At 69.7% G+C, this 182,178-nt stretch carries 136 protein-coding genes, 2 tRNA genes and 1 pseudogene (1 of these 139 cut by a window edge); 78 read left to right on the top strand and 61 right to left on the bottom strand.

The window, feature by feature from the left end; translation table 11 throughout:
* Positions 1-128: 128 nt before the first annotated feature.
* From E8A74_RS08675 to E8A74_RS08650, 6 genes are all read right to left on the bottom strand, one after another.
* Positions 129-707: an adenine phosphoribosyltransferase gene (locus E8A74_RS08675; RefSeq protein WP_136928469.1), complete on the bottom strand. Its 579-nt coding sequence runs from the start codon at positions 705-707 to the stop codon at positions 129-131.
* A 12-nt stretch (positions 708-719) separates the two neighbouring features.
* Complete coding sequence (surE, locus tag E8A74_RS08670) at positions 720-1,508, bottom strand: 5'/3'-nucleotidase SurE (protein ID WP_136928468.1); 789 nt, start codon at positions 1,506-1,508, stop codon at positions 720-722.
* Positions 1,509-1,510: 2 nt separating this feature from the next.
* Positions 1,511-3,172 carry an aldehyde dehydrogenase family protein gene (locus E8A74_RS08665; RefSeq protein WP_136928467.1) on the bottom strand — a complete coding sequence of 554 codons (1,662 nt, stop codon included), beginning with the start codon at positions 3,170-3,172 and terminating at the stop codon, positions 1,511-1,513.
* A 119-nt stretch (positions 3,173-3,291) separates the two neighbouring features.
* On the bottom strand, positions 3,292-5,190 hold the full coding sequence (locus E8A74_RS08660) for a hypothetical protein (RefSeq protein WP_136928466.1): 1,899 nt from the start codon (positions 5,188-5,190) through the stop codon (positions 3,292-3,294).
* Between the two features lie 389 nt (positions 5,191-5,579).
* Complete coding sequence (locus tag E8A74_RS08655) at positions 5,580-7,382, bottom strand: c-type cytochrome (protein WP_136928465.1); 1,803 nt, start codon at positions 7,380-7,382, stop codon at positions 5,580-5,582.
* A gap of 227 nt (positions 7,383-7,609) precedes the next feature.
* On the bottom strand, positions 7,610-8,065 hold the full coding sequence (locus E8A74_RS08650; RefSeq protein WP_136928464.1) for a hypothetical protein: 456 nt from the start codon (positions 8,063-8,065) through the stop codon (positions 7,610-7,612).
* 834 nt (positions 8,066-8,899) lie between these two features.
* Here E8A74_RS08650 and E8A74_RS08645 point away from each other — a divergent pair.
* The 4 genes from E8A74_RS08645 to E8A74_RS08630 all read left to right on the top strand — a co-directional run bounded on the left by E8A74_RS08645 (position 8,900) and on the right by E8A74_RS08630 (position 18,525).
* Positions 8,900-10,546, top strand: a complete 1,647-nt coding sequence (locus E8A74_RS08645; RefSeq protein WP_136928463.1) for a hypothetical protein — start codon at positions 8,900-8,902, stop codon at positions 10,544-10,546.
* 122 nt (positions 10,547-10,668) lie between these two features.
* Complete coding sequence (locus tag E8A74_RS08640; RefSeq protein WP_136928462.1) at positions 10,669-12,327, top strand: TolC family protein; 1,659 nt, start codon at positions 10,669-10,671, stop codon at positions 12,325-12,327.
* A 471-nt stretch (positions 12,328-12,798) separates the two neighbouring features.
* Positions 12,799-15,090 (top strand): sodium/proton-translocating pyrophosphatase, encoded by a 2,292-nt coding sequence (locus E8A74_RS08635; protein ID WP_136928461.1) that lies wholly within the window; start codon positions 12,799-12,801, stop codon positions 15,088-15,090.
* A gap of 105 nt (positions 15,091-15,195) precedes the next feature.
* Entirely contained in the window at positions 15,196-18,525 is a 3,330-nt protein-coding gene (locus E8A74_RS08630) for a DEAD/DEAH box helicase (protein WP_232379445.1), read from the top strand.
* Between the two features lie 61 nt (positions 18,526-18,586).
* On the opposite strand, the gene E8A74_RS08625 is transcribed toward E8A74_RS08630, so the two are convergent.
* From E8A74_RS08625 to E8A74_RS08615, 3 genes are read right to left on the bottom strand one after another with little or no spacing between them, the layout of a single operon-like run.
* Positions 18,587-19,258 (bottom strand): ExbD/TolR family protein, encoded by a 672-nt coding sequence (locus E8A74_RS08625; protein WP_136928459.1) that lies wholly within the window; start codon positions 19,256-19,258, stop codon positions 18,587-18,589.
* A complete protein-coding gene (locus tag E8A74_RS08620) occupies positions 19,255-19,818 on the bottom strand; it encodes a biopolymer transporter ExbD (protein ID WP_136928458.1) in 564 nt (187 codons plus the stop codon). Before E8A74_RS08620 ends, E8A74_RS08625 begins: the two co-directional genes overlap by 4 nt.
* 10 nt (positions 19,819-19,828) lie before the next feature.
* Positions 19,829-20,485, bottom strand: a complete 657-nt coding sequence (locus E8A74_RS08615) for a MotA/TolQ/ExbB proton channel family protein (RefSeq protein WP_232379444.1) — start codon at positions 20,483-20,485, stop codon at positions 19,829-19,831.
* A 783-nt stretch (positions 20,486-21,268) separates the two neighbouring features.
* On the opposite strand from E8A74_RS08615, the gene E8A74_RS08610 reads away from it, so the two are divergent.
* The 4 genes from E8A74_RS08610 (at position 21,269) to E8A74_RS08595 (ending at position 24,332) form a co-directional block, all read left to right on the top strand.
* The gene (locus tag E8A74_RS08610) at positions 21,269-21,931 is read left to right on the top strand and encodes a MotA/TolQ/ExbB proton channel family protein (protein WP_136928456.1); all 663 of its coding nucleotides are present in this window, start codon (positions 21,269-21,271) and stop codon (positions 21,929-21,931) included.
* A gap of 193 nt (positions 21,932-22,124) precedes the next feature.
* Complete coding sequence (locus E8A74_RS08605; RefSeq protein ID WP_136928455.1) at positions 22,125-22,682, top strand: biopolymer transporter ExbD; 558 nt, start codon at positions 22,125-22,127, stop codon at positions 22,680-22,682.
* 16 nt (positions 22,683-22,698) lie between these two features.
* Positions 22,699-23,289: an ExbD/TolR family protein gene (locus tag E8A74_RS08600; RefSeq protein ID WP_232379443.1), complete on the top strand. Its 591-nt coding sequence runs from the start codon at positions 22,699-22,701 to the stop codon at positions 23,287-23,289.
* A gap of 89 nt (positions 23,290-23,378) precedes the next feature.
* Complete coding sequence (locus E8A74_RS08595; RefSeq protein ID WP_136928454.1) at positions 23,379-24,332, top strand: hypothetical protein; 954 nt, start codon at positions 23,379-23,381, stop codon at positions 24,330-24,332.
* 11 nt (positions 24,333-24,343) lie between these two features.
* On the opposite strand, the gene E8A74_RS08590 is transcribed toward E8A74_RS08595, so the two are convergent.
* The 3 genes from E8A74_RS08590 to E8A74_RS08580 are packed head-to-tail and all read right to left on the bottom strand — an operon-like array spanning position 24,344 to position 27,593.
* Positions 24,344-25,603 (bottom strand): DUF4147 domain-containing protein, encoded by a 1,260-nt coding sequence (locus E8A74_RS08590; protein WP_136928453.1) that lies wholly within the window; start codon positions 25,601-25,603, stop codon positions 24,344-24,346.
* Positions 25,600-26,259, bottom strand: a complete 660-nt coding sequence (locus tag E8A74_RS08585) for a hypothetical protein (protein ID WP_136928452.1) — start codon at positions 26,257-26,259, stop codon at positions 25,600-25,602. Before E8A74_RS08585 ends, E8A74_RS08590 begins: the two co-directional genes overlap by 4 nt.
* Entirely contained in the window at positions 26,256-27,593 is a 1,338-nt protein-coding gene (locus E8A74_RS08580) for an HD domain-containing protein (protein WP_136928451.1), read from the bottom strand. The genes E8A74_RS08585 and E8A74_RS08580 overlap by 4 nt, the downstream gene beginning before the upstream one ends.
* A gap of 410 nt (positions 27,594-28,003) precedes the next feature.
* Here E8A74_RS08580 and E8A74_RS08575 point away from each other — a divergent pair, with 410 nt between their 5' ends.
* From E8A74_RS08575 to E8A74_RS08550, 6 genes are all read left to right on the top strand, one after another.
* Positions 28,004-30,127, top strand: a complete 2,124-nt coding sequence (locus tag E8A74_RS08575) for a hypothetical protein (RefSeq protein WP_136928450.1) — start codon at positions 28,004-28,006, stop codon at positions 30,125-30,127.
* A gap of 149 nt (positions 30,128-30,276) precedes the next feature.
* On the top strand, positions 30,277-31,605 hold the full coding sequence (locus E8A74_RS08570) for a cation:proton antiporter (protein WP_170228965.1): 1,329 nt from the start codon (positions 30,277-30,279) through the stop codon (positions 31,603-31,605).
* Positions 31,602-32,966 (top strand): cation:proton antiporter, encoded by a 1,365-nt coding sequence (locus E8A74_RS08565; protein ID WP_136928448.1) that lies wholly within the window; start codon positions 31,602-31,604, stop codon positions 32,964-32,966. Before E8A74_RS08570 ends, E8A74_RS08565 begins: the two co-directional genes overlap by 4 nt.
* 67 nt (positions 32,967-33,033) lie before the next feature.
* Positions 33,034-34,209, top strand: a complete 1,176-nt coding sequence (locus E8A74_RS08560; RefSeq protein ID WP_136928447.1) for a TFIIB-type zinc ribbon-containing protein — start codon at positions 33,034-33,036, stop codon at positions 34,207-34,209.
* A gap of 71 nt (positions 34,210-34,280) precedes the next feature.
* Entirely contained in the window at positions 34,281-35,693 is a 1,413-nt protein-coding gene (locus E8A74_RS08555) for a M16 family metallopeptidase (RefSeq protein ID WP_136928446.1), read from the top strand.
* Positions 35,690-37,300 (top strand): M16 family metallopeptidase, encoded by a 1,611-nt coding sequence (locus E8A74_RS08550; RefSeq protein WP_136928445.1) that lies wholly within the window; start codon positions 35,690-35,692, stop codon positions 37,298-37,300. The genes E8A74_RS08555 and E8A74_RS08550 overlap by 4 nt, the downstream gene beginning before the upstream one ends.
* 65 nt (positions 37,301-37,365) lie before the next feature.
* Here E8A74_RS08550 and E8A74_RS08545 read toward each other — a convergent pair whose 3' ends face one another.
* The gene (locus tag E8A74_RS08545) at positions 37,366-37,974 is read right to left on the bottom strand and encodes a hypothetical protein (RefSeq protein WP_136928444.1); all 609 of its coding nucleotides are present in this window, start codon (positions 37,972-37,974) and stop codon (positions 37,366-37,368) included.
* Between the two features lie 52 nt (positions 37,975-38,026).
* On the bottom strand, positions 38,027-39,424 hold the full coding sequence (locus E8A74_RS08540; RefSeq protein ID WP_136928443.1) for a DUF6600 domain-containing protein: 1,398 nt from the start codon (positions 39,422-39,424) through the stop codon (positions 38,027-38,029).
* A 238-nt stretch (positions 39,425-39,662) separates the two neighbouring features.
* Between E8A74_RS08540 and E8A74_RS08535 the strand changes: the two genes are divergently transcribed.
* Positions 39,663-41,234 carry a thrombospondin type 3 repeat-containing protein gene (locus E8A74_RS08535; protein WP_136928442.1) on the top strand — a complete coding sequence of 524 codons (1,572 nt, stop codon included), beginning with the start codon at positions 39,663-39,665 and terminating at the stop codon, positions 41,232-41,234.
* Between the two features lie 2 nt (positions 41,235-41,236).
* Positions 41,237-42,943, top strand: a complete 1,707-nt coding sequence (locus tag E8A74_RS08530; RefSeq protein WP_136928441.1) for a tetratricopeptide repeat protein — start codon at positions 41,237-41,239, stop codon at positions 42,941-42,943.
* 4 nt (positions 42,944-42,947) lie between these two features.
* Here E8A74_RS08530 and E8A74_RS08525 read toward each other — a convergent pair whose 3' ends face one another.
* Positions 42,948-46,424 carry an Npt1/Npt2 family nucleotide transporter gene (locus E8A74_RS08525; protein WP_136928440.1) on the bottom strand — a complete coding sequence of 1,159 codons (3,477 nt, stop codon included), beginning with the start codon at positions 46,422-46,424 and terminating at the stop codon, positions 42,948-42,950.
* A gap of 175 nt (positions 46,425-46,599) precedes the next feature.
* Complete coding sequence (locus E8A74_RS08520) at positions 46,600-47,499, bottom strand: 1,4-dihydroxy-2-naphthoyl-CoA synthase (RefSeq protein ID WP_136928439.1); 900 nt, start codon at positions 47,497-47,499, stop codon at positions 46,600-46,602.
* A gap of 249 nt (positions 47,500-47,748) precedes the next feature.
* Here E8A74_RS08520 and E8A74_RS08515 point away from each other — a divergent pair, with 249 nt between their 5' ends.
* On the top strand, positions 47,749-48,891 hold the full coding sequence (locus E8A74_RS08515; RefSeq protein ID WP_136928438.1) for a hypothetical protein: 1,143 nt from the start codon (positions 47,749-47,751) through the stop codon (positions 48,889-48,891).
* Positions 48,891-49,700: an MXAN_2562 family outer membrane beta-barrel protein gene (locus E8A74_RS08510; RefSeq protein ID WP_136928481.1), complete on the top strand. Its 810-nt coding sequence runs from the start codon at positions 48,891-48,893 to the stop codon at positions 49,698-49,700. Before E8A74_RS08515 ends, E8A74_RS08510 begins: the two co-directional genes overlap by 1 nt.
* A 6-nt stretch (positions 49,701-49,706) precedes the next feature.
* Here E8A74_RS08510 and E8A74_RS08505 read toward each other — a convergent pair whose 3' ends face one another.
* Entirely contained in the window at positions 49,707-50,525 is an 819-nt protein-coding gene (locus E8A74_RS08505) for a hypothetical protein (RefSeq protein WP_136928437.1), read from the bottom strand.
* 54 nt (positions 50,526-50,579) lie between these two features.
* On the opposite strand from E8A74_RS08505, the gene E8A74_RS08500 reads away from it, so the two are divergent.
* Positions 50,580-53,039 (top strand): pentapeptide repeat-containing protein, encoded by a 2,460-nt coding sequence (locus tag E8A74_RS08500; RefSeq protein ID WP_136928436.1) that lies wholly within the window; start codon positions 50,580-50,582, stop codon positions 53,037-53,039.
* A gap of 1 nt (position 53,040) precedes the next feature.
* Here the strand turns inward: E8A74_RS08500 and E8A74_RS08495 are convergent, their stop codons facing one another.
* Positions 53,041-53,361, bottom strand: a complete 321-nt coding sequence (locus E8A74_RS08495) for a transcriptional regulator (protein ID WP_232379442.1) — start codon at positions 53,359-53,361, stop codon at positions 53,041-53,043.
* Positions 53,362-53,465: 104 nt separating this feature from the next.
* Here E8A74_RS08495 and E8A74_RS08490 point away from each other — a divergent pair, with 104 nt between their 5' ends.
* The gene (locus E8A74_RS08490) at positions 53,466-55,448 is read left to right on the top strand and encodes a hypothetical protein (RefSeq protein ID WP_136928434.1); all 1,983 of its coding nucleotides are present in this window, start codon (positions 53,466-53,468) and stop codon (positions 55,446-55,448) included.
* Here E8A74_RS08490 and E8A74_RS08485 read toward each other — a convergent pair whose 3' ends face one another.
* From E8A74_RS08485 to E8A74_RS08475, 3 genes are read right to left on the bottom strand one after another with little or no spacing between them, the layout of a single operon-like run.
* Entirely contained in the window at positions 55,449-56,477 is a 1,029-nt protein-coding gene (locus E8A74_RS08485) for a hypothetical protein (RefSeq protein ID WP_136928433.1), read from the bottom strand. It lies immediately after the preceding gene.
* A 30-nt stretch (positions 56,478-56,507) separates the two neighbouring features.
* Positions 56,508-57,629, bottom strand: coding sequence for a hypothetical protein (locus tag E8A74_RS08480; protein WP_136928432.1), 1,122 nt, complete (start codon positions 57,627-57,629; stop codon positions 56,508-56,510).
* Positions 57,630-57,648: 19 nt separating this feature from the next.
* The gene (locus E8A74_RS08475) at positions 57,649-58,770 is read right to left on the bottom strand and encodes a PEGA domain-containing protein (protein ID WP_136928431.1); all 1,122 of its coding nucleotides are present in this window, start codon (positions 58,768-58,770) and stop codon (positions 57,649-57,651) included.
* Positions 58,771-59,083: 313 nt separating this feature from the next.
* Here E8A74_RS08475 and E8A74_RS08470 point away from each other — a divergent pair, with 313 nt between their 5' ends.
* The 4 genes from E8A74_RS08470 to E8A74_RS08455 are packed head-to-tail and all read left to right on the top strand — an operon-like array spanning position 59,084 to position 64,441.
* The gene (locus tag E8A74_RS08470) at positions 59,084-59,635 is read left to right on the top strand and encodes a hypothetical protein (protein WP_136928430.1); all 552 of its coding nucleotides are present in this window, start codon (positions 59,084-59,086) and stop codon (positions 59,633-59,635) included.
* A gap of 50 nt (positions 59,636-59,685) precedes the next feature.
* Complete coding sequence (locus E8A74_RS08465) at positions 59,686-61,521, top strand: hypothetical protein (RefSeq protein WP_136928429.1); 1,836 nt, start codon at positions 59,686-59,688, stop codon at positions 61,519-61,521.
* A gap of 39 nt (positions 61,522-61,560) precedes the next feature.
* Positions 61,561-63,033, top strand: a complete 1,473-nt coding sequence (locus E8A74_RS08460) for a sigma-54-dependent transcriptional regulator (RefSeq protein ID WP_232379441.1) — start codon at positions 61,561-61,563, stop codon at positions 63,031-63,033.
* Between the two features lie 43 nt (positions 63,034-63,076).
* Positions 63,077-64,441, top strand: coding sequence for a TolC family protein (locus tag E8A74_RS08455; protein WP_136928428.1), 1,365 nt, complete (start codon positions 63,077-63,079; stop codon positions 64,439-64,441).
* A gap of 9 nt (positions 64,442-64,450) precedes the next feature.
* On the opposite strand, the gene E8A74_RS08450 is transcribed toward E8A74_RS08455, so the two are convergent.
* Positions 64,451-66,298 carry a serine/threonine-protein kinase gene (locus E8A74_RS08450; RefSeq protein ID WP_136928427.1) on the bottom strand — a complete coding sequence of 616 codons (1,848 nt, stop codon included), beginning with the start codon at positions 66,296-66,298 and terminating at the stop codon, positions 64,451-64,453.
* A 214-nt stretch (positions 66,299-66,512) separates the two neighbouring features.
* Between E8A74_RS08450 and E8A74_RS08445 the strand changes: the two genes are divergently transcribed.
* The 8 genes from E8A74_RS08445 (at position 66,513) to E8A74_RS08415 (ending at position 71,180) form a co-directional block, all read left to right on the top strand.
* Positions 66,513-67,184, top strand: coding sequence for a cytochrome c biogenesis protein (locus tag E8A74_RS08445; protein ID WP_232379440.1), 672 nt, complete (start codon positions 66,513-66,515; stop codon positions 67,182-67,184).
* A gap of 3 nt (positions 67,185-67,187) precedes the next feature.
* A complete protein-coding gene (locus E8A74_RS08440; protein ID WP_136928425.1) occupies positions 67,188-67,454 on the top strand; it encodes a CcmD family protein in 267 nt (88 codons plus the stop codon).
* Position 67,455: 1 nt separating this feature from the next.
* Positions 67,456-67,599: a hypothetical protein gene (locus E8A74_RS52030; RefSeq protein ID WP_170228964.1), complete on the top strand. Its 144-nt coding sequence runs from the start codon at positions 67,456-67,458 to the stop codon at positions 67,597-67,599.
* A gap of 6 nt (positions 67,600-67,605) precedes the next feature.
* Complete coding sequence (locus E8A74_RS08435) at positions 67,606-68,748, top strand: acyl-CoA dehydrogenase family protein (RefSeq protein ID WP_136928424.1); 1,143 nt, start codon at positions 67,606-67,608, stop codon at positions 68,746-68,748.
* Positions 68,749-69,677: 929 nt separating this feature from the next.
* On the top strand, positions 69,678-70,010 hold the full coding sequence (locus E8A74_RS08430; protein WP_136928423.1) for a transcriptional regulator: 333 nt from the start codon (positions 69,678-69,680) through the stop codon (positions 70,008-70,010).
* Positions 70,007-70,315 (top strand): hypothetical protein, encoded by a 309-nt coding sequence (locus tag E8A74_RS08425; protein ID WP_136928422.1) that lies wholly within the window; start codon positions 70,007-70,009, stop codon positions 70,313-70,315. The genes E8A74_RS08430 and E8A74_RS08425 overlap by 4 nt, the downstream gene beginning before the upstream one ends.
* A complete protein-coding gene (locus E8A74_RS08420; RefSeq protein WP_136928421.1) occupies positions 70,312-70,587 on the top strand; it encodes a hypothetical protein in 276 nt (91 codons plus the stop codon). The genes E8A74_RS08425 and E8A74_RS08420 overlap by 4 nt, the downstream gene beginning before the upstream one ends.
* Positions 70,584-71,180, top strand: a complete 597-nt coding sequence (locus tag E8A74_RS08415) for an RNA polymerase sigma factor (protein ID WP_136928420.1) — start codon at positions 70,584-70,586, stop codon at positions 71,178-71,180. Before E8A74_RS08420 ends, E8A74_RS08415 begins: the two co-directional genes overlap by 4 nt.
* Before the next feature lie 58 nt (positions 71,181-71,238).
* Here E8A74_RS08415 and E8A74_RS08410 read toward each other — a convergent pair whose 3' ends face one another.
* Both E8A74_RS08410 and E8A74_RS08405 read right to left on the bottom strand, forming a co-directional pair.
* The gene (locus E8A74_RS08410; RefSeq protein ID WP_136928419.1) at positions 71,239-71,508 is read right to left on the bottom strand and encodes a hypothetical protein; all 270 of its coding nucleotides are present in this window, start codon (positions 71,506-71,508) and stop codon (positions 71,239-71,241) included.
* Between the two features lie 349 nt (positions 71,509-71,857).
* Positions 71,858-73,003, bottom strand: a complete 1,146-nt coding sequence (locus E8A74_RS08405; RefSeq protein ID WP_136928418.1) for an IS1 family transposase — start codon at positions 73,001-73,003, stop codon at positions 71,858-71,860.
* A 507-nt stretch (positions 73,004-73,510) separates the two neighbouring features.
* Between E8A74_RS08405 and E8A74_RS08400 the strand changes: the two genes are divergently transcribed.
* The 3 genes from E8A74_RS08400 (at position 73,511) to E8A74_RS08390 (ending at position 83,387) form a co-directional block, all read left to right on the top strand.
* A complete protein-coding gene (locus E8A74_RS08400; protein WP_136928417.1) occupies positions 73,511-75,121 on the top strand; it encodes an SBBP repeat-containing protein in 1,611 nt (536 codons plus the stop codon).
* A gap of 269 nt (positions 75,122-75,390) precedes the next feature.
* The gene (locus E8A74_RS08395; RefSeq protein WP_136928416.1) at positions 75,391-80,064 is read left to right on the top strand and encodes a MopE-related protein; all 4,674 of its coding nucleotides are present in this window, start codon (positions 75,391-75,393) and stop codon (positions 80,062-80,064) included.
* Positions 80,061-83,387 carry a MopE-related protein gene (locus E8A74_RS08390; RefSeq protein WP_170228963.1) on the top strand — a complete coding sequence of 1,109 codons (3,327 nt, stop codon included), beginning with the start codon at positions 80,061-80,063 and terminating at the stop codon, positions 83,385-83,387. Before E8A74_RS08395 ends, E8A74_RS08390 begins: the two co-directional genes overlap by 4 nt.
* 93 nt (positions 83,388-83,480) lie before the next feature.
* On the opposite strand, the gene E8A74_RS08385 is transcribed toward E8A74_RS08390, so the two are convergent.
* Positions 83,481-84,278, bottom strand: a complete 798-nt coding sequence (locus tag E8A74_RS08385; protein WP_136928414.1) for a sensor histidine kinase — start codon at positions 84,276-84,278, stop codon at positions 83,481-83,483.
* 368 nt (positions 84,279-84,646) lie between these two features.
* Here E8A74_RS08385 and E8A74_RS54650 point away from each other — a divergent pair, with 368 nt between their 5' ends.
* On the top strand, positions 84,647-85,069 hold the full coding sequence (locus E8A74_RS54650; protein WP_269749864.1) for a response regulator: 423 nt from the start codon (positions 84,647-84,649) through the stop codon (positions 85,067-85,069).
* A 54-nt stretch (positions 85,070-85,123) separates the two neighbouring features.
* Here the strand turns inward: E8A74_RS54650 and E8A74_RS08375 are convergent, their stop codons facing one another.
* Positions 85,124-85,552, bottom strand: a complete 429-nt coding sequence (locus E8A74_RS08375) for a response regulator (protein WP_136928412.1) — start codon at positions 85,550-85,552, stop codon at positions 85,124-85,126.
* A 269-nt stretch (positions 85,553-85,821) separates the two neighbouring features.
* On the opposite strand from E8A74_RS08375, the gene E8A74_RS08370 reads away from it, so the two are divergent.
* The 3 genes from E8A74_RS08370 (at position 85,822) to E8A74_RS55450 (ending at position 91,388) form a co-directional block, all read left to right on the top strand.
* Entirely contained in the window at positions 85,822-86,562 is a 741-nt protein-coding gene (locus E8A74_RS08370) for a sensor histidine kinase (protein WP_170228962.1), read from the top strand.
* 40 nt (positions 86,563-86,602) lie between these two features.
* Positions 86,603-87,766, top strand: coding sequence for an NHL repeat-containing protein (locus E8A74_RS52025; RefSeq protein ID WP_170228961.1), 1,164 nt, complete (start codon positions 86,603-86,605; stop codon positions 87,764-87,766).
* A 118-nt stretch (positions 87,767-87,884) separates the two neighbouring features.
* On the top strand, positions 87,885-91,388 hold the full coding sequence (locus E8A74_RS55450; protein ID WP_170228960.1) for a GspE/PulE/PilB domain-containing protein: 3,504 nt from the start codon (positions 87,885-87,887) through the stop codon (positions 91,386-91,388).
* Positions 91,389-91,799: 411 nt separating this feature from the next.
* Here the strand turns inward: E8A74_RS55450 and E8A74_RS08360 are convergent, their stop codons facing one another.
* Both E8A74_RS08360 and E8A74_RS08355 read right to left on the bottom strand, forming a co-directional pair.
* Positions 91,800-93,785 (bottom strand): DsbA family protein, encoded by a 1,986-nt coding sequence (locus tag E8A74_RS08360; RefSeq protein WP_136928409.1) that lies wholly within the window; start codon positions 93,783-93,785, stop codon positions 91,800-91,802.
* A 331-nt stretch (positions 93,786-94,116) separates the two neighbouring features.
* Positions 94,117-94,620, bottom strand: coding sequence for a hypothetical protein (locus E8A74_RS08355; RefSeq protein ID WP_136928408.1), 504 nt, complete (start codon positions 94,618-94,620; stop codon positions 94,117-94,119).
* A 120-nt stretch (positions 94,621-94,740) separates the two neighbouring features.
* Here E8A74_RS08355 and E8A74_RS08350 point away from each other — a divergent pair, with 120 nt between their 5' ends.
* Both E8A74_RS08350 and E8A74_RS08345 read left to right on the top strand, forming a co-directional pair.
* A complete protein-coding gene (locus tag E8A74_RS08350) occupies positions 94,741-97,452 on the top strand; it encodes a serine/threonine-protein kinase (protein WP_136928407.1) in 2,712 nt (903 codons plus the stop codon).
* Between the two features lie 70 nt (positions 97,453-97,522).
* The gene (locus E8A74_RS08345) at positions 97,523-98,968 is read left to right on the top strand and encodes an MATE family efflux transporter (RefSeq protein WP_136928406.1); all 1,446 of its coding nucleotides are present in this window, start codon (positions 97,523-97,525) and stop codon (positions 98,966-98,968) included.
* Positions 98,969-99,219: 251 nt separating this feature from the next.
* Here the strand turns inward: E8A74_RS08345 and E8A74_RS08340 are convergent, their stop codons facing one another.
* Both E8A74_RS08340 and sigJ read right to left on the bottom strand, forming a co-directional pair.
* Entirely contained in the window at positions 99,220-101,148 is a 1,929-nt protein-coding gene (locus E8A74_RS08340; protein WP_232379439.1) for a DOMON domain-containing protein, read from the bottom strand.
* Between the two features lie 506 nt (positions 101,149-101,654).
* Positions 101,655-102,548, bottom strand: a complete 894-nt coding sequence (gene sigJ, locus E8A74_RS08335) for an RNA polymerase sigma factor SigJ (protein ID WP_136928405.1) — start codon at positions 102,546-102,548, stop codon at positions 101,655-101,657.
* Between the two features lie 93 nt (positions 102,549-102,641).
* Here sigJ and E8A74_RS08330 point away from each other — a divergent pair, with 93 nt between their 5' ends.
* Entirely contained in the window at positions 102,642-103,385 is a 744-nt protein-coding gene (locus tag E8A74_RS08330; protein ID WP_136928404.1) for an SDR family oxidoreductase, read from the top strand.
* A gap of 75 nt (positions 103,386-103,460) precedes the next feature.
* The gene (locus E8A74_RS08325) at positions 103,461-104,345 is read left to right on the top strand and encodes an Rpn family recombination-promoting nuclease/putative transposase (RefSeq protein WP_136928403.1); all 885 of its coding nucleotides are present in this window, start codon (positions 103,461-103,463) and stop codon (positions 104,343-104,345) included.
* A 13-nt stretch (positions 104,346-104,358) separates the two neighbouring features.
* Here E8A74_RS08325 and E8A74_RS08320 read toward each other — a convergent pair whose 3' ends face one another.
* From E8A74_RS08320 to E8A74_RS08310, 3 genes are read right to left on the bottom strand one after another with little or no spacing between them, the layout of a single operon-like run.
* The gene (locus E8A74_RS08320) at positions 104,359-107,178 is read right to left on the bottom strand and encodes a cation-translocating P-type ATPase (protein ID WP_136928402.1); all 2,820 of its coding nucleotides are present in this window, start codon (positions 107,176-107,178) and stop codon (positions 104,359-104,361) included.
* Positions 107,179-107,204: 26 nt separating this feature from the next.
* Entirely contained in the window at positions 107,205-108,032 is an 828-nt protein-coding gene (locus E8A74_RS08315) for a PspA/IM30 family protein (RefSeq protein ID WP_136928401.1), read from the bottom strand.
* Between the two features lie 52 nt (positions 108,033-108,084).
* Positions 108,085-108,474, bottom strand: a complete 390-nt coding sequence (locus tag E8A74_RS08310; RefSeq protein ID WP_136928400.1) for a CesT family type III secretion system chaperone — start codon at positions 108,472-108,474, stop codon at positions 108,085-108,087.
* A gap of 155 nt (positions 108,475-108,629) precedes the next feature.
* On the opposite strand from E8A74_RS08310, the gene E8A74_RS08305 reads away from it, so the two are divergent.
* Both E8A74_RS08305 and E8A74_RS08300 read left to right on the top strand, forming a co-directional pair.
* Positions 108,630-109,727, top strand: a complete 1,098-nt coding sequence (locus E8A74_RS08305) for a serine/threonine-protein kinase (protein ID WP_136928399.1) — start codon at positions 108,630-108,632, stop codon at positions 109,725-109,727.
* Between the two features lie 16 nt (positions 109,728-109,743).
* Entirely contained in the window at positions 109,744-111,123 is a 1,380-nt protein-coding gene (locus E8A74_RS08300) for a sigma 54-interacting transcriptional regulator (protein ID WP_136928398.1), read from the top strand.
* Positions 111,124-111,136: 13 nt separating this feature from the next.
* Here E8A74_RS08300 and E8A74_RS52020 read toward each other — a convergent pair.
* A tRNA-Sec gene (locus E8A74_RS52020) sits at positions 111,137-111,231 on the bottom strand.
* A 47-nt stretch (positions 111,232-111,278) separates the two neighbouring features.
* On the opposite strand from E8A74_RS52020, the gene selB reads away from it, so the two are divergent.
* Both selB and E8A74_RS54640 read left to right on the top strand, forming a co-directional pair.
* Positions 111,279-113,279 carry a selenocysteine-specific translation elongation factor gene (selB, locus tag E8A74_RS08295; protein WP_170228959.1) on the top strand — a complete coding sequence of 667 codons (2,001 nt, stop codon included), beginning with the start codon at positions 111,279-111,281 and terminating at the stop codon, positions 113,277-113,279.
* A gap of 17 nt (positions 113,280-113,296) precedes the next feature.
* Entirely contained in the window at positions 113,297-113,716 is a 420-nt protein-coding gene (locus tag E8A74_RS54640; protein WP_136928396.1) for an arsenate reductase ArsC, read from the top strand.
* Between the two features lie 524 nt (positions 113,717-114,240).
* Here the strand turns inward: E8A74_RS54640 and E8A74_RS54635 are convergent.
* Positions 114,241-115,485, bottom strand: a pseudogene (locus E8A74_RS54635) (FG-GAP repeat protein); the annotation flags it as partial.
* Between the two features lie 97 nt (positions 115,486-115,582).
* On the opposite strand from E8A74_RS54635, the gene E8A74_RS08280 reads away from it, so the two are divergent.
* Positions 115,583-116,116 (top strand): tellurite resistance TerB family protein, encoded by a 534-nt coding sequence (locus E8A74_RS08280; protein ID WP_170228957.1) that lies wholly within the window; start codon positions 115,583-115,585, stop codon positions 116,114-116,116.
* A gap of 602 nt (positions 116,117-116,718) precedes the next feature.
* Here the strand turns inward: E8A74_RS08280 and E8A74_RS08275 are convergent.
* Positions 116,719-120,129 carry an FAD-dependent monooxygenase gene (locus tag E8A74_RS08275; RefSeq protein ID WP_136928393.1) on the bottom strand — a complete coding sequence of 1,137 codons (3,411 nt, stop codon included), beginning with the start codon at positions 120,127-120,129 and terminating at the stop codon, positions 116,719-116,721.
* 134 nt (positions 120,130-120,263) lie between these two features.
* The gene (locus tag E8A74_RS08270) at positions 120,264-122,582 is read right to left on the bottom strand and encodes a squalene/phytoene synthase family protein (RefSeq protein WP_136928392.1); all 2,319 of its coding nucleotides are present in this window, start codon (positions 122,580-122,582) and stop codon (positions 120,264-120,266) included.
* A 298-nt stretch (positions 122,583-122,880) separates the two neighbouring features.
* Between E8A74_RS08270 and E8A74_RS08265 the strand changes: the two genes are divergently transcribed.
* Positions 122,881-123,327: a hypothetical protein gene (locus E8A74_RS08265; RefSeq protein ID WP_136928391.1), complete on the top strand. Its 447-nt coding sequence runs from the start codon at positions 122,881-122,883 to the stop codon at positions 123,325-123,327.
* 4 nt (positions 123,328-123,331) lie between these two features.
* Here E8A74_RS08265 and E8A74_RS08260 read toward each other — a convergent pair whose 3' ends face one another.
* Positions 123,332-123,661: a sensory rhodopsin transducer gene (locus E8A74_RS08260; protein WP_136928390.1), complete on the bottom strand. Its 330-nt coding sequence runs from the start codon at positions 123,659-123,661 to the stop codon at positions 123,332-123,334.
* Positions 123,662-123,817: 156 nt separating this feature from the next.
* Here E8A74_RS08260 and E8A74_RS08255 point away from each other — a divergent pair, with 156 nt between their 5' ends.
* A complete protein-coding gene (locus E8A74_RS08255) occupies positions 123,818-124,720 on the top strand; it encodes a hypothetical protein (protein WP_136928389.1) in 903 nt (300 codons plus the stop codon).
* A 9-nt stretch (positions 124,721-124,729) separates the two neighbouring features.
* On the opposite strand, the gene E8A74_RS08250 is transcribed toward E8A74_RS08255, so the two are convergent.
* The 3 genes from E8A74_RS08250 to E8A74_RS08240 are packed head-to-tail and all read right to left on the bottom strand — an operon-like array spanning position 124,730 to position 127,523.
* Positions 124,730-125,659, bottom strand: coding sequence for a DUF4241 domain-containing protein (locus E8A74_RS08250; protein WP_170228956.1), 930 nt, complete (start codon positions 125,657-125,659; stop codon positions 124,730-124,732).
* A 32-nt stretch (positions 125,660-125,691) separates the two neighbouring features.
* Positions 125,692-126,543 carry a BtpA family protein gene (locus E8A74_RS08245; protein WP_136928387.1) on the bottom strand — a complete coding sequence of 284 codons (852 nt, stop codon included), beginning with the start codon at positions 126,541-126,543 and terminating at the stop codon, positions 125,692-125,694.
* Entirely contained in the window at positions 126,540-127,523 is a 984-nt protein-coding gene (locus tag E8A74_RS08240) for a carbohydrate kinase family protein (protein WP_136928386.1), read from the bottom strand. The genes E8A74_RS08245 and E8A74_RS08240 overlap by 4 nt, the downstream gene beginning before the upstream one ends.
* Before the next feature lie 116 nt (positions 127,524-127,639).
* Between E8A74_RS08240 and E8A74_RS55965 the strand changes: the two genes are divergently transcribed.
* From E8A74_RS55965 to E8A74_RS08225, 4 genes are all read left to right on the top strand, one after another.
* Positions 127,640-128,140: a glutathione S-transferase N-terminal domain-containing protein gene (locus E8A74_RS55965; RefSeq protein ID WP_420814214.1), complete on the top strand. Its 501-nt coding sequence runs from the start codon at positions 127,640-127,642 to the stop codon at positions 128,138-128,140.
* A complete protein-coding gene (locus E8A74_RS54630; protein ID WP_232379438.1) occupies positions 128,028-128,348 on the top strand; it encodes a glutathione S-transferase family protein in 321 nt (106 codons plus the stop codon). Before E8A74_RS55965 ends, E8A74_RS54630 begins: the two co-directional genes overlap by 113 nt.
* A gap of 67 nt (positions 128,349-128,415) precedes the next feature.
* Positions 128,416-129,495, top strand: coding sequence for a phosphotransferase family protein (locus tag E8A74_RS08230; RefSeq protein WP_136928385.1), 1,080 nt, complete (start codon positions 128,416-128,418; stop codon positions 129,493-129,495).
* A 5-nt stretch (positions 129,496-129,500) separates the two neighbouring features.
* The gene (locus tag E8A74_RS08225; protein WP_136928384.1) at positions 129,501-129,989 is read left to right on the top strand and encodes a hypothetical protein; all 489 of its coding nucleotides are present in this window, start codon (positions 129,501-129,503) and stop codon (positions 129,987-129,989) included.
* Here E8A74_RS08225 and E8A74_RS08220 read toward each other — a convergent pair whose 3' ends face one another.
* On the bottom strand, positions 129,990-130,583 hold the full coding sequence (locus E8A74_RS08220) for a superoxide dismutase (protein WP_136928383.1): 594 nt from the start codon (positions 130,581-130,583) through the stop codon (positions 129,990-129,992).
* A 173-nt stretch (positions 130,584-130,756) separates the two neighbouring features.
* On the opposite strand from E8A74_RS08220, the gene E8A74_RS08215 reads away from it, so the two are divergent.
* The gene (locus E8A74_RS08215) at positions 130,757-133,861 is read left to right on the top strand and encodes a serine/threonine-protein kinase (protein WP_136928382.1); all 3,105 of its coding nucleotides are present in this window, start codon (positions 130,757-130,759) and stop codon (positions 133,859-133,861) included.
* On the opposite strand, the gene E8A74_RS08210 is transcribed toward E8A74_RS08215, so the two are convergent.
* From E8A74_RS08210 to E8A74_RS08185, 6 genes are all read right to left on the bottom strand, one after another.
* Positions 133,831-134,682: a hypothetical protein gene (locus tag E8A74_RS08210; RefSeq protein ID WP_136928381.1), complete on the bottom strand. Its 852-nt coding sequence runs from the start codon at positions 134,680-134,682 to the stop codon at positions 133,831-133,833. The genes E8A74_RS08215 and E8A74_RS08210 overlap by 31 nt on opposite strands.
* A gap of 105 nt (positions 134,683-134,787) precedes the next feature.
* Positions 134,788-136,728: a cellulase family glycosylhydrolase gene (locus tag E8A74_RS08205; RefSeq protein WP_170228953.1), complete on the bottom strand. Its 1,941-nt coding sequence runs from the start codon at positions 136,726-136,728 to the stop codon at positions 134,788-134,790.
* A 233-nt stretch (positions 136,729-136,961) separates the two neighbouring features.
* Positions 136,962-138,710 carry a sigma-54-dependent transcriptional regulator gene (locus E8A74_RS08200; protein WP_136928379.1) on the bottom strand — a complete coding sequence of 583 codons (1,749 nt, stop codon included), beginning with the start codon at positions 138,708-138,710 and terminating at the stop codon, positions 136,962-136,964.
* Position 138,711: 1 nt separating this feature from the next.
* Positions 138,712-140,820 (bottom strand): bifunctional serine/threonine-protein kinase/formylglycine-generating enzyme family protein, encoded by a 2,109-nt coding sequence (locus E8A74_RS08195; protein WP_232379437.1) that lies wholly within the window; start codon positions 140,818-140,820, stop codon positions 138,712-138,714.
* Positions 140,821-140,929: 109 nt separating this feature from the next.
* On the bottom strand, positions 140,930-141,520 hold the full coding sequence (locus E8A74_RS08190) for a hypothetical protein (RefSeq protein WP_136928377.1): 591 nt from the start codon (positions 141,518-141,520) through the stop codon (positions 140,930-140,932).
* Between the two features lie 8 nt (positions 141,521-141,528).
* A complete protein-coding gene (locus E8A74_RS08185) occupies positions 141,529-142,593 on the bottom strand; it encodes a PAAR domain-containing protein (RefSeq protein WP_136928376.1) in 1,065 nt (354 codons plus the stop codon).
* Between the two features lie 186 nt (positions 142,594-142,779).
* Between E8A74_RS08185 and E8A74_RS08180 the strand changes: the two genes are divergently transcribed.
* Positions 142,780-143,547 carry a hypothetical protein gene (locus tag E8A74_RS08180; RefSeq protein WP_136928375.1) on the top strand — a complete coding sequence of 256 codons (768 nt, stop codon included), beginning with the start codon at positions 142,780-142,782 and terminating at the stop codon, positions 143,545-143,547.
* Between the two features lie 215 nt (positions 143,548-143,762).
* Here E8A74_RS08180 and E8A74_RS08175 read toward each other — a convergent pair whose 3' ends face one another.
* The 3 genes from E8A74_RS08175 to E8A74_RS08165 all read right to left on the bottom strand — a co-directional run bounded on the left by E8A74_RS08175 (position 143,763) and on the right by E8A74_RS08165 (position 148,344).
* The gene (locus E8A74_RS08175) at positions 143,763-144,485 is read right to left on the bottom strand and encodes a hypothetical protein (RefSeq protein WP_136928374.1); all 723 of its coding nucleotides are present in this window, start codon (positions 144,483-144,485) and stop codon (positions 143,763-143,765) included.
* Positions 144,486-144,642: 157 nt separating this feature from the next.
* Positions 144,643-145,464 (bottom strand): STAS domain-containing protein, encoded by an 822-nt coding sequence (locus E8A74_RS08170; protein ID WP_136928373.1) that lies wholly within the window; start codon positions 145,462-145,464, stop codon positions 144,643-144,645.
* Positions 145,465-145,536: 72 nt separating this feature from the next.
* A complete protein-coding gene (locus E8A74_RS08165; protein WP_170228952.1) occupies positions 145,537-148,344 on the bottom strand; it encodes a PAS domain-containing protein in 2,808 nt (935 codons plus the stop codon).
* A 282-nt stretch (positions 148,345-148,626) separates the two neighbouring features.
* Between E8A74_RS08165 and E8A74_RS08160 the strand changes: the two genes are divergently transcribed.
* Positions 148,627-149,190 (top strand): YybH family protein, encoded by a 564-nt coding sequence (locus E8A74_RS08160; protein WP_136928371.1) that lies wholly within the window; start codon positions 148,627-148,629, stop codon positions 149,188-149,190.
* Here E8A74_RS08160 and arfB read toward each other — a convergent pair whose 3' ends face one another.
* On the bottom strand, positions 149,191-149,646 hold the full coding sequence (arfB, locus tag E8A74_RS08155) for an alternative ribosome rescue aminoacyl-tRNA hydrolase ArfB (RefSeq protein ID WP_232379436.1): 456 nt from the start codon (positions 149,644-149,646) through the stop codon (positions 149,191-149,193).
* Positions 149,647-149,757: 111 nt separating this feature from the next.
* On the opposite strand from arfB, the gene E8A74_RS08150 reads away from it, so the two are divergent.
* The gene (locus E8A74_RS08150) at positions 149,758-153,330 is read left to right on the top strand and encodes a nucleotide-binding protein (RefSeq protein ID WP_136928370.1); all 3,573 of its coding nucleotides are present in this window, start codon (positions 149,758-149,760) and stop codon (positions 153,328-153,330) included.
* A gap of 406 nt (positions 153,331-153,736) precedes the next feature.
* Here the strand turns inward: E8A74_RS08150 and E8A74_RS08145 are convergent, their stop codons facing one another.
* Both E8A74_RS08145 and E8A74_RS08140 read right to left on the bottom strand, forming a co-directional pair.
* Positions 153,737-154,537 (bottom strand): NlpC/P60 family protein, encoded by an 801-nt coding sequence (locus E8A74_RS08145; protein ID WP_136928369.1) that lies wholly within the window; start codon positions 154,535-154,537, stop codon positions 153,737-153,739.
* Positions 154,538-154,590: 53 nt separating this feature from the next.
* Entirely contained in the window at positions 154,591-155,079 is a 489-nt protein-coding gene (locus E8A74_RS08140) for a GAF domain-containing protein (protein ID WP_136928368.1), read from the bottom strand.
* A gap of 158 nt (positions 155,080-155,237) precedes the next feature.
* On the opposite strand from E8A74_RS08140, the gene E8A74_RS08135 reads away from it, so the two are divergent.
* Positions 155,238-155,720, top strand: a complete 483-nt coding sequence (locus E8A74_RS08135) for a hypothetical protein (RefSeq protein WP_136928367.1) — start codon at positions 155,238-155,240, stop codon at positions 155,718-155,720.
* Between the two features lie 162 nt (positions 155,721-155,882).
* On the opposite strand, the gene E8A74_RS08130 is transcribed toward E8A74_RS08135, so the two are convergent.
* The 3 genes from E8A74_RS08130 to rpsU all read right to left on the bottom strand — a co-directional run bounded on the left by E8A74_RS08130 (position 155,883) and on the right by rpsU (position 157,479).
* Positions 155,883-155,957 (bottom strand) — tRNA-Pro (locus E8A74_RS08130).
* A gap of 117 nt (positions 155,958-156,074) precedes the next feature.
* On the bottom strand, positions 156,075-157,142 hold the full coding sequence (locus E8A74_RS08125; RefSeq protein ID WP_136928366.1) for a glycosyltransferase: 1,068 nt from the start codon (positions 157,140-157,142) through the stop codon (positions 156,075-156,077).
* Between the two features lie 112 nt (positions 157,143-157,254).
* On the bottom strand, positions 157,255-157,479 hold the full coding sequence (rpsU, locus tag E8A74_RS08120; RefSeq protein ID WP_136928365.1) for a 30S ribosomal protein S21: 225 nt from the start codon (positions 157,477-157,479) through the stop codon (positions 157,255-157,257).
* Positions 157,480-157,814: 335 nt separating this feature from the next.
* Between rpsU and E8A74_RS08115 the strand changes: the two genes are divergently transcribed.
* From E8A74_RS08115 to rpiA, 7 genes are all read left to right on the top strand, one after another.
* Positions 157,815-158,315: a Fur family transcriptional regulator gene (locus tag E8A74_RS08115; RefSeq protein ID WP_232379435.1), complete on the top strand. Its 501-nt coding sequence runs from the start codon at positions 157,815-157,817 to the stop codon at positions 158,313-158,315.
* A gap of 54 nt (positions 158,316-158,369) precedes the next feature.
* Complete coding sequence (locus E8A74_RS08110; RefSeq protein WP_136928364.1) at positions 158,370-158,792, top strand: rubrerythrin family protein; 423 nt, start codon at positions 158,370-158,372, stop codon at positions 158,790-158,792.
* 118 nt (positions 158,793-158,910) lie between these two features.
* Entirely contained in the window at positions 158,911-160,290 is a 1,380-nt protein-coding gene (locus E8A74_RS08105; RefSeq protein ID WP_136928363.1) for a heterodisulfide reductase-related iron-sulfur binding cluster, read from the top strand.
* Between the two features lie 20 nt (positions 160,291-160,310).
* Positions 160,311-160,886 carry a DUF3501 family protein gene (locus tag E8A74_RS08100; RefSeq protein ID WP_136928362.1) on the top strand — a complete coding sequence of 192 codons (576 nt, stop codon included), beginning with the start codon at positions 160,311-160,313 and terminating at the stop codon, positions 160,884-160,886.
* A gap of 4 nt (positions 160,887-160,890) precedes the next feature.
* The gene (locus E8A74_RS08095) at positions 160,891-161,316 is read left to right on the top strand and encodes an acyl-CoA thioesterase (protein ID WP_136928361.1); all 426 of its coding nucleotides are present in this window, start codon (positions 160,891-160,893) and stop codon (positions 161,314-161,316) included.
* Entirely contained in the window at positions 161,313-161,987 is a 675-nt protein-coding gene (locus E8A74_RS08090; RefSeq protein ID WP_232379434.1) for a phospholipase D family protein, read from the top strand. The genes E8A74_RS08095 and E8A74_RS08090 overlap by 4 nt, the downstream gene beginning before the upstream one ends.
* On the top strand, positions 161,984-162,676 hold the full coding sequence (gene rpiA, locus E8A74_RS08085) for a ribose-5-phosphate isomerase RpiA (protein ID WP_232379433.1): 693 nt from the start codon (positions 161,984-161,986) through the stop codon (positions 162,674-162,676). Before E8A74_RS08090 ends, rpiA begins: the two co-directional genes overlap by 4 nt.
* Here the strand turns inward: rpiA and argH are convergent.
* Both argH and E8A74_RS08075 read right to left on the bottom strand, forming a co-directional pair.
* Positions 162,660-163,958 (bottom strand): argininosuccinate lyase, encoded by a 1,299-nt coding sequence (gene argH, locus E8A74_RS08080; protein WP_136928359.1) that lies wholly within the window; start codon positions 163,956-163,958, stop codon positions 162,660-162,662. The two genes, rpiA and argH, sit on opposite strands and share 17 nt — an antisense overlap.
* Entirely contained in the window at positions 163,955-164,917 is a 963-nt protein-coding gene (locus tag E8A74_RS08075) for a hypothetical protein (protein WP_136928358.1), read from the bottom strand. The genes argH and E8A74_RS08075 overlap by 4 nt, the downstream gene beginning before the upstream one ends.
* Positions 164,918-165,019: 102 nt before the next feature.
* Between E8A74_RS08075 and fni the strand changes: the two genes are divergently transcribed.
* The 8 genes from fni to trpA all read left to right on the top strand — a co-directional run bounded on the left by fni (position 165,020) and on the right by trpA (position 173,880).
* Complete coding sequence (gene fni, locus E8A74_RS08070; protein WP_136928357.1) at positions 165,020-166,117, top strand: type 2 isopentenyl-diphosphate Delta-isomerase; 1,098 nt, start codon at positions 165,020-165,022, stop codon at positions 166,115-166,117.
* A gap of 85 nt (positions 166,118-166,202) precedes the next feature.
* Positions 166,203-167,057 carry a GAF domain-containing protein gene (locus E8A74_RS08065; RefSeq protein WP_136928356.1) on the top strand — a complete coding sequence of 285 codons (855 nt, stop codon included), beginning with the start codon at positions 166,203-166,205 and terminating at the stop codon, positions 167,055-167,057.
* A 3-nt stretch (positions 167,058-167,060) separates the two neighbouring features.
* Complete coding sequence (locus E8A74_RS08060) at positions 167,061-167,438, top strand: response regulator (protein ID WP_136928355.1); 378 nt, start codon at positions 167,061-167,063, stop codon at positions 167,436-167,438.
* A complete protein-coding gene (locus tag E8A74_RS08055) occupies positions 167,435-168,106 on the top strand; it encodes a phosphoribosylanthranilate isomerase (protein ID WP_136928354.1) in 672 nt (223 codons plus the stop codon). Before E8A74_RS08060 ends, E8A74_RS08055 begins: the two co-directional genes overlap by 4 nt.
* A gap of 43 nt (positions 168,107-168,149) precedes the next feature.
* Positions 168,150-169,517, top strand: coding sequence for a right-handed parallel beta-helix repeat-containing protein (locus tag E8A74_RS08050; protein WP_136928353.1), 1,368 nt, complete (start codon positions 168,150-168,152; stop codon positions 169,515-169,517).
* A 138-nt stretch (positions 169,518-169,655) separates the two neighbouring features.
* Complete coding sequence (locus E8A74_RS08045) at positions 169,656-171,758, top strand: M13 family metallopeptidase (protein ID WP_136928352.1); 2,103 nt, start codon at positions 169,656-169,658, stop codon at positions 171,756-171,758.
* Between the two features lie 83 nt (positions 171,759-171,841).
* A complete protein-coding gene (gene trpB, locus E8A74_RS08040; protein WP_136928351.1) occupies positions 171,842-173,044 on the top strand; it encodes a tryptophan synthase subunit beta in 1,203 nt (400 codons plus the stop codon).
* The gene (trpA, locus tag E8A74_RS08035) at positions 173,044-173,880 is read left to right on the top strand and encodes a tryptophan synthase subunit alpha (protein WP_136928350.1); all 837 of its coding nucleotides are present in this window, start codon (positions 173,044-173,046) and stop codon (positions 173,878-173,880) included. Before trpB ends, trpA begins: the two co-directional genes overlap by 1 nt.
* On the opposite strand, the gene E8A74_RS08030 is transcribed toward trpA, so the two are convergent.
* Together E8A74_RS08030 and E8A74_RS08025 are read right to left on the bottom strand one after the other, a co-directional pair.
* Entirely contained in the window at positions 173,877-174,806 is a 930-nt protein-coding gene (locus E8A74_RS08030) for a GGDEF domain-containing protein (protein ID WP_136928349.1), read from the bottom strand. The genes trpA and E8A74_RS08030 overlap by 4 nt on opposite strands.
* Before the next feature lie 137 nt (positions 174,807-174,943).
* Positions 174,944-175,609 (bottom strand): metallophosphoesterase family protein, encoded by a 666-nt coding sequence (locus E8A74_RS08025; protein WP_232379432.1) that lies wholly within the window; start codon positions 175,607-175,609, stop codon positions 174,944-174,946.
* A gap of 189 nt (positions 175,610-175,798) precedes the next feature.
* Here E8A74_RS08025 and glnE point away from each other — a divergent pair, with 189 nt between their 5' ends.
* The 4 genes from glnE to E8A74_RS08005 form a co-directional block, all read left to right on the top strand.
* Complete coding sequence (glnE, locus tag E8A74_RS08020; protein WP_136928347.1) at positions 175,799-178,774, top strand: bifunctional [glutamate--ammonia ligase]-adenylyl-L-tyrosine phosphorylase/[glutamate--ammonia-ligase] adenylyltransferase; 2,976 nt, start codon at positions 175,799-175,801, stop codon at positions 178,772-178,774.
* Between the two features lie 231 nt (positions 178,775-179,005).
* On the top strand, positions 179,006-179,611 hold the full coding sequence (locus E8A74_RS08015) for an NfeD family protein (RefSeq protein WP_136928346.1): 606 nt from the start codon (positions 179,006-179,008) through the stop codon (positions 179,609-179,611).
* A gap of 74 nt (positions 179,612-179,685) precedes the next feature.
* On the top strand, positions 179,686-181,053 hold the full coding sequence (locus E8A74_RS08010; RefSeq protein ID WP_136928345.1) for a flotillin family protein: 1,368 nt from the start codon (positions 179,686-179,688) through the stop codon (positions 181,051-181,053).
* Positions 181,050-182,178 carry the 5' portion of a flotillin family protein gene (locus tag E8A74_RS08005; protein WP_136928344.1) on the top strand. 194 nt of this gene lie beyond the right edge of the window, so only the first 1,129 of its 1,323 coding nucleotides appear in the window; it begins with the start codon at positions 181,050-181,052; its stop codon lies off the right edge, out of view. Before E8A74_RS08010 ends, E8A74_RS08005 begins: the two co-directional genes overlap by 4 nt.

Below are 182,178 nucleotides of genomic sequence, written 5' to 3'. Positions count from 1 at the left end.
TAGCTCTTTTGTCCCGAGGGGGACGCCTCGCGTCCCCCTCTCGCCCGGGCAAAGCCCGGTCGATTCACCCCCCGAGGCGAGCTCGCTTCGCGATCTCGCAGAGCGCCGAACGGGTCGGCGCTCTAGGCTCAGCCGCCGATGTGCACGAGCGAGTACACGGCGGGCCGCGCGTTCTCGCTGTCGAGCCTCGATCGCCCTGCGAGGAAATCGAGCTCCACGACGAACGCAAAGGCTGCCACGACGCCGCCTTGCCTGCGTGTGAGCTCGGCGGCTGCGCTTGCCGTGCCGCCGGTGGCGAGGACGTCGTCGATCACGAGGACGCGTGCGCCTTTCGGGATCGAGTCCACGTGCATCTCGAGCTCGGCTTCGCCGTATTCGAGGGCGTAGGTCAGCCGATCCGTCTTCCAGGGCAGCTTGCCTAGCTTGCGCACGGGGACGAAGCCGGCGTTGAGCCGCGTCGCGACGGCGCCGCCGAAGATGAACCCGCGCGACTCGATGCCGACCACCACGTCGATGCGCTCGCCGATGAACCGCTCCGCGAGCAGATCGATCGTGATGTGCAGGGCTCGCGGATCGGCGAGCAGCGGCGTGATGTCCTTGAACAGGATGCCGGGCTTCGGGAAGTCGGGCACGTCCCGCAGCTTGGATTGCAGGTACACGAGCGCGTGGTCCCCGGGCAGCTTGTCGGGATCGAAGGGGGTCGTCATCGCGGCAGAAGACTAGCCTTCGCGATTGCGGAGGGAAACGGCCGCGCATGTGGCCATGCAGAGGTCGCGGTGATCGAGTGACGTGAGATCTTGCGTGAGAGGCGTGACGCCGACGGCGCCTTCGTCGAAGGCCTCGGTGTCCGAGCCGTGCACGTGATCGTGGCGCACGCCGCCGCCGCCGATCCACAGGTACTCCTGCCCGCGCGGATCTTCTCGGAAGATCACGCTCTCCGTGTAGAGCCGCGCGCCGAGCTTCGTGGCACGAACGGGCCACGCGTTCCCCGGCGGCACGTTCACGTTGAAGAGCGGCGCGCGCGCGGGTGGCGTGCGCCGGAAGGCGGCGAGCGTCTCCATCGCGATCCGCGCGCCGAGCGCGGCGGCGGCGGCGCGATCGGCCTTCGCGTCGGCGGACACGGCGACGGCGGGCACCCCGCGCATCGCGGCTTCGCGCGCGGCTGCGACGGTGCCCGAGTAGAACACGTCCACGCCCAGGTTCAGCCCGTGGTTCATCCCTGACACGACGAGATCAGGCTTGCGCGGCAGCACCCGGCTGTTCGAGTGCATCGCCACGTAGACGCAGTCGGCCGGCGTCCCGTCGATGGCGAACACGTCCTCCGAGACGCTTCGGAGCCGCAGGGGCCGGTGCAGGCTGAGCGAGTGGCTCGTGGCGCTCTGGTTCACCTCGGGCGCGCACACGATCACGCGGCCGTAGGGGGTGAGCGCTTGATGCAGCGCGCGCAGGTTCTCTGCGGCGTAGCCATCGTCGTTCGAGAGCAGAATGAGCGGGCGAGAATCCTCCACGGCTATCCTCCGAGCAGGCGCTTCGGCAGCGCAGCGACGAGTTCGAAGACCGCGGCGATGCGACCGAACAAGCCCGCCCCACCCCGCACGCGCGCCATCGCGAAGGCGATCTTGCGCAGCACGGGCGTGTAGGGGTACCACCAGAGTTCACGCGCGGCCTTGTTGCGGTCTTCGAGGACGAACTGCGGGCGCGTCAGTTCGCTGAGGGCGTGCGGGCTGTTCGTGATGCCGTACCCGCTCTCGCCCGTGCCCGTCCAGGGCGCCGCGGCCACGGCGGCCGTGAAGCCGTGGTTGTTGATCGTCACCACGCCCGTCTTGAGGCGCCGCGCCATCACGTGCGCCGCGCCCACGCGCCGCGTCCACAAGCTCGTCGTGAGCCCGAACGTCGACGCGTTCACCCGCGTGATCGCGTCCTCCACGCCGTCCACGAGCACGATCGGCAGGATCGGCCCGAACGTCTCCTCGCGCAGCAGCGGCGTGTCCTCGTGATCGAGCTTCACGACGGTCGGCGCGAACGCGAGCGATCCTGCCTCGGGCGCGCCGCCCGCGAGCACCTCGGCCCCGGCGGCTTCGGCCTCCGCGAGGTGACGCCGCACGATGTCGCACTGCCGCGACGTCGTGAGCACGGCCGTATCGCGGCCCGGTTCGAGCTTCTTCGTCAGCTCCACGATGCGCGGCACGATCTTGTCCGCGATCTTCCGATCCACGTACACGCGCTCGATCGACGCGCAGTTCTGCCCCGCGTTCGTGAACGCGCCCCAGACGATGCCGTTCGCCGTCCGCTCGACCAGCGCGTCGGCGAGCACGATGGCCGCGTCCTTGCCGCCGAGCTCCAGCGAGCACGGGATCAGCCGCTCCGCGCAGCGCACGGCCACGCGCCTCCCCGTCGCGACGCTGCCCGTGAACACCACGACGTCGGCTTCATCGACGACCGCCGCGCCCACGTCCCCGCCGCCTTGCACGAGCGCGAGCAGCCCCTCGGGCAAGAGCCCTTCGAAGAGCGACGCCACGAGCGCGCCCGCCCGCGGCGTGATCTCGCTCGGCTTGAAGAGGACCGCGTTGCCCGCGAGCAGCGCCGGCACGATCGTTCGAAGCGGGATCGCCACGGGGTAGTTCCACGGCGTCACGAGCCCGACGAGCCCGCGCGGCGCCTTGTGGATCCGGCCGATCTTGCCGGGATACGAGAGCGGATCGAACTCGACCGTCGTGCCTTCGAGCAGCTCCTCGATCGCGTCGGTCCAGTACTCGACGAGGTCCGCGTTCGGCAGCACCTCGGCGAGCGCCGCCTCCTCGATGGGCTTGCCGCACTCGCGGTGCACGAGGTCCGCGATCTCCTCGGCGCGCGCGAGGATGCGTTGTTTCACGGGCGCGATCACGCTCGCCCGCTCCCGCGGCGTCTTCGCGGCCCACGCCCGCTGCGCCTCACGCGCCTTGCGGGCGAGCGCCGGGATCTCGCTCGCCGACGTCGCCGTCACGGCCGGCAGGGCGGATCCATCGAGCGGGCTTTGCGTCGGGAAGGGGCCGCTCGCCCCCGTCGTCGCCTGCGGCAGCGCTTGCGGCGCCTCGGGCGCCTCGGGCGCGCTCGCCTCGGCCGTCTCGTTGGTCTCGTTCGTCTCCGGGGCGTCCTGCGCCTCGGCCGCTTGCCCATCTTGCTGCACGTCCATGCGGCGCGGAGCCTACCATTCCGCCTGCGGGTCCGCGCCACCCGCGTTCGAAACGAAGAAGCCCCGAGGCCTGGGACCTCGAGGCTTCCTCGCACGTGCGCCGCTCGCGCGGCGCGCCTTCAGGGCACGTTGATGGTGACGGTGTTCGCCTTCTGGCAGTTGATCACGGCCGACTGACCCGGCGTGAGCCACTTGGCCTTCGTCGGGTTCGTCTCGCCGGGCTCGGCGAGGCGGACGAACTTCGGACCGCAGTCGACCTCGAGCGCCTCGCCCGTGTTCCCGACCAGCTTGCCGGTCAAGAAGATGAGCGCCGCCTTGTTCGAGGTCACGGTCAAGACGCCACGCGTCGGCGGGAGCGTCGCCGGATCCTTCGCCGGGGGCGCCTCCGCCGTCGGCGCAGCGCTCGCGCTCGCTGCAGGCTCCGCCGAAGCGCTGCCCGCCGGCGCAGCCGACGCGCTGCCAGGCGGAGCCGCCACGGCGCTGTCCGTGGGCGCCGGCGCGGTCCCCGCCGTGTCCGTGGGCGTGGGCGCCGCCTTCTCCGGCTCCGTGGGCGCAGGCGTGGGCGTGGGCGGAGGCGTCACGGCGCCGCCCGTGGTTCCGGGCTGCGCGACGCCGGGGATCCAGCCCTTCTGCATCGCGACGAACACACCCGCGCCGATGAGCAAGAGCGCCGCAGCGACGAGCAGCCACCCGGGCAAACCCTTCTTCGGCTCCTGCTCGGGCTTCGTCTCCTCGGGCTCCTTCGCCACGACGACGGGCTTCTTCTCGACCGGCGGCTTCTTCTCGACCGGCGGCTTCGTCTCGACGACAGGCTTCTTCTCGGCCTCAGGCTTCTTCGGCGGGAGCGGCGGCTTCACAGCCGGCTTCTTCTCCGACTCGGGCTTGGGCTCGAGCTCCGCCGCGCCGAGCTCGATGGATGCCTCCTCGGGCTCGGGCTTCTTCGCGGGCTTCTTCTCGGACGCGGGCTTCGTCTCGATCTCGACGACCGCCTCGGGCTCGGGCTTGACCTCGAGGACCGGCTTCTTCTCGGACGCGGGCTTCGTCTCGAGCTCGACGACCGCCTCGGGTTCGGGCTTCGTCTCGGGCTCGGGCTTCGCCTCGACGACCGGCTTCCGCTCAGACACGGGCTTCGTCTCGGGCTCGGGCTTGACGAGGGCACCCAAGAGCGCCGCGCTCGGCTTCGACGTCGAAGCAGGCTCGAAGAGCTTCGTCGGCTCGGCATCCTCGCCGTCGCCGTCCTCGACGATCGCCGAGGGCAAGCCCGTGCTCGTGATCTCCGGCTTCTTCTCGCCCCCGATGAGGGCCTCGATCTGCTCGGGCGCAAGCGCGAGCGGCGCCGTGATCGCATCCGCATCCTGAAGCGGCGGCGGACGAGAATCCCCGACCTCTTCCCCATCGCCGACGCCAGGGATCGTCCTCTTGAGCTCATCGACCGGCTTGATCGCCGGCTTCGTCGCGATGGGCGTCGTCGCAGGCGTCGCGAGCTTGGGCATCGCAGCCGCGGGCTTGGTCGCCGCGGGCGTGGCGTGCGGCGTGGCAGCCGGCTTCGCGCCGGTGGCGACGGGCGTGATGGGCTTCGGGCCCGGGACCGCCGCAGGTTTGGCAGCGGTCGGCGCAACGGCCGCCGGCTTCGCAGCCGTCGTGACCGGCGTGATGGGCTTCGGTCCCGGCACGGCCGCCGGCTTGGCAGCCGCAGGCGCAGGTTTGGCCGGCACGGCCGGCGGCGTCTTCGGCGTGCCCTCCTTGAGGCCAGGCAACGGAGCCGCGATGGCCACGGCCCTCGGCGGCGGCGCATTCGCAGGCGCCTCGTCCCAAAGGTCCTCGCCGATGTCGGGCTTCTTGGTGGCGATGGGCGTCGCCGCCTCCGCGATCACAGGGATCGGGGCGCCAACCACGTCGTCCCCCGGCTTCACCGCGAGCAAGCCGAGCCCAGCCCGCTCAGGCCGAGGCAACGCGGCGTTCTTCTGAACCTTGTCAAGGAGCGCTTCCAGCGCCGCGATTCGTTGTTCGACGTTCACGCCTCGGGAGGATACCCAATCACGCGCCCCCTGACGAGGATCCGACGGGATGCGCAAAAAACTTGCGCCGGGGTTTCACCCCGGACCCCGACCAGGGGTTGTCCACCCCTGGACCCGGACCAGGCACGGCCTGGACCGAGGACGACAGCGCGCAAGCGCGCTGTCGACAGGGAAAAGGTGCCTAGCAGGTAGGGCAGCGCTGCTGTCTTGGATGGAGCGGCGAGGCTGTTTTGGTGGGCGAGGTCGCTCGTGGTCTTGCCACGGGCCCGTTGGAAGAACTGCGCGATGCGCAGTTCTTCCACCCCCGGTCCAGGCCGTGCCTGGTCCGGGGTGCAGGGGGCGGACAGCCCCCTGCTGGGGTTTGGGGCAACGCCCCAACCACTCTCCCTTTACAGCGTCTCGAGGTACGCCACGAGGTCGTCGACCTGGGCGGAGGACAGATGCGACGTCACGCCGTGCTTGTCGCCGCCGCCGCAGGCGGGGCTGAAGCGGTCGCGCAGCGTGGGGGCGCAGCCGTCGTGCATGAAGGGGGCGCGGTCGGCGAGGCCCATCAGGGTGGGCACCTGGAAGGCCTTGCCCGTGCCTACGTCGGCCCAGTCGTTGTTCGTCAGCTTCGCGCCGCTGTGGCAGCTCGCGCAGCCCACCTTGGCGTCGAAGTAGAGCTCCTTGCCGCGCTCCACCGCGGTCGTGTCGGCGACCTCGGCTTTCGGCAGCACGGGTTGCGCGTCGATCCAGCGACCGACGAGACGCGACTGACGCGGGCCGAGCTGCGTCCCGCCCATTCGGTTCACGAACACCTCGCTCATGATGTGGCCGAGGTCTTCCATGTCGCCGTCCCAGTGCAGGGGGGCCGTCGCCAGGATGCCGCCGCGGATCGACTGCGTGCGACGTGGCCCGATCGGGTTGAAGTTCCAGGTCCGGGCGTCATCCATCGCCTCCGGGTGGCAGGAGGCGCAGGCGAGCGAGCTGAAGCCGTTTGCGCTCTTGTGGAACACGTCGTGGCCCGTGTCCTTGCGGGACTCGCCGGGCAGCTCGATCGTCTGCTGCGTGTTCGGCAGGTAGATGGCCGCGGGCTCGCGCAGTTGCACGGCGAGCTGGTGGTCGCCCCAGTATTGCGCTGCGATCGGCTGACCGGGCACTGGCTCGCTGAACGACGGATCGCAGCCCGTGGGCTCGCCGATCGTGATGGAGGCACGCGACGTCCGCAGGATTGCGTTGTTGCCGGCGGCGACGATCGTCACCTCGTCCTGGTTCGGGGCGATGGCGATGTCGACGGGCAGGGCCGTGCCGGAGAGGGATGCGGCGCCGACGGGCGGGATCACGATCGGCACCTCCTCGTCGCCGGGCTCCACCTCGGTCACCGTCGTTTGCACGATGCTCCCGTCGCAGCCGCCGCCGCTGCCGTAGCCGCCGGGTTGCTCGATCACCACCGGCGAGGAGGACGCGCGCTGGTGCACCATCAGGGCGCCGCCGTTCGGGCGGGACACCATGCGCCAGGCCACGGCGGGCTCGAAGCTCGCTTCTCCGCCGGTGAACGGGTCGAAGGTCTTCACCGGGGCCGGCTTCTGTTCCTGAATGATCTTTCCTTCGAGGCCCACGACGAGCACCTCGGCGGTGCGGAAGCGGCTTACGAGCAGCCTGTTCCCGTCCACCACCACGTCGCGCAGGTCGCGGCCGAGCTTCACCACGCGCGTTGCCGGGCCGCCTGCGGCTGGCAGCGTCACGAGCTCGCCCGTGTTGCATGCCACGTGGAGGCGGTCGAATGCGGCCTCGTAGGCGATGCCGCGGGGCGTCGCGCAGACTTGACGACGCTCGAGCAGCTTGCCGCTGGCCACGTCGATCGAGGCGACGGCGCCGCCGGAGCGCAGGGCCACGTGGGCGCGGCCGCTCTTGTCGATGGCCACGCGCCCGGGCTCGTCGCCTTCTTCGAGGGCGACCTTGGCTTTCAGGGCGCCGGCTTCGAGGTCGACGATCCAGATCATGTCGCGGTCTGGGTCGGCGGCGATGGCGGTGTGACCGTCACCGGAGATGGCGAGGGTGCCACCGGAGATGGCAGGTGGCGAGACGGCGGCGACGGCGATGTCCTGGTTGGGGACGAAGGTATCGTCGATGCCGGAGCATCCGGCGGCGATGCTGGCGCCGGCGAGGGAGACGAGGAGCAGGGCGAGCGGGCGTCGAAGATGGGTTCGCATGAGGCCTCCGCGGCTTCGCCTGGCAAATAAGAAGCCAGCCTCTGTCGAAATCTCGCCGCCTCCTGGGTTCGCTCCAACTGCGCGGACAGGAAACGGAATCCGAATCGGGGTGCGGGGTCGCTCTTCGTGGGGGGCGCGGGTGCCCGTGAAAGGGGGTTCGCGCTGGGCGGGAACCGGTGTGCCAGCCGGCGCCGCTATGACGCAGATGTCAGAGGGGGGAGGTCTTACTAGACGAGTTCGAAGACCTGGTCGAAGGAGTCGCCTTCCATGTCGACGAGGATTCGCTGGTCGGTGGCTTCGATGCCTTCGAGGCGCACGGAGAAGAGGAATTTGCTCGCGCTCAGGGTCTCGGCGCCGCGGAAGCGTAGGGTGGCGCCGCCTTCGACGAGGCGGGCCTCGCCGGTGACGCGGGGGGCGATGCGGAGGTCGAATCGCTTGAGGGGGATGCGCACGGCGGGGCCTTCGTTGGAGAAGGTCATCGTCTCGCCTTCACGCCGGAAGACGGCGTTGCCGCGGGCTTCGAGGTGCTTTTGGACCTCGGGCTTCAATCGATCTCCCGCGACGCTCTGCACGATGGAGAGGAGCGGGACCTCGCCTCCGTCCCGTACGGCGGGGACGAGGGTTTCGAGCAACTTTACGACGGATGCGCGTAGCTCAGGGCGTCGGTGGGATTGGACGGGCATGGATACCTCCGAGGCTTCGGCTATTCGATGTCGTGTTCAGAGCGAAAGCGCAAAGAGAATTGCACGGTGCGTCTGCGACGGAAACGGCGCGCGAATGCGCCGGCGAGGGGGCTGCGCGGCCCGGGAGGCCTTTGGCGAAGCGCCCAAAGGAGGTCGTGGGCCCCGGAGGAGCCTTGGCGGCACGCCGAGCGAGGGCTGCGCGGCCCGGGGGGGCTTTGGCGAGGCGCCATGGAGAGGTCGGCGTGTCCGGGGTGTGCTTGGGCGAAGCGCCAAGGCGAGGTCCGAGCACCCCGCGGGGTCGTTGGCGAAGCGCCAAGGCGAAGTTCGGGGACGCCGGGGGGTCGTTGGCGAAGCGCCCTCGAGAGGTCGACGGGATCCGGGGCGGCTTTGGCGAAGCGCCACGGAGGCGCCGGGCGGCCGGAGGGGGCAACGGCTACGCGCCAAGGGTGATGCCGGGCGACCGGAGGGGGCTTCGAGGGGTCTCCGGTGGGGATTCCGCGCATGTTTCGCACGGGGGGCGCGCGCGCCGAGCGCAACGCTTTCGCACGAATGCCGCGAGTGCCGGCAAACTACGCCGCTCCGGTGGGGCCGCTTCCGAAAATAAATGTGGAGGTTGGTAATGCGCGGCCCCGCGTCGTCCAGCCGTTCCCATTTAAAATCTCGACGACGTCCCGGCTGACTGTCATTGAATTGCTCGTGACCGACACCGATTGACGCGCTGGGCTTCTTCGGCCCCGAAAGCGCGCACGGGTATCCTTCGTTTGGCCTTCGTCCTCGCGGCGACCGCGTCGGCCCGGTTCGGCCATTCGCACACCTCCTTTGAAAGGCGCACCCATGCACCGTTATCATTCCAATTCTTGTATTTCGCTCCTCGCCCTGCTCCTCGCCGCCTCCACGGCCTCGTGTGTCGCCTCCGCGGACGACGGGCTGGAAGACGGGCTCGAGGCGGTCGAGAGCGATACGGACGCGACGAGCGATACGGCCGGCGACGAGGGGAGCGACGAAGAGGCCACGGAAGACACCGTCGCGGAGGCCGAGGACGAGGAGAACGTCGAGGAAGGCGCGAGCGCGCTGTCGGCGCGGCGCGCCGAGACGGTGCGCCTCGTCGCCGGGCAGGGCGGCTCCGGCGTTCAGCGCGTCAATTTCGCGATTCCCCTGGCCCCCGGCGAGCTCTCCGACGAATCCATGATTCGCGTGGTCCACGAGGGCCGCGACCTCGCCGTCGCGCACCGCGGCCTCGCCCACCACGCGAATGGGAGCCTGCGGAGCGTGCAGATCCAGGTCGACGTGCGCGTCGCCCGGGAGACGGAGCTCCAGGTGATCGTGGGCGAGGCGTCGAAGGCCGGCGCGCTCTCGATGGTGCCCGTGCAGCGGACGCTGGTGGACGCGGACGGGACCCAGGGGCCGCGCGTGTATGCGCTCCTCTCGCCCGAGCGGCTCACGAGGAGCGGCGTGATGGGCCTCATCGCCCCGGAATCGGAGACCAAGAGCTCTCCCTACGACGGCTGGGCGAAGGTCTGCGATTACGAGAAACACGACGTGGACGCGTTCCTCCCGAAGAAGAGCGACCCGGCCGTCTGGCTCTACGATCGCGGCACGACGTTTTATCGGGGGTATGCGCGGAGGGGCGACGTGGAGACGCTGCGCACGGCCTACCGCGAGACCGCGCTCTACCGCGCCGGGATCTCCGGCAGCGGGAAGGACCTGACCATCGGCATCCCCAAGAAGGCGAAGGATCCGAAATACCATTACACCCAGAACCTCGCGATCCATTACCTCTTGACGGGCGACGACCGCTTCCGCGAGGCCGCCGAGAACGTGGCCGAGCGAATGGCCTCGATCTGGAACCCGCGGTACAAGGGGAAGGACACGGGGCTCTGGACGGAGCGCCACGCGGGCTTCTTCCTGCTCGACATGACCTACGCGATGATGGTCTCCGACGATCGGAGCGACCATTTCCAGCAGCTCGCCGACGACGCGGTCGACGCCTACCTCAACGTGCAGGCGACGTATCCGCAAGGGTATGGAGATTCGAATGCCCGTTGCTTCGCGCACCACGCCGGCGCGCACGGCGAGGATTACGGGTACTTCGGTTGCAGTCCCTGGATGAGCGCCATCCTCGCCGACGGGCTCGACCTCTACGCCAGCGAGCGGGGCGGCGCGCGGGCGAACCAGGTGCATACGTCGATCGTGAAGCTCGGGCGCGCCATCGCGCGCGAGGGGATGGACAGGTCGGGCAAGCCCTACTACTTCATGGGCGAAGGCGGCTCGGGCCGGGGCGAGGAAGACCCCGACAACGAGCACTGGGGCGAAGCCGCCTATGTCATGGCCATGGCCTACCACTACTCGCACGACGCCAAGCTGGCGACCGCCGTCGGCGGGCTCGTGGCGAAGCTCCAGCAGAAGGGCCGGGCCCCGCACATGCGGAGCTTCAACTGGCAGTGCCGCAGCGCCGTGGCCACGCCGGCCTACATGCGCTGAGGAGGCGTCACGACCCGGGGGTCACGAATCGACGTGACCCCGTCGCGATGCTGCGGAATGTGAAGTCGTGCAAGGGCGCTTGACGGGAGAGGCGAGCGCCCATAAGTGACCCGCGGGTCAACATGACGTCCTCTGTCTCCCGCTTCACCTCCTCCTCCTCGCCCCGCAGAGCCCACCGCGCCCTCACGGCGTGCACGCTCGCCCTGCTGCTCGGCGCCCCCGCCGCGGCCCTCGCGCAACCCGCGCCCGGCGCAGTTCGCGCGGAGCCCGCGCCGCCCGCGGCCACACCCGCCGCCGCACCCGCGCCGCCTCCCCCCGCGACCGATCGCATCGCCGAAGCCCTCGCGCCCCAGTCCGGAGGCCTGACCCCGGACGAAGCCGCGCGCCTCGCGCTCCGCATCCGTCCGTCGCTGCGCGTCAAGCAGGCCGAGCTACGTGCCGCCGCCGCGCGCGTCGATCAGGCGCTGCTGAACTACCTGCCCCGCGTGACGGTCGCCGCAGGCTACACGCGGCTGTCACGCGTGGAGAACGTGCTCGGCGCGCCCTCGACGGCCTACGTGGGCACGAACCTCGATCCGGCGAACCCGCAGCAGATCCCCGTGCAAGAAGGGCCGCTCGTGGCGAGGCCATGCCCGCCGCCCTTGTCGGGCAACTGCGTGACGGACATCGCGGGCACAGCGATCACCGCGGTGCAAGCGCCGGCCTTCTCGTTCCCGGTGCTGCTGAACTCGTACTCGCTGACGGCCTCGATCTCGGTGCCGATCTCGGACTACGTGCTGCGCATCTCGCAAGGCTACGCGTCCGCGTCGCACGCCGAGAGCGCGAAGAAGCTCGAGGTCGAAGCCGAGGGGCTGACGGTCGCCGCCGACGCAAAGGTGGCGTTCTACAACTGGGTGCGCGCGAAGGGCAGCGCGGTGGTCGCGACCGAAGCCGTCGCGCAAGCCGAGGCGCACCTGAAGGACGCGCAGCTCACGTTCTCGGCAGGCCTGATCTCGAAGGCCGACGTGCTGCGTCTCGAAGCGCAGGTCGCAGCCGCGCAGCAAGTCGAGGCCGACGGGAACGCGCTCGCCTCGCTGGCAGAGGAGCAGATCCGCGTCGCGCTCGCGCTCCCGTCAGGCAAGCCGCTCACGATCGGCGTCGACGTGCTGCACGCGTCGGTGGAGCCGAGCACGGTGCAGCTCGCAGCGCTGCAAGACGAGGCGCTCGCGCGGCGGCTGGAGATCCGCGCGCTCGACGAGACAGAGCACTCGCTGAAGAAGCAGGTGTCGCTCGCCCGCGCCGGCTACTTCCCGCGCATCGACGGCTTCGCCGAAGGCCAGTACCAGAACCCAAACCAGCGCGTCTTCCCGCAGACCGACGAGTTCCGGTTCACATGGAACGCAGGCGTGCGGCTCTCTTGGACCATCAACGATACGCTGACCGCGATCCCGACCGTGACCGAAGCAAAGTCCCGCGTGGAGCAGATCGCAGCGCAGAAGGAGCAGCTCCTCCAAGGTCTCAAGCTCGAAGTGGCCTCCGCCCACGCCGAGCTCAAGCGCGCCGAAGCAAACATCGACGCCGCCGACCGCGGTCTCGCCGCAGCCGAAGAAGGTCTACGCGTACAGAACGAGCTCTTCCGCGCAGGACGAGCGACCGGCGTCGCCCTCGTCGACGCCGAAGCCGAGGTGACACGCGCACGCCTGCGCCGCGTCGACGCACGCGTCGGGATCCTCGTGGCGCGGACACGTCTCGAGCACGCAACAGGCCGCGATGTAGAGAAGGCAAGCTCGGCGCCGCGCTGAGCCTCGCAGAGGCGCGGAGCTGGGGCGTTGCCCCAGGCCCCACCAGGGGCTGTCCGCCCCTGGACCCGGACCAGCCAGGGGCTGGACCCGGGGTCGATGAACTGCGCATCGCGCAGTTCATCGAACAGGCAGGGTCAAGACCAACGACCACCCTGCCCACCAACACGGCGGCGCTGCTGGCTCCACCGGCCGCGTACGCGTTGCCTGCTTGAAACCCCCCTCCATGGTCTTGCCACCGGCCCGTTGGAAGAACTGCGCGATGCGCAGTTCTTCCACCCTCGGTCCAGGCTGTGCCTGGTCCGGGTCGAGGGGCGGATAGCCCCCGCGGGGTCCGGGGCAGCGCCCCGGCGGCGACGCCTTCGGCTTGCTCTGCCGCGGACATCGCGGTAGTGGACGTCCCCGCGGCCCGCCTTCCATGCGGACGGGGTTCGTGTCGACGAACTCACGGGCGAATGGTCGCGAAGTCCTCTCATGACTGAGCTCGCGCTCATCCTTGGCATCAGCCTGCTTGGCATCGGGTTCGCGGGGTACCTCGCGCGCTGGGTGCTGGGTTGCCCTACGGGGGAGGGGGACATGCCGCGGGTTGCGGCCCGGATTCGGGCGGCGGCGGTGTACTTCACGAACCGGTTGCGCGGCACCATCCTTGCGGTCTCGGCTGTGCCGGGGGGTGGGATCTTCCTCGCGTATGGGTTGGCTCGGCAGAAGCCAGAGGTCCAGGCGTTCCCGCCGCTCGAGCTTGGGGCTTGGCTCACGCTCTCCTTCTCGCTTGGTGTGGGGTCGGCGGTTGCGGCGGCGCAGGTTGCTGCTTGGACGGCGACGCGCGCGAATGTCCGTGCTGCGAGTGGGGCGCGGCGCTCGCTTGATCATGCGCTTCAGATCGCGATTCGTGGTGGGGCGGTCTCGGGGCTCTTTTCGGTCTCGCTTGGGCTCATCGGGCTCGTGGGCCTCTTTGCTGCGGTGTTTGCGCAGAAGGGCGGCTTCTCGGCGGAGCCTGGCAACGCGTTGAAGCTGGCTCCTTCGATCCCGCTCGTCATCGCGGGGTATGCGCTTGGGGGCGCGTTTGCTGCGCTCATTGCCGAGCTTGGCGGCGGGGCGTTCGCGAAGAGCGCGGACATGGGCGCTGATCTCGTCGGCAGGGAGCTCGGCTTGCCCGAGGATGATGCCCGGAATCCGGCCACCATCGCGGACCTGGCCGGGGATTGTGCGGGCGAGGGCGCGGGGAAGGCGGCGTCGGCGTTTGCTTCGACGGCGGCGGAGAACCTGGGCGCGATGCTGCTTGGGGCTGCCGTCTTCCGCCAGAACGAGGGCATCCCGAGTGTCCTCTCGATCATGTTGTTTCCGGTCGTCACGCGCGCCTTTGGCGTCCTCGCTGCGATGTTCGGGGTCATGGTCGTGCGCACGGACGACCGCGAGGATCCGATGAATGCGCTGGCGCGTGGCTTGTTCGTGACGGCGCTGCTCGGCGCGGCGGGCACGGCGGGCGCGGCGAAGTGGCTGCTCGGCAAGCACTGGCTGCCGCTCTTCGGCGCGGCGTCCGTGGGCATGGCCGCGGGGATCCTCCTCCTCTTCGTGGCGCAGTACTACACGGAGCACCGCTACCGGCCCGTTCGTGAGATCGCCGAAGCTGCGCGTGTCGGCCCGCCGCTCGCGATCCTCCGTGGGGCTTCGGTGGGCCTCGAGAGCGCGCTCGCTCCGCTCGTGATCCTTGGCGCGGCTGTGGCGTCGGCGCATGTCCTCGGCGCGCGCACCGGCCTGGAAGGCGGCGGTGCGCTCGGGATCGCGGTGGCCACGATGGGGCTGCTCGGCACGGGTGCTTATGCGCTCGCGATGGCTGGTTTTGCTCCGATCATCGACAGCGCGGGCGGGATCGTCGAGATGACCATCGGGCGCGAGCGCCCTGACGTGCGCGGCCGGACCGTGGTCCTCGACGCGGTCGGCAACACGGCGAAGGCGTTCGCGCGGGCGCATACGGGCGCTGCGGCGTTGCTCGCGACGTCGATGCTCGTGTCGGTTTGGCTGGACGAGGCCAAGCGGCGGCTGCCTGCGGGCAAGCCGGCCGCAGCGGCCCTAACTGCGCTGCAGGTGGGCCGGCCGGAGGTGTACCTCGGCGCGGCGGTGGGCATCGTCCTGGTCGTATGGTTTGCGGCGCGGTGCATGGGCGGCGTGTCGCGCGCGGCCAGGCGTGTGCTCGAGGAGGCGCGCCGGCAGATCAACGCGCCTTCGTCGCTCGGGACGAGCACGGCGTGGACGCCGCCGCACCCGCGGGCGTCGCGGCCGAGCCAGTCGTCGGCGCCTGCCACGCGGGCGGGGCTTGGCGCGCCCGACCTGGACGCTTGTGTGGAGCTCGGCAGCCGCGCGGCGCTTGGTCATGCGATCACGCCGGCCCTGGTCGCCGCCTCGGTGCCGATCGCGGTGGGACTGGGCTTGCGCTTCGCCGGAACGGAAGATAATCCTCTAGCCGTTGCCGACGCGGTCGCCGCCTTGATCCTGGCCGCGACGATCGCAGGCGTCCTTGGCGCGCTCCTGCTTGGCAATGCGGGGGGCGCCTGGGACAACGCGAAGAAGTACATCGTGACCGGGGCGCACGGCGGGCGATACCTCGTCGACGAGACCGGCGCGCGGGTCGACAACCCGACGTACCTTGCGGCGGCCTTCGGTGACACGGTCGGCGATCCGCTGAAGGACGCCGCCGGGCCCGCGATTCACGTGCTCGTGAAAATGCTTCCCGTGGTCACGCTCGTCTTTTTGCCGTTCTTCGTCTAGCCCGCGCCCCAAGGCGCGAACCACCCGATCGACGCGCCCGCTCGCCGCGGGACAAACCCCCCCCATTCCAACGTGCCGCCTCCGATCACCGACGCACTCTCCACCTTGAGCGACCGCGGGCTGCGCCGTTTGCTCGGCGCTCGCACGTTCCTCCGCGGTCTCGAATACTTCCGTCGCCGCGTCGTCGAGGACATCGACGTCCAGGAAATGAGCGCGAGCGGTGTCGTCCGCGCGAGCGACTCCGAGCCTTACCCGGTGAAGGTCGAGCTCACGCCGGACGGCATCAAGTCCTCCTGCTCGTGCCCGACGTTCTCGAAGGGGGGCCAGCACTGCAAGCACGTCGCCGCGCTGCTCATCACGCTGCGGGATCAAGCCCGCGGCGCGCAGCCCCGTCGCGACCCCGTGCCCGCCCCGATGATGCCGCAGACCGCGCACGCCGGCGGCGACGCGCTGAAGCGCCTGCGAAGGCGCGATCGGCCGCGCGGTACGCAGCCGCCGCTCGGCAGCCCCGGCCCGGGGGCCCCGATGGGGCACATGGGCGCAAGCGAGAGGACCTCGATGGCCGCGATGGGACCGCCCGGCTCGTCCGTGATCACCGCGCCGCAGCAAGACGCGACGGCGAAACAAACCGGCATCGGCGCGTGGCTGCCTCCCGAGGGGCTCGGCGGCTCGCGGCGCGTGGAGTTCCGCCTGCACGTCCGCCAAGGCGCGCTCACGGTCACGGTGCTCGACGCCGATGCGCGTGTGCCGATCCTGCCCTCGACGGCGCTCGCCTGGCAGGCGCTGTATCCGACGCCCGATCGCGACGCCTTGCGCCTCCTTGCTCGCTTCGAGAGCGGCAACCCGCGGCACCCCGCGGTCGACGTGCGCGGCGAGGATGTCGCCGAGCTTTTGCCCTTGCTGGAAGGCCAGCGCGTGCTGCTCGAGCCTGCGCTCATGCAGCTCCGCTTCGCCGAGGAGCCGCTGCGGCCGCGCTTCGATCTGGAGACCGTCGGCGGCGACACGATCATCGTGAAGGCGAGCTTCGAGCGCCCGACGGACAGGCGCCGCTTCTCGCTCTTGCAAGGCGGCTGGTTCGAGGGCTGGCCCGGCTGGCACGTCGATACGCAGGAGGGCATCGCGCGGCGCATCGACAAGCGCGTCTCGCCCGCCGCGATGCGCAGGCTCTTGCGCTCGCCGACGATCGGCGAGCCGATGCGTGACCTCGTGCGCCTGATCATGCAGGGCTTGCCGAAGGTCGCGCTGGAGGTCGGCGCGGAGCTGCCGGATCTCGCGCAGATCGCCGACGTCGTGGATTTGCCCCCGACGTTCCGCATGCGCGCGGGTGGCTCGCTCGTCGAGGCGCACGTGCAGCTCTACGCCGCGTATGGCGAGGAGGAAGTGCAGGTCCGCGCCGATGGGATCTCGCCGCCCGTGCTCGTGCAACCGCCCGAGGAGGGCATGAAGCGCGCGCGTTGCGTGCGCGTCGACATCGCGTTGCAGCAGGAGGCGGCGGCGCGCTTGCTAAGCCTCGGCCTCAAGCCCGACGAGACGGGCCAGGAGTTCGTGGCGAGCGGCGACGCGGCCATCCGCTTCTGGAGCGAGGGCCTCGCGGAGCTGCCCGAGGACTGGGATCTTTTCGTCCCGGAGGACCTCGTCGACACGCAGGTCCGGCACAAGCCGCTCGGCGTCTTCGCCAAGGTCACGAGCGGGATGGACTGGCTCAACGTGCGGCTCTCGTTCGAGAGCGAGGGCATCGCCGTCGATCGCGACGAGCTGCGCCGCTGTCTCACCGAGGGCAAGAAGTACGTGCGCCTCGAAGACGGCTCGTTCGCGCCGCTCGATCCCGACACGATCCGCGCGATGCTCGACCGCGAGATCGAGCTCATGACGGCGGCCGGTCGCAGCGGAAAGCTGCCGCTCGCGCACGCGGGCCGCATCCAGGAGCTGCTCTCGCAGGTGAGCGGTTCGAACGTGGCCCAGGGCGCGCGCGAGCTCTTCCACAAGCTGTCGAGCATCGAGGAGATCGAGAGCACGAAGAAGCCGCGGGCGCTCAAGGCGACCTTGCGCCCCTACCAGGAGGCCGGCCTCTCGTGGCTCAAGTTCATCCACGACATCGGCTCCGGCGGCGTGCTCGCGGACGACATGGGCCTCGGCAAGACGGTGCAGACGATCGCGCTGCTCCTCAGCGTCAAGCAGGAGGAGAAGCACGTCAAAGCGCTGATCGTGGCCCCGACGAGCGTCGTGACGAACTGGGAGCGTGAGCTCGTCCGGTTCGCGCCGACGCTCCGGGTGGCGCTCTGGCACGGCGCGGATCGCAAGGACCAGATCGAGGAGGTCCAGGAGGCCGAGGTCATCATCACGAGCTACGCGCTGCTCCGTCGCGACGAGGAGTTCCTCGCGAAGCTCGACCTCACCTACGCGATCCTCGACGAGGCGCAGCACATCAAGAACCCGCTCTCCGCGACCGCGGCCGCCGCGAAGCGCCTCAAGGCGCGCCGCAGGCTCGCGCTCACGGGCACGCCGATCGAGAACCGCCTCTCCGAGATCTGGTCAATCTTCGACTTCGTCTCGCCGGGTCTGCTCGGGACGCTCGACAAGTTCGAGGCGCGGCTGGCGCGGCCGATCGAGGCCGGCGACTACAAGACCGCGCAGCGCCTGCGCTCGATCATCCACCCGTTCATCCTGCGCCGTACGAAGCAGGAGGTCGCCAAGGACCTGCCCGAGAAGATCGAGACCGATCAGATCTGCGATCTCACGGGTGATCAGCGGTCGATCTACATGCAGGTGGCGCGCGAGGTGCGGGCGCAGGTGCTCGGCGAGGTGGAGCGCGTCGGCATCGCGAAGAGCCAGCTCCAGATCCTCGCGGGCCTCACGCGGCTGCGGCAGGCGGCCTGCGATCCGCGTCTGCTCGGGCTGCCGCGCGAGTTCTCGGACGAGGACTCGGGCAAGCTCGTGGCGCTGCGCGAGCTCATCGCGAACGCGGTCGAGGGCGGCCACAAGGTGCTCGTCTTCAGCCAGTTCGTGATGATGCTGAAGATCATCGAGCGGGCGATGAAGGAGGACGGCGTGCCGTACGAGTACCTCGACGGCGCGACGAAGGATCGCATGGAGCGCGTGGAGCGCTTCCAGAACGATCCGACGGTGCCGGTCTTCCTGATCAGCCTGAAGGCCGGCGGGACGGGCCTGAACCTGACGGCGGCGGATACGGTGATCCACTTCGATCCGTGGTGGAACCCGGCCGTGGAGCAGCAGGCGACGGATCGCGCCCACCGCATCGGGCAAACCCGCGTCGTGACGGCCTACCGGCTCGTCGCGGAAGGGACGATCGAGGAGAAGATCCTTCAGCTCAAGGCGAAGAAGCGCGAGCTCGTGGCCTCGGTGCTCAGCGAGGATCAGGGCGGAGCCAAGAAGCTCACGAAGGCCGACGTGGAGGAGCTCTTCTCCGTCGATTGACGGGCGAAGGAAGGGCAGGGAAGGGAAGGGGCCCGCGCGCCGCGACTTGCGGCCGCGGGCCTTACTTCTTCCCGCTCAGGATCATCAGGTGGTACTTGCCGAACTCGCTCTGGCCGAGGGTGTAGAGCACCTCGATGAGCAGCCGGTAGGGCGTGGTCTTGTCGGCGACGATGCGCGCCTCGGACGTGGACGGGTCGAGGCCCTTGGCGGCGCGGACGGCCTTGTCGATCTCGCGCGCGTGCTGGAGCGAGTTCGCCAGCGGCACGATGTAGAGGTCGTTCGGGCCGCTGCGCTTGTGCTTGGCGTCGATGCCCGACTGCGCGAGCTGCTCGCGGCTCGGCAAGGTCACGACGGGGGTGGACTCTTCGCCGACCAGGATCTGCGTCTTCGAGACGACCACGAGCACGCCCTCGTCGCTCGGCTCGCCGACCATGACGGACTGCGGCAGGCGGAGGTCGTCGGACTGCGGGATCGCGCCGGCCGACGAGGCGAGGCTCTTCAGCAAGAAGACCAGGATGATGGTCATCAGGTCGAGCATCGCCGTGATGTTGAGGAAGTCGATCTCGGGCTCGCGCGCGTTCTTGCGCTTCGCCTTCCTCAAGGCGGCCTTGTACTTGACGAGGCTGCCCTTCTGCGGCTGCGGAGCCCGCGGGCGCTGGTTCGGGGCCGAGCGCGGCGCGTTCGGGCCGCTGTCTTGCGCGGCTTCCGGATCGAAGGTGTCTTCGGTGCTCATCGCGCCACCCCGAAGTGCACGTCCGAGAAGAGCTCCTCTTCGCCGTCTTTTCGGAGGGCGTCCATCGTGTCGATGATCGTCCCGTACTCGACGCCCGGGTTCGCGGTGATGGTCACCTGGGTCTCCTCCTTGAACTCGGGGGCTGCGTTCTTGAGCCGCTTCGCGCAGCTCGTGACGGCGGCGAAGTCGTGGATGCTGCCCTCGCGCATCGGGATGGTGATGCCGGCGCCGATGCCCTGACAACCCGGGGCGACGTTGCCGCTCGAGGTCTTGAGCGAGATTCCCTGCGTCGTGATGAACGCCGAGAGGTTCAGCGCCTTGGTCGCCACGTCGCTCCGACCCTTGCCGCCGATGGCGGGCGGGGTCGTGTCGATCGAGGCGATGAAGGTGACCGAGACGCTGGCGAGCACGAACATCATCACGTTCGTGATGATGTCGAGGAAGGGCACGATGTTGAGCTCACCCGCCTCCTCTCCCGGCTCCGGCTCTTTCGGCTGAGAAAGCCGCCGGATGCGCGATTTCTGCGAGGCGCTGAGCGGAGCGTCGTGGGTCTCGGCCATGGGCGACGCTCTAGAAATTGGGCTTGGCGATCGTCAGCAGGTTGAACACGCGCTCGGTGGTCGACTCCAGATCGTGCTGGATGTTCTTCGACCGCGTGTGGAGCAGCACGTGCGCGATCATGCAGAGCACCGCGATACCGAGGCCGAACGCCGTGTTGTACATGGCCTCCGCGATGCCGTTCGAGAGCATCTGCTGCTTGACGGCGGCGGAGAGGCCGGGGGCCGAGATCGAGGCGAAGGTCTTGATGAGACCACTCACGGTGCCGATGAGGCCGATCAGCGTGGCGATGTTCGCGAGGGACCAGAGCAGCCCGACGCGCTTTTCGACGGCGGGCTTGAGCTCGGAGAGCTTCTCGCTGAGGGCCGCGTCGATCTCGTCGGCGCCTTTGCTGGCCTGGGTGAGGCCGGCCTTGACGAGCTGCAGGATCGGGTAGTCGCCGGCGTCGCAGAGCTTGATGGCGCGGTCGATGTTGCCTGCGACCACGAGCTTCTTGATCTGGGCGAAGAACTCCTTCGAGTTCACGCGGTAGCGGTCGAGCTGGAAGTACGCACGCTCGATGATGACGGTCACCACGATCGCCGAGACGACGAGGTTCATCACGAGGAACGTGGGGTTCTCCTTGATGGCCCCCCACATCCCGACCTCTCCTCCTTCGGACGCCAACATGAACAGGTGACGCATCCTCGCAGTCCCTTTCTCCCTACCCAAGTCACCAGAGCGCCACGATCCGTGGTTATGCCCTATGCGCAAAAGTCGCGTTGGGGCGCGACTATAGCCGCCGCTCGATCTCCCAGGCAAGCGGCAGAGGATCGTGTGAGCGGAGCCCCTGCCGCGTCGTGACGTGGGCTGCTTGGGCTTCGTCCGATGAGGCTGGATCCTTCCAAGTTCGTGGGGAACGTGCAGTGTTTACCGCGTCGCTCGCGCGATCTCGACCAAATGTTGCTTGACGAGAGAGGGTCTGAATCGCGAAGATGCCGGTCGCCTGGGCGATGAAGCTTCAACGATGGCCGATTCGCGCTGGGTCGACGGAGACGATGATCCTTCGGATACCGGCCATTTGCCCCGTTCGGATGCGGGCGGGTAGACTGGCCCCGGAACACGCGAGCTCGTGCGAGAACACGGGATCTCGTGCTCCATCCTGGATCGCCGCTGACGAAGACACCCGAGACGGAACGAAGCCAAACACCCTACTTGCGTTGGGGCGCGCGGCTCGGCTAGCGTCCTGGTTCGCTTGGATGCCTTGGCCGAAGTCGTACCCTCCCCAGCGATGCAACGAAGCGGAATTCACGCGGAGAGCAACGAGCGGGGCGCGGGGCGCGAGGCCGCGACGGCCAGCGCGATCGCACGAAGACCGTCGCAGTAACTGCCGCATTCGATCCGGAATGGCTTTCATGTAGAGTGCGACACCTCGGCCCGAGCGGACGCGAGGCAAGCTGGAGGACCTGACAAATGCACGCAGCGTACGAGCACTTCAAAGAAGGTGGATGGGGCATGTGGCCCATCTTGTTCTGGTCGATCCTGACGATCGGCATCATCGTGGAGCGCTCCATCTATCTGTTCGGCGCGTCGATCAACAAGGACGTCTTCCTCGCCACGATGCAGAAGTGCATCCTCGCGGGTGACGTGGCCAAGGCCGTCAAGATGTGCTCCGCCGCCAACGCGCCGCTCGCCCGCATCGTGCAGGCTGGCCTCGTGAAGGTGAACCGCCCCGACGAGGAGGTTCAGGCTGCGATGGACGAGGCCGCGCTTCGCGAGCTGCCGCGCCTCAGCAAGAACACGCCGTACCTCGGCCTCCTCGCGAACCTCGCGATGCTCTCGGGCCTCCTCGGCACCGTGACGGGTCTGATCATGGCGTTCGGCTCCGTCTCCGGTGAGTCGATCGATCCGAGCCAGAAGGCGCGCGTTCTCGCGGCAGGCATCTCGGAGGCCATGAACTGCACGGCGTTCGGCCTCGCCGTCGCCATCATTGCCCTCATCGGCTTCGCCATTCTCAACGGCAAGACGCAGCACCTCGAGGACGACATCAACGAGGCGTCGGTCATGGTGCTGAACCTCGTCGTGACGAACCGCCAGAAGGTGAACGTCGCGGCCGTGGGCCAGGCGGCTGCCTGAAATCCACCTCCGGGGCGGCGCCAGCGCCCGCGCCGCCCCCGCCGTGATCTCGGGAGAAACTTTCACCCAGATCCGTTGTCGTACAAAGGGCAATGCCCTGCCCGCGAGGGCGGGCAACGGTAGCGTGTAGGGGGCGCGTCATGCGTCCCCATCGCAGTACGCTCGCGAGAGCGAGCATCGCAGGAGGCAGCCCATGGGTGGCGTAGACGTAGGCAGCGAGGGCGGCAAAAAGAAAGCGACGAACGCGGAAATCAACATGGTCCCGTTCATCGACCTGTTGATGTGCACGATCGCGTTCCTCTTGATCACGGCTGTGTGGGTCACGAACTCGCGCATGAACGCGGACGCGCAGGTGCCTGGGCCGCCGAACCCCGACAAGGAACTCACGCCGCAGACGCCCGAGAAGGTGCTGAATCTGCACATCGGCGAGAGCGATTTCGCGCTCGTGTGGAAGCAGGGCGCGACCGTCGTGAGCGAGGTGCGTGTCCCCAAGCCGCCGCCGAATGACAGCCCCGTGATCCGGTATCCGGACCTCGCGAAGAAGCTCGAGGCCGAGTGGAACAGCAACGGCAGCCATCGCGATCCGAGCGACAAGAAGCTCGATCAGGCGATCATGCACACCGACAACCGCACTCCCTTCAAGGAGGTCGTCGCGGTGCTCGACGCGCTTTACGCGACGAAGCGCAAGGTGAAGCTCCCCGAGGGGGACAAGGATCTGCCGGTCTTCAACATGACGTTCTCCGTCCGCTGAGCAAGGGAGACCTGAGATGGGTGGCCACGCCAAACCTCCGGCGAAACATCACAACCCGCACGCCCACGTCATCCACCAGCCTGGCCGGCGGTTGATGCACCACATCCCGCTGAAGTTCGTCTGGAACAAGGTGGCGGGGCACGGCAGGCGGAGCGGCAACGCTGCGCTGAACCTGGTCAGCTTCATCGACTTCTTGATCACCACCGTCATCTTCCTCCTGATGTCCTTCTCGGCGTCCGGTGAGATCACGGTCGACAAGAACGTCAAGCTGCCGAAGGCCGAGAACGTCGAGGACATCATCGACGCGCCGATGGTCGCCGTGAACGGCAACCAGATCCTCGTCGACGGCACGCTCGCCGGCTCGACGCGCGCGATCGAGGAGCTCGGCCGCATGCAGAAGATCGACGAGCTCTTCAACCTGTTGAAGAACAAGCGCGAGCTCTGGAAGCAGGTGCAGCCGAACAAGCCGTTCCCCGGCGTCTGCATCCTCCAGGTCGATCAGAACGTGCCCGCGATCGTCGTGAAGAGCGTCTTCCAGACCGCTGCGTTCGCCGGTTATCCGAACGTCAGCTTCATGGTCGCCAAGCTTCCCAAGTCGGGAGGCTGAAAGCCAAGCCCATGCCGCCCAGCGCGGATGAACGACCCCGCGGCCTGCCCTCGCTGGTCCAGTCCAAACAGGACCGCGGGGCGGGCCGTATGCGGTGGCCCGCCCCCAAAGTTTGGGCCTGGATCGGCCTCGTGATGGCCGTCACGGTCATCATCCAGTGGAAGTGGTCCCAAGGCCGCCTCGAGAGCGAACGAAGCGGCGTCCTCGCCAAACAACGCGCTGTCGTCGCCGAGCTCGGTCCGCGCTGGTTTCCCCTGCGTGACCGGATCGAGCGCTGGACGGTCGACCTCGCGAAGGAACCGGCATCGGACGTCGTCGAGACGGAGATCCTCAAGGCCTGGAGCTTCCGCGACAACCCCGGCATTTACCTCCGCCTCGACGCCGACCAGGCCACGAGCGCCGAGGCCATTCGCAAAGCCGCGAACGACTCGCTGCGCGACGGGTTCACCGCCTGCCTGTTCACGGCGGAAAACAAGAACCAGCTCTCCGGCAAGGAGTGCAAGCGCACCCGCGATTGCGCCTTCGGCGAGATCTGCAACGAGCTCGATCGCTGCGCGCCGCCCGCGCAACCCTACAACCTGCGCGTCGCGTATCGCTCGCTTCGGATCCTGTCCGAGGACTGGGTGAAGGAAGCGCAGGATGCACCGGGCGAGCTCCGGCTGCGCGCGCTCACGAGTTTCTTCGAGGACGCCGTTCGGGACGACATCCCGATCGCGGTCGACCTCCTGGCCCGCGCGCAGTACTTCGCCGTCGTGCTCGACGAGACGCCGCCGAACTTCCAGGTCCCCGCGGGCGTGTCGAAGTCCGAGGCGTTGCGCGCCGTGCCCCACGCGTCGCGCGTCGGCATCTGGCGGCTCTCGGACAACAAGCTGGTGCTCCGCGTCCGCCGTTCGCCCGAGGTGGAGCTCAAGATGGCCGGCGCGCAGCTCGACGAGCGCGTCGTGAACGCCCAGCAGCGTCAGGCCTTGAGCTGCGCCCTCGCAAACGCCGTCCGCGACGCGATGGGCGATACCCAGGCGGGTGTCGTCCCTCCCGCGCCGTAAGACCCCCCGCCTCAGGTTTCTGGAAACACCCGCGCCAGGATGTGCAGATCCGTGAGGTTCTGCCCCGTCGGGCCCGTGTCGATCGCCGTGCCGAGGGCGTGGTGGATCGCGGCATCCTCGTAGCCAGCGAGCGCCGCGTCGATGCGCGCCGCATCGAAGTCGCCCGCGGCGCCGAGGCTCACGACGGCGCCCGCGGCGGAGGAGCTTCCGTCGGTGCCGTCGGAGGCGCCGCAGAGGAGCGCGACGCCCGGAGGAAGTCTTTGCAGGGCAGCAAGCGCGACCCAGCCGGCACGTCCGCCGCGTCCACGCTCGGGCGGTAGGACGAGCGTCGGCTCGCACGCGACGACGATCGCGTTTCCTGGGTCGAGCGCCGCGGCCTGCGCGAGGCGTTTTTCCACCACGGCGCGCGCGTCGCCTCCTTCGGGGGGCTCGATCCGGACGGAAAAACCACGCGCGGAGAGGTTCGCGGCGGCGGCGCGGGCGAAGTCCTCAGGGCCAGCGAGCAGGCGGGCCGCGGTGCGCGTGGGGAACGGCGTTTCGGTGTCGTCGAGGTGGGGCGCGAGGCGCGCGGCGAGGTCGGCGGGGGCATACCGGGCGAGCACGGCGCGGGCCTCGGCGGCGGTCGTGGGATCAGGGACCGTGGGGCCGGAGCCGATGTCGTGCAGCGCGCCGCCGACGACGTCGGAGAGCGCGAGCGTCTCCACGAACGCAGGCGCGGCCGCCGCGGCGAGCCGTCCGCCTCTGATGCGCGAGAGGTGGCGGCGCACGAGGTTCACGTCGTGGATCGGCGCGCCGCCTTCGAGGAGCGCGCGGACGACGTGGCGTTCGTCGTCGAGGTCGAGCCCGGGCGGAGGCAACACGAGGAGCGCCGAACTGCCGCCCGAGATCAACGCGAGGACACGATCCGCGGGGCCGAGGCCACGCACGTGCGCGAGCGCCGCGTGGGCCGCCGCGACGCTGCGTTCATCGGGGACCGGGTGCGCGGCGCGGAGGACGACGGGCGCGCTCTGGAGATCGAGCCCGCGAAAGGCGAGCGGCGCGCCGTCGACGGTCACGACGAGCGTGGCCTCGATGCATTCGCCCCAGCGGGAGATGGCGCCCCGGGCCATCGCCGCCGCTGCTTTGCCCGCGGCGAAGAGACGGACACGCGCGCCTTCGGGGGGCCGCGAGGGCAGGGCCTCCGCGACGAGGCGGGCGGGGTCGAGCACGGCGAGGCTCTCTCGGAAGACCTCGGCGAGGACGCGCCGGAGGGCTGCCTCGGCGGCGATCATCGTTCGAGCCGATCGGTCACGTCCACGAGGTGAACGGGCACGATGTGGCGCCACGTGAGCGTGACCGAGAGGAGCGCGCCCTGATCGATGAGGTGGAAGGGCGCTGCGCTGGCGAACGCGCCCGGTCGGACGCGGAGCGCGCCGCGCACGCCGAGCACCGGCCCCGTGGCGCTCGCGAAAAACGGGAAGCCGAGGCCGATGGAGAACTCGAACCCGGGCTCGGCGCTGAACGTGCCTCCGCGCGGGGCTTCCCAGAAGGCGCCGAGGCCGAGCGCGAACGAGTCGAGGCCGAGGTCGAAGCGCGCGGGCCCGCGCTCCAGGTTCGTCGCGAAGCGGCCGAGGAAGAGCGGCTCGATCACCACGCCGGTCGCGATCGATCGCGCGACCGTCGGGCCGTCCGTGCCGAGGGCGTCGGTGTAGTGCGCGTACAGGCCCGCGGACGACACGTACAGGAGGGACGCGTGTGCGGCGAGCGCGGGGCCTCCGCGCGCGAACGCAGCGCCGGCGCCGATGCGCACGTCGAGGTCGCCGTCGAGGCGCCCGTAGACGCCGTCGGGCCCATGGTCATCGGCCTGCGCCGTCGCGGCCGAGCTTCCGAGCACGAGCAGCACGGCGAGGCCCACGCCGCGCGTCCCCAAGCCGCGCGCGGGGCTCAACGGACGAACGCCTCCCGCATCGCGTCGCGCAGCTCCGGGGCGAAGATCAACCGGCAGCGGGTGAGCGTCTCGTTGCGCAGACGATCGAGCAAGAACGAAACCTCCGAAGGGGGACGGGGCTTGCCGCTCGGGAAGACCACGTGCAGCGAGTCGTCTTCGGCATACGGCGTGTCCGTCGCGACGTCGAGGCCCACGTACAGGTCCGGATCGAGCCCCTGCTCCGAGGCGATCGCGCGTGCGGCGGCGAGCGCCTTCTCGCGGGCCCCGTCGTCGAGCGCGCCGAACGTGCTGCCGGTGAAACCCTCGCCGTCCGCGTGCGCCTCGGGCGAGAGCTCGATCGTCTTGAACAGCGAGCGCGTGCGGAGCCTCCGGCAGAGATCACTCAGCGTGGGGTCTTTCGCTTCCTCCCACGCGTGGATGGCGCCGAGCAGGACCTGGTCGTCGAGCTCGAGATACTGATCGAGCGAGGGCACGTCCCCCGCGGCGACGGCGGCGATCGCGGGTGGCAGGACGGGCAGGCGCGTGCCATCCACGACGAGCGCGAGGGCGCGGCGCAGGATCGCGCCGATCATCCACTCGGCCGCGCGCGTGGCTTTGTGGAAGTAGACCTGCTGGAACATGAAGTAGCGCGCGAGCAGGAACGACTCGATCGCGACGATGCCCTTCTGCCCGTCGATGGCGAGCGAGGGCGCGTGGTGACCAGGGGGTCCGCTCGGCTCGCTGAAGCGGAGGCTGCGGAGCAGCCAGGGCAGGTCGTAGTCGCCGTAGCGCACGCCGGTCGCGTGAGCGTCGCGCAGGAGGTAGTCGCAGCGGTCGACGTCGAAGGTGCCGCTCACCGCGCGGGCGAGGTAGGGCAGCTCGTGCTTGCCTGCGACGAGATCGGCCACGCGGCGCGGCAGGCTCGGATCGTCCTGGGCCAGGATCCGGTGCAGCTCGCATGCTGGGTCGAGGAGGATCCTCGCGGTCCACGTCTCGTGCTCCACGGCGCCCGGCATCGCGGCTTCGAACAGGTGCGAGAGCGGCCCGTGTCCGACGTCGTGCAGGAGCGCCGCCGCGATGGCGTCGCGCGCGCGCTCGCTCGTCACGCGTTGCCAGAACGGAAGCTCTCGATCGATCTGCCGGAGACGCGCGAGCAGGAGCTTCATCACGTGCGCGGCGCCGATCGCGTGCGAGAAGCGCGTGTGCTCGGCGCCCGGGTACGCGAGCGAGGTGAGCCCGAGCTGGCGTATCCGCCGCAGCCGTTGCATCTCTCTGGCGCCGAGGAGGCGCGACACGATCGAGTCTTCTTCGCTTTCGAACGCGACGAGCCCATGCACTGGGTCACGCAGGATCACTCATGTCCTCCAGGGATCCATCGTAGTCCCGCATCGTCCATCCGGCATCTCCTCGTGCGCATCGGGAGTTCCCTGACGCTGTTGATCACGCGCGAAAAATTCCCGGTAAAACCCCTGTCGAATTCCAGCCGTGGTAGCAACGGAGCCCATGCGGGTCCTCCACGCGTGCGACCCGATGCGTTCGAGATGCGCACGAAAGTGGCGCGAAGACCGCAGAAATTGCGCCGATTGGGGGATGTCGGTGCACCCTTCGTCGTGTAGTGTCGTTCGTTGGACGTGAAGCGAGTCGACGCGTCCGACAACCCTCCTTCCATGTCGGTGATGTCATGACCTCCATCGGCGGACGACACGGCGAAGCCGCTCTGGATCCTGCGCACGGTGCCTCGAAGGGACAACGCGCTTCGCGCGCCGTGGAACTCGAGCCCGCGTCCGATGAGACCGAAGGCGGATCGCCTCGCCGGCTCGATCACATCCTCCGCGCGCTCCCGGACTCCGAGCTCGCGGCGCTCATCCGCCGCCTCGGCATACGCATCGATACGCAGAAGCGCATCGACGCGCCGTCGCAGGTCGCCCGCGCGCTCGTCGGCATCCCCGACGTGCGTGATCCGTCGCGCCTGCAGGCGTCGAGCCGCGAGCTGCTCCACCGCATCGCCGAGGCCGGCGGCGCGCTCGTCGTGCCCACGTTGCCCGCGGGGCTCGAGCCGCTCGTCGCGCGTGGCGTCGTGTATGCGCGCAAGATCGACGAGGGCATCGAGCTCGTCCTTCCAACCGCGTTCCTCGTGCAGCTCAAGTCCTGGGAGAGCGAGGACCCGCGCGCCCTCCGCGCGCTCCTCTCGCAAGCGTCGTTCGAAACCGTCAGCGCCGTGGCCGCGCACTACCTCGGCCGCCCGGCCACGCCGCCGATTGCGCTCTCGCTCGAAGCCGCGTGGGAGACGCTCTGCGACACGTCGCGCCTCGCGTCCGAGGTCGAGCGGCTCGCTCCGGTCGAGCGTCGCTTGCTCGAAGCCATCGAGGCCGTCGGCGGCGAGGTCGACACGCAGGAGCTGCTCGATCTCGAACGTGAGCCCATGCGCCTGCGCGGCGCCACCGGCATCACGGCCAGCCGGCGAGGCGCGGGCTTCGCGCTCGAACGTCGGGCCTTCCTGATCCCGATCCACCCGAACCGCCACGTCATCCCGACCGAGATCTCGACCATCGTCGGCGCCGAGCGCCGCAAGGCCCGCGAGGCGCGTCGCGCGCAGATCCGATCGTTCGTCCTCGAAGAAGATCACGCCCCGCGCCGCGCCCGCTTCGCCCCCGATCCGGGCATGCTCGCGCTCGGCCTCGCGTACGCGGTGCGCGAGCCGGGCAGCGACGTTCGTCCCGGCGTGGGCACGCCTCGTTCGCTCCTCGTTCGTCTCGCCCAGCGCTTCGGCCGCGACGTGGAGATGGTCGCGCTCTCCGCCGCGGTTTCGCGCGCCATCGGTTTGTGGGAGCCCTCCGCGGCCTCGCCGGCCACGCCTCCGGGATCCCTCGCCGTGCACGAGCTCGGCCGCGTCCTCTTCGACACGTGGCGCCGCGGCGGCGCCTGGGACGAAGCGCGCCCCGAGCGCGAGGTGTTGCGCGCCGCCTCCGAGGGCCGTGAGTCGAGCCCGATCGGCGCGCTCCGCGAGATGGTCATCGACGCGCTGCAAGAGCTCGGCGAGGGCCGCTGGGTGCCGTGGGCCTCGCTCCGCGGCTACCTCGCCGCGGACGATCGCATCGGCGGCGTCGAGCGCCTCTTGCGCCGCTGGGGTGATCGCACCTCCAACGAAGCGCCCGAGGTCCTCGAAATCACGCGCCGCATCGCGCTCGAATCCTTGCCGGCGCTCGGCATCCTCGACCTCGGCGGCGACGACCTCGACGACGGCCCTGCCTTGCGCCTCACGCCGCGCGGCCGCGCCATGCTCGCGGGCACCCCGCCGAGCTTCGACGCGGCCCCGAGCCATTTCGTTGAGACGCAGATCCTCCAGATCGCCCCCTCGGCGCGCGTCGCGCACGTGCTCGCGCTCGTCCCGTTCGCCGAGATCACGCGCATCGGCGACAAGGTCGATCTCCTCCTCGCGCCCTCGTCGATCGCGCGCGCCCTCTCCGCCGGGCTCGAGAGCGACGCGCTTCGCACGCGGATCGAGGCCGTCGCGAAGCTCCCCGAGGGCATCTCGCAGATGCTCATCCAGGCGAGCGTGGTGATTGGCCGCGCGAGCTTCGTCCCCGCCGCGGGCTTTCTGTGGGTGGAAGACGCGGAGATCCGCGAGCTTTTGCGCACGCGGCGCCCCGCCTCCGAGCTTTTCATCGATCCGTCTCCGCCGTCCGGCTTGCTCCTCGCGCCCGACGTCGATCTCGAGCGCCTCGTGCGTCGGTGTCGCGCGCTCGGCGTCGAGGTCGAGTGCGACGGGAACCTCCTGCGCGCCCGCTCGGTCACGCCCATGCCTTCGAGCCAGGAGGCGCCGCCGCGCGCGCCTTCGACGAGCCGCGGTCGATCACGGACGCCGGCCCCGCGCACGACCCGATCCTGACGAAAGAGCCCAGACGCCCGCGTTTCGACGTGGGCGCGGAAATGCGTGTGCGGCCGTGAGGCGCGGCCCTCCGACGTGCGGAACGCATGCGCGTTTTGGCGCGTTTTCCGCAGGCCAAGCCGCCGATCTTGGCCGATACTCGCGGAGTGATGCCTCCCGATCGGCTCCGCGTCGTCGTCGGCCTCGCGGTCGCGCTCGGGCTGGCCGTGCTGCTCGCGCAGCCGAAGGTGAAGGCGCTCGAGCAGCGCTTCGGCGTCACCGTCCTCATCTCCGCGGGCGTGCCGTTCCTCGCGATGGGCGCGATCTTCTCGCTCGACAGCGTGGGAATTCTGACGCCCCAGGTCCTCCTCGACCTCAAGCCCGCGTTCGAGTTCGGCCTCGGCTGGGTCGGGTTTGTCGTGGGCTTGCACTTCGACGTGCGCAAGCTCGACGCGCTGCCGGCGTCGCTCGGCCCCGTCATCGTCCTCGAGTCCGTCGTCCCCATGCTCACGACCGCGGGCCTCTGCGCCATGGCGCTGCTCGGCATGGGCGTGCCTTGGGAGCGGAACGCCTTCGCGCGGGATGCGCTCGTGCTCGCGGCCTGCGCGGCTCCGAGCGCGCCGATCAGCATGGAGATCTGGGAGCGCCGCGTCGGTCGCAAGGCCGCGCGCATGATCGACGAGGTCACGAGCCTCGACGAGGTCACGGGCCTCGCGCTCCTCGGCGTCATCGCGATCCTCTTCCGTCCGGAGAACGACACGACGCGCTGGGTCTTGCCGTCATCGGCGTGGTTGCTCCTGACGCTCGGCCTCGGCGGCGTGCTCGGCATCGTGACGTACGTCCTCCTGCGCGGCGCGCACAACGCGGCCGAGGAGCTCACGCTCTTGCTCGGCGCGGTGGCGCTCTCGGCGGGCGTCGCCGGGTACCTCGCGCTGAGCGTCCCCGTCGTCTGCGCGATCGCGGGCGCCCTGCTCGCGAACCTCCCGATCCGTGATCTCGAAGGCTTGAAGAAGACGCTGCTCGACGTCGAGCGCCCGATCTACCTGATCTTCCTCCTCGTCGTCGGCGCGACATGGCGGCCGCTCGAATGGCAGGGCTGGCTCCTCGCGACGGCGTTCGTCCTCGCACGCGTCGCGGGCAAACGTCTCGGCGCGATCTGGTCGAAGCGCGTGGGGCCGAAGGAGCTGCCGAGCGCGGGCATGCTGGCGCTCGCGCTCGCGCCGCAGAGCCCGAGCTCCATCGTCCTCATGGTCAGCGCGGCGACCCTGTACCACGGGTACGGACTCGAGCGTGTTCGATGGGTCATCAACGCCGTCATCATCGGCGGCGTGCTCACCGAGGTCGTGGTGCGGATCCTCGAATGGCGGCGCCGGCGCGTCGGCGTGGATCTCACGCCGATTCCCCCCACGCGCGTGCTGCCGCCGGATCCGCCGAAGCCGCAGGCCGACGCGGCGCCTGTCCTCTCGACGACGCCGACGACGCCGGAGGGAAGCGCGTGATCCGCGCGGCGATCGTCCTCGCGCTCGTCGCCGGCATCTCCTTTGCTGCGCGATCCTTCTTGCCCGCAGATGCCACGATCACGGGCTCGGGTGCGGCGTTCGCGTTCGGCTTTCTGCTGATCGCGGCGATGCAGACGGGGCACATCTTCCACGACCTCCGGCTGCCGCACCTCACGGGCTTCATCCTCTGCGGCGCGCTCTTTGGCCCCGAGGTCCTCCGTCTCATCACGCCGTCGATGCTCGGCGACCTCACGCTCGTGAAGAAGGTCGCGGTTGGGCTCATCGCGTTGAACGCTGGATGCGAGCTCAACTTCGCGCGCCTCCGCCCGAAGATCCGCAGCATCGGCCTTGTTTCGATCTTCGGCCTGCTCACCGAGTTCATCCTGCTCTTCGGGCTCTTCGCGTTCGTCCTCGGGCGTATCGAGTTCACCGCGGACATGACCTCGGCGCAGCGCCTCGCGGTCGCGCTCATCTGCTCCACTGTGCTCTGCGCGCTCTCGCCCGCCGTCGTGATGGGCATCCTCAAGGAGACGCGCGCGACCGGTCCGCTCAGCGAGATGTGCCTCTCGATCGTGGTCCTCGCGGATCTCGCGGTCGTCGTGGCCTTCTCCTTCACCGAGTCCGTGGCGCACGCCGTGTTCCCCGCGACGGCGAGCGGCGCGGGCCAGAGCTCGATCTTCGGCGCGCTCGCGGTGCACATCTTCGGCTCCATCGCGACGGGCATCGGCGTCGGGCTCGTCGCGGCGCTCTACATTCGCCGCGTCGGCCAGCGCATCGGCCTCTTCGTCTTCGCCGTCCTCTTCGTTGTCGCCGAGATCGGCGGTGCGCTGCACCTCGACCCGCTGCTCGTCGGCCTCTCGGCCGGCCTCTTCCTCGAGAACATCAGCCCTGTCAGCGGCCACGAGGTCATCCACGAGACCGAGGTCGCGGCGATGCCCACGTTCGCCGTCTTTTTCGCGGTCGTCGGCGCCGAGGTGCACCTGCACGCCTTCTTCTCGGTCGCGCCCTATGCGGCCGTGGCAGCGCTCACCCGCGCGGCGGGCATCTTCGTCGGCGCGCGCTTCGGCGCTCGCGTGGCGAAGGTCGAGCCCGCGGTCGCGGCCCGCGTTCCCTTCGGCATGTTCCCGCAGGCCGGCGTCGCCATCGGCCTCGCGAACCTCGTCGCGAGCTCGTTCAAGCCCTGGGGCCAGGGTGCGGCGACGCTCATCCTCGGCACGATCGTCATCAACGAGATGATCGGTCCCGTCCTCTTCCGCATGGCCCTCGCGCGCGCCGGCGAGATCGGCAAGAAGCGCGAAGGCAGCCTCCTCGATCTCCCCTCGCACGCCCCCACGCCCGAGGCTGACGTCGAGGCCACGTGACGCGCGGTTCGCGCGCGTGGCCTTTGCAGCGAGCTTCCTTGTAACATCGGAGCTGGAGGACAAGAGGGTGACGAGCGCATTCGATCCGGGCCCTTCGGGCGACACGTTCCCGTGCGGCCAGTGTGGCGCGAAGCTCGGCTACGACGCGGGCACGCAGGCCATGAAGTGCCCTTATTGCGGCTTCCAGCAGGCCGTTCCCCAGGCGGGCGGGGGCCACGTCCGTGAGATCCCGATCGAAGAGGGCATGCGCCTCGCCGCGCGTGGGTACGGCACGCCGGTCGCGCAGGTGAGCTGCCGCGAGTGCGGCGCGACCGTCAACGTCCCGCCCGGCGAGCAGACCGCGACGTGCACCTTCTGTCGATCGCACCAGGTCCTCGCGCAGCAGTCCGCGGGCACGGCGATCCGCCCCGAGTCCGTCGTGCCTTTCAAGGTCGACAAGAACAGCGCGAATCATCGCTTCGACGAGTGGATCGGCTCGCTCTGGTTCCGCCCGAACGACCTCAAGAAGATGGCCAAGGTCGAGGGGTTTGCCGGCGTGTACGTCCCGTACTGGACGTTCGACGCGCGCGTGGACTCGTCGTGGACCGCCGAGGCCGGCTACCATTATTACGAGACCGAAACATATACGGACGAGCAGGGCAACCGGCAAACGCGGCAGGTGCAGAAGACGCGCTGGGAGTCCGCGCGTGGCCGTCGCACCGACACCTTCGACGACGTGATCGTGTGCGCCTCGAAGGGCCTGCCCGAGAACCTCGGAGACAGCTTCCGCACCTTCAACACCGGCGAGCTCACGCCCTATCGCCCCGAGTTCCTCGCTGGCTGGCGCGCCGAATCTTACGCGATCGATCTCATGCCCGCGTGGGACACGGGGCAAACGATCATGGGCTCGACCCAGTGGAGCCGCTGCCGGAGCGACGTCCCGGGGGACGAGCAACGCAACCTGCACGTCGACAACCACTTCTCGCGCGTGACCTTCAAGCACGTGCTCTTGCCCGTGTGGATCGCGGCCTATCGGTACCAGGACAAGCCCTACCAGTTCCTCGTGAACGGACAGACCGGCGAGGTGATCGGGAAGGCGCCGTATTCGTTCTGGAAGATCTTCTTCTTCGTCCTGTTCCTGATCGCCGTCGTCGCGGGCATCGCCGTCGTCGTGAATGGCCAGAAGTCGAAGGGCTCCTCGTCGTCGGACACGCGCACGCCCGCGAGCTTGCCCGCGAAGGCCCCTTCGCGAAGCGGTCGTTAGGTTCTTCTCTCCGCACCTTCGGCCACGCTCGCCGCTTGCAATCGCGGGCCAAAGGGGCACGCTCTCCGGCCATGCGATCGATCCGTCCTCCTCTTCGATGGCGCCGCGTGCGAGCCGCGGCGCTCCTCGCCTCCGCGCTCGCGTTCACCGCGCCGCTCGCCCTGTCCGCGTTCGTCGCGACCGCTCACGCCGAGCAGAAGGCCGAGATCAAAGTCCCGTTCGAGAAGTACAAGCTGTCGAACGGCCTCACCGTGATCCTGCACGAGGATCACGCGCTGCCGCTTGTCGTGGTGAACACGATGGTGAAGGTGGGCTCGCGCTTCGAGGAGCCGAAGCGCACGGGCTTCGCGCATCTCTTCGAACACCTCATGTTCATGGGCACGCGCCGCGCACCACCCAAGATGTTCGACACGTGGATGGAGTCCGAGGGCGGCTGGAACAACGCGTGGACGAGCGAGGACCGCACGGACTACTTCGACGTCGGCCCCGCGCACACGCTGAAGCTCTTGCTCTGGCTCGAAGCCGATCGCTTCTCCTCGCTCGCCGATGAGATGACGAAGGAGAAGCTCGACGTGCAGCGCGAGGTCGTGCGCAACGAGCGGCGGCAGCGCACGGAGAACGAGCCTTACGGCAAGGTCGAGCTGCGCCTCCCCGAGCTGCTCTTCCCCGCGGATCATCCCTACCACCACCCCGTGATCGGCTCGCACGAGGACCTGCAGGCCGCGACGGTGGACGACGTGAAGGGCTTCTTCAAGCGCTGGTACGTCCCAAACAACGCCTCGCTCGTCGTCGCGGGTGATTTCTCGCCGGCCGAGATCAAGCCGATCCTCGAGAAGTGGTTCGGCTCGATCCCGTCATCACCCTTGCCCGCGGCGCCGCAGGCGAAGCCCGTCAAGCTCGACAAGGTCGTGCGCGAGACGCTCACGGACAAGGTGGAGCTCGGCAAGGTCGTGATGGCCTGGCACAGCCCCGCGCGGTACGCGCCCGGCGACGCGGAGCTCGACCTGCTCAGCGTGATCCTCACAGACGGCAAGGCGAGCCGGCTCTACAAGGCGCTCGTCTACGACAACCCCGTCGCGCAGGAAGTGTCGGCGTACCAAGCGTCCGGTGATCTCGGCTCATACTTCGTCGTCGAGGCCATCGCGCGTCCGGGCGTGACCCTCGAACAGCTCGAAGCCGCGATCGACAAGGAGCTCACGAAGATCACGAGCGAGGCCGCGAGCCAGGCGGAGATCGTGCGGGCGAAGAACCAGTACGAGACGGGCTTCGTCTCGCGCCTGCAGTCGGTCACCGCGCGCGCCTCGATGCTGAACCAGTACGAGACGTACGTCGGGGATCCGGGCTTCGCCGAGAAGGATCTCGCCCGCTACCGCGGGGTCACGCCGGAGTCGCTCCAGCGGACCGCGAAGAGCACCCTCGACCTGAACGGCCGTGTGATCATCCGCGTCGAGCCCGAGAAGAAGCCTGCCGGAGGTGCCCCGTGAGGTTTGCCAAGACGTCGGCCTTCCTTTCGCTCGTCGCGCTCACGGCCCTCGCCGCGTGCGGCGCCGAGCCCCAGGTCCAGCCGGTCGATCCGACGAAGAAGGAATCGACCCCGCCCGTCGCCGAGGCGAAGCCCACGCCGCCCGCGGTGGACCTTCTCGGCCCCAAGCCGGAGCTCCCGGCAAGCCGTCCGTTCACACCTCCCGCCGTCGAGACGTTCACGACCAAGAACGGCCTCTCGGTGTGGCTGGTCGAGAAGCACGGCTTGCCGCTCGTGTCGGCAGTGCTCGTCGTGCGCGGCGGGTCCTCGGCCGATCCGGCGAACCTGCCCGGCCTGATGCACATCACGACCGACATGCTCGACGAGGGCGCCGGCAAGCGCAGCGCCGTCGAGGTGTCGAGCGGCATCCACGATCTCGGCGCGACGCTCGCGCTCGGCACGAGCGCCGACGCGAGCGTCCTCTCGCTCACCGTGTTGAAGAACAACTTCAACGCGGCGTTCGGCATCTTCTCGGACGTCGTCGCGCGGCCGCACTTCGACGCGAAGGAGTGGAAGCGCGTCTCGGAGCTCTGGCAGAACAACCTGAAGAAGCGGTCCGACGAGCCGATGAGCGTCTCGCGCGTGATCAACGCCGCGGTGCTCTTCGGCCCGGAGACGCCCTACGGCCACCCCGCAGACGGCTCGCTCGAAGCGGCGGCGAAGCTCGATCTGAAGGCCGTGAAGAGCTTCTACAAGGAGAGCTTCCGCCCCGATCGCGCGGTGCTCGTCGTGGCCGGCGACATCTCCCGCAAGGAGGTGACGGACATCGTCGACGCGCAGCTCGGCGCCTGGAAAGCGCCGCCCGCGAAGGCCGCGCCGAAGGAGTTCCCAGGGCCGCGCGCAGCCTCGGCGCGCCCAAAGCTCGTGCTTGTCGATCGACCCGGCGCGCCGCAGTCCGTCATCGCGGTCGTGCGGGACGGCGTGGCCGCGAGTGATCCCGTGCTCCCGCGGCTCGAGCTCATCAACACGGCGCTCGGCGGCTCGTTCACGTCGCGCCTCAATATGAACCTGCGCGAGGAGCATCATTGGGCGTACGGCGCAGGTTCGACGTTCCAGGAGAGCCGCAACAAGGGCGGGTTCTGGGCCATCGCCTCGGTCGAGACGCCCGCGACCGGCGTCGCGCTGAAGGAGATGCTGAGCGAGCTTTCGAAGATGGCGTCTTCGGGGCCGACGGCGGAGGAGCTGGACAAGGCGAAGGCGCAGGATCGAGCCGACCTCATGCAGACCTACGAGACCGTGAGCGGCACGGCGCGCAGGCTCGCGACGCTGGCGCGGCTCGGGCTCCCGCCCGGTCACGACAGCGAGGCGACCCGCGCACGACAGAGCGCGACGCTCGCGGAGGTCACGGCGCTCGCGAAGTCGCACGTGGATCCGACCTCTGCGACGGTGATCGTCGTGGGCCCGCGCGAGGCTGTCGGGCCGCAGCTCGCGACGCTTGGCCTCGGCGAGCCCGAGTCATGGGATCCGGAGGGCAAGCCGGCGAATGCCGCCGCGAAGCCCGAGGCGAAGCCTGCAGACAAACCGGCGGCGAAGCCTGCGGACAAACCCGGCGTGAAGAAGGGCAAGTAGGAGAAGGCGCGAGGCGGGGAAACCCAAAGGCCCGGTCGACAGAGCGTCGGCCGGGCCTTTTTCGTTCACGGCACGGTCGGGACGAAGTCGACCGGGCTCGTCGGGGCGCCGTCGTGCAGGACGCCGTTGCCGTACCAGTACACGAAGCGCGGCTGCGGGACGTTGTCGATGAGGACCTCGAGGCGGAGGATCGCGCCGGGCGTCGTGCTGATCTCGATGGCGTCGATGTCCACGCCCGTATCGACGTGCATGTCGACCGTCCCCTGAGCCTCGCGGATGTTCACGTGATCGGCGCCTTCGAGATCGTCGGTCGTGACGGCGTCGATCGTCGAGCTCGTGTCGACCGACATGAAGATGTCCATCGGGCAAACCACGCCGGAATAGTTCGTGTCGCAGGTCGTCCAGATCCGGTACACGCCGCTCGAGTAGTACTCGACGAACACCCCCACGCCGTCGCCCGGGACCGCGTCGAGCTGAACATCGGTCTCGATGCTCATCTCCATCGGCTGCTCCGGGGGCCGGCCATCGTCGATGATCACCGTCTCGTCATCGTCGTCGTCGACGATGATGCATCCCGTCGTGCTGCTCCCCAGGCCGACACAGGCGACGAGCCCGAGAACCGCCGGCCACACCGTCAGTGAACCAAGCTTCACGTTGCGTAGAAAAGAAGGCATCGGACGTGCTCCTGTTCGGGGGTTTCGCAAGAGGCGAGCCAAGCTCCGCGAGCTACCGCCCTCGCCGAGACGGCGAGGACGAGCGAGACGGCGAGGACGAGCGAGACGGCGAGGACGAGCGAGACGGCGAGACCGAAGGCCGCGAGGGCGAAACCGACGGGCGCGAGGGCGAAACCGAAGGCCGCGAGGGCGACGTCGAAGGCCGCGACGGCGAGGCCGACGGACGCGATTCCGTCGAGGGACGCGACTCGGTCGCGGGCCGCGAGGGCTTCGGCGAGGAGACGGCCGGCCTCGAAGGCGAAACCGCGGGGCGCGACGGCGAGGCGCTCGGCGTGGAGACCTCGCCGCGGCCGCCGCGCGGCTCACGCGGGCTGACGTCGCCGCGCGGGCTGCGATCGACGTGCACGCCGCGACCCTCGGCATGCCCGCCCTGGGCCCTGGAAACGGACGGCGAAGCGACGAGCCCGCGCGACGGCGCCGGCATCGCCTTCGCTTGTGCGGTCGTGCTGCGACGCGAATAAGCGGCCGCGCGCGCGTCGGGCGCCGAGCGTTTTTCCGGGGCGGCACCGGACGGGATCTTCGCCTCGGCGAGCGAGGGCGAAGCCGGGCGATACGACGAACGCGCGTGCGCGCCGCCTCCGCCCGCCGTGGGTTGGGCCGGGCGATACGGCCGCGAATGCGCGCCGATGCGGCGGACGATGTCGCGATCCCGCACGACGTACGTGTGCACGTGGCGGTGGAACACGTAACTCGACGGGCAGAACACGAACGCGGACGACGGCGTCACCCACACGTTCACCGCGGAGCCGCCGAACCAGTACCAGGACGGCGCCATCGGAGCCCAGCCGACGTACCCATAATCCGTCATGCGCCACGTGACCCACGCGGGCGCATACACGCGGCCCGGGATCCAGCCCCAGCCGCGGCCGCCGATCCAGGTCCAGCGACCGTAATGGAACGGGATGTAGCCCCAGTCGTAATCGCTGACCCACATCCAGTTGCTGTCGGTGTCGAGCTCCCAGCGGCCGGCCGTCTGATACGGCGCGAAGTCAGCGCCGACGACGGTGGCGCTCGGCACCCAGACCGTGCCGTACGTGGAATCGTCCACCCACGTGCCGTAGGCCGCGAGTGGCTCGCGGAAATCGCTGAGCGCGGCGGGATCCGTGTCGACGTATTCGTCACCCGACACCGTCACGCTGACTTGCGCGTCCACGGCTTGCGTGGGCTGAAAGCGGTCGGTGTTCGGGGCTGCGGCCTCCTCGGGCGCGTCGCTCGTCCAGCCCTGCGGCAGGCCCGCGGGTGTATCCGCTTGGACAGCCAGAGGTGTGAACGAAAGTGCGGCCGCGAGGAGCGACAGCGCGAGGGAAGTGAAGCGACGCCCTGGCAAGGCGGGCCGGGGCGCGGGTCGATCGGTGCGGGGCGACGTCTCGGCAAAGCGCATGGCGTTCATGATGATGGGACCTCGTCGAAGCAGTTGCCAGAGCGGAAGCGCTCGTCGCTACGGTCTTGCAAGCGTCGTTCCGCGCCGTGATCCCTTGGACGGGCCAGGGCCCGGATCGTTTCCGCGCCTCGTGATCCCGGCGCGAGATGCGCCCCCGGGGTCGGGACGCGAACCGGATTGCGCGGGATCTTCGATGGGATGCAGGTCCCAGTTCCAACGGGCCCGGCAGTGCATGTAAGGTGGCCCCGTGCGTGCACGGCAAGGATGGGCAGGGCTCTTCGCGTTTGCGACGGGCTTTTCCCTCGCGGGCTCCTCTTCGGCCCAGGTAAACAAGGCCCGTCTCGACGAGGGCATCCGCATCGACCAGCTCCAGCCGGCCTCGCCGGAGAGCCCCTTCCTCCGTGCGCTCGGGCCTCACGAGAAGGGCACGAACACCATCGAGTTCGCGTTCGGCCTGTCGTTCGACTACGGCATGGGGCTGCTCAAGGCCGTCACGATCGACGGGCAAGGCGGCGAAACCATCGCGGCGACGCCGGTCCAGAACGCACTTCTCGCGCACGTCGGCGGCTCGATCACGCCGCTGCCCTGGCTCACGGTTGATCTCGCGCTCCCCGTCGGGCTCTTCCTGAACGGCGACCTCCAAGAGTCGCTCGACAGGTACGGCGTCATCATCCGTCAGCCCGAGACGTTCGGCGTCGGTGATCTCCGCGCGGGTCTGCATTTCCGTCCCGTCGATACGAAGGCGTTCACGTTCGTTGCAGGTGCAAGGTTCTGGGCGCCGGTCGGATCGACGGCGTCGTTCCTCTCGGACAAGAGGCTTCGTGCTGAGGTCGATCTCGGCGTCGCGAGCGAGAAGGGCTCGTTCCGATGGGGGTGCACGGCCTTCGTCTCGCCCTTGTTCTTCATCGACGTGGCCGGCTCAGACGGGGAGCGGATCGCGCTCGCTTGCGCCGCGCAGCTCCGGGCCGCGTCGTTCCTGTGGGTCGGGCTCGAGCCGAGCTTCGCGATGTTCAACCAGACGCACGCGTCCGTGGAGGAGGGCAAGGATCCGCCGAGCTCGATCGACCTGCAGATCGAGCCGCTCGCGTCGGTGCGCATGGCGTTCGGCGGGATGCAGGTCGGCTTGAGCGGCGGGCCGGGGTTTGGCGGCGCCGCGGGCGCGCCGGGCTTCCGCGGGGTCCTGAGCCTCGCGTACGTCGGCGGCGGCAAACCCAAGCCGATGGCGCCGAAGGGACCGTCGGATCGCGACCTCGACAAGATCCCCGACGCCGAAGACGCCTGCCCCGACGCGGCCGGACCCGACAACGCGGATCCGAAGGAGCGTGGTTGCCCGTCGACCGACAAGGACGGCGACGGCATCCGCGACGAAGAGGACGCTTGCCCGCAGAGCCCGGGCGTCAAACACGCGAGCGCCGAGGCGAACGGTTGTCCCGACGTCGACAACGATCAGCTCCCGGAGCCCGTGGACAAGTGCCCGACCGAGCCGGGTCCCGCGCCCGAGGGCTGCCCCAAGTACGCGCGGCTCAAGGGTGAATCGTTCGAGATCAAACCGCCGATCAAGTTCAGCACGGGCGATCAGCTCACGCCCGAGGGGCAGGCGGCGCTCGAGGAGATCGCGGCGACGATGCGCGCGAACCCGAAGATCGAGCAGGTCAGCGTCTCGCTCGGCACGAAGGGCGTGAGCGCGGATCTGAGCGATCGGCGGGCGCAGGCGATCATCTTCGTCCTGCGGTCGGGCAGCCTCGACTCGAACCGTTACGAGCTCGTCCTGCGCGACGACCTGCGTGCGGGCACGGTGCAGGCGCGCATCATCAAGTAACCATGACCCGAGCCAAAGCAGCGTTGTCCCGTGGCGCGCTCGCGCTCGTCGCGGCGGCTGCTTTCTTCGGACACGCGCGTGCGCTTGGCGCGAACTTCGTCTTCGACGATCGCGGGGCGATCCAGGAGAACCCGGTCGTGCAGGGCGACCTCGATCTCGGGGCGCTCTTCAGCACGGACTTTTGGGGGCGGCCGCCGGGCGAGGGGCCGGGGACGTGGCGCCCGCTCGTGGTGCTGTCGTTCTGGCTGAACAAACACGTCACGGGCGGGTTTCACGAGACGAACCTCGTGTTGCACGCGGCGACGTCGGTGGTGCTCGCGCTCGCGCTCGCGCGGCACACGGGGCGGACCACGTTCGCCGTCGTCGCGGCGATGGTGTTCGGCGTGCTCGGGATCCACACGGAGGCGGTGGTGGGGCTCGTGGGGCGCGCGGACGTGATGGCGGCTGGATTTTGCTGGCTCGCGTGGTTCGTCGCGGGACGCGCGGACGAGGCGGAAACGCCTCGAAGCGTGATCGGCGCGGCGCTCGCGTTCGCGGGGGCGCTCGCATCCAAGGAATCGGCGATCGTCTTTCCGCTGTTCCTATTTCTCGCGGATCGGATCCTCTCGCCGCCGGGGCGCGCGCCGCGGCTCCTTTCAGCGCGGTACGGTTCTCTCGTCGCCGCGGCGGGCGTGGTGATCGTGGTGCGAAGCCTGGCCTTCGCGTCGCCGCTCGCCGCGGTCGCGCGTGAGCTTCAAGCAAACCCGCTGCTCGCCGAGGGATGGGGGCCGCGGATCTGGACGTCGCTGCGGCTGTTCGGCATGGCGCTCGGCAAGATCGTCCTGCCCGTGGGTTTGTCAGCGGACTACTCGTACGCCGCGATTCTCCCGGAGCACAGCCCGTTTGTCCTGCCCGTCTTCGCGTCCGCGCTCGCGCTCGTGGGCCTCGTCGCCCTGGCGATCCGCCTGCGCCGGCGGGAGCCCTTGCTCGCGCTCGCCGCCGTGATGGTGCTTGTTCCGTGGATCGTCGTGAGCCAGTTGCCCTTCGTGCTCCCGACGATCTTCGCCGAGCGGCTGCTGTACGTGCCGGCCGCGGGGTTTGCGCTCGGGATCGCGCGGCTCGCCGAGTGGATGCTGGAGCGAACGCCCGGTGCGCTCGTGGTGCCCGCGGCCTCCGCAGGGAAGGGCAAGAAACGCGCGGCGCAGAAACCCCCGAAGGTGAATCCGGCGCACGTGCGCTCGTTCGTGCTCGTGCTCGCGCCCGTGATGCTCGGCAACCTGGCCCTCGCGTGGAGCCGCGCTGCGGACTGGAAGAACGAGCGGACGCTGTTCGAGGCGGCGATCGAGGTCGTACCGAGGTCGGCGCGGGCGCATCACAACTACGGCTCGGCGCTGCTCAACGAGGGCAAGTCGGCCGCGTCGATCCGGCCGTTCGAGCGTGCCTCCGAGATCCTGCCGACGTGGTCCGAGCCGCACGCGCAGCTCGGCGTGGCGCTGCTCGACGTGGGTCGCGCGCGCGAGGCCGAGGAGCAGTTCCGCAAGGCCGTCGAGCTTGATCCCGACTCGACGAAGGCCGTCTTCAACCTCGCGGTCTTCCAGGCGCGCCAGGGCCAGCTCGACGCGGCGCGGGCGACCCTCGCGCCCTTCGTCGAGCGTCACCCGAACCGAACCCGCGAGGCCGCGTTGCTCCGTCAAATCGAGGCGGATCTGCGATCTCCGCAGCGCCCCTGACACCTCACTCGTCGTCGTCCCAGCTCCGTCGCGTCGCGCCCGCGTCGCCCTCGGGCTGCGGCGTCTCGTCCGTCGGGCTCGAGGCCCTGCGCAGCCGCGCGAGCTCGGCCTCCGCCATCGAGAGCCGGCGATCGGCCTCGCGCAGACGCACGCTCACCACGCGCAAGACGCCCATCGCGATCTCGGCCGTGTCGTGCACCGCGGCGCTGAAGTCCTCGCCCGATACGCGCAGGAGCTCCACGGGTTCGAGGCTCACCGCGGTCGCCGCGCGGGGCTCGCGATCGATGATCGATGTCTCGCCGAAGACCTCGTTCGCCCCGAGCCGCACGACTTCCTTGCCCTCGACGCGCAAGCTGACCGAGCCCGAGATGATGAAGTAGAGCGCGGCGCCGGAGTCCCCTTGCCGGAAGATCACCTCGCCACGCGGCAGGCCGAGGACCTCCGAGGTCCGCGCGAGCCCGACGAGCTCCTCGCCCGAGATCTTCGAGAGGATCGGGACACGCTGCAAAAAGAGCACTTTTTCGATCGTCGTGTACATGCCGTCTCCCGCCTCGATCGCGCTTCGCCCCGTCCTCGCCCAGTACGCAGCCCACCGCGCGACGACCCGATCCGGATCCTTCACGAGGGCCTGGAGTTTTTCCTCCGCGCCTGCAGCCCGCGTCTCGACCACCGCGATCGCCGCGGCCTCGCGCACGAGCGGATCGGGCGCGTCGAGCGCGAGGATCACGTCCTTCGCGCACGCCTCGATCCGGTGCACCGCGACCGCTTCAAGCACGAGCGCGGCGCGGTAAGGGTCGTTCGACTGGAGCTCGGACCGCACGAAGGTCACGACGTCGTCCGTGCTCGGATGCGCGCCGCCGCGCGGCAGCCCGTCGGCGAGCTCGAGGTAGCGCTCGAACAACGCGACGAGCCGCGCGCCGCGCCGGCGATCGAGCAGCGATTCGAGCACCTCGAAGGCGTTCGCCCGGAGCGAACGATCCTTGCCGAAGACGTGCGTCCGCACGCCGGCCACGACGTCGCGCGGGTAGACGAGCTCGCAGAGGCGCAGGATCCGAATGAGGCCCTTGCGCAAGCGGCGTTCGACGTGCGCGTCGAGCAGCGGGCGTGCGAGGCGCGGGCGCACGAGGAGGTAGGCGTCCCGCTCGCGCTCGTGGGCGTGCGCCTCTCGCTCGATGCGCTCGCGGATCGGCTCGAGCGGCGCAGGCGGCGCGCCGAGCGCGAGGCGCAGCCGCGAGGCCGACGCGAGCACCTTCTGCCGCACCCGATCGTCCGGCTCGTCCACCCGATCGAGCAGCGCGGCGAGCGCGGCGCTCGTGCCGATCCGTGACAGAAGACGGGGGATCGCGAGCCGCACGACCTCGTTCGCGTTCGGATCCGAGAGCGTCGTCACGAGCCGCGGGATGGCGCGATCGCCGAGCGCCACGATCGCGTTCGACGCGGCCTTCCCCAGCGTGTGATCGGCGAGCGAGCCTTCGAGGAGCGGCAGGAGCTTCGGCGCGGCCACCGTCGCGGAGGCCGAGAGCGCGGCCTTCCGCACGGCCGGGTCGGTGTCGGAGAGCAGCCGCGCGACGGCCCGTTCGAGCTGCGGTTGTCCTACCAAACCGAGCACGCGTGCCGCCGTCACGCGCTCGGCCGGGTCCTCGCTGTCGAGCAGATCCCGGAGCCTCGGCGCGCCTTCCAGCATGCCGCCGAGCCCGCCGTGCCGGAGCAGCGCCGCGATCGACGCGGCCCGCACGGCGTCGTCGCCTCCTCGCGTCGCGAGCGCGCAGAGCTCTTCATGCGCGTCCTCGCCGAGCGCGTTGGCGAGCAGCTCCACTGCGATGCCTCGGACCTCGGGATCGGAATCCTCGAGCCGCTCGCGGGCCAGCGCCGCGGCCTCGGGGTGCCCCACCGCGCGTGACGTCCGGAGCGCCGCGGCCCGCACGCGCGCCGAGACGTGCCGCGTGAGCGCGGGCAGCGCCTCGCGGACGCGCGCCGGATCGAGCTGCCGCAGCCGATCGAGGGCGAAGAGCACCTGCGGCGCGTCGAGGCTCGACAGCGCCCCGGCCAGCGCGGCCACGGCCCTTCCGCCGCGCTGGGGCATCTCCGGCGTGAGCTTGCCGCGGAGCAGCGTCCCCTGCATCGCCTCCACGTAGCCGCGCCGCACGACGAGCAGGAGCGGCAGGATCGTGAGGCCCAGCGGGAGCGTCACGTACCCGAGCTTCGCCGCGGCCGTGATGAGCGAAGCTCCCGGCTGCGCCTCGCTCGCCGAGGGGCTGAACGCGAGCAAGAGCGCCGCGCCGACGCCGCAGCCGAGGGGCTTCATGATCGCGGACGCCAGCGTCCGCACCCGATCCCGGAGCGCCGCGGGGAAGGGGAAGAACAGGATCTGCAGCGTCACGTCGAAGATCGAGAACTGCAGCGCGTTGTCGCTCGCCTTGAGCACCGCCGCGAGCGGCATCGAGGGGAAGGCGAGGAGCAAGACCGTGCTCGCGACGAACGCGACGGGCATCGTCGCCGCGCCTCCGAGCACGCCCGCGCGATCGAGCATCCGGGGCGTGACGACGAGCTGGACGAAGAGCCCGATCATCCCGATCGCGCCGTAAAACGTGCCCATGAACCGCGCGAGCGAGTCGCGGTCCGGGTACGACGTGCGGGCGATCGCCTTGAACTGGTAATCGCCGACCGTGAGGATCGTGTAGACGACCAGGATCGTCACGGCGAGGGCGCCGACGTAGCGCGAGTTCAAGAGGGGCGTTTGTTCCTGCTGCTGCGCGCTCGCTCGATCATCGGCGCGGCTCCGCGAGGCCGTGCCGTGCCTTCGCGCGGTGATGCGGCAGAGGAGCGCCACGCCGAGCAGCGCCGCGACGAGCACGAAGATGAGGTTCTCCGCGCCGATGATCGGCGCGATCGCGCCGGCCCCGAGGCCCGAGACGACCGTGCCCGCGATGTGCCCGGCGCCGATCAGCCCGAAGATGCGCCGGGCGCTGCGCGCGTCGTAGAGGTCCTGCGCGATGCTCCAGGCGAGCATGCCGGTCAGGTTCGCGATGACGTCGGCCCAGATCGCGAAGATCAGATACGCGGCGCCGATGTCCTCGCCGATGAGCACGCGGAGCAGGACGTAACTCGCGGCCGCGCCGATCGCGAACACCGCGCCAAAGCGCGCGCGCGGCAGCTTCCGGAGCCCGCGCTCGTAGCCGAAGGCCACGACGGCCGAGACCACGCCGTACGCCATCCACATCGGCGCGATCCACGTGACGGGAAAACGCGTCAGGAAGAGCGCGTCCCGCGCAGTGCGGCCGACGACGAGCAGCAGCGCGGACAGGAAGAGCAACGTCGACAGGAGCGCGACGCGCTCGATCTCGGCGCGGTTGAGGGCGATGCCGAGGAGCGACGACGCGGCTGCGTGGCGCGCCTTGTCCCGGTTCGTCGCGACGGTCCCCGGGTTCGGGCCGTCGTTCGGCAAGGACGTCGATGCGGTCGGGGCGGGGGGGTCGGCCACGTGGCGTGAAAGGGTAGTATACCGTAGCGAGACGGTCGCCTTGGTAGGCCATGGTGGGCGCCCGGCTCCGAATGTCGGGAGGCGCCCGAGCCCGCCCGCTCGTGTCGTGGACGGCCAGGCCTAGACCGCAGCGGCCGCGGATACGTTTTTCAGGACGAACGGGCGCGCCGTGGCTTCAATAATGCCAGGGGAAGCGCTTGTAATCGGGTTTGCGCTTTTCCAGGAACGCGTCGCGGCCTTCTTCGGCCTCGTCGGTGCCGTAGGCGAGCCGCGTCGCCTCGCCGGCGAAGAGCTGCTGCCCCACGAGGCCCTCGTCGGGGAGGTTGAAGCCGTATTTCAGCATTCGCATCGCGGTCGGGCTCTTGCCGTTGATGAGCGCGCCCCATTCGAGCGCCACCTTCTCCAGGTCCTCGTGCGGCACGACGGCGTTCACCATCCCCATCGCCGCGGCCTGCTCTGCGGTGTAATCGAGGCCGAGGAAGAAGATCTCCCGCGCCTTCTTCTGGCCGATCTGCCGCGCCAGGAGCGCCGATCCGTAGCCGCTGTCGAAGCTCGCCACGTCGGGATCCGTCTGCTTGAACCGCGCGTGCTCCCGGCTCGCGAGCGTCATGTCGCAGACGACGTGCAAGCTGTGCCCGCCCCCGACCGCCCAGCCCGGCACGACCGCGATCACGACCTTCGGCATGAAACGAATGAGCCGCTGCACTTCCAGGATGTGCAACCGCCCGAGGCGCGCCGCGTCGACCTCGCCGGCCTCGTCGCCCTCGTATTTGTACCCGTCCTTGCCGCGAATTCGTTGATCGCCGCCCGAACAGAAGGCCCAGCCGCCGTCCTTCGGCGAGGGGCCGTTGCCCGTGATGAGCACGCAGCCCACGTCCGCCGTGGTCCGCGCGTGCTCGAGCGCCGTGTACAGCTCGTCCACCGTCTTCGGCCGAAACGCGTTGCGCACCTCGGGCCGATGGAACGCGATACGCACGGTGCCCTGGTCCACGGCGCGGTGGTAGGTGATGTCCGTGAACGAAAAACCCGGCACCTCGCGCCAGCGCGCGGGATCGAAGATCGCTGAGACGGTCATGGAATCGAGCCTCCTCGCGGCCGCGACCCTACACGCCCCCCGCGGCATCCGCCACAGGCGCTCGTGCGCGTTGCCAACTTGTCACGCGCGCCCCATCCGTCCGGCCAACTCGTCACGCGCGGCGGGCTCCGTCCGGATGGAATCGGCCTCGCGCCGCAGGATTTGCCCCGTGGCACGAGCTGTGCTCAAACACGCAGGATGGATACAGGTTCGTCGGGTCTTCGGGGACCTTCGTTCGGGAGGCGGCGCGTGTTGCGAGGCGCATGGACGGCGTTATGGGTCGCGGCGGGGTGGCTGACGAGCGGCGCGGCGGAGGCGCAGACAGTGGCGCTCCAGACGCAGCAGCCGGTCATCCGGAGCCCCGCGTCGCTACGCCTCACGACCCAGTGGGACATCAACCGAGAGGAGTGCCTGAACCCCGACGAGACCTTCACCTTCAACCTCACGTTCACGGGGTTCACGAGCTCGTATTCGTTCGAGGTATGGGGGACGACGACGGCGGGGATCGATTGCACGGATCCGATGCAACGGACGGGCCCCACGGCGCAATGCTTCAAGCTCAATCCATCGGAGATCCCGCAGGCGAACCCGGTGAACAACACGGGGCAGGTCGTGATGACGGCGGGGGACATGGTGGCCGTCGATCCGGACCCCGACGTCAAGGCGTGCGCAGAGAAAAACGTCACGGGGGCGGAGAAGGCGATCACGGTGTTTTTCATGCTCTTCGGCAGCGGATCCGTGGTCAGCAACGTGAAATGGACGAGCTCGAAGCTCGACCTCTGGGGGCCCGGCATGCCCACGGAGGTGTCCGTGACGCAGGGCGACGGGAGTTTTGAAGTCGTGTACAAGCGCCCCTTGGACACCGATTACGCGGGCGTTGCCGTGTACTGCGCCAAAGGAAACGTCCTCATCCCTGGAGGGGAGACCGGCAGCGGTGGCGCAGGCGGGAGCGGCGGCGCGGGCGGGAGCGGTGGCGCAGGCGGGAGCGGTGGCGCAGGCGGGAGCGGCGGCGCGACGTGCACGAGCCCGTTCGTGGCGGGGCAGCGCCCCGATCCCGCGTGGGAGCCTTGCAGCGAATCGAATATCGTCAAGGATCTGGAGAATGGCGTCGAATACGCGATCGCCGTGGCGGCGACGGATACGCGCGGCAATGTCGGGCCGCTGTCGGACGTGCAATGCGTGGCGCCCATTCCGGTCGACGATTTCTTCGAGGTCTACCGTGATCTCGGCGGCACGGGCGGCGGCTTGTGCTCCGTCTCGGCGTTGCCTGCGTCCCGAACCGCGGGGCTCTTCGGCGGTGCGCTCGCCGCCTGCGCGGTCGCGCTCGGGCTGCGTCGGTGCAGGCGAACGGAGAGACGCGGGCGCAGCGCGGGGAACGAGGGGGCGTCGTGATGCGGACAAGGATGCTCGTATCGGCGCTCGTCGGGATCGCGGCGCTCTTCGCGGCCGAGGGCGCGGAGGCGCAAACGAGGCGGATCCGCGATTCGAACTGGCGGCAAAGCGAACGCGGCAGCGTGCAGCAAGGCAGCCCCCAGCGGTTCGCCCTCGAGATCCGCTTCGGCCTGTATTATCCGGCCGTCGACGAGGAGTTCGGCGGCACCGGCCCATACAGCAAGTTCTTCGGCGACAAGGGCCGGTTCCATTTCGGCGCCGAGTTCGATTGGCAAGCGCTGCGCATTCCCTTCGTCGGATCCCTCGGCCCCGGGGTCGGCCTCGGCTACACCTCCGCGACGGGCAAGGCGTTCCGCGAGGGGACGTACGACGCGGCCGATGGCGCCTATTATTACGACGATCGGCGCGTCGGCGAGACCTCGCTCACCATCCTCCCGATGCACGTCTCGGCCGTGCTCCGCCTCGACGAGCTCTTTCGCCGCACGGGGATCCCGCTCATTCCTTATGGCAAGATCGGCTTCGGCACGGGCCTCTGGTGGGTCGACGTCGGCGAGGAGACGGCTGAGGTCGGGACCGACGACGACGCGATCAAGGGCATCGGATTGAGCTACGGCGTGCACTGGGCGGTCGGCGGCATGCTCGCGCTCGATTGGCTCGGACGCCGCTCCATGGCCGCGCTCGATCAAGAGTCGGGGATCAACCATGTGCACATCTTCGGCGAGTGGACGAACCACAACCTCGGCCTCGGCGCGAATCAGATGAAGGTCGGCACCTCGACCTGGACCGTGGGTCTCACATTCGAGATGTGAACCGCCTCAAGGGGTTTCGAGGGCCCCGGGCGTATAGGTGAACGGTGTTCCGTTCGCGGGATCGACGAGCCCCTCGGTGTACGCCTTGATCTTGGCGTCGCCGAGGAGCTCGGACCAATGGCGGAAACGCGCTCGGGCGCGGCCAATCTCAGGCGTCTCGAGGGACCAGGCCCTCGCGCGGAGCAAGGCATCTGCGTAATGGCGGACGAGGGGGCCCTCGGCCTCCTGGAGCCAGTTTTCCCGCGCGGCTTGGAACATCTCCTCGCGCCTGCGGCGGAGCTCCTCCGACATGGAGATGAGGTTTGGATTCCCGCTCGTCGCGGCCTTGGTGAGCAAATCTTCCTCCTTGTCGCTGTAGAGGTTCACGCGCGGCGGCTCGGCGCCCGCGAGGCGCTGGCGCACGACGTCGTGGAGGGCGGCTTGCTGAATGCGTGCGCGGATGGAAAGGACGCGGGGCTCCGCGCGCGCCGCGAGCGGCTCGAGTTCGCCGCTGAGCGTGTGGGCGAGGGCGAAATCGTCGTCGTACGCCTTCTTGACCTCGATGAGGTTGCCGGCATAAGGCTCGATGGCCCGATCGATATCGAGCCGCCGCGGAATCCTCTTCACGATCGCGGCATAGACGCAGGCAGGGTCGTCCTCGGCCTTGTCGGGCGGGCACGCGGTGTCCGGAGACGTGGCCTCGGGGCCGGGATCCGCGGCGGCGGAGGCGCTCGGGAGGACCTCGGGCGCCACGCGAACCTGCGGCGAGCTTGGCGCGGGGGGCGCGGGTGAGCCGCAGGCCGTGGCGGCGGTCGTGAGCGCGGAGAGGAGGAAGGAGCGTCGCACGATGGATCGAGTCTACAGCTTGACGCCGCGCGCGTGCTGGGGGAACGGATTTTCGTGGGCAGCGATCTCTACGACGTGAGCGTTCGATCGTACCGGGAGTGGACGCGCGACGAGGCCGAGCGGCGCGCCCTCGCGTTCGGGCCGAACATCGAGACGGCGGCGAGCTTCTTCGACGAGGCCGGGCCTTTCGTCGAGGCACGATTTCACGTGAAGAGCATTCACCCGGACGCGCCGGTCTCCTGGGATCACGGCTTCGTGGTCCGGCTCTTCGACGAGGCCGTGCTGGCATGCGAGGCGCCCGCGGGCGAGACGTTCGGCTACGAGCTCACGCCTCTCGCCCGGGAGAACAAGACCCTCTGGAAGATGAACCTCGAGTTCGACAGGAAGAAAAAGCTCCCCGTCTTCGTGGTGGAGGTGCAGGCGAAGCAGAGCGGCAGTGGGCGCAATCGCAATCCGATCGGGGATACGGCGGAGTTCGTCGCGTTCTTGCCGAAGCGGTATGCGCCGAACATCTCGAAGCTCGGGTTTTTCGCGTCGCGCGCATGGAGTGGGCCGACCTGGCGGGAATGTGAAGACGATCCGAGGACGAAACGCCGGCGGTTCGCGCAGGTGTTCCCGGTTCGCCGCTCGTTTGTCCTCGGAACGTCGCTGGAATCTGCGATTGGCCTCGCGCCCCGCGCCGAGGGCGGCGTGTACGTGCTCACCCCGCTCTTGCTCGCCGCGGTGTCGCGGAATGGTGAGGTCACGCCGGTGTTCGAGGTCGGCGCGGTGAGCGGGGGCGCCGTCGCGAAATCGATGGCCGTGGACGGCGCGGGGAACCTCTGGATCGGCACGGCCAAGGGATTGCTCCTGCGCGAGCGCTCGGGCGAGGTGACACGGTTCGGGGCCAAGCACGGGATCAAGAGCGCGGTCGGCGTTGCGATCACGCCGGATGGGCGGGTCTTGGCCGGAGGAAAGGACGGGCTTTTCGTCCGCAAGGAGGCGGGAGGGTCGTGGTCGCTCGTCCATCCGGACCTCGAGGGCGAGGACATTCGCTCCGTGCGTGCCGGCGAGGACGGCACGATATGGGCGACCGGCCTCCGCTACGTGTGGAGGGTTCGTCCGGATGGAACCCTCGACAAACTGGGCGGTCGGCAGGGCATCGGCAGCCTCCGGCATGTGATTCCGCTCCCGGACGGCTCGGCCTGGGTCATTCCCACCCTCGGAGCCGTCGTCCGCATCGCCGCGACCACCCCGAGCGCGACGCCTTGCCCGATCGCGCAGAATCTGGCCCCCGAGGGGGTTTGGGAGGGGGTCGTCACGAACAACGGCGCCTCGCTTCTCGTCACGAGTGCGGCGCACGTCCTCCGGTTTGGGGAGGGCGAGGCGCCGCGGTGCTTCGTTTTCGAGAATACCTGCGAGGCGCTTCGCGAGGAGAGGATATGGGTCCCCTACGTGTGTCTTTCTCACGAGGGGGACGTGTTCATCGCGACGGCGATGGGGCTCTCGATCGTGCGGGCCGAGGACCTCGCCGCGGCAACGCAGACGACGCCGCTCAATGCGGATCTGCCCCATTTCTTGCAGATCGAGCCGATTGCGCTGCAGCCGGGGAGCCCGGGTGCGTCGGTCGGGCCGGTCGTCGATTTCAAGGGCAAGACCGTCGTGCTGACGGGCACGCTGGGGACGATGATGCGCGCCGAGGCCGAGAAGCTGCTGGTGGCGCACGGCGCGGTGCTCTCGGATTCGGTCGGGAAGAAGACCGATTACTTGATTGCAGGGGCCAAGGCCGGGAGCAAGCTGGCGAAGGCCGAGCAGCTCGGCGTCAAGGTGCTCGCGGAGGACGTGCTCGTCGCTTTGAAAGAGGGAAAGACGGCGCCGGCCGCGAAGGCCGAGGCAACCGAGGCGAAGCCCGCGAAGGCGCCGCCTCGAAGGGACGCGGCCGATCTCGCGCGGCTGTTCCCGCTCTCCGATCAGCCCGGCGCGCCCACGGGAAACCTCGAGCATGGCCTCATGCGCAGCGTCGCGGCGTCGAGTGAGGCCATGACGAAGGAGCGGTGGAAGAAGCTCCTCGCCAAACACAAAAAATTCCTGGATGCCGGCGGCGCGGGCGGCGTGTTCCATTCGCTGGAGGCGAGTGGTATGGTATTGGCCGTGTATGCCGGCGCGTCCGAGGGCAAACGGGACGATCAGGCGAGCTTGCAAAGGCAAAAGCTCCCGCCCGACTTCGACGCGAAAAAGGCGCACCTGCCCTGGGCGAGCGGCTGCAGCATGATCGCGGAGAAGGTGGATTTCTCCGGCGCGAACCTCTCCCACGGCAATTACACCGACGCGTTCATGGCCGGCGCGCGTTTCGACGGCGCGAACCTCGCGAGGTCGGATTTTTCGCGCACGGACTTCACGGGCGCGAGCTTTCGCGACGCGGATCTCTCGGGCGCCGACTTCGAGTGCGCCGATCTGCGGGGCGCGGACTTCACGGGCGCGAAGCTCGTCGGCGCGCGTTTCCCCGGCGCGAAGCTCGACGGCGTGATCGTCTGATTCAGGGCTCGACGAAAAATTTGGGCGCTTCGATTCGCTCGCCTTTGCAACGGGGGCAGCGGCTCGGGCGCCCGAACGCGCGTCGATCCTCGAAGACATACCCACAGCCGAGGCAGGTCGCGGGGCTCACGCCGAGGGCGCTGCCCTGCCCGGCGAGCGAGCGGGCGACGTGTTCGAGGTGGGCGAGCACGTCTTTCTCGCGCAGCCCGAGCGTGACGGAGAGCGCGCGCGCCGTGGATCGCCCGGATCGTAATGCTTCGAGGAGCGCCTGCCGCGTGGTCTCGGCGCGCTCTTTGGGGACGGGCGGCTCCTTTTCCTTCATGATACGACAATTCTACAGGAAGAGCGCACGGAAGGCACGGCCCTCCGCAGGGCGGGCGCCGAGGAAATGCCGAGACGCCGTGATTTCCTGATAGAGTAGGGCCGATGAAGCGCTCGCTCTCCTTCCTCGTCCGGGCCGTGATCGGCGTGGGCCTCGGGCTCGGCTCGGCCGCATGTTCCTCGAACGCCGAGGATCCGCTCGTTTGTGAGACCGTCACGCCGCCCGCGGGCGCGCCGAAGCTGCTCGGGGCCGATTGTGATCCGCTCGTCCCGACGCAATGTGGTTATCCGTTCCCCTCGAACGTGTGGCTCACGGACGAAACGAGCAAACCGACGGGAAAACGCGTGGCGTTCGGGGCGGCGACGCTCCCGGTCGCGGCGGGCCGCGGGCCGATGGATCCAGAATGGTGGGCGTCGAGCGACGGGTTTTCCCCGGGGCAACCGGCGCTGACGCACCTGCCTGGCGCGACGATCACGGGATTGCCGACGCAGGATTCGATCGAGCTCTCGCTTTCGGACGCGTCGCCGACCGTGATCCTGGATGCGGAGACGGGCGAGCGGGTGCCGCATTTCTCGGAGCTCGATCGGAGCCTCGTGGCGGAGGCGGACGAGGAGCGAGCATTCCTGGTGCGGCCGGTCGTGCGCCTCGCGGACGCGCGGCGGTACATCGTGGCGATTCGAAACGTGGTGGACACGAGCGGCAAGCCGATCGCAGCGTCGCCGGCGTTTCAGGCGCTCCGGGACGGGGCGGCGTCGTGTGATCCCTCGGTCGATGCGCGGCGCGGGCTATACGACGATATCTTCGCGCGGCTGGAGAAAGCGGGGATCTCGCGAAAGGATCTTCAGATCGCGTGGGATTTCACCACGGCGAGCCGCGAGAACAACACGGCCGCGCTCGTGGCGATGCGGGACGACGCGCTCATGAAGGTGGGCGCGGAGGGGCCGGAGTATAAGCTGACGAGCACGGAGGAGTTCACGGAGGCGGAAAACCCGCGCATCTGGAAGCGGCTCGTGGGCATGATGACGGTGCCGCTTTACCTGGAGGCGCCGGGGCCGGGGTCGTCGCTCGTGCGGGGGGACGATGGTTTGCCGAAGCAGAACGGCTTTGCCGAATACGAATTCGTGGTGCACGTGCCGCACGCGGCGAAGCAGGGGCAAAAGCTCGCGCTGATCCAGAATGGGCACGGCCTGCTCGGCTCGAAGTTCGAGGGGGGCGACGGATACCTCGGGGAGCTCGCGAATCGGCACGGTTACGTGGCTTTCTCCGTGGATCTCGTGGGTATGGCCAGCGAGGACGTGCCGAGCATCACGGACGCGCTGGTGACGGACGCAGGGGGCTTCCGGAAGAGCGTGGACCGGCAGCATCAGGGCATCCTGAACAGCCTGCTGGCGATGCGAATGATGTCGGGTCGTTTCGTGAACGAGCCGCTCCTGCAGGTGAACGGCGAGAGCGTGATCGACCCGACGCAGCGATTCTATCGGGGCGACAGCCAGGGCGGGATCTTCGGGACGACGTACATGGCGCTCTCGACGGACGTGACGCGTGGGCTCCTGAGCGTGCCGGGAATGCCCTACACGATGCTCCTGGATCGGAGCACCGATTTCGCGCCGTTTTTCCTGTTCCTGAAGGGCGCCTACGGGACGGGCCGGAACATCCAACTCGTGGAGGGGCTGATGCAGATGTTGTGGGATCGGACGGAGCCGAGCGGATACGCGCCGTACATCCGCGAAAACATGCTGCCGGGGACGCCTGCGCATGATCTCTTGATTCACGTGGCGATCGGAGACTACCAGGTGACGCCGCTCGGCGCGCACATCCTGGCGCGGGCGGTGGGCGCGAAGAACCTCACGCCGGTGAACCGGACGATCTGGGGCGTGGACGAGGCACCCGCGCCGCTGTCAGGGGCGGCGATCGTGGAGTACGATTTCGGTTTGCCCGAGGCGCCGAAGACGAATACGCCGCCGAAGGGGGATGAGGATCCCCACGGGAAGGTGCGGGGGCTCGATGCGGCTTATTCGCAGAGCCATGAGTTTTTCCGGACGGGGGTGATCAAGGCGTTCTGCGAGGGGGCGTGTGATCCGGAGTGATCAGGGCGGACAAATTCCGCTGGCGCACATGTTGTTGTAACATTCTGTGGGTTGAATGCAGGGGTCGCCGGGACCTTTGACGCAGGTCTTCTGGCCGTTTTCGTCGGGATCCGCGCAGTGAATGCTCGCACAGTCGCCGTTGACGACGCAAGGTGACCCCAGCGTGCTCTCACAACTTCCCAACCCCGTGCATGCAAGGTTGTTCGCGTGGAGGCAGGTTTGCCCGTTGCCGTAGGAGAGATCTTCCCCGTACTTCGGAATCGCGTCACACAAGCCCACGCTGCCAATGAGGTTGCATGCCTTGCAGGGCTCGGTGCAGGAGCTGTTGCAGCAGACGCCGTCGACGCAGAAGTTCGAGACGCAGTCGCCGCCTTTGGTGCAGGCTTTCCCTGGCGCGCACTGAGCGCAGTACTGCCCCCCGCAATCGGTGTCCGTCTCGTCGCCGTTCTTTTGGCTGTCGTTGCAGCGAAAGCACGTCTGTGATGGGACGTCACAGAAACTGCCGGGCGCCGTGCAATCTGCATTCGACCTACACTCGACGCATGAACCTGTCCCATCGCAGACTTTGCCGCCGTTCGTCGCGCACGCGGTGCCTTGAAGGTCGAACACCGTGGAAGTGTTGCCCTTGCCGTCACACTGCGAGGTCTGGCAGTCGTTGGGCTGCATCGACAGAGGTGTCCCGGCAGCCGTGAACGTACGGGTGCAAATCCGAGCGCCGCAGATCCACTGCCCGCACTCGGTTGATTCGCCACAGTCGTCGGCGTTGATGCAACCCACACACGCGCCGTCGCCGTCGCAGACGCCAAGCGGGCAGGGGCTCCGCGGCGCTGCCGGACGTTGCTGGCAGACGTTCGCTTCACACGTCCAGACAGTGCACAGTGGGGGGGCGCCGCAGTCTGCGGCACTGGCGCACGTACGACAATCAGCGTCGTCGCAGACCTTCTCGTAGTCGTCGAGGCTGAGAGCGACGCTGCATCCGACGATCGTGCCGGCGAGGAGAAGGGCCAGCGGGATCCGGATGGGGTACATGGGTGGGACCCTCCAGGGGCGTCGTTTATTTTACGGGGCGCACATTCCGTTCGAGCAATTGTTGCTCGCGCATTCGACATTCTGTGCGCAGGTGTCTCCAGGGGCTTTGACACAGGTCTTTTGCCCGTTTCCATCCGGGTCGGCGCATCGGAGGCTTGCGCAGTTGTCAGGACCCATGCACGACGTTCCAAGTGCTTGGAGGCAAGCCGCGCCGGCGCTGCAAGCTTGGCCGTTGGAGTTCAAGCACGACATCCCCATGCCGTAGGAAAAGTCCTCGCCGTATTTGTCGATTGCTGTGCATTCGCCCGCGGAACCGGGAATGTCGCACGCGAAACAGGCGACGGAACACGCAGAACTGCAGCAGACCTCATCCGCACAAAAATTCGAGATGCAATCGCCCGCAATCCCGCAGCCCAATCCCAATGCACACTTTCCGCACCGGATCCCGCCGCAATCGATATCCGTCTCGTCCCCGTTCTTGATCCCATCGGTGCAGCGGAAGCATGTATTCGACTTGACGTCGCAGAAGATGCCGTTCTGCCCACAATCCGCATCCGTATTGCACTCGACGCAATTCCCCTCGCCGTCGCAGCTCTTCCCGTTCCCCACGCTGCAAGGCGTCCCCTGCGCCGCCGGCATGCTCATCGGCGTCCCGCCCACGCACGACGAGAGCTGACACGCCGTCGACGGCACGTCGCTGTTGTCGTTCGCCGTCGTCTCCTCGCCGTTGCCGTCGCATTGGATCTGCTGGCAATCGCCAGGCACCTGCGCAGGCACCGGCGTGCCCGACGGCGTGAACGTCAGGGTGCAGACGCCGCTGTTGCACGCGTACGGCGCGCAGTCCGTCGATTCTCCGCATTGATCCGGGCTCGTGCACCCGGTGCATTGGCCGTTCGCGTTGCATTTCAACGCGTTGTTCGTCCCGCAGGGCAGGCCCGCCACCTTCACGTGCGCGTTCGGTTGGCCCTCGCAGCCCTCCACCGTGCACGGGTCGCCGTCGTCCGCCGCCAGCTTGCACTCGCCCTTCAACGCCGTGTTCTCGCCGTTGCGGTCGATGTCCTCCGCCTCGTTCGAGCAGCCTGGGCCCTGCATCAGGCCGAGCACCGCCATGGGCACGAGCAAAATCCACGTCGCGCGATTCGTTCGCCGCATGTCCCGGTCCTCCATTCCCTCAGAACGAGCCGACCACCATGCCGCCCGTCTGGCCTGCGCCGAGGACCGGGACGACGTTCACACCCATCAGCTTCCGGCCGAGTGGCGTGCGCGGCAGCAAAAACAACCCCAGCGTGCCGATCGCCGCCACGCCGCCAATCACGTACCCCGCGATCGCGCCGTTTGCGGCCGCGTCCTGCGACGAGAGCGTGTCCTTCAGCTTCGCGCATCCCGCCGCATTCGGGACGAACCCGCCCGCGCCGCACAGGCCCGACGTCGTCGGCGTGGTCTGCCGCAGGATCATGAGCTGCTGATCCGCCTCGTCACTCTTGCTGTTCGCCATCATCGTCAGACCCACGCCGAGCCCGAGCCCGATCACCGTCAGCCCCGCGCCGCCGATCATCCCGTACGTGCGCCACTTCGGCGAGGGCAGGGGCGGCGGCTTCGGCTCCTCTTTCGGCTTCTTCTCCGGCTCCGGCTTGTCCGGCTCGGCGGCCAGCGGCGCCAGCGCGAACTCCATCTCGCTCTCGGTCGCCGGCGCCACCGCGAGCAGCTCCTTGCCCGGGTCGAAGCCGAACTTCTTCACCTCGATCTCGTGGCTGCCCGGATCGACGAAGACCGGCGCCGCGAGCGGCGTGCGGCCCACCGCGCGCCCGTCGACGACCACGTCCGCACCCTCGACGTTCGCGTGGATGACGAGCGTCCCGAGCTTGCCCTTCGCCTCGTCGAGCAGCTTCTGCGCCGCCTGCTTCTCGATCGACGTCGCCGACTTCGCCTCGCGCACGAAAAGCTCGAGGTGCTCGGCCGCGTCGCGCGGCTTGCCCGTCTGCAGCTCCGACTGGCCGAGGATCAGGCCGTAGGCGGGATCGGGCTTCAGCTTGAACGCGGCGAGCGCCGCGTCCCGCGCCTTGTCCCACTGGAAGGCCTTGTGCGCCTTCTTCGCGTCCTCGAACAGGCGCACCGACTCCTTGTCGGCGTCCGCCGGCGACGGGGCCGGCGTCGGGGTCGCGGGCGCCGCGGCGCCTTTGTCCGGCGTCGCCGGTTTGCCCGGGGCGCCCTGCGCCCACGCGGCGGGCGTGCTGGTCCAAATGCCCGTCACGAGCAGGCCTGCTGCCCACCATCGCCCTCGTCGCATCGTCATCGACCCTGCGCTCCTTGCTTCGGCGCGCATTGGACCAAACAAGAGGCCTTTCCCTCAAGCGTAAAGTTTCGATCCGGGCGCGTCCCCCGGCGCCGGGGCGGCCAGGGCCCGCGCCCCTCGCGGAGACCGAAGGTGGGTCACCCCGCGGAAGTTCGAGAGGGTCGGAATCGAGCCGACATCATTTGTGGACCAAATGAATTTCCACCCCCGGGGACCTGCGCTCAGGCTCGCATTCCGGTCGCGCTCGGCTTCGTCCTCCCGCTGACCCGACGGGAAACTAGCTCCCGGTGCGGGACCATGTTCCAATCGCCGGATGCGCCGCTCGCTCCCGTTCGCGCTCGCCGGCCTTTTGATCGGCTCGTTCGCCTGGGCCGAGGCGTCGCCCCCGAAGCCCGCGCCTCCTGCCGCCGCCCAGGCGCCCGTGAAGAAGGCCCGGAAGGCGAAGAAGGCGAAGAAGCGGGATCCGAAGGCGCCCGTCGCGAACTCGCCGGGGTTTCAGCTCCTCGCGGGCGGCGTGAGCCGCGTGTCGGTCGAGATCAGCCAGAAGGTCGACATCACCGAGCACAAGGCCGAAGGGCGGATCGCGTACCGCATGAAGGGCGTCGTGGTGCCCACGCGGACGAATCGCTTGCCGCTGGAGACGATGTTTTTCCCGACGCCCGTGGGTCGCGTGCGGCTCGCCGAGCTCGATGACGGCGACGTGGATCTCGTGATCGAGCTCAAGCAGCCGAGCACGCCGAGCTACAAGCTCGTCGAGACGGAGGGCGGCGTGACGTTGCAGGTCGATTTCCCGGCGCTCGCCGCAGGGAACCAGCCGAAACCGGCCGCGCCGAAGCAAGCGCAAGCCGAAGGGGCGATGCGCTGAACCGACGGGCGGTCGCCGCGGCCATCGGGGTCGCCGCGTGGATCTCGGGCGTGCAGGCGCGCGGGCAGGACCAACTCGGCGTGGCGGGCGAGGTCCAGTTTCGCGCCGACGAGGCGCACGCGGATCCCGAGCACGGGAAGGTCGAGCTCGAAGGGGACGTCGTCGTGACGTACGATCGCTTCCGGCTCACGAGCCGGAAGCTCGTGATCACGCTCGGCCCGAACGCGGTCGAGATGCGCGGGACGGCAAAGCTCACGCATTGCCCCTGCAAAGACTCGCCCGTCTCGCTGGAGGTCTCGGGCGCGCGGGCGACAGGACAGGGGGACATCGAGCTGCGATGGCCGCGGCTCTACTTTGGGGCCTTGCCGATCTTCGTGCTGCCGTGGCTCCTCGTTCGGCCCGCGGATCGCGTGGGGCTCTTGCCGCCGCGGTTCGCGATGCGCGGCGACGATGGCGCGCTCCTCGGCGCGGGGGCGCGGTTTCCCTGGCGCGGCGCGGACGGGCGGCTGCGCGCGGTCGAGCTGTTCGCGTCGGGGTACGTGCAGGGGGGCGTGGAGCTCGGCGCGCGGATCGAGGGGCCCACGATGACGGGGCGCTTCACGTGGGATCGGCTCCGGCAGGATCGGTTCGTCGCGGATACACACGGGTTCGTCCGGTCGGACGTGCGGCCGGACGTGCGGATCGCCTGGGATCTCGATGCGATCCGGGGCGCGCGGGGGCTCGTGGCGACGCCCTCGCTCACGGCGGCCGCGCAGCCCTTCGACGTCGGCGCGGCCAGCGTGACCATGCAGGTCTCGCCGGGGCGCGGCGTGGGCGCGATCCTCGGGACCGGGCTCGTCGCGCGGGCGCGGCGTGGGGAAGGGCCGATCGTTTGGGGGCCAACGGCATTCGCCGGGGCCTCCGGGGCGGCGGGGCGACGCGGGAGCTGGGAGGCGAACGCGGCGCTGGCGATGCTTTCAGGGCAAACGAATGCGCCGTATGCGCGCGCCGAGGCGGGGATCGAGGTCGCGCCGCGCCTCGGGCCGGTCTTCACGCGGGCGCGGCTCGGGACGCGGGCGCGGTTCGCGGGGCCCGAGGGCGCGCCGGTGGCCTGGGACGCCGTGGCCGAGGCGCGGGCCGATGCGTTCGTCACCCTGGAACAATCGTTCGCCGGGGCCAAGGACGCGGCCCCGCTCGTGCACCGCATCTCGCCGCGGCTCGAAGCGCGCGGCGCGGTCGCGCAGGGCGCGGGGGCCTTTTTCCAGGCGATACGGCCGGAGCTCGGGCCCGCGCTCGGGCTCGCGGCGTTCGGCGTATCGAGCTCGCTCGGGCAAGCGTTCGGCAGCTCCCTCGAAGCCGAGGTCAAAGGCGGGCTCGTCGCGACGACCACGGGGACGAGCGCCGTCGGATGGGCGAGCGCGGAGGGCACGCGTGGGCCCGTGAGCGCGCGGATCGAGGCGATCGCGAGCAAGGGGAGCGTCGAGCTCCCGGACGAAGCGGGCGACGGAATTTCGGCTCTCGCGGAGCTCCGCGTGGGTTTCGAGGACAAGACGACGGTCCTCCTCGACGTGTACGGGCGCGCGGCGGGCAAGGGCGCGCTCGCGCGTTCGCTCGGCGGCGGGCTCCTGCTCGGCGACACGATCGGGCTCGTGGCAGCGCGTGGGCTGCTCCTCGGCCTGGGGTATTCGAGGCCGCTCTTCAGCGGCATCACGGGGAACATCCGCGCCGACACCGATCTGTGGACGCGGGCGATCGTGGGTCTTGGCGGCGCACTTTCGTACCGGCATCCGGACGGGTGCGTGGCGCTCGAGGTCGGCGGGAGTCGGCGCGCGGGGCGGCCCGGCACGGACATCTGGGTGTCGGTCGACCTCGTCCCCCCGCTGCCCGCGCGCGCGGCGTCACGCTGACTTGCGCGCGGGGGATTCGGTTGCGACCATGGCAGCGACGTGCCGAGCGAGACGACGCAAGGGGCGACCAAGGCGCCGAAGGCGCACGTGATGGTGGTCGACGACGAGCCGGCGCTGCGTCGCAGCCTGGCGCGCGTGCTCCTCGCCGAGGGCTTCGACGTGATGACGGCCGAGGACGGCGCTGCCGCGCTCACGTTGCTCTCGACGGCGCGCGCGGTCGACGTCGTGCTGCTCGACGTGATGATGCCCGGCCCGAGCGGCATGGAAGTGCTCGCGCGGATCAAGGAGCAACACCCCGAGGTCGAGGTCGTCATGATGACGGCGTTCGGCGACATCGACACGGCCGTCGCGGCGGTGCGGCAAGGCGCCTACAACTTCCTGACGAAGCCGTTCGGGCCCACGGAGACCGTGGCGCTCGCGCTCATGCAGGCCGCCGAGCACAAGCGCCTCGTCGATCGGACACGCCTGCTCGAGCAGCGCCTCGTGGAGCACGAGCGGTTCGGCGAGCTGATCGGCCGCTCCTCACGGATGCAGGACGTCTACCGGATCGCGCTCGGCGCGGCGCCGACGACGTCGACGGTGCTGATCCTCGGAGAGAACGGGACGGGCAAGGAGCTCGTCGCGCGCGCGATCCATCAGCACAGCCTGCGGAGCGACAGGCCGCTCCGCGCGATCAACTGCGGCGCGATCCCCGAGACGCTCGTGGAGACCGAGCTCTTCGGCAGCATGCGCGGCGCGTTCACCGGCGCGCAAGACAGGCCGGGGCTCTTCGAGCTCGCCGACAAGGGGACGGTCTTCCTCGACGAGATCGGCGATCTGCCGCTGAGCGCGCAGGCGAAGCTCCTGCGCGCGCTCGCCGAGGGCGAGATCAAGCGCGTGGGCGCGACGGAGCCGAAGACGGTCGACGTGCGCGTGATCGCCGCGACGAACGTGGACCTGAAGGAGCGGATCGCGTCGGGGCGTTTCCGGGAGGACCTTTATTATCGGCTCGCCGTGATCCCCGTGCATTTGCCGCCGCTCCGGCAACGGAAAGAGGACATCCCGCTGCTCGCGTACCACTTCTTGCACAAGTACGCGCGCCGCAGCGGCCGGGACATCAAGCGGATCGGGGTCGAGGCGCTCCGGCTTTTGCGCGAGCAGCCCTGGCCGGGGAACGTGCGGCAGCTCGAGAACGCGATCGAGCACGCGGTGGTGATGACGCGCGGCGACTCGATCCTGCCCTCGGATCTGCCGTTCGGGCGCGACGAGGCGCCCGCGGGGGAGGACGGGGCGCCGGGCGATACGCGGGCGTTCTGGGGCGATACGCTGTCGGAGCTGCCGTTCACGCAGGCAAAGGAGAAGGCGGCGCTCGCGTTCGAGCGCGCCTACGTGGAGCGGCTGCTCAAGCGAACGAGCAACAACGTGAGCGAGGCGGCGCGGCAGGCGGGGATGGATCGCTCGAATTTCCGGCGGCTCATGAAAAAAGTACGCGCGTCCGCGGACGACGGCGCCGGCGAGGACGACGAAGACTAACAACGGTTGCAGCGAGCGGGCCCCTGTGAAAAAGAGCGCGGACATGGCGCAGCGGTCGATCCGGCGATGGCTCCTCGGGGCGGCCCTTTCCCTGGGCCTTCTGGCCTTGCCGGCGCCCGCGGAGGCCGCGGACAAGGTCGTCTACGATCTGCGGAAGATCCTGGAGATCGCCGAGCGAAACCACCCGAACGTGCTCGCGGCCCGGGCGCGGCTCGCGCAGGTGCGGGCGCAGCTCGACGAGGCCCACCGCGCGCCGTTCAGTCAATTCCGCATGAGCGGCGGCGTCGGCCTCGCGCCGACCGTGCTCGGCAACAACATGTTCAGCCCGAACACGGACGTGTCGCTGACGAGCAGCCTCGGGCTCGCCTGGAGGGCCAGCGTCGACGGCGTCGTGCCGCTCTGGACCTTCGGCAAGATCACGAACCTGTGGGAGGCGGCCGAGGCGAACGTCGAGGTGAACAAGGCGAACGTCGAGAAGGAGCGCGACGCCGTGCGCCTCGACGTGCGCCGGGCCTATTTCGGCCTGCAGCTCGCGCGTGATGGGGCCTTGCTCCTCAAGGACGTGCGCGCGGCGATCGACAAGGCCATCGGCAAGATGAAGGAGTCGGTCGAGGCGGACGAGGGCGACCCGATCGAGCTCTTCAAGCTGCAGACGTACACGGCCGAGCTCGAAGTGCGCGAGGCCGAGGTCACGCGGTACACGACGGTGGCGCTTTCGGGGCTCAGGTTCTTCACGGGCATCCCGGATCTCGACATCCCCGACGCGCCGCTCAAGCCGCCGACGCACAAGCTCGGGCACGTGTCGCGGTACCTGACGGCGGCGCGGCTGCATCGGCCGGAGCTCGCGATGGCGCGGGCCGGCGTGCAAGCGCGGCGCGCGCAGGTCGAGGTGGCGCGGGCGCAGCTCTTCCCGGATATCGGCCTCGGCTTGAACGCGGGGTATGCGCGGGCGCCCGAGGTGGCGAACCAGATCAACCCGTTCGGCTCGGATACGGCGAACTTCTTCTGGTACGGCGCGGCCGTTGTGTTCAACTGGAAGCTCGATTTCCTGCCGCAATCGGCCCGCATCGAGTACGCCGAGGCGCAACTCGAAGAAATGCGCGCGACGGAGAAACTCGCGCTCGGCGGCGCGGGGGTCGAGGTGGAGACGGCCTACGCCGAGGTCGTCGACTGGCAGAGGCGCGTGGACGCGTATTCGAAGGCCGTGTCGTACGCCCGCAAGTGGCTGGTGACGGTGCAGCAAGGCATCGACGTCGGGACGCGCGAGGAGAAAGACGTCCTCGACCCGGCGAAGGCGTTCGCGACGAACCGGTTCAGCCTGATGAACGCGATGATGGAGCTCGATCTCGCGATGAGCCGGCTCGCGAAGGCGACCGGCTGGGACGCGATCGCCCCCGACGGGCTTTGAGCGCCGTCGTTATCGGACGACGATCCAGAGCAGGATGAGCAGGAGCGCGACGAGGCCACTCGCGCTGCCCACCGCAATGGCGAGCTGCGTGCGCGGCGGGGCGTTTTGCCAGAAGTTCACGAGCGCCGCGAGGCCGCCGCCCGCGGGCGGCGGAGGCGCCTGCGTGGGCTGACCGGGCCGCGTCATCCACGGGGGCGGCGCGCCGGGGCCCATGGGCAAGGGGCCCGTCGTGCCGGGGATGTTCACGGCCGGCAGGTTGCTCTGCGAGGTCATGAGCTGGCCCGGCATGGGCGGCGGGCGGAACATGCCCGGCGGCATCCCAGGCTGGCCCATCATGCCCGGAGGCGGCGCCGCGTAGACGCCGGACCCCGTCGGCGTGGGCGCCCCGAAGCCCCCCGGGTTTGGAGCGCCATACGGGCCGAGCGGCGGCAGGTTCTGAAGCTCGGGGAACTGGCTCGCGTCGATCGGCGCCGTCTTCGCGTACTTGTTGCCCGGGCCGAACGCGAGGTCGCCCGGCTTGACCGGCGCCGTCGGCGGATCGTCGATGTTCTCCGACGGGATCGCGTACTGGCGTTGCCCGCGGCTCGGCTCGACGAGCATGCGCGTCTTCTCGCTGTCGGGCATGCGCTCAGGGGGTTCGGGGGCATAGCGCCGCTCGCGGTGCGGAGCCCCCGACGATTCGGGCAGCTCGGGTTTGACGTAGAACGTCGTGGGCGTGTCGCGCCGCTCGCCGGGCTCGTCGTCGTCGTCGCGCCCCGGGCTCGACGGCAACGACGGCGTGAGCTCGTCGATCGGCGGCACGGGACCGTCGGGCAGCGGGAAGGCCTGGGTCGCTTCGCTCGAAGGGATCGACCGCAGGCCCGAGGGCGTCGGCGCACCCCCGAAAGGCCCTGCGTGCGAGGGGCGCGGCGGCTCGGGCGCGGCGGGCCGCTGCGGCTCGTGCATCCACGCGGAGAGGGAACGATCGCCGAACGGCGCGAGGTCGCGGCAGAGGTCGAGCACGCCGCCTTGCCGATCGTCACGGTCGGGCGCGAGCGCGCGCATGATCGCCTTGCCCACGGGCTGCGGCAGATCGGGGCGCAGCCGCGCGATGTCCGTGGGCGGGCCCGAGCAGAGCGCGAAGACGAGGTCGCCGATGGTGTCCGCGTCGTAGGGCTTGCGGCCGGTCAAGCACTCGTAGAGCACGACGCCGAGCGAGTAGAGATCGCTGCGGCCGTCGACGCCCGAGGGGTTCCGGAGCTGCTCGAGGCTCATGTAGTACGGCGTGCCGACCGTGGAGCCCGTGCGCGTGAGCGAGCCGCCGGGGACGGGCGCGTCGCTGGCGATCTTGACGATGCCGAAGTCGAGGAGCTTGACGTCGTAGACGCCGGGGCTCGGGCCCGGGCCGAGGTGAATGTTGTCGGGCTTGAGATCCCGGTGGACGATGCCCTGCGTGTGCGCCTCGGCGAGGCACTCGCCGACCTGCAGCGCGACGTTGACCGTGAGCTCGAGCGGGAGCTGCCCCGCCTCGTGCAAGAGCTCGCGCAGGCTCTGCCCGGCGAGCAGCTCCATCACGAGGTACGGGCCCTCGGTCTGGCTCATGCCCATGTCGACGATCTTCACCGCGCGCGGGCTCTTCAGCAGGCTCGTTGCGCGCGCCTCTTGTTCGAGGCGCTGGTACGTCGTCGGATCGAGCAGGGACTTGAGGGCCAAGCGCTGGCCCGTGCGGACGTGCTCGACCTCGTGCACGAGGCCGTTGCCGCCGCCTCCGATGAGCCGAAGGACGCGGTAACGACCGTCGACGACGGTACCGGGACGGAACGCGGGGACGTCGGCCTGTACATCTGCCGGAGCTTGCTCGGGGCGAATGGGGGCCATGGGGATAGCGGCTCGGACGCGAGTCTAGATCAGCTCGTCGCCGAGGGATACTTTCCAGGAGGGGAAGCGCGACGCGGGAGGTGTGGGTCCTTGAACACCCGCGACCTTGCCACTACCGTTGCCGCTCACCATGGCGACGAGCGAGGCTTTGGCAGCCGGAACGAAAGTCGAAACGTCCGGCTCCCGCTCCTGGGGGGACGTTGTCTTTTACACGGTGCTCGCCCTCTGCGCGGCCGCGTTCCTGATCACGCTCCAGGTGATCTTCTTCAAGGCGCCCGTCGAGTCGACGATGGGCATCGTCCAGAAGATCTTCTACTTCCACGTGCCCATCGCGTACTCGATGTACGTCGGGGCCGCCGTGTGTTTCCTCGGTTCGGCGGGGTACCTCGCCCGCGGGACGCGCGGCTGGGACGCACTCGCGCGCGCAGGCGCAGAGTGCGCCGTGGCGATGGGCGTGCTCGTGCTCGTGACCGGCGCCCTCTGGGGCGCGAAGGCGTGGGGCGTGTACTGGACGTGGGATCCGCGGCTCACGACGGCGCTGCTCTCGGTGCTGATCTACGTGGCGTACGTGGTGATGCGGGCGTTCGCGGGCGACGGGGATTCGGAGCGAAAGTTCGCGGCGGCGCTCGGGGTGCTCGGCGCGGCGAACCTGCCGATCATCCACTACTCGGTGCAGAAGTGGGGCGGCAACCACCCGAAGGTGATCACGTCGGGCGGCGGCGGGCTCCAGCATCCGGACATGAAGCTCGCGCTCATGCTCGGGTTCTTGACGTTCACGTTGCTCGCGGTGGTGTTGATCTGGACGCGCGTGCGGATCGAGCTCGCAGCGTCGCGGCTGAGTGAGGCCGAGGAAGAGGCGCTCGAGCTCGGCGTGGGCGAGGAGTAGACGATGTCGGCAGATCAAGCAGGACAACAAGCGCCGGGGACGGCAGGCCAGGGGACGGCCGACGATCGCGGGGCGACGTTTCGCGCGGTCGAGGGCGGCAACCAGATGCAGAGCGGCGAGAAGCTGCTCGTCGAGGCGTACGCGGTCATCTGGATCGTGATCCTCGTGTTCGTCGCGTCGATGTTCCGACGGCAGCGTCGGCTCGACCGGCGGATCGAGACGCTGGAGGCAGCACTCCAGAAGGCGCGCGCGAAGACCGGGAGCGAGTGACGTGCCGGACTTCGGTCAGATCACGCCCCAGCACGTGATCTACATCCCGAGCGTTCTTCTCCTCGGGCTCGTCGTCGGTTACACCCTGGGCGCGCGCGCCGTGCGCGCGGAGCTCGAGAAGCGCAAGCGCAGGATGAAGGAGTAGGAGCCCGTGGTCGATTTCTCGCTGTCCGAAGAGCACAAGGGTCTCATCGAGACCGCCCGCCGCTTCACGAAGGAGCGGATCACCCCGATCGCGGCCGCGTGTGATCACGAGTCCCGCTTCCCGATGGATGTCTTCAAAGAGGCGTGGGAAATCGGCCTCGTGAACCCGACGGTCCCCGCCGAGTACGGCGGCTCGGGCATGGGCGAGCTGGAGAACGCGATCATCACGGAGGAGCTCGCGTACGGGTGCACGGGCATCCAGACGAGCCTGCTCGCGAACGGCCTCGCGCTGACGCCCATCAAGCTCGGCGGGAGCGAGGAGCAGAAGAAGAAGTACCTCGGCCTGCTGACGAGCGAGCCGGTGATGGCGAGCTACGCGACGAGCGAGCCCGACGCAGGCAGCGACGTGGCCGGCATCCAGACGCGCTTCGCGCAGCACGGCGACGACTACGTGCTGAACGGGCAGAAGTGCTGGATCACGAACGCGAGTTACGCGCGGTTCTACGTGATCTTCGCGACGAGCAACACCGAGCTCCGGCACCGGGGCATCGCGGCGTTCATCGTGGATCGCGACACGCCCGGGCTCCGCGTGGGCAAGAAGGAGGACAAACTCGGACAACGCGCGAGCGACACGGCGCAGATCTTCCTCGAGGACGTGGTCGTGCCAAAGGCGAACCTGCTCGCGCCCGAGGGCAAAGGCTTCAAGCTCGCGATGGAGACGTTCAACCAGACGCGCCCCGACATCGGCGCAGGCGCGACGGGCCTGATGCGCCGCTGCCTCGACGAGTGCGTGGCCTACGCGAAGGAGCGCAAGACCTTCGGCACGCCCATCGCGAACCACCAGCTCGTGCAGTGGATGATCGCGGAGATGGCCATCCGCGTGGAAGCGACGCGGCTGCTTTACCAAAAAGCCGCCTGGAACCTCGACCACGGCGTGCGGGATCCGATCGTGTCGAGCTTCGCGAAGGCCTACGGCGCCGACAGCGCGATGCAGACGGCCGTGGACGCCGTGCAGGTCTTCGGCGGCAACGGGTACGTGAAGGAGTACCCCGTGGAGAAGCTCATGCGCGACGCGAAGGTCCTCCAGATCTACGAAGGCACGAGCCAGATCCAGCGGATCGTGATCGCCAAGCAGCTCTTCGGAGGCTGAGCCTCGCTCCTCGCGAAGGCGCGGAGCTGGGGCGTTGCCCCAGGCCCCAGCAGGGGCTGTCCGCCCCTGCACCCGGACCAGCCAGGGGCTGGACCCAGGGTCGAGGAACTGCGCGACACGCAGTTCCTCGAACAGACCCGGGTCAAGACCCCAGGCGACCCTGCCAGCCAAGGTCAAGGCGTTGGCTGTTCCACCACAAGACGCCCGTCGTCGGATCGAGACGCATCCAGGTGCGTCTCGCCACCAGCCCGCCTTCCTCGTCACCCCCTCACGCAAACCTCCTCGACAGGCGAGAGCGGCCCTCGTGTCGGTCTGTTCTGCGCCGCGGCACGCCACGTCCGCGCCAGACGACACCGGGCACGAAGCCGAACAAGGCGCGTCCACGCGCCAGGGGACGTGTCCCGCCGCCGGACACGGAACGAGGCGCGTCCCCGTGGAGAAGATCGAGCCAGCACGCACAGCCGGAGGCCGTCGACAGTCCATGTCGAGCCGCCAGACACCACGCGGTAACGCTCGATGTTGCTCGTCGCGGGGGGCAACACATCAGCGTCCAAGCAAGCGTCGGAGGATGCGCCGCGTCCCTCGTGCCGTCGCCCGGCAGAGGCCTCTCTCCCGCCGCCGAACACGCACCGTCGACCGCAGAGGGCACGTGTCGGGCCCGCTCCAAAGCTTCGTCCGCTCTCTCCGCTCCTCGGTCGACCATGCGTCTCAGGGCAGGCCGTTGCGCCGGGGCGCTGCCCCAGGCCCCAGCGGGGGCTGTCCGGGTGCTGATCAAGATTGGCCCCGAGTGATCAAGTTTGGCAATCGGCCGTAGCGGGCCGCGATCTCGACGCGTAGGTTCGGCGTGCCTGAAAAAACGCCGCCCCGAGGGACCTGGAAATCCCCCGAGGCGACTTGGCCGCAACCCCGAATCCACGAGGTCGCAACCCATGCTTACCGTAGTCCGGTCCCCGTCCGGGGGCCAAGAGGGCGGACGTCCGCCCCGCAAGCTCCCCGTCCTTTCGCTTCTTCCCGCCGAGGCCGCCCGTCTCCGCGCGACGCTCCGGAACCTGCGTCGAGCCTACGGCGGATGGGACGTGCTCGCGTCCGTGATGGGCGTCTACCGCAAGACGATCGAGAAGATCGCCCGCGGCGCCGCCCCCGGATCGCCGGGGATGCTCCTCCGCGCCGCGCGCGCCGCTGGCGTGTCCGTCGAGCGTCTCCTCGCGCCCCTCTCCTCGGCTGACGTCTGCCCGACGTGCGGGGCGAGGAGGGCGCCGTGATGGCCGCCGACTTCCGCCACTCGGATCTGATCGAGATCCAGCGGGCGAACCTCCGCGCCCTGCTTCGCCACCTTCACCGGGAGCAGGGGTCATGGGTCCGCGTGGCCCACACCCTCGGCTATCGGCGCGCCGTCGTCGTCGGCTTCTTCGACGGGACGGAGCCGGGCAACATGGCGCTTGCGCGGAGCATCGCGCGGGCCGTGGGGCTCTCCGTCGACGATGCCCTCGCCGGGAAGGCGCCGCCCCGCAAGGCGCCCGCCCTCACGCTTGTCGCGTCGCCGCGCCGAAAAGGGGGTGCATCGTGAGCGACCACGAGTACGACCAGGGCCCCGACGAGACCCCGGACAGCCTGCCCGCGGTGCTCTCCGCGGAGCAGGCGGATCGCGTCCGCAAGGCGCTCGCTCCCGTCGTCGCCGCGCGGACGTTGTGGAAGATGGCCGACGTGATCGGCTACGCGCCGATGTATGTGCAGGCGTTTCTCCGCGGGCAGCTCGCCTGCACGCTGCACTTCGCCACGGGCGTCGCACGCGCGCTCGACGTCGACGTGGACACCCTCGTCCGCGGAGGTGAGCCGTGAGCAGCTACCACCGGCCCCCGGGCGGTGGTGCGCCGGTCGTCATCGCCGACGCGCACGAGGTGACTCGACTTCACTCGATGCTCACCCATCACTTGCGAAAGATCGGCGTGGACGAACTGTACATTCCGGACCTCGTGCAGGAGACGATCGCGACGACGTGGGAAGCCCTGCACGAGGGGCGCGTGCGCGGTGCGGAGGGTATGCCGCCCGTGGTGGCGCTCCGCGGGTTCGCCCGGGAGACCGCGTGGTTTCACGCCATGAACCACGCGCGGCGCGGCTCGACGCGGCACGAGACGCCCGTGTCCGCGATCCGATCGCCGCCTGACATCGTGTCGCCGGATCCGATGCCGGCGATCGAGGCGCGTGACCTGCTCACGTGGGTCATGAAGTCCCGCCCGAAACTCGCCTACATTGTGCTCCTCGCCGCCCGCGGGCTCATCGGGGCCGACGCCGCGCGGGCCATGGGGCACAGCCTCACGACGCATCACGGCCACGTCCAGAAGCTCCGCGCCGCCCTTCGTGCGGTTGGTGCGGCTCCCGCCCCGAAGCAGGCTCCACGCCCCACGTGGAAGAGCCGCAAGGCCAAGCGCTGAAAAGGCGACGGGCGCCGTGAGCCAAAGCACGGCGCCCGTCGTCCCCTTTCGTCAGTCCCTACCTACGCCGTCCTCGCGCCCGCGGCGCCGTGCGCACCTTTCCAGGGGCGCGCGGCGGGCGGGGTGCCTTCGGTGGAAATAACACCTCGGGCGAGAACAGGGCCAGTTGTTCGGGCGGCGGCGGGCGATACCGGCGGCGAGGACCGACCGGGATCGGGAAGGGCCGCCCGTGCTTCGGACGCACGGTCTGCCCCGTGCTGTGGTGCCGGTAGCTCCACCGGAAGATGACGCCCGACACCACGGGCGTTTTCGTGTGTGATTTCGACATGTTGCGTAGCCCTCCAGAAGCGGAAGGAACGCGAGGCAGCAGAAGACGCACGAATCCATTGACGGAATCGCCCCGTGTGCTAGTCGACCCTCATCCGGCATCCCTAAACGGATGAGAGGCGGGTGGTTCGGGGTGGTTACGCCTCTACTACTCGCCTTTCCTTTTGGTACCCCATGGTACAAGTGCCATATTTCGTTTGCACTCTGTGCGCACAGTGGGTTAGAACAGTTCAAACCTTGATCGGGTAGGCCGGTCGAGGTGTCTGCCCACGCGCGACGAGTCCGTCCGAGCGTTTGCCATGGCGCTTGACGTGCGGCAAGGGTTTTGTGGTTCGAAGTAGGTTTCGAACCTACACCGGCGGGTCGAACAGACCGAGTTGCCGTGGCCTCGGACGCCACGCGAACAGGTCGAGTTGAGTTCCCGGTGGCGGTAGGGCCTCGCGCGGAGCCTCCCCCGTCCCGACCCTCGCCGGTGGCGCGGCGGGCGGCGTAGGCGCCCGTGGGGTGTCGCTGGGCTTGCCCTTCCCGCCGGGCAGGGCGCGGAGCCAACCCTTGCCGTTTGGCAGTTCGCGGGCGGCACCCGTCGTCACGCCCGGGGCCGGAGCGGGCGGCGCGAGCTTCTTCGGCTCCGGGGGCGCGCACGGCTCCGCGGCGAGGGCGCGCTCCACAAGCTCCTGCACGGACCACACGTGATCGGTGATGCCCGCCTCCATGGCCGGCGTCACGCGTAGGGACTCGTGCACGCGAACGAAATTATACCAGGCCACGTGCAGGCTCATGGCCGCGCGGTGGTTCTCGATCTTCTTTGAGAAGGCGTTGCCACGCCGCATGAAGCGCCGAATGTGCATGCGCACCGTGAGGTTTGCCCGCTCGACGTGAGACGTGCTCGCGCGGTCGAGGTTCGGTGCACCGTGCACGACCTTCTTCGTGATGAACTTGGGTGCGTCATCGGGCGCGTACTTGTCGAACCGATCCGACCCTTGCTCGCGCCGTCCAGGCTTCTTCGTGTAGTTCTTCTGGATCACGGCGTGGTCCACCGCGCCCGCGAAGCTCTGCCCCACGGCGACCTGATACGGCTGCCATCCGTCCGTCGAAATCTGCGGAATCGTCACGAGGCGAGCGCGGAGATCGGCAACGAACGCTTGCGTGTCCGCTTCGTTGCGCTTCCCCACGCGGTAACTCACGAGGAGCTTCTTCGTGCGGGCGAGTGCGAGGTACGTGTAGCTCTCCCCGACCTCGGGCGGATCCTCGGGCGTCACGTTCTTCTGGCGCTTCTGGACGTACGCGTGCAGTTCGTCGCACTCGATCTCGTGGATGTCGAGGTCCCTCACGAGCAGGTTGTGGAGGTGGTCGCACCCCGCGCCCATGCGAAGCAGGGTCGAGAGGACGGTCGGAAGGGAGACGTCCGTGAGCCGCGACGTCGAGCGCACGCTCGCGCCCTCTACGAGGTGCTTCACCACGTCGGTGCGCTTCTCGATGGGCAGGACGTTCGCCACGACGCGAGACCCCAGCAAGGGCCGCCACGGGCGCCGCGTCGCGCCCCATGCGCGTCGTCGGCTCGACCGTTTCAGCGGCTCACTCGATGGGATGAATCTATCACGATTCGTCGGGTTTTCGTGGTTATTCGGCAATGGCATCGGACATTAAGTGTCCGATGTAGGACCGTTTGCCCGCGGAGATCGGGGCGTCGATTCCAGGGTCAAGCGTGACATACACGAGGGCTGACGATGCCGGTCCGCGCCGTCCGTTCAGGAAGGACATGCGCACACCTCGACAGACATCGGAGGGGACTTGACGGGATGGCCCGCGCGTTCGTCGCGACGAACCGGCTGATCAAGTTTGATCAGCACCGCTGTCCGCCCCTGCTGGGGTCCGGGGCAACGCCCCGGCACGGCGCTCCGAGGACGTGCCCGCCTTTTCCCGCAGCCCCCTCTACACGTGCGCGCCGACCGTTGATATCAACGAGGACTGGCGAACTTTCCCTTTGCGGGAGGAATGGCTTCATGCGGACACGTCGCGCGCATCCTTCGATCCTCAAGGCGTCCTCCGGCGCCGGTAAGCTCCTTGGCACGGGCACCTTGCTGGCCTCGTTCGTCTGCGCGGGGGCTCTCGTGGCGCTCGCGTCCGCGTGTGGTGGCGGGGCGAGCAGCTCGGGGGGCTCGGGCGCTGGCACGGGCGGCGCCGGGGCGGCCGGCGGCGGCCAGGGCGGCGACGGGCTCCAGGACTTCGTGACGAGCGCGTCGAGCAGCTCGTCGTCGAGCTCCTCCGGGACCGGCGGGCAGAATCCTGGGCCGATGTGCGACCCGCCGAATCCCAACGGCGGCGTCACCGCGTTTGCTGCCGCGTATGGCGATGCGCAAACGCAGAGCGGCGTGTCCGTCTCGACCGACAAGACGGGCAACATCCTCCTCGCCGGTGCTCTCCAGGGCACGATGAACCTCGGCGGGACCATGCTCACGAGCGGCGGCAAGGAGGATGCGTTCGTCGCGAAGCTCAATTCGGCCGGCCAGGTGATCTGGGCGAAGCGCTTTGGCGACGGGCAGAACCAGAGCGCGACGGGCATCGGCGCTGACGCCGAGGGCAACGTCTACGTCACGGGCATCTTCATCGGCACCGTCAACTTCGGCGGCTCGAACCTCACGAGCGACACGAACTTCTTCCAGGACGTCTTCCTCGTGAAGTTCGCGCCCGACGGCAGCCACGTCTGGAGCAAGAAGTTCGGTGATTCGAACATCCAGTACGCGCGTGCGCTCGCGGTCGACGGCGTCGGCAACGTCGTCATCGCGGGCTACTTCCAGCAGCAGGTCGACTTCGGCGGCGGCGTCCTCACCGCGGCGGGCCAGGCCTTCGACGCGTTCGTCGCCAAGTTCAACGCGACGGGACAGCACCTCTGGAGCAAGAAGTACGGTAACGATGCCGATCAGTCGGCGAAAAGCCTCGCGGTCGACGGCGCGGGCAATGTGTACGTCGCGGGCGAGGCGTCGGGCGCGATCGATTTCGGCGCGGGGCTGGTCATGGCCCAGGGCAACCCGAGCGCGTTCGTCGCCAAGCTCGATTCGCAGGGCGCTCCGATCTGGGCGAAGCTCAGCTCGGGCGCGGGCAAGGCCTCGGCGAACGCGGTTGCCGTGTCGCCTTCGGGCTCGGTGGCCGTGGCCGGGCAGTTCCAGGGCACGTTTGATCTCGGCGGCAAGCCCATGACGAACATCGACGTCGACGATGCGTTCGTCTCGGTGCTCACCTCGTCCGGCGCGCAGACGTATACGCGCGCGTTCGGCGATCCGACCTTCCAGCGCGCTGACGGCGTGGCGTTCGCGCCGAACGGGGACGTGCTGCTCGCGGGCGCGTTTACCGGTTCGATCGATCTTGGCGGCGGGGCCAGCCCGAGCGCGGATGGGTTCGACATGTTCCTCGGCCGGCTCGCCGCGAAGGACGGCTGCCTCGTATGGGGCCGCAGCTATGGCGGGCCTCTCGTGCAGTCGCCGCAGTCGCTCGTGTTTGATCCGGTCTCGGGCAACGTGATTTTGACCGGCAGCTTCGGGGGCACGGTCGACTTTGGCCTCGGCCCGCTGACCGCCGCCGGCGATGACGCTTTCCTCTTCGCTGTCAAGCCCTGAAACGAACGCCGCGGGCGCCCCAGGGGGGGGGTTCGCGGCGTCTTCGTGCTCACGCGTCGCGGCGAGGATCGCCGGCTCGATCGTCCGACACATTCGGCGCGCCTGATGTCCAGCGCAATGGGCGGGGAGGGGCGCGCCGGAGCCGTGTCCGGGGCTTGTGGCGTGGCGAGGGCTCTGAGATCCTGACGAACGATGCTCGCCTTCGTCGAGTCTTCGACGGGTAGGGCGTGCAGAACGGGTGCATCTCGGTGCGCCCTTCGGAGCTACCCATGGCTTTGTTCCGGCAGCCCTCGAAAGGGATCCTCACTTCGTTTGCCGCGCTCGCAGGGGTCGCCGCGGCTGCGGCGTTCACCACGCCGGCCGACGCGCAGGAGGCCGCTGCGTGCCTCTCGCAAAACCCTGCGGATTGGCCCACGCCCTCGCGGCCGTACTTCATGATCATCGCGGACACGTCCGGCTCGATGACCACGTGTACGACGCCGCCGGGCGAGGACGTTCAGGATGAGTGCGACGCCAGCGACCCCCTCTACAAGCTCAACTCCTGCGGCATGATTCCGAGCCGGCTGAACGACGCGAAATGCGCGCTCCGGCAGACGGTCCAGGCGTTCGGCGGCGAGGTGAACTTCGGGCTCGCGACGTACGCGGGCATCATGTCGGGCTGCCCGTCCGGCGCCTGCGTGAGCACCTGTGGCCCGGCGAACGGGGCCCCCTGCACCGTGGATAACTACGGGTGCACCATCGGCGACTTCACGGGGGCCACCAGCAATCCCTCCTTGAGCTGCGGGAACCTTCCGAATTGCCCCAGCGGGGCTGGGCCCACGAGCCCCAACTATCCGGAGGGCACTTGGCGGAACGGCGGCAACATCGTCGTGCCCTTGCCGCAGGATCCCTGGTGGGGGCCTGCCGCGCCCGCGTCGAACGTGCCGGATTTGCTCCAGTGGTTCGATGGCCTGTGCGGCGACAACCGGGAACTGTTCGCCGACGGCGCGACGCCGATCGCCGGCTCGCTCCGCTCCGTGGCGCAGTACCTGCGCTCGGGCTGGAACCTCAACTGGGCCACGACGAATTATTGCCAGACCGGGTTTGGCTTCGGTGCGAATCGCGCCACGCCGTTGAACATCAACGATCGGCCGTGTCGCAGCGTGAACGTGATCCTTTTGACCGACGGCGACGAGACATGTGAAACGCCGGGCGGGAACGACACGTCCGCGCCCGTCGCGGTGGCGACGGATCTCTACCAGAACGGCGTCACGCTCGGGACCGCCCCCAACCAGAAGAACTGGAAGGTCCCGGTCTACGTCATCAACTTCGCGGGCGGCTCGAAGGCCAAGACCGATGCGATCGCGTTCGCCGGCGGTACCGGGTCGTCGTACTCGGTGAACAACGAGGTCGAGCTGGCGAAGGCGCTGGCGACGATCGTCAGCACCGCGGCCAAACCCGAGGTCTGCAACAACAGCGACGACAACTGCAACGGCTGCACCGACGAGGGCTACAAGCACTACTGCAACAAGGGGGCGGGCAAGGCGTGCTGTCCGTGGGCGAACGCCGCGGCGCGCACGGCCTGCCTCAACAGCTACGTCGCATCGATCACGAGCGCGGATCCCGACGGCAACGAGGCGCTCCTGCCGTGTACGACCGACTTGCAGCAGACGCAGCCGGCGAACTGGCTTTGTTACGACCCCAAAGAGATCTGCGACGAGGCGGACAACAACTGCGACGGCAACGGGGCGAACAAGACGAACCTCATCGACGAGGGCTTCAACAAGTGCGGCAACCCCGCGCAGTGTCCCACGACCGAGACCTGCGACGGCCAGGACAACGACTGCGACGGCCTGACGGACGAGAACGTTTGCCCGAACTGCGTGCCCTCGCCCGAGGTCTGCGACGGCTGCGACAACGACTGTGACGGCATCGCGGACGACAACATCCCCGCGGTCGCGTGTGGCCTGGCGACCCCGACGAACTGCCAGGGCACGCAGGCGTGCAAGCCCGCCCAGCCCGTGCCGCAGCCGGGCCAGTGCGTGGCGGGCGGCGGCCTCGCGGCCTGCCAGAATAGCCCGCAGACCGAGACCTGCGACGGCATCGACAACGACTGCGACGGCATCGTGGACGACTCGGTCGCGCCGACGGCCTGCACGCCGGTGGGGACGCCGGAGGGCCTCGTGTACGGAGGCACGAGCCAGTGCAAGCAGGGCTTGCGGCCGTGCAACAGCAGCACGTGCACGGGCTTCGTCGGGCCGTCCGCCGAGGTCTGCGACGGCATCGACAACGACTGCGACGGCCAGGTCGACGAGGGGGCCGTGGGGGTCGGGACCTCGTGCGGCGTGGCGCTCGCGCCCTGCACGCCCGGCACGCTCGCCTGCGTGAACGGCGCGCTGGTTTGCCAGGGCGGGACGGGGCCGCAGGCCGAGGTCTGCGACAACGTCGACAACAACTGCAACGGCATCGTGGACGAGGCGCCGCTCGCCGACGGCCCGGCCGCCGGGCAGAACGGCTGCTGGCAGAACCCCGGCAACTGCTGCGTGTTCAAGAACCTGCAGTGGTGCCCGCCCGCCGGCGGTACTTGCTACGCCAACGGTACGCTGACGTCGCCGTGCAACAAGGGCACGCTCGTCTGCACGAGCGGCGCCTGGGCCTGCCAGGGCCCCGTCGGTCCGCAGACCGAGCAGTGCGACAGCGCGGACAACGACTGCAACGGCATGATCGACGACGTGCCCGGCACGGGCGGGCCCTGCGGCTCGGACGTGGGCGAGTGCGTCGCCGGTGTCCAGCAGTGCGGGCCGAACGGCGTGCAGTGCGTCGGCCAGGTCGGTCCCTCGACCGAGATCTGCGACGGCAAGGACAACGATTGTGACGGCGTCATCGACGACAACGTCGGTGGCCTCGCCAAGCCGTGCGGCATCAACCAGCCGCCCTGCTCGCTCGGACAAACGGCGTGCGTGAACGGCGCGATCGTGTGCCAGGGCGGCATCCAGGCCCAGGCCGAGGTCTGCGACGGCGTGGACAACGACTGCGACGGCAAGATCGACGACGCGCCGCTCTTCGACGCGCCCAACGCGGGGCAGAACGGCTGCTGGGATCTGCCGGGCAACTGCTGCCAGCACGGCAACCTCGAATGGTGCCCGCCGCCCAATGCGTCCTGCGCCGACAACGGCACACTCGCGCCGCCTTGCAACAAGGGCTCGCTGGCTTGCCAGGGCGCGCTCGGCTGGGTCTGCGTGAACGCGAAGAGCCCACAGGCCGAGGCGTGCGACGGCCTCGACAACAACTGCGACGGCACGATCGACGACGGCACGTTCCAGGGCGAAGGCGCGGCCTGCGGCACCGACACGGGCCAGTGCGCGCCCGGCGTCATCGACTGCACGGGCGGCATCCTCGACTGCGTGGGCGACGTGCCCCCGACCGCCGAGGCGTGCAACGGCCTCGATGACGACTGCGACGGCACGATCGACAACGGCATCGTCGTCGGCGGCTCGTGCACCCCGCCCTACGACACGACGCTCTACCCGGGCCCGCGCGACAAGGGCGCGTGCGAGCCGGGCACCCTGCAGTGCGACGGCATGGGCGGCGAGACGTGCCTCAACGGCACCGGCCCGCAGCCCGAGATCTGCGACGGCGTCGACAACGACTGCGACGGCTCGATCGACGAGGTGGGCCCCGCGCCGGACGGCATCGACGGCACGGCGAACCCGCTCGACGCGACGCAGACGATCGGCGGCGCTTGTGGCGTCGACACGGGCGCTTGCCAGCAGGGCCACTGGGCGTGCCTCAACGGCATCTTCGCTTGCCTCGGCGGCCAGGGTCAGACGGACGAGGCGTGCGACTGCGAGGACAACGACTGCGACGGCACGACCGACGAGCAGGACCCGAACATGCCGCAGATCTGCGCGCCCGGTAACTCGTGCGTGAAGAGCGGCAGCGCGTGCACCTGCGCGACGCCCTGCCAGGGCGGCGAGTTCCCGTGCCCGCCGGGCCAGGCTTGCGAGGAGGTCACCTCCAGCGAGACCGGCCTGCCGCTCGGCAACTTCTGCATCGCGAACAACTGCGGCGACTGCCCGACGAAGACGGTGAAGGACGCGGCGGGCAAGGTGCTCTGCGCGCCGGCGGGCACGCCTGCGGACGCGAACTGCGTCGTGCCTCCGGTCTGCGTCTGCAAGGGCATCGCCGGCTGCAAGGATCCTTGCGACGGCGTGACGTGCGGCGCGGGCGAGGTCTGCTCGAGCTACGGCGCGACCGCGGGCAAGTGCGTGCAGAACAACTGCTACAACGTGCCCTGCGTCGGCTGCGACAAGGCCTGCAACGGCGGCTCCTGCGTGGACAACCCGTGCAAGCCCGATAGCTGCCCGACGGGTCAGGTCTGCAAGCCGAACGAGACGTTCACCGGCTTCACGTGCGTCGAATCGTGCGCGGACAAGAGCTGCGGGACGAGTGAGGTTTGCAAGGACGGCCAGTGCGTCGCGGGCTGCGATCCGGCGTGCGTCGGGACGCAGGTCTGCGACCTGTCGCAGTCGCCTCCGGCGTGCGTGGACAACAAGTGCGCCTCGCCGAGCTGCCCGGACGGCGCGTACTGCGATCCGCTGACGGGCAACTGCGGCAACGACCCGTGCGAAGGCGTGCTCTGCCCGATGGGCCAGGTCTGCCAGAACGGTGACTGCTTGCAGGGCCAGGGCGGCAGCGGCGGCGCGGGTGGAGGTGGCGGCGCGGGTGGCGCGGGCGGCGCAGGCGGCGGCGGCAACCCGACGTCGACGACGGGCACGGGCACGGGCGGCGCGCCTGCGGACGACAGCATCTGGGGTCTCGCGACGGGCGGCGGCGGATGCGCGTGCGACGTCGGCGGGCAGGATCGGAACGGTGGTTTCGCGCTGGCGCTCGCTGCGCTGGCGCTCGGCATGGCACGCAGGCGATCTTCCGGGCGCCGCGGCGGTACGGAGGTGTCGCGATGAGCTCGCTCGGCAAGCTCGCTAAGCCCTTCGGAGGGCTCCTTTCGGCCCTCGTGGTCTCGGCGCTCGCGCTCGGGACCGCGGGGTGCACGACGGACGCGTTCTGCTTCGACAAGTGCGCCGGCGACACGCCGACGGGCTCGGGCTCGGGCTCGGGCTCCGGCGGGGCCGGCGGTCAGGGCGGCGAAGGAGGCGACAACTGCTTCCCGTTCTGCGGCAACGACGGCGGCCCGGGATCGGGCGGCGCCGGCGGCAGCGGTCCGTGCGTCCCAACGAACGGCGGCATCGAGATCTGCGACAAGCTCGACAACGACTGCAACGGCGCTGTCGACGACGGTCCGAACATCAACCTCGAGGCCAAGACGACGTGCGGCACGTGTGACAACAACTGCTTCACGAAGCTGCTCAACAACGATCCCGCGACCATCACCTGCGTGCCGAGCCCGAACCCGGGCACGGTGCCGGGCGAGTGCACGGGCACGTGCGTGTCGGGCTACTACGACCTCGATGGCGACAAGGCCTGCGAGTACTACTGCATCAAGAACACGCAGGACGACGCGTCGTGCAACAACAAGGACGACGACTGCGACGGCGTGAAGGACGAGGACGTCAACCTCTGCACGAGCACGACGGACTGCGGCAAGTGCGGGAACAACTGCGTCGTCATCAACGGCACGTCGGAGTGCTCGACGACCGCGGGCGCCGGCGAGGCGTGCTCCCCAGCGAACACGCAGTGCAAGATCAAGCAGTGTGACGTGGGCTGGTACGACCTCGACAACTCCGTCGCGACGGGCTGCGAGTACCAGTGCACCCCGTCGAACGGCGGCGTCGAGAAGTGCGGCGACAGCCTCGACAACGACTGCGACGGCAAGATCGACGAGGCCGACGACCTCTCGATGGATCCGCAGATCGGCAAGAACTGCTTCGGTGATCCGGACGGCATCTGCGGGCTGCTCGCCGCCGCCGGGAAGACGGCGTGCGTCGGGAACAAGGTCGTGTGCGCCGGGCCGAACGTCGTCGTCGAGGGGCAGATCCAGGAGATCTGCAACGGCCTCGACGACGACTGCGACGGCCAGGTCGACGACAACCCCACGGACGCCGGCAACGCCTGCGGCCAGAGCAACATCTTCCCCTGCCAGTTCGGCAAGCAGCAGTGCCAGAACGGTCAGCTCGTCTGCAACGGCGCGGTGAACCCCTCCGCCGAGCTCTGCAACGGCCAGGACGACAACTGCAACGGGTCGATCGACGACATGCCCGTCGACGTGGGCGCGACGTGCGGTTTGACCGACGTCGGTCCGTGCCAGAAGGGCGTCGAGCAGTGCCTGCCCGGCGGCCAGAAGACCTGCGTCGGTGAGATCGCGCCGAAGACCGAGACGTGCAACGGCCAAGACGACGACTGCAACGGGCTCGTCGACGACGTCGCGGGCACGGGCTCGGCGTGTGGCCAGAGCAGCACGTTGCCTTGCAAGCTCGGCACGCTCCAGTGCGTGGGCATGGCGCTCCAGTGCGTCGGGAACATCGACCCGAAGGCCGAGACCTGCAACATGGTCGACGACGACTGCGACGGGCAGGTCGACGAGGGCATCTCGAGTCAGCCCTGCGTGCCCGTCGGCGCGCCGCCGAACCTCGTCTACGGCGGCCTGAGCCGGTGCGTGAGGGGCACGCAGGCCTGCGGCGGCGCGTGCACGGGGTACATCGGGCCGAGCACGGAGACGTGCAACAGCCTCGACGACGACTGCGACGGCGTCATCGACAACAACCTGAACCTCGGCGCTTGCAACGTGCCGCCTGCGCCCCCCGCGGGCGCGACGTCGCCCTGCAAGGCGGGCACGTTCACCTGCGTGGGCGGCGTGCAGACGTGTCAGGGTTCGACGGGACCGTCGAGCAGCGTCGACGCCTGCGGCGTGGACTCGAACTGCGACGGCACGCTGACCGGCCAGCCGAACTTGCAGACCGACATCGCGAACTGCGGCGCGTGCGGCAACAACTGCTACGCGAACGCGGTCCACGCGATCTGGTCGTGCACGTCGGGCATGTGCGCCTTCCAGGGCTGCGAGAACGGCTACTACGATCTCGACGGCAACAAGACCTGCGAATACAGCTGCCAGTACAAGCAGGCGCAGGAGATCTGCAACGGCGAGGACGACGACTGCGACGGGAATATCGACGAGGGCGTCGTGGCCCCGACGCCGGTGCAGGTCTGCGGCGTGAGCGTCACGGCCATTCGGCCGGAGTGCACGTCGCAGGTCACGGTCGCTTGCACGCAGGGCGCGTGGAAGTGCACGTTCCCGGCGGGCGTGTGCAACGGCGCGGCCCCGAACTACTGCTCGGGCGCCACCGAGGTCTGCGACAACCTCGACAACGACTGCGACGGCATCCTCAACGAGAACGTGCCGAACTACGGCAAGGCGTGCGCGAGCGACGACGGCCTGCAGGCGCCCGGACACGGCGCCTGCCGCAAGACCGGCACCTTCGTGTGCAGCGGCGCGAACGGCACGACGTGCAGCGCGGTCAAGGCCGACTGCGCGACGTTGCCCGGCGGCTGCACCGAGCTGTGCGACGGCGTGGACAACGACTGCGATGGGCTCGTCGACGAGACGTACGTGTCGAAGGGCTCGAACGCGGCGAACTACGTCAAACCCGCGGTCACGCGCATCGCGACGAACCTCTGGGTCTACAGCTACGAGGCGAGCCGGCCGAACGCCATCACCGATCTCGTGAACAACGTCATCACGCCCGGCAACGGCAACGGCTACCACACGACCGCGCCTCCGGGCACGACGCTCGACAAGACGCTCGCGTGCTCGGTGCCCAACAAGCTGCCGTGGTTCAACGTCACGCCGGCCGAGGTCGAGCAGACGTGCAACGCGATGGGCGGGACCATCTGCTCGACGGCCGCGTGGACGACGGCGTGCCAGACGAACCTGACCTGCACCTACGGCTACAACCCGCGCGGCGCGCAGTGCAAATCGACGTTCGATGCCGCGAAGTTCTGCAACCTCGGCCCCGAGTTCGACTTCAGCTCGTCGATCGCTGGGGATCAGGACGGCCTGCTCTTCACGGGCTCGGACAGCCTGAAGAACTGCTGGGCGGACTGGTTGAACTTGGAGGGCAACACGCCCGCGACGAACCGGATCTACGACATCACGGGCAACCTCCGTGAGATCACGAAGAGCGCGGCGAACACGTACCCGCTCATGGGCGGCGCGTTCAACACCAGCGACCCCGGCGGCGCGACGTGCTCGTTCCAGTTCTACACGGTCGATCAGAACTTCAAGCTCTTCGACCTCGGCTTCCGCTGCTGCTTCACGCAGAACCCCGGCTGACGAAACGCATCGAGCGGGCGCCTCGCGCGGCGTCCGCTCGGTCCTTCGTTCCCCTCACGAAGGCGCGCCCCTCGCGCGCCCCTCGTGGCCCGTTCAATCCCTGCGATCGTGCTGATTCGAGAGCGCCGCGCTGTCGGCCGCGGGCATCGTGAAGTGGATCGTGCTCCCACGCCCCACCTCGCTCTGCGCGCCGATGCGCCCGCCATGGGCCTCGACGATGCCCTTGGCGACGTAGACGCCGAGGCCCATGCCCTGGCACGCGCGGCGCCCTTCCGGCGGCCTGCGCGAGAACAACATCGGCCGGTCGGGCTCGGCGATCCCGGGCCCCGTGTCCGTCACGGAGAAACGCGCGCCGGAGGGCATGGGCTCGGCGCGGATCGTGATCGACCCGCCCTTCTGCATGAAGCGCGCGGCGTTGCTGACGAGCCGGGAGAGCACCTGCAGCACGCGGGCCCGGTCGACGTAGAGCGCCGGCAGGTGCGGAGAGACCTCCTTCACGACCGCGATCGGCCGTTGCGCCGTGGCGAGCGCGGCGGCCAGCGTGGCGGCCTCCACGATCGACGCGGCGTCGTGCACCTCCTGCCCGATCGGCAGCCTGCCCGCGTCGATGTGCGCGGCGTCGACGAGATCCTCGACGATCTGGTTCATCTCCAGCGCGGCGCGCTTGATCGTCTGAAGCTGACGATCATGCGCCGGATCTCCGCCGAGCTCGCGCGCGAGCAGCGTCGTCGTCACCATCACCACGCCGAGCGGGTTGCGCAGGTCGTGCGAGACGATGGTGAGCAGCTCCGAGCGTTGCGCTTCGGAGGCTTTGGCGCGCCGCTCGAGCTCTCGGCATCGCCGCTCGAGATCGGCCACGTAACGCGCGTCCTTGGTTTGCGCGGCGGGCATACGAGCGCGTTTCGTCGCGGGGCGCGACGTGCTCCGCGACGTCCCATTTGCCGGGTTGCTTGCTTGTTTGCGTTTCCTCGCTTCGGCCACGATCGCCTCTTTGACCGGCAGGGTAACGCGACCTCGCGCAGCCGATGCAGTCGGAGATCGCCTCACTCCGCCATCCGTGCTGCGATGTCCGGAGGCATCGCGTCGGGTTTCTCCCGATATGCCGCTCAGGCCTGTCTCCACGGCCCAAGAAGGGCATGATTCCGTGTCGGAGATTCTTCGCCTGCGGCTATCATCGACGCTCGCTCGCGACGCACGCTGCGCTGCGGGTGAGGGCTCGGCGGCGACGCGCTCCATCGAATGACCGGGGGTTTTACGTCGTGAAGACGACAGACGAAACTGGGCTCGGGCAACAAACCGGCGGCCTCTCGCCGCTCGTCCTCGTGGTCGACGACTTCGATGACAACCGCGAGATGTTCACGGAGTTTCTTTCCTTCTCCGGGTTCCGCGTGGCGCAGGCTTCGACGGGGCGGGAGGCGCTGGACCAAGCGTTTTCTCTCTTGCCCGATCTGATCCTCATGGATCTGTCGTTGCCCGAGCTCGACGGACTCGAGGCGACGCGGTTCCTGAAGAACGACGAGCGCACGAAGGGCATCCCGATCGTGGCGCTCACGGGGCACGCGCTCGCGGGTCACTCGAAGGACGCCAAGGAAGCGGGCTGCGACTCGTTCTTGACGAAGCCGTGCTTGCCCGACGCGCTGGTGAACGAGATCAAGCGTGTCCTCGGCAAGCGAGCTCGGTAGTCGCGCGAACCGGCGACGAAGCAAAAGGGGGGGAACATGAGAGCGTCCGAGGGCTCACGGGTGGGCGTGCGCGCGGATGGCGTCACGCAAGAGGCGGGCAGCCTCGTCCCAGTCGACTGGCTTGACGAGCACGGCGTCGAACGCGCTGTTCGCGAGCTTTGCGCGCGCGGAGAGATCACGCCGCCCGGTGCACGCGAAGAGCGCCATGCGCTGGGTCGCGGGATCGGAGCGCAGCGCTTCGGCGACGACGAAGCCGTCGATGCCGGGCATGCGCAGATCACACAGGACGGCGTCCGGCACGTCCTGCGTGGCGAGGAAGACGCCGCGCAGGCCGCCTTTCGCCCGCTCGACCTGGAAGCCGTGCGCTTCGAGCGAGGCCTCGGCGATCGCGAGGAAGTCGGGATCGTCGTCGACGATGAGCACCCGCGGGCGAAACGCGCTCATCTGCTCCATCTCGCCCGCCCCGCCCATCATCTCCGCCATCCCGCCCCCTCCGCATGCGCGCAGCTCGACGTCCGCGCGAGACCACGCGCGACGAGACGCTTCGCTCCCCCATGTCTTGGACCGGCGTTCGCGATGCGCAATGCGGCGGCGCGGTCTCTGCGATCTTCGTCCCCGCGCGACGCGCGATCCGTCCGTCGGCTCTCTTCGCGATCTCCTCGCTCCTCGGCATCTCCTGCGTGCTACGCAGGGAGCGTCGTGTGCTCGGTCAACGCTTACCGCGCCCGTCCTCGGGCTCTAGAGAGTGTCTCATGAGTGTCGACGAGGTTTTCTTCGACCGCGTGGCCCACGACCTGCGTGGCGAGCTCTCGACGATGCTCGCCGGCGTCCACTACTTGCTCCGGTTCGGCCGTGATCTCGCGCCTCCGACGCGCGATATGCTCGAGCGGGTGAGCGGCGCCGGCGAGCGGCTCACGCGGATGCTCGCGGAGTTCGACGACGCCGTCTGGCTGCTCGACACCCAGAAGCCGCTCGTGCTCGCGCCGATCCGCTTCGGCGAGCTCGTCGACGAGGTGATGTCGCGCATCGAGCCGGCCGTGAAGACACGCGGCGTGCGGCTCATCCTCGAATTGAACGACGCCGACGCCGCGTCCACGCTCGTCGGCGACGTGGATCTGCTCGCCACGGCGCTCACCTCGGTCGTCGATCTGGCGACCTTGCGCGCGCCCGCGGGCACGGTGCACGTCACGGTCGAAGTCCGGGACGGCGCGCCGATCATGCGCGTGCGGGACGAGGGGGACGCCGTGCCCAAGGACGTGCTCGCCCGCCTCTTCGAGCCCTTCGTCGAGCGGGAGATCGTGCCGCGCGAGACGCACGGCCGGCGCAAGCTGCGGCTCGGCATCGGCTTGCCGATCGCGCGAGCGATCCTCGAAGCGCACGGCGGCTCGCTCGTCGTGGAGCCGAGCGACGCGGGGCTCACGCTCCGCGGCGTGGTCTCCTTGCGCAAGGCCTCCGAGATCCCGCCCGAGCCCGAGAAGGCGCGCGCCGGGTAGCCGCTTGCGACGATCGGACGGGCATGCTCCGCTCGCCCGCATGGCACGCGCGGCGGTCGTCTTCCTGGGTATTGGGCTCACGCTCCTCGCGGGCTGCTCCGAGCCTGCCGGGGTCGCGCACACGTGCAGCGGCGTCGCGCTCGACGGCGCCCTCGTGATGCTCGCGACGAACCTGCAAGCGAGCGGCCTCGGGCGCATCGACGAGGCCGGCTGCTTGACCGAGATCCCCGACATCGCGCTCGGCGTCGATCCGCTGCTCTCGTCCGGCTTCGGCGGGCCGTTCGTGTGCGTGCGCGACCAGGGGCTCGTCCGCCGTGTCGATCCGGATTCGCTCGCGCTGACACGGACGTGGGTCGCGTTTGGCGAATCCGAGACGACGTTCGAACTCGCGACGGGCGGCAAGGCGGGCGGCCCGCACAACCCGCACGACGCCGACCTCGACGCGGAAGGGAGGTTGTGGGTCGCGCGATACGAGCAGCCCGGCGTCGCGGTGATCGAGCCGGACGGCAGCTTCGGCGGCACGGTGGATCTCTCGATGTTCGCCGACGTCGACGGCCTGCCCGAGATCGAGGCGCTCCGTGTCGTCGGCGATCGCGTGTTCGTCACCGTGCAGCGCCTCGATCGCCGCACGTGGAAGCCGGCGGAGAACGGCGCGCTCGTGGCGATCGACGTGGCCTCGCGCAGCGTCGTCGGCTCCGTCGACCTCGGCGGGAAAAACCCGTTCGGCCGCATGAGGCCGGTGCCGTGGGATCCCGCGGGCCGGACCATGGCGCTGGCGATGCCGGGCGATTTTTACGCGATCGACGATGGGTACGCGGCTGCGCTCGTGGATCTCGATACCCTCGCCGTGACGGGCATCGCCGAGGAGAGCACGTTCGAAGGTTCCATCGTCGAAATCGAGCTCGCGGCGCCGGACGAGGCGTATGCGATCCTCGCGGGCACGGGGCTCGAGAATGCGACGCGCCTCGTGCGCTTTGATCCGTCCGGAAAAACCGAGCCGATCGTCCTGGCCGATACGCGGGAAGGCGGGCAGGGCGGTAACTACGACTACGGGGGCCTCGCGGTGGTGGGGCGCCACGTTTTCTTGGGCGATAAGGCCCACGGCGCGCCCGCGATCCACATCTTCGAGCGCGCGTCGAGCCGCGAGGTCGGCACCCTCGTCCCGGAGCGCCTTCCGCCCGTGTCGCTCTTGCCCGTGCCCTGACCGTCATCATCCATCCCGCGCGTGGGGGCTCGGCGCGGGCGCACCGCGCCAGGCCCCCGAGCCCCCTTTCGCCCCTGTGCCTCCCGGGCGAACTTCGTTTACCATCGCTGGAAACGCCTTGGCTGACCGCGCCCCTTCATCGATGTTGAGCTCCGCGCTCGCCGAGCGTGGCGTGCCGATGCGTTCCCTCGAAGAGGCGATCGCGCGGCAGGTCGTGCACGGCGGTGACCTCGTGACGAACCTGCTCGAGGTCGGCGGCGCCCGCGAGGAGATGCTCGTGCCGCTGCTCGCCGAGGTGCTCGGCCTCGAAGAGGCGCCCTCGGGCAAACTCCCGCTGCCGGCCGCGCCGGTGTTGCGCCTCGTGCCCGGGGATCTCGCGATCCGGCACGGCATCTTCCCGCTCGCGCTCACGCGGCGGGTCCTCACGATCGCCACCGCCGAACCCCTCTCGCCCGCCGTCGAAGGGGACCTCGCCTTCGCGCTCGCCGTCGAGATCCGGCAGAGCGTCGCGCCCCTCGTGCGGATCCGTCAGGCGATCGCCGAGGCCTACCAGATCCCGCTCGATCGTCGCTTCCTCCGGCTCGTCGCCAAGCTCGAGAGCCGCCCCGATCCGAGCCCGACGGTCGTGCCGCCGCCGCGCAGCACAGAGCCTCCCCGCGGCACCTTTCGCCCGCCGCCCGAGCGCCTCGCGGAGCCTCCCGTCGCCACGCCGCAGCCGCCCACGCAGACGCCGGACACGCTCGTCGCAGGCGCGCCTCCGCCGCTCGCGCCGACGCGCACGAGGCTCTCGGCCACACCGATGGCCGCGCGCGCCGCACGCTCGGATCACCCGAAGCCCGTGCCGACGGTCGAGGTCATCGAGCCGAAGCCGGTCGTTGCACCTGGGCCCGCGCCGCGCCCGCTCACCAGCGACGAGATGCCCGAGACCATCGCCGCGCCGCCGGAGCCCACGCCGATCGTGGAAGCGGCCGACGAGGAAGAGGCGCCCGTCTCGCGCCGGCCCGAGCGGCTCGTGCGACGCGAGTCGAACCGCACCCGCACGAGCGCGAGCGTGCTCCGCCGCGCGGTCACCGGCGAGCGCAAGACACGTGTCGTCGAGGCGCCCGACCGGCGCGCGGCGCGGCCTCGTCGCAAGGGCCCGTTCACCACGGCGATGGCGGAGGAGGAGCTCGGCGAGGCGACCACGACCGACGCCGTCCTCGACATCTTCTTCGCGTTCGCCCACCAGTTCTTCGAGTACACGTCGCTCTTCGTCGTGCACGGCGACGTCGCCGACGGGCGTGACGCTGCGGGCCCCGGCGCGGGCGCGGCGCGGCTCATGTCCCTCGCCGTGCCCCTCGGCCGCCCGAGCCTGCTCGCCCTCGCACGCGAACGCAGGGCGCCCGTGATCATGCCGCCCGCCGTCGGCGATCTCGACGTCGAGATCGTCTCCGAGCTCGGTCGATCGGGCCGCACCGAAGCCGGCACACGCGCCGCGGCCGTGCTCGTCCTGCCGATCGTCGTGCGAAACCGGACCGTCGCGCTGCTCTACGGCGACGACGGCGTCGTCGATGTCGAGCTCTCGGCGCTCGGGGACGTCATCGCCATCGCGGGGCTGACCGCCGAGGCGATCGAGCGCGCCATCCTGCGCAAGAAGCGCGGCGGCGCAGGCGGTGACGACGCCCCGGTGAAGCGCGCGCCGAAGCCCGCGCCTCCGCCGCAGGCCCAGGGCGCGGTGCGGCAGGGCGGCCTCGTCGCGCTTGCGCGCGCCTTCGAGCTGCCCGCGCGTCCTGCGGACGCCGCCGATCCTGCACAATCGCCCGCGGCCGAGCCGAAATCCCCGCCGGCGGCCATCTCCTCGATCGCCGTGACCTTGCCGTCCGCCTCGGCGATGGCGCCGGCCGTGCTCCATGCGAGCCCGCCGTCGGCGGCAGCGGCGGCGGCGGCCTTGCCGCGCGCGGGCGAGACCTCCTTCGCGGGCGTCGCTTCGAGCCAGCCGAGCGCCGCGCCCCGGCCCGCCCCCGCGCCCCCGCGCGCGGCGTCTGCGGCCCCAGCGCCCCCGGCCCCAGCTCCGTCGTCCCCCGCGCTCGTGGAGACGCTCCAGAGCCCCACGCCCGCGCCGGACGCGGTCGTCCCCCGCGTCGAGCCCCTCGCCCAGCGCTCGCCCGACTCCGACACCACCTGGGACCTCTCGAACCGCCGCGGCGGCCCCGCATCCCGTCGCCGTCGCACGCCCCTCGGCGTCGTCGCCACGGGCCGCCTGCGCCTCGGCCCCACCACGCCGCCACCGCCGCCCCTCACGGACGTCGCCCGGCTTCCGGAGGTCGGCCCAGCGCCCGCGGCAGCCCCGCCCCCGCGCGCCGCCCGCCGCGCCGTCGCGCCGAGCTTCGGCGGCCGCAGCAGGGCCTCCCTGGGCCTCGGCGCGCAGCCCTTGCCCCCGGAGCCGCCGCCGAACGCCATCGCCGCGCCGCCCACACCTCCCTTGCCCCCGGTGCGGCCCGTCGTGCCCACTGCGCCCGCGCCCCCGCCCGACGCCTGCGAGCCCCCGCCCGACGTCCCCCCGACCCCGGCCACACCCGCGCCGCCCGTGCGCGTCCCGCCCCCGGGTGGCGACAAGTACACGCCAGGCCCGCCGGAGACGATCCCGGGACCGCCGCAGGATGGGTGGACCCGCCGTCCGGCCACGAACGAGCTCAGCGCAGCTCCGCCCGCCGACTGGAACGTCGCTCCCGCAGGCAGCACGCTCCCGAGCCGCGCACGCGCCGCGGGTCTGGATCCCGTCACCCTCGTGCAGCGGTTCCTCGACGCCGGCACGGAAGACGGCGAAGCGCAGAAGGATCTCGTCCGTCTCGGCGAGGCCGCGATGCAGGCCATCATGGCCCGCTTCCCGGGCCCGCTGCGCATCGACCCGCGCGTGCTCTCGCGAGGCGCCGAGCTCCCGCTCGCCTCCCGCAGCGGCCCTCTGCTCGCGCTCCTCGTCGCGATGGGCCGCCCCGCCGTGCCTTTCCTCGCCGTGCGCAGCACGGCCAACGATCCCGACGTGCGGTTCTGGGCGACGCACCTGCTCGGCGAGCTCGTGTACCCCGAGAGCGCGCAAGCCGTCTCCGTGCGTCTCTTCGACGAAGCCGCCCCGGTTCGTCGCGTCGCGCGTCGCGCAGCCGCAGCGCTCATCACCGCAGGCCCCGCGACCGAGGCGCCCATCCTCCCGACCCTCGAGCGTCTCGCGCGAACCTCAACCGAACGCGCAGGCCGGCGCCTGCTCGCCATCGAGACCCTCGGCGAGCTCTTGATCCCGAAATCAGTCCCCGTACTCATCGCAACGCTCGGCGAGACGACCGCCGAGCTGGTCGACGCCGCCCACCGCGCGCTCGTACACATCACACGGCACGACTTCCGCCGCGACGCACGCAAGTGGGACGACTGGTGGACCACAAACGCCACACGCAACCGCGTCGAGTGGCTCATCGACGCACTCCTCTCGGGATCGCCCACAATCCGCCGCGCAGCAGCCGAGGAACTCGCACCCATCGTCGGCCGAAATCTCGGCTACTACGACGACCTCCCCGAAGACGAACGCGAAGCCGCGCAAGTCCGCTACGTCCTCTGGTGGGAACAAGAAGGCCGCCACAAGAAGCGCAGTTGAGCGTTGCGCCGGGGTTTCACCCCGGACCCGACCAGGGGTTGTCCACCCCTGGACCCGGACCAGCGAGGCGCTGGACCCGGGGTCGATGAACTGCGCTCCGCGCAGTTCATCGAACAGCCAGGGTCAAGACCGGCGACGACCCTGCCCACCAAGACCGCAGCGCTGACGGCTCGACGGGCAACGCCCCGTCGCCAGCGAGACAACCTCCACGGTCTTGCCACGGGCCCGTTGGAAGAACTGCGCATCGCGCAGTTCTTCCACCTCGGTCCAGGCCGTGCCTGGTCCGGGTCGAGGGGCGGACAGCCCCCGCGGGGTCCGGGGCAGCGCCCCGGCGCGACGGCCACAAAAAGCCACGAGGGGGCGGTGAGGCCCCCTCGTGGTGGTTCCTTGATCGTCAGGAAAACGGACCGCTCACTTCTTTGCGGCGCCGCTCTCCTTGATGACGAGATCGATCAGCTTCTTGAACTTCGGGAACGGCTGGGCGCCGCTGATGAAGTAGCCCTCCGTCTTGCCGGCGGCTGCGATGTGGAAGCCGGGCGTCCCGCTGATGCCGGCCTTGTCGGCCACGGCGCTCTCGCTCTCGATGAACTTCTTGTGCGCCTCGGAGTCGAGGGCGGACTTGAACTTCCCGAGGTCGAGGCCCTGCTCCTCCGCGTACTTCTCGAGCGTCGTGCGGGCGAACGCGTCCGGCGTGCCGGCGCCCTTGAAGAGCGCGGTGTGCATCTTCCAGAAGCCCTCGTTGCCCTTCTGCTTCTTGGCCTCCTCGGCCGCGAGAGCGGCGGGCATCGCGCTCTTGTGGAACGGCAGCGGCTTGTGGCGCCACACGATCTTCACCTTGTCGCCGTAGGCCTTCTCGACCTGGGCGACCGTGTCCTCTGCGCGCTTGCAGAAGGGGCACTCGAAGTCGCTGAAGATCTGCATCACGACCTTCGCCTTGTCGCTGCCCTTCCAGGCGGAGTCGGCGGGGGCCGCGTCGACCGTCTTCTTCTCGGGCGGGGGCGGCGTCTTGCCGTCCTTGATGATCTCGTTGTAGAGGTCCTTCGCCGCGACGCCCTTCGAGAGAAGGTCTTGCGCCTTCTTGATCTCCTCGTCGATGACGGCCTTGAACTTCTCGATCGGCTGGGCGCCGACGAGACGGCGACCGTTGATGAAGAAGTGCGGCGTGCCGCTCGCCTGGAGCTCGTCGGCGAGGTCCTGGTCGGCCGTGATCTCGGCGCCGTACTTCTTGTCGAGGATCGCGGTCTTCACCTTGTCGACGTTCAGCCCGAGCTCCTTCGCGTAGCCGAGCAGATCGTCGTCGGTCAGCTTCTGCTGGTTCTTCCAGAGCAGATCGTAGGCGGCCCAGAAGCCTGCCTCGCCCTTCTGGGCGCGGGCTTCACGCGCGAGCTCCGCGGCCGGCTCGGCGCGCGGGTGCATCGGCAGCGGGTTGTCCTTCCACACGATGCGGACCTTGTCGCCGTAGGTCTTGGAGACCTCGTCGAGCGTCGGGACCACGCGGCTGCAGAAGGGGCACTGGAAATCGGACCACTCGACGATCGTCACGAGCGCCGTCTCGGGGCCCTTCGCGGGCGACGTGCCGACGGGCACCTTCCAGACGGTCTTGTCCTCTTGCTGCGCCTGATCGCGGTTCGCCGGCGGGGGCGCCTTCGCCTTGTTCTCCTGCGAGAGCTTGGCGTAGACCTTCTCCGGCTTCGTGCCGGCCTTGATCGCGGCGTCGGCGGCCTTGAGCTGCTCGTCGATCACCTGCTTGAACTTGTCGATCGGCTGCGCGCCGCTGAGCAGGATGCCGTTGATGAACGACGCCGGCGTACCGGAGACGCCCGCGGCCTTGCCGGCGGCGAGGTCGGCGTCCACCTTCGCGGCGAACTCCTGCTTGTCGTAGGCGGCCTTGAACTTGGCCTTGTCCACGCCTGCTTGCGCGGCCCACTGCTCGAAGTTCTCGGGCGTCAGGGCGCGCTGGTTCTGGAACGCCACCTCGTGGAACTTCCAGAAGGCCTCGGGGCCCTTCATGCGGAACACGGTCTCGGCCGCGACGGACGCGGGACGCGCGTTCTTGTGGAAGGGCAGGGGGTTCGACTTCCAGATGATGCGGAGCTTCTGCGGGCCGTATGCCTCGCGGAGCTGCGTCAGCGTCGCCTCCACCTTGCTGCAGAAGGGGCACTCGAAGTCGCTGAAGAGCACCAGCGTGACGGGCGCGTTCGGGCTGCCCCACGTGGGATCCTTCGACGAGACGGGGACCGACGCGTCGCTGTGATCCCACGTCCCGCCGGCGACGAACTCCTGCGTCGCCTCGGCGCTGGCCGTGTGGCCCCCGGCGCCGCGATCGATGCCCCACATCAGCGCCATCCCTGCCATGAAGCAGAGAAGGAAGCCGACGATGGCGGTTCCTTTGTTCATGTTTCTTCTCTTTCTTTCGACACGGTGCTGCCCGCGTGACGCTCCTTTTCGCGCCGCGAGAGCCGACACCCCGATCGCCCCGACGCATGTCCTTCGGGGCGAAAATCCACGATCTCGAGCGTCGTCTTTTGAACGACGCTGCCGTGACACGTGCGGACCGGCGGCGCCCCCCCGCCTTTAACCAGAAGGGGCGCGGGGCCGATGCGCGAGTTTTCCTCTTCGTGTTCCGTCTCGAAGGCCGTCGGAGCTCGCCACGCGCACGCCCTTGGCACGCACGCGCGATCAAAACGGCCCGTCGTCGTCACGCGATCCCGCGCGACGACGACCACGACTACACGCGAGGGGGACGATCGATCTCTCGGCGAACACCCCGAAGCGGGGCGCCCTCCACCGGCGGGTACGCCGGGAGCTCGACGGCGTAGGCCGGTCGGAGATCGAAGGACGCCGAAAGCATGGCGTCCGGTACGGTCGCGAAGAACGACGCGACGGGGTTCTGCTCGCCGTGGGAAGGACCGAGGGCCGGACCGAACTCCGTCCCGTCACACGAGACCCCTGCGTCGATGCGCGCGTCGGTCTCTGGGTGGATCCGCCCTGGCGCGACCGCCGTGGCGCCGCGCTCGTCACACATCGCCGCGATCTCCGGATCGACTTCGTCCGTTTGATCCAGCGGCGCCGAGCAATCTTCGGGGGGGTTTGGGGGAGCCGCGCTTGTCGCGGCGGAGCCCCCATCGTCACAAGTCGGCACGATCGCTGCGTGTGCGCGGAGCGGCACGAGCCAAGCCACGGCGAAGATCGCCGCGACGGCCAGCGCACGAAGAACCGCGAACCGCAACATCCGACCCATTCATAGCCGACCGGAGGGCCTGCGGCAATTGCCTGCGGTCTTCCACCCAAGTCGAGCCCTCCAGATGCCGAATTATTGGCCCACCTTGTCTTACATTTCTAGCGTGTGGGCATGGCGACTGCCCCCCTCGACATGGATCGCGCCGGCGCGGACGGCGCGGCGCAGGCGACGCGTGCTTCGGAGCTCGCCGCTGGGCACGACGACGAGCGCGCCGGCGCGGGGCCCGGCGAGGAGCTCCCGCGGGTCCTCGGCCGGTATCTCTTGCTCCGTCGCATCGCGCGCGGCGGCATGGGCGAGGTCTACCTCGCGTCGACCATGGGCATCGAGGGCGCCGAGCGGCCCGTCGTCGTGAAGGTCATTCGCCGCGATCACGCGAGTGATCCGAGCTTCATCGCGCGCTTCCTCGACGAGGCCCGCGTGCAGGCGCAGCTCCAGCACTCCGGCGTCGCGCAGGTCCTCGAGGCCTCGCTCGACGACGCGACCGGCGAGCCGTACGCGGTCGTCGAGCATGTCGAGGGCAAGAGCCTCGGCGACGTGCGTGGGCGCGCGCATGCGCTCGGGTATCGCGTCGGTTGGTCCGAGGCCGTCGCGGTCGCCACGATGATCGCCGAGGCCCTCGCGCACGTGCACGAGCGCAAGGATCCTTCGGGCCGTGCGCTCGCGATCGTGCACCGCGACCTCTCCCCGCAGAACGTGATGGTCAGCTACGCGGGCGACGTGAAGATCATCGACTTCGGCACCGCGCGCGGCATGAACCGCCGCTGCCGCACCGTGAGCGGCGTCGTCTTCGCCAAACCCGGCTACGTCGCGCCCGAGGTCGCCAACGGCGACACCGGTGACGCGCGTGTCGACGTCTATGCGCTCGGCGTGATGCTCTGGGAGCTCTGCGCGGGCCGCCGCTTCTTGCAGGGCGACGCGGCCGTGCACATGGCGGCCGTCGCGCGGAACGCGCAGAACCTCCCGCCCATCGCCGCGCAGATCGGCGCGCCGCCCGAGCTCGACACGATGCTCGCGAAGCTCACGGCCTTCGATCGCGAGGTCCGCTACGGCATGGCGCGTGTCGCCGCGCGCGACCTCGCCAAGCTCCTCGGCGCGGCGCCTCCCTTGCCCGGCGGCGAGCGAGGCGTGCGCGCGCGGACGCAGTACCTCATGCACTCGCTCTTCCCGAGCGAGCCCGCGAAGAGCCGCCGCGAGTTCGCGCGCCTCGTCACCGGCGCGCGCTCCACGTTCGAGGCCGCCATCGAAGAGAAGGCCCGCCCTGCGGCGCCGCAGGCCCTTCCCGCCGAGGAAGAGGGGCTCTTGCCCGGCACGCGCCTCCGGCTCGTGCGCGAGATCGGCGGCGGCGCGACGAGCGTCGTGCACGAGGCCGAGCACGTCGATCTCGGCCGCCGTGTCGCCGTGAAGATCCTCGCCCCCGAGCACGGCGCCTCGCCCGAGTTCGCCGCGCGCTTCCGCCGCGAGGCCCGCGCCATGTCGCGCCTCTCGCACGAAGGCCTCGTCGACCTCCACGACTTCGGCCGCGCCGCGGACGGCCGCCTCTTCTGCGTCATGGAGCTGCTCGAAGGCGAGACACTCGAAGCCCTGATCGCCCGCGACCGCGAGGTCGACTGGCAACGCGCGCTCCGCATCGTGATCCGCGTGCTCGGCGCGCTCGAGGTCGCGCACGCCGCGGGCATCGTCCATCGCGACGTCAAACCCGCGAACGTCTTCTTGACCCAGAGCGGCACCGTGAAGGTCCTCGACTTCGGCCTCGCGCACACGCCCGACGACATCGGCGAGGCGCTCCTCGGCGCGCCGGGCGGCGACAACGCGGTCGCGGCCGGCTTCACGCTCTTCGGCACGCCCGAGTACATGGCGCCCGAGCAGGCGGCCGGCGGCCGCGTCGACGGCCGCGCCGACCTCTACGCGCTCGGCTGCGTGCTCTACGAGATGCTCACCGGCGCGCTCCCCTTCGCGGGCGCGAGCGCCGCCGTGATCGTCGACGCGAAGATGAAGGGCAGCCCCGAGCGGCTGCGGGATCGCGCGGCGGGCAAGCGCTTGCCCGAGGCCGTCGACGACCTCGTCATGCGCGCCCTCTCGCGCCACCCCGGCCTGCGTTTCCAGAGCGCCGCCGAGATGCGCGAGGCCGCGATGCTGGCCCTCGGCGCCCCGGTGCGCGCGCGCCGGCGCCGCAGGACCGCGGGCTTTGCCGCCCTCGCCGCCGCGATGGCGTTCGCGACCGTGCTGCTCGCCGGCAAGGCGAGGGACATCGGCGCGATGATCCCCGTCGCCTGGAAGTCCGCGCCGGCGCCCGCGCCGGCCATCGTGGCCGAGCCCGCGCCCGCGTCTGCGCCTGCCGCCGATCCCGCGACGGTCGCCGCCGCCGCGGCCGCAGCCGATCCCGCGGCCGCCCCCGCTCCTGCGCCTGCCCCCGAGCCTGCGGCCGCGGCCGAGCCCGCGGCTGCTCCCGAGCCGCTTCAGCTCGCCGAGGTGCCGATCTCGGCCGACCCGGAGCCGCCTCCGCCCACGCGGGCCCGTCCGCGTCCGTCGCAGCGCGCCTCGAAGAAGGAGGCCGCGGCGAGCAGCCAGATGGTCGCCGCGGTCGCGCAGGCGGACAAGCCGAGCGTCACGCCCGCCTCGGGCGACAAGGCTTCCGCCGGAGCGAACAAAGTCGTCCACGCCGGCGACGTCGCGCACGCCGAGCCGACCGAGCCGTCCCACGCCGAGCCAGCCTCGAAGGACAAGGACGAACAAGCTCGTTTGAGGCGCAAGAAGAAGACCCGCATGGCGTCCAAGGCAGGAGAAGGCGGGCAGGGCTCGAAACCGGCGGCCAAGACGAAGTAGCCGCCCGGCGCCCCAGCGCCGCTCATTTTGCTCGATCGCGCGCCGTCACGTTGTATACCGCGCACACTCGATGGCCCAGATTGCTCCGCCCGCCGTGGGCGAAAACGTGGTCACCTCCGGCCCACCGCACCGAGCCATTCTCAAGCTGGCTCTCCCCACGGTCGGCGCGATGCTCACGCAGAGCGTCGTCAACGAGATCGACATCGTCTTTTTCGCCCGGCTGCCCTGCCCAGAATCGTCGAACGCGCAAGCCGCGCTCCTGCCCTCGCTGATCGTCCTCTGGCTCTTCGGAGGCTCGCTCTCCTCCATCTCGGTCGGCACGCAGGCCTTCGTCGGCCGCCGTTTCGCCGAGAAGAACCACGAGGACGCAGGCGCCGTCCTCTTCAACGCCGCGCTCTTCGCGCTCGTCGCCGGCATCCTCTTCTCCGCGATCGGCTACTTCGCCTCGCCGTACATCCTCGGCGCGATCATCAAGGTCGAGGGCCCGCGCACGGCCGCAGACGAGTACCTGCGTTGGCGCCTGCTCGGCGTGACCTCGATGGCGACGACGTTCGCCTTCAAGGCCTTCTTCGACGGCATCGGCAAGACGCACATCCACCTCGTCTCGGCCGTCGCGATGAACGCGCTGAACATCGTGCTCTGCTTCCTGCTCATCTTCGGCAACGCCGCGCTCGGCATCCCGAAGATGGGCATCGCAGGCGCAGGCATCGCAGGCTTCGTCTCCACGTACGTCGGCCTCGCGATCATGGTCGGCTACGCGCTCCTGCCGCAGTTCCGGAAGCTCTACGCCCCGTTCCGCTTTCAGAACCTCGACCGCGGGCTGACCTGGTCGATCCTGAGGCTCTCGATCCCGAGCGGCGTGGCCACCATCGCCGTCATGACAGGCTTCGCGCTCTTCGCGATGATCGCAGGCAAGCTCGACGAGGTGCACCCGATGGGCGTGGTCTCGGCGATGTGCCCCGGCGGCAAAGCCGAGCCCGTCAACGGAGCCGCGACGACCGTGATCGTCGGCGTCCTCAAGCTGACGTTCACCGCCTGCCTCGCCTTCGGCACGTCCACGGCGACCCTCGTCGCGCAGTCCCTCGGCGAGCGCAACGGCGACAAAGCCGAGACCTTCGGCTGGACGTCGGTGCGTCTCGGTCTCCTGATCTTCGGCGTCGTAGGTCTCTGCGAGGCGGTCTTCGCCCCGCAAATCCTGGCCTTCGTCTCCCACAGCGAAGTGGTGCGCGACGTCGCCCTCGGGCCGATGCGCGTCATGGGCATCTGCACGCCGATCATCGCGATCGGCATGATCCTCACGCAGGCCCTCTTCGGCGCAGGCAACACGCGCTTCGTGATGCTCGTGGAGCTGGTGCTCCACTTCCTCTGTCTCGTCCCCCTCGCCTGGTTGCTCGGCATCACGCTCGACTTCGGCCTGATGGGGATCTGGACCGCCGGCGTGGTCTACGCCCTGCTCCTCGCAGCCGTGATGGTCTTCAAGTTCCGAAGCGGCGACTGGAAGAAGATCGCTCTGTAGAGGAGCGTCGCGCCGGGGTTTCACCCCGGACCCCGACCAGGGGTTGTCCACCCCTGGACCCGGACCAGCGAGGCGCTGGACCCAGGACGATGAACTGCGCGGTGCGCAGTTCATCGAACCGGCCCGTTGGAAGAACTGCGCATCGCGCAGTTCTTCCACCCTCGGTCCAGGCTGTGCCTGGTCCGGGTCGAGGGGCGGACAGCCCCCGCGGGGTCCGGGGCAGCGCCCCGGCGGCGACGCCTCAGCTCAGCTCAGCGCCCGAACGCCGACCCCGTCCACCGGTACCGAACGGGGTTGAGGTTGCTCCAGGGGAGCAGCAACGGCTCGATGCCGCCGTTGGCGCTCGTGTCTTGCGTGAAGGGGTAGGTCGCGGCGGTCCACTCGGTGGCTTTGCCGGAGGCGAGTTCGATCTCGACGGCCTTGCCAGCCTTTACGAAGCGGTGGGCGCCGCTCACCTTTTTCTTGCCGATGGCGCGGCCGATCTCAGCGGCGAAGACGCGCTTCAGGCCTTCGCCTTCGATCTTGTAGACGAGGAGCACGTCGCGATCGACCGTGCCGCCGCCTGCTTCGGGGGAGGCGTTTGCGTGCAGCGTGCCTTGCACGATGATCTCGGCTTTGCCGTCGCCGGTCAGATCCATCGCGCTGATTTCGGTGATGTCCGTGCCTTTCGTGAACTGCGAGAGCGCGAGGAACGAGTAGCCCGTGCCTGCTTTGAAGCCCTTGCCGAAGATCACGAGGTCTCGATCGTGCAGCAGGATCGTCTCGGGTTGTTTGTCGCCTGAAACATCCGCGGACACGTTGAACCGCGCCTTGCCTGTCACGCTCCGCTCTTTCTTGTAGAGCGCGTAGACCTGCTCCAGCAGCTCACCGGCGCTCGGGCGCTTGGGCGCCTCGGGCTTCACGGTCTCGCCGGACGGCTTGGATGCTGCGGCGGGCGGAGGCGTCGCGGCTTGGGTCGTCTCGCCGGCCTTCGTGAAGGCCTTGCCGTTCCACTTGTACGTTTGGGAAGCGATCGTCTCCCAGGGCAGGAGCACGGGATCCATCGTGTTCTCGCGCCCCTCGTTGTAGCTCCCTGCGTGGAACTCCTTTGCCTTGCCGGGCAGGATCGTGATCGCCACCTTCGCGCCGTCGTTGTCGAAGCGAACCTCGTTCTCGACCGCGCCCTTCTCCGTCACGACCGCGATCTCGTGCTGGAACAACGTCGTCGGCACGTCCGACTTCCCGAACTGCAAGACCTGCAAATACTCGCGGTACTTCTTCGGCGTCCCGAGACGCTTGCGCAGGATGATTTCGGCTTGCCCGTCGCCTGTCAGATCGCGCGCCTCGAACGAGGGCAACATGCCCGCGGAGACGTCGACGCTGAGGTCGTTCCAGTAGTACTCGGTGCCTTTGCGGAACGTCGGCCCGAGGACGACGAGGTACCGATCCCACACGAGCACGCGCTCCTTCAGCGGGTCGCCCGCGACGTCCGCGATCAGGTTGAACTTGGGCGCGCCGCGGACGTTTTTCTCCTTCAGCAGCCCCTCGGCGAGCGCTTGCTCGCTCTCGATCGACACGGGCGGCAGCGACTCGTACTTCGTCGAGGGCGCGGTGCCGATCGACGACTCGATCGCGCTGCCGGCGTCGGCGTCGTGCACGTGGATCGCGCCGCGCAGGCCGACGCGGGTCGTCGCGGCGGGGGGGAAGGCGGTCCAGGGGATCGTCGCTTCGAGCGTCCAGCCGCCGCTGCGCGGGGCCTCGATGACCTTGGCGCCCGTGATGGCCTTGCCGTCCTTGGTCTTCGCCGCGCCGGGGGATTTGCCGGGGTCGCCGGGGTAGAGGAGCACCTCGTGCACGACGCCGCCCGGGAAGCCGAGCGTGAGGACGACGTGGTCGCCGCCGCCGCCGCGCAGGGCGTCGTCGGTGACGTCGACGGCGACGAAGATGCTGGTGGCGTCGTAGGAGAGGGCCGCTTTGGCTTCGAGGTCCGCCTTCGACGGCTGCCCCTTGGTGGCGTACGAGAGCGCCATCAGGGAGGGCCACTCCTTGGGGACGCCGTCGAGCTTGATGGACTTGGTCTCGACGAGCGCGGCGCGCACGGCCGACCCTTCGGCGGCCGCGGGCGAGGTGGCGAAGGTGGCCCCCGCGAGGACGGCGAGGGCGGTGAGGGCAGAGCCAAGGCGAGCGCGGTAGGGCGTCATGAGCAGGGTATGGACGGGGGCAGGGGACCTTTGTTCACCGGGTGTGAGGCCCCGCGGGGACGGTTGTTCCCGCGAACGATACCCGGCCGATGTCCCCCCGGGGAGGCGGTCAATCGTGTGCCCAGGGGGCGGAACGTTCCGACCGGCGCGGCAGAATCGTGACGCGAGGGGGCTCGAACGTTCGAAGGGGGACGGGAGAGCGTGACGCGAGGGTGCTCGAACGTTTGGAGACGCGCGCGTCCCCGTGACGCGAGGGTGTTTCGGAGGGGGGGAGACGCGCGCGTCAGCGTGACGCGAGGGTGTTCGAAGGCTTGGAGACGCGCGCGTCACCGTGACGCGCAGGGGATCGAAGCTTTGGAGACGCGCGCGTCGGCGTGACGCGAGGGTGCTCGAACGTTTGGAGACGCGCGCGTCCCCGTGGCGCGAGGGGGATCGAACGTCTGGAGACGGAGAGGAGAGCGCGAGGCGCGTGGCTTACGCCGGCCCCGAGGCGAAAAGGGGCGGATTCATCGTGGCGTTCCGAAGGCCACGAGCTTCTCGGGGTTCATCACCCAGTAGATGCGCTCGATGCCCTCGGCGGACGCGTCGATGGACGCGAGCGCGAACGCGGCGCCGTCCCGGCAGAGGAGCACGGACGGCTGACCGTTCGTCTCCAGCCACGTGAGGGTGAGGCCCGACCAGAACCCGTTCGCGCCGCCGGAGACGAGCTTCGCGACGCGCTCGCGGCCATGCACCGGGACGCGGGCGGCCATGCGCGCCTGCCCGTTGCTGTCCGTGTACGACGCGACGTCGGCCGCGAGGAGGCGCTCGAGCGCGGAGAGGTCGCCCGTCTGCGCGGCGGCGATGAAGTTTTCCAGCAGGCGCCGCTGCTGCTCGACGTCGACCGGGGCACGACGCTCGCCCGCGAGGTGCTTGCGCGCGCGGCTGACGAGCTGTCGGACGTTCGCCTCGGTGAGCTGGAGGATCCCGGCGATCGCCTCGTGCGGGTAGTCGAACACCTCGCGCAGCACGTACGCCGCGCGCTCCGTGGGCGAGAGCTTTTCGAGGAGCACGAGGACGGCCAAGGCGAGGCCTTCCTGCGTCTCGGCGCCGAGCTCCGCGCTGGGGCTCGTGTCGATCGGCTCGGGCAGCCAGGGCCCGACGTAGACCTCGCGGCGGACACGCGCGGACTGGGCCACGTTGATCGCGAGGCGCGTGGCGGCGGTGACCAAAAACCCGGTCGGGTCCTGCACGGCCGCGCGGTCGGTCGTCTGCCAGCGGACCCAGGTGTCTTGCACGACGTCTTCCGCCTCGGCCCGGCTGCCGAGCATCCGGTACGCAATGCCGAGGAGCCGCGGCCGGAGCGCGACGAACGGGTCGGCGGCTGGCGGCGGAGGTTTGTGGCTCTGGGGCGCTGTCACTTTTTTTGCGTGGACCTGTCACAGGGCGAGGGGCTGTCCGGTCCCCCTCGCAACAGCGCATCCGATCGGGATGCAGGAACCCGGAGGGTCGTCATGAAGGTCGTCGTGTTCGGGGGGAGCGGGCTCATCGGCAAGAAGCTTTGCGGGATCCTTCGCGCGAAGGGGCACGAGGTTATACCGGCGTCGCCGTCGACGGGCGTCGACATCTTGAGCGGCGCCGGCGTCGCCGAGGCCCTGCGCGGCGCCGAGGTCGTGGTGGACGTCGTCAATTCGCCGTCGTTCGAGGCCGATGCCGTGATGAGCTTCTTCCAGCAGGCGGCCCGCGTGTGCCTGCCGGCCGAGGTCGCCGCGGGCGTGCGCCATCATATCGCGCTCTCGGTCGTGGGCGCCGAGCGCCTGCCGACGAGCGGGTACATGCGCGCGAAGGTGGCGCAGGAGGAGGCGATCCGCGCGGCGAGCGTGCCGTACACGATCGTGCGCGCGACGCAGTTCTTCGAGTTCGTCCCCGCGATCGTGGACGCGGGGACGAAGGGGGACACGGTCACGCTGACGCCGGCCCACCTGCAGCCGATCGCGGCCGATGACGTGGCGGCGGCGCTGGCGGTCGTCGTGGAAGAGTCGCCCAGGAATGGGATGGTCGAGATCGCGGGGCCCGAGGCGATCGGGTGCGACGAGCTCGGCCGCCGGTGGATCGCGGCGAGGAAGGATAAGCGCAAGGTCGTGACGGATGCCGCGGCTGGGTACTTTGGTGCAGCGCTGGATGATCGCTCGTTGACGCCCGGGCCGGGGGCGCGGCTTGGAGCGCTCCGATGGGATGCGTGGCTCGCGCGGGGGTGATCGACGAGGTGACCCTCCAAGGCCGCATTCTTCTGAAAAACCACCAGTGTCCCCGCCTCGCGCTAGAAGATCCCCATGAGCCGCCCCGTCTTCGCCGACCCCAAGACCGACTTCGTCTTCCAGCGGATCTTCGGGTCCGAGGAGCACAAGTCCGCCCTGATCGGCTTCCTGAACGACGTGCTCGGCCTCGATCACGCCCACCGGATCATGGACGTCTCGTTCTTGCCGGCCGAGCAACGTCCCAAGGTGAGCGAGCTCAAGTACTCGATCGTCGACGTGAAGTGCGTCGATGCGCGCGGCACGACCTACGTCGTCGAGATGCAGGTGCTCAACGTCGAGGCCTTCGAGAAGCGCGTCGTTTACAACGTCGCGAAGGCCTACACGAACCAGCTCGAAGTGGGGGACGACTATCCCGAGTTCGACGACGTCATCGGCATCAGCATTTGCGACTTCGAACTTTGGCCGCGCCAGGACGGCGCGTCGGTCCCGATGCTCAGCCGGTGGCGCATGCAGGAGCAGACGAGCGGCGTGCGTGGCTTGCCCGAGCTCCAGTTCGTCTTTTTGGAACTACCCAAATACGACACGTCGCGCGAGCCCGAGTCGCTCGTCGAGAAGTGGGCGTACTTCTTCCGCGAGGCGCGCAACCTGACGATGATCCCGCCCTCACTTCAGCACCCGCCGCTCGTCGCGGCGCTGGAGGCCGCGCGTACGGCGAGCTTCACGCGCGAGGAGTGGGACGCGTACATCGCCTCGGGCATGGCGATCCAGAACGAGCGCGGCGCGCTCTCTCTGGCGCGCCGAGAGGGGCTCGAAGAGGGGATCCGTCAGGGCATCGTCGCCACGTGCGACGTGCTCGGCATCGAGATGGACGACGAGCGCCGAGCCCGGCTCGCCGCGCTCGACGCAGCCGGGCTCGAAGCGTTGCTCGCGCACCTGCGGCGCGAGCGTCGCTTTCCTTGAACGAGCGGGCGGTCTACTTGCGGATCGCCCGATCGATCGCCTTCGCGATCTCCACGGCCGGGACCACCAGCGCCGACAGGACGAGCAGGATCATCCACTCGTTCGGCGACATCGCGTAGGTCCGGAACACCGGGCGCAGGCTCGGCACCAGAATCGCGACGAGGTGGATCGCCGCGCTCGCGGCGCACGCGAGCAGGAGCGGGAGGCTCACCAGCGGCTTCGAGGAGAACGCCGAGAGGACCGGGCTCCGGCAGCTCCACGCGTGGAAGAGCGGCGAGAGCGCGAGCAGCGAGAAGGCGAGGGCTCGCGTCTGGAGGAGCCCCTGTTCGTCCTGCGGCGAGAGCACGTAGAGCGCGATCGCGGCGGCGCCCATGATCCCGCCGACGTAGAGGATCCCGAGGTAGTCGCGGCGGTTCAGGAGCCCCTCGCCCGTGTCGCGCGGCGGCTCGCGCATGAGGTGCGGATCCGGCGGATCGATGCCCAGCGCCAGGGCCGGCAGGCCGTTCGTCACGAGGTTGATCCACAGGATCATGAGCGGCGTCAGCGGCGGCCACTTGCCGAAGAACGACACCACGAACACGGCCACGAGCAGGCCCATGTTCGACGAGAGCAAGAAGAAGATGAACTTCTGGATGTTGCGGTAGATCGCGCGGCCCTCGCGCACCGCCTCGACGATCGTGGCGAAGTTGTCGTCCGCGAGCACGAGGTCGGCCGCTTGCCGCGCGACGTCCGTGCCGCCGAGGCCCATCGCCACGCCGATGTGCGACTCGCGCAGCGCCGGCGCGTCGTTCACGCCGTCGCCCGTCATCGCCACGACGTGCCCCTTCGCCTTGAATGCCCGCACGATGCGGAGCTTCTGCTCGGCCGTCGTCCGCGCGAAGACGCGCAGGTGCTCCACGCGCTTCGTGAGCTCCTCGTCCGTGATCTTCGCGAGCTCGGAGCCCGTGATCGCGTCGTCGCCCTCGTCCCAGAGGCCGATCTCCTTCGCGATCGCCGTCGCCGTGAGCTTGTGATCGCCGGTGATCATCACCGCGCGGATGCCAGCGCGCTTGCAGGTCGCGACGGCCTCCTTCACGCCCGCGCGCGGCGGATCCATCATGCCGACGAGGCCGAGGAACGTGAGCTCTCGCTCGACGTCGTCGTCCGCCACGCCGTCCTTGCGCACGCGGCGGCAGATCGCGAGCACGCGGAGCGCATGGCCGCTCATCTCCTCGGCGACGTGCGTGATCGTGCGCCGATCCTCCTCGGTCAGGCCACGCACGCCGTCGTCGCTCGCGTACTTCACGCAGAGCGGGAGCAGCACGTCGACGCTGCCCTTCACGTGTGCGATCTCGCGGCCGTTCTTGTCGCGCGTGATCACGGTCATGCGCTTGCGGTCGCTGTCGAAGGGCAGCTCGTGGAGGAACTGGTGCGAGGGGGCGACGGACTCGCGGGCGAGGTTGCCCTTGGCCGCGAGCGCGAGCAGCGCGCCTTCCGTCGGATCCCCGACGATGCGCCACTTCTTCGTCTCCTTGTCCTGCTCGAGGTGCGCGTTGTTGCAGAGCGCGGCCGTGGCGAGCGTGTACGTGAGCGGCGCAGGGAGCTTGTCGAGTTCGAGGTCGATCTCGCCCTCGTGCTGGAATCCGCCGTGCGGATCGTAGCCCTCGCCCGTGACCTGGTAGCGCTTGCCGCCGGCGTAGACGACCCGCACGGTCATCTCGTTCTGCGTGAGCGTGCCGGTCTTGTCCGAGGCGATGACCGTCGCCGCGCCGAGCGTCTCGACCGCCGGCAGCTTGCGCACGATGGCCCCGCGCTTCGCCATGCGCTGCATGCCGAGCGCGAGCGTGATCGTGGTGATCGCCGGCAAGCCCTCGGGGATCGCGGCGACCGCGAGGCTCACGGCCTCCAGCAAGAGCTCGTGCCACGGCCTGCCGCCGCGCAAGAAGCCCCAGCCGAGGAGCACGGCCGAGAGCACGAGGCAGGCGCGCAGGATCGTCGTGCCGAACGATTCGAGGCGCTCTTCGAGCGGCGTCTTCGTCTCGCCGACGGACCGGATCATCTCGCCGATCTTGCCGAGCTCGGTGCCGCTGCCCGTCGTGGTGACGACGGCGCGCGCCTTGCCGCGCACGACCATCGTCCCCGTGAAGATCATGTTCACGCGATCGCCGAGCGGCGCGTCCGCCGCGACAGGCGCGAGCGCGTCCTTCATCGCGGCGGTGCTCTCGCCCGTCAGCGCCGCTTCCTCGGTCGCGAGGTCGATCGTCTGCACGAGCCGCGCGTCGGCCGCGATCGCGTCGCCCGCTTCGAGCTCCAGGAGATCGCCCGGGACCACCTCCTCGGCCGCGATGACCTTCACCTTGCCGCCGCGGCGCACGCGCGCGGAGGGCGCGCTGAGCTTCTGCAGGGCGTCGAGCGCGGCCTCCGCACGGCGCTCCTGGTAGTAGCCGAGGAACGCGTTGAGGATGACGATCAGGAGGATCGCGATCGCGTCGCCGAAGCGATGCAGAAGGCCGCCCTCGTGGTCCGTGAAGCCGACGACGACCGCGATCGCGGCCGCCGCGAGCAGCGTCAGGACGAGCGGGTTCGCGAACTGCTCGAACAGCCTCCGGAGCGCGCTCTTCTGCGGCGGATCCGGGAGCCTGTTCTTGCCGTACTTCGCGAGCCGCGCCTCGGCCTCGGCTTCGTCGAGCCCTCCGCTCGAGCTCGCGCCGAGCCGACCCAGGAGGGCGTCGATGTCCTCTGCGTAAACGGCTCCGTCGTTCCCTCCGGTTGCTGGCGGTTGCGCCTTGCTCGCAGGCGCGCGCAGCTCGGAGGGGCGGACGGATCCCGTGCCCGTCGTCCCAGCTTCACTCATGGCAGGTACTACTCGACTAACGCTGCTTAACGCTTCATGCGGGCTTGCTCGCGTTGCTCTTCGGCTTCGAGCTCGGCGAGCGCGGCGGCGAGCTCGTCTTGCTCGGCCTGCGTCGGCGGGGCGGGGGCCGGGCCCGCGACACGCACCTGCGCGGGGGCGACCTCCTTCGGCGGCTCGGGCGGCGCGACGCCCATCTTGCGCTTCAGCGCCATCAGGTCGTCCTCGGCGCCTTGCGTGGCTTCGAGCTGACCGAAGCGGTGCGCGAGCGTGTCGCCCGTGTACTGCTCCTGGATCTCGCCCGCGGCCTCGGCCTCGGCCTCGATCTGGTCGATCTTGGCCGACATGCGATCGAACGTCTCGAAGGCGGAGGCGTTGTTCAGGCCGGAGAGCGTCTCCTGGATGGCCTTCTGCGCCTCTGCGCGCTTCTTGCGCGCGATGAGCACGTTCTTCTTGCGCTTGGCCTCTTCGATCTTGTTGTTGAGCAGCCGGAGCGCGGTCTTGAGCTGCTCGACGGCTTGCTTTTGCTTCTGCCACTGGTCCTTGTAGGACGCGGCGAGCTGGTCGTGCTCTTTCTTCCGGGCCAGCGCTTCCTTCGCGAGGTTGTCGTCGCCGGCCTTGATCGCGAGCATCGCGCGCCGCTCCCACTCAGCGGCGTTCGCGGCCTCTTGCTCGGCCTGCTTGGCGAGACGCTTCTCGTCGGCGATCGAGACGGCCACCTGCTTCTTCGCCTCGATGAGCTGGTTGGACATGTCGATGACGACCTGGTTCAGCATCTTCTCGGGGTCCTCCGAGCGGCTGATGAGGTCGTTCAGGTTCGACTTGATGAGCGTGGCGAGTCGCGCGAAAATTCCCATCTCGATTGGCCTCTCGTCCGAGAACTGGTCTCCCGAGCTACGGCTACGTGACCTAGGTGGTGGCGAGATCGTGGAGCGTCGGCACGTGTCGCGCCAACGCGAGATCGAGGTCGCTCAGCGTGGCCTCGAGCTCGTTGAGGTCGAGGTTGTCGAGGGGCAACGCGGCGGACAGCACGACGGTGTGATCGTCGATGCCGTAGGCGGCGTGCATCAGGTCCGTCGCGTTGTACTCGAGCAACCGGCGAAACAGCTTGTTCTGGTGCTCGGGATCCTTCGGCAGCGGGCCGATCGCCACGCGCACGGCGAGGATCGGCGGCGCCACGCGGATCGCGATCGGCGGCATCTCCGCGCCTGCGGAGACGAGGTAAGTGCCGCCGTCGATCTCGAAGTGGCGGCTCAGTTGCAGGAGGAAGCTCTCTACGTCCTCGGCGGTTCGCGGCATGGCCGGCCGGAGCGTACAGGCAGTGCAAGGCAGGGTCGAGGGGATCCGAACACTTTTCCGGCGCACGCGCGGGCATCGTTCCCCGAGGCACACACGCCGCGTTTCTTCCTTCCACTGCCCGGGCCATCGCTGGTACGGTCGTTGATACCTGGTCCGTGGCGATCCACCCTGGCGACATCCTCGCGGGCTACCGAGTGACCCGCCTCCTCGGCCGCGGCGGTATGGGCGAGGTGTGGGCTGCCCGGAGCGATACGACCGGGCGTGACGTAGCCATCAAGGTGCTGCTCGCCCGCGCCGCCGTGAAGCCCGATTTGGTGCAGCGCTTCCAGCGCGAGGCCAAGATCGCCTCGGCCATTCAGAGCCCCTACGTTTGCAGCCTGCTCGACGTGGGCCTGACCCCCGACGGGGCGCACTTGCTGGTCTTCGAAAAGCTCGACGGCGAGAGCCTGGCCGACCGGCTGAAGCGCGAGCAATACCTGCCCTTCGCCGAGGTCTTCCCGATCATCGAGGACGTGCTCTGCGGGCTCTGCGCCGCCCACGCTGCGGACGTGATCCATCGGGATCTGAAGCCCGGGAACATCTTCATCGAGCGCACGGCGTCCCCCGAGCGGCCCGAGCGCGCGAAGATCCTGGACTTCGGGATCTCGAAGCTCAAGCGCGGCGACGGCGAGCAAAACGAGCCGACGCTGACGGCCTTCGACGCGACACTCGGCTCGTTCGCATACATGGCGCCCGAGCAGGTGCGCGGCGCCGCGCGGGCGGACGAGCGGGCGGACATCTACGCGGTCGGCGCCGTCGCATTTCGCTCGCTCTCGGGGCGGCTGCCCTTCGAGGGGACGACGGCGGCGCTGCTCGTGGCGATGAAGCTCGAACGGCAAGCGCCGAGCCTGGCCGAGGCGACGGGCGACCGCTGGCCCGCGGGGATCGAGCGGTTCCTGGAGCGCGCGCTCGAGCGCAAGCGCGAGAACCGGTTCGCCACGGCGCGCGAGGCGCTCGACGGCTGGCGCACGCTCGCGCCGGGCGGGCGCGTGATCCAGCCGCCGCCGCCGGTGCGGGCGCCGGAGCCCTCGTCGCTGCACGTCGCGCCGCCCGATCCGCCGACGGTCGCGGACGATGCCGACGCGGCGGTGAGCCAGGACGATCAGCCCACATGGGTCGATCATCCCCCCACGGAGACGGTGGATACGCCGCTGATCGGGCAAGCGCTCGACCTCTCCTCGGAGCCGGGGCGAGGACGCAGGACCGGCAGGTGACGAATCGGGTGACGCCGTGAACGACGCGACCGTCCTTTCACGAAACAAGGTCGAAGTCCGCGGAGGCCGCATCAAGGCCGGCAAGGCGGGCTGGGTGGAAGTGGGCACGGAGCCGGTGATCGTGGGCCGCAACGCCCAGTGCAGCATCGTGCTCGACGACGCGAAGATCAGCGCGGTGCACGCCGAGCTCGTGGCCACCGAGCAGGGCGTGCGCGTGCGGGATCTCGGCAGCCGCAACGGCACGTTCGCGGGCGGCGTGCGCGTGGGCGAGGTCTTCCTGCTCGCGGCGTGCAAGCTGCGGCTCGGCGAGACCGAGCTCACCTTCGAGCCGGCGCGGCCCGAGCGGATCACGGTGCCCTCGATCCCGGCCTTCGGCCCGCTCGTCGCGCAGAGCGCCGGGATGCGCGGCATCTTCGAAAAGCTCTCCAAGGTCGCGTCCACGGATCTCACGGTGCTGATCACGGGCGAGACAGGCACGGGCAAGGAGGTCGCGGCGCAAGCGATCCACCAGGCGAGCGCGCGCGCGAAAAAGCCGTTCGTCGTGGTCGACTGCGGCTCGATCCCGTCGAGCCTCGCGGAGGCGACGCTCTTCGGTCACGAGCGTGGCGCGTTCACGGGCGCGGTCGACAAGCGCCTCTCGCCGTTCGTGGAGGCCGAGGGCGGGACGATCTTCCTCGACGAGCTCGGCGAGCTGCCGATCGAGGTGCAGCCGAAGCTGCTCCGCGCGCTGGCGGAGCGGCGCATCAAGAGCGTCGGCGGCTCCTCGTACCGCGAGGTCGACGTGCGCGTGCTCGCGGCGACGCGGCGGGATCTCGTGCGGGCCGTGAACACCGGCGCGTTCCGCAGCGACCTCTACTTCCGTGTGGCGCAGGTGCGCGTGGAGCTGACCGCGTTGCGGCAGCGACTCGAAGACATCCCGGTGCTCGTGCGCCGCATGCTGCGGGATCTCGGCGGGGACGAGGCTTCCTTCGATCGGGTCTCGAACTCGACGCTCGAACGGCTGATGCGGCACGACTGGCCGGGCAACGTGCGCGAGCTGAAGAACGCGGTCGCGGTGGCCTACGCGCTGGCGGGCGAGGGCGAGGAGCTCGACGTGGCGGCGCACCTCGGGGCGCTGACGGAGATCCACGAGCCACACGTCGCGGGCCCGCCGCCTTCGAGCGCGGGCGGCCCAGTCTCGAGCGGCGCGGGCGCGTCGTTCAAGGGCAAGGCCTTCCAGGAGGCCAAGCACGACGTGCTCGCGCGGTTCGAGCGCGAGTATTTCGCGGGGCTCTTCGACGAGGCGAAGGGCAACATCTCGGAGATCGCGCGGCGCGCCGGCATGGAGCGCGCCCACGTCCGCACGTACCTCAAGCGGCACGGCATCCACGGCAAGACCGAGGGCGGCGAGGCCTGAGCGGCAAAAGCGACGGAAGCGCACAGGAATCGAACCTGCCCAGGACAGCGGAACTGCCCCGCACCGATTTTGAAGACCGGGGGTGGCACCAGCCGACCGCGCGCTTCCACCTGCCCTTCTAGCGGGATTCTTTGCACAGGGCTACCCTCGCGCCCGTGCGCCGTTTCGTCCTCGGCACTGCGGGTCACGTCGATCACGGCAAGACCACCCTGGTCCGCGCCCTGACGGGCATCGACACCGATCGCCTGCCCGAGGAAAAACGCCGCGGCATCACGATCGAGCTCGGCTTCGCGCCGTGGAACCTGGGTGCGGGGGGCGGGGGCGCAGCTCCGCTTGCCGGAGCGAAGCCCCCGAGCGAAGACAACATCGAGGTCAGCATCATCGACGTGCCGGGCCATCGCCGCCTCGTGCACACGATGATCGCCGGCGCGATCGGCATGGAGGTCGTGATGCTCGTCGTCGCCGCGGACGAGGGCGTCATGCCGCAGACCCGCGAGCACGTCGCCGCTTGCGAGTTGCTCGGCATTCGCCGCGCCGTCGTGGTTGTGACGAAGATGGATCGCGTGGGCGAGGAGCTCGCGCGCCTCGCCGGCGACGAGGCCGTGGAGCTGCTCGCAGGCCGCATGCAAGCCGAGGTCGTGCTCTGCTCCGCGCGCACGGGCGAGGGTCTCGACGCCGTCCGTGACGCCGTCCGGCGCGCCTTGACCGCGCTCCCGCCGCCCGCCGTCGCGCCACGCGCGCGCCTCGGCGTCGACCGCGTCTTCTCCGTGCGGGGCGCGGGTACCGTCGTCACGGGCACGCTCGTCGAGGGAAAGATCCCGCTCGGCGCGCCCCTCTTCGTCGTCGGTACGGGTCGCGCGGGCGAGCGCAGCGCCGAGGGGGACGTCCACAAGACGAGCGCGCGAGGCCTTCACGTCCACGATCGCGCCGTCGACCTCGCCGAGGCGCCGACCCGCCTCGCCTTGAACCTCGCGGGGCTGCCGCTCGAAGCCGTGCACCGCGGCGACCTCGTCACCGACGATCCCAGCGTCGTCCCCACGCGCCGCATCGACGTCTCGCTCCGCGCCACGGCCCCCGTGCGCAGCGGTATGAGCGTCTCCGTGTACATCGGCACCGCGCGCTCCTCGGGCAAACTCGACCTGCTCGGCGAGCCCCTCGAAGACGGCCGCCGCCTCGCCCGGCTGCGCCTCGCCGACGCGCTCGCCGTCGTCGGCGGGGATCGGTTCGTCCTCCGCGGCTCGGACGTCGACGGCCCCGCGGGCGCTGTCCTCGGCGGCGGCGAGGTCCTCGACGCGCGCCCGCCGCAGAGCCTACGCAAACGCGGCCGCGCCGCGCGCCTCGCCGTCCTCGAAGCGCTCTTCGTCTCGCGCGACCCGCAAGCGGTCATGCGCGCCCTCTCCCTCGAAGCCTCCCCGCGCCCGCTCTCGCGTGACGTCTTGCCCTCGCGGTTCTCCTTGCCCGCGGCCGAGCTCGAACGCGCGGCCGACAAGCTCGGCGACAAGGGCGAGCTCGCGCGCATCAAGCGCCTCGGCTGGGTGCCTCGGGCTGCGCTCGTCGAGCTTGCCGTCGAGGCGCGTGGGCTCGTCGCTGCGCACCAAAAGAAGAACCCACTCGATCGCGGCATGGTCCTCGAAACGTTGCGCGCGCGCCTCGCCGCGCGGGCCGGGGCCGAGGCGGCCGACGAGATCATCAAGCTCGCGGCTTCGAAGAGCGGCAGCGTCGCCGGCGAGCCCATCGTCGTCGAGGGCGACGTCGTGCGCGCCCCGCAGATCACGGCCGCGTCGGCCTCGGGCGCGGTCGGCGCGGTCGGTGTGGCGCTCGCGGCGCTGGAGAAGGCGCAGCTCAAGGGGCTGACCGAGTTCGCCGCGAAGGAGGCTTCGGGCGCTTCGCCCAAGGAAGTGAAGGCGATCCTGGCGAAGCTCGTGCGCGAGGGGCACGCGACGCACGCCGGTGAGCTTTGGTTTTTCCGGGCCGATATCGACGCGCTCCGGGCCAAGGTGAAGGCGCACCTCGAAAAGCACGGCCGCATATCGATCGCCGATTTCAAGGATCTGTCGGGCCTCGGGCGGCGGCAGGCGATTCCGCTGCTCGAATTGTTCGACCGAGAGGGCGTCACGCGGCGCGAGGCCGATGACAGCCGGGTGAGGGGGAAATGACGCTCCGACGTCCGAAGATGCGATCCATCGTTTTCTTGTGCGTACGAAACTCCGCGCGCAGCCAGATGGCCGAGGGGCTCGGGCGTGCCATTTTCGGCGGCGACGTCCGCATCCAGAGCGCGGGCAGCGAGCCTTCACACGTGAATCCATGGGCGGTCGAGGTGTGCCGGGAGATCGGCATCGACCTCACCGGGCAAACCTCGAAATTCGTGGGCACGATCGACCCCGACTCCGTGGACACGGTGATCCGCCTCTGCGACGAGGAGGTTTGTCCGGTGAGCCTGAGCGACAAGCAGCACTATTACGTGCCGATCGAGGATTCCGCGAGCGACGATCCGAGCCTCGGGCGCGAGCAGATGCTCGCTCGCTTCCGCCGCGCGCGGGACGAGATCAAGGAGCAGCTCGCGTCCCTGGCGGCGATCCTCGATCGGGCCTGAATGCGCCGCCGGAGCGCGGCGGCGAGGAGCGTCAGGAACAAAACGCCGGCGTGATCGCCGGTGCCGCGGCTCGTGTGGCAAGCGCCGCCCGAAAGGCGAACGCCTTCCTCCGCGGGGACATCTGCGTCGGCCTCGGCATCCGCTCCTGCATCTGCATCCGCATCCGCCGCGGCGTCCGCGCCCGCATCCGATTCGGCATCCGCGTCTGCGCCCGCGTCTGCTTCCGTCATGCATTGGCCGTCCATGCACGCCCCTGCGCCGCAATCTTTGGGCGCTCCGCTCGTGCATATGCCTTCCGTGCAGGTATCCCCGACCGTACAGGCGTCTCCGTCGTCACACGCCGTCCCCGTGAGCAGCGTGCACGCCCCGTCCATATTCGCGCCCGTGGCCGCCGAGCAGGTGTCGCATACGCCGAGATCACACGCGCTGTCGCAACACACGCCATCCACGCAGAATCCACTCGCGCACGACGCGGCCGTCGTGCAGGCCTCTCCATTTTCGCTTTTCAGGACGAACAAGTACGCCGACCCCGCATTCGTCCCGGCGTCGTCCTCCAGATAGGCGCCCACGATCGCCGTCTCCCCGTCCATCGCCACCGAGAACCCAAAAGCGTCGCCTGCGGTCCCATCGCCCGCCACGAGCAGAAGATCCTCCGACCAGCCGGGCCCGCTCTCCGTGAACACGTAGGCCGCGCCCGCATTCGAGCCTTTCGTGTCATCGAGCAACGCGCCCAGGATCACCCGGCCTTTCGTGATCGACACGCTCGTCCCCAGCCGATCGTCCGAGCCGAGCCCCGCCGGTACGAGCTTGCCCACCTCGGCCCACGTGAGCCCGGCGCGCGCAAACACATACCCCGCCCCCGCGTCGATCCCTGCCGCATTCGCGAGCGGCGCGCCCACGACCGCCGTATCCCCTTCGAGCGCCACCGCCGCGCCAAACGCGTCCCCTGCCTGTCCGTCCGCCGCAACGAACTTCTTTTGCTGGCTCCACACCGGCCCCGCGCCCACAAACGCGTACGCCGCGCCCACATCCGCCCCCGCGTCGTCGTCCCCCGGCGCGCCCGCGATCACGGTCTGCCCGGAAAAACCAACCGAAGCGCCCAATCGATCCCCCGCCTGCCCATCCGCCGCGAGGAGCTTCTTTTGCTGCGCGAACACCCCCCCATTCTCGCCGAATACATAGGCCGCGCCCGCATCCGCGCCTTTCGTGTCCTCGGCCGGCGCCCCCGCGACGACCGTCCCGCCCACGACGGCGACCGCCTGGCCCATCGTGTCGCCCGTCTTCCCGTCACTCCCGAACAGCTTTTGCTGCTGCGTCCACACGCCATTCGTCCGGACGAACATGTACACAGCGCCCGACGCGGTCGCCGCGCCATCCCCGCGCGGCGAGCCCACGACAGCCACGTCCCCATCGACGTCCACCGCACGCCCGAACCATTCCCCCGGCCCCCCATCACTCGCCACGAGCTTCTGCTCGAACGCCCAACCCCCATTCGTCCGAACAAACACGTACGCCGCCCCCGCATCGGTGCCTTTCGTGTCCTCGTCGGGCGCGCCGAGGATCGCCGTGTCCCCCGAGAGCGCCACAGAGTAGCCAAAGAAGTCGCTCGGATCGCCGTCCGGCGCCACGAGCTCGCTCGTCTCGGTCACAACGAGCGCCGCAGCCGTTCGAGCAACGGGCTCCGGCGCCACGGCACCAAGATCACAGGCAGCCAGGGGCAGGAGCACAGCAAGCCAAGCAGAGGTCGAGGAGCAAGACACCTTGGGCATGGGGGCGGAGGTATCGTATCGCCCCCGCGCCGAAAGGGCGTGGACAATGCCGCCGCCGGCATGCGAAGGTCCCTGCCAGAAAGAAAGGGAGGTCGTCATGGCGGAAGTGAAGCGGCTGCAGGGCCTGGGGAATGTCGCAGCAGTGCAAGAGGCCCTCGCGCAAGCGAACGCGTACAAGGAAATGCTCGAGCGCGAGGCCGCCGCAAAGGCCGAGGCCGAAGCCCAAAACGCCGCCGAGGAGGCCCACGTAGGCGCCCAGATCGGCGCCCTCGTCGAGGCCGCGTACCTGGTCGCATCCGCAGACGGGCGCTACACGAGCAGCGAATCCGAGCGTCTCGTCGAGCGCGTCGGCGCCCTCACGGAAGACAAGTTCGCCTCGCACCAGCTCGCCGCGATGGCCGACGAAGCCCAAAACCGCGCCTCCGAAGGCATCGACGCCCGCGCCCGCGCCATCGCAGAAATCCTGCCCGACCCGGAGCTCCGCCGCGCGACGTTGCTCGTCGCCTCGGCCGTCGCGTGGCTCGACGGCGGTGTCGGTCAGAAGGAAGGTCTTGCGCTCCAGTCGCTCGCCCGCGCGTTCGGGATCTCGATCGACGAGCTGCACAAGATCATGAGCAAGGCCCACGGCTGAGCCTCAGCGCCGGGGTTTCACCCCGGGCCCCGACCAGGGGTTGTCCACCCCTGGACCCGGACCAGCCAGGGGCTGGACCCAGGCTCGATGAACTGCGCGATGCGCAGTTCATCGAACAGGCCTGGTCAAGACTGGCAGCGACCCTGTCAACCGAGACAGCCGCGCGGCTGGTTCGGCTGGCGAGCCGGGTTCTTCGTCGGCCTGGTTGAAAAACTGCGCGGAGCGCAGTTTTTCAACCCCCGGTCCAGGCTGTGCCCTGAGCATTGGTTCCATCTCGCCAAGTCCGCGAAAACCAAGCGCCTCATGGGAACACCTTCCCCTCGAACGCTTGCTGTCCTGGAGCGTGAAGAAGCGCTTGATGTGGCGCCGCTCCAGGGCAGGAGAGGTGCTTGGGGGCGAGGGCATCTGAGCTTCGAACCGGCACCACCTGAACTTGAAACCGTCGTCGTGCTCTGTTCGCCGATACTCAATAGTTCTGCGGACTTACGAAGATGAGACCAATGCTCAGGGCTGTGCCTGGTCCGGGGTCGAGGGGGCGGACAGCCCCCCGCGGGGTCCGGGGCAGCGCCCCGGCGCGACGCCCCCCGAGGAGACCGGAGTCGTCAGCCGAACGCGGGCTCGAACGCGGCTGTGCGTTCGCGTCCCCAGGCTTCGCGCTCGACCCTGCGGGACTCGTAGAGGCCGAGGGAGGTGACCGGGAAGTAACTTCGGTACAGCGTGTAATGCAAGAGCGCTGTGCGGAAGAAGAGGCCGGCCGGCTCTTCGGCGGGCCAGGTGCCGTCGTCGCGTTGGGCGGCGGCGAGGAAACGTGCGCCGCGATCGATCGCGTCCCAGTCTGGATCCTTTGCTTCGAGCAGTGCTGTGATGGCCCAGGCTGTCTGGATCACCTGGCTCCGGTCGTTTTCGCGGTATTGCCCGCGGATTGCGCTTTCGTGGTGCTCGCCCCAGCCGCCGTCCGGGCGTTGCCTTGCCTTCAGCCACGTGCATGCTTTGCGAATGGCGTGGTCGTGCGGCGGCGCGCCTGCGGCGAGCAGGCCTCGCACGCCGAACATCGTGCCGTAGATGAAGCATACGCCCCAGGCGGCCGGGAACGAGCCGTCTGCGTGCTGGAGCGCGCGCAGGCTCGCTGCGGCGCGGCGGATGGCGGTGTCGACTTCGCTCCGCAGGATCTCCGGGTGATGCTGCTGGAATGCGGAGAGTGCTGCGATGCATGAGGCCGTGCATTCGACGTACGCGGCTTCGCTCATCGAATCTCCGAACATCTCTGCGGGGTTCAGCCATTCGAGGGGCACGCGCGTCCGCCGCGCCTCGTAGCTGCCGAACGAGCCGTCCGGGTTCTGGCACCGGAGCACGAACCGCGCCGCTGCTGCCATGTCCTCGGCGGAGGCGCGCGTGTGCGGTGATTCCAGCCGCGCGAGCATAGCCTCGGCCGTGCAATCGCTCACCGGCCAGCCGTGCCAGACCCCGGCGAAGCAATACCCGCCGCGTGGATCGAGCCTGTCGTGTGCTGCTGCGTCCCCGATGGCCTCGCGGATCTGCTGGTCCTCCAGGAATCGATCTGCGCGTGCCAGCGGCTCGGCGACGTCCACGTGCTTCGATGCGGCCACGAGCGCCTGCGTTGCGAAGGCCGTATCCCACGACGCACTGCGCGCCCCGGCGATCCGCACGCCGTCCGTGTCGTCCTCCCAGATCCAGCCCTCGAACCTCTCCAGCGCGAGCAGCGCGTCCGGGTCCTTCGGATCGTTGATCCAGAGCGCCAGGATGCCGAGCAGGCCGCTCACCGGCGACAACGCGGTGTGCCCGCTCGCGCGGAGATCATAACGCACCTCCTCGCGGAGCGCCGAGAGCAGACCCGCCCGCGATTTCGGCGTCCGCACCCGATCGACGACCTCGAACGCCTGGTAAGCGAATTCGAGCGCCAGGCTCGGCGGTGTTTGCAGCTCCGCCTCGCGCCGCTGCCGCCGCGCCGCCGCGAAATCGACCGCGCCAAACCCGCCCGGATACAGCTCGTTCCGCAGCGCCCGCGTGATCGCCGTCTCGGGCGCGCTGCGCCGCGCGGACACGAGCAGCGACATGCCGAGGTAGATGTACCGCGTGTGGCAATAATACTTCGACGGGTGCAGCGCCCACGATCGCGGGAGCAGCCACGCCTCGGGCAACACCTTCGGCACGCCCTCCCAGCCATACAGGCCACAGAGCGCAAGCCAGAGTTTGCCCCAGCTCGGGATCGCCGCCGCGCCGCCCTCGCTCCGGAGGAACGCGAGCCCCTTGGCGACGAGCGGATCCTCCGCCGGCACGCCGAGCAGGCGCGCCGCCACGTACACGAGCGTCGTGACGAACAGGTAGGGCTGCGACAGCTCGTGCATGCCCCACGTTCCATCCGGCAAACGCGTCCGCGCGAACTGGAGCAAGAGCCGCTCCCGACGCACCGGATCGATCGGCAAGCCCATCACGTGGCACGCCATGACGTACTGGGCGGCGAGCATCGGATTCCAGATGACTTCGCCCTCCCACGACCCGTCCTCGGCCTGCTCGGCCACGAGCGCGCGCACGCCCCGCGCGAGCGCCGTCCGCGGTTCGAGCCGCGCCTTGCCGAGCCGCGTCGCGCGTTCGGCCGCCGGGTGCTCCAGCACCTCCGCGCGCCCGGCCGCCGCCTTCAGCGCCGCGCCATATCGATCCTCGGCCGAGCGCGGAAAGTTCTGCGTGGGCTCGGCCGGCGTGAGGTGCAGCGTCGCGCGCATGAGCCAGCGAATGCGCATGCCGAGCTCGCTCGCGACCTCGGCCGCGTGCCGCGGATCCCGCCGCACCACGCCGTCGCGCACGATCGCGCTCGACGCACGGAGCAGCGCTTTCAGGAACGAGCCGCCGAAATGCAGCGGGTTCGTGTCCTCGCACGAGAGGAAGCCCATCGTGCGCATGCGCTCCGCGGGCTGCTCGCGCCAGAGGTCGTAGATCCCGCTGCGGATCGCCGCCGTCTCGTCCGACGTGTCGGCGAAGACCTCGTAGAGCGCGACCGCGAGCATCTCCGGCGCCCGGCTCTGGATCGTGCGGCTGCGGCTGTAGGCGCGGAAGCTCTTCGCCTCGGAGAGCGCGATCGCGTCCTGAAAACCGAGCGTCATGCCGAGCGCCGTGAGCGGGTGGTGGTGGCCCACCGCGTCGCCGACGAGCGCGAGCCCCTCGCGGCCGTAATCGACGCGCGGTCGAATCTGGTTCGTCGCCCACGCGATCTCGCCGCTCTCGAGCGCCTTGCGGAGCGCGCCCCGCAGCGCCTCGGGCAGGACGGGCGAGAATGCGTCCCAGAGCGTCGCGGCCTTGCTGCGCTGCACGCGCATCGAGAGAGGCACGTCGAGGCAGAGCCGCACGTGCCGATCGTCCAGCCGATACGCGAGCGCCGGCCCCGGGCCGCCGAGGAACACGTGGCCGTGCCCTTCGAGCGGCATACGCACGCCTTCGAGCAAGAGCCCCGCCATGCGCGAATACGTCGCCGCGCTCCGATCGATCGAGAGCGCCGCGTGCGCCACGCCGCTCCGGCCGCTCGCGCCCACGACGAGCCCGGCGCGCACCATGCGCTCGCCGCTGCCCTTTTGCTGGTACGAGAGCGTTTGATCGACGATGCTCGTCGCGCGCGATCCGGGCTGGTAGTCGATGAGCGCCTCGCCCATCACGCGCTCGCGCAGCCGCTCGACGAGCCGGACGTGCTCGATCGCGTGGCCGACGTTGCCGGCGCGATACGGGAGCGCGATCGGGTTCGTCCCGTCGTCGGGGTACAGGACGAACCCGCGCCCCGTCTCGTGCGTCGCGCCGGCCGGCAGATCCACGCCGAGCCCGCGGAGGATGTCCACGGCGGGCGGGTGCAGCCACTCGCCGGCGAGCCGCTCGACCGCGCGCGGGTTCGACTCCAGCAAGAGCACCCTCGCGCCTCGCTTCGCGAACGCGAGCGCCGACACGCATCCGACCGGACCTGCGCCGATCACGGCGATGTCGTAGTCGATCCTCTCTGCCTTCCCATTCATGCAGGACCTCGTTCGTCATTCACGGCCGCGGCGTTCGCCTTCGGCACCCCTGAACTGGTCCCCCCCTGTCGAATCGAGGGCAGCCCTGACGCCCGGACAAACCGTCCGTCAGGACCACCCCAGGTCTCACGCGTTCACGACCGCGTGATGTGCGCCCCGCGCGACGCGGGGCCCTCGGGCACGAGGGCCCGACGGAAGAAATCGGCGTAGGCGTCGTAAATCGCGCTCCGCACGCACGTGGGCACGAAGCCGAGCTCGCGCTCCGCCTTCGAGGTGTCCGCGCGTCGCGGCGAGGACGCGGGCGCGGGCGCGCCGGGCGGGCGTTCACCCCCGAGCATCCGCGCGGCCGCGAGCTTCTGCGCGAGGGACATCCGCGCGAGCAAGGCCGGCACGGCGAACGGCGGGCGGCGCCGCGCGCTCGCCTCCTCGAAGAACGAGAGCAGATCGTCGATCGACACGAGCTCGGTCGTGATCAAGTACTTCTGCCCTTTGCGCCCGCTCCGCATCGCCGCGAGGTGGGCCTCCACCGCGTCGCGCGTCGACGTGAGCAGGAGCGCCCCGCGCGCGAAGGCGCGGAGCCTGCCGTTCGCGTGATCCACGAGCGCCCGCCCGATCGCGCTCGGCCGATCGTCGAAGGGCCCGACCAGCGTCGTCGGCGCGACCACGACCACGTCGAGCCCGTCGGCCACGGCCTTCAAGCATTCGTGCTCCGCGAGCGCCTTCGTCCGCGCGTGCGGCGAATGCGCGGAGAACGGGTCGAGCGGCGTCGCCTCGTCGATCGGCGCGCCGCGCGTGTCGTCGTACCGCACGGCGTCGAGCGAGCTCGTCACGACCACCCGCCGCACGCCCACCTCGCGGCACGCGCCGAGGAGCGCGCGTGTCCCGAGCACGTTCGTCTCGAAAAACGCTTGCTCGTCGCCCTCGGCCACCCTCGCCGCCGCGTGATACACCTCGGTCACGCCGCGCATTGCCGCGCCGAGCGCGTTTGCGTCGCGCACGTCGCAGGTCACGACCTCGACGGGCAAACCCGCGAGCGCCGCCGCGCCGCGCGCGCCCCGCACGAGCACGCGGACCTCCTTGCCCTCGGCGACGAGGCGCCGCACGAGGTTTTGCCCGAGGTGCCCCGCGCCGCCCGTGACGAGCACGCGCCCCTCGCGGGTCCGCGCGTCGCTCCGAGAGGCCTCGCCCGAGGTCTTTTTCGTATCTGCGCCGCCGCGGATCACCGTCATCGACGCGCGCCGTTCGGGCGGCACCGGCGGCCTCCGCGCGCGGAGCAGCGGCATCGTCGCGCGCCCGGACACGCCCGCGGGCGTGCTCGGCCCGGCCTCCGCCGCGCGGGCGAACAGGGCGTGGAGCGCCGCGTCGCTCTCGGCCGCGCGCCGCGCGCCGGCGAGCACCTCGGCCACGAGGCGTTTGTCGATCTTGGGCTCACGTCCGCGGACGAGCGTGTTCTCGCCCCGCTCCACCTCGCGCAGCGTGGCGATCGCCAGCGCGAGCGGCACCGCGCAGAATGCGCGCACCTCCGCGCCCTCGCGGCCGGGCCAGCAAAGCGTGTACTCGACCGCGGCGTCGAGGTGCCCCCGCGCAATCGCGCACACCTCCGACACGGCCGCGAGGCCGCCCGCGCGCGCCTCGGGCGAGAGCAGGACGTCCCGACGAACCCCGTGCCGGGCGAGCACGTCCTCCGGCAAGAAACACGCGCCGCGATCGAGATCCTCGGCGACGTCTTTCAGCACGTTCACCATCTGCAGGCCGAGCCCGAACCGCGTCGCGCGGCACCGGGCCGCCTTGCGGACCTCGTCGTTCGCCCCGGGCACGGTCCGCTCGAAGAGCGAGGTGAGCAACTCGCCCACCGTGCCGGCCACAAAATAACAATATCGTTCGAGGTCGCGCACGTCGCGGATGCGCGTCTTTCCTTCGGCGTCCGCGCGCCCCGCGTACTCGCGCATCCCCAGGCTCATCTCCAGCACCCACGGCCGGATCGCCTCCTGATCGGCGGCGGGCAGGCCACGGAACACGCGAAACACCGCGCCCGCGCCCTTGCAGAGCGCGCGATCCGCCTCGGCCATGCCGAGGGCCTCGTCCGCGAATCGAGCCTCGAATTCGGACAAGGACCCCGCCTCGCCTCGCATGAGCGCGTCGAACGCGTCGAAGAGCGATACGCGGGTCTCGGGCGGGATCGGATTCGCGTCCTCGATGCTGTCGACGACCCTGCACAGGAGATACGCGGCGCAGAGGGATTCGGAGAGCGCCTCGGGCAACGACAGGATCGAGAGCGCGAACGTCCGCGAGACGCGCGGCAGCGTCTGCACGCAGAAATCGCGATCGGCGACCCTCTGCGCGGCGAGCGCCTCCAGCGCGGCGGCCATGGCCCCGCTCCCGTCCTCGGACGAACCAATCCACCGCCCCGCCGCGCCCGCGTCGCGGAGCCCAGAAACGTCATGCCTCGCCATTCCGTGCCGCTCCCTGTAATGCCGGCGCCTCGTGGTCTCGGCTGTCAACGAAGTAATCGAAGAATCAGTCTCAAGTGTTTGTGTACTGCATTGCCGTCTTCACGGTTCGGTCCGATCGTCCGACTTTGCAGAGAGGCCGTACATGGCGCATGGAGGGCAATCGTGTCAAGGGGACGTTGCCTACGTTCGCTCGCTTTTTTTTGCTCAGGCGGTACGAGCGCGAAGTCTTTTTCGCATCGGCCTGCCTTTCCGGCGCGGCCGATACGCGCTCGCCCGACCATTGCATGCGTGGACGGACATGAGCACGAGGAGCGCCTTGTCGTGGGCTGCGCTCGTCGCCTCGCTCGCTGCCTGTGAGCGCGACGCGCCCACCATTTCCAGCGAACCCCGCGGCGCGCGCCTGCAAACCGCGGGGCTCGTCCCGGTCCAGACGGAGGAGGATTTCCCCGCGCTCGGCTGCTACGAGCGCGCGCGGGATCGCACGCTGCTCGCGCAGAACGATGCGTATCTCCTGTGCATCGGCGCCACATCGGACGCGCCGATCGCCTGCTACGAGCGGGCCTCGGCCGGGCTCCTGCTCTCCGCGCAGGCGATAGAGCTCTGCCGTTGCGCCGAGTCGCTCGCGCCGATCGCGTGTTATGAGCGCGCCACGCAAGAGACCACGCTCACGCAGCCCGCCATCCTCGCGCTTTGCAGCGCGACCGCGATGCAGCGGCTCTACCCGAATTGCACCCCCGTCCGCTGACGGCTCACATGCCGCAGCGCTCGGCGTGCGCGATCGTCGTCATCGCGTCCGCGCCGCCGGCGCCGACGCGCGTGTATTGCACGACGATAGGCACATCCGACTCGATCACGCTCGCGAAATCCGTTCCGATCGGCAGCGGCTCCGGGCCTTCGAGGTCCTGCCAGCGGACACGCCGGCTCCGTTCGGGCAGCAGCGTCAGGCGGTAGGGCCCGGCCGGCACGCGGTGCTCGAAGTACACCATGATCTCCACGTGCGCCTCGTGCATGGAGGCATTGAGCAGCCAGAGCACGTCGTTCGCGCCGTCGCTCTCCGCGCCGCCCGCCCGCCTCGCCACATGCCCCCTCCGCGACCGACCACCGTTTGCACCCCGCCGGCTTGCTCATCCAGGTCCCCCTCGCCCGGGCGCTCCCGCCCGAGAAAGGCCGCGTGCAGCGCCCGTGCCCGCGCGCCGCGTTCCCTTCCTCCGAGCTTGCCTGTATGCTGCGTCGAAATGTTCGTCCGCGTCGGGCTCCTCGTCCTCTCGTTCGTCCTCGGCGTTGGTTGTCGGGACGAAAGCGCGTCCCCGACGAAGGATCCGGAGGCCACGCCGTCCGTCTCCCCTCCCGCGAGCGTGGCTGTCACGCCGCCGAGCGCCGCGCCGTCGCCCGCCGCGCCGACGCTCCCCGTGCTTCCGCCCCGCAAAGTGGCGAGCAAGACGCTCGTGGACGGGAGCCTCCTCGGGGAGTTTTCCTTCGAGCGCGCTGCGGGCGACGAGGGCATGGCCTGGCTCGCCGCCGAGGATGCCTGCGTCGCCGCGGGCAAACACCTCTGCACGGCCACGCAATGGCAAGCCGCTTGCGATGCCGATCCGGCCGTCGCCGCGGTCGAGACCTGGACCCTCACGCCCGAGCGCGACGCGGGGTTTTTCGTGCGCGGCGGCGGGGCGGGGTGTGGCCGAAAGACCGTCGCCCCCGGAGCCCAGGCGAACCCCTTCCGCGCCGGCGCCTGCTGCACGCCCGCGCTCGCCGCGGCCGGCCGCGACATCCAGCCGGCCATGCTCCGGGCCATGGCGAAAAACGTCCTCGACCTCGAACGGACGTTGAATGCGCGCCGCGCCTCCGCGCTCGCGGGTTTCTTCGACGAGCGCGTGCGCGTCTTCCTCAAGGAAAAATCACGCGCCGAGGCCGTCGGCGTCTTCGAGCACGAGTTTGGCAAATACGAAGATTACGCGACCGTGCACGAGCTCTGCGATTTCTCCGCGGACGATACGACATACACCGCCGATTGCCGCAAGATCACGCGGTTCGGCGGCAAGATCGGCCTCGTGCTCACGCGGTACCTCTTCGTGGGCGGCTCGGGCAAACTGCGCTCGATCACCGATCCTGCCGTGTACCGCGCATTCGCCGAGCCGTAGCCGGCTTTCTCAACCCTCCGGCCAGCGCACGTCCGGAAACCGCTTTTCCGAGAGGCCGATCACCGACACGATTTCCACTGCCGCGCCGCTCGCGTCGAGCCCCCAGTACGTCGGGACCACCTGATCCCCGCCGAGCCCGAACGCGACGATGTTTCCGACGGTCCCTTTCCATTCCGCATGACCGAGGCTCCCGCCTTCCGCGTCGCGCGTCGCCCGGAGCGCCTGGATGAGCTCGCCGCTGTTTCGCTCGGCGCGACCGTCAGGGAGGGAGTCCTCGTGGACGACGCCGTTGCGCACGGACCTTCGTACCTGGGCCGGCGGCGTGTATTCGGCGAACACGCTCGCATCCATGAAGCAGCCCGTCGCGGCGTCGGACGGATACCCCGTGCGCGCGCCGGGGCGGGACGGCCTGGGAGTCTCTCCCGCGACCGCCGCCGTCTCCCATCGCGTCGGGCGGCCTGGGCCGAAGACGACACGCGCGAGGAGCAGCTCATGGGCACGGCCTCGCTCGTCGTCCTGGAGGAGCAGCTCGACGGGGTAACGCCCCGCCGGGACGGCGCGCGAAAGCACCTGGTTGGCCGAGAGGTTCGCGAGCGGATCCCCCGCCATGAGTTTTCCCGTCGGCACCACGAGCATTCCGATGCCCAGGCGACGCGTGGGCACGGCGACGAGCTCGTCGGTCTCCTCGTCACGCTCGCGCAGCGGCGCGCCCGTGAAAAGGTCGTGGAAATCGATTTGCGACGGCGCAGGGACGCTCGCCTTCGGGCGCTCCTGCGACGCCAAGGGATTGGCCGGAGGCGTGGGCGCCGCGGTCACGGCCGGCGAAGTTTCCCGAGGCGCAGGCGGCGTGGGCGAGGCACTGCACCCGGAGAGCGGGATCAGCATCAAACCCGTGGCGAGCGATAACGTCGATGGCACGAAGTGGCGAGGGGGGCGCACGGCGGGCGAGGGTAGCTCGAAACGTCGTGACATCAACCAGCGGCGCGCGCGGCCCGCACGAACCTGCGTACGCGCTCTGGATCGACGGGCTCCTCGATGCGCCCGTTCTCCTTGATGTTCGACCCCACGATCACGCCGTCGGCCGCGCCGAGGAAAGCGGTTACGTTCTCCTCGGTCGCGCCGCTGCCGATGAGCACCGGCGAATCCCCGGCGAGCGCCTTGGCCTCCCGCACCTTCGCGAGATCCGGCGCGTCCCCGGTCATCTTCCCCGACACAATGAGCGCGTCGGCCCCGGAAAAACGCGTCCATTCGATGTGCGTTGCGAGATCGATGCCGGGGAACCTGACCGAATGTTTCTTGTCGACGTCGGCGAACAGCTTGATGTGCTCGGCGCCGAGCTCCTTGCGCCGCCGCAAAAGCTCCGCCGCGCACCCCTCGTCCCACGAGCCCGCCTCCCACACGCCCGCGCCCGCGAGCATGCATACCCGGACGAACTTCGCGCCCGCGGCAATCGCGATTCCGAGCAGCGCGACGCCGCCGTTGTGCACGAGGTTGATGCCGAGCGGCAAGGGCACGGCTTGCCCCACGGCCCGCGCCACGACGGCGTGCGCCGCAATGCTCTCGGGCGCGACGTGGGATCCAGCGCGAAACGGGACGTCCCACATGTTCTCCACGATGATCCCGTCCACGCCGCCCTCTGCGAGCGCGCGGGCGTCGCGGATCGCGTTCTCGAGGATGACATCCATCCCGTAACCCGCATACCCCGGCGCGCCGGGAAGCGGCCAGCAATGCACCATGCCAAGGACGGGCTTTTTCGTGCCGAAGAGGTCCCCGAGATCCCGGAGCTTGAGCGCGTCGAGGCGCGCCTTCCACGGAGGCGTCATGTCTCTCTCCCGATCGATGGTTTTTCGTCCGTGAACAATGCCTGCAAAGCTGCAAGCTCGCCGCCGTGCGTGGAGAGCACTTGCAAGAGCTCCTCCCGCCCCGGCAGCGACGCCGCCGCGCCGAGCCGGCTCACGACGTGCGCGCCCGCGGCGTTGCCCAGCCTGCCCGCATGTTCGAGGGTGGCGCCGCGGCGCCACGCGTAAAGGAATGCCGCGACGAACCCATCGCCGGCGCCCGTCGTGTCGCGCACATCGGCGGGGAATGCAGGCAGGAACGTTCGTGCGGACCCTTCGGCCACGACGGCGCCGTTCGCCCCGAGCTTGCCCACGACGAGCGGCACGCCCGCCGCGAGGAGCGCCGCCGTGGCGGCCTCATGGTCCTGCCGGGCGAGCGCGCCGAGCTCGCTCGTATTGCCGAAGAGCACGGAGAACCGCGGGGCGAGCGCGAGGAGGTCCGCGGCGCGGGTTCGGACGAGCGGCAGGCAAACGTCGAGCGAAATGGGGATTTGGCGACGGCGCGCTTCTTCCATCAATGCAAGCGTCGTCGTCCCCTGCTCACCTTCGAGGAGCGCGTGCCCCGCCACGTGCAGGTGCACGACCTCCTCGAACACCGCCGCGAAATCGGGGCACGTGACCGCGGTGTTCGCGCCGCGGAAGCTCAAAAACGTCCGCTCGCCCCCGGGGGAAATGGCCACGATGCAGTGCCCGGTGGCCTGCGTGGGGTGTGTCTCGACGAACGAAAGATCCACGCCGGCTTGCTTCGCCGCCTGGAGCGCGACGTCGGCCCCCGGATCCCGCCCGACCGCCGTGACGAGCCGGGCGCGCGCGCCGAGCTTGGCGAGCGCCGTCGCCACGTTCGCGCCCGAGCCGCCGCTGCTGTACCCGAGCGCCGTCATCGCCACGTCGTCGCCCTCGTCCGGGAAACGCGCGAGCGTGCTGCTGAGGTCTGCGTTGGCGTCGCCGACGACGAGAAAAACCATGGGGGCGGCGAGCCTAGCGCGGAACCCATCCCCCGACCATCCCGTTCAAAAGAGCGAGCATCCGCGTGGTTTTCGCGCGCCCCCTTCCCACGAACCCACCCTCCGATCCATCCTGCATGCGTCCCCCGGCATTCATCACCTGCCAAACCCAAAGAGGATTTCGACGTATGAAGCTCTGCGGCTTTCGCATCAGCAACTACCACAACAAGGTTCGCCTCGTCCTCCTGGAGAAGGGCATCCCCCACGAGGAGGATCCGAGCTGTTGGCCCTCCCAGGAACCCGCATTTCTCGCGCGTTCCCCCATGGGCCGGGCGCCCTTCCTGGAGACGCCCCACGGCGTCCTCTGCGAGTCGCAGGTGATCTGCGAGTACCTGGAGGAGGCGTACCCGGACAACCCCCTCATATCCGCGCGATCCATTCGCCCGCGCCAAGGTCCGCGAGCTCATCCAGGTCTTCGAGCTCAACATCGAGCTCGTCGCGCGCCGCACCTACCCCGCCGCGTTCATGGGCGGCACGCTCACCGACGACGCCAAGGCTGCGATCAATGCCGATCTCGCCAAAGGCATCCGCGCCTTCTTGCAGCTCGCGACCTTCGATCCGTTCCTCGCCGGCGCTGAGCTCACCGTGGCTGACTGCGCGGCCGCCATGCACTTCCCGCTCATCTCGCTGGCCACCGCGCGTGTGTTCGGCGCGGACGTCTTCGCCGACGTGCCCCAGGTCGTGGCGTATGTCGAGCGGATCCGCCAGCGCCCCCACTTCGCGCGGGTCCTCGCAGACAACCGCGAGGCGTTCGAACGGGCCGTGGCGAACGCGCGCCGCGGCTGAGCCCTTCGCAGCGAACCGCCTTTCCAATCGACGACGGCGGGGGCGTTCGTGTTATAAGCCCCCCGCCATGCCCCTCGTGCCGCCGAAGAGCGCCCGCCCTCCGCGTGAAGCCCACCGCATCGACGAAGCCTCGCTCGCGCGCTGGCTCGTGGCAAACGTGGACGCTTGTCGTGGCGGCGGCTCGGTCACCGCGCTCCAGTTCCAGGGCGGCCAGTCGAACCCCACGTACTGGATCGGTTTCTCGGGCCCGGACGGCGATCAGGAGCTCGTCCTGCGCAAGAAGCCCCCGGGGGACCTCTTGCCGTCGGCGCACGCGGTCGAGCGTGAATACCGCGTCATGCGCGCGCTCGCCGGCTCGGACGTGCCCGTGCCCGAGGCCATCGCGCTCTGCGAGGATGCGGCCGTGATCGGCACGCCGTTTTTCGTCATGCGCCACGTCCCGGGCAGGATCTTCTGGGATCCGCAGCTCCCCGGGACGAGCGGCCCGGACGAACGCCGGGCGATCTACGACGACCTCGTCCGGGCCCTCGCTGCGCTCCACCGCGTGGACTACGCCGCCGTGGGCCTCGGCGATTATGGCAAGATCGGCGGATTCGTCCCGCGCCAGGTGCAGCGCTGGTCGCGCCAGTACGAGGCTTCGCGCACGGGCGACGTGCCTGCGATGGAGGCGCTCATGGCCTTCCTCGGCAAGAGCGCGCCGAAGCACGACGAGACCACGCTCGTCCACGGCGATTACCGCATCGACAACGTGATTTTTGCGGGCAGCGAGCCCCGGGCGCTCGCGATCATCGACTGGGAGCTCTCGACGCTCGGGCATCCGGTGAGTGATCTCGCGTATCTCTGCATGGGGTATCACCTCGCGCTCCCGGGGCGCGGCAGCCTCGTCGGCGCGGATTTCGGGGCGCTCGGCATTCCGGACGAACCGGGGATCGTCGAGGCGTATTGCAAGCTCACGGGACGGGGCGCGATCGAGGACTGGCCTTATTTCATGGCGTTCGGAATTTTTCGGCTGGCGGCGATCGCGCAGGGCGTCTACAAGCGGAGCCTGCAAGGCAACGCGAGCTCCGAGAGCGCGGGCGCGTTCGGGGCCGCGGTCTTCGCGCTGGCCGATCTCGGATGCAACATCGCCGGGGTTCGCCCGGGCTGATCACCATGGGAGCACGGAGGAACATCATGCGGGGGTTTTTCGCGGCAATGCTCGGGCTTGGTCTCCTCGGATGCGGAGCCTCGACGGAGGCCACGCTGGACGGCCCGGAGGCGCCCACGCAGGCGTCGATGGAATGCGAAGGCCCGCAGCCGGCCGTCGTGCAGAACGTGCGCTGGCTCGGCCCCGCGTCGGCCCCGGGCAAGGCGCCGCTCGCGGGCGTGGGCGTCGAGGTGAACAAGGCGCTCGCCTTCGAACAAGGCGTCGAGATCACGGTGCGGGAGGTGAAATACACGCCCGTCGCCGCGGACCGGAACCTCGCCATGGCGCGGCTCACGGTGCGTCACGGCAGCGAGACGAAAGACGTGAGCCTCGGGCGCGAATTGCCGGGCGGGAAGGTGTGTTATCAGCAGGCGACGGGGGTCTGGGTCGGCCTCGTGGAGACGGTGCCGAACAAGGCCATGCTCCGCGTGGGTTTGCCCCCGGCCGAGCCCTGATCAGAGCCGCCCGTCGACAACGCTCCAGTTCACGTTCGCGAAGAAGTCTTCGAGGTATTTCGCGCGCTCGGTGGGCTTGAGGTACGCGCTCCACGCGTGCTCCCAGAGGTCGAGCACCACGATCGGGCGGTGACCGGCGGGGTGGCCGACGTCGTGGCGGTCGATCCAGTAATTGTCGAACTGGCCACGCGTGGGGTCGAAATACGTGATGGCCCAGCCGACGCCCGGCATCTTGGCGACGCCGAGGAAATCCTTTTTCCAGTCGTCGAAGCTTCCGTACTGGCGCGCGATGGCCTCGGCGAACCGCGTGTCCTTGCCGTCCGTGGCCTTCGCCGCGAGGTTGTCGAAGTAATACTCGTGGAGCAGGATGCCGTTGATCTCCCAACCCGCGCGGCGCTTCAGCTCGTTGTATTCGAAGGTGCTCGCCTTGTTCTCGGCGACCATCGACGCGAGCGTCTCGTTCAGCTTGTTCGAGCGCGTGACGTACCCATTGTAAAGCGTCAGGTGGACCGCCACCTGATCGTCGGTGATGCCTTGCAGGCCCTTGAGCGCCGAATAGTCCTTCGCCGTGTACTTCGCCGGGATGATGGCCATGGTTGCCTCCTCTTTCGCTTCTTCTCGTAGGTGCGAAAGCAATGCGGCGCAAGGAAGCCTCCAATGCGTCGGCAGACCTCCAACGCCTTGGCAGGCCTGCCGAGGCGCTGGAAGGTCGGTGCTGCGGATTGACGCCGATCCGCTCGGCGCTCTAGGCTCGGCCCGATCGGCGTATGTCCCTGCACGCCTCGGCTGACCGTGATCCCGGCGTAGGTTTTCAACCGCGGCCCGCCGCCCGGATCGCCGATCGTTACGAGCTCGTCCGTGAGCTCGGGCGCGGCGGGCACGGCGAAGTGTGGGAGGCGCGGGACACGCTCGCGGGGGAGATCGTGGCCGTGAAGCTCCTGCGCGCGGGGGCTGCCGCGGATCCGGCGCGCGCGCGGCGGGAGATCTCCACGCTGCGGCTCTTGCGGTTGCCCGGCGTGGTGCGCCTCTTCGACGAGGGGACGGAGGAGGGATGCCCGTTCCTCGTGATGGAGCGCGTCGCGGGATTGCCTTTCCCCGGAGCCGATCGCCCCGTCCCGTGGTCGGCGATTGCCAGCACCACGGTCGCCGTGCTGGAGACGCTCGCGCGGATCCATGCCGCGGCGATCGTTCACCGTGACCTCAAGCCCGACAACGTGCTCGTCGGCGCGGACGGGAGGCCCACGATTCTCGATTTCGGCCTCTCCTCGGGGCGTTCGTCGGACGAGGACGTCATGCCCGCCGGCTACATCGAGGGCACGTTCCCGTACCTCGCGCCCGAGCAGCTCCGCGGCGAGGCGGCCTCGCCGGAGACCGATCTGTATGCGCTCGGCGTGCTGCTTTACGAGGCGCTCGCGGGGCGACTGCCGCACCGCGCAGGGAGCCTCCAGGAGCTCATGGTCGCGCGTCTCACCGAGCGCCCAGAGCCACTCGCGCGGATCATTCCCGGCGTCCCCGAGGAGGTCTCCGCGCTCGTCGAGCGGTTGCTCGCGATCGAGCCCGAGGATCGGCCGCGCGGAGCGGCGGAGGCGCTCGGGAGCCTCGGAGGGCAGAAAGCCGCGCAAGGGACGGCCCTGCCTCGCCTCGGGGGCGAAGGTCCCGTGCGTGCGCTCGTCGAAGCTGCCCAGACAAACCAATTCCTGTACCTCGCGGGAGAGCCGGGCACGGGTCGCACCCGCGCCCTCGCCGAGGCGGCCGAGGCGCTCTCCCGCGAGGGACGCGTGGTGCTCCGCGCCCCGCCTTCCCCCTGGCCTTACGAGAGCCTCACGCCCGTGATCGGGCCACTCCCGCGCGAAGGTGCGCTCTGCGTCGTCGCATCGTGGGTGGACGAGCGATTGCGCTCCTTGCTCCGCGAGGGCGTGGTCCTCGCCGTCGACGACGTGGAAGAGCTCGATCGCTGGTCCCGCGAGGCGATCGAGCGCGCGCGCGGAACGGGCGCGATTCTGGTCACGGGCCGAGGGCATTGGCGAGATTTCGAGGCGCTCCCGCTCCGGCCGCTCTGCGAGGCCGACCTTCGCCCGCTGTTCGCCGGGCCGGAGCGGCTCTTTCACCTGCAAACCGACGCGGCGCGCGTGCTCGACGCGCGGACGGGGGGCGTGGCCGCGCGTGTCGTGAACGAGCTCGAAGCCTGGACACGCGCGGGGCTCGCGCGTTGGGATGGCGCCGTGTTCGTGATCGATCGAGACGCGCTCGATCGACTCGAAGCCATGCCGCCCGCCCCCTCGCCTCCATCGGCCGACAAACCCCCGGCGATTCCTCCCCACCTCGAAGAGCTCGTGGCCTCGATCGAGCTTGGGTTGCCCGAGTATCCTCCGCTGGAAGTCGCCATCGCAATGGGCAAACCGCCCTGGGCCGCGGAGGCGCTCGTCGCCGAGGTCAGGGGCCTCGGTGTAGGTCCGCATCAACGGGGAGAACACCCTTTCGAGATGCACCTCGGCCTCGCGCCGCGCCTGCCGACGGCGCGCGTGCGTGCGATTCACCGCGCCCTCGCCGCGCGTCGCGCGCGTGGCACCGAGGGACGGCTCTTGCGCCTGCTCCGCGGGGCCGAGGGCGGCTCGATCGACGAGTGCCTCGAAATCACCTTCGAGGCCGAGGCCAGCGGGCGCCGGTCTGCCGAAGAGGGGCGGCTCGGCCACGCGGTGACGGCGATCCGTGAGGGGCTGCTCTTCGTCCGGCAAAGCCCCTTCGCCGAGGAGCCCCGCGCCGTCGCGCGCGAGCATTCCTTGCTCTCCTCGTGGACCGAAATCGCGCTTTCCGAGGGGACGCCTGCCGCGCTCGATCGGATTCTTTATGAACTCTGCCGCACGCGCCCGCGCAGCTTCGACGTGGCGCACCTCGAAGCGCTCGTGCGCGCGGCGCTCGCCCTCGCGGCGGGCGCCGATCGCGCCTTTGCCATGGCCGACGCCGTCGCGCCTTTCGCCGAGGTTCGCCTGGAGGCATGGCGGCAGCGCCTGCGCATTGCGAGCGCGCGGCGCGGGCCGGATTCGCCGGAGCGGCTCGCGGCCGTGCTCCGGGAGGTCGAGGCGTGGGCCGCTTCGTCCGGGGAGCACGCGGCGCGTGTGGTGCTCGACGCGGGGCTCGCGCGAAAGGCGTACCAGGACGGCCATTTCGAGGACGCGGCGCGGCTGCACCTCCGTGTCGCCGCGGCGGAGCCTTTCCTCGCCGCGCGGATCGCCGCCCTCGACCATGCGGCCTCGGCGCGCATGGAGACCTTTCGATTCGACGAGGCCGCGGCGTACGCGACGGAGGCGCGCGCGCTCGCGCAGAGGTGCCGGCATGCGCACCTCGAGGCGCGGGCGGAGTGGCTCTTGCGCGCGGTCGGCTATCGCGCGTGTCGGGTCGAGCGGCCCGATCGGGAGTTGATCGACGCCGTCGAGCGGCTCGGTGTCCCGGATCTCGAGGGGCTCGTTTGCATGAACGAGGCCGCGATCGCTTTCCGCGGCGGCGATCGGGACCTCGCGCGGGCGCTCGCCGAGCGGGCGGATCGCATCTGGACGGGGATGGGCAAACGCTGGGCGTCGCTCCTCGCGCGTTGCCTGGCCATTGCATGCGGCCGGCGCGTGGGGGAGGGGGAGGGGCTGGATCTCGCGGCGCAGGTCGCCGCGTGCCCGGTGCCGGGCCTCGGGATCCAGATGCTCGGCATGCTGGCCCTCGTTTTCCAAGACGTACGCGATCACTATCGAGGCGCCCTGGCCGAGCTTTGCGAGGGGGTCCCGCCGGCGTATGGGTCGATGCGGATGGAGGTGCTCTCGGTGGACGAGGCCCGCGCGGCCATCGAGGGGGATCAGGCGTCGACGGGCGGCGCGTCGAGATAAGCGCAACTGGCGATTACATAGGTCGAGCCTTCCTTCCAGACCGCGCTGGAGAACGCCTGGAAGGTCCCCACGCTGTTCACCGTCCTGGGCAAGGTCCGGCTGGGATCGACGACGACGACCCCGACGAGCCCTGCCTCGTCCTGCTGCACCTTTTCGAGCGGCATCTGGCTCGCGCCGGTCCGGCTCCCCGGGGGGGCATACCCCGGCAGGAGCGTCCAGTGTTCCTGGTTGGTCCGATAGCCGCTCGTCGCGGGGATGGCCGTGCCGAAGACATACCCATGGATTTGCCCGTAGGTCGCGGCGTCGTACGCCGCGATGGGCACCCCCGACTGGAAACGATAATCGATCTGGCCGGGGTCGTCTTCCCCCGTCGGCCACCCGCCTGCCGGCTCCCTCTCCGTTCCTCCGGCCACACCTCCCGCGAGCGGTTTCGCGGGCAAGCGCGTCGGTAAGCCCTTCCCGGTCGTATCGTCGACCCTTCGCTTGCTGGAGAGAGCCGGCGCCGGGGGGGGCTCCGCCGAGCCGATGGAGTCGTAACTCGCGCTGTACACCTTCACGTAATGGGCCCCCTCGCGCCAGAGCCCCGGCCATGTCGCATTCCACGCCGCGAGGGTCGTGACGGGCTCTCGCAGGGTGAGCGGCGTGCGAAGCACGATCCCCGTGGGAGGCAAGGGCAGGGCGCCCGCATAGAGCACCCAGTGCTGCTCCTGGTGCACGCGCTCCTCGCGAAGGCTCGGCGGGCATGCGAATACATACCCCACGACGTTGCCCTGGAGGACGACCTCGAGGGTGGTGTTGTTGGCAAACGGTCCGTTGAGCAAGGAATCCTCCGTCCGGGTGATGATCTGCCGAGATGAGCGTTCAATTGCCTGTTTACTCCGAGCCGCGGGCGGCGTCCATGGAGGGCCGCCGCCCGCCCTCGACGGTCACGGAGACACTTGCACGCACCAGGATTGGTTGCTGCTCTGGTACGGCGAGAGCTCGATGATCTCCGTGCCGGGGAAATGCTGCACCGTGATGTTCGTCAGGTCGTTGTTCCCCTCCAGCACGAGCCCGTGGCCGGAGGCGGCGGCGCCGTCGATCGTCGTGCGCCCTCCCGAGCAAACGCCCTGTGCGTAGGGCGAATTTCCGACCATACGCACGCCCCATTTCATGGGCGGGAGGTTGCACCTGGTATGCATGGTCGTGTTGCCATTCGTGTCGCGCGGCACGGCGAAGCGCACCCATTGCCCGGGGAGCGCGTGCTTCATCGCCCACGTGAGCGTGCCGGGTGCGTTCGGGTCACAGGTGAAATCGTTCAGCACCGTCACCTCGGGCCAGATGTATTGCGTGGCCTTCAGGAACTCGAGCACCCCGCGCCCGAGGATGCTCGCCCCCGGCGCCCCGCCCCCCGGACCACGCCAGCCGTCGAGGATCGAGCTGTAATAGCCGCATCGCAAGGCCGGCGTCTCGGGGAAGAACCACGACCAGGCCGCCCACCCGAACTGCCGGTTCGGGCGCGTCGCATACAGCAGCACGGAATGCAGGAAATCGACCTCCTGATCCTTCGTGCAACCGGTCGGCTCGCCCGACGCGAACTCCGTGATCACCACCGGGAACAGGCGCGCCTGCGTCGCCAGGTAGCCGAAATACTGATCGAAGAGGGCTTCGAACCCAGCGAGGTTCTCGACGCCCGCGACGCTGTTCTCCTCCGCGAACCGGAAGGACGGCTTCGCCGCATAGGCGAGGTTCGTCGCGCCCGTGATCTGGTATTGCGGCTGCCACACGCGCCGCAGGTCGACCCCGTCGATCGCGGGCACGAGCACCACGTTTTGCGCGCCGAACTCCCGCACGCGCTCGTACAGCACCCGCATCCCGGCGTACGTGAAGCTCTTCGTGACGCTCCCGCTCCCGTCCGCCTTGGGCAACGTGCAGCTTTTGGTCTCGTAGGACCCGTCCGGGTTCTTCGTGCCGTCGAGCCAGATCCGCCATACCTCGTCCTCGGACCAATCCGCCGTGTTCGTGCAAGGCACGTGCGGGGCGTCGAAGATCTCGAAGACCACGCGTGATCGATCGATGCCGTCATTCGGCTGCCCCGGTTTGTGCCCGAGCTCGTGCCCGAGGCGCCGCAGAAAGTTCCCGAGCCCGACATTGCCGTAGAGGTTTTGACCTTGCAGGTTCCGGCCGATGAAGACGTTTTGCGTCGTCCCGTCCTCGGCCGTCCACACGTGCGGCATGTGATTCCAGACGTCTTCCTTGATCCCGTCGGAGCCCCGCACGCTCGCGTCGGAGCGCACGTCGAGGATCACGTCCATCCCCTGCGCCTGGATCTTCTTCACGTTGTCCTTGAGGATCTGCCAGTAGATCTCCCACACCGCGGGGTTGTTGCAGGGCAGATCGGCGTCGGGATCCGCGCTGAGGGCGTCCGCGAGGCGGTCGCCATAACAACGGTAATCCCAGGACACGGGCAGCCGGACCGTATCGAAGCCCCATTGCTTCATGTGAACATATTCGTCCGGGTGGATGCCCGGTGTCCAGCGCACGCCGCCGGGGATCTGCGGATCCGGGACGGGGATGTAGAGGCTCGGCTGGCTTGGCCCTTCGCCGTGCCACGTCGATTCGAGGCCGGGCCGCGAGACCCCGTGGAAGACCACGCGATTGCCATTTCCGTCGACGATCGCCGGCGTCCCGTCGGCGAGCTTCGCCACCCCGTAAGGCCCGACGCGGCTCGGCGCGCTGATGACGGCCGCGAGGGCCTCCGCCGTTTCCCCCTCGGCCATCTCCTCCGTCGCCCCCTCCTCCACCTCGGCGCACCCCGGCCCGACGACAAGCGTCCCCGCCACGAGCAATAGCGCCGCCCCGCCCCACGTCGCACGCGCACGACCCATCGAAGAAGAATGATTCTTCATGACAAACGTATCTCCCTGGACGCGTCGCGCGATTTCCTTGGCGCCGACGCGCTTCGACAGGGCCCTATTGCAAGGGTCGGGCCAGCCCCGCCCGGCTGGTATTCCTGCGGCCTGCCCGCAGGTTTCCCCGGTTTCCGTGAGGCCCCCGCCTCCTCTGGCGTTCGCGGCGACGCGCCCGCGTTCCTGCCGACGCGCCGCCGTCGCCCGCGAGGTTACGTCTCGTCCTTCTCGACGAGATCGTCGAAGGGCCCCGCTCCGTCCTGCCCGAGCGCGCGGACGAGCGCGTTCACCTTCTCGATTTCACGCCGGAACGCCTTCTGGTGGTTCCGGTTCTGCACCACGCCCGCCTTGCCGAGCAGCCGAAAGGCCGCCTCCTTGCTGCTCCTGCGGCGCGCCGCCGTCCCGAGCACCACCCCGCGGAACGCCTCGGCCAGATCGAGATCCAGCACCTCCCCCGCGGCCTCGCGCCGCTCCGCCTCGTCGACGACCGCCTCCGCGGCCCGCCGGATCGACGCGAATGCCGAATCCTTGGCCCCGCCGCCCCCCTCGTATCCGAGCGCGCGCTCGACGTGCCGTGCCTCCAGCGTGATTTCGCTCGTGGCCCCCCCGTGCTCCACCAGGGCGAGCGCGTACGCTCGACGGATGATGTTGTCGAGCTGTCGCAGGTTGCCCGGCCAGCGCGCCGCGATGAGCGCCCGCTCCGCCAAAGGCGCGACGCGGGCCCGCCCCTCGGCCGCGCTCTCCGCGTGCCGTCGCTGGAGCATGTAATGCGCCCATTGCGGAATCTCGTCCGCGCGCTCGTCGAGCGGGAGGAGCTTCACCGGCAGCACGTTGATTCGATAATAAAGATCCTCTCGAAACTTTCCCGCGAGGACCGCGGCGCCGAGGTCCGCGTTCGTCCCGACGAGGAACCGCACGTCCGCGCGCCGCTCGCCCGAGCCGTCGCCGAGCGCGCGATACCGGCGCTCCTCGAGCACCTGCAAGAGCCCCGCTTGGGCCTTCAGCGAGAGTTTGTCGATCTCGTCGATGAAGAGCGTCCCGCCGTCGGCGCGTGCCACGGCGCCTGGATTTTCGGTGACGGCGCCGCTGAAGGCGCCCTTCTTCCACCCGAAGAGCTCGCCCATTTGCAGCTCGTCGGGCACGGTCATCAGATCGAGCGCCTCGAAGCGCTTGCCTTTGCGGCGCGAGCGCGCGTGGCACCAGCGCGCGATACGTGATTTCCCCGCGCCCGTCGGGCCCCCGAGCAGGATCGTCTCCTCCTGCTCGGCGAAGACACGCGCCATTTGCACGAGCCCGGCCATTTTCGCCCCGAGCACGGGCAAAAGCTCGTCCGCAGGCGCGGCGGGCGGGGGCGCCATCGGCAGCGCGGCGAGGTGCGGCGCCGCGACGTCTGCGAGGAGCTGCAGCGCCCCGAGCATTTCGGGCCCCCAGAACGGCCGGCCGATCGCCGCCTGACAATCGGCTTCGAGGGAGATCATCCCAATCACCGAGCCCGGCAACCGCAGCGGCACGACGGCGAGGTGGGTCGCCGCGCGTTCGAGCAGCCTCGCCGCGCTCTCGCGCCCGAAGGTCACGTCCGGCCCGGCGAGTTTTTCGCGCACCACGACGCCGCCCTCGCCGAGGTGTGGCTCCACCTTGCCGAGCGTCACGTCGATCGTCACCGCGCACCCGTACGTCGCGACCCATCGCCACGCCGAGGCCGAGGGCAGGTGCGCCGGCGTGCCCGCCTCGATGGGCCGCGCCGCGGCCGCGCCAAACTCCATCACCACGAGGCCTCGATACCCGTCGCCGGGGCGCAGGTGCACCATTCCCCGCAGAATGCGCCCGCGGCCCGCGTGACGGCCCGCGCCGAGGGCCTCGGCCGCGCGGCCGAGCATGGGGGCGAGCGTCGCGCCCGCGGCTCCCTCGAACGTTCGGGCCGCGAGGAGCGAGGCGCAAAGCGTCGCGAGGAGGTCTTGCATGCTATTCGGCGGTCTTCGCGCAGCGCACGCCCGTGCTGACGTGACCCGTGGCGCGGTCGAAGGCGTAACGTGTCGTCGTCTTGGCGGCGCTCGACGCGAAATCCCACGACCCGCCCCGGATCAAGCCCTTGCCGCCCGTGGTGACGAGCGGATCCTTGCGCTCGTTTTTCGTGTAGGCGCCCGGATCGAAGGTATCCGCGACCCATTCCCAGACGTTGCCGGCCATGTCGAGCGCGCCGAAGGGACTGCCGTGATCGGGGAACGAGCCCACGGGCATCGTGCCTTTGGCGCGCCCCGGGCATTGGCCCGCCGCGCGCGCGAAATTGCCGAACGTGCAGGCGATGGGCGCCTCGCCCCAGGGAAAGAGCCGCTCGTCCTTGCCACGCGCGGCGTACTCCCATTCGGCCTCCGTGGGCAATCGTTTGCCGAGGAACGCGCAGAGCTTCGCCGCCTGCCCGTGGTCGATGCAATTGATGGGATGACGCGCCCTCGCCGGATCGTGCTCGGTGCAGAACGGCGCGAACTTCGTCGACTCGGCCTCGTCCACGCCCGGCCCGTGCACGCCGCTCCGCGTGCACTTCCCCGCAGCCACGCAGCGTGTATAGTCCTCCGCCGTGACCTCGGTGCGGTCGAGGTAAAACGGCTTCGAGATCGTCACGGTGTGCGCCGGTTTTTCGGTCTTCCCTTCCTTCGCGTGCCCCATCGTGAAGCTGCCGGCGGGCACGAGGACCATGTCCGGCGTCGAGCTCGGCAGCTCCACGTGGCCGAACTCGGGGCCCACGCGGGCGAGCGACGGAATGGGCTCGACCTCGCCGCGATGCTTGATCACGAAGGACGCGGCGAGGGCGGCCGCGACGAACGTGCACGCGCCGATCGCCGCGAACAACGTGCGCCGCGAGGAAGCGGGTTTGGCCGGGGGCATTTCGGCGATCTGCGGGGCGGTCGTCAGCGGATCGCGGATGCCTTTGCCGAGCGGGGGCGCGGTGACGCCGGGCGCGTCGGTCTCGATGGGCGCGGGGAGCGCCTCGCGCAGCGCGTCCCAGAAGAGGCGCGCCGAGGTGAATCGGCCGCGCGGCTCGATCGCGAGCGCCTTCTGGAAGACGGCCTCGACGGCGTGGCTCGTGCGTACGCCGTGGGTGCGGGGCGTGGGCCGGATCGAGACGTCGGTCGTGGCGATGTAGAGCTGCGTGACGTCATCGCCGACGAGCGCGCTTTTGCCCGTGCAGAGCTCGACGAGCACGAGCGCGAGGGCATACACGTCCGTCCAGGGCCCGGTCGCGCCGAACCTCCGATTGAACTGCTCGGGCGCGCCATAAAACGGCGTGAAGATGGACGGCGCGTGCCCGGTCTGCTCCATCGCGCGGGTGATCGAGGCATTGTCAGCGATGACCTTGGCGATGCCGAAATCGAGCACCTTCATCGTGGGCGCGCCGGCGGCGTTGTAGGGCGCGGCGCCCTCCACGGGGCTGCCGGGGGCGAGGGGGGAGTGGGGGGCTTGTCCCCCCACGAAGGGGGAGTGGGGGGCTTGTCCCCCCACGAAGGGGGAGTGGGGGGCTTGTCCCCCCACGAAGGGGGAGTGGGGGGCGCCGCCCCCCACGATAGACGCCAGGAAGAGGTTCGCGGGCTTGATGTCCCGATGCGCAATCCCTTCGTCGTGCGCCGCGGCGAGCGCGAGCGCGGCCGGTTCGAGGAGCGCGAAGGCGTCGGCGAGGGGCATGCCGCCCTGTTTGTCCTCGTTCCGGCGCGCGAGGAATGCTTCGAGGGTCTGTCCGTGCAGCCATTCGAGCACGAGATAGGGCGCCCATACGCCGCTCGGCGCGACGGCCGCGCCGACGTCGAGGGCCTGGACGACCGCGGGCGTGGCGCGCGAGAGCTTGCGGAGCAGGCGCCCTTCTTCGAGGAAGCTGTGCTGGAACCGCTCGCGTTCGTCCGGGGCGAGGGACGCGGGGATCTTCAGGCACTTGACGGCGACCGGCTCGCCGAGCCCGAGGTGCAGGGCGCGGTACACGATGCCGAACCCGCCCTCGCCGATGACCGCCTCGACGCGGAACTTGCCGTCGATGGTTTGGCCCACCCAGGCGAAAGGATCGGCGAGAGCAGCGGACGCCATGCGCGCGCCGAGCATAACGCGAAGGCGAGCGGAGGGGGAAGGGGGATCGAGGGGCTTTTCGTGGCGGCGGGCGACGCGACGGGCTTGCCGCGGAATCGCCTCCTCTACCCTACCCGCGCGGGGGTCGTAGCTCGGCCATCGCGCCGCGCAGGAACGTGGTGACGTTCTCGGCGCTCCACGTATCACCGGGCAAAAGCCCCGGCGTCTTCGTCGTCAACGTTCCCTGGGCATCGACCTGCGCGCGGCGCCCCGCATCGAAGGCCTCGCCCTTCACGCGGGCGACCGCGATTTCCCCGGGCCATGCGCCCTGCAAGAACGTCATCACCTCGGCGACCATTTCCTCCACGCTCGGGATTTGCGCGACGACGGCTCGATCCGCGGTGAGCACGATCTCGGTGATCTCGTCGCCGGCCAGGTAAAACACGATCGATTTCGCCTGCGCCTCCGAGCGGGCGAGCACGGCAAGCTCGGGCGCGACGGCGACCGCCAGGGATTGCATCAGGTCTTCCTGAAAGTGATACGTGCCTGGTCGCTCGGCGGGCGTGAGCAAGCCGTGCTCGTTCAGCTTGGCCACGAGGCGGGGGATGTTCTCCTCGGTGAACACGCGAAAGATCGCCTCGTCGAGGCCCACGAGCTTCTTCGCGTTCAAAAAGCCGCAGAGGGCCGCGAGCTCCTCGATGTCGAGTGTATGAGCTTTCATCGTTTGCCCTAATCCCACAGGCTGTTCCAGGTGTCGGAGGCCCAATCCTTGGCGCCCTCGTAGGCATTGGAGACCGTCTCCTTGGTGGCCTCCCAGGCGTTCGAGACCCCGTCGATCCCCCCGACGACCCCGTCCATGATCACGTCGCCCGCGCCATCGGTGAACTTCTGCCCCCCGCTGCGATCCGGCAGTTGGTCGCGCCAGTACGAGATCCCGGAGCGCTGACCGGAGAGCGGGCTCGCCGTGTCGCGGCCTTCTTGCCCGAGGTAATCGTATCCCGGGCCCTGGTTGTGATAATTGTACAGATACCCTCCGGCGTCGTGCACGGCGCCGTGGTACCCGATCGCGGAGTCGTTGCCGTCGACCGCCGCATTGCCCGGACCCACGAGCCCGCCGGTCGGATTGAGCAGCGCGCCGAACACCGGATCCATCCCCAGCGCATCCCCGGCGACCTGGCCATACCGGAGCTGCGAGGTGCTCCCCATGTGATCCCCGTGGAGCCAGTTGACCCCGGGAGGCGGATCGATGCCCTTCTCCGCGGCGATCCGCTCCTGCTCGGCGAGTGCGGCCTGATACCGCTGCCAATCCTGCTGGATCTGCTCCAGCGGCTTGCCGCGCGCCTCCGCGATTTGCCGGAGCGCCTCCTCCACATCGGGGTGGTTCGGGTCGTGGCGATGCTCCCAGAGCGTCTCCATCGCCTCCTTCAATGCCTCGGAGTTGGCCCCTTGCCATTCCTTGCCGACGAGCGTGGACAGATATTCGTCCGTGAAGAGCGCTGCCACGGCGTCGCCGGGCGCGAGGGGCCCGATGAGGACGGTGGGAAACCCCATGGCGACGACGCCGTCGTGCCGCGTGAGGTCGCCCTTGCGCGCCGCGGGTTTGCCGCCGATGAGCACGGTGGGCGCGCCTGTCTTGATGACGTCCGTCGGGCCCTGGCATTGGCACAGATCGTCGATCCGCGCGGCGGCCTGGCCCCCAATGACGACAGTCGTACACCCCGGCGGGAGAATCGGCCCCCCGACGTGCGCCGGACAGGTGTGTGCATCCCCAACACGTGCGGCAAGCTGGGTCATGGATCGGTCGCGATGGTATCAGAGGAGGGGGCGCGGGCGCAGCAAAAAGGAAGTGAATGGTTTCGAGGGGTTGGGGGCGAGGGAGCCCTCCCGACCTCGGGCCCCTCGCTCCCCCGATCCCACCTGATCCTCTCCCCACAAATCCCCCTTCCCTTTTCATGTTCGTATCCCGTATCCTCCCCCACCATGTCCCACGATCCCCCGGATCCTACCCTCTACGTCCGCGCTCCCATCATGACTGCCGAGGCCGGCATTACCCTCTGCCGCGCCCTCTTCGCGGCTTGCCCGAAGGACGCCTCCACAGCCGTCACCAAATCCGCCGCCAAGGTCAGCGCCGTGGCCGACAAGGCGCAAACGGCCCTCGCCATTCGCCAGAAGACCCTCGGCAAGGTCTCCGACGACGCCGCGCGCCTCATCGATCAAGCCGGTGACGCCTCCTGGGGCGCCTTGCGTACGCGCCTCCTCGCGTATGCCGACCTGCCGGTCGCCAAATACCAGGACGCCAAGCGCGCCGCCGAGCTCGTGACCATTCTTTTTGGACCCGACGGTCTCTCCTTCCTCAAGGAGGCTTATCCCGTGCAATGGTCCACCGCCGATACCATCCTCAAGCGGATCGACGAGGAGGGGCTCGAAAAGGACATCGATCGCATCGCCGGCAAGGTCTTCCTCGACAACGTCCGCGCCCAGCACGAGCAGTATGGCGCCATGGTGCAAGGCACCCTCCTCCGCGAGCAGGCCGAGGGCGTCAACCTCGCCGATCAGGTCCGCGCCATGGGCCGCGCCATCGTCGAATACGCCACCAAGGTCTGCGCGTCCGTCGACGAGGATGACGCATCCAGCATCGCCGCCGCCCGTTCCGCCCTCCGCCCCCTCGATGCATATCGCGAAGCCGCCGCCCGCCGCGGCAGCAACGAAAAACCGCCCGCGGGCACCGAAACCATCCAGCCCGGCTGATCAAAACCACCCACGCGAGGTCGATCGACCTCCGCGAACTGGTTTGAACCACCTCTTTGCCCCTTCCCCGACCGCAGATTTGTAAGGTAAACAGGATTCGGGGACCTCGGTCACCCGGGGACGGGTGGTTTCATCGACCTTGCCAAGGTCGAGGGACCTGTTCCCTACGCTTGCGAGCTGTTCGGGGAGGGCCATCCAGGAGGCCGCTCCCCTTCCTACCGTCCCTCTTCACGCCCTTGCGTAACGTCGTCCAGGATGGCGGGCGGTGCCAACAGATCTCGTTGAGGGGCAGCATCGAGCAGGAGAGGCGCAGAACGTTCGATAGCAATGGATGGTGTTCGGGTCGGGCTGGGAAAGAACTCCAGAATGGATGACCCGTAGGGGAGCTTGGAGTGGTCATCGAGCCACGTCTCGCACGCAGCGCTTTCGTCCGTCCACACAGCGTTTCTCATCGATAGGGAGAGACACGCGGCGAACGCCCTTCGTGCTTTTTTCGTTTCAGGTGGCAGATATTCAGGCCATGACTCATCCGCGCCGGTGTACTCGAGGAGCGGGAGGTCGATGTGGACATGAGCAGGCTTAGGCGAGCGCGGGCGTGCAGCCCGGTGGGATGCGACGTAATCCTCCCACATCACCCCAATCTGGTAGGCCGCTCGCACACGTAGCTGAGCGGGTACCTGCGTCGCATTCGTGGAGGTTGGGCACCAGGGCTCCGCGACCTCGTAGTGCGTTTCAGCCAAGCTGATCAGCGCGCGCTTGTGCTTGATCCAGTCGTTGAACGTGTGCCAGTCACGCGTGGGGTCGCCTCTGTATTGGGGCCGCTTCAGCCTGCGTGCCCGTTCCGCAGTGGATTCTGCGATTTCGAGTGCATCCGCGTCGGGATCCGCGAAACTCGTCGCGGCGACGGGCGAGGCAAGGGCAATCATTGCGGTGGCCATCAAACAAGCGGCCGTCCGCTGCGCCGGCCGAGCGTGTCTGAAGAATCTGCTGCTCATCGAGTTCCCCCACGGAGGGCAAGTTGGCAAACAGGTACGACCCGGAATCAGACGGCGCGCTTGGGTGCGATCGGGTCCAGCGTGAAGCCCCGGCGCCCCGCTATCGCTTCCGCGCAATGGCAAGCCCGAGCGCATCGAGCGCATCCCTGAGCCCGCTCGCAAGATCCGCGCGGGATCGCAGCCTGCCGAGGTCGACGCCGGCTTCGACCATCGTGCGCGCCATGTGCGGCCGTACGCCCACGAGGATCGGCGTCGCGCCGAGCAATTCGACGCCCCGCGCGGCGCCCATCAAATGCTCGGCCGCCTCCGCCCCGACCGAGGGCAAACCCGTCACGTCGAGCAGCACGACGCGGGATTGGTTCTCCACGACCGCCTGGAGCAAGAGCGGCGTGAGGTGCGCCGCGCGCGCGGCGTCGAGCGCCCCCACGAGCGGTAACACGAGGATCCCCGGGTAGAGCGGGAGCACCCGCGCGGAGAGCTGCAAGATTTCCTCGGCCTGCGCGCGCACGAGTTTTTCGCGCGCCCCGAGGTATGCGTCCGCGAGCGTCGCCGCGCCCATGTAACTCACGCGGGCGCGTATACGCTCCCAGTGCAGGCGCGCCTCGAGATCGTCTGCAAACAGGGTCGCGAAGTCCTCGGTGACGACGTCGAAGCCCATCGCCATCCCGCGCAGGATGTCCACGATCCGGACCCCGAGCCCCGATCGTTGCTCGCCGATCACCGCGAGCAGGGTCGGGAACGCTTGGGCTGCCTCCGCCGCGAGGTCGTGGCCCATCGCCTCGAACGCACGCTTGAAGGCCCCGCGCCGCACCTCCGCCGGCAAGCTCCGATAAAACGGGACTTCCGCCGCCTCGACCCGCGCGCACGACTCCGTGACGTTGTCCTCGATCCGCTCCCAGAAGGCATCGATCACGCGCTGCATGCACCTGCTCCGCCTGCCATGTTGCACGAGGGGGGGCGAAGAAGGAATGGTCGCGTTCGGAGTCCCGTTACGTCAGGCCGATACATCGACCGGCGTCACCCGCGAGGCGAGGAGGGAGATCAGTCGGTCGTGATCGACCGGCTTCGTGAGGTGGTGGTCAAAGCCGGCCCGCCGCGCCTGTTTTCGATCCTCTTCCTGCCCGTACCCCGTGAGCGCGACGAGGATCGCTGCGCGTGTCTCGCGTTGCGCGCGCAGGCGGCGCGCGACCTCGTATCCGTCGAGCCCCGGCAGGCCGATGTCGAGCAGGATGACCTCCGGCTTGAATGCCGCGGCGATGTCGATCGTGCTCGGCCCGTCGTGCGCGACGCGGGTGTCGTGGCCGAGGTATCCGAGCATGAGGGCCAGGCTCTCCGCGGCGTCGTGGTTGTCGTCCACGATGAGGACGCGCCGGCGCTCGCTCCGCGACGAAAGCTCGCGCTCCTCGCTCGTCGGCGCGGCGAGCTCCTCCGCCGGCGCGGCGTGGCATATCGGCAGGCGCACGGTGAATTCGGCGCCCTGGCCCATGCCGCCGCTCGACGCGGAGACCTTGCCGCCGTGCATTTCCACGAGCGTGCGCACCAGCGTGAGGCCGATGCCGAGCCCGCCCTGCGCGCGGTCGAGGGTGCGGCTCGATTGCATGAAGAGGTCGAAGACATAAGGCAGGACGTCGGGCGCAATGCCGATTCCATTGTCCTCCACCCGGATCTCGACCTCGTCGCCCCCCACCTCGGCGGAGAGCTGGAGAAGGCCCCGGCTCTCGGTGTATTTCGCCGCGTTGTTGAGCAGGTTCGAGAGGACCTGCGAGAGCCGGCCGAGGTCCCCTTCGAGCACCACGGGGCCCGCCGGTAGCTTGATCGAGAGCGAATGCTCGGCCGCGTCGATGAGCGGGCGGCTCGTCTCCACCGCGCGGCTCACGATCGTGCCGAGGTCGAGCCGCTCCTTGCGCAGGATCAGCTTGCCCTGCGTGATGCGACCGACGTCGAGCAGGTCGTCGACCATCCGCGCGAGCTGCTCGGATTGGCGGTCGATCATGGCGTGCAGCCGCTCGACGCGCGTGCTCTCCGAGCGCGTGCTGCGGAGCACGCCCACCGCATTGCGGATCGTCGCCAGGGGGTTTCGGAGCTCGTGCGAGAGCATGGCGAGGAACTCGTCCTTGCGTCGGTCCGCGGCGCGGAGCGTCTCCTCGGTCCGCTGTCGCTCGTTCTGCAGCGCGGCCTCCGCCCGCTTGAACGCCGTGATGTCGACGAACGCGCCAATGGAGCCGCGCAGCTCGCCGTTCGGGCCGCGCAGCGGTACGGCGCTGCCGAAGACGGTGATGCGGTCCCCGTCGTCGAAGACGATCTCCTCCTCCCAATCGCGCGTCGGCTCGCCGCGCGCGGCGCGCTGGATGGGCAGGTCCTCGGGGCGGAGCTCGTGGCCGTCCCGGAAGATACGCGCGTGCGGCACGGCGTCGCCTTCCGCCGCCGTCTTCGAGATGTTCGTTTGCTCGTGCGGCACGCGCATCATCTCGTACGCGGTGCGGCTGCCGGTGATGAGGTGGCAATGCGGGTCGCGCGCGATCCAGATCGCGGCCGGCGTCGCATCCATCAGCGCCTCGAGCTCCTGGGCCCGCGCCCGCGCGCGCTCCTCGCTCTCGCGCAGCGCCTCCTCGATGCGCTTTCGATCCGTGATGTCCGTCGCCACGCCGCAGACGGCGTAGGGTTTGCCGTGGCGATCCCGCAGGGGAAACTTGAGCGCGAGGAAGGTGTGGACCTTGCCGTCGACGACCATTTCCTCCTCGCGTTCGAGCACGCGCTCGGAGCGGAGCACTTCGAGGTCGTTTTGGCGGAAGGCGTCGGCGATGGCGGGGAGGACGAGCTCGTGATCGGTTTTTCCGAGGATCTCGGCGAGGGGCAGGCCGAAGTTCGCCTGCACGCGTGGGTTCGCGAGGAGGAAACGCCCGCTCGTGTCCTTGACGAAGATGGAGGCCGCGGTGTTGTGGATCAGCGCCTCGAGCATCTCCTTGGTTTCGCGGGTCTCTTGCTCGCTGCGCACGCGATCGGTGATGTCGCGCCACGTGGCCATGATTCCGTCGTCCAACCGGATCACGCGGACGTCGTAGGCCCTCTGCAGGCGCGTGCCGGGGTCGTCGGTCTCGTCCTCGTAATGGAGGGCTTCCTTGAAGAGGGGCTCGCCGGTCTCGACGACCCGCGCATACCGCTCGATGCCCCGCGCGGCACGCGGGGCGGGGTAGAGATCGCGCAGCGTCCGGCCGATCTGCGCCTCGCCGGACATCCGGCCGAGCGCGCAGGCGGCCGCGTTCACGTAATCGGTGCGAAAGTCGACGATGGCGCCGGACGCGTCGCGGACGGCCGAATAAATGCCCACCGCGTCGAGCGAGCTCTCGATGGCCGCCCGGAAGCGCTCTTCACTCGCGCGGAGCCGGGCTTCCTGGGTTTTTTCCGCCGTCACGTCGAGGGATACGCCGACCATGCGCGGCCGCCCGGCGCCGTCCGTGAGCACGCGGCCGCGCGAGCGGATCCACCGGAGGGAGCCGTCGGGGCGGCGAATGCGGTATTCGGAGACGAAGTCGCTCCTCTCCGCCCATGCGGCCGCGAACCGCGCCTGCGTGGGCGCGAGATCCTCGGGGTGGAGGGCCTTGCGAAAGGTGTCGCCCGACACCAGGCGCCCGTCCGGGGCGGGGTGTTCCCCGAACATGCGGTACACTTCGTCGGACCAGTAGCCCTCGTGCGCGCCGAGATCCCAGGACCAATGCCCCGCGCCGGACGCTCGGAGCGCGAGGTCGAGGAGCGCCCGGCTCTCGTCGTGCGGTTGGCAAGACGATCCTAACCCCGTGTCCATCCTGTCCTCCCGTGTTCTCCACGGCGTCGGCGCCTTGTCTTCGTGCGCTGACATTACGTGACCTATCGGCGGCATGTCAACCGGCCGATACGACAGGTCTTACCTCTTCGTCGCTTCGGTTTCTTCGACGGGTCGGGGTTCTCCTGAAGTGGTGGCTCTGGTTCTCCCGAACGCCTGTTTTTGGTTCTTCTCGGGCTGAAAATTCGTGTTTTCGTCCACGCACCACGGATCGGCGGCCCGCTGCATGCATCGGCTCGCGGCGATTCGCAGGAGGCGACGCTCATGAAAAAGGTTCGCTCTTCTCTCCTCGCCGGACTTTCCCTCTGCGCCGTGCTGGCGATTCCAGCGCTCGTCGCGGTGCCGATGGGCTGCAAGAAAGCCCCGACCTCCTCGCAGGAGCAAAGCGCGCCCGAGAAGCCCACGACGGAGCTCATGCAGCGCACGTGGGACGCGTGGAGCTCGCTCGATCCGCAGAACTCGGCCCCCTTTTACGCGAAAGACGAGGGGCTGGTGTTCTTCGATTTCGCGCCGCTCGAGCACCGAGGCTGGAAGGCCTACGAGAAGGGTGTGAAGGATCTTCTCGCGCAGTTCAGCAGCCTGAAAGCAAAGGTCCGCGACGACGCGCGGATCGAGGCGCATGGAAACACCGCATTGGCCGCGAGCGTCGTGCATTTCGACATCACGTTCAAGGACGGCATGACGGAGTCGTTCGACGCGCGCTGGTCCGTCGTGTGGGCGTGGCGCGACGGGCAATGGCTCATCGTGCACGAGCACGTCTCGGTGCCGATCCACGACGGGCCGGTCGAAGCGGAGAGGCCGCAGGAGGAGATGAACCAGGGAGGTTAATCAGTCCTCGGCGCGGCCGGCGCGAGACCGTTTGCGCTCCCCGGCGCGTTTTTTTTCGTCGAGGCGGCGCTCGACGGCGCCGCGGCTCGGGCGCGTGGGCTTGCGGGCCTTGGGCGCGACGAGCGCCGCCGCGACGAGCGCGCGAATCTTGTCGTGGGCGTCCGCCAAGTTTCTCCCCTGATCCCGCGTCCTCTGGCTCGTGACGCGCAACTTGCCCTCGGCGTCGAGGCGTGTCCGCACTGCCGCGAGGAGCCGCGCCCGCGCGCCCTCGTCGAGGCCGACGATCACGTCGAGGTCGACCCGGACGTCGACCTTGGACTCGACCTTGTTGACGTTTTGTCCGCCGGGGCCGGAGGCGCGCGCCGTCGTCACGGTGAGGGCCGACGCCGGGACGTGAACGCGGTCGTTCACCAAGATGGCGCCTTCGGGGGTGGCTCGGCTTTCTCTCGGATCCACGGCTCGTCTCCTACCAAAGCGGGGCCTCTATTGCCAGGCGATACCCCGGTCCGGTAGAGTCCGGGCCCCGTCGGATTCCCGGACGCGGGGACGGGACGGGACGAGGACGGCGTGAGCGATCGGCAGGGCATCATCGTCGGGCTCGCTTCGGCACGCGGAGGCGTCGGGCGCGCGATGGCCGTGGCCAATGTCGGCGCGCTCCTGGCGCAAAAAGGCAAGCGCGTGCTCGTGGTGGATCTGGCCGTCGACGAGCCCGCGCTGGAGCGTTATTTCCAGGGGCGAGGCGAGGGGCGGCGAGGCGCGGGCGTCGTCGATTTCTTCGAGGGCGTGCGCGCCGCCGTGTCCCCGCTCGTGTCGGGGCGCGCGCGGGAAGCCCCGCCCGAGGCCGCCGTTCGCGCGTGGATCACGCAGCTCCTCGACGGCGGCGCGGGGATCCGCGTGGTGCCGCTGCGGCTCGGCGGCGCGCCCGCCGAGATGTTTTACTGGCCCGCGGAGGGGTCGCGATCGGCCGTGACGCGGGCGCGGGTGATCGAGGAGTGTCCGTGGCTGCTCGCGCCGCTCGCGCGCGCGTTGCGCATCCGGTACGACGAGGTGCTCGTGAACGTGCCGTCGGGCCGGACGGAGGCGACCGCGCTGCTCGCCGCGCACCTCGTGGACAAGCTCGTGCTGCTCGTGGACGACGCGTCGCTGGAGGAGGCGATCGAGCTCGGGAGGTTCGCCCACGCGCGGCGCGTGCTGGTGGACGCGGGCCGGCCGCTCGCGCTTTTTCCGCTGCTCGTGCGCGTGGAGGAGGGCGCGAGCGGGCGCGCGTTCGTGCAGGAGGCGAAGGAGCAGCTCGAAGGGCTGATCTACGAGACGACGAACGTGATGGGCCGGGATCTCGGGCCCTACCTCGGGCTCGCGACGATCCCCTGGAACGAGCGCGCCGCGCGGGGCGCGATGATCGCGGCGGAGGTGGAGCCGGCCGCGGATCCGAAGAGCCTCGCCCACGCGTATCTGCGCTTCGTGCAATGCCTGCGGCGCCCGAGCCCGCTCGACGTGGGCGAGGCAGCGCGGCCGAGCTCGCGGGATCTCTGGGCCGCGATCGAGGCGCGGCGCGGGCGTGGCGGGCCGGATTCGTCGCCGCCGCCTTCGTCGCGGCTCGTCGTGGAGGATCGGGGCTCGTCGCCGCCGTCCGCGCATACGCCGCAGAGCGCGCGGCTCCTCGAGGGAGATCCGTTCGTCCGCGCGGCGGTGCTGCGAGCCGAGGGGAATTTTCGCGCGGCGCGCAAGGCATACCTGGAGATCGCGCGCGGCGAGATCCGCGACGAGGGAGGCGCACGGGACGCGGCGCGGGCGCTGCTCGCGCTCGGGGATCTCGCGATCGAGTCGGGCGAGACGGGCGGAGCCGATTACGGCGAGGTGATCCGGCGGTTTTTCCCGCGGCGGTTCGAGGATCGCGAGTTCCTCACGTGCGTGCTCCTTTCGTCGTATCGACAAGGAAAGCTGCACGCGGGCCGCGAGGAGTGGACCGACGCGTGCAAGCACCTCGGGATGGCGCTCGAGCTCGCCGAGGAGATGCGCCTCACGGGCGAGCCGCCGTGGCTTTCGGCGGTGCTCGCCGACGCGGCACACGCGGCCGGCATTTGTTGTCAGGAGCTCGGCTGGGACGATACCGCGGCGAACCATTTTGCGATGGCCCGCGCCGCATGCGCGGGCGCAGAGGGGCACGGCTATCGTGCGCTGGAGGCGGCGTCGCTTTGTGGGGCCGTGTTTTCGTTCGGGCGCATGGGCGCGCACGAACGAGCGCTCGACGCGGCGATGGAGCTTGCGCGTCGGGCGGAGGGGACCGCGGCGGCGCCGATGGCCGCGCTGGTCGCGCTCGGTGCCGCGAATGCGGCGGCGACGCTTTCGCTGGCGGGATACGGAACGCAGGCTGCGGCGGCGCTCGCGGCGCTGCGGGAGCGGCTCGCGGGGGTGACGGAGACGCCGTTGTTCGAGATCGCCGCGGCGGTCGCGTGCAATGAGGTGACGGCGCTCGACGCGCTCGGCCGGCACGAGGAGGCGGATGCGCGGATGGCCGAGGTGCGCGCGCGTTTTGCGGGGACGCTCCATTTGCCGATTCTCGAGGCGCTCTGCGCGGCCGAGTGCTCGTACGCGATCACGCGGGCCGAGCGGGGCCTTGCGCGGGAGGCGAGCGAGGCGCTTTTCGCCCTGCGGGAGCGGCTCGGCCGCGTATGGCTGCGGCTCGACGCGGGGCCGGGGCTGCTCGCGCTCGTGGCGGGCGTGTCGTATTCGCTCGCCCGCGTGCTCGAACGGGAGGGCCGGGTGGACGAGGCGCGCGCGGCGCTCGCGGAGGCGTCGCAACGCGCGCGCTGGGACGATCCACGGAGGCCGCGGATCCTGGGCCGCGCGGGGCTCGCGCTTCTGCGGGTCGCGGCGATGCTGCAAGGGTTTGGCGTGGCGGCGGGCGAGGCCTCGTTCGAGGTGGCCCGGAGAAACCTGCGGGAGGCCGCGGAGCACGGCGGGTCGGATCCGTTCCTGCTCGGCTGCGCGGGCATTCTCGCGTTGATCCGCGCGGACGAGGAAGAGGCGCGAGGCTTTTTGGAGAAGGCGTTCGCGCGGGGCGGGGAGGCGGCGATCGCGCGGGCGTGGGGCGCGGTGCGGGAGGCCATGAAGCCCCACGAAGGGTGGGTCCTCCGAGAGATCGGGGCGCGTATGGAGTCGATGCCGGCGGAGATGCGGGACGCGCTCCAGGCGCTCGATCCCACGGGGTTGGCATGGCTCCACGCCCTCGCGGGGGCCCCGGTGTCTGCGCGGAGAGAGGCCGCGCCGGCGAGCGTGGCCTTCGCGGAGGGCGCGCCCGGCGTGGCGCTTGGCCGGGCAAACACGCGGGCGATCCGGCCGCACATGGCGCCGGTTTGTCGACCTGATACCTCTCTCGCCACGGAGCCCCCGGTGCCGTGGATCTCGTGCCCGCTGCTGCTTTTGGAGCGGCAGGACGAGGGGGGGATGGCGAAGGCGGGCGACGTCGCCGAGAGGCTGCGGGCCGAGGTGCCGGCGCTTTCGCCGAGCCTCGAGTTTCCGGCGCCGATCGCGGCCCTTTCGGGGGACCTCGCCTCCGAGCTCGCGGCGCTTTACAAGGGCACGCTGGCGCTCCGCGCGGCGTTGCGCACGACCCGATCACGCGCGGGGCGCGCGGAGGAGGCGGCAGAGCTCGTGGACGCGTGGCGGGGCGAGGACGGCGCGTCGGTGTTGCGTATCTTCGCGGATGATCCGGCCGAGGAGATTCTGCTCGCGCATGGGAGCGAGGCCTCGCTCGTGCGCCGCGGCTACGTGATTGCGAGGTCGACGATCGAGGATACGCCGTACGTCGCGCTCGCCGCGATTCTCGCAGAGGGCCTCGGCGCGGCCTTCGACGTCGTGGTGCGGGCGGACGAGGCGCGCGCGTGGATGGCGGTGATCGAGGCGACGCCGCGAAAGCCGCGGCCTGGCTGCGTGCGCGTGCGAATCGAGGTCGATCGTGTCCTCGTGGCGCGAGGTGATCTCGCGGCCCTCCGGCGCGTCGTGGTGTGGGATGCGCAGGGGAGCGAGCACCCGTTCGTGGTGGAAGGGATCGCCCGGGTGGAGCTCTCGCCCCGCGATTGCCGTCCGCCCTCGCGCTCGCTCGACGAGACGCTCGGCGGGCCCGCGACGAAGCGGTGAGCTGAGCATGGGTCTCATCGGGGGCGTGGGAGCCGGGGCGCTGCCCCGGACCCCGCGGGGGCTGTTCGCCCCTCGACCCGAACCAGCGCCTGCGCTGGACCTTTCGTGGCAGAACTGCGCTCCGCGCAGTTCTTCCAAGGGCCGATGGCAAGACCACGGACGCGCGTCTCTCCTGGCAACGGGGCGTTGCCAGCGGAGCCGTCAGCCCTGCGGCCTTGGCCTTGGGCGAAATCGTCGCAGGTCTTGCCACCGGCTGTTCGATGAACTGCGCGGAGCGCAGTTCATCGCCACGAGTCCAGCGCCTGCGCTGGTCCAGGTCCAGGGGCGGATAGCCCCGGTGGGGTCTGGGGCAAAGCCCCAGCGAAGCGGCTTCGAGATGAGACCAATGCTCAGAGCGGTGAGAGGTTCAGGAAGACGGCCAGCGATAGGCCTTGAGCCGCCATTTCGTCTTGGGGAAGCTCGACTCCTTGACGGAGTTCGACTGGTTGCCGCCGAGGAGCACGTAATGGGTGCTCGTCTCGTGGACCAGGAAGCCGACGTGATTGCCGGAGGTCGAGAGGGACGAGTTCGCCGCGCGGGCATTGTAGATGACGCAGACGGCGCCCTGGCGCGCGGTCGTGGACGCGCCCCATTTCACCCAGCTCGCCGCGGCGGCGGAGTTCGTGCCCTTGATGCCGGCCTTTTTGAGGACCCAGTTCACGAAGGAGGCGCACCAGGCGATTTCGTCCGACTGCGCGCGGAGCGTGGTCGTCGCGTGGTACTCGATGATGCGCGGATTGGCCGCCCGTCCCGAGGTTTCGCGGATGCCCTCCTCCTTGCGCGCGATGGCCATCCACGCGGCCCCGCCCGCGCCGGGGTTCACCGGGGCCGGCTCGGGCGCGGGCGTCGCGGGTTTGGGCGCGGCGGGCGTGGAGGGCGTGGGATCCGCGGCGCCGGCAGGTTGATACTGGAAGCTCGCGCCAATGGCCTTCGCGTCGGGATCGAGGACGGCGTCCCACGTCCGGGGGCCGACGATGCCGTCGTCCTTGAGGCCACGCTTGCGCTGGAAATGGCGCACGGCGGCATCGGTGCGCGGGCCGAACTGGCCGTCGGGGCTCATGGAATACGCCCAACGCTTGAGCTCGCGTTGCAGGACGCGGACCTCGTCGCGGAGATGCGGCGCCGCGTCGGGATATCCGGACGGCATTCGCAAGGTGGGGCAACGCATGCGGCCAAGTCTAAGCGAGGCCGGAAGGGCTGCGAAGAGGGAAGATGCGCCTTTCAGGGCACGCGGGCGAACCAGCCGACGAGGGCTTCGAGGCGGCGACGGTCCTCGTCGTCGAAGGTGGCAGGGCGGTCGGAGTCGATGTCGAGCACGGCGAGGAGCGCGCCCGAGGCATCGAGGACCGGGACGACGATTTCGGAGCGAGAGCGGGCGTCGCAGGTGATGTGGCCGGGGAAGGCGTGTACATCGGGGACGACGACGGTGCGGAGGTCGCGGGCCGCCGCGCCGCAGACGCCCTTGCCGAAGGGGATTTCGAGGCAGCCGAGCGTGCCTTGATAAGGACCGACGCGAAGGAGGTCGGGGGCGACGACGCGGTAGAAGCCGGTCCAGAGATGGCCGAAGCCGTGATGCAGGAGCGCGCTCATCGTGGCCATGGCGGCGATGGGATCCGCGAGGCCCGCGAGGACGGCTTCGAGCGTGCGTTCCAATTCGTCGTAGGCGCGGTCCTTGGGCAGGTCGCGCAGATCGAGGGTGGATTCGGCCATGGGACGCGAACGATACTACGACGCGCAGAGGGCGGTAGCGGTGAGCGTGAAAGAGTGGATCTTCCGCGCGACGTCGTTTATACGCGAAATGGTAGCCGCCGATCCGTACCGGCATGGGCGCGGAGGGGGCCGGCCGGCTCGCCATGGAGGCGCTTGTCATGTCGAAGAAGGTTTCCGCGATTCTCTCCGGGGCCGCGCGTGTCGCGACGCTCGGTCTCCTCGCCGCGGCGTCCACGGGTTGCATCGTGGTGAAGATCCCGCCGCCGAAGAAGGGCGACGCGTTCCAGCCCCCGACCTCCGCGGCGCTGCCCATCAAGCGCGGAGAGACGCACCGCTTCCGCATGGACTGCGGCGCCAAGGCGACGTTCCGCTCCGACATCGCCAACGCCGAGCGTCTGGTCATCGAGTTCAAAGGCGAGAACCTGAGCCCCGTCGATCAGCAGACGACGGCGACGCTGCGCCTGACCTGGAAAGGCGCGGGCGCGGCCCTCGACCTGCCGATCGGCGTCGGCGACAAGGGCGACCGCAGCACGGGCGGCAGCATCACGGTGACGGGCGACCCCGGGCGGCACGAGGCGACGCTCTCGATGGACGGCGCGCCCGACTGCGGTCCGGTCAACTTCCGCATCGGCTTCAATTGAGCCTCGCGCGGCACGAGCTGCCGCGCGCTCCTTCCCACCCCGAGACCAACGGACCCTGAAGGCACGACGCGCCGAGGCGCGAAGGTGCCTTCGTCCGCGCTTCGCTCGTCACGAGGCACAAAAAACCGAAAGGTCCGGAGGACGTTCATCCTCCGGACCTTGTCGGGGCGAGTGGATTTGAACCACCGACCCCTTGACCCCCAGTCAAGTGCGCTAACCAGGCTGCGCTACGCCCCGGGCCGCTCTGCGTGGTGTTTGCCCCGCATCGCGAGGCGGCACCCTAGTCGAATCGTCGAGGATTGCAAGAGTCTCGTTCGTCGCTTTGTACGTCTCGCACGCGCTCGGGGGGGCGCCCTACGAACGCGCAGCCACGGCAGCCTGAAGCGCGGCCGAAAGGGCCCGGACGTCGGGCGCGGCAACGACGAGGCCAGGGTCGCGCCGCGCCCACACGGAGACGTCCCCCGCCGCGCACGCGACGACAGGCACGCCGAGCGCGCGCGCCTCGCGCACGACGGTGGGCGCAGCCTCTTCCGCCGAAGCATGCAGGAGCACGTCGGCCGCAGCGATCCACGCGAGCGCCTCGTCCCGCGGCACGAGGCCGACGAACCGCGCATGCGCAGGGCGGGCACGCGCGAGGGCCTCGAGCTCGGCGCGCAAGGGGCCGTCGCCGACGACGACGATCGACATCGACGCGGATGTCGCAGCCTCGATCGCGAGGTCGACACGCTTTGATGGGACGAGGCGGCCCGCGGCGACGACGAGTTTGTCCGCGGACGCGTGTGGATCGAGCGAGGCGCGGAGGACACGGGCGCGCGTCGTGACGTCGGGGAGGTCGAGGAGAACGGGCTCGACGCGGGAGGCGCGTTCGAGGCGCTCCGCGAGCGGCGTGGGCAGGGCGCGGGCGAGGGCGTCGAGGGAGGCGGCGGCAGCGAAGCGGAAGGAGGCGTCGCGATCGAGGAGGGCGCGCACGATGAAGAGGCGCGCTGCGGCGGGCATGGCGCAGAGCATGCGCACGTCGGCGCCGTGGCCGACGACCTCGATCGGCGCAGGCAAACCGAGGAGGAGCGGGACGGCCGAGGGGACGATCCAGTGCGCGATGGCGCGATCGACGGGTCCGATCGCGGAGGCACGCGCGCGCGTGGCGACGGCGAAGGGGAGCGCATGGAGCAGGCGCGTGGGATCCCGGCGCACGCGCGCGAGCGCGCCGGGCCAGCCGAAGAGCGCGCCGCCGCCCGCGGGGTGCACGTGGAGCGAGGGCGCCGCGGGATCCCGCGCAGGTTCGTCAAAGGGCGATCCCCCGGGCGCGACGACGTGCACCTCGTGGCCTCGCCGCGCGAGCGCGCGGGCCTCGGCGCGGACGAAGTGTCCCGAGGGATCGGCGTCGCTCGCCGGATAGGAAGTACTGAGGATGAGGAGCTTCAAGGTCGAACAAAACGACGAAACGCCGGACTCCGCGGAGCGGCCGGCGTCATCGTCGGTGGCGGCGCGCGAACGCGCGCCGGGTGACCAGGAGGCGCGCGGACGCGCCGCCGGGCTATTGCATCACGTCCATCTTCGACCGCTTGCGGCGGCGGCGGGCAGCCTCGGACGCCTTCTTGCGGCGCTTGACCGAGGGCTTCATGTAGTGCCGGCGCCTCTTGAGCTCACGAAGGATGCCCTCCGCGGCCATCTTCCGCTTGAGGTGCTTGATCGCGCGCTCGATTCCCTTGTCGCCCACGGCGACCTCGAGCGGTTTGCACTGAATGGCGTCGGTAGGCATCTCTGAACGCGTCCTCTCGTTTCCATCGTGCGGGCCCTGTTCCCCCGGGCCGCGCGGGGCGTTGTCGTCCTTCGTTTCCTCGCGGGGCGCAGGTACACGTGTACGTGGACCCGGTTTGCGAGGGGGCGACAGTATGTCAGTGGGATTTTTGTCTGGCAAGGCCGTCCACGCGTGTTCGAGAGGCCGGTGGATCGTGCGCCAGGCAAAACCCGTGAGATTCTCCACGATTTCTCGGGGTCTGCCACCCGAAGAAAGCCGCTGCGTAGGCCGCTGTAGGGATTTTCCTCAACTCAGGAGGACTTGCTCCTGAGAAAAATTCTACGTATCCAGCGGACGTGCCGAACGCGTGCCCAGAGGCTGAAGCACGTTTCGCCGAGATGCTGGCGCGCGTCCGGGCCTCCGGTCTCAAGCTGACGCCGCAACGCCTGGCCATCGCGCGTGAGCTTGCCGGTGACCCGGCGCACCCGACGGCCCAGGAGCTCTTCGAACGGCTGCGCCCCGCGATGCCGACGATGAGCTTCGCGACCGTGTACAACACGCTCGACGCGCTCGCCGCGGCCCGGCTCTGCGTGTCCTTGAGCTTGTCGCCGGGCGCGGCGCGCTTCGACGCGAACATGGCGCCGCACAACCACGCGGTGTGTGATCGCTGCGGCCTCGTGCGCGACGTGCCGTCGTGCACGAACGGTGAGCCGCTTGCGGAGATCGCGCCTTGCGTGAATGCGGCCGCGACGGGGTTTTCCCTGCGCGCCGTGGAGCGCATCTACCGCGGCGTGTGTGCGTCCTGCGCCGCGGACGTGCCCACGTCTGGCCGTTCACGCGCGGGCAAACCACGCTAGTTTCACCTCGCAGTTCCTTCCCATCGTTGGCAGCACGAAGGAGACGAGATCACCATGGCGAACCTCGCAGGAACCAGAACCCACCAGAACTTGAAGGACGCGTTTGCCGGCGAGTCGCAGGCGAATCGCCGCTATCTCTACTTCGCCAAGGTCGCGGACGTGGAAGGGCGCCCCGAGATCGCGGGCCTGTTCAAGGACACGGCTGACGGCGAGACGGGCCACGCGCACGGCCACCTCGACTACCTGAAGGCGGTCGGCGATCCGGCCACGGGCCTGCCGATCGGCAACACGGAGAAGAACCTCAAGGCCGCCGTCGCCGGCGAGACGCACGAGTACGAGACGATGTACCCGGGCATGGCGAAGACGGCCCGCGAGGAGGGCTTCGACGACATCGCCGAGTGGTTCGAGACGCTCGCGAAGGCCGAGAAGTCGCACGCGGGTCGCTTCGCGAAGGCCATCGATACGCTCGACTTCTGAGCGAGCGCGGCGCGCGGCGCGCGGGCGAGCGGCACACGTCGCTCTCCCGCGCGCCTGCCGCGTCCGAGGCGCGCCCTCCCTTTTGTTTGCCCGGACGAACCGGAGACGAGAGCCAGCCGTGAGCGTCATCCCCCGCAAGCCCAAGGCCCCGCCGGCGACGAGCCCGCACGATCCGCGCTACTACGACGCGCGGGATCTCGAGACGGAGCTGCGCCGCGCGTTCCAGATCTGCCACGAGTGCCGCATGTGCGTGAACTACTGCGGCTCGTTCCCGGAGCTGTTCAACCGGGTCGACAAGGCGATCGATTCGGGCCGCGCGGAGGGCGCGGAGCTCATCGACGACGCGGACATCAAGGCCGTCAGCGACGCCTGCTGGCAGTGCAAGCTCTGTTATATCAAGTGCCCGTACACGCCCGACGAGGGCTCGTCGGAGTTGCTCGACTTCCCGCGGCTCATGGCCCGCGAGCGAGCGAACCGCGCCGCGCGCGACGGCATCCCGCTCGTCGACAGGATCCTCGGCGAGCCACAGGCGATCGGCGCCGTGGGCGGGGGCGTGATGGCGCCGATCTCGAACTTCGTGCTCGCGTCGAGCCTCGTGCGCAAGGTGCAGGAGAAGGTGACGGGGATCTCGGCGGAGTTCCCGCTGCCGCCGATGGCAGGGGAGACGTTCCGCGCGTGGCTCGCGGACCACGCACCGGCCGAGAACGCGGGGAAACACGGCGAGGTCGTGCTCTTTGCGACCTGCTACGGCGAGTACAACGTGCCGAGCGTGGTGCGCGCGGCGGTGCGCGTGCTCGAGCACAACGGCGTGCGCGTGCGGTACCCGGGCGTGGGCGAGGATCCGGGCGCGAGCCTGACCTGCTGCGGGATGCCGAACCTCGACGGCGGTGACGTGAAGGCCGCGACCGAGAAGATCCGCCACAACGTGGAGCTGCTCCTGCCGCACGTGCGCGCGGGCCGAACGATCGTCGTGCCGGGGCCGACGTGCGGTTACACGATGAAGAAGGAGTGGGCGGAGTACTTGCCGACGCCCGAGGCGAAGGAAGTCGCGGCGGCGACGGTCGACCTCATGGAGTTCTTGGTGAAGCTCGGCCGCGAGAAGAAGCTCGTGCGCGAGTTCCCGGAGAAGCTCGGCACGGTCGCCTATCACGCGGCCTGCCACCTGCGCGCGCAGAAGGTCGGTTTTCCTGGCGCGCGTGTGCTCGGCGTCGTGCCCAACACGGACGTGCGTGTGATCGAGCAGTGCTCGGCCGTCGACGGGACGTGGGGCATGAAGGCGGAGAACTACGAGACGGGGCGTCGTTACGCGCAGAAGCTCGTGCGCGGCGTGTCGGACGCGGCGCCGGACATGGTCGTGAGCGACTGTTCGCTGGCAGCGCTCCGCGTGGAGAAGGAGACGGGCAAGCACGTTCTCCACCCGATCGAGGCCCTCGCGCGCGCCTACGGGCTCTTGCCAGACGAGGGCTCCGAACCCACGACGAAGGCCGAACGAGCTTGATCCTGGAGGAAAGAAGAGCGATGCGACCGATCGATCGGAGCGAGATCTTGCCCATCGGCGACTACGAGCAGATCCGGGCGAGGTTCCGGGCGCGCGTCATCGAAGAGAAGCGGCCGCGCCGGGTGAAGCTCGGCGAGCAGATGTCTGCGGTGTTCGAGAACCGAGACTCGGTGCTCTTGCAGATCCAGGAGATGCTGCGCACCGAGCGCATCACGAACGAGAGCGGGATCGCGCACGAGATCGGGACGTACAACGAGCTGATCCCGGCCCCGGGCGAGCTCAGCCTAACGATGTTCGTGGAGATCCCGGACGCCGTGATCCGCGACCGCATGTTGATCGAGCTCAGGGGCCTCGAAGGCTGCGTGAGCGTGGAGGTCGACGGCGTGCGCGCGGCCGCGACGAGTGATCCGAAGAGCGTGATGCCGGACCGGACGACGGCCGTGCACTACTTCAAGATCAAGCTCTCCGAGGCGGCGATCGCGGCGATCCGTGGCAAGACGGCGAAGGTCGCAGTGCGCGTGGATCATCCGCGGTACATCGCGCGGACCGAACTCGGGCCGGCATCGATCACCAAGCTCGCCGAGGATCTCGCGTGAAGCCATGATCGCCTTCGTGCGGCCGATCAAGTTCGAGGAGGTCGACGCGGCGGGGATCGTCTTCTTCGGGCACTATCTCGGCTTCGCCCACGAGGCGATGGAGCACTTTTTCGCGGGTCTCGAGAGGGGATATCCGCACCTCATCGTGAAGCGGCGCGTGGGTTTGCCCGCGGTGAAGGTGAACATGTCGTTCCGCGCGCCTGCGCGTTATGGCGACGTGCTCCGGATCGAGACGAGCACGGCGCATCTCGGCAACCGGAGCGCGACGCTCGTGTACCGGATGCTGCGCGAGGAGGGCTCCGTGCTCGTGGCGACGGTGGAGCACACGATCGTCACGACGAACCTCGACGTGATGGCGTCGTGCCCGATGCCGGACGACGTGCGGTCGATCCTCGCGGCGCACCTCTCGGTCGAGGCGACGTCGCCTTGAGCCTGGGCGGCCGGCGCGTCGAGCTGAGGCTGCTCAGGGATCGCGCGCATTACGACGTGCTCGTGCAGGGCGTGCTCGCGAAGGCGCGCGTGAGCGTGTGGATCGCGACGGCGAACGTGAAGGAGCTACGCGTGGAGGCGCCCGTGGGAACACGGGCGCGCGCGCGGGGCCGGTACGTGTCGTTGCTGGAGGTGCTCCGGGGGCTCGCGCGGAGCGGGGTGGAGCTGCGGTTACTGCACGCGGGCATTCCGTCACGCGCGTTCCGTGAGGAGTTCGCGCGGCACGACGAGCTTCGCGCGGGCGGGCTCGCGATGCGTCGTTGTCCGCGCGTGCACCTCAAGATGATCGCGGTCGACGGCGCGGCGCTTTACCTGGGATCGGCGAACCTGACGGGCGCCGGGCTCGGCGCGAAGGGCGAGGGGCGTCGCAACTTCGAGGCGGGGATCCTGACGGACGACGACGTATTGCTCGACGAGATGCAGGAGACGTTCGATCGGATCTGGTCCGGGAGAGAGTGCAAAGGCTGCAGAGTGCGCGACGTTTGCCCGTCTCCGCTCGACGGTGCGGGAGGCGGCGCGAAGCCGAGCACAAAGGCGCCGGCGAAGAAGGCCGCGGGGAGAGGTCGTTCGCGGTTGCCGCGCGGGCCGCGATCGAGCAAGGGCGGGGCATGACGATGTCTCAGGGTCCGGATCCGGCCGCGCTCGAACGGGTGGCGCAGGCCGCGCTCGCGCATGTGGCCGATGGAATGACGCTTGGCCTCGGCACGGGACGCGCCGCAGAAGCGTTCATCGAGCGCCTGGGCGAGCGTGTGCGTCGAGGGCTGCGCGTGCGGGGCGTGCCGACCTCGAAGCGCTCGGAGGAGCTCGCGAAGAAGCTCCAGATCGAGTGCGTTGGGCTCGACGAGATCCACGGCATCGACGTGGCGTTCGACGGCGCGGACGAGGTGACGCCGGAGCTTGGGCTGACGAAGGGCCTCGGCGGCGCGCTCTTGCGCGAGCGCGTGGTCGCGTACGAGGCCGAGCGGCTCGTGATTCTGGTGACGCCGGAGAAGCTCGTGAACAAGCTCGGATCGAGGACGGCGATCCCGATCGAGGTGGTGCCGTTCGCGGTGGCGACGGCGTCGCGGCACCTCAAGAACCTCGGCGGCGAGCCCGTCGTGCGCAAGAAGGCGGACGGGTTTCCCTTCGTGACGGACAACATGAACTGGATCATCGACACGCGTTTCGCGCCGCTCGACGATCCGGCGCGTACGCACGCCGAGGCGCGGGGGATCCCCGGCGTCGTGGACACGGGGCTCTTCCTCGAGATGGCGGACGTGGTGCTGGTGGGCGGCGCGGACGCGGTTACCGAGATGCGCTGAGCGAGGCGATCTGCGCTTCGAGCAGGTCGAGGCGCAGATCGCCCGGTGCTCCCGGCGAGACACGCGCGGCGAGGCTCGCCGGCGCATCGCCCTGGGCGAGCGCTTTGATCTCGTCGGCGACGCGGCGATAGGCCTCGCGGAAGGGGATGCCGGAGGCGGCGAGCTCGACGGCTCGGTCGGTCGCGAAGCACTCGGGCGTGATCGCGGCGAGCATTCGTTCGTGGTCAAAACGAAGGCCCTCGACGAGGCGCGGCAGGAGGCGGACCGTGGCGAGCGTCTCGTCGAGGCCGCGCAACACGGGCGACTTCGTGAGCTGCAGATCGCGGTGATATCCGGACGGGAGCGCGACGAGGGTCTGCACCTCGGCGAGCGCGCCCTGCACGATCGAGCAGGCGGCGCGCATGAGCTCGACGACGTCGGGGTTGCGCTTCTGCGGCATGATCGACGAGCCCGTGGTGAACGCGTCGGGGAGGCGCACGAAGCCGAACTCGCTCGTCGTGAAGAGGGAGAGGTCCCAGGCGAGCCTGCGGACGATCGCCATGACCTGCCACGCGGCGGCGAGGAGCGTGGCCTCGACGATGCCCCGCGAGGTCTGCGAGCCGAGCGGGTTCCACGCGACATCGGCGAAGCCGAGCTCACGCGCGACGCCCTCGCGATCGAGCGGGAGGTTCACGCCGTAGCCAGCGGCGGCGCCGAGCGGGGAGCGATCGGTGAGTGCACGAGCCGCGCGGACGATGGTGACCGCGTCGAGCAGGCCCTCGGCGAAGGAGCCTGCCCACAGGCCGACCGAGCTCGGCACGGCGCGCTGGAGGTGCGTGTAGCCGGGGAGCGGCGTCTTCTCCTCGCGACGCGCGAGCGCGACGAGCGCGGAGGCGGCGGCGAGCACGAGCGCGTCGAGCTCGTCCATCGCGTCGCGCTCGTAGAGGCGCATCGCCACGAGGACCTGATCGTTGCGGCTGCGGCCCGTGTGCACCTTCTTGCCGGTGTCGCCGAGCATGGAGACGAGCGCGGATTCGATCGCGGTGTGGCCGTCCTCGTCGGCCTCGGTGAGGACGAGCTCGCCGGCGTCGTTTCTGCGGACGAGCTCGGCGAGCGCGCGCTCCATGGCGTCGAGCTCGCCTTCCGAGAGGACGTTGATGCGACGGAGCCCGCGCACGTGCGCGCGTGTCGCCACGAGGTCGTAGGCGAGCAGGCGTTGATCGAGCTTCCAGTCGTCGCGGGAGGTGTAACGGAGCATGGCGGCGTCGGTGGCGCCGCCCTTGTCCCAGAGTCGTCCGCTCATTGTCCTTCCAGGGTCTCGTCCACGAGCGCGCGGAGCTCGGCGAGCTTCTTGGCGCGCTCGGGATCAACAGTCTTCTTCGGCGTGGTGACGCGCATCGATCGTTCGAGCTCGGAGAGCGTCTCCTCGGCGGTGGGCGCGCGCTTGCCGCGGCCGAAGCTGAAGAGGCGCGATATCCAGCCCTCGGCCTGATCGAGGACGAACGCGTCGCTGCGGATGCCATCCGGATCTTCGCGCAACCTGCGCACGACGGCCGCGTTCGCGCGGGCCCAGGTCTCGGACTCCGCGAAGCGCTCGCGCGGGACGGGATCGAGGTGGCGCGCGGCGATCCTGCCGTCGGTGCCGAAGAGCTTGCAGAACATCGCGAGTGCGAGCGTGAGCTCGTTCGTGCTGAGGCGCGTCGCGGAGTGGATCTTCGCGCCGCCGCAGCCTTTCACCACGACGTGGGATCCGTTCGCGAGCAGGACGCCGAAGCCGAGCAGCACGCCCGCGAGATCCGTGACGGGCTCGCGCTCGGTCGCGGAGAGCCCGTCGTACGCGTCGGCCTCGGTCATGAACATGCAGGCCACGGAGCGGACGAGGGCCGTCGTGAGGACCACGGGATCACGCACTTCGCCCGTGCCCACGGCCACGACGTACGAGCCGTCGGGGCGGCGACCGACACGATCGAGGCGCGCCTCGATCTTGCCGCCGGGGCCACAAGCGCCGCTGCCGCAACCCGTGCTCATCGTCTCGCCTTCGGGCGTGACGAACGTGAGCTCGACCGTGAGATCCGAGAGGCCCGCGAGGGCCTGCACGCGCGCGAGGAGCTTCGCCACTGCGTTCGGCGATCCGTCGAACGGATCGGGGAAGGAGTCGGCGTTGGGGAGCACGAGGCCACGCACGGGCTCGGCGCCTTGTTCGATCAGGGCCGCGGCGCGATGGAGGATCCAGCGGACTCTCGGTTCAGCGGGGAGATCCATGCGATCAGTCTAGTGCGGGAGCGGCGCGGCGTCGAAAACGTCGGGGCGTCTTTCCCTTGATTCGTGGACCGCCAAGCCTCATGGAGGGGGCGGACGGATCGAATGACCGAACTCCAGACACTCCCGCACCAGTCCTCGCCGATTTCCTCGCGCAAGGCCGACCACATCGATTTGTGCGCCACGGGCGACGTGGGGTTCCGCGCGAAGACGACGCTGTTCGAGGGCGTCGAGCTCGTGCACGACGCGCTGCCCGAGCTCGTGGTCGACGACATCGACATGTCGATCGAGTTGCTCGGCAAGAAGCTCCGCGTGCCGCTCGTGATCGCGGCGATGACGGGAGGCACCGAGCGCGCGCGGGGCATCAACCGGGAGCTCGCGCGGATCGCCGAAGAGCGCGGGTACGGCTTCGGCCTCGGCAGCCAGCGCGCGATCCTGAAGGGCGAGCCCCGCGAGACGTACATGGTGCGCGATGTGGCGCCGACGACGCTCGTGCTCGGCAACATCGGCGGCGTGCAGGCCAAGAGCCTCGAGACCGCGAAGGTCCTGGAGCTCGTCGAGGCGGTGGGCGCCGACGCGCTCTGCGTGCACCTGAACCCGGCGCAGGAGACCGTGCAGCCGGGCGGGGATCGAGATTTCGTGGGCGTGGTCGGGGCCCTCGAGCGGCTCGTCGCGGAGCTCCCCGTGCCGGTCGTGGCGAAGGAGACGGGCTGCGGGATCGGGCCGCGCACCGCGAAAAAGCTCGCGAAGGCGGGCGTGCGGCACGTGGACGTGTCGGGCGCGGGCGGCACGAGCTGGGTCGCGGTGGAGACGGCGCGCGCCGCGGGGCAGGAGCGCTCGCTCGGCGTGACGTTGCGGGAGTGGGGCGTGCCGACGGCGGCCTCGGTGCTGATCACCCGCGAGGCGCGGCCGCGGTTCAAGAGCATCATCGCGACCGGCGGCGTGGCGAGCGGCATCGACGTGGCGAAGGCCCTCGCGCTCGGCGCACACGCGGCAGGCATCGCTCGTCCGGTGTTGCAGGCGCTCCATTCGGGGGGCCGGGATGGTGCGCTCGCCTTCCTCGATCAGGTGGAGTCCGAGCTGCGGGCCGTCATGTTGCTCGTGGGCGCGCGGGACGTACGAGCCCTTCGGCGGGTGCCGACCCTTCTTTCCCCGGATCTCGAGCGTTGGGCGGCCCTCGCCTCCAGCGCTCGGAAGAAATGAGCTTGGCCCGGCCATATTGAAGGGGCCTTCCTGCCGGCGAGCCGGGCGTGCTACCGTCCGGGTCGCTGGAGATCCCAGGGAGACGATGAGCGACAACGAAGGGCGATCCAAAGCGCCCAGCGAACAGCCTCCGGAAGACCTGAAAAGGGAGCGGGATTTGTTCATCCAGCAGTTCTTCCGCAAAGGCGCTCAGTTGACCGAAGAGGTCCTGAAGGAGAACGAGCGTCTCCGTGATCGGCTCTCGGAGCTCGAGAGCGAGAACGGCAAGCTCCGCGCGCACCTCGCCAGCGATACGGCGATGCGGGATCTCGTGCGGAAGATCGAGGCGCTCGAGGGAGAGAAGAACGCGCTGCTCCAGCGCTCGGTGGCGATGGAGGCGGTGAGCGATCGCTACACCTCGCGCCATCAGGAGGTGGAGTCGGAGCTCGCGAGCCTCGCGAACCTCTACGTCGCGACCTCGCAGCTCCACTCCTCGACGAACGTTCGCCACGTGCTCCGCAACATCAAGGAGCTTTTGGCGCAGCTCCTCGGCGCGGCTCGGTTCGGTGTCTACATCGCCTCGGACGACAAGAAAGAGCTCGTGGCGGTGGCGACGGAAGGCCAGAGCTTCGCCGACATCGCGACCCTACCGGTGGACGGGGGCCCGATCGGGCGGGCTTTTTCCACCGGCAAGCTGTACTACGACGCCGAGAATGACGTCTCGAAGGGCACGGTCGAGCGCCCCGCGGCGGTGGTACCGCTGCTCATCGATGGCCAGCCCATCGGCGTCATCGCCATCTTCGGGACGCTTTCCCAAAAGACGGCCTTCGACGACCAGGACGGTGAGCTGTTCCGGCTCCTGGGCGCGCAGGCCGCCCTCGCGCTCGTCAGCGCGCGGCTGTTCACCGATGCAGGTCGCAAGGTGCCTGGTGTACAGGCGTTCCTCGACCTGGAGGACTGATCGATGGCCGAGTACTCCTGCCTGATTGTCGAAGATTCGCCCATGATGCGGCAGCTCTTGGTCTTCGCGCTCGCGCGGCTCAAGAACCTGCGCGTCACGGAGGCGGACGACGGCGTCGACGGCCTGCGCAAGCTCGCGTCGACGAAGTACGACGTCATCATCACCGACATCAACATGCCGATCATGGACGGGCTGAAGCTCGTCAAGCGTGTCCGGTCGGATCCGGTACACAAGGACACGCCGATCATCATCATCACGACCGAGGGCTCGCAGGAAGACCGGCAACGCGCGCTGCAGCTCGGCGCGAACGCGTACATCACCAAGCCCATCCAGGCGCCTCAGGTGATCGCCAAGGTCAAAGAGCTCCTCGGCATCGAGTGAACCGGCCGCCCCCGGCCCTCCACGTCAAGATCTGCGGTTTTACGCGGGTCGACGACGTGGAGGCCGCCGTCTCCGCGGGCGCCGACATGATCGGCCTCAACTTCGTTTCTGGATCGCCGCGTCGGATCGACGTGACGCTCGCGCGTGCGCTCGTGAGCGCGGCGCGTGGGCGTGTGGAGATCGTCGGCGTCGTGGCCGATCTCGATCCGGCGCGCGTCGCGGAGCTTGTCGCGGAGGTCGGGCTCGATCGCGTGCAGCTCCATGGCGACGAACTGCCCGAGGTGATCGACGCGCTCGGGCCGCGCGCGTTCAAGGCGCTGCGCATCGGCGGCGCGGAGGATGTCGCGCTCGCGGCGCGGTACGGCGGGGATCTCCTGCTCGTCGACGCGCGTGTCCCGGGGCAGCAGGGGGGCACGGGCGTGCGTGTTGATCCTGCGCTCGTCGTCGAGCTCGCGCGCGCGCGGCGCGTCCTGCTCGCGGGCGGGCTCGGGCCCGACAACGTCGCCGAGGCGGTGCGCGTCGTGCGGCCGTGGGGCGTCGACGTCGCGAGCGGCGTCGAGTCCGCGCCGGGGATCAAGGACGAGCGCAAGATGCGCGTGTTCGTGAGCGAAGCTCGGCGCGCGGCGCAGGAAGCCGCGCGAACGGCGGACGGCGCAGACGAAGCGTGAGGAGGTCTTGGTGATGACGATGCGGAGAATTTCGAGGGGGCTCGTGGCAGTTCTCGTCGCGGCGCCCTGCGCGCTCGCGGCGACGAGCGCGTCGGCGGGGACGATCAGCGTGGGTCCGGGGAAGGACTACGCGATGCCTTGTCAGGCGATCGCAGCGGCGGAGGACGGCGACTGGATCCACATCGACGCGGCCGGGGACTACACCGGCGATGTTTGCTCCTGGTCGAAGAACGGGCTCTTGATCCGCGGCGTGGGTGGGGTCGCGAAGATCGACGCGGGGGGGAAAAACGCGGGCGGCAAGGCGACCTGGGTCATCGCGGGGAACGACACGGTGATCGAGTACATCGAGTTCACCGGCGCCGCGGTCCCGGACAAGAACGGCGCGGGCATCCGTCAGGAAGGCACGAACCTCACGGTCCGCAACAGCTACTTCCACGACAACGAGAACGGCATCCTCGCGGGCGACAACCCGAACAGCACGATCCTGATCGAGTTCAGCGAGTTCGCGAACAACGGCGCAGGCGACGGCCAGTCGCACAACCTCTACATCAACCACGTCAAGAAGTTCGTCTTCCAGCACAACTACTCGCACGGCTCGAAGATCGGCCACCTCCTGAAGAGCCGCGCGCTCGAGAACCACGTGCTCTACAACCGCCTCACGCAGGAGGACGGGACGGGCAGCTACGAGATCGACATTCCGAGCGGCGGCCTGACGTTCCTCATCGGCAACCTCGTCCAGCAGGGGCCGAACACCGACAACAGCTCGCTCGTCGCGTATGGCCTCGAGTCGAACGGGGCGAACCCGATCACCGAGCTCTTCGTCGTGAACAACACGTTCGTCAACGAGCGCCCGAACGGCGGCACGTTCCTCAACATCGGCGGGAACGCCGTCCCGGCGGTCGTCCGGAACAACATCTTCGTCGGGCCGGGGACGCTCACGAACCAGGGCAACGCGAACCTCGGGAAGAACTTCCAGGGCGATCCGATGTTCGTCGACCAGGCCGGGTTCAACTACCGGCTGAAGGACGGCTCGCCCTGCGTGGACGCGGGCGAGGCGCCGGGGATGGGCGGCGGGATCGATTTGACCCCCAAGATTAGTTACGTGCACCCGTACGACGGCGCGATACGCACGACGGTCGGCACGATCGACATTGGCGCCTACGAGCTCGGCGGGGAGGGAGGCGCGGGCGGAAGCGGCGGCGGCGGCGGCGGCGGAAGCGGCGGCGGCGGCGGAAGCGGCGGAAGCGGCGGAAACGGCGGCGCGGGGGGAAGTGACGGCGGCGGCACGGACGCTAGCTGCCGATTCGTCAGCGGCTCAGAGCCATCCTTCGGCTGGGTCGCTTGCCTCGCGATCGGCGCGGCCTTTGCCGTGCGCAGGGGCTCTCGGCGCGTAGAAATCTCGCGTCGCTGATCGCGGTCTCGAACACCTCCCTCCACATCCTCTCCGGTTCACGCACGCTCGCGGGTTCACACGGGCTTCGGAGCGACGTCCATCGTTGCGACCTCCGCGGTTCGTCCTAGGATGCCGCTCCCCCGACCGGAGACTCGTATGCGCACGCTTTCCCTCGCCTTCGCCTCCGTGGCGATGTCCCTCCTCGCTGGGTGTGGTTCGGCCAAGCCCGAGCCCATCACCAACACCGCGGGCCCCGTGCCCACCGTCGCTCCGCCCGTCGACAAGGGGCCGCCGTCCGTCGAGGTCTCGCTGGAGAGCGTCGGCCTCGACGGGGCCGCGCTCGACAAGTCCGTCAACGCTTGCACGGACTTCTACCAGTTCGCTTGCGGCGGCTGGCTCAAGTCGACGGAGATCCCCTCCGACGAGGCGAACTGGGTGCGGAGCTTCAGCGAGATCGACAAGCGCAACGAGCTCGCGCTGAAGACGATCCTCGAGGACGCGGGCAAGGCGAAGAACCCCGATTCGACGACGAAGAAGATCGGCGACTACTACGCCGCGTGCATGGATGAGGCGTCCGTGGACGCCGCGGGCATCACGCCGATCAAGCCGCTCGTGGATCGCGCGCGGAAGGTCGCCTCGGCGAAGGACGTGACCACGCTCGTCAGCGACCTGCACGCCAAGGGCATCTTCCCGCTGTTCTGGATCTCGGGCGAGCAGGATCCCGGGGACGCGACGCGCGTCATCGCCACGCTCGATCAAGGCGGGCTCGGCCTGCCGGATCGCGACTACTACACGAAGGACGACGACGACTCGAAGAAGCTCCGCGCCGACTACGTGGCCCACGTCGAGCGCATGTTGAAGCTCGCCGGGCTCGCCGAGGCCGACGCGAAGAAGGCTGCGGCGAACGTGCTCGCGCTCGAGACCGACATCGCCAAGGTCTCGAAGACGCGCGTGGAGCGCCGCGATCCGAAGGGCATCTACAACATGGTGAGCCGCGCGGATCTCGCCAAGAAGGCGCCGGCGTTCCCCTGGGATGCGTACTTCAAGGCGCTCGGGATCTCGGACGTGAAGCAGGCGAACCTGACGTCGATCCCGTTCTTCGAGGGCATCGACAAGCTGCTCGGGTCGGTGAAGGCCGACGTCTGGCAGAGCTACCTGACGTGGATGATCGTGCGCGCGTCGGCCGACGAGCTGTCGAAGCCGTTCGTCGACGAGGCGTTCGCCTTCCGCGCCCGCCTCTTCGGCCTGAAGGAGCAGAAGCCGCGCTGGAAGCGCTGCGTCGACGCGACGGATCACGCGCTCGGCGAGCTCGTCGCGCAGCCCTTCGTGGCGAGCCACTTCGCGGGCGACTCGAAGCGCGCCGCCGAGCAGATGGTGCAGGAGATCAGCAAGGCCTTCGGCGTGCGCGTGCGCTCGCTCGACTGGATGGACGACAAGACGAAGGAGCGCGCGCTCGCCAAGCTCTCCTCCATGGCCTACCTCATCGGGTACCCGGCGAAGTGGCGCAGCTACGACTTCGAGGTCGACCGCAAGAGCTACGGGAAGAACGCGATGGCCGCAGGCACGTTCGAGCAGAAGCGCAGGCTCGCCAAGATCGGCAAGCCCGTCGACCGCGAGGAGTGGCAGATGAGCCCTCCGATGGTGAACGCGTACTACGACCCGCAGAAGAACCACATGGTCTTCCCGGCCGGGATCCTGCAGCCGCCGTTCTACGACGTGAAGGCGGCGATCCAGGTGAACCTCGGCGGCATGGGCATGGTCGTGGGCCACGAGCTCACGCACGGCTTCGACGACGAGGGATCGCAGTACGCGGGCAACGGCAACCTCGAGAACTGGTGGGAGCCGTCCGTCGGGGAGCTCTTCAAGAAGAAGACGACGTGCGTCGAGGAGCAGTACTCGAAGTACGAGCCGCTGCCCGGCGTGAAGCTCAACGGCAAGCTCACGCTCGGCGAGAACATCGCGGATCTCGGCGGCCTCCGGCTCGCGTTCATGGCCTACCGCGAGATGCGCAAGGGCGCGGCGAACATGACCGTCGCCGGCGGCTTCACCGAGGATCAGCAGTTCTTCCTGGCGCACGCGCAGGCCTGGTGCGCCAAGAGCCGCGACGAGTACGCGCGGCTCCACGCGAAGACGAACACGCACTCGGCGCCCCGCTTCCGTGTGAACGGTCCGCTCGTGAACACGCCCGAGTTCGCCCAGGCGTTCTCGTGCGCCGAGGGCACGCCGATGCACCCGGCCAAGGTTTGTTCCGTCTGGTGACGTCCTCGCCACGGGGGGCGCTCGACGCGCGTTTCAGGAAGGACCTGCTCGCCCGGTAACACACGGGCGAGCAGGCTTGTCGCGTGCTTGGCGCAGGTTACTTCGGACCGTTCGGAGGGCGCTTCGTCGCAGAGACGCTCGTGCCCGCGCTCGAAGAGCTCGATCGGGCGCGGCAGGACGTCCTTCCGACGCCGGCGTTCCAGGGGGAGCTCCACGAGCTCTTGCGGAGCTACGTCGGGCGGCCGACGCCCCTGACGGAGGCGAAGCGGCTCGCGCGGCGGATCGATCCCGACGGCGACGCGATCGCGGAGCTCCTGCTCAAGCGCGAGGACCTCTGTCACACGGGGGCGCACAAGATCAACAACGCGCTCGGCCAGCTCTTGCTCGCGAAGGCGATGGGCAAGACGCGGATCATCGCGGAGACGGGAGCCGGGCAGCACGGCGTGGCGACGGCGACGGCGGCGGCGCTGCTCGGCCTTCCGTGCGAGGTCTACCAGGGCGCGCTCGACATGGAGCGGCAGGCGCCGAACGTCGCGCGCATGCGGCTGCTCGGGGCGCGCGTGGTGCCGGTGGAGTCGGGGTCGCGGACGCTGAAGGACGCGATGAACGAGGCGCTGCGCGACTGGGTGACGAACGTGCGGACGACGTACTACTGCGTCGGCAGCGCGGCAGGGCCGCATCCGTATCCAACGCTCGTCGCGTCGCTGCAAAGGATCATCGGCGACGAGGCGCGCGCGTCGTGCCTCGATCGCGGGGCGCTGCCGGACGCCGTCGTCGCGTGCGTGGGCGGCGGATCGAACGCGATCGGGATCTTCAAGGCGTTCGAGGGCGATACGAGCGTGTCGCTCTACGGCGTCGAGGCCGCGGGGCTCGGGCTCGATACGGACAAGCACGCGGCGACGCTCTCGCGCGGGCGCGTCGGCGTGCTGCACGGAGCGAAGACGTATGTACTCTGCGACGACGCGGGGCAGGTGATCGAAGCGCACTCGGTGAGCGCGGGGCTCGACTATCCGGGCGTGGGGCCGGAGCACGCGCGGCTCCGCGACACAGGGCGCGCGACGTACGTCTCCGCGACGGACACGGAGGCGCTGGATGCGGCGCGCGAGGTGGCGCGCGCGGAGGGCATCGTGGTCGCGCTGGAGACGGCGCACGCGTTCGCCGCGCTCGGGGCGATCGCGCGGCGCGAGGCCGAGGCGCGGGGGCGGCCCGCGCGGATGCTCGTGTGCCTCTCGGGTCGCGGCGACAAGGACCTGGACACGATCACGGCTTACGGCGGAGGGAAGTGATGCACCGGATCGATCAGCGCTTCGTCGAGCTCCGGCGCGCGGGCCGGAAGGCGCTCTGCGTGTACCTCTGCGTCGGAGATCCGTCGCTCGAAGCGTCGGGGTTCCTCGCGCTCGAAGCGATCGACGCGGGCGCCGACCTCCTCGAGCTCGGTGTGCCGTTCAGTGATCCGACGGCCGACGGCCCGACGCTCGCGCGCGCGGCGCAACGAGCGATCGCGGCGGGCGCGACGCTCGAACGCGTGCTCGACGTCGCGTCGCGCGTGCGCGCTCGCTCGGAGGTGCCGCTCGTGTTGTTCACGTACTACAACCCTGTGCTCGTCGTGGGGGAGGCAAAGGTCGCGCGGCTCGCGCGAGCGGCCGGCGTGGACGCGCTGCTCGTCGTGGATCTGCCTCCCGAGGAGGCGGCGCCGCTCCGGGACGCGTGTGCGGCCGAGGGGCTCGGTGTGGTGCCGCTCGTCTCGCCGACGAGCCACGCGGCGCGGATCGAGGCGATCCGGCGCGCTTCGACGCCGCTCGACGGCGCGCCGCGCGCGTTCGTGTACTCGATCTCGATGACCGGCGTGACAGGGGCGAGCCCGTCGGATCTCGCTGCGGCTGCACGTGACGCCGAGGGGATGCGCCGCGCGTTCGATCGACCTGTGCTCGTGGGCTTCGGCATCGACAGCGGCGCGAGCGCGAAGCTCGCGGCGGGCGAGGTGTCCGGCGGCGCGGATGGCGTCGTCGTCGGCACCGCACTCGCGCGGCGCATCGAGCAGGCCGCGAGCGGCGACGAGCAACGGCGCGCCGTCCGCACCTTCGTCGGCGAGCTACGACGCGCGCTCGACTTGCCTGACTAGCCTGTCCCGTGCTTCAGGAGGACGCGGTTTCGGCCCGTCCGCTTCGCCTGGTAGAGCGCCTCGTCGGCGGCGGCGATGAGCTGCTCGGGCGTCTCCACCGGCAGATCCGGGCTCGCGGCGACGCCGACGCTGATCGTGATCGGGATGCGCGTCCCCTCGTGCTCGAACGTCGCGGTCTCCACGGCCGAGCGCAGCCGCTCGCCGAGGATGCCCGCGTTGCCCAGCGACACGCCACGACAGATCACGCCGAACTCCTCGCCGCCGTAACGCGCGAAGACGTCCTCGGTCCGCACCGTGTTCATCGTCAGCTTCGAGATCTTCGTGAGCACGTAGTCGCCGGCGAGGTGGCCGTACGTGTCGTTCACGCGCTTGAAGTGGTCGACGTCGAACATCACGAGCGAGAGCGGCGCGCGGTGCCGCTTCGCGTAGGCGATCTCGGTCTCCAGGCGGCTCAGGAAGTAGCGCTTGTTGAACGCCTTCGTCAGCCCGTCCCGCAGCGCCGCGTCGATCATCTGCTGCTGGAAGCTGACGTCGAGGTGGTCGTGGTAGGTGAACTTGAGGATCGTGGTCGATCCCAGGCGGATCTTGTCGCCGTCGCGCAGGATGCGCTGGCTGATGTTCTCGCCGTTCACCGAGGTGCCGTTCGAGCTGTTGAGATCTTCCAGCACCACGTCGTTGCCGGCGCGGACGAGCCGCGCGTGGCGACGCGAGATGCCGTCGTCGTTCAGACGCACCGTGGCGTTTGCCCCGCGGCCCAGGACGGTCTCCGGAAACTCGACCTCGAACATCTCGCCGACGTTCGAGCCGACGAGCACGATGAGATAGGCGCGATCACGCTGCGATCGAGCCCTGAGCTCGTCCTGGAGCTCCTTCACGTGGGCGACCCGCGTGGCTTCGATATCGTCGTCAGGCGGCCCGCTGTTCATGCTGCCAAACTACATCATAGCGCTGCACGCCGTCGCTTGGGAACGGTGAACCGTGCAGGCCTGGGTGGTTTCTCGGAGTTCCAAGGGATCGAAAGAAAGCCAGCCGACCGGAGGGGGGCTCGTTTGCCACGCCCGCACTAGGCCGCCTTCCCGAGGGGGACGGCGATTTGCTCGACCTCGACGCCGGCGATGCTGGTTTCGAGGAGCGTGACGTCGGCGTGCGAAAAGCCTTGCCCTGCGCCCTCGCCGCCCGGGGCTTCGCCGACGCTGCCCACGTTCACGATCCGCACGCCCTGGACCATGCGATCAAAAGGCACGTGCGAGCCGCCGCAGACGATCACGTCGGCCGGATCGTCGCCGAGCAGGGCCGCCATCTCCTCGTCCGTCATGTCGTGGCAGAACGGCTCGAACGGATCGACCGGGGATCCGTGGACGAGCAAGAGCTCGCTGCCGTCTTCGAGGTTCATTCGATGGGTCGTCGGCAGCCTGCCCAGCCGCGCGAGGATGAGCTGGCCGAGCTCGGTGCGCACCGCGGAGAGGCGATCGAGCCGCGAGCGCTCGTGGGGGCTCTTCGGGACGACCTTGCTGATGTCGAGCGTCGCGAGCGCGCGATCGCCGGTGCCCTGGACCAAGATGGCCTGGATCTGCGTGAGCCGACGCCACGTCTCGAGCGGATCGGGGCCGGGAAAGCAGAGGTCCCCGGCGACGAGGATCTTCGAATAGCCGCGGCGCTCGGCCACCGCGAGTACGGCGGAGAGCGCATCCGCGCGTCCATGAATGTCGGACAGGCAGAGGAGACGCACGCCGCGGAGCATAGGAGGTGGGCGGAGCCTCGCCAAGGCGCATCGAGGCCGAGGGTCGGGAGATCCGTGAACACGTCCGCCCCGCCTGCTCGGCGCGGGCCCGAGGAAGGAAAAAACGCAGATCCGCGGGCGTGCCGCGCGTCGCCCCCAAGCGTTTGACGCGCGTCGCTGCTACGTTGCGGCCTTCCGATGCTCCGCCGCTCCCGGCTCCTCGCCCTCGCGCAGCGGATCGATCGTCGCCGCGCCGAGATCTACGCCGCGCGCCTCGCCGAGCGGATCGAGCCCGGCACGGTCGGGTTTGCGCTCGCCGTGCTGCTCGCGAGCGCGTATCCGGCCCTCGCCCCCGCGCTCGAAGTGTCGCCCGAGATCGTCGAGACGATCGCCGCCGAGGGGCACCAGGCCGCGCGGGATCGCGCAGGGCTCGCCGCGCGGCTCCGGGCGCGGCTCGGGGACGGCGACGACGGCGAGCGGGTTTCGCGGGAGCTGCGGCGGTTCGCGCGGGAAGAGCGGATCCGCGTGGCGCTGCGCGAGCTCTTGCCGCCTTCGCTCGGGGGCGCCGACGTCGACGTGACGTCGCAGGAGATCGCGGCGCTCGCGGAGGTGACGATCGACGCGGCCGTGAAGGACGCGATCACGCAGCTCGCGTTGCGGTTCGGTCCTCCGCGGCGCGAGAGCGGGGCGCCCGCGCGGTTCGTGGTGCTCGGCATGGGCAAGCTCGGCGGGGGCGAGCTCAACGTCGGATCCGACGTCGATCTCGTGTTCTTTTACGACACGGACGAGGGCGGATGCGCGCAAGGCGGCGGCGAGACCTTGCCGCTGCACGACTTCTGGACGCGCGTCGCGCGGCGCGTGACGGCGACGCTGGAGGACGTGACCGCGGACGGCTTTGTGTGGCGCGTGGATCTCCGCCTGCGGCCCGAGGGGCGAGGCGGGCCGCTCGTCAACTCGCTCGCGGCCGCCGAGCGGTACTACGAGTCGTTCGGGCGGACGTGGGAGCGCGCGGCGCTCGTGCGCGCGCGGCCCATCGCAGGGGATCTCGACTTCGGCGACGAGGTGCTCGCCGCGCTCGAGCCCTTCGTGTGGCGGAGGCGCGTCGATCCGACGATCGCCGTCGAGATGACGAAGCTCGTGCAGCGCGCGCGGACCGAGCTCTCCCGGGAGCCGGGGCGCGATCTGAAGCTCGGATCGGGCGGCATCCGCGAGGCGGAGTTTTTCGTGCAGACGCTCCTCCTCGTATGGGGCGGGCGCGAGGCGCGCCTCCGCGCGCGGGGCACGTTCGACGGCCTCCGGCGCTTGCGCGCGGCCGGGTTCGTGACGGATCGCGAGGCGCGCGAGATCGCCGAAGCGTACCTCGCGCTCCGCCGCGCCGAGCACGCCGTGCAGCTCGCCACGGGCCAGCAAACGCACGTGTGGCCTGCCGACGCCGAGTCTGCGGGCAGGCTCGCGCGGGTGCTCGGCTTCGCGTCGGCCGAGGCGTTCGAGGTCGATCTCGCGAAGCACCTCGGCCGCGTGGAAGCGCGCTTCCGCTCGCTCGTGCCCGACGGCGCGCTTGCGCCTTCGCGCTGGGCCGAGGCCCTCGCCGCGCTCGACGACGGCGACGCCGTGGCGTTCGAGGCTGCGTTCCGCCGCGTCGCAGAGCTCTCGTTGCCCGTCGCGACGCCCGAAGCGCCGGACGCGCTCGAAGCGGTGGAGCGGTGGGGCGACGTCGCGCGGGATCTCTTTGATCTCTCGCGCCGCCCGGACGCGGCGCTCGGCGCCCGCAGCCGTGAGGCGTATCCGCGCCTCGGCGAGGCGGTCCTCGACGCCGTGGCCGACGCGGCCAATCCCGAGCAGGCCGCGCGCACGCTCCGCAGGCTCTTCGCGCGGCTCCGGCATCCCGGCGTGTACCTGCGTTTCCTCGGCGACGAGCCGCGCCTCGTGCGCAGGCTCGTCGAGGCCATCGGCGGCAGCGCGTTCCTCGCCGAGGCGCTCGTGCAGCACCCCGAGCTCGGCGATCGCATCCTGTTCGCGCGTGGCGTCCCGACGCCTGCGTCTGCCCGCGCGGAGCTCGATCAGGCCAAGCGCGAGGCCGCGGCGGTGGACGAGGATCCCGACGAGCAGCTCGTCGGCGCGCTCCGCCAGGCGAAGGCGCGTGTCGTGATCGACGTGGGCCTCGCGGATCTCGCGAGTGAGCTCGGCCCGCGCGAGGTCGGGTACGTGCTCTCGGCGCTCGCGGATGCGTCGCTCGAAGCGGCGACACGGCACGCGCTCGGCACGCCCGAAGGCGAGCCCGTGCGTGGCCTCTCCGTGCTCGCCGTCGGCACGCTCGGCGGGCGCGAGATCGGCTACGGCTCGGACCTCGACGTCCTCTTCCTCTTCGACCCGGAGAAGGCTCCTCCCGGCGCGGATCCCGACGCGTTTTTCGCTCGCTCGGCGCGCCGCGTGATCCGCTTGATCTCGATCCTGCACCCGGCCGGGCCCGGCTACGAGCTCGACACGCGCCTCCGGCCTTCGGGCAACCAGGGCTTGCTCGTCACGTCGATCGACGCCTTCGCGCGCTACCACGCGAAGGGGCCGGACACGCCGCACGTCGAGGCCGCGGCCTGGGAGCGCCTCGCGCTCTTGCGCGCGCGCGCGGTCGCGGGCGACGTCGAGCTCGGGGCGCGGGCGATCGAGATCGCGCACGCGGCGGCCTACGCGATGCCGGGCGATCCTGCGCAGGTCGCCGAGGAGCTCCGCCGGCTCCGGGGTCGCATGGAGCAAGAGCTCTCGCTGGAGCGGCGCGGCCGGTACGACCTCAAGCTCGGGCGCGGCGGGCTCTTCGAGATCGAGCTCTGCGTGCAGTTCTTGCAGATGCTCAGCGGCGCGGATCCGGGCGTTCGCACCACGGAGACGGCGCTCGCGATCGAGGCGCTCGCGGCGTCGGGCAAGCTCACGCCGGAGCAGGCCGAGGCGCTGCGGGATGGATATGCGTTCCTGCGCAAGCTCGGCGGCCGCATCCGTATCGTGCACGCCGACGCGTCGCACCTGCTCGAAGAGAGCGCGCCGGGTCTCTGGCCTCTGGCGCGGCGGATGGGCATTCGTGATCGCCCGGGCGCGCAGGCCGCCGGGGAGCTGCTCGCGCGGTATCGGGAGGTCACGGGTCGCGTGCGCGAGGTCTACGAGGTCGTGCTGCGCGGGAGCTAGCGCGGCCGCCGAGGAGCCGCTCCGCATCGTTGCGCTCGCCTCCGCGGCGGCCGGGGCGCCGCTCCGTAACGTAGGAGCGCCTCCGCGGCGGCCGGGTGGCCGCTCCGTAGGTTACGGAGCGCCTCCGCGGCGGCCGGGGGGCCGCTCCGCATCGTGCGGATCGCCTCCCCGGAGGTCGCTCGGGTGCCGATCCGTATCGTTCGGGCTTGGGGACGAGATACTCTCTCGTCGATGGGCCTCGTCTACCTCTTCTCCCTGGTCGTGGGCTTGGGCATCTTGCTCGTGCAGATCGTCTCGGGGGGCAAGGGCGACGCCGATGGCGGTGACGGGCACGACGCGGGCGAAGGCGGGGGCAAGGATCTCGCGAAGGACGTCTCCGGCAAGGCGCTCGCCACGACGTCCGCGGGCACCGGCGCGAGCGACCTCGTGGCCTTTTTCCTCTCGCTCCGGTTCTGGGTGTTCACGTTGCTCGGCTTCGGCATGTCGGGCTCGCTGCTGCACTTCTTCGCGCTCGCGGGGCCCGTCGTGATCTTCGTGCTCGCGGCCGGCTCCGGCCTCTCGTCGGGCCTCTTCGCGCAGCTCGCGTTTCGTTTTGTGGCCCAAGGTTCGGCGTCGACGTCGGCGGACGTCAACCACGCCGGCGGCTCGGTCGGGCGTGTGCTCGTGCCCGTCGGCAAGGACAAGGTCGGCAAGATTCGTATCGTCTTGAAGGGTCAGAGCGTCGACCTGCTCGCCCGAAGCGACGGCGAGGACATCGCGCGCGGCGACCACGTCCTCGTGGAGGACGTGGAAGGGGACGTGGCGCGCGTGTCGCGGCGCCCCTCCGAGCTCGCGTAGCCAGATGCTGAAATCGCGTGATCGCGTGTCCGATCACGCACCGGGCGTGCCGCCTTGCCTGCTACGCTCGCCGCATGGGGTATCATCATCTCGGCAGTGTCCTCTTCGCGTCCATCGACGCGCAGCGGCGCACGCGCCCTTCGACCGACGTGGCCTCGGGTGTGGGGACGCCCGACCTCGATCAAGCCGTCTTCGTGCTGCTCGCCGCGGGCGGCATCATCCTGCTCTTCGGGATCTTCGTGGCGGTCCTGCGGCAGTTCTTGTTCATCTGCCGGCCGAACGAGATCCTGGTCTTCAGCGGCCGCAAGCACGTCCTGCCCGACGGCACCGTGAGCGGCTACAAGATCCTGCACGGCGGCCGCGGCTTCCGCGTGCCCTTCCTCGAGAGCGTGGCCCGCATGGACATGCGGCTCTTCCCCGTCGAGGTCCAGGTGCACAACGCGTACTCGAAGGGCGGCATCCCGCTCAGCGTGCACGCGATCGCGAACGTGAAGGTCGCGAGCAACGACACCGCCGTGCGCAACGCCGTCGAGCGTTTCCTCGGCACCACGCCCACGCAGATCGCCATCGCCGCGCAGCAGACGCTCGAAGGCGTGCTCCGCGAGGTCATCTCCCAGCTCACGCCCGAGGAGGTGAACGAGGATCGGCTGAAGTTCGCCGAGACGCTCGTGGAGAACGCGCGCGACGACTTCGACAAGCTCGGGCTCGAGCTCGACGTGCTCAAGGTCCAGCACGTCTCCGATGATCAGCACTACCTCGCGAACCTCGGCCGCGGCCGGATCGCGACGATGCTGCGCGACGCGGCGAACGCCGAGAACGCGGCGAACCAGGCCGTGGCCGAGGCGCAGGCGGCGGCGCGGCAGGCAGCCGAGACGGCAGCGAAGCGCGCCGAGACGGTGATCGTGCAGAGCCGCAACAACTACCGTGCGGAAGGCGCAAAGCTCGAAGCCGAGGCCAAGCAGATCGAGAACGAGGCCGAGATCGCGGCCGAGACCGAGCGCGCCGTGGCCGAGCAGGAGCTGCAGGCGTTGCGCGCCGAGCTCGAAAAGCTCCGCCTGAACTGCGACGTCATCCTGCCGGCCGAGGCGAACCGCAAGGCGCAGGAGCTCAAGGCGCGCGGCGAGGCGGCGCCCACGGTGGAGAACGGCAAGGCGACGGCCGAGGCGCTTCGCCTCGTGGCGCAGGAGTGGGCGGCCGCAGGGCAGCTCGCGAAGGACGCGTACGTGCTCCAGCAGCTCCGGCAGCTCGTCACGGCCGCGGCGGCGCGCGTGGCGCAGACGCAGATCGGTGAGGTCAACGTGGTGGCGGGCAACGACGTCGAGGCCTTCAGCGCGCTCGTCGCAGCGTACCCGGCCGCGGTCACGCGGGTCCTTCAGGAGACGGGGCGCGCGATGGGCATCGACATCCAGCAGATCCTCGGATCGCACGGGAGGGCTTCGTGATCCCGATCATCATGGTCCTCGGCCTGACCGCGCTCGTCGTGGTGGGCTTCGTCGTCTACACGCTGAAGAACCTGCTGCTCGTGAGCTCGCCGAACGAGGTGCTCATCCTCTCGGGCGGGTCGCATCAGGTGGGCTCGCGCGCGGTCGGTTATCGCTCCGTGCGCGGCGGCCGCGCCGTGCGCATCCCGCTGCTCGAGCGCGTCGACCGCATGGATCTCAACAACATCCCGGTCGACATCTCCGTGAAGGGCGCCTACTCGAAGGGCGGCATCCCGCTCAACGTGCAAGGCGTCGCGCACGTAAAACTCCCCGGCGAGGAGCCGCGGCTCTCGAACGCGGTCGAGCGCTTCCTCGGCAAGTCACGTGACGAGATCGCGGCGATCGCGCGCGAGACGCTCGAAGGCAACGTCCGCGGCGTGCTCGCGCAGCTCACGCCCGAGCAGGTGAACCAGGACAAGACCGCGTTCGCCGACAAGCTGCTCGAAGAAGCCGAGCACGACATGCAGCGCATGGGCCTCGTGCTCGACACGCTGAAGATCCAGAACGTCGCCGACGACGCGAACTACCTGAACTCGATCGGCCGCATGCGCGGAGCGAGCGTCCGCATGGATGCGAGCATCGTCGAGGCCAGGACGCAGGCCGAGTCGGCCGAGCAGAAGGCCGAGAACTGGGCGAAGAGCGAGGTCGCCAAGATCGACGCGGACCTCGCGATCGCGCGGCAGGAGACGCAGAAGCGCGTCAAGGACGCGTTGAGCCGCCGCGAGGCCATGATCCAGGAGGCCAAGGGCCAGGTGCTCGCGCAGATCGCGCAGGTCAAGGCGGAGATCAACCGCCAGAAGGCCCGCGCGCTCCAGGTCGAGCGGCAGCTCCTCGCCGACGTGATCCAGCCGCACGACGCCGAGCGGCGGAACCTCGAAGAGCAAGCGCGCGGCGACGCAGCGAAGATCATCGAGCTCGGCAAGGCCGAGGCCGAGGCGTTGCACCGCATCGTCGACGAGATCCGCAAGGCCGGGCCAGGCGCCCTGGAGATCCTCGCACTTCAGCAGATGATGCCGCTCCTGCCGCACATCGCAGGCGCCCGCACGCCGACGAAGATCGGTACGCTCTCGGTGCTCCCGTCGGGCG

Origin of the sequence: Polyangium fumosum (genome assembly GCF_005144585.1) — a bacterium.
Lineage (GTDB): Bacteria > Myxococcota_A > Polyangia > Polyangiales > Polyangiaceae > Polyangium > Polyangium fumosum.
This window is presented reverse-complemented; position numbering and strand designations above follow the sequence as displayed.

Excerpts from the sequence above, each read along its gene's own strand:
- E8A74_RS08490 (WP_136928434.1), top strand. The coding sequence starts at position 53,466 with ATGAAGCGCTCGCTCTCCTTCCTCGTCCGGGCCGTGATCGGCGTGGGC.
- E8A74_RS08450 (WP_136928427.1), bottom strand. The coding sequence starts at position 66,298 with ATGGCCCCCATTCGCCCCGAGCAAGCTCCGGCAGATGTACAGGCCGAC.
- E8A74_RS54630 (WP_232379438.1), top strand. The coding sequence starts at position 128,028 with ATGGGCGGCACGCTCACCGACGACGCCAAGGCTGCGATCAATGCCGAT.
- E8A74_RS08200 (WP_136928379.1), bottom strand. The coding sequence starts at position 138,710 with ATGCAAGACCTCCTCGCGACGCTTTGCGCCTCGCTCCTCGCGGCCCGA.
- E8A74_RS08475 (WP_136928431.1), bottom strand. The coding sequence starts at position 58,770 with ATGACGATGCGACGAGGGCGATGGTGGGCAGCAGGCCTGCTCGTGACG.
- E8A74_RS08370 (WP_170228962.1), top strand. The coding sequence starts at position 85,822 with ATGAGTGTCGACGAGGTTTTCTTCGACCGCGTGGCCCACGACCTGCGT.
- E8A74_RS08230 (WP_136928385.1), top strand. The coding sequence starts at position 128,416 with ATGCCCCTCGTGCCGCCGAAGAGCGCCCGCCCTCCGCGTGAAGCCCAC.
- E8A74_RS08665 (WP_136928467.1), bottom strand. The coding sequence starts at position 3,172 with ATGGACGTGCAGCAAGATGGGCAAGCGGCCGAGGCGCAGGACGCCCCG.
- E8A74_RS08060 (WP_136928355.1), top strand. The coding sequence starts at position 167,061 with ATGGCCGAGTACTCCTGCCTGATTGTCGAAGATTCGCCCATGATGCGG.
- E8A74_RS08075 (WP_136928358.1), bottom strand. The coding sequence starts at position 164,917 with ATGGATCTCCCCGCTGAACCGAGAGTCCGCTGGATCCTCCATCGCGCC.
- E8A74_RS08175 (WP_136928374.1), bottom strand. The coding sequence starts at position 144,485 with ATGGCCACCGCAATGATTGCCCTTGCCTCGCCCGTCGCCGCGACGAGT.
- E8A74_RS08655 (WP_136928465.1), bottom strand. The coding sequence starts at position 7,382 with ATGCGAACCCATCTTCGACGCCCGCTCGCCCTGCTCCTCGTCTCCCTC.
- E8A74_RS08180 (WP_136928375.1), top strand. The coding sequence starts at position 142,780 with ATGTCCCACGATCCCCCGGATCCTACCCTCTACGTCCGCGCTCCCATC.
- E8A74_RS08390 (WP_170228963.1), top strand. The coding sequence starts at position 80,061 with ATGAGCTCGCTCGGCAAGCTCGCTAAGCCCTTCGGAGGGCTCCTTTCG.
- E8A74_RS08635 (WP_136928461.1), top strand. The coding sequence starts at position 12,799 with ATGACTGAGCTCGCGCTCATCCTTGGCATCAGCCTGCTTGGCATCGGG.
- E8A74_RS08100 (WP_136928362.1), top strand. The coding sequence starts at position 160,311 with ATGCGACCGATCGATCGGAGCGAGATCTTGCCCATCGGCGACTACGAG.
- E8A74_RS08650 (WP_136928464.1), bottom strand. The coding sequence starts at position 8,065 with ATGCCCGTCCAATCCCACCGACGCCCTGAGCTACGCGCATCCGTCGTA.
- E8A74_RS08345 (WP_136928406.1), top strand. The coding sequence starts at position 97,523 with ATGGCCCAGATTGCTCCGCCCGCCGTGGGCGAAAACGTGGTCACCTCC.
- E8A74_RS08375 (WP_136928412.1), bottom strand. The coding sequence starts at position 85,552 with ATGGCGGAGATGATGGGCGGGGCGGGCGAGATGGAGCAGATGAGCGCG.
- E8A74_RS08600 (WP_232379443.1), top strand. The coding sequence starts at position 22,699 with ATGGGTGGCCACGCCAAACCTCCGGCGAAACATCACAACCCGCACGCC.
- E8A74_RS08195 (WP_232379437.1), bottom strand. The coding sequence starts at position 140,820 with ATGGCGTCCGCTGCTCTCGCCGATCCTTTCGCCTGGGTGGGCCAAACC.
- E8A74_RS08355 (WP_136928408.1), bottom strand. The coding sequence starts at position 94,620 with ATGTTGCGGTTCGCGGTTCTTCGTGCGCTGGCCGTCGCGGCGATCTTC.
- E8A74_RS08430 (WP_136928423.1), top strand. The coding sequence starts at position 69,678 with ATGCTTACCGTAGTCCGGTCCCCGTCCGGGGGCCAAGAGGGCGGACGT.
- E8A74_RS08605 (WP_136928455.1), top strand. The coding sequence starts at position 22,125 with ATGGGTGGCGTAGACGTAGGCAGCGAGGGCGGCAAAAAGAAAGCGACG.
- E8A74_RS54640 (WP_136928396.1), top strand. The coding sequence starts at position 113,297 with ATGCGATCCATCGTTTTCTTGTGCGTACGAAACTCCGCGCGCAGCCAG.
- E8A74_RS08170 (WP_136928373.1), bottom strand. The coding sequence starts at position 145,464 with ATGCAGCGCGTGATCGATGCCTTCTGGGAGCGGATCGAGGACAACGTC.
- E8A74_RS08540 (WP_136928443.1), bottom strand. The coding sequence starts at position 39,424 with ATGAACGCCATGCGCTTTGCCGAGACGTCGCCCCGCACCGATCGACCC.
- E8A74_RS08270 (WP_136928392.1), bottom strand. The coding sequence starts at position 122,582 with ATGGCGAGGCATGACGTTTCTGGGCTCCGCGACGCGGGCGCGGCGGGG.
- E8A74_RS08215 (WP_136928382.1), top strand. The coding sequence starts at position 130,757 with ATGTCCCTGCACGCCTCGGCTGACCGTGATCCCGGCGTAGGTTTTCAA.
- E8A74_RS55965 (WP_420814214.1), top strand. The coding sequence starts at position 127,640 with ATGCGTCCCCCGGCATTCATCACCTGCCAAACCCAAAGAGGATTTCGA.
- E8A74_RS08595 (WP_136928454.1), top strand. The coding sequence starts at position 23,379 with ATGCGGTGGCCCGCCCCCAAAGTTTGGGCCTGGATCGGCCTCGTGATG.
- E8A74_RS08165 (WP_170228952.1), bottom strand. The coding sequence starts at position 148,344 with ATGGACACGGGGTTAGGATCGTCTTGCCAACCGCACGACGAGAGCCGG.
- E8A74_RS08015 (WP_136928346.1), top strand. The coding sequence starts at position 179,006 with ATGGGCCTCGTCTACCTCTTCTCCCTGGTCGTGGGCTTGGGCATCTTG.
- E8A74_RS08350 (WP_136928407.1), top strand. The coding sequence starts at position 94,741 with ATGGCGACTGCCCCCCTCGACATGGATCGCGCCGGCGCGGACGGCGCG.
- E8A74_RS08110 (WP_136928364.1), top strand. The coding sequence starts at position 158,370 with ATGGCGAACCTCGCAGGAACCAGAACCCACCAGAACTTGAAGGACGCG.
- E8A74_RS08325 (WP_136928403.1), top strand. The coding sequence starts at position 103,461 with ATGAGCCGCCCCGTCTTCGCCGACCCCAAGACCGACTTCGTCTTCCAG.
- E8A74_RS08010 (WP_136928345.1), top strand. The coding sequence starts at position 179,686 with ATGGGGTATCATCATCTCGGCAGTGTCCTCTTCGCGTCCATCGACGCG.
- E8A74_RS08045 (WP_136928352.1), top strand. The coding sequence starts at position 169,656 with ATGCGCACGCTTTCCCTCGCCTTCGCCTCCGTGGCGATGTCCCTCCTC.
- E8A74_RS08555 (WP_136928446.1), top strand. The coding sequence starts at position 34,281 with ATGCGATCGATCCGTCCTCCTCTTCGATGGCGCCGCGTGCGAGCCGCG.
- E8A74_RS08320 (WP_136928402.1), bottom strand. The coding sequence starts at position 107,178 with ATGAGTGAAGCTGGGACGACGGGCACGGGATCCGTCCGCCCCTCCGAG.
- argH (WP_136928359.1), bottom strand. The coding sequence starts at position 163,958 with ATGAGCGGACGACTCTGGGACAAGGGCGGCGCCACCGACGCCGCCATG.
- E8A74_RS08190 (WP_136928377.1), bottom strand. The coding sequence starts at position 141,520 with ATGAAAGCTCATACACTCGACATCGAGGAGCTCGCGGCCCTCTGCGGC.
- E8A74_RS08310 (WP_136928400.1), bottom strand. The coding sequence starts at position 108,474 with ATGCCGCGAACCGCCGAGGACGTAGAGAGCTTCCTCCTGCAACTGAGC.
- rpsU (WP_136928365.1), bottom strand. The coding sequence starts at position 157,479 with ATGCCTACCGACGCCATTCAGTGCAAACCGCTCGAGGTCGCCGTGGGC.
- E8A74_RS08160 (WP_136928371.1), top strand. The coding sequence starts at position 148,627 with ATGAAAAAGGTTCGCTCTTCTCTCCTCGCCGGACTTTCCCTCTGCGCC.
- E8A74_RS08265 (WP_136928391.1), top strand. The coding sequence starts at position 122,881 with ATGAGCACGAGGAGCGCCTTGTCGTGGGCTGCGCTCGTCGCCTCGCTC.
- E8A74_RS08455 (WP_136928428.1), top strand. The coding sequence starts at position 63,077 with ATGGCGCAGCGGTCGATCCGGCGATGGCTCCTCGGGGCGGCCCTTTCC.
- E8A74_RS08140 (WP_136928368.1), bottom strand. The coding sequence starts at position 155,079 with ATGGCCGAATCCACCCTCGATCTGCGCGACCTGCCCAAGGACCGCGCC.
- E8A74_RS08135 (WP_136928367.1), top strand. The coding sequence starts at position 155,238 with ATGTCGAAGAAGGTTTCCGCGATTCTCTCCGGGGCCGCGCGTGTCGCG.
- E8A74_RS08570 (WP_170228965.1), top strand. The coding sequence starts at position 30,277 with ATGCCTCCCGATCGGCTCCGCGTCGTCGTCGGCCTCGCGGTCGCGCTC.
- E8A74_RS08315 (WP_136928401.1), bottom strand. The coding sequence starts at position 108,032 with ATGGGAATTTTCGCGCGACTCGCCACGCTCATCAAGTCGAACCTGAAC.
- E8A74_RS08330 (WP_136928404.1), top strand. The coding sequence starts at position 102,642 with ATGAAGGTCGTCGTGTTCGGGGGGAGCGGGCTCATCGGCAAGAAGCTT.
- E8A74_RS08225 (WP_136928384.1), top strand. The coding sequence starts at position 129,501 with ATGGGAGCACGGAGGAACATCATGCGGGGGTTTTTCGCGGCAATGCTC.
- E8A74_RS08095 (WP_136928361.1), top strand. The coding sequence starts at position 160,891 with ATGATCGCCTTCGTGCGGCCGATCAAGTTCGAGGAGGTCGACGCGGCG.
- E8A74_RS08640 (WP_136928462.1), top strand. The coding sequence starts at position 10,669 with ATGACGTCCTCTGTCTCCCGCTTCACCTCCTCCTCCTCGCCCCGCAGA.
- E8A74_RS08205 (WP_170228953.1), bottom strand. The coding sequence starts at position 136,728 with ATGGGTCGTGCGCGTGCGACGTGGGGCGGGGCGGCGCTATTGCTCGTG.
- E8A74_RS52025 (WP_170228961.1), top strand. The coding sequence starts at position 86,603 with ATGGCACGCGCGGCGGTCGTCTTCCTGGGTATTGGGCTCACGCTCCTC.
- E8A74_RS08470 (WP_136928430.1), top strand. The coding sequence starts at position 59,084 with ATGCGCCGCTCGCTCCCGTTCGCGCTCGCCGGCCTTTTGATCGGCTCG.
- E8A74_RS08030 (WP_136928349.1), bottom strand. The coding sequence starts at position 174,806 with ATGAACAGCGGGCCGCCTGACGACGATATCGAAGCCACGCGGGTCGCC.
- E8A74_RS08590 (WP_136928453.1), bottom strand. The coding sequence starts at position 25,603 with ATGATCGCCGCCGAGGCAGCCCTCCGGCGCGTCCTCGCCGAGGTCTTC.
- E8A74_RS08240 (WP_136928386.1), bottom strand. The coding sequence starts at position 127,523 with ATGGTTTTTCTCGTCGTCGGCGACGCCAACGCAGACCTCAGCAGCACG.
- E8A74_RS08185 (WP_136928376.1), bottom strand. The coding sequence starts at position 142,593 with ATGACCCAGCTTGCCGCACGTGTTGGGGATGCACACACCTGTCCGGCG.
- E8A74_RS08255 (WP_136928389.1), top strand. The coding sequence starts at position 123,818 with ATGTTCGTCCGCGTCGGGCTCCTCGTCCTCTCGTTCGTCCTCGGCGTT.
- E8A74_RS08620 (WP_136928458.1), bottom strand. The coding sequence starts at position 19,818 with ATGGCCGAGACCCACGACGCTCCGCTCAGCGCCTCGCAGAAATCGCGC.
- E8A74_RS08675 (WP_136928469.1), bottom strand. The coding sequence starts at position 707 with ATGACGACCCCCTTCGATCCCGACAAGCTGCCCGGGGACCACGCGCTC.
- E8A74_RS08625 (WP_136928459.1), bottom strand. The coding sequence starts at position 19,258 with ATGAGCACCGAAGACACCTTCGATCCGGAAGCCGCGCAAGACAGCGGC.
- E8A74_RS08065 (WP_136928356.1), top strand. The coding sequence starts at position 166,203 with ATGAGCGACAACGAAGGGCGATCCAAAGCGCCCAGCGAACAGCCTCCG.
- E8A74_RS08385 (WP_136928414.1), bottom strand. The coding sequence starts at position 84,278 with ATGCCCGCCGCGCAAACCAAGGACGCGCGTTACGTGGCCGATCTCGAG.
- fni (WP_136928357.1), top strand. The coding sequence starts at position 165,020 with ATGACCGAACTCCAGACACTCCCGCACCAGTCCTCGCCGATTTCCTCG.
- E8A74_RS08410 (WP_136928419.1), bottom strand. The coding sequence starts at position 71,508 with ATGTCGAAATCACACACGAAAACGCCCGTGGTGTCGGGCGTCATCTTC.
- E8A74_RS08480 (WP_136928432.1), bottom strand. The coding sequence starts at position 57,629 with ATGCGGCGAACGAATCGCGCGACGTGGATTTTGCTCGTGCCCATGGCG.
- E8A74_RS08510 (WP_136928481.1), top strand. The coding sequence starts at position 48,891 with ATGCGGACAAGGATGCTCGTATCGGCGCTCGTCGGGATCGCGGCGCTC.
- trpA (WP_136928350.1), top strand. The coding sequence starts at position 173,044 with ATGCACCGGATCGATCAGCGCTTCGTCGAGCTCCGGCGCGCGGGCCGG.
- E8A74_RS08645 (WP_136928463.1), top strand. The coding sequence starts at position 8,900 with ATGCACCGTTATCATTCCAATTCTTGTATTTCGCTCCTCGCCCTGCTC.
- E8A74_RS08275 (WP_136928393.1), bottom strand. The coding sequence starts at position 120,129 with ATGAATGGGAAGGCAGAGAGGATCGACTACGACATCGCCGTGATCGGC.
- rpiA (WP_232379433.1), top strand. The coding sequence starts at position 161,984 with ATGACGATGTCTCAGGGTCCGGATCCGGCCGCGCTCGAACGGGTGGCG.
- E8A74_RS08530 (WP_136928441.1), top strand. The coding sequence starts at position 41,237 with ATGACCCGAGCCAAAGCAGCGTTGTCCCGTGGCGCGCTCGCGCTCGTC.
- E8A74_RS08495 (WP_232379442.1), bottom strand. The coding sequence starts at position 53,361 with ATGAAGGAAAAGGAGCCGCCCGTCCCCAAAGAGCGCGCCGAGACCACG.
- E8A74_RS08145 (WP_136928369.1), bottom strand. The coding sequence starts at position 154,537 with ATGCGTTGCCCCACCTTGCGAATGCCGTCCGGATATCCCGACGCGGCG.
- E8A74_RS08520 (WP_136928439.1), bottom strand. The coding sequence starts at position 47,499 with ATGACCGTCTCAGCGATCTTCGATCCCGCGCGCTGGCGCGAGGTGCCG.
- E8A74_RS08395 (WP_136928416.1), top strand. The coding sequence starts at position 75,391 with ATGGCTTTGTTCCGGCAGCCCTCGAAAGGGATCCTCACTTCGTTTGCC.
- E8A74_RS08220 (WP_136928383.1), bottom strand. The coding sequence starts at position 130,583 with ATGGCCATCATCCCGGCGAAGTACACGGCGAAGGACTATTCGGCGCTC.
- E8A74_RS08340 (WP_232379439.1), bottom strand. The coding sequence starts at position 101,148 with ATGACGCCCTACCGCGCTCGCCTTGGCTCTGCCCTCACCGCCCTCGCC.
- E8A74_RS08545 (WP_136928444.1), bottom strand. The coding sequence starts at position 37,974 with ATGCCTTCTTTTCTACGCAACGTGAAGCTTGGTTCACTGACGGTGTGG.
- E8A74_RS08360 (WP_136928409.1), bottom strand. The coding sequence starts at position 93,785 with ATGAACAAAGGAACCGCCATCGTCGGCTTCCTTCTCTGCTTCATGGCA.
- E8A74_RS08280 (WP_170228957.1), top strand. The coding sequence starts at position 115,583 with ATGGCGGAAGTGAAGCGGCTGCAGGGCCTGGGGAATGTCGCAGCAGTG.
- E8A74_RS08245 (WP_136928387.1), bottom strand. The coding sequence starts at position 126,543 with ATGACGCCTCCGTGGAAGGCGCGCCTCGACGCGCTCAAGCTCCGGGAT.
- E8A74_RS08610 (WP_136928456.1), top strand. The coding sequence starts at position 21,269 with ATGCACGCAGCGTACGAGCACTTCAAAGAAGGTGGATGGGGCATGTGG.
- E8A74_RS08440 (WP_136928425.1), top strand. The coding sequence starts at position 67,188 with ATGTCGGCAGATCAAGCAGGACAACAAGCGCCGGGGACGGCAGGCCAG.
- glnE (WP_136928347.1), top strand. The coding sequence starts at position 175,799 with ATGCTCCGCCGCTCCCGGCTCCTCGCCCTCGCGCAGCGGATCGATCGT.
- E8A74_RS08485 (WP_136928433.1), bottom strand. The coding sequence starts at position 56,477 with ATGTACCCCATCCGGATCCCGCTGGCCCTTCTCCTCGCCGGCACGATC.
- E8A74_RS08400 (WP_136928417.1), top strand. The coding sequence starts at position 73,511 with ATGCGGACACGTCGCGCGCATCCTTCGATCCTCAAGGCGTCCTCCGGC.
- E8A74_RS08615 (WP_232379444.1), bottom strand. The coding sequence starts at position 20,485 with ATGTTGGCGTCCGAAGGAGGAGAGGTCGGGATGTGGGGGGCCATCAAG.